This window comes from Clostridium sp. TF06-15AC (assembly GCF_003481165.1).
In the GTDB taxonomy this organism is placed as follows: Bacteria; Bacillota; Clostridia; order Lachnospirales; family Lachnospiraceae; genus Otoolea; species Otoolea fessa.
Window position 1 is genome coordinate 773,092 of sequence record NZ_QUKS01000001.1, and the last position, 187,955, is coordinate 961,046.

The window sequence follows — 187,955 nt, forward strand, 5'->3', positions numbered from 1 at the left end:
CATCGATACTACGATGCTGTTTTATGCGGATCCAACCTGCTTTCGGAAGTTTTACTTTACCATTCTGCAAAGTAATATTTCCATTTACGCAGTTTGTCGTATAACTTCTTACCGGATTCTTTTTTGACTTGAACTTCGGAAAACCAACCGAAGAATCCCGAAAGAAGTTCTTATAGGCTGTCTGCAGATGCAGCTGTGCATTACACAATGCCAGACTGTCTACCTCCTTCAGCCACGGAAACTCTGCCTTATACTTTGCAGGCGTAACCTTTAATACTTTTCCGGTTTTCTCATAATATTCTTTCTTCTCTACCAGCATCCGGTTATACACGAAACGCACACAGCCAAATGTCCTTGCAAATAATTCTTTTTGAGATTTATTCGGGTAAATCCGAAAACGGTACACGATGTTCACTCTTATTTTCTCCCTGTGTTTCTATGTACTGGCGGATAACCTCAATGGGTGCACCACCAGCACTTAACAGGCAAAAACTCTGGCTCCAGAACATTTCTTTCCAAAGCTTCTGCCGAATCTCCGGATACTCTTTTTTAATCAATCGGCTGCTTGCGCTTTTATACGCATTGATAAATTTGCTGAGTTCCGATTTCGGATGGGCCCGGAACATAATATGAACATGATCCCGATCATGATTCCATTCCTCTAATGTAACATGATACTTCGGAGCGATATATTCAAAAATCTCCCGGGTCCGATCAGAAACAGGATCCGTCAGTACCTTTTTTCGGTATTTTATAACCAGAATCAAATGATAATAGAGTAAAAATACTGAGTGTGCATTACTATCTAATTTTCTCATAAAATCAGCCTTTCCTTTTGCTTTCGACTGATTATATCATAACACAAGAACGCTTGTTTGTCTATGTCTTTTAGAACGTTTGTTCTCACATGTCTATTTTCATTTATGTGCACAGATATGTGCAGTTTTAATATGCCAGATATTGCATGATTTTCCCAAAAGGCAATTCATCTCACCACCTAGAGAGGATGGGAGAATTCTTGCAAAGTGTTGTTAAACGGTTGCTTTTCACTTCCGATGAATTTATAATAACGCCATAGGTTACAGTCTGAAACCAATCCCCGACGCAATGCGGATCTGGGGCGGACATTATAAACCGACACAGGAGGATACTGCCAAATGATCACCATTCAAAATCCGCTGACCTTTACTTCCTCTTATCCGCCCAAACGGTTAGGAGCTATCTCCGATCTGCTCTTTTTCGATATCGAGACAACCGGCTTTTCCGGCGACTACGCCTCGGTCTATCTGATCGGCTGCGTCTGGCACGACGGAAACACCTGGATTCTGACCCAGTATTTTGCCGAGACGAGGGATGCGGAGGAAGAGGTTCTCGACGCTTTTTTTGCACTTCTCCGGACAAAGCGCATCCTCGTCCATTTCAACGGCGACGGGTTTGACATTCCATTTCTGACGAAACGCTGTGTTTTTTATAAAAAGGACTGGAATTTTGAAGCGGTTGAAAGTTTTGATATTTATAAGAAAATACGCCCATTAAAGAAATTGCTGGGACTTGAAAATCTGAAACAGAAAAGCATCGAGCAGTTCCTCGGCATTGCCCGCGAAGATAAGTACAACGGCGGTCAGCTCATCGAGGTTTACGGTGAATATTTACAGACGCACTCTGAACTGCTGAAGCACCTTCTGATTCTCCATAACGAGGATGACTTAAAGGGAATGCCGCAGATTCTGCCGATTCTCGCCTACCCGGACTTTCTGACCGGCGATTTTTCTTTCAAAGGTTCAGAAAGCCGTGATATCCCATATGCGGACGGAAACTCAGAAAAGCACCTGCTGCTTCACTATGAAAGCCCCGTCTCTCTGACAAGTGGATTCCAGTTTTCTATCGGTGAGCTGGAGCTGTCGGCGGAAGGAAACCGCCTGACGCTCGACCTTCCATTATATTCCGGGGAACTGAAACGATTTTACAGCGATTATGAGAATTATTACTATATGATCTACGAGGACTGCGCCATCCACAAAAGTGTCGGTCAGTATGTGGATCGCTCCGCCCGCAAGAAGGCAACCGCCAAAACGTGCTACACCCGCGCAGCCGGGCTGTTTGTGCCGCAGCCGCTTCTTGCAGATGGCACTCCGATGTGGCATGAATGCCTGAAAGCAGACTATAAGAGTAAGCAGCTGTTTGTGCCGTATTCAGAACAGCTTTTCACAGATCCAGAGACGGCAGTGCTGTACTTACATAATTATCTGAGAGAATTGTCCTTATAAATTACAGCACCCGTCCACGCTCTCTTATCTCCCGGATCACGTGTCCCATCCGTTTTCTCCGGACTGCCTGTTCTTTCGCCCTCTCCCGCGCAAGCAGCGCCCGGATGAACGCAAAGGTTCTCTCCTCGCCCTGCTCTTTCAGCATCGTGAGGAGATATTCCAGCTGGTACTTCGTCCTCGGGTGCATCACGACAAAATCTCTGCCTCTTTCAAAGTATTCCCACGCACACGCATCCGTGTAATCTTTTCCCTTATAAACCTTCGACGCGGCAATCCGATCCATTACCATCTCGATCAGGTAGCGAAGGGGCATTTTATTGCCGACAAGCCCCCAGGACTTGTCCGGTGCAAAATCGATCCAGTATTCGAAATGATGTTTGTTGCGTCCCTTATGGTGCAGCCATGCCGCCGAATAGCCCTTTTCTTCTTTTTCCGCCGCATTTGGGCTGCGGTTTCCCTGATAATATTTAACGCCGGTCGCAAATTCCTCCCAGGAATACTTGGAGAGATCGTGCAGAAGTCCCTGGCGGTACAGACCTACCGCAAAGCAGTTTTTCATGACCTCGCATTTATGTTTCGTGATCGTCAAAAAATGATGATACGCATTGTAAATATAATTCATTTTCCTACCTCTTTCCCCTTTTCTTTCCTCCTATTTTACCCCCCGTATTCTGGTTTGACAACCCCACTTTCTTTCGCGGCTTTCTGGAAAATACCCGTTACTGGGCACACATGTGTGTACAGTAACAAATGCCCTTATTTTCCACAAAAATTTAACTATTTTTAAATGTCTGAATTTCCAGAAATTTTATGCGAAAACGTTTGACATCAATATGAAACTATGCTATTCTTGGAACAGGTCGTAAATCCATGCGGCCATCACTATTTTTTATATTTTTTTGGAGGTATCATATGAACAGAGGTACTGTAAAGTGGTTCAACAACCAGAAAGGTTACGGATTTATCTGCGACGAGCAGGGCAACGATGTATTCGTTCACTACTCCGGACTGAACATGGAAGGCTTCAAGTCTCTTGAGGAAGGCGCTCAGGTAGAGTTCGAAGTTGTTAACGGTGCTAAGGGACCGCAGGCTACTAACGTAACCAAGCTTTAATCATCAACTTTCCAGTGTACCTGTTTTCCAAATATGTTTGATATATATTTTGCGAATACGTTATATTGATCTAAGTAAAGTGATTATAAAAAGGGATACCGCTTCGGCAGTATCCCTTTTTTCGTTACTGCTCACACATGTGTGAACAGTTACCTTTTTTTCTGTCCTGCCATGCGGAACATATCCAAATATCCTTTTTCCGCACAGCAGCCATATCTATTATCTCATTTCTTTTTACTTCTTAGCTTTCTCGTACAGTTTTTTCAGCTCATCCACACTAAATTCATAGTGCTTGTTGCAGAACTGGCAGTTGACTTCGATGCTCTTGCCCTCGTCGATCATCTCCTGCAGCTCCTTGCCGCCGATGCTGATCAGCGCCTTTTCTACACGGCTCTTGGTGCAGTTGCAGGTAAACTGAATCGGCATCTTATCCAGAATCTCCAGACCAAATTGTCCTAAAATCAGCTCCAGAATGTCCTCCGGGGTCATTCCCTTATTTAACATCGTCGTCACCGGCTCCAGCTCACCGATCGTCTTTTCAAGTGCCGCGATCGTCGCCTCCTCTGCTCCCGGAAGAAGCTGGATGATAAATCCGCCTGCCTGGCGCACCGTATTTTCTTTATTCATCAGAACGCCCAGTGCCACGGAGGACGGAGTCTGCTCGGAAGTCGCATAGTAATAAGTCAGATCTTCCGCAATCTCACCCGTTACCAGGATCGTCTGTCCCACATACGGCTCTTTCAAACCGATATCCTGGATTACGCTCAAGACGCCGACTCCCAGCGCACCGCCCACATCCAGCTTGCCCTTCGCATTCGGCGGCAGCATTACCTCCGGGTGGAACGCGTAGCCCTTGACATTGCCGTTCTTATCAGCTGTCACCGTCAGACCGCCGATCGGACCATCGCCCTCGACCCGGATGGTTAAAAGATCACTGTCCGCTTTCATCATCGATCCCATCATGACCCCTGCCGTCATCAGGCGTCCCAGCGCTGCGGTCGCCACCGGGCTGGTATTGTGCGCCTGTCTGGCTTTCTCCACCAGATCGCGGGAAGTCGCCGCAAATGCGCGGATCTGACCATTCGCCGCCGTCGCACGGAGCATATAATCTCCGGTCTGTCCCGTTATTTCACCTGCTTTTATCTTTTCCATCATTTATACCTCTTTTCCATGTTCTCTCGCAACCACATAGATTCGGTCGCTCTCTTTTCGCGGCGCGTTCTTCGTAAATGCGTCATACGCCGCCACAAATTCCATGCCCGCCTCTGTGAGCGCCTTTTTTATCTCGTCCAACGACCACGCGCGCTCAAAATGCGTCTCCTGATAGCGGCGGTATAAGTCATCCTCCTCGCGGATAAAGAGCGTCAGATCGTAGGAGTTAATTTTCTCCTCTTCATCATACTCATTTTCCCAGATGAAGCTCCCCTCGTCGCGCACCTCCGCGATCGTCTCACTTCCCATTGCCTGAAACTTTGCCTCCGTGTTCAGGTCGAAAATGAACATTCCCTTCGGATCCAGATAATTGTTGACCAGCGAAAATACGTGCGCCAGATCGTCATAATCCAGAATATAATTCAGCGAATCGCAGATACTCACGACCGCCCGGACCGTCCCGTACAATTCAAATTCGCGCATATCCTGCAATAAATACAGAATTGGCAGCCCGGATTCTGCCCGTTTTTCGATTGCTTCCTGCAGCATATCCTCCGAGACATCCACGCCGATCATATCATAGCCTTCCTTTGCCAGAAGCTCCGTCAGCGTGCCGGTTCCGCATCCCAGATCCAGCACCAGACCATCGTTGATACCATATTCCTTTAAAAGAGAAGTCAGGTACCCGCACCAGTCCTCATAGGGAATATTATCCATAAACATATCATATACTTCCGCAAAACTCGTGTAAGCGTCCATTTAGCCTCTCCTTCTATATTGCCGATGCAAAAATGACTGCCATGCACCGAAAGCTTTCCCCTACTGTACAATCTCCTTCCGATGCCAGCACTCCCATCATAGCAATTTTTCGCCCTGTTTGCAAGAATAATTGAAAAAGCACGCGCAGATGACCAGGAATGGAGTAATTGTTCACAGGTAGGCACTTTTGGAACCGAAAGTGCCGTAAGAAAACGTGGTGGCAGCAGGATTTTGTCGTATACACTAACTCTTGACGTTCCACGCAGAACTGACTATACTAGAGCGTATGAAAAATTTGACTGAAAAACAAAAACATTCCCCCATCAAAAGCCGCCGTTTTTACCGCCGGCAGATGTGGCTTCCGGCGCTGGTGCTGATCGCGTCCATCCTGCTCCTGTGGCAGAATGCCGGGGAACATTCACACTCCCCGCGGCCGATAAACAGCCAGTGCAAGTTTGAAGATTTTTATAACCCGGCTCAGCCCTATGTCTCGGTGAACGCTCCTTCCTTATATTATACAGGGTGCGCTGCCTACGATGGAAAGAAAGAGACCGGATATTATTATTACTCTCTGGAAAATGGAACCTGCCATTTCTATCTGCTCGATCCGTCTTCCGGATATCCAGAACCGCCCGAACGCAAAGCACTTTCATTAAACGGGCGTTTAATCCGCCTGAACGAGGATACCTATGAATCGCTTCTCCAGACGATGGCGGACAGTCTCTCCTGGACGGTGAGCTCCCTGCGGAATATGACTTCTCCTTATATCATATCCGCTTTGCCGTATCCCGCCCTGACGCATGAGGTATTTCATCTATTAGCCGGATGTGCGTTTCTGATCGCCCTGGTGGATCTGATCTGGCTTTTTTACCATTCACTCCGGCACCGCCGGGAGCCGCTGCAGCTTTCCGGTGAGGCACAGCAGGGGCAGCAGGATTCTTCCAGTGAGCAGCCGCGCACTTTGATTTCCCACCGCAAGAAAAAACATTGACAGACGATTCGAGCCATGCCGCTTTCCCTGGCATAGGCTGAACCGTCTGTCTTTTTTCGGCTGCTATTTCGTTTTTCTCTATTTCAGCTTATCAGATTATGCTTCTATCTGAATACACCGCGCCCAGTGTGTCCTTGAAAGTTGTACTGCCTCCGGTGACAGCGGCACATGGGCACACGCCTCGCTTCTCTTCGGACAGCGCTCATAAAAGATACACTTCTCCCCACTGCCCGCTATCTTCTTTGGTGCATTCTGGACGGACCGCTCTTTTTCCTGATTTTCCAAAAGGTTCTCTTTCGTCTGTCCCCGCTCCGATTTTTCCATCCGGCTGTCTCTCTCCGGCTCCGCACTCTGCTTTCCTGCCTCCGCATCCAGTTCCATTGTATCCCCGCCGATCGCCGCTTCCAGCAGAAGTTTCGTGTACGGGTGCGCCGGATGCTCATAGATCTCTTCTGCCAGACCTTCTTCCACAATCACACCCTTGTAAATGACCATGACACGGCTACAGAGCCCGCGCACGACGTTCAGATCGTGGGAAATAAAGAGGATGGTCATCTGCTTTTCGGCGTGCAGCTTCAAAAGCAGGTTCAAAATCTGGGACTGGACCGTCACATCAAGCGCCGAAACAGGCTCATCCGCGATCACCAGGCGCGGATCCATGAGAAGTGCCACGCCGATGCTGATGCGCTGTTTCTGACCGCCAGAAAGCTCTCTCGGATGGCGCGCCGCAAAGGACTCGTCCAGTCCGACATTTTCAAGCATTTCCTTCACAAGCTGCCTGCGCTCTGTGCGGTCCCTGATGCCGCGCAGGCGCAGCGGTTCTTCCAGAATCCATCCGATCGTCCGCGCCGGGTTGAGCGATCCCGCCGGATCCTGAAATACCATCTGCGGACGGACGCCGTCACGCACTTTCACCTCACCCGTATAATTGTCGTGAAGTCCCAGGATCGTCTTGCTGAGCGTCGATTTGCCGCAGCCGCTCTCGCCCACGATCCCCACAATCTCTCCCTCTCTTGCCGACAGGTTCAGATCGTGAATTACGTGTTTTTTTCCTTTTTTGCGGAACAGACCGCCACGCACATCGTAAAATACGTTCAAATCCGTCAGGCGCAGGATCTCCCCGCCGGAGCTTTCCCCTTTTTCTCCCTCCGGAATCGACGCCACCAGATGGCGCGTATATTCATGCTTCGGATGCAGAAGGACGTCTTCCGTCTGCCCTTCTTCCACGATCTCTCCCTTATAAACCACGATCACACGGCTGCAGAGCGCACGCACAACATTCAGATCATGGGAAATAAAGAGAATCGACGTTCCCTTGGTCCGGTGGATATTCCGCAGAAGCTCCAGGATCTGTGCCTGAACGACACAGTCTAACGCTGTCGTCGGCTCATCCGCAATCAGAAGACTCGGGGAATTGATCATCGCCTGCGCGATCATCACACGCTGGCGCATGCCGCCGGAAAGCTCATGCGGGTATTTACCGCACAGCCCCTCCGGGTCCGGCAGACCGACTTCTGAGAGTGCCTGCACCACCCGTTCATGGATCTCAGCATTTCCGAGTTTCGTATGGATCCGCAGGCTTTCCCCGACCTGCCGTTCGATTTTCAATACCGGATTTAAGGAGGTCATCGGCTCCTGAAAGACCATCGCCATTTTGCTGCCGCATAGCTGTCTCCGCTTTTCCGGTTTCATGGTCACCAGATCTTCTCCCTGAAAACAGAGCGATCCGGAAGCAATCTCGGCGTCCTTCGGAAGCAGCCCCATCAGAGCAAGCGCACTCATGGATTTTCCTGACCCTGACTCGCCGACTACTCCGACGATCTCGCCTTTTCCGATCGAAAAGCTGATGCCCTTGACTGCCTCAAAGGTCGAATTTCCTTCTGGAAAACGGATCGACAGATTTTTTATCTCAACCAATGGTTCCATCTTTTCGCCTCCTTACTGCTGCATCGAGCGCAGCCCCTCGCTCACCATGCTGAATCCCAGAATAATCAGGATGATCGTCACGCCCGGTCCGATCGCGTACCACGGCGCATTGAACAGGTACGACTGCGCTTCGTAAAGCATTCTCCCGAGACTCGGCTCCGGCGGCTGGATTCCCAGTCCCAGATAACTCATACTCGCCTCCGCCAGCACCGCATTGTTAAATCCGATCGCTGCCGCCGTCAAAAGGCTGACCGCCGCATTCGGCAGAATATGAGCGAAAATAATCCGGATATGCCCTGCGCCAAGGATCCGCGCACTCTTGACAAAATCCAGTTCCCGGCACCGGATCACCTCACTGCGGACGATCCGGGCAAAACTCGGGATAAAAAGGATTCCCAGCGCCAGAATGATGTTGTAGCTTCCCGGCTTCGTCAGGCTGATGAAGATAAGCGCCAGAAGAATGCTCGGAAACGATAAAAGGATATCATTGAAACGCATGATCAGGTTATCGAAAAAGCCGCCGAAATAGCCGGTCAGCGCACCGACGATCGTGCCAAACACACACCCGATCAAAACCGTGCAGACTGCCACAAAAAAGGTGCTGCCGCTTCCCGCCATCACACGGCTCAAAATATCGCGCCCGAAGTTATCCGTTCCCAGCGGGTGTGCTGCACACGGCGCCAGATTGACTGCCATGGAGTCCATCGTCGTCGTCCCATACGGCGTCCAGAACTGTCCGATCAGGGCAACTGCCAGAAAGAACAGCGTGATCGCGCCCCCTATCATCAGATTATAATTCTTTCGTTTCATTCGTCTTCCCTCTATTCTTCCGCCGTCCGGACTCTCGGATCCAAAACCTGATAAATCATATCAACCGCAAAATTGATAAGTACGACCACCGATGTGATGTACAGCACGATCGCCTGCACAACCGGATAATCGCGGTTGGAGATCGAGCTGATCAGAAGTCTTCCGATTCCCGGCACGCTGAACACCTGCTCCGCCACGATGCTGCCGGCAAGGATCTCCGCGATTACCATCGCAAAAAACGTCACAACCGGAATCATCGCATTTTTCAGCACATGCCCGTACAATACCGCCGTTTCCGTATTGCCGCGGCTGTAGGCAGTCCGCACGTATTCCCGGTTCATCTCGGTCAGAATCGAGCTTCGCAGGAATTTTACCACCATCGCAATCTTCGGCAGCGCCACCGCGAGCGCCGGAAATAAAAGGTACTGTGCAGACTTTCCGAAATTTTCCGACGGTTCGATAAATTTACCCGGCTGGAACATATGAAGAATCAGTCCAAACACGTAGGTCAGGATCATGCCGAGAAAGAATGACGGCACCGCCATCAGAATCTGCGTCAGGCAGTTCGTCAACGTATCGACCCATTTCCCGGCAAACCGGGCACTTAGGATTCCGAGCGGAACTGAAATCACCGTGATGATGAGCAGGGAGATAGCTGCCAGAAGCACCGTGACCGGAAGCCGCTGCGCCAGAAGGGAGCGGACCGAGGTTCCCTCATACCGGTAGGACTCTCCGAAATCCCCCTGCATTGCATCGGATACCCATCTTCCATACCGCTCCAGAAGTGGATCGTTTAATCCCATCTCATCCCGCGCCCGCTCTAACTGCTCTTCCGTCGCGTCTTTTCCCAGCCTGGAAAGTGCCGCATCGCCCGGAATCACAGAAAAAGCGGTAAACGTCAGGAAGGATATGACCAACAATGTGATAATGAGAGTTATCAGTTTTTTTATAAAGAATTTCATAATTCCCTCCTGCGTTTACCGCTTCTTATTCTGTTGTTATTTCCTGGTTACTGTTCACGGGCAGGCACTTTTGGAACCGAAAGTGCCGTAAGAAAACGTGGTAGCAACAGGAATTTGCTGGATTGTAACTGTATATTTTACTGCTCTACCTGATATAACAGGGACATATCCTCTGCTGCCGTCGGGTAGAAGGTGTAGCCGCCAAACTTCTTGCTGACTGCTACGAGATTCGCCGGATCTTCAATGTAAACGGCTGCCGCATCCTCTGCCAGGATCATCTGCGCCTTCTTGTAGTTTTCTACTTTTACATCGTCATCAACGGTTGTGTATGCTGTATTAAATACATCGTCGTACTCAGTGTTGGAGTAATGCATGAAGTTCTTCGCATCGTCTGTCACATATTTCTTGAGCCAGTCGCTCGGTGCCAGCGTTCCGTCAAAACCGATGACGGTCGCCTGGAAGTTGCCTCCCTTGTATACATCCTGCAGCCAGGTGCTCCACTCAACCTGATTTAAGGTCACGTTGATGCCGACCTGAGACAGCTCATCCGCGATGATCTGCGCGCTGTCTACGTGCTGGCTGTATGAGCTCGGAACGGTGATTTCCAGATCAAAGCCATCTGCGTATCCGGCATCTGCCAGAAGCTCTTTTGCCTTCTCCGGATCGTAGCTGTATACGGTCTCTGCTTCCGGCTCATAGTATTTCGACATTGCCGGGATCATATGGGAGCCGATGATGTGGCTCTTTCCGCCGAAAATAAAGTTGTTGATCGCATCGCGGTCTACCGCATAGCAGAGTGCCTGACGCACCTCTGTCTTGGAAAGCGGCTCGTAAGCGCTGTTTAAGTACATCGCATGGACGAGGTTCATGCTTCCCTGTACGATGTTGTAATCTTCATCGCCCAGTGTCTCCGCCTGTGCGGCGGTTAAATATTTCAGAATGTCGATGGTGCCTGCCTGCAACTCTACAAATGCGGTGTCCACATCGGCAATAAATTTAAATTCCACGCTGTCCAGGCTCGGAACGCCCTCCTGCCAGTAGCCGTCATATTTTTCCAGCTCCAGGTTCTGTCCCGGTGTGTAGGAAACATATTTGAATGGGCCGGTACCGATCGGATTGCCTGCCGGGTCCTCGTTGGACTGCGGAATGATGGCAATCGTCATCATCGGAAGAAACTCTGAATAACTTTCTTTCAGGTTTACAACCAGTGTCTTGTCATCCTGCACCTCTACACTATCTACAAGCGAAGAAAAAGCGGAGGATTCGCCCTGAATCTCCGCATAACGATCGATGGAATATTTGACATCTTCGATGGTAACCGGTGTGCCGTCATGGAATGTGACGCCATCTCTCAATGTGAAAGTATAAGTCTTTGCATCATCGGAAATGGTATAATCGCTGGCAACAGCCGGAATAAATCCGCCATCGGAAGTAGGCTTTACAAGCCCTTCGTACAAATTGAAAACCACGTCTCTAGTTCCTGCGTCCGTATCTACATGGGGGTCAAGACTAGCCAGGTCCTGCGTCATGCCATACACAACGCTGCCGCCTGGTACTGGTGTTCCTTCTGAAAGAGTATTACTGGTCTCTGCTTCGCTGGACTCGCCAGCTGCTTCTGAGGTGCCTTCTGCTGTCTTGCTGCCTCCGCATGCACAGAGTGAAGCAGATAACAAAAGTGCCATTACGCCTGAAAGAAGCTGTTTCTTTTTCATATCTTTGTCCTCTCGAATTCGTAATAATCTCTCATTATTAAATTGTCTTAGCCATTATAGCAGATTTTCATAGAAAATCAACTTTTCCAGCATAATTTAGGACTTTCTCACTATCTTTTAGGATGTTTTTTGTTGAAATTTACGAATTGATCCGGCTCGAAACTGTCAAAAATAAAAACATCAAACTGTTTCCGGTGCCTGTTTAATTCGCCCTGGTTTTTAATCGTCCACGCCGCCATCTTACATTTGTAGAAATAGCGCAGCATTTCCACCGGAAGCGTGTTGCTGAACTGGCAGTTGTACGCAATGAAATCCGGTCTGCAAAATCCGTTCAGCATACAGTATGTAAGCATCTCCCGCACAATGACCGGTGTTTTCAAGCCCTCGCCGCGGTGATTGGTCGCAAGCTGTCCGCGCAAAATATTTGGACGATGGCGCTTAAACCATCCGAGTGCCAGCGGACTGAACGATTCGATGCAGTACTCACCCGGATAACGGTCTAAAAGCGCCGCACATTTCTCGCACAGCTCCCGGTGGACAATCTCCGCTTTCAGCTCGATGATAAGCGGTGTGCGTCCATCCGCCAGTTCAAGCACTGTCTCAAAGGCTGGTATCGTCTGGGATGAACCAAACAAACGATAGCTTTGCAGCTCTTCAAAGGTACAGTCGCGTATCTTCCGGTCAACGCCCGCCGCCCGCTTCAGATCCCAGTCGTGAAATACGACCGGAACCCCGTCTTTTGTCAGCTGTACATCCAGCTCGATCCCATATCCCATCTGGATCGCGCGCTCAAACGCCGGGAGCGAATTTTCCGGACATTCACCCCGGTTGTCATGAAATCCCCGGTGGGCGATATATTGCCGCTCAAATGCCTGCATTCTCGCCTTCCGCCCCGTCTCCGGCAGCATACTGCAGTAAAACAGAGATAAGAGCGATATCGTCACCATTCCTGGAATTACGATTGTCATATGTAAATAGCCTCTTTTCTTTCGTCACACAACGGCTCTGCGCCGTCCTACTAATCTTCTATCTCCCAATGCACCTGGCTTCCACCATTTCCTTTTTTTACCACCAGCTTGTGTCCCATCTCCTCTTTCAGCTCCGTCACATGGGAAATGATGCCGATCAGGCGTCTTCCTCCGGACAGCTCCTGCAGCACCTGAACCGCCCGCGTTCGTGATTCCTCATCCAGGGAACCAAATCCCTCATCAATGAACATCGCATCCACCTTCACGCTGCCTGCCGCATTCTGGATGACATCCGCCATGCCGAGCGCCATCGCAAGCGCCGCCAGAAAGGATTCTCCACCGGACAGCGTTTTGACGTCCCGGATCCGGTCAGTCACAAAGCTGTAAACATCCAGGTCAAGTCCCACTTCTCCCTGTTTTCCCAGATCGGCCAGACCGCGGCATTGAAGTTCAAAGGTTCCTTTCGTCATCCGGCGCAGGCGGCGGTTAGCTGCCTGTATCATCTGGCGGAAATACTGGCGCTGTACATACGTCTGGAAATCGATCCGCGCCGCACCGCTCAGTTTTCCGTCCGCCGTCTGGTAAAGCTCGCTGATCTGCTGTTTTTCCCGGTCAAGCTGCTCCCGTTCCTGCAGATACACCCGAAGTGCCGCATATGCATCCTCGTTGCGCGTCCGCACCGACACATGTTCCCGGTGAAGCCGCGACCAGCGGGTTTTTTCCTCTTCCCAGTGCCGGATCGCCTGCTGGATTTTTTCTTCCGGTTCTGTTTCTGAATCTGCTTCAAAACGTTCCCGGAGCGAAGATAAGCTTCCCTCCAGCTCCCGGCATTTTTCCCGGCACTCCTGTGCTTTCTTATCAGCCGCTGTCACCGCCTCTGCAAGTGTTTCCAGCTCCCGGCTGCGCTTCTCAAGCTCCACCTGGAGTGTCCGGCTGTCTTTCCACTCCAGCCGCTTCGAGAGTTCCTCCAGCTCATTACGTCTCGTCTGGCTCTCGATCGCCGCCTGCTGCACCTCACTTCTTTTAAGCTCCAGCGCAGCTTCCAGCTTCTTCTGTTCGGCTCCGTTCGCCTCCCGTTTCTGCCGGATCGTTTCTTCCATGGCAATCCGGTCTGTATAAGTGGTTTCCGCCTGCCTGCATCGCCGGATTTCCTGTGCCATCTGCCGTAGCTCCTTCTCCAGAGCATCCACATCCGACTGGGCTGCCGGGCTGTCCTGATTTTGGCCGTACAGTTTTCCCTGGATCTCTATCCGCCGTCTGCTCTCATGTTCCAGCGAGATCTGCGCCTCCTGGCACGCCTCAGCGGCTGTCCTCTGCTTCTGATCGGCATCATCCCGCCCGGCACGCAGCGCTTCCACCTGTTCCTCCCGGATCGGCTCTGTCTCCAGACGGCAGGGAGCCGGGTGTTCCAGCGAGCCACAGACCGGGCACGGTTTTCCTTCCTGCAGCTCTGCCGCCAGAAGTCCCGCCTGCATCGCCAGAAAGCGGCAGGACGCGTCCTGATACAACTGATCTGACTGCTGGTACGCCCGCGCGGCTGCCTGAAATTTTTCCTGGCGTTTTTCCAGTGACTTTCTCCATGTCCGCTCCGCTTCACAGCATTTCCCTAACTCCTGCAAAACCGCCTGGCGCCGTTCCATCTGCTCCCGCCGTCCCCGGCATTCTGCCAGGGCAGCGCGCGCCTCTACCGCCTCCCGCTCCTGGTTTCGAAGTATTTCTTCCTGTGTACGGCACGTTTCCAGCTGATTCTGCATTTTTTTCAGGTTTTGGGTCAGAGCCGTCCGCTGATGTTCCAAAGTTTCATATGCCTGCCGTTTTTTCTCCTGCTCCGCATAGAGCGGAAGCGCATCCTGCATCCGCCGGATCTGATCCTCCAGCTCCGGTTTCCGGCTCTCATAGGCTGCGGCAGCTTCCCGGCGCTTCTCCTCCATCTCCCGTCCAAATGCTTCCAAACGGCTCTTTTCTTCCAGTACCCGTTTTTCCTTTTTCACAAGCTCCAGATGGTTCTGTCCGGCAGCAAGCTTCTGGATTGCACTCTCTTCCAGTCTCCCCGTCTCTTCCTCGAGCCTCCGGCTTTCCTCCGACAAATGATGCAGAAATGCAAGCAGTTCCGCTCCATTTGTCCGGTACCGCTCTTTCAAAGACTGCCATCTTTCTTCCCACTCCGAAGCTACCGCCTCCTCCGTCCTGGGAACCGTCACCTGCCGGATGACTTCCTCGCACCGGGTCTTGTTATCCTCCAGCCTTCCATACAGCGTCCGATCTGCCTCCCGCAGCTTCTGCTGGATTCTACCGTAGATCCCGGTATGGAAAATGCGCGAAAATATCTCTTTTCTTTCTTTGGAGGATGCATGGAGCAGACGGATGTATTCGCCCTGCGCGATCATCGCGATCTGCGAAAACTGATCGCGGTCCACGCCCACGATCGCCCGGATCTTCTCATCGATCTCACGGATCCGGCCGGACATCTCACTTCCATCCGGCAAAAGCAGAGACGCTTTCGGCGCCACACTCGTCGCCGTGTATGCGCCGTCCTTATTTTTCCGCTTGCTGAGGCGCGTGTATGCCGGACTGCGGCGGATCGTATAATCCTGCCCCTTATCCTCAAACGTCAGTTCCACCCAGGTCTCCGCGTCCTCCGGTGCATACTGGCTGCGAAGCATCGCGCCCTCTCTCCCGACGCCGCTCGCCGCCCCGTAGAGCGCAAACGAGATCGCGTCAAAGATCGTCGTTTTGCCTGCCCCCGTATCGCCCGTGATCAGGAACAATCCCGTCCCCGCCCGTTCGAAATCAATCTGCGTCACGCCCCCATAAGAGCCAAACGCCGACATTGTAAGCAGCTTCGGTTTCATACGCGTTCCTCCTCCTCTGCCTCTTCCACCATGCGCGCCAGAATCGTCTCCTGTTCCTCTGTCATCGGGCAGTGGCGCACCGCCTCATAAAAAGAGGCAAATGCCTGAAACGGCGTCACCGCCCCTTTTTCCTCCGGTTCTTCCTCCAGTCGTTTCCGCGTCCTCTCATTGTCCACCCGGATCTCCAAAATATGCGCAAATAACTCCTCCAGGCGTTCCCGGAAATCGTACATTTCTTTTTCGTCCGTCAAGACCACGCTCACATACGCGTCCGCGCGTCCGCTTCCATCCGGCATCTTTTCCATCGTATCTGAAAGCAGCTTGAGTTCTTCCAGTGTCCCCCGCACGCGCTTTACATCGGGATGGCAGAGAATCGGCAGACGGCGGATCTGCGGCTCACTTCCTTTTTCTCCCAGTTCCACCACCGTGATCCCCTTCTGATGGTATTCTTCACTGATCGAATATTTGTACGGCGTCCCACAATAGTAAAACCGCTCCTGCCCTACCTTCTGTGCCCCGTGGATATGCCCTAACGCCGCATATTCAAACGGTTCCAGCACCGACGCATCGATCGCATCCAATCCTCCGGAGGTCAGCACCGCCGTCTCCGAATCGCAGGTTTCCGGATTCTGACCGTTCCAGACAAAAAACTGGTGCGCCAGAACCACATTGCGCTCCTGCTTCCGGATCGTTTCCCGCGCCAGGAGTTTCTGGAATGCATCGGTATAACCATTGGTGTCAAACAAATGGCGCACATGACCCGGACGGATAAACGGTACCAGATAAAAATGAACCGGTCCCCACTCATCTGTAAGTGTGACCTGCTTTAAATACTCCGTCCGATCTGCCGGCGGCAGCGCCGCGATATGGATCCGGTGGTGTGCCAGAAACGATGCGCCATACGCCAGCCGCTCCGGTGAATCGTGATTTCCCGCAATGATCAGGATCTCCGTCCCCGGACAGCGCCCGGATAGCTCGGTCAGAAACCAGTCAAAAAGCGTATACGCTTCCCCCGCCGGGACCGATTTATCATAAATATCCCCGCATATCAGAATCGCATCCGGCTTCTCTTCCTCCGCATATTTAAGTATCTGCAAAAACGCATTCTTCTGGCTCTCGCGCAGGCTATAGCCATTTAACATTTTCCCGATATGCAGATCAGAAAGATGAAATAGTTTCACGCAGGCACACCTCCTTTTTCTTTCTTTGATCCACTATTTTTTTGATTTCCAATTTTTTCCGCTTAAACATATAGGCATTTTCCGGACATATATGGCAAAAAGCGCCGACACATCGAACCACTTCCCGTGCCAACGCCTTTTTTCGTTACTGTGAACTGTTACCTTTTTCTGTTTTGTTCTTCACTCTTAATCCAGCTGGATCAATGCCATAAAGACCAGATCTTCATCTCCGGTATTGGCAATGCCATGACCACAGCCATCCGGCGTGAAGGTCTTATCGCCGACGGTAACCGGACGTTTCGTTCCATTGTCATCGTACTCGCCCTGTCCCTTGATGATATAATACGTCTCGCTCTCGCCGTGGTGCTCATGATAGCCCAGGGAACATCCCGGTGCGATCGTTACCTCGGCAAACATCTTACATTTTGCATTTAACTCATTGTCATCCAGAATGTATTTTACAACTACCTGTCCTTTGCCGCCGTTCGCATTTTCCTTAACAACTGTCTTCATGCTGCTTCCTCCTCATCCTGTGCCATTTTTTCAGATTCGTTCGACACTATTTTTCTATGGAGTATTATAAGCGATTTTTTTCTCAACTTCAAGATCTCTACTTAAGCGCAATCCGCATTTGTTGCAGTTCACACTTTGTGCAAACTGCAACTGGATTTTGCCGATGCTTCGCATTCCAAATCGGCAAAATCTGCTGCCTTCAATACTTCGTACGGAATTTTCAGTTCAGAAAATTCCTACTTGCTAAGCGCAATCCGCATTTCCAACTCGCTGTACGGAATTGTTACCTCCGGGAATCCTTCCGCATACGATGCAATCTCATACGGCGCATAATAGAAAACCACGCCCGTCTCGCTCAGATAAAACGGCGATTCGTAGCTGATGCCGTCTGTCACCGTATGTTCCAGATCCTCCGGTGATTCAAAGGCAAAATTTGTCTTTTCCGCCAGCTCCCGGAATGCCGCACCAACCTTCGCCTGCAGCTCCTCCACCGGATTCTCAACCACATCGCTCAAAGACAGGCGTGCCCCCGTTTTCCGGTCAAAGACAAAATACTGGCGGAACGGCGTTCCGTGTGCACCGCCCGTATATTCGTATCCATCCGCACGGACGCAGACATAATGATCATCCAGATACGTAATCGCGTCATCTCCGTCGATCGTAAGCGCCATCGAATAGATCGGCTGCGCCGCATCCGCCTCCTGCGGAAGTACCTCTTCCTCCGATCCGTCCGTTTCCGCTGTATCGATGCTCATCTCCGTATCAAGATTCATGGAATCCGTCCGCGCCGCCGACAGAACCGACGCCTGCAGCTCCTGCATCGTCTGGTTCATCGCCTCGACCGCATCGCCCTCTCCGTCAAATACCAGCCGTTCTGCGTACACACTTCCCAGCTCCCGGCTTCCATCCGCACTCTTTAACGTCTCCGACTGCGCCTCGACATGCCCCAGCTCCCGGATCGGAGACTGGAACAGAACCGGCTCTAACAACGTCACTTCCCCGCCTGCCGCATCATCCAGCGTTTTTTCGCCCAGATAAACGCCGTAATCCTTAAACTGCTGGCAGTATGCCTGATTTCCCGTCACATAAAAATTACCATACATAGAAAAATCATTCGTCATGCCCGGCTCTTCCTCGACCGTAAAAAGCGCATTCTGCGCCTCGGCGGCATTTGCCGCTGCATCTGCCTTAGCATCCGCCGCAATCCGCTTAAACGAATACTTTCCCGTGCTGATCTGGGACGCCTGATTTTCCATCAGGTACAAATATCCGTCCTGATACTGCACCAGGCTGATATTTTCCGCCGTCTCATATAAAAGCGTCCGTTTCTCCGGGTCAGAGACCTCATAGCGGTAACACTGCGTATTTCCATTGCCATCCCGAAGCAGGGCAAAAAATGCGTCCTTCGCAAACAGCACCGACGATGTATTCGTAATATCCGAAATCTCCCTCGGATGGCTGCCGTCCACATCCGCAATCACCAGGCAGGTTTCATTCTGCACCGGCATATACCCAAACTGTTCCGTATAATATGGAAGAATCCCATTAAACAGCTCGCTGCAGCCTGCCGGAATCTCCCCGTAGATCGTGTCTGACGGTGACAACTCTCCCGCTGTTTTGCCATTCTCATCGAGCGTATAAATGACATTCATGTTATAACCCTTGACATACAGGCGGTTCTTTGACGCATAGAGCACCGACGGCTGATCCGTCAGATCCGCTAAATGCTCTTCCACACCACTCTCCAAATCCAGCCGGTACAGCCCATAAAGCTCCGTGCCCTGTGTGCTGCCACTCTCCGCCTGTATCCGGTCAAAATACAGCCCGCCTCCGTAGACCCAGAAGGTGCTGTTTTCATCTCCTGTGTCAAACTGGCAGAGCGTCTTCATCTCGCCTGTCTCCTTCGAAAGGGAACGGATCTCCGTGCGGTATTTGAGGTACAGCATGCCATTCTCCTCCAGCACCCGATCCGCCGCTCCGAGCGCCGTGCTGACCGCGCCCTCCGTTTCCTCTGCCGCCTGTGTCTGCGCTGTTGTCTCAGCCGCCGGTGATTTTTGGCACGCTGACAGGGCTGCCGAAGCAGCAATCAAAAACATCGAGGCCGCCAGCACTGCCCTATACCCTGTCTTTTTCTGAACCTTTTTTCTCTGGTTCTGCTCTGTTCTTCCCTGATTCTGTTTCATTTCTTCCCGTTTCCACTCTTTCTGAGCCATCCGTCCAAACTCCCCACACTTTTTCTATTTTTCATCGGACCTGCGTCCGCTTTTTCTTCTGAATACAGGCGGAAATGGTGAATCCATCCCCGCCTGTCATACAGTGTACCCTGTTTTTTTTGCAATGTCAAAAGGTGTTCCAATATATTAAGTTATATTAATGAAACTGTAAGATTACAGTGCGCGGGTCTTTGACACCTGCATACCAGCTTTATGAGGCAATCGGCATTCCTACTGCAAATTATCCGGTCCAAATCCCATCGGCAGAAGCTCCGCCAGTGTATAGACCTTATATTCCTTCACCGAACGTGCCAGAATGATCTGAAACGCATCCTCATGGCAGAATTCTTTCATTACCTGCCGACACACGCCACAGGGCGCACACCAGTCAAATTCCGAAGCTCCTTCCGGGCCTCCCACAACTGCAATCGCTGTGAAGCTGCGTTCACCCTCACTGACTGCCTTAAAAAAGGCAGTGCGTTCCGCGCAGTTTGTCGGTGTATAGGCCGCATTTTCAATATTGCAGCCACGGTAAATCCCGCCTTTTTCAGTCAGCAGAGCCGCTCCCACCTGAAAATGAGAATAGGGTGTATAGGCCATTTTCCGTGCTGCGAATGCTTCCTCGATGAGTGTTTCTATCCTCTCATTATTCATTCTTCGCATCCTCCTGAATCAAGATACGGATGGCTTCCACCGCTGTCCGGATTGCTGCCTCTGTATCATGGGCCTGTTCATTGGACAGGCCTTTTTTCGCCCGCTCCTGATTAGCCAGAACCAGAAAGCAGGCACCTACACGCACCCGAAGGAAGCTGCCTGCGATAAACAGTGCTGCTGACTCCATCTCCGATGCCAGGCATCCCATCCGAAGCCACGCCTGCCACTTATTTTCAAGCTCGTAGCTGACCGGCATCACCTCCGGCTCATGCTGACCAAAGAAGGAATCCTTCGACTGTACAACGCCCGCATGACAGCGGAACTTCAGATTCTTCGCTGCACGGATCATTGCATTCATAACATCCACATGGGGAACAGCCGGGTACTCAATGGGAGCGTACTCTCTGCTGGTTCCTTCCATGCGGATAGCTCCGCTTGCAACTACGATATCTCCGCCCAGTACATCCTCCTGCATACCGCCACAGGTGCCCACACGCAGAAAAGTATGGGCTCCGCACTTGGATAACTCCTCGATAGCGATAGCCGCTGACGGACCACCGATGCCGGTTGACGTTACACTGACTTTTACCCCATCGATGGTTCCCGTATATGTGGTATATTCACGATTATCCGCAACTAACACCGGATTCTCAAAATGTTCTGCTATCTTCTTACATCGCTTGGGGTCCCCCGGCATGATGACATATCCGCCGATATCCTCCGGACCGATTCCTGTGTGGTACTGTTTTCCCGTTCCTTCTGTATAATCAACCATATAATCGCCGCCTTTCTGTTTTTAACTTCAAGTCCAATGTCATTTATTTTATCTGATCCAGAATAGAAGTTCCGATGGTTCCCTCCGGCATCTTGACACCGAAATTGTCCGCAATAGTCGCACCGATGACAGCAAAGGTGTCACTGGTATCAAGCTTCCCACTTTCCGTATCCGATGGTGAATACGCAATAAACGGGACCTGCTCTCTCGTATGATCCGTTCCCTTGTAGGTTGGATCATTTCCATGATCCGCCGTCAGAATCAGCAGATCGTCCTCACGGAGCAGCGGCAGAAGCTCTCCCAGCTTTTTATCAAATTTTTCGATCTCTTCCCCGTATCCCACTGGATTTCTGCGATGTCCCCATAACGCATCAAAATCTACCAGATTGGTAAAGCAAAGTCCCTTGAAATCCCGCTTTGCGATATCGATGGTCTGCTGCATGCCATGCACGCTGCTGTCGGAATGATTGCTTTCTGTTATCCCTTCTCCCACAAAGATATCGTTAATCTTTCCAACAGAAATCACATCATATCCGGCATCCTTCAGGGCATTCAGCGCCGTCGGTCCGGTGGGTTTCAAAGCATAATCATGGCGATTACTTGTCCGTTTGAATTCGCCGCGCTTTTTGCCCACATAGGGTCTTGCGATAACACGGCCAACTCTCCACTCATCCCGCATAGTCAGTTCTCTGGCAATCTCACAGTAATGATACAAGGTCTCAAGTCCCATGGTTTCCTCATTGCCACAGATCTGAAGCACAGAATCCGCTGATGTATAGACAATCAGTTTTCCTTCATTCACTTCCTGTTCACCCAGCTCCTCCAGAATCTCCGTTCCGCTGGCTGCCTTATTGCCGATTATCTTTCTGCCGCAGCGCTTTTCCAGTTCGTCAATCAGTTCCTTGGGAAATCCATGTTCTGTAAATGTGATAAATGGCTTATCTGTCCGAATGCCCATCATCTCCCAATGACCGGTCATGGTATCCTTACCATTGCTCGCCTCATTCATCGCCATGAAATATCCTTCCGGATGTTCTGCCGGCTTAACCTGCTTAAGGGCCTTGAGATTGGCAAGTCCCAATCTCTGCAGATTCGGAATATCCAGATGTTCCACTGTTTCTGAGATGTGCCCCAGCGTATCCGCACCGATATCATCAAATCTGGCTGAATCCGCCATGGGCCCGATTCCAAGGGAATCCAGTACGATTACAAATACACGATTAAAACGCATATCACTCACCCTTTCTACTAATTTTTGCTATATTTGATAGTTTACTTTTTTACACTCTCACACAGTCGCGGGTGATTTCAGCAAGGGAAGATACTCCGCACATAGCCATGGTATCTGCAAGCTCACTTCCGATCTTCTGAATATAAGCTTCGACCCCTTCTCGGCCTCCGCCATAGACAGCTGTGACGAAAGGTCTGGCTATGATAACCGCATCTGCCCCCAGTGCCAATGCCTTAAATACATCGGTACCGGAACGGATTCCGCCATCCACGAAGATTTTCATGGAACCGTCCACTGCCTTTGCTATTTCTTCCAGAACCTCTGCCGTTGCCGGACACTGGTCCAGGACTCTTCCTCCATGGTTAGATACCACGATAGCTGCTGCACCGGCCTCTTTAGCCTTCAAAGCTCCTTTTACCGTCATAATTCCTTTTACAATAAAAGGGACTCCTGCTGCCTTCACGATCTCACGAAGTTCCTCCACTGATTTACTTCCGGCCGGCGGATTGAAATTTTTCAAAAATGGAAGACCTGCCGCATCAATATCCATGGCAGCCGCGAAAGCACCTGCATCCTTGACAAGCGCCATCTTTTCACGAATCATCGCCACATTCCATGGCTTCACTGTAGGAATTCCCAGTCCCCCTGCCTTTTTGATGGCTTCCGTGGCTGCCACCATCACATTGCTGTCCATTCCGTCTCCTGTAAAAGCAGCAATTCCAAACTCTGCGCAGGAAGAAACTAATATATCATTGTAAGAAACATCATTCAGTGAATCGCCGTAATGCATATTCACGGCTCCCACCGGACCTGCAAAAAACGGATACTGAAAATTCTTTCCAAACAACGAAAGAGAGGTATCGATGGGACGTTTCTCCACCAGTGTATCCATCTGGACACGGATTTCCTTCCATTTGTCATAATTCCGAATCGCCGTATCTCCGATTCCTTTGGCTCCCGGACCCGGCATCTGATTCTTGCAGGCTCTTCCGTTGCATTCCGGACAGGCCTTACAGTAATTGCCCATTTTTCCTCTTGCCAGTTCTAAACATTCTGCATAATTCATTAATCTGGTTACCTCCCTGTCACTTTCATGTGGTCTCGAAATCCTTTTGTACTTGATTCTGCGAGAAATTTTTTGACAGCTGCATCATTTCCGGTAAGCAGCTGTCCACCACTCAAAACAGCCATTTCACATATGATATAATAAAAACCTATCCCTTCTTCGGCCTCTTCTCAAATCCATGCACCCAATTTCCCCTTAAAAACAAAAACAGGAAAATCACGGAGCTGATGCTCCAGGTCAGTGGGTATGCCCAGAATATGACCCGGATATCCGGAATCAGACGCACTGCCAGTGTGATGTAGCTGACACGGAACAGACACCATACACAGAGCAGAACGATCATGGGCACGGCAGCATTGCCGGAACCCCGGAGTACAGCCGCGATACAGTGAGTAAATGCCAATAAACAATAAAACAACGCAATGGTTCTGGCCTGCATCACCCCATAATGTATCACATCCGGATCACGGTTGAATGCTGCAATCAGCACCGGTGCCGCCGTATATATGGTGATACCAATCAGTTCTGCAATGGAGATGGAGCAGAGGATACCGAACTTCGCACCTTTCTTTGCTCTGTCATACTGCTTTGCCCCAAGATTCTGTCCCACAAAGGTAGTTATCGCCATAGTAAAGCAGGTCACCGGCAGGAAGGCAAAACCTTCTACCTTAGAATAAGCTCCGCAGCCTGCCATGGCCATTTTACCGAATGCATTGATGTTGGACTGTACAAACACGTTGGCTATGGCAATGACTGAGTTCTGGAAACCGGAAGGTACACCATTCTGAATAATCTGCCTCAGCATATGTCTGTCAAAACGAATCTTCCTAAGCTCCAGCCGGTAATCTTCCTTCACCCGCATCAGATGCACCATACAGAGAATCGCGCTGACAAACTGGGATATAGCCGTTGCCAGGGCTGCCGATCCCACTCCCATGCCAAGTCCTGCGATAAAGAAGATATCCAGCACCACATTCACACAGGAGGAAATAATCAGATAGATCAGCGGATGGCGGCCGTCCCCCACCGACTGCAGGATTCCAACGAAAATATTGTACATGACTACACCCAGAGAACCTGCAAAATAGGTTTGAAAATATACTATCGATTCCGGAAGTACATCTGCTGGTGTTCCCATCAGTACCAGAATCTTCGGTGCCAGATACATTCCCGCAGCCGTCAGTGTGATTCCAGCCACCAGACCGAAGGCTGTGGTTGTATGAATCGCTCTCTGGAGATAATCCTTGTTTTTCGCCCCATAATACCTGGCAATTACCACACCTGCTCCCATGGCAATACCGTTAATAAAACCTACCATCAGGAAAATCAGGTTTCCTGACGAACTGACTGCTGCCAGCGCATTGCTGCCAAGATAATTACCTACAATCAGGGAATCCGCTGTATTATACAGCTGCTGAAACAGATTCCCCAGAAACAATGGTATGGCAAATAAAATAATCTTCTTAGAGATACTTCCCTCTGTCATCCTCGTTTTGCTTTCAGCCCCCATAAAACCCCCAAAATTAATCATATTTATGCACACAGTCGATGACTATTCATCACCCCCTCTGCACGCATATGTTATCGATCTCATTATAGCCGACTGCCAGCAAATTCTCAATACTTCTTGAGCTGAGTGTGTAGCCCATTGGCTGTGATTAACAGTGCTAATCAGAACACATCGTTTTTATGTTTCTTTATATTTTTGCTGTCAACCTGATCTCCATTTAACTTGCGTTCTTTTAAATCCAGCCACGCTTTCGCCTTAAATGGTATCAGGCAAGTCGGACTTAATACCGGAATGCCATCAACCATCTTTTGTCCGATTTTTAGCAATTCATAATACGCTTCATTTAAAAGGATTGCCGACAAACTAGATATTTCATCATCTATCAGAAGCGGTGTGAGAACTGCATCATCTTCCAATATAATGAAATCCGGATTTCTGGAAAATATCTCTATCATATTAAGCAAAATTTCCACTCGATGAGCGGAAATTCTACAATATCTAAACTACTTCTTGAATTTATATTTTCCTTTTCCATGACCGGATACTGGTTCAATAATGTCTGCCTTTACCAAATTGGAAAGAAGTTTTGAAGCACCTGAACCTTTCAGCTCAAGAAGCTCCATAACTGCACTTCTTCCAAACACCTCATCAAAGCCAAACTTCTCAAAAAGTCTATGGATATGAACCGTCGTTTTTGCCGAGAAATCACTACTTTTTTCGAAAAGTAAACTTTCAATATCCACTTTTTTGTCTCGAATGTCCACTTTTTCACTCTCAACATCCACTTTTGTGTCCCCAATGTCCACTTTTTCTTCGTTCAAAAGTCCACTTATATGAAGATTTCGATTATGAAGCTCATTTTTCTCGTTCAAAAGCAGATTTCTGAGAAACGCTTCCAGATACTCTGTTGTTTCGTGAATACCTTTTTGCAGGTTCGTATAGTTTGCACGAACAAGTGCATTTCGGAAATACCACGCATTTTCCGCAAAAATATCATTAGTTGCAGAAAACCCAAGTGTCCTTAAATATTTAATGAAGAACACTGCCGTTGTTCTCGTGTTGCCTTCCCCAAAGATATGAATTTGCCATAATCTTGAAATGAATACCGCAGCCCTCTATGAATGATGCAAACGGCGATGCACCGCATCGATTATCCGCATCACCCCATATCCCAGACAACCGCCCAATGTATTCATAACTACATCGTCCAGCTGGCAATATCCTCTTTCTGTCACAAGCTGCATCCCCTCGATCATCATCGACAACAGCATACTGATCAAAAGCATCTTCCACCATTTGGCACACCGCCTTTCTGCCAACGGCAGCAAAACTCCAAGCGGAAGAAACATAATCACATTCTCAACCATATATGCCCTGGACTGCCAGGTTCTGCCCCATGTCTCAAACAGCTGCCAGTCAATCCCCGTTCTGGAACCCGACTCCCGCGAAAAAAACGCCTGAATCCACACAACCGTTTCATATACCCCCAATAAAAAATAATAATACACCTGCGGTCGCTTCCATGCCTTCTCCCCGGCAACCAGCCGCAATAACAAAAGCATCATAATCGCCGCTCCGACTCCCATGGGAAGGTACGAAACCGGTTCTTTTATATCATCTAACAATATTTTCCAAAATTCCAATGAGGTTCTCCAATTATTGTTTTTGTTTTATCATGATACCCATAAATCACTAACTCACAAGCATGCAACAGCCCCTCTTTCCGTCTTCACAATATTTTTCATCTACACCACTTGTACCCCTTATACCCAACTGCCTTCCTCAATTATACCGTTTTCTACTGCTTATAGGCAATCCCCAAAATTGAGTACCGTTACTGTTCACGCATACGTTCCCAGTAACGGAATTTGCCGTGGCTTCGCATTTAAATATGGTGAATTCCTGCTGCCACCACGTTTTCTTACGGCACTTTCGGTTCCAAAAGTGCCTATCCGTGAACCAATGTCAGTAAGTTAAGCAACGGTAAGCGATGAATAATCCACCGTATTGCCCACTGCCCCCTTGGTATCCTTCGCCTTAAACAGGCAGTGGTTCATGGTGTTCAGGTGTTTGATTTTCAACATCAATCAATCCACTGCAGCGTTCCTTTATAAAGTCGTCCCACGGTAACAGCTTTTCTATACCTGCGGGCTCATTTTTGTAGTCCGGCATATAAAGTAGTACTGTGTAGAGATACCGGAATAAATGGCTCTCATTCTCCGGAATGGTGGCCCTCAAAGTCCGGACAGGTGGCTCAAAGAGCCCCGGAATAATCAACGGTGATGCCCTGGATTCTGGATGCCATTTGCGTAACCACCTCCTCGCAGGCATGAAAAAAGCCCATCTGCACGGGGCAGACAGGCATAAAATAATCTGAAATTTACAATTCTGTCATTGCTAAGCGGCAGAAAAAGAGCTATACTTAAATTGAGAAATTGTACTCAAAGGAGGTACTCTCTATGAGTGAATATAATATTGACATTGCCGATATGCAGTGCTGGGTTTTCCGCATGGCTCAGTCCAAGTGGAAAATGTCTCCCAGCGATTGCGCTGAACTTTTTAAGAAATACGACATTCTTGGATTTATTTCTGAATGCTATGACATCCTTCATCTAAACGGTTACGCCTGTGTTCTTCACGATGTTGAAACCTTGTTAAAGAATCGAGGTGTATCCGTATGATTGAATTGCAGGATGGGATGCTTCTGTACCACGGTAGCTACATTGGTATCCCGGCGATTGACCTGAATCGCTGCTTTGGTGGACTCGATTTTGGCCGAGGTTTTTATCTTACATCTTCCTACGAGCAAGCGTACAATTACGTTCAGCTTTCGGTTAGGAAAGCGATGCGTATTGGTACAGTTCCAAAAGATTTCAACCCAGAAGACGGACAGATATCTGTTTACAAATTCCACTACGATCCCAACATATTAGCTTACTGTTTCCAAGGAGCCTCTGTTGAATGGCTTCATTTTGTAGCAGCAAACCGAAAAAAGGATTTGTTCCCACAACTTTTGAAAAAATACGGCACCATCGACATCATCGGTGGAAAAATTGCAGATGACCAAACAGCCCACACCTTACAGCAGTATATCGGTGGCGTTGACTTTGGTATCCCCGGCACACCGAAAGCAGACAAAATAGCTATTGAAAAACTTCTTCCCAATCGCCTAAAAGACCAATTCTGTTTTCGCACGCAGGACGCCGTTAATCATCTTGAATATATAAGGAGTGACCGCTATGGAGATGTCAAACTATAACTTCACAGATACGCAGAAAGAAAGCTGTGCTGTCAGTCTCATGCGCGATACGATCAAAGAACTCGCTTTGCGTGATACTATTTCCTATGAAGATGCACTGTTACGCTTCACAAATTCAAAGGTATATGAAACACTTTTCGACTATGATACCGGAATTTGGAGAGAAAGCCCCGACTATCTTCTGAATCTCTATGACTATTGCAATTCTAAAAAGACTGCCTAAGTTTTCTTTCTGCTTGACTAGCACTACTACATCGGCTATACTTTCAACAGTGATCAGGTTTCGGTAACCTTGCGAGGTCCGAAGCCGGGAAGATGAGCTCCGGGCCACCTTCTTTCTCCCCCAGTTGTGTACGACTGGGGGATTTTTATGCCTTACCACCAGACGATTGTGCTTATTTCGTTCGTAATATAAGCACGGTTGTCTGGTTTTTGCGTAAAGGTCAAATTCTTCGCTCCACGCCAAATACAGCGCCGCTTATTTGCGGCGCTTGTAACACTCGGCCGGAAGGTCTTTTGACCACGGCATGAGTGGTTCCAAATCTTTTTCATCTATACTTCCATCGGCACGAACAACCTGTGTCAGCTCTGTCAACAAATGTTTCATGTAATAGTAGACATTCAGGCCATTCGCCCGGGCGGTCTCCGTAACACTGTAAATGATTGCACTGGCATCAGCTCCTCGTACCGTATTGATGGTCATCCAGTTTTTACGGCCAATCGTGAAAGTTCTCAGCGCACGTTTGCTGGCCAGGTTATCAATCGGTACTTCTCCATCTGACAGGAATACTTTCAGATATGCTTCCTGATTCAGGCAATAGTTGATGCCTTTGGCTGTTTCACTCTTTGGAAGCACCGACCGGTCCGCCTGTATCTTTCGGAGCCAGGCAAAAAATTCTTCAACCAGAGGCTTGATGGAAGCCTGCCGCTCATTTAAGCGTTCTTCTGGAGTCAGTTCCTTTAAAGCTCCTTCCAGGTCATAAATGGCACCAATTCGTACCAGTGCTTTATACGCAACAGACGCCTCGACCGCTTCTGGATTACTTTTTCCAATTTCCTTAATCGCATTTGCGAAGTGGCGCCTTGCGTGAGCCATGCAATTCGCATTCTTCACACCAGCAAGATCCCGCTCCAGCTTATGATACTGTTCCAGGCCATCAGTCACAAGAACACCGTCAAAGTCCTTATAATACGCTTTCGGATGATCGCTGTGTCGTGTCTTCTGGTATTCATGGAGGTTTTGTAGTCCTGTGTTTCTCGGTATTCTTCAAAAGTGTTTTTTACTTTTTCCGCCACTTCTGATTCATACACACCTGCCGTGATGAGCAGCTTCCGTACCTTGATGGGATTTAATCCCAACTCATCTCCGATGGCCTGCAAGGACATCTCAGAATCATAAAGTGCCACAGCACTTTCCATCTGCTCTTTCAGATTTTTCCCGGCATCGTACTCTGGCTTCAACTTCTTCCGGCCACCGCCTGGTTTTCTTGTTTTCTTCATTTTACTCATGCAGCTCCAACGGCAGTCCGTCCGGGTCATGGAAGAAAGTCATCTTCTTGCCGGTGTAATCATCCACACGAATTGGCTCACATTCAATTCCTACCTCTGCTAACTCATTCACTGTCTGCTCCACGCTCTCCACACAGAACGCAAGGTGACGCAGCCCACAGGCCTCCGGGCGGTTCACACGCTTCGGCGGGTTTTCTTCTGCAAAAATCTCCAGTTCTGTGTGCTCATTGACACGAAGATCTAGCTTCCAGTCCTTACGCTCTGGACGGTAGTTCTCTCTGATAACAGAGAATCCCAGCTTGTTCACATAGAAATCCTTAGCAACTTCGTAGTCAGATACGATGATTGCAATATGATGTATTTTTGATAAGTTCATTTTCTCACGCTCCATTTGTTTTGTTCTTCTTTTATTTTCGTTATAAACTATACGACAACCTTCAAAAAATACCGTGTGAACTCCTGGAGTTCAGTTTTGTCCACACGGCATATCATCAAAACTTGATCACTTTCGGCTCATGGGTGAAAGAACTAATGGTAGCCACACCATTCTTGAAGTAGAAGACCTCAGTGTTGCCATCATCTGCGGCATACATCTTCTTCAGTGCCGGATAAGCATCCAACATAGATTCTCTCGCCTCAATGCGGTCATCTTCTACCAGTTCCCCGGAAACACGAATCCACTCGCCGCCTTTGAATGCACACAACTCTGCTTTCGGATTGGCATGCAGCTGCTTAGAAACATCCTTCTTCTTGCCAGTCTGGATGTACAGCTTTCCTTCAAAAATATGTGCTGTGCCAAACGGACGCACTTTCGGCTGGTCGCCTTCGACCGTTGCCAAATAATATGTTTCAGCCTCTTTTAAGAACTTTACGATTTCTTCCATTTAATTCTTTCCTTTCCTACACGGTCGTGTGTGTTTTATAGTTTTATGGTTTTATTTCAGTTTTTCGAGGATCTCGTCCGCACTCATCCCGCTGGCTAATAATCTCTTAACCACACTCTCGGCTTCTGCCTTCTTAGCTTCCAGGGATGCCTCTTCTTTTTCGGTCTTCTTCAGAGCAGTCTTCTTCGCTTTCAGTGTGTTCTTCTGCTCCTCAATCGCTTTCTAGATGGATGCGATTTCCGTATTCAGAGACGCAATAGTCTCCTGCTTCTCCGCGATCTGGGATGCGTAGTCGGTATTGGTTTTGGGACGGTTTTTGCTGCCTTTCGTTCTGGGAATGGTGATAACCTCTTTTTAATGGTTTAAGTATAACACTGTGTTTGGGTGAGGGCAATATGCTCACTTTCCCTTGTAATCCGAACATCCCTTCAAAAAATCAGCAGACACAAAATACGGATTATCCTTATCTCCGTTTTTTACAATTAAGATCGAATCATCATCTGCTGCAAGAATGGCAATCTGATCACCGGTTTTCAAAACCAATTTCATCTTCTTGATTTCCGCATCTTTTTTCACGGAGTATGTTCCCAGAGTTTTCAACTCTTTTTTGTCCTTAATGTCTCTGTATTTGTTTGTGATCACGCTTCCCACTGTACCACCTACAACAAGACAACTGCCTCCAATTATTGCTAAGAGATTTAATGGACCGCCAACTTTCTTTGAAGCGGTGGTAATCCATTGATACCATCCAAGATTACTCATTCTCTCACCTCGATTTCAACTTGAATGTATTCTATTATATTATCATTGGAGATGGAGAAACTGCTATTTTCAGTTTTTCAATCAGCCCAACAACATACGGATACAATTTTTCGTTATCAAATTTTCTCAACTCATTCATTAATTCGTCTATTGACAGAACTTTTCTCACATCTCTTATATCTGTAGGATATGATTCCTTGCCTATAGTGAGGTTAAAAAAACGAGTATCTCTCAGTGCTTCAATTTCCTTGTAGCATGGAGTACCTTTGTGCTTAATATAGTTATATGTATTTCTGATATTCGACTCAGAAAATTCTTTCCAGAACTCAATAATTAAATCAATTGCATCAGAAAATTCTGGTCTCATTACTTTAAGATATTGAAATGGATTACCTTCTGCATGCGGCGTACTCACTCCATTTTCTGTCTTTCGCAACATATCCAATGACTTTTCAATCGAATGCATACCAATGATTTCATCCGCATTAGTCACATTACCTTCATTGTCGAATTTGTATAAAACATATTCCGCTGAAACATACGTCATCGTCCATGTTAAATCAACTAGAATGTTGTAATTTATTAATGCTGTTTCAAGCATTTGGGCTTTGAACATTAATTCAATTCCTTTTTGGGTAACCTCATCATCTACTTTATCAAACCAGTAATCCCAATTATCTTCCTCAGTTTTACTTAAAAATATTCTCGCCATTTCATAGCGTTCAAAAAGTTCATGCCACTTGCTTACAAAATACACATCTTGACTCGTTGGAAGTTTTGTACCTATCAAATTGTATTTACTGCTTGATGGCGGTTCTACTCCTTCAAAAATATTTGTTTGAAATTCCATAATACGCTTCTCCATTATTTTTTCAAAATGGATAGTTACTTTTCTCACATCTTCGCCGACCATAAGATCGTTGCCTACTGCTCACCACGGAGAGGTGTGTGTTTATCAGAGCAGCGTAGGGAGCTTCCGCTCCCAGTATATCACAATTTCATCCGGTTTTACAGACGCTTTCTTGCATTCATCACCGCACAATACATCAATCCGCCAATCATTCCACCGACTGTGTTATAGAAGATGTCTGATAGCTGAAACGTACCCAAGCGAACCTCTGCGCACTCTGGAATGTCAGATACCAGACAGCAATTACCATAGCTCATTGCCTCCAGTAGACTTAAGGGCATTCCCTCCAGATCAGACGGCAGCGTGTAAATATAAGCATTGCTGTACAGTTCATCCAACATCGCTCCCTGTACAAACCCGGTAAAGAGAATCCGATCGTCGCCCTTCGCCAGGTCTTTCAATTCCTCCATAAAGGAATCCGTATCGCTAGAGCCGCCTGCGATGACCAGCTTTTTATCTGTCTTGACATTCTTGAACGCCTCAACCAGATATCGAATACCTTTTTCCGGCACCAGACGACCGAGGAACAATATGTATGAGTCTTTTTTCAGTCCAAAATTATCAGTGATTAACTTTGCCTCCCGAACCTCTGGCCGATTGACACCATTAGGGATAAAATGCGTCTCCCTCCCGTACGTATCCATGAAGTACTTCTGAACGCCTTTGCTTAGAACGATGATTTCGTCCGCATATTTCACGGCGTTTTTTTCGCCGCCACGAATGAACTTGGATGCAACGCTTCCGCGCCACTTCTCGCGGGCCCAGTCCAAACCGTGAATAGTGCTGATTACACGCTTGCCAAAAAGTTTTGGTATCCAACAGAAAAAGGCAGGGCCTTCTGCATGGATATGCACCACATCGTATCTTCCAAATGCACTACAAAGTGCTGCAAAAAAGGAAGAGCTTACCGCTGCAAGTCCCTTCTTCTCAATGGTCGGAACAACCTTTTGACGGATACCATCATATTCAATTGTTTTGTCATACTCTGCACCGCTCACATGATGGCCTGCTCTATTGTAGCAAGTCACATCACAACCATTCTGTGCCATTCGGGTGCATAACTCCTTTACAACAATCTCTATCCCGCCTTCACGCGAAAGACGTTTCTGTCCGAAAACCGCAAGTCTGATTTTTTCTTCCATTACTTCTCTCCAACCGTCATTCCATAGTTTCTATTCTTGTCCTAGGCTTATACACCAATCCCAGCAGTTCTTTTCCTTAAATTGTCATGCTCGTCTTTCACTATTCACCTTTCCTACTTCATAGCACAACAACAAGCCTGTATACAGATTGTAGCAACAATCTATACGCAGGCTTGTCCTCGTACCTCCTCATTCTGTTTTCTGCTCTATCAGCTTTCGCTGTGGTGGGTTAAGTATAGAGCGCAACCAGAAGCCATTAACTCCCGAAAACACGCTGGTCATAACGCACCATGACAAGCAGAAACAAGTTGAGGTGAAAAGGTCAAGCCGCGCAAACCCACATGAAATCAGGCTTTTCTCTGGTTGTCCATATTCAACTCCACCATAGACCATCAGACCTCAACTGATTTTGTTGAGTAGACATTTATTATCCAAACATCCAATCCGTCTCCGGGCTCTTCTTCTACCGGTCATTACATCGATCCATCCTCCTTCAAAACCACCATCACCGTCTTCACCAGTATCTTGATATCCATCCCGATATTCCAGTTACTGATATACTCTCGGTCAAGCCTTACAACCTCTTCAAAATCGGTAATGTCACTCCGACCGCTTACCTGCCACATCCCGGTAATCCCCGGCTTGATCGCCAGCCGGGCTTTATGATGCAGCTCATAAAGATTGGTTTCCGAAATCAACGGCGGGCGCGTGCCGACGATCGACATATCACCTTTCAGCACATTGAAAAACTGCGGAAATTCATCTAAACTGGTACGGCGGATGAAATCGCCGATTCCGGTCTTGTGGCTTCCATCCGGCAGGATCTTGTTTCCGATAACACGCGGATCGAAATCAAGTTTGAACATCTTTCCATCGCCAAGTCGGTTATCTTTCATCAGCTCTGCTTTTCGTGCCTCGGCATCCATGTACATGCTTCTGAATTTATACATCTTGAACCGTTTTCCGTTTTTACCAACACGCTCCTGGGCGAAGAAGATCGGTCCCGGGGACGCCAGGTAGATTGCTGTGCCGACAAACGGAAGCAATAGTACTGTAATTGTGCAGCCGACCAGACCGCCCATGATATCCATTACGCGCTTTAAGAAAAGCTGGAAGGAGGACGCATAGTTGATGCTGGTTGTCAACACCGTGTACGGTCCTATCTTTTCGACAAACTGTTTTTTCCCCGGCTCACTCATTACCTTTGCCAGACCCAGGTGCACCGTCACGCCGGTTTCCATCAGCTGGCTTAAAAGCTTTCCCGGATACGGCACCTCGTCTGAGGTGACCACCAGGACTTCATCGATCCAGTCCTGACAGACATAGTGCGGAATACCCGCTTCCTCTGCCACGACCGGAACTCCATCTATTTTCTCTCCGACGGAATATTTTCCACCTCCGATGAGAGAAACACCTGCAACCATATATTGTGCATAGTTATTTTCTTTAATTGTTTTGACGACGCGCTCGACGACATCTTCACTCGCTGCAATCAGAAGGGCGCTTTTTCCCTCGTCGCTCGTCTTTTTCTTCTGTAGGTGCCATTTCCAGAGCTCCCGGACTGCATATGCCACAACGCTGTAGCATACCGGCATCAGAAGCAATACCGGCCTCGAATAGTTCTGCCCTTCCTGTAAAAGGAACAGATATAAAAGTGCAATTCCTTCTATAAAAACTGCCTGCTTTACCGTCATGGTAAATTCCCGGAAATGTCCTCTCCGTATCACGCCTTTCATCGTTTCCCGGCATATGAGCAACATCAGATCTGCCAGTCCCAGAAACATAGCCACATTCCGATATAAGATCGGTGTGTATATATCCCATCCATACCCACTGCACGCATATGCAAGCGTCAGTGCTACCTGCAGGCAGAGTATATCCAGGATGATAAAATCAACGTGTTTCATCCAGCCGCCCGAATTTCTTTTGTACATACTTCTTCCCCCTTGTCAATTTTTGCCCTGTTCTCCGGATGAAACCTATATTCCAGATAAATCCCTTATCCGTTTCCGGCAAAATCAACGATATTTCGTTTTCGGGTATATTCCGCCAGTTCGTTTTCGTTCTGATAATCTAACGAATTTGGCTTTTTTATTTGACATTGACGGATCATGACCATCTATCTATATTGGTCTTGTAATGGTCTGGCCCACTCAAAGTTAGAAATTTAGAAATTATTTTTATTGTTTTAGGGAAGCAGCAGGCTTTCCCAAACAGGTTCCTGCCGCTTTCCGCCTATCTACAGATTAGTTCTTATGAACCAGTGTAAATATGGCGTTGCCCGGCATCGTAACGTTGATTGTGTTGGTCGCATAATCAACACTGTTTACAGCTGCCAGTTCCCATGCATGGGTTGTCTCATTGTAGAAATACAGCTGGATGTTCTGAACGTTGCCCAGGGCTGCAACTGAAATGTTGACAATCACTGCTTCTTTCGTTACAGCGCCGTTTGCATCAGTTGCCTGCAGCTGCTGTGCCGGCATCAGCGGAGAGTATCCAACCATAGCCGGATCACCGGTTACACGGTACAGTGGGATACCTGCATTGATCTCAAATACTTTCTCAGCAACTGCCCAGCTGTTGCCGTCTTTGATCTGCTGATCGGATGCAAATCCAACTGCATTGTTGCTTCCAGAAGTTCCCTGGGAAACAGTGATTCCGTTGGAACCATTCTGTCCGTTGTTCTTGATACCTGTGGTGGTCTTGTTTGTGATGGTTCCTGCATTCACATTCAGACCTGCAGACTTGGAAGACGCGCTTGAGCTATGTCCTCCTCCGTGACTAACCGTCGCGTTTGTGTTCGGGCTTCCGGCAGCCATGGCCAGAGTGCCAGGCACCGCCATGATAGCGGCTGCTACCAGAAGTGCTGCGTACTTCTTTTTCATTGTACTTCCCTTTCCTTTCCAGCTTTTTAAGCCTGCGCCTTTTAAGCTTTTTCTTTATAAAAAAGATTGATAACAATCTCTTTTAACTCATCCATATCCGGATAAAATTCTTCGAATTTACCCTGATAAATCTCTCCCGACAGCTCGATAAAATCGCCGTCCTCCATGGTTTTCGGGCTGTTTAACATTGCAAGTCCCATGTCCATGTACTGGTCTTTTGCCATATTGGTGATCGCCTTTTCCTGGATGCCATCTACCAGGCGCGTAATCGTTGTTTTATCCGCTGTCTGGCTTTCTTTGGCTTTCTGAATAAAGGATTTCAGATATCCTTTCTGACGGTGCAGGCGCACTGTAGCAGAACCATCTTCGTTGATATCTCGGAACCGGACGTATTTCTCCGTCAGGTCACCGATCAGAGTGACGGTTTCTCCCATCTTGAAATCGTCAGGATATTTCTCTGCGACCATCTCATCTTCAACCGTGATGGGTACGCCGCCGACCGCGTCGTTAAAATAGGGGATGGAGTCCATATTGACGGCAAAGTATCCGTCTATCTGAAGTCCAAATAGCAGCTTAGAAAGCGCTCCCACTGTCAGCTCACAGCTTTTTTCGCGTCCGTCCCCGAACGCATAGGCAAGTGTCAGCTGCTTCGTCTCGGTTCCGATTGGATTTCCAAAATAATCAAAAACCTCGATCTCTGTCATCGTATTTCTCGGAATTAACACAATCTGTGCCTCATCCTTGGCAGCGTCCTGCGCCACTAAAAAGAGTGCATCGGCGTCTCCGCCTTTTCCGGCGACGTTCTGGGCTTCCATCTCCCCCTTGGTATCAACACCTATGCAGAGAATCGCCCGCATCGCCGTGTTGCGGCGGTATTTTTTGCCATTCCAGGTCAAAATTCCATTTGCAAGGTCTTCTTCCTCCTGGCTTTTTGCCTGATCACGGGCTTCAATCGCACGGATTGCCGCTTCTCTTTCTTGATATTTCTGATAAACATGAATGCCGCCCGCTACACAGGCGATTCCTGCCACCGCCCAGGCGATCCACCGGATCATTTTCTGCTTTCTCATTTGACTGGCTCGTTTTCATAATATTTTGTATATTTCGAATATTTACCATAGTATCTGTGATAGTAGCCGCTGCCTGCCATGTCCACACGGTTCAGCACCGCGCCGAGAATCCGGCAGCCGGTCCGCTCCAGCTGGCTTTTGGCTTTCTGCACCAGACGGTAGCTAAGCGCACCGCTCTCGACTACCAGGATCGCTCCGTCGCAACGCTGTGCGATGATCGCACCGTCAATGACACTTCCGAGCGGCGGCGTATCGATGATGATCGTGTCGTACTCATTTCTCGCCCACGCGATCAGCTTACTAAATGCATCCTCGCTCAGAAGCTCTGCCGGATTCGGTGCCATCGGACCAGAGAAAATGATATCCAGGTTCGGCAGGTTCGTGTGATACAGAACCTCCCCTAAAAGCCGCTGCCCGGTCAGGTACTGTGTCAGTCCGTAAATCTGCTGTCCGCCCCCGAAACGGGCTACCAACACGGATTTACGGATATCCGCATCGATAAATAACACGCGTCCCTCGGTCTGTGCCATCGAGATCGCAAGCTGGGAGGAGGTCTCACTCTTTCCTTCATCCGACATTGCACTGGTCAGCATGATGACCTTGAGCCCATTTCCGGAAAACTGGATGTTGGTACGGAGTGTCTTCATTGCTTCCTCATACTGATAATCTCTTTTCTCATCCTGTATGATCTGGATGAATCCGTTCTGAATTGACATGGTCTCCTACCTTTCCTTCTTATCTTTTCCGGCAAATGGATTGATGATATCCCAGATACCAGAGGTACGTTTTACTTTCTTCTCGCCCCGTTCGTGGATCTTGCTCTCTGGGAGTGCTGCCAGTACTGGCAGTTCCAGATATTTCTCCACATCTTCTTCCGAACGGATGGTATCATTCAGGATAACCGTCAGTGTAATGTATCCGCACACGATCACTGCGGCAATCAGTGCGCCGATCAGCGCGTTTTTCGTATTGCTCGGGCTGGTTTTCTGGTTTGCCACCTCACCGCTCTCGATGAGTTTCGGCGGCGTCATTTCCATGATCTCGCCGACATAGTCGGATGCCACCTTTGCGGTCATATCGACAATTTTTTTTGCCATCTCCGCATCCGGATCCAGTGCAGAAATGTTTAAAATACGAGTATCCGACGGGTTCTCCACCTTAATTTTTCTGACCAGTTCTTTATAATCCATATCCAGATGAAGCTTATCAACCACCTCTTCCATAACGGAACGACCGGTGATGATCGTCTTGTAATCCTGTGTCAGCTGCGTGCCGATCTGCAGATCGGCTAACGAGGTCAGCGTTGTCTCTTTCGTCAGTACATAAATCTTCGCCGTTGAGCTGTACTGCGGTGTGAGCAGAAAATAGCTGTATGCTCCGCCGATTCCGGCTCCGAGCACCGCCACTGCAATGATGACCCAGAGTTTCCGGAGTAATGCATAAAAGATTTCACCCAGATCGATTACTTCCTCGTCTTCCCATTCTTGTCCTTGATTTTTTCTCTTTTCCATACCTTCCTTTTCCCTTTTCGTATTGTTTTTATCTGTCAGACATTGTTACAATGTTACGGTTCACGCATACATGCTCGGTAACGGAATTTGTCAATGTTCTGTAACCACGTGATTTCGAAAAACATTTGCATTTTTTCGCAAACATCTATTCTTTTACAATTTCTCATCCAGTATGATCTTTTCCGGATTTTCGATCGACAGCTGTCTGGCAAGCTCACTGCCTCCCTTTTTCCGGATCCATGCGATGGCTTTCGCACTGTTGGGAACCCGGTGGCGGTTGCCATGCATGTCGGTTCCCAGGAAACTGATGTAACCGGCTAGAAGTGTCCGGCGGCACCACCTCCGGTCCAGGCGCTCCCTTATTTTCCAGAAATGGCTCAGTTTCGTGAGGCTTCCGTAGTTCATCTGGAGATACGCGCCTTCCTTCATTAGCTCTTCCAGGCGTCCTTTTTCCCGCAGACACTGGTACCGCTCGATATGTGCCAGCACAGGCAGATAGCCCGCCATCGTCAGCTCCCGGACAGCGCCCTCGATCTGGCTCCAGGAGGATGTCGGCAGAAACTCGGTCAGCACGTACCGGCTGCCCGCCAGTGTCAGAAGCTTTCCTTCCCGAAGCATCTCGACCATGCCTTCGAAGTATTGGATTTCCTGCCCCCGGTAGAGTTCAAGATCGGGCATCGCCTTCTGGACACGAGCCGCCAACTTCTCCATAAGCTCTTGTATCTGCTGCGGTTTTGTCCGCCAGTGATACGCTACATAGTGTGGGGTGGCTATCACCTTCCGGACGCCCTGCTTATAAGATCTCCGAAGCATCCGGTAACTGAGTGCCATTTTCTCTGCCCCATCATCTATCCCCGGGAGCACGTGTGTATGGATATCCACCACACCCAGCTCTATCTTGTCCGGTCTTCTCTGCGTTTTGCGCGCCATTGCACTTTTCTCCTTAGTCAGTCATTTTTCTGTCTGAATACACACGAAATAGACAGCTTACACCATCGTTTTTTGCTGTCCACCTACTTCGTCCTGTTCTGATATTGCTCTAAAAATGTGTCATAATACTTTTTCTCTGCTTCCAATCTGGCTTTTACTGCATCCTCATAGTCCACAAATGTCCCAAGGTTATAAACTTTTCCCTGGAACCCGATGCTGGCACGCCATTTTCCATTTTCTCTCCGGTATACACCTCGGTGTCCACTGGTGTTGTTCACTGCCTCTTTCCGGCTCGCGATCCGCTCCAGACAGGTATTTTCTGCAAAATGGATGGATTTGCGCATATTTACTTTTCTCTGTTCCTGCCTAAGGCAGCCACAGCTTCTGGTTTTTCCCAAGTGCAGGTTTTCTTTTTCGATAGCAGCCACAACTTTTGGTGTGTCCTGTCTTCAGATGCGTCCCGGCTACAGAACATATAGTTCCGCAGTCGCATTGACAAAGCCAGTAGGAATGTATGCTTTTCCTCGTATCATCTCTTTTTAAAACCAGAAGATGATCGAACTTCATCCCAACGAGGTTTTCACGTCCCATATACTCCCCCTGTACCACATAATATGCATTATGTGGTGCGCGGTCTCCTCCTGTTTTTATAATCAATATGATACTATCATCAAAAAACAGAAAAATCAATCCCTTAGAAGCATATCAGCATAATTTTATAAACTTATGAGTTGCAGGGATTTTGAAAAATTCAGTAAAATCCAGCATTTTTGAAAAAGAAATACCTCTGCTTATTTCTGTATTCCCCTTATGTACCACATAATACATATTATGTCGTCCTGTTTTTCTGACAATATAAAACAAAATCCCAGAAAAACGGAGACTCCTATCATGCCTTGTATTTTTGTGCAATAATGTTTCATTACATATTTATATTTTGCACAGTTGATTTTGTGTGGTTTTCTTTGTTTTTATCTTGTTCAACCTTCTGACTGCTACAAGATCAAAAAAGGATGCATTTCCTGTGACCAGATCCTTCAACCATGTTTTTTCCATATTCGGTCGGAATATCCACATAAACGCGCATTCCACCGTATTATAAATACATGTTTTTGCTTTTTGAAATGTCTTTGTTCCAGTTAAGATTTCTTCCGTTCTTATTTTTATCCCCAATACTTTCTATTTTAACTTTATCATATATGCATCTATTCCAAATCCACTTCGACGCAAACGGTCAAACTTCGACCTAATTGGCATCTGGGGATCAAAAAAATGCCGCCTTACGCGACATTTTTCTGAATCCGAATCTTATATTTAATTTATAATCACACCTCCAGCTTCCGCTCCTTTGCCAGCTTCTTCATCTCCTCCGCATTCTGCCGCACGGTCTCGGTGATCTCCGCGCCGCCCAGCAGTCTCGCAAGTTCGTCCACCATCGCCTCGCGGTCTAAGGCGCGGATGGAGGTTGCCGTCCGTCCATCGGACGCGGATTTGCGGATCTCGAAGTGCTGGTCCGCCATCGCCGCGATCTGCGGCAAGTGCGTGATGCAGATGACCTGACGGCATTTGGAGAGGATCCGCAGCTTCTCCGATACCATCTGTGCAGTCCGCCCGCTGATACCGGTGTCAATCTCATCAAAAATCAACGTTGGAACCTGATCGGTCTCCGCCAGCACCGTCTTGATTGCCAGCATGATACGCGACAGCTCACCGCCGGACGCCACCATACCGAGCGGCCGAACCGGTTCGCCCGGATTCGTGGAAATCAGGAATTCCGGCTCGTCGATACCGCCCGCCGTGTAATGATCCAGCCGCCTAAACTCCATCTTAAACTGCACATCAAGGAAATTCAGTTCCCGAAGCCCGTCTGCGATCTTCTCCACCAGCTCCCCGGCAAACTGCTTACGCGCTGCTGACAATGCCTCGGAATGTTCTTTCAGTACTGCTTCCGCCTGTTCCAGTTCTTTTTCCGCCTGTTCCCGAAGTTCATCGTAATTCTCCAGTTCCTGCAGTCGCGCTTTCTTTTCTTCCAACGCCTGAAGTACCTCCGGGATCGTCTTTCCATACTTGGTTTCCAGGCTCCGGATCAGGTCAAGCCGCTCCTGTGTCTCCTGAAATGCCGCTTCGTCAAAGGTCATATCGTCCATATATCCGGAAATCTCCCTGGAAAGATCTGAAAGAAGGGAATCTACATCGCACAGCTCGTCACGGATCCCCTTCAATCCCTCGTCAAATGCCATCGCACCATCGATCTCACGGAACGCCCGCGACACCGCATCGCCGGACACCGCGTCATATGCCTGTGAAAGACTCTCAGCGATCCGTCTGGCATTGGAAAACCGCTTAAAATCGGCTGCCACCTTTTCCTCTTCGCCATCCTTTAACGCGGCATTTTCAATCTCCTCGATCTCAAACCGGCAGAAATCCATCTCCCGCAGTCTCGTCTCCTGATCGGATGCAAATGCGGCACATTTCTGTTTTAACTGCATATACAAGCGATAGGCAGCTTCCGTATTCTGTTTGAATGGGAGAAGTTTCTCCCCGCCATACGCATCGAGGATTTCCAGATGTTTTGACGCATTCACCAGCGACTGGTGTTCATGCTGTCCGTGCAGATCGATCAGAAGACCCGTGATCTCCCGCAGCCTTGCAGCCGTTACCGTCTCGTCGTTGATGCGGCTGATGCTCCGGGTCGGTGTGATTTTCTTAGAAATGATTAAAATTCCCTCTTCATCAGGGTAAACATCGTGTTCCTTCAGCTGCTCGCGCTTTCTCTCATCATCGATGGAAAAAACCAGTTCAATGTAGGCGCTGTCGCAACCCCGGCGGATCATCTCTTTCGGTGCTTTTCCGCCCAGCGCGATCTGGACCGAACCGATGATGATCGATTTTCCGGCTCCCGTCTCACCGGTCAGAATGTTGAGTCCGTCCCCGAACTCCACCTCCGCCGAATCGATCAGAGCCAGATTTTTCACTCGTAAATGATAAAGCATCCGCTTTCCGTTCCTCCTTATCAGCGGTTCCCGCAAAAAATGCGTGAACCCACCTTACCTCATCCCGCAATCAGCTTGCGGATCTTGTCCATCAGCACGATCGTATCGTCCACCGTACGGACTGCACACATGACCGTATCGTCCCCGGCGATGCAGCCGACAATCTCTGAAAAATGGATGGCGTCGAGCGCTGCCGCGACTGCCATCGCCATGCCTGACACCGTCTTGATGACAAGGATGTTCTGCGCCATATCCATGGAAACGAAGCTATCGTGCAGAATACGGGTATATTTATCATTGAACGCCGTCTGAGGATGGAAAACCGCATATTTCTGTCCGCCGTTTTCTGTCTGGATCTTAGACAGCTTTAACTCCCGGATATCCCTGGAAACCGTTGCCTGCGTGACATTGTATCCCTCTTTATTCAGATATTCCGCCAGCTCTTCCTGCGTTTCAATCTCATATTTTCCAATCAATTCCACAATCTTGCTGTGACGTTCCATTTTCATGGCTCTGACTCCTTTTATATCTGTTTCATTTTGTTCCGTATATTTTCCAAAAATGGCACCTGTTTGAGCTGAATCAATGTCGTCTCGATCTCTGATTTTGCTATCTCGATTGTATCACCCGGCTCAATATCAACCACCGTATCGCCGTCAAAGCTCAGCGAAACCTTCGTCCGCCCGGTCGTCTGAATCCGCAGGCTCAAATGGTTATCCGGCGGCAGAACGATGCTGCGCGAATTGAGTGAATGCGGGCAGAGCGGTGTCAATACCATCAGATCCGCCTCTGGCGCCACGATCGGACCGCCCGCTGACAGGTTGTATGCCGTCGAACCGGTCGGGGTCGCAACCACCATGCCGTCCGCCGAATACTCGTTAAACAGCTGTCCATTGACAGCCAGCTCAAACCGGAACGCATCGATTCCCATACGGTTCAGGACGATATCATTCAACGCGATATCCTCCATGACGACCTTCCCGCCGGAAATCACGCACCCCTTGAGCATCATCCGGCTTTCCAGACGGTAGTGATCTTCCATCAGATCCCGCATGGCAGGCAGAATGTCCTCTTCATGCCCGATCTGCGTCAGATACCCCAGATGCCCCATATTGATGCCAAACAGTGGAATCTTCCGTCCCGCCAGATCACGCGCCGCCTGAATCAGCGTTCCATCACCACCCAGACAAATCACACAATCTGTATCCTCCGGCACCGTCCGGCGATCGGTATAGCGGTATGCCGCAGCCACTTCTGCGTCCCTGCGAAGTCCATCATGGCGATCCAGACGGATGCAGCGACAGCCCTGTTCCGCAAAAAAGCTGCAAATCAAACCGGCCGCCTCCTCTACGCGCGGCTTTTCGCGGTTTACAATCAGATAGAAATTTCTCATGTTTTGTCTAACTCCCTGTGAGCTTCCTCAACAACCTGTTCCGGTGAAACCGGACACTCTTTTTCCGCTTTTGCAAGTGCTTCCTCACCAGTCACAGTTTCCTCCGATGCCTGTTCCGGTTTATGCAGGTACAGGAGGTACTCGATATTTCCCTCTGGTCCCTTGATCGGGGAAAATTCCAGATTCCGGATCTCAAAACCGATCTCTGCCGCATATGCCATCACCATCTGAATGACCTCCAGATGCGTGCTCTTCTCGCGGACAACGCCCTTCTTTCCGACTTTCTCACGTCCCGCCTCGAACTGCGGCTTGATCAGTGCAACCACCTCGCCGCCCGGGCTTAAAATCTCCTTGACCGGACCTAAAACCTTCGTCAGGGAAATAAAGGAAACGTCGATCGAAGAGAAATCTACCGGCTCGCCGATATCCTCCGGTGTCACATAACGGATGTTTGTCTTCTCCATGCAGACCACACGCGGATCATTGCGAAGTTTCCACGCCAGCTGTCCATGTCCTACATCGACCGAAAACACCTTGACCGCGCCATTCTGCAGCATACAGTCGGTAAATCCGCCTGTGGACGCGCCGACATCCATACAGACCTTTTGATCCAGCGTCACTCCGAAATGCGTCATCGCCTTCTCCAGTTTCAGACCTCCGCGGCTCACATATTTTAAGGTAGATCCACGTACCTCGATCTTCGCATTTTCATCGAAGGTCGTACCCGCCTTGTCTTCTTTCTGATCTTCTACATATACAATCCCGGACATGATGATCGCTTTCGCCTTCTCACGGGATTCTGCCAGACCTCTCTTGACGAGAAGTACATCTAACCGTTCTTTCATTCTATGTTCTTCCTTCCGCTGCTGCCACTCTTTTGTTTCCCATCACGCTTCCGCGTCAGTCTCCAGCACACCTTCACGTTTCAGCTGCGCCAGAATCGAATCACTGTCAATTCCCAGCTCATTCCGGAGCACCGACACATTTCCGTGTTCGACGTAGGCATCCGGCAGCGCTATATTAACTACCTTGATCTGCGGATAATGCTTCTGTACATAATCCGTCACCCGCTCGCCGTAACCGCCGCGCAGGACATTTTCCTCCAGTGTCACGATCGTATGGTGCGTTCCTGCCAGATGGTCGATCACGTCGGTATCCATCGGTTTCACAAACCGCCCGTTGACCAGCGTACACGGCTGCCCGGCACTCTTTAATTTCTCCCGGATATGCTCTGCCGTGCTGACCATGCTTCCGACTGCCAGAAGCGCCGTCCCTCTCTCCTCATACAACATCTCGCTGACGCCATACTCGACCGGTGCCAGAAATTCCTTCAAGCCCCGGTACGCCTCGCCCCTCGGATAACGGATCGCAATCGGTCCATCGTAGGAGATGGCAAACTGCAGCATCTTTTCCAGTTCCCAACGGTTTTTCGGCGCCATCACGCTCATATTCGGCACAGAGGAGAGAAATGTCAGATCAAAAATACCCTGATGCGTCTCCCCATCGCTTCCGACCAGTCCCGCGCGATCCACGCAGAACACAACCGGAAGATTCTGGATACAGACATCGTGAATGACCTGATCATATGCCCTCTGTAAAAAGGACGAATACACCGCCACCACCGGTTTCAGACCGGCTGCCGCCATACCCGCCGCCGAGGTAACCGCGTGTTCCTCCGCGATTCCCACATCGAAAAAGCGGTCCGGATATTCTTTCGAGAACCGTTTGAGCCCCGTTCCATCCGGCATCGCCGCCGTCACCGCCACGATCTTCGGATTTTCCGCTGCCAAGCGGCAAATTTCTCTGGAAAATACATCTGTATAGCCCGGATGTTCCTTTTTCCGGAGCGGTTTTCCCGTTTCAATATCAAATGGTTCAACTCCGTGAAATGCCGACGGATTCTTCTCCGCCGGACGGTATCCCTTGCCCTTTTTCGTAATCACATGGATCAGCACCGCGCGGTTGATCTTTTTCGCCTCGCTGAAAATACGGATCAACCCCTTAATATCATGTCCATCCACCGGTCCCAGATACGTGATTCCCATATTTTCAAACCACATGCCCGGAATCAGAAGCTGCTTGATGCTGTTCTTTGTCCGGAGCAGCGTGCCGACCAGATCCGAACCGATCATCGGAATCCGCGATAACGTGCCCGCCACATTCTTCTTCAACAGATTGTAGCCCTCATCTGCACGAAGATTATTCAGATACCGCGACATACCGCCGACATTTTCCGAAATGGACATATTATTATCATTTAAAACAATAATAAAATTCGTCTTGAGCCGTCCCGCATTGTTGAGCGCCTCATACGCCATGCCGCCGGTCAGCGCGCCGTCCCCGATGACGGAAACGATCGAATAATCCTCGCCCAGCAGATCGCGCCCCTGTGCCATACCAAGCCCCGCCGAGATCGAAGTCGAGCTGTGTCCCGTGTCGAACGCATCAAACGGGCTTTCCTTCCGCTTCGGAAAACCGCTCAAGCCCCCATACTGGCGCAGTCCATCAAAATTATCCTTCCGCCCGCTTAAAATCTTGTGCGTATAGGACTGGTGCCCTACATCCCAGATAATCTTATCCTTCGGAAGATTCAGCGCGCAGAACATTGCAATCGTCAGTTCCACCACGCCTAAATTGGACGCCAAATGACCGCCTGTCCGGCTTGTCGTCTCGATCAGAAACTCGCGGATTTCCGCCGCCAGCTCCTTGCGTTCTTCCTCGCTCAACCGTTTTACATCCTCCGGTCCTTTTATCGTATCTAATACCATTCTTTCATCCCCCAAACCGTTTTCCACATCCGCTGTCGTCCCCGGTCTTCGATTGGATTTTTTATTTTTCACGGCTGACCAGCATCTCGATCAGCTCTTCGAGGAATTCATTCTTTCCAGGCAGGGAATAGAGGATATCAACCGCCGTCTCCGAAAGCTGTTTGACATCATGCTTCGATTTCTCGATTCCCTCCAATGTCACATAAGTGGTTTTATTGTTTTTCTCATCGCTCAGAACCGGTTTTCCAAGCACCTCCTGGCTGCTGGTAACGTCGAGAATATCATCCTGGATCTGGAACGCCAGACCGATCGCCGCCGCCATACGCTCTACTGTCCTGCACTCAGCTTCGCTCGCGCCCGCCATCACGGCTCCGATCACCATCGACGCCTCCAAAAGTGCTCCCGTCTTTAAACGGTAGATAAAATCCAGCTTATCCTTCGGAATCGGCTGATTCGTCAGTTCCACATCCACCGTCTGACCGCCGATCATGCCGTAAATACCCGTTTTTTCGGATAAAATCTGGATACAGCGTCCCACCTTTGCCGCATCCGGCGTCATCGCAAATGCCTTTGCCGCCGTCTCGATCGCGTAGATCAGAAGGGCATCTCCCGCCAGAACTGCCATATCATACCCATATGCAACCCAGGTCGTCTTTTTTCCACGGCGGTACTCGTCATTGTCCATACATGGAAGATCGTCATGAATCAGGGAAGATGTATGAATCATCTCGATCGCCGCCATCAGCGGCTCAATCTCTTTTCCCTGACCGCCAAACAGACGGTATACCTCACGCATCAGAATCGGACGAAGGCGTTTGCCGCCTGCCTTCACACTGTAATTCATCGCTTCAAAGATCGTTTTCTGATGCCCTTCCTCTGCCGGAAGATAAGAATATACAATCTTTTCCGCTTCCTTGACTGCCTGTGCCAGCCGTTCCTTTGCATTTTTCATCTCTGTCACGCCTCCGTCTCCTCGCCGTTTACGACCATAATCTGTTTTTCAACCTTATCTATCTTTTCACTGCAGGCGCGGACCAGACGCATTCCCGCCTCATACGACGCAAACGATTCTTCCAGCGTGCTGCGGCTGTCCTCCAGCGTCCGCATAATGCCATCCAGACGGTCAAACATTTCCTCGATCGAAAGTTCTTCCTTATTTTCTGCCATCGATCCTGCCTCCTGTTTTATCTAATATACTCTCGGAATCTTTCCTGAAAGAAAACGTGTTCTCAAATCTCTCTGTTATGATTCACACGCAACACAATGAACCACTTTTTTACCCAGGCAGGTTTTCCTGATAAACCTCCCGGATCTCCGCCTCCACGCGTCCATCCGGCAGACGGACGGTCAGCGTATCCCCAGCTTGCAATCCTGTCACTGTCTCCACACGTTTTCCAGCTGCATCCGTCACGAACCCATATCCGCCGCTTATCTTTTTTAACGGGGATAGACCATCCATCCGGCTGCACACCAGTTCCAGACGATGGCGCAGATCGGACACCTTTTTCTCCATCTGGCGCGCCATCTTAACTCTCGCATCTTCCAGATACTGCCGTCTCTCATTTAACTGGCTCTGCGGACTGTGAAGCTGCAGGCGCAGACGAAACTGCTCCAGGCGATAGGCATACTGCTCCGCCTTCTGCTCCATCCGCTTCGTCATCTGCTGTGCCGCCGCAATGCACTGCTGCTCAAACAGGTGGTAATCAAAAACCGCCAGTTCTGCCGCCGCCGAAGGAGTCGGGGCACGCAGATCCGCCACATAGTCCGCGATCGTAACGTCTGTCTCATGCCCGACCGCCGAGATTACCGGCGTCCGGCACGCAAAAATCGCCCGCGCCACACTCTCCTCATTGAACGCCCACAGATCCTCAATCGAACCGCCTCCGCGCCCGACGATCAGCACATCCAGATGCAGCGCATCCAGGGTCTGGATCGCCCGCACGATACTCGGCGCTGCCCCTGCTCCCTGCACCAGTGCCGGACAGAGGACAAGCTGCACGTAAGGGTTCCGCCGTCCCGAGATATTGATAATATCCCGGATTGCTGCGCCGGTGCTCGCCGTCACGATACCGACCGTTTTTGCATACTTTGGGATCGGCGTTTTATATTCCGGGGAAAACATCCCCATTTCTTCTAATTCATTTCTCAGTTTTTCAAAGCGCCGGAATAAATCGCCCGTGCCGTCCAGCGTGATCTCGCTGGCATAGAGCTGGTATCTTCCATCCCGCTCATACACTTCGATGCTACCCTTCACGACCACCTGCTGTCCTTCTTCCAGACGGAACGTAAGTCCCTTCCGCCTACTGGCAAACATAACTGCCTGCATCGCTCCCAGACCGTCTTTCAAGGTAAAATAAATATGACCGGACGTATGATATTTGCAGTTAGAAACCTCGCCCTTGACCGAAATCCGGTTCAGGGCAAAGTCCTGTGCGAACATATTTTTAATGTATGCATTAACCTGCGAAACCGAATATACGCCAGCCATCGCTTATACCAGCTTCGCTAAAATGCCGTTGATAAATGCCGGTGAATCATCGCCGCCGAACTTCTTCGCCAGCTCGACCGCCTCATTGATCGCTACCTTCTCCGGTACATCGTCATCGTACTTGATCTCGTATAATGCCAGGCGCAGGATCGTCAGTTCCACCTTGCCCATACGTCGGGTAGTCCATCCCTGTGCAACCCCATCGATTGCCTTGTCAAGCTCCGGAAGCACATCCAGAATCTTCTCAACCTTGCTCTTTACGTATCCGCCGTCAAAGGTGTCTAACATCGGATTATGGATGATATCGCCGATTCCGCTCGGAACATCGTCCTCCTCTTTCGGCTCTGTAAAATATACATCCACCTGCTCCTGCATCTCATCCGTCGGGTAAAAATCCGCACAGAAAAGCAGCTTAAAGCAATGTTCTCTCAGTTCTCTTCTGGTCATACTAATCCTCCTGTTACCTGTTTCTATCCGTCTGATACGCCCGATTTGCTGCCTCGGTATCGCAAATATCCCTTTCGTAATCCGCCGCAATCGTTTTCTGAATATCCACAGTCTTTCCTGCATAATTGTTATATTTCTACTATTCTAATGTATCATTATACCGTATCCCCGGTTTTTTCACAAGAGTTTGAGAAAAAGAATCCGCCAAAGTTACCGTTCACGGGTAGGCACTTTTGGAACCGAAAGTGCCGTAAGAAAACGTGGTGGCAGCAGGAATTTGCCGTATTTAAATGCGAAGCCACGGCAAATTCCGTTACTGGGCACGTATGCGTGAACAGTAACCCGCCAAAAAAGCGGCGCCCCTGCTGAAGCAGAAACGCCGCTTTTATATCGTTTACAATCTTATCGATTGCTTATGCTATCCAATTTTTATTCATCCACGCTGTAGTTCGGAGCCTCTTTTGTGATGTGGATATCATGCGGATGGCTCTCTTTTAAGGATGCTGCGGAAATCTTGATGAAACGTCCGGTCTCCTGAAGAGTCGGAATATCCGATGCGCCGCAGTAACCCATACCAGCACGCAGACCGCCGAGCATCTGGAATACGGTATCTTCTACCATTCCCTTGTATGCAACACGTCCTTCTACACCCTCCGGAACGAGTTTCTTCGCATCGCTCTGGAAGTAACGATCCTTGCTGCCGTTCTCCATCGCTGCGATGGAACCCATGCCGCGGTATACTTTGTATTTTCTTCCCTGGTACAGCTCAAAAGTTCCCGGGCTCTCGTCGCATCCTGCAAACATGGAACCCATCATGCAGACGCTGCCGCCTGCTGCGATCGCCTTCGTCAGATCGCCAGAATACTTGATACCGCCGTCTGCGATGATCGGAATGCCGTACTCTTTGGCAACTGCGTAGCAGTCCATAACAGCGGTGATCTGCGGAACGCCGATACCTGCTACGACACGGGTCGTACAGATGGAACCCGGTCCGATACCAACCTTGACCGCGTCAACGCCTGCCTCGATGAGAGCTTTTGTTGCCTCTCCGGTCGCTACGTTACCTGCTATTACCTGCAGATCCGGATATGCTTCCTTGATCATTCTGACACAGTGAAGAACATTCTCAGAATGTCCATGTGCAGAGTCGAGAACAACTACGTCTACTTTTGCTTTCACCAGGGCTTCCACACGATCCAGCACGTTTGCAGTGATACCTACTGCTGCGCCGCAGAGCAGACGTCCCTGTGCATCCTTTGCAGAGAACGGATACTTGATCTGTTTCTCAATATCCTTGATAGTAATAAGACCCTTGAGGTTAAAATCCTTGTCCACGATCGGAAGCTTCTCGACACGTGCCTTGGCAAGAATCTTCTTTGCCTCCGTCAGGGTGATGCCCTCCGGAGCGGTAACCAGATGCTCAGAAGTCATGCACTCTTTAATCTTCTTGGAGAAATCTTCCTCGAACTTGAGGTCACGGTTTGTGATAATACCAACCAGTTTTCTTCCCTCTGTGATCGGAACACCGGAAATCCGGAACTTGCCCATCAGCTCATCCGCATCCTTTAATGTATGCTCTGGGGATAAATAAAACGGGTCAGTGATTACACCATTCTCAGAACGTTTTACTTTATCGACCTCCTCAGCCTGCGCCTCGATCGACATGTTCTTGTGAATAATACCAATTCCACCCTGTCTTGCCATTGCAATCGCCATGCGGTGCTCTGTAACCGTATCCATGCCGGCACTCATCAGGGGGATGTTCAGCTGAATCTTCTTGGTCAGATGTGTCGTCAGGTTTACCTGATTCGGAATAACCTCAGAATAGGACGGCACAAGCAGGACATCATCAAATGTAATGCCATCGCCAATAATCTTACCCATTATATTACCCTCACTTTCGTAAATTTTAAACACTGGACATTGAAAACTGTCTGATGTTAATAATTGATTTTAGCAAGTTTTTTGAAATATGTCAACCGGAGAATAAAGGGGTTGACGATAGAATTTACTTACGCTATTTAATTAGCTCATCTTATAAATAATGTCAATCAGATAAGTATTAATAATGCAGTCATCCTTAGCCTCATTTCCCTGCCAATTTTTTACCCAAAAAAGAAGGACTGCCACACCTTCGCATAGCAGTCCTTCTCTCCCCTGGCAGCTGCCTGTCAGAGATTCTTTCTATAAATTACCATTTTTATTTTCTACATTCGATACTGCATCTCTGATGTAACATCTTCCGCCATTTTCCGGCTCTCTTACTTACATCATGCCGCCCATGCCAGCGCCTGCTGCCGGACCTGCCGGTGCATCTTCTTTGATGTTGGCAACTGCGGACTCGGTTGTAAGCAGGGTAGATGCAACGCTGGTTGCGTTCTGCAGGGCACTTCTGGTTACCTTTGCCGGATCCAGGATGCCTGCTTCTACCATATCTACGTATTCCTCATTGTAAGCATCGTAACCTACGCCTACTGGGGACTCTTTTACCTTGTTGATGATAACAGAGCCTTCCAGACCTGCGTTTGCTGCGATGTGGAACAGCGGAGCTTCCAGAGCTTTCAGGACGATACGACCGCCGGTCTTCTCGTCTCCTTCCAGTCCATCTACTACCTTCTGAACTTCTGCTGCTGCGTGAACATATGCAGATCCGCCGCCTGCGATGATGCCTTCCTCAACAGCTGCCTTTGCTGCGGACAGGGCATCTTCCATACGCATCTTAGCTTCCTTCATCTCAGCCTCGGTCGCTGCACCAACACGGATAACGGCTACGCCGCCAGCCATCTTAGCCAGTCTCTCCTGCAGTTTCTCACGGTCAAAATCAGAAGTGGTTTCCTCAATCTGAGCCTTAATCTGAGCCACACGGTCTGCGATGGCTTTCTTATCGCCGCAGCCATCTACGATGATGGTGTTCTCTTTCTGAACTTTAACGGATTTCGCACGACCAAGCTGGTCCATGGTGGTATCCTTTAATTCAAGTCCCAGTTCCTCGGAAATAACAGTACCGCCGGTCAGGATTGCAATATCCTTTAACATTTCTTTTCTTCTGTCGCCGTAACCCGGAGCCTTCACACCAACAACGGTGAAAGTACCTCTCAGCTTATTGACAATCAGGGTGGTCAGCGCCTCGCCCTCAATGTCCTCAGCGATGATGAGCAGCTTGGAACCAGACTGTACCAGCTGTTCCAGCAGCGGCAGAATCTCCTGAATGTTGGAGATCTTCTTATCGGTAATTAAGATGTACGGATCGTCCAGAACGGCTTCCATCTTCTCCATATCAGTTGCCATATATGCAGATACATAGCCACGGTCAAACTGCATGCCTTCTACCAGATCAAGCTCAGTCTTCATAGTCTTGGACTCTTCAATGGTAATAACGCCGTCTTTGGAAACCTTCTCCATCGCGTCTGCTACCATCTGGCCTACTTCCTCATCAGCGGAAGAGATAGCAGCGACTCTTGCGATATCTGCCTGGCTCTTAACGTCCTTCTTCATGCCTTTGATTGCCTCTACGGCTGCATCTGTGGCTTTCTTCATACCCTTTCTCATGATGATCGGGTTAGCACCTGCTGCCAGGTTCTTCATACCTTCGTTGATCATCGCCTGAGCCAGAACGGTTGCGGTTGTAGTACCATCACCAGCTGCATCGTTGGTCTTGGTTGCTACTTCCTTCACCAGCTGTGCGCCCATGTTCTCAAATGGGTCTGCCAGCTCGATCTCCTTCGCAATGGTCACACCATCGTTGGTAATGAGCGGAGCGCCGAAGGATTTATCCAGAACTACGTTTCTACCTTTCGGTCCTAATGTAACTCTTACGGTATCTGCTAACTGATTTACGCCCGCTTCCAGGGCTTTTCTGGCTTCTACGCCATATTTAATTTCCTTTGCCATGGTTATCAACCTCCATAATTTTCTTGAATAAACGTTCCGATCAGCATCTGTCTTCCAGACATCCTGCCCATCGATTAACCGATAACAGCCAGAATATCATTCTGTTTTACAATGACATATTTCTCATTGTCCAGCTCAACTTCTGTGCCTGAGTATTTCGAATAGATAACTTTATCGCCAACCTTTACCTGCATCGTGATTTCTTTTCCATCTACCACTCCGCCAGGACCAACCGCGATTACCTCTGCCTGCTGCGGTTTCTCTTTTGCCTGACCCGGAAGAACGATACCTGATTTGGTCGTCTCCTCTGCAACTAACTGCTTTAATACAACTCTGTCAAATAATGGTGTTAACTTCATTATTGGCTCCTCCTTATCCATCCAAATTTATTCCATCTGATTGCTTTTCTTTCGTAATCAGATATGTATCTTCTTCTTACGAAGTATGTTATAACACGTTCTGTTAGCACCGTCAAGTGTTGAGTGCTAAAATTTTAGTAAATTTTACGGGGAGAACTGAAATATTCCATTTCTCCCCGTTCTATTAATTGCTCTCCTCAAATGCCTTAATCGCCGCAACCGTTTTCTCATAACACTCTTTTACCGATGCAAAATCTGCCTCGTATCCGGTCAGTTCTCTGCCTCTCAGTTTTTCGGTCAGCGCTGCGCTTACCTCATAGAAGGCATCAAAGCCCAGGTTCAAACAGATTCCTTTCAGGGTATGTGCCGCGCGGAATGCTTTCTCCGCATCCTTTTCTTTTAATCCATCCTCCAGATCCTGAAAGCTGGAATCGCTCAGAAACTTGATGGCAAATTTTTCCACCAGCGCCACACCTCCAAAGCGTTTCTGAACTCCTTCAAAATCCCCGCCCATTTCTTTGTAGCATTCCTGAATTGTCATGACAGCCTCCTGTTATTTCTCTTCCTCAGTTTTCATACGGCTCAGCTCCTCGCCCGCAGTTCCATACTCTTTTTCAATCGCCTGCGTCACCGCGCCGAAAAACTTCTTCTGTGAATTGTCATAATGTTCAAATTTCTTATTTTTTCGCTCCGGATCACTCATCTCACTCCGGTATGCTGCCTCCTGCAGCTCCTTTTTAATATGATCCTGAATCTCACACAGGCACTCAAGCAGGAGCGGGTTAAATGTACCACACTCTCCGTTGCAGATCATCTGCACCGCCTCCTCATGAGAATAAGCCTTTTTATAGACGCGCTCACTTGTCAGCGCATCATACACATCCGCCAGCGCCACCACCTGCGCTGAGATCGGGATCTCCTCCCCTTTTAGACCATCTGGATATCCTTTTCCATCATAGCGCTCATGGTGCCAACGGCAGATCTGGTACGCCACTTTCATCAGCGGCTCATCCTCATACATCTGAAGATTCGCAAGCATGTCCGCACCGATCACTGTATGTTTTTCCATGATCTTACGCTCCTCCGGCGTCAGACGACCCGGTTTATTCAAAATCTTCTCGTCAATTCCGATCTTTCCGATGTCATGCAGGGATGATGCCGTGCTGATCAGCATCCGGTTCGACCAGGACAAGGGATATTTGTCCGTCTTCTTGACGAGCTGTTCCAGAATCATCGTCGTCAATATATTAATATTGAGTACGTGCATACCGCTCTCGCCATTTCGAAATTCCACGATCTCGCTCAGAACACTGATCAGCATCCGGCTATTCTTCTCTTTCTCAAAAACCTGGTTCGTCACCATTGCCACCAGGCGGCGCTGTTTCGCATACAATTTGATCGTATTTAAGACACGCCGGTGTACAACCTCCATATCGAACGGGCGCTTGATATAATCAGAAACTCCCCACTCATACGCCTGCTTGATGACCTCGCCCGAATCTTCGCCCGAAATCATGATAACCGGGATATCCCCGATCAGGTTGTTGCGGTTCATGTATTCCAGAACCCCGAAGCCGTTCATCCCCGGCATGACGATATCGAGAAGAATCAGGGAAATCTTCGTCTCATAACGGTTCAGCATGTCGAGACATGCTGAACCATTTTCTGCCTCCAGAATCTCGAATTCGCCTTTCAGCATTTCTGAGAGAATCATACGGTTCATCTCCGAATCGTCCACGATCAAAATGCGGTAACGACTCGCATTGCGCCGCCCGGCTACCACGATCTCCTCCGGTGTCCACTGTCCATCTTTCTCAGTCACAATCATGTTCTTGGAGGTCTTCGCCTGATACATAAATTCGTCCGCCCGGCACATCGCCTTCCCGACTGTCTCCCCGTTCGTCAGCGTACCGCCGATGCTGACTGACAATTTCAGTTGCGGATATCCTTCAACACTCATGTTGCAGATCAGATCCTGTATCCGATGCAGCTTCTCAACAAATGCCTCCAGACTGATGCCCGGCATCACAAGCAGGAATTCATCCCCGCCATAACGCACCAGGCGGTCCGTCTTACGGATACAGCTTATAATCGCCGCCGACACCGTCACCAGCACTTTATCGCCCGCCACATGCCCATATATATCATTGTAGGTCTTAAAATCATCCAGATCGATCATCGCGATACCGGCATCCATCCGCTGCTCTTTTAACTGATCTTCAAAATATCTCCGGTTGTAGCTCCCCGTCAGTGCATCCGCATACAGCTCGCGCCTGTAGTGTGCAAATTTCTTAACGAGTGCTTCTCTTCCCTCTGTGTCAAGAAGTGTCTCATCATCCAGACAGGAAATCATCTCCACCACACAGGGAACTCCATCCACCTCCAGATACTTCGCAATGACCTGATACATCTTCAGACCGATAAATTCAAGCTTCGTGCACTGTCCCTTCATCGCAAGCGCGCGCTGTGCCACACAATTCTCACAATTCTTTCCTTTTTCCCAGAACGAATAACATTTGCAGTCCTCAGATCGGAGTTCCCCGTTCCTCACGTCCATCTTATGGAGCAGATCTTTATCTAAAATACGTACAACCGTAAATATCTTTTCCATCTGCGCAATCATTTGTTCCAATTCCTGCGCCGTCATCTTTGTATTGGAATTCATCATTTTATTTTTATCACCACCTGGCAAATATATTATTTTATTCTACATGATTTCCGGTATAACAACAAGCGTTTTTCTCATGCTTCCCGCACATAACTACCGCCCCTGTGTTACTGTTCACGCATACGTGCCCCGTAACACATGATTCACACACATCCCGGTGTTCACAAAAGATTCCCTTTATTTTTTAGGCGTTTCGTATTACAATAAGGATATCGAATCGTATAGAGAGGAGTATCAACCATGGCAAAAAAACATTTTGGTAAATTACTGACACTGGCAGCTATCGTCGGCGCTGCAGCAGCTGGTGTTTCTTACGTCTTACAGTATAAATCATTCCACAAGGAATTGGACGAGGATTTCCACGACTTTGAAGATGATTTCGATGATTTTGACGATGCCGGCGATAAAGAAGCTTCCAAGACTTCTGATACAGCTGCCTCCGAACGCAGCTATGTTTCCTTAAACCCGGAGAAAAAGGAAGCTCCGGCTGAGACTCCAGAGGAAACTTCTGAACATTCTGAGGAAAGCGAAAAAGCTCCGGCTGATGCAGATGTCTCTCCCGAAGAACCAGTCAAAACAGAAACCGTCCGCGCAGATGTTCCGGTTTCCGAGGACGGCGAAGCTTCTTCCGAGAAAGAGGATTCCGACGCAGCCCCGAATGACAGCACAACCGTGACGGTTGAGGAAATCACAGAATAACACAGGAGGATTCTTTGCATGATACAAAGTCTTCTCCGCGCGATGGAACTTCTGGAACTTTTAAAAGAAGCCAACCACAAATATTCCATCGCAGAACTTTCCGAATCAACCGGGCTTCCGCCCAGCACGATCCACCGGATTTTGCAGACATTTTGTGAAAAAAAATACGTGATCCGCGATGAACACGCGCACACCTACCAGCTCGGTCCCGCCCTCATCTCTCTCGGTCGTGCGGCGGCTGACAATGTGCGGATTCAGGATGCGGCGCTTCCGATTCTCAAGAACCTCTCCTACTGTACCCGTGAGGATTCCTATCTGATCATCCAGGTTGGCGACAAGGGACTGGTACTTGACAAAACGGACGGTCCGAACCACCTCAAGGTCGTCGAAGAATTTGGCTATGAGATGGATCTGCACTGCGGTGCGATCCGCAAGGCGCTTCTGGCTTTCCAGAGCGACGAATACATCCGCCGCTATCTGGACACACGCTTAAACCGTCCTGAGGCATTTCCAAAGGCGGATCCCGCAGAATTGGCAGAAGAACTCCGCACCATCCGTGAGAAGGGCATTGCCGTTTCCCACGGCGAATACGTCCCGGATGCAGTCGGGATCGGTGCTCCCATTTACGGTATTGACGGACGCATTTCCGCTTCGGTCGGAATCATCGCACCGTATTCCCGTATTGAAGATGACACGCATCTTCTGCACCTGCAGGATCAGGTTCGCCACAGTGCGGCAGAATTGTCCTATTATATGGGACATACATTTAAGCAGGAGAAATAAAATTACGGTTCACGGGTAGGCCCTTTTGGAACCGAATGTGCCGTAAGAAAACGTGGTGGCAACAGGAATTTGCCGTATTTAAATGCGAGGCCACGGCAAATTCCGTTACTGGGCACATATGCGTGAACAGTAACGAAATAAAAACAGGGGGGATATTATCAAAGATTCGGGTATACATCATATCCGGAGCTTTGAGATATCCTCTTTTTTAATAGTTTTTGCAAAAAGGAGATTTCACTTTATGATTAATAAACGCTTATTTTTAGCAGGCTTAACAACTGGTCTTCTCTCCCTCTCCGCCGCTTTCCCGGCGATGGCAGGAAGCTGGAAAAATGGAGCTGGTGACAATGCTGCCCGCTGGTGGTACGACAACGGTGACAACACCTGGGCGGCAAATGGCTGGCGCTGGATCGACGGCAACCAGGACGGCGTCAGCGAATGCTACTATTTCGACGCCGAAGGCTGGCTTCTAACCTCCACCACGACACCGGACGGCTACAATGTAAACGCAGACGGCGCCTGGACGGTAAACGGCATCGTTCAGAGCCGCCAGACCGCGGCTTCCAATGAATTCGATAACGAAAGCTGGGACGATTTCCAGAACAGCTCCTCCAAAAAGACGAAAAAAACAGCCACCAGCTCCAGCAGGACGCCAGATTCCGGAAGCTCTGACTCCAGCACCGGCTCATCCGAAGATTCTTCCAGCGATGATAGCAGCAATTCCGCCAGCTCCGGTCCGTCCAAAGAAACCTCTTCTACTTCCGGAGACAAAAAGCCGGATGCTCCAAAGAAGGACTCCAAACAGGAACCAGACAGCGGCTACCGCCAGGGGTCTGTGACGGATGAGGAAATTGCAAATAATAGTTCTTCTGACTCCACAGAGGAATAAATAAACGTGTGCCGCAAGACACACAAACAAACGCCCCCGCAAGGAAATCTCCTGCGGGGGCGTTTCTATCTCATCATTCAGTTTCCCAAATGAATCTTCTATTATTTCTGAAGTGCAAGGACATCAGCGAATGCCTGAATAGCAGTGCTTGCCTGACCGAAGTCTCTCATCTGCTGGTCGATACCCAGTTTGATGTGCGGAACACCTGCATCGTTCAGAGCTTTCTTCAGGTACGGATACTCCATCTCCTCCGGATCACAGAACTGCTGCATGAACAGTACCAGACCCTGAGCGCCGCTCTCCTTAACCATGTTAGCTACGAACTCACCACGACGGTTCTTGTTGGATTCCGGATCGTACAGAAGTACTTCGTAATCGATGTTAGCGAACTGTTTAGCCAGTGCTCTAACCGGATCCAGCTCGTCTTCCGGAGCGTCTACACGGAAGGAACGTGTCTCGTGTGCTACATCATCTGCAGCGATAGCGATGTTGTTCTCTTCGAAGATAGAAAGCAGCTTCGGATTATCACAGATAATACCGGAGGTAACAACCTTGGTTCCCTTCCAGTCACAGACAGGAAGTTTAGCCAGCTCTGCGTTCAGCTCGTTCAGCTTTGCAGTGTATTCCGGCTTCTCCATGAAGTAGAATGCCTTCAGAACTGCGGAACGCTTGGTTGGTGTGATAACATCACAGTGCTCGTTAGCCAGTTTTACGAACTCACGGCGAGCTGCACGGCTCTTGTTGTATACAACGATAGCATCCTGGATGTCAGAATCAGTAATCTTTCTTCCAGCGATCTCTTCCAGATCAGCTTTTACATGGTTGTACTGATCGATACAGAACTGAAGACCAAACTCTTCGAAACGGTTCTGCGGATGAGCTAAGAAGATAACTTTCATCTTGTCGCCCATAGCTACACGGAAGTTCTGGCTCATCGGACGAAGAGTATCACAGATAGTAGGTGTGATAATACCGTCTAACTGATCCATCGTTCCATCCAGCAGCATCTCCAGAGCTAACTGAGCGATGGTGCAGTAGAAAGTAGCGCAGTACTCTTTTGCACGGCTGATGGTCTTAGTGTTGGAACCCCACATACCCATCGGAACGATACCAGCGGCATATACAAGCTCTTCCGGAGCGTAGTAAGGAAGAACACCAACTACTTTTTTGCCCTGAGCTTTATATTCAGCAAGCTGCTGCTTCGGAGTTGCAGCTTTTACCTTAAATTCTTCTAATAATGCGTTAACACTCATGGTTATTTAGCCTCCTTTGCCTGCTTATTTGCTTCCATTGCCTCAACCAGACCCTCTACACGAGTCTCGTACTGAGCAGCATTGAAGTTACGCGGGTCAGCCTGATCGCCGTCGAAACCAGCACACGGGATACCCAGGTCAGCAGTAAAGCGACGCTGCATCTCAGCCATGTAACCACTCCACGGTTTACAGCTTCTGTTGTAGTGAACCAGAACGCCATCTACCTTGTTGTCACGGCAGATGCCTTCACGCCAGTCAACACCCTGCTCGATGCAGACAGAGTTCGGAGCTTTGTAGTAAGCACGAGCCATCTCATCGATGTTGTTGTAAACGAAACCGAATGCCGGAGCATATACAACGGCAGTAACGTTTACACCGTGGGTCTTCAGCGGTTTGAACAGAGCCGGCAGTTTCGGCCAGCACGGAATACCCTCGAACATAACACGGTATTTCTCCGGGAACGGAGTTGTGGTCTCACCCTTCTTAACTGTCTCTTCCAGGTCTTTTGCAAGTAATTCAAAAGCATCACCAGCAGCTACAGTAGCACGTGCAGTTACAACGTCTGCCATGTGGTTGAACAGGTCAAATCCACTATATGGAGCCGGTTTGTACTGCAGGAAATCACAGACTTTCAGCCAAGCCTTAGCGGTACGGTTAGCGTTTGCACAAGCCTGCTCGAACTTCTTCTCGTCGAACTTCTTGCCTGTCAGCTCTTCCAGCTGTTTGATAGCCTTGTCGAACTGAGCGCGAACGTATTTAACATTCTCATCATGAACATCTACTGTATTGTTGTACGGGATATCGATCATGATCAGCGGAATGTTACACATACGAGCGATGTTCTCATACCATTTTGTCATACAGTTACAGATGTTGTTGCAGCAAAGAACGAAATCCGGCTGCGGAATACGCATCTGACGAATCGGAGAAATAGCCTCAAGACGTTTCTCTTTTTCCGGACCATCCGGGAGTTTTTCAATCTCAAGCAGGTTGTCCAGCTGCAGATACGGAGTCTGAGTCTTCGGATCCTTCTTCGGTTTTCCGTCTTCACCCATCACTACGTTGCCGTCAGCATCTTTTAATGGTTTACCTGTGCTCGGATCGATGATGTATTCACCAGTCTCCGGATCATACTTACGGGATACACGTACACCAGCTGCATATGCAAGGCTGATACGAGCGTAACCGCAGATATCGTTGTCATATCCAAGATCCTCAGCTGCCTGGCACATCAGCTCACCGTAACGGTTAGCTGCGATACCAGCTGCCTGGTTCTCCGGATACATAACGTGTAAATCAAATGCTGCTGCAAGCTCACACGGGAATTTGGAAGAAGACCATCCAACTAACTCGCCTCTTGCTTTGGCCTCACGCGCCTCTTTATGTACGTCATCTACGACTTTACGAAGCGCAAGAACACCAGGACTAACTTGTTTTGCCATAATAATTATCCTCCATTCTTAAAAATTAACTTAGTTACTTCTGACGGCTGGCTACCTGATATGCCATCAGGGCTGCGCCAAGCGCGCCGTTATACTGTGTCAGCGGGGATGTATAAATCTTTACGCCAAGCTCAGCCTCAAGCGCATCTACTACGCCCTGGTTCTGAGCCACACCGCCTGTCATAACAACATCCGGCACTACACCGATTCGGTGGGCAAGACCCGTGACACGATGAGCCACTGAACGATGAATACCGGCAATGATATCACATTTATCCGTTCCCATCGACAACTGGCTTATAACCTCACTCTCTGCAAAAACCGTACAGGTGGAACTGATTCCTACCTGCTTCTTGGACATAGCGCCAAGACGGCCTAGATCACTTACCTCAACTTCGAGAACGCGAGCCATAACATCCAGGAATCTTCCGGTTCCGGCTGCACACTTATCGTTCATCTGGAAGTTTGTCATGACACCGTCCTCAACGCGAAGAACCTTCACGTCCTGACCGCCGATGTCAATTACGGTATGAACCTTCGGGAAAAGGAAATAAGCGCCTTTTGCATGACATGACAGCTCACTCATCTGCTTATCGGCAATTCCGTCCATCAGAGATGTACGTCCATAACCGGTAGCCAGTGTGAATGCCATATCTTCTTTCTTGAGGCCTGCATCTTCCAGAACTGCCTCGATGGCACGGTTTGGACCGCTGGTACCTGCTCCAACGTCAATCAGAGACTTACCTACGATCTCCTTGCCATCCTTCAGGATGATACATTTGGAAGCTGTAGAGCCTACATCGATACCTAAAGTGAAAATTTCGCTCATGATGTATCTTTTTCCTTTCAATACTGACTTTCTATGCCTGATTTTTGTTTCAACGATGTTTTGGCAGATCCGTGCTATCACATCGTCTCCACCCATCATAATACCACAAAATCAACTAAAAGTCGCTGTAAAATCTTGAAAATGTTATAAAATAATTCTTAACAAAACTATTACTTATTACTTATCTGCCTGAGTATACCAATAAATCGAGCAAAGGTTCCAGTTCCTTTGCCCGATTTATCTGCAAGCATCCGGCAAAACGGTTCATTTACAGTCATACAGACAAGCCGCTTCGCCAGAGCCTCACACTATTCACACTATCAATTTGTTACTTATCACTATTTACACTATCACTGTCAGCCGCGTACTTACGCGCCTTCTCTTTTTAAAATGTTATCTTAGCGGCACCTATCACAATGCCGTTTTAATTTGATAATTATTTACCGTAGTTGATGAACTCACGAGTAGATCTCGGAGCCAGCATCTGATGCATCGGGCAGATAGCCTGAGCATTCTGATAATAAGCCTCGGTAAATGCCTGGATGTACGGACGAAGATCGGTCAGATCTACGATCTCATCAACCATACCCTGTTTTGTACAGTATTTCGGACGAGATTTGTCTGTGTACATCTGGATCATAGCGTTCATCTTGTCGATGATCGGCTGAAGCGGCTCGCCAGCTTTTTTAGCCTTAACAAGCTTTCTGGAGTACATAGCGTTTGCAGCGGTCTCACCCGGCATTACGTAGTACTCGCAAGCACCTGTACCGATAGAGAATACGTTGGTGTTGTTGCCCTGCGGACCACCCAGAACGTAGTGAGCAGCAGCACTTGCCTTACGAAGAGTAACCTCCAGAGACGGAAGTTTAGAATTCTCGATGGAGTAAATCAGGGACTGACCTAAACCAAGCAGCTCTGCCTTCTCAGCGTCATCGCCTACATCGATACCTGTGGTATCCTGCAGCCAGATAACCGGTGTCTTATCACGAGCACACAGAGTAACGAACTCGTTCATCTTAATCAGACCCTGACGGTACAGCTTACCACCGATACCTACAGAACCCTGTTTGTACTCCGGATAGTTCATGAGTAAGCCCTGTACGTTAGCGATAACACCAACCAGAAGACCGTTAACTTTTGCAAGACCAGCAACGATCTCCGGACCGTAGCCTTTCTTGTACTCAAAGAACTCACTGTTATCGAACAGACGACCGATTACATCGTAGATGTCGTACGGACGTTTCTGGTTCATCGGGATGATGCTGTACAGATCCTCAGCCGGAAGCTGCGGAGCCTTCGGGCTGTCAACACGGAAGAACTCCAGGTTGAAGCACGGAAGGTAGTTGATGTACTTCTTGATTCCCTCGATAACGCCTAAATCATCCTCGTAAACCTCACGGAAGAATCCGGTCTCATCATAGTGGATCGGCACGGAACCCGGAGCCGGAACGTGATGTTTGCTGTTCTCGATCTGAGCGTTAACGATCTGCTCTGCTGCTTCCTCATCGATGTAACCCTTCGGGTTCATACCGGAAAGGATACCAGCGCCACCAACTGCCATGTTCGCATCTTTATGAGCGATCAGGATAGTCGGGGAAATGCTGTGGTAACCACCACCTGCCGGGTTGGTTCCGTAGATACCTACGATAACCGGAACACCAAGCTGGTTTAACTCAGCGTTGCGGAAGAACGGTGTACCACCACCACGACGGTTCGGGTATACTTTGTCCTGGTTCGGGAACTCAACGCCTGAGCAGTTTAACAGGTATACTAACGGCAGATGCAGCATCTTAGCGGTATCTGCAGCGCGGAGCAGGTTATCTGCCTGTCCCGGAACCCAAGCACCAGCCATCTTCTTGTTATCAGAAGCGATGATGTAAACCCATTTGCCATTTACACGGCCAAGACCATTCAGAACGTTAGTTGTCTGGAAACGGTTGTCTTCCGGATTGTAAAGGCTGTTTAACGGGCACCATGTACCTGGATCGATCAGGGCGTTGATACGCTGTGTAGCAGAAAGCTGTCCACGTGCGTTTAACTTCTCTTCGGTTGTGATACCAGCATCAAGAGCCTGCTTAATGGACTCATGGATGTCGTTCTCAACAGCCTTCAGTTCCTGCTCGTTTTCCGGATTCGGATTAACCAGAGCTTTACCAACGGTAGGCATATTCTGGAAATATCCTGGCATTGAATACATATTCATGTCTTCTTTTCTCCTTATAAAATAAAAAATAAAAATGGTTATAAATGAATTGCTTGCGGGACAGTTCGTCTCCTGTCCCGCCTGCAATCAGTAACTAATTAATCGACAGAAATGATATCTGTCTTGATTCCCGATGGAAGGCTAATTACTTAGTCTCCTTCGGAACTTTGATGAATGCCTGACCTGGGTCGATCTCTTCACGAATAACGCGGATGATCTCCGGATCCGGACCTTCCATCAGCTGAGCTCTGGAGGTATCGATCTCGAAACCAGTGTTCTCCTGAACCATTTCCGGAGAGGAGAATGGATAGTAGTAAGCCAGATACATTCTCTTGGTCTCTTCGTCGAATTTCATGATACCAAGATCGGTAACTACCATCTGCGGTCCACGGTTGCCCGGAAGACCTGCTCTCTCACGTCCGCCAGGGCCGTCCATCCAGCCACAGCTTGTGATGTAGTCAACATGATCCATGAATCTTCTCTTCTGATGCTGCATCATGATGATGGTGTTGCAGAAGGTAGCGATTCCGTTTGCACCGCCAGAACCGGTGAAACGTGTGGTAGGTTTAACATAATCACCCTTACCAAAGATACAGGTAGAGTTAACGTTTCCGTACGGGTCGATCTGAGCGCCACCGATGAATGCGATCATACGATCAGCATCATGTAACCACTCATTAGCCTCGAAACCTACGAAACGAATGTTCGGCCACTGTACTGCACAGTGAGCCATGAAACGGTTGTCACCTACAGAACGCGGAACCTCGATCGGAGAACAATCCATAAGACCACTCTCTACGATCGGATGGCAGCTCGGGCAAACAACACGTTTTGCCAGGGATGCACCGATTAACGGAAGACCGGTACCAACGATAACGATCTGATTTTCTTTAATATTTTTTGCGATGGCGTAAGCCTGCATTTCCTGCTTTGTATACTTTGTATAATCAGCCATTTTAGATTTTCCCTCCCTCAATTAATGTCTGGTAGAATAGCCAAGATGCGGCTCATTCTTAAGGTTCATGAGGCGAGCGCCGCCCAGTACGTTGAGCAGATCATCCTGATCCTTGCATCCATATACATACTTCTGAAGGTAATCCTTGAAGGTCTCCGGAATCTTGGTGCCGTCAGCAGCATCTTTTGCAGCCTGTGCAGCAACTTCTGCAGCTTTTGCAAGCTTCTCATCTTCCGGCTTAGCAGCAGCAGCCTTAGCAGCTTTGTCTGCAGCCTTCTGAAGCTGTGCCTTAGCATCCTCAGCGTCAAGGTACTTGGAAGCCTTGTCGTACTCTTTCAAGCCCTTATCATCATCATCATAGTAGCCGTAGCACTGTGCCGGCCAAGCACCGTACGGTGCACGAACAACGGCGTCTACACACTCACCAAAGATTCTTGTCTTGGTTGGGTCACGACGGATATACTCATCACTTACGATCTCCTCGCAGGTAACGATACAACGTTTTGCAGCTACAGCGATATCTACGTCATGGAACTCATCACCATCGATGATACAGGTTCCATCCGGAGATGCCTGCTGAACATGGATGATAGCGCAGTCAAGCTTCGGAACCGGAACAGCCAGCAGCTTCTCGCCTGGCTCAAGCGGGTTCTCGATCTCTACGCATTTCAGGTTGTCAACACCTTCCATGGTTCTTCTCTTCTCTTCGCTGATACCCCAGAACTTAACAAGTCCGGAGCCCTGCATCATACGTACCGGCAGGTACGGAAGACCCAGAGATGCAGCATGAAGCTGAAGCATCAGAACGTCCTGAGAATAATCCTCATATGTAAGCTCACCCTTCTCGATAGCTGCACGGAAACGACGAGCTACGTTGGTGTAACCAGAGTTTGCAGTATAGCAGTTGATGTAGGCTCTCACACGGCCCTCACCGATTAACGCATCCCAGTCACCACCTGCCGGGCCAGACCAGCCTACAAAACCAGTTTTACCCTGACGAAGGATCTCGTAAACTGCTGCATACGGTTTACGGTTTGTTGTAAATCCGCCGAGACAAAGTACATCGTTGTCACATACATACTTTTCTACGGCATCGTGTAAAGACATTACTTTATTAGCCACAATAAAGCCTCCTTTAAAAAAATTTTCTATAACTACCTATATAAATAAGTAAAAACGGGATCCGGTACTTCCGGCGCTGCGGTCTTTCGCAGGCCAGATGCAGCCAGATCCCGGCTGCAACAGCCAAAAATCAATATTCGATTAACCGAAAATCAGCATGAAGAAACCTGCTGCTACGGCAGAACCGATAACACCTGCTACGTTTGGTCCCATAGCGTGCATCAGAAGGAAGTTGGTCGGATTCTCTTTTGCACCAACTGTCTGAGAAACGCGGGCAGCCATCGGTACAGCAGATACACCAGCGGAACCGATTAATGGGTTGATCTTGCCGCCGGTTACAGCGCACAGCACCTTACCAAGGAGAACACCTCCGATGGTAGCGAATGCGAATGCAAGAAGACCCATGCAAACGATAGCAATGGTCTGAACACGCAGGAAAATCTCGCCGTTTGCGGTCGCACCTACGGTAGTACCAAGCATGATAGTTACGATGTTGCACAGTGCGTTCTGAGCTGTGTCAGAAAGACGCTCTGTAACACCAGATTCACGAAGCAGGTTACCAAGCATCAGCATACCAAGCAGCGGAGCTACGGATGGAAGAAGCAGGGAGCAGAACAGTACTACGAATACCGGGAATACAATCTTCTCAACCTTGCTTACCTTACGGAGCTGCTTCATAACGATGGAACGCTCTTTCTTAGTGGTAAGAAGCTTCATGATCGGCGGCTGAATCAGCGGAATCAGCGCCATGTAGGAGTAAGCGGCAACGGCGATCGGAGCAACCAGATCCGGTGCCAGGTTGTTAGCTACATAGATAGCGGTCGGACCGTCTGCACCACCGATGATACCGATAGCAGCAGCCTCGCCTACTGTGAATAAGCCAGTTGCGTTAGCCAGCATGAATGCAATGTAGATACCGAACTGAGCAGCTGCACCAAGCAGAAGGCTCACCGGGTTTGCAATCAGCGGACCAAAGTCTGTCATGGCACCTACTGCCATGAAGATCAGACACGGGAACAAACTGGACTTAACACCGCCGTAAATGATACGCAGAACACCTGCGGTATACCACGGCTCGCTTTCCTTCATCAGGTCAGCTAACGGCAGGTTTGCCAGGAACATACCAAATGCAATCGGAAGCAGAAGAAGCGGCTCGAACTGCTTTTTAATTGCCAGGTATAATAATACAAAAGCAATGAGAATCATTACACAGCTTCTCCAGGTCAATGCTGCGAAACCTGACTGTGCAAGAAGCTCTTTTAATATTTCAAAAAAGTTCATTACCTAACCTCCTAGTTCAGAGCAACCAGAGCAGCTCCTGTATCAACAGAATCGCCAGCCTTAACAAGGATCTTGCTGACTGTACCGTCTGCCGGAGCAACGATCTCAGTCTCCATTTTCATGGCTTCCATAATAACTACTACTTCGCCAAATTTAACTGCCTGTCCTTCAGATACCTTGATGTTCAGGATTTTACCTGGCATTGGAGCTTCTACGGTAGTTGCGCCCGCCGGAGCTGCTGCCTTCGGAGCCGGAGCTGCTGCCGGTGCCGGAGCTGGAGCCGGTGCTGCTGCAACTGGAGCCGGAGCCGGTGCTGCCGGTCTCTGTACCGGTGCGGATGCCGGAAGAACCGGAGCTGCCGGAGCTGCTACACCATTACGATCCAGAGATTTGTAAGCTTCTAATTTTTCTACTTCAACTTCGTATTTCTTTCCATTGATCGTAGCAACATATTTCATAATTCTTTACGTCCTTTCGAATGTTTATCATTACTGTTCACACATGTGTGCCCAGTAATGGGATTTTGCCGATGCTTTGTATTCCAAATCGGCAAAATCTGTTGCCTGAACTGTATCATACAGAATTTTCAGTTCCGAAAATTCCTTTTTGTAAACAGTTGCTATTTATCATAGTATCGTCTATTAGTTCAGGGTAACCAGTGCTGCACCTGTGTCAACGGCGTCGCCTGCTTTGACAAGAATCTGTGCTACTGTACCGTCTGCCGGAGCAACGATTTCAGTTTCCATCTTCATAGCTTCCATCACGATGACGGTCTCACCAAACTTAACTGCCTGTCCTGCAGATACTTTGATGTTCAGGATCTTACCTGGCATCGGAGCCTCTACGGTAGTTGCGCCTGCTGCCGGTGCTGCCGCCGGGGCCGGTGCTGCTGCTGGTGCAGGAGCCGGTGCTGCTGGTGCAGGAGCCGGGGCCGGTGCTGCCGGTGCTGCTACTGGAGCCGGTGCTGCTGCCGGAGCCTCGCCGTAACGCGGCATTGGCTCGTATGCATCGATTCTTTCAAGTTCTACTTCGTACTGTTTTCCATTGAGGGTAGCCGTATACTTCATAACTGCTCTAACCTTCCTTTCGATTTCCTTTCATTCCTGTTTCTCATTACTTAACTTCTGTCACGCTCAAGATCTTAAACTTGTCTGTCGGCAATCCGAGGTCATCCCCGATCGTTGCCATCAGCACGGCAAGTAATTCCTTATCAGCTTCGTCCGACACAGCCGGTGCTGCTTTCTGTGCTGCGGCCGGAGCCTTAGCACCATCAGAAACAACGGAGCGGAGAATTTTGGAAATTACCATAATTGCCAGAGCCAGACAGATCAGAGCCAGGAAAACTACCGAAAGACCCAGCAGAGAAACGATAACTGACTGCCCGAAAGGCATAGTTGGTTCAGTCCACATTGTGCATTGCACCTCCTTATTTATTTTAGGTTCTGCTTTCTTTGTGAAAAATTATACTTATAAAATTCCACCAGTAAGATTCCGTATTGTGGAATGCATTCCATTTTTGAAAGCAATTTATAAGGGGCTTTTCCCCTTAACTGTAACAAGTGAAGCCACAGATTGACATGATCAGCTCACTTTACTTAAATTATAACAGTAACCCCCCTGATTGTCAACCAAGCCTTTCATAAATTATGCACAAAAAGCAGGGTGTTTTATTAGCAAAAACAACCTGCTTTTTATAGGTTATTACTACATTTTTCTACATTTTTCTTAACAACCCCCGGAAGAATCGCCAAGACCTCTCAAGCATTTTGCTCATATTCTAAAATGTATTCTGAAAGTCCCGTTCTCTCCTTTTTTCATCAGAACAAAGCCGCTTTTTTCTGTATTTTTTTATACATTTTCAAGATTTGTCCTTGATTTATTTCGGAAGCTTGAAAGAGCTCTTCAGCGAAACAATCCGGTTGAAAACCGGTTTGCCCGGCTCGCTGTCGCGGCAGTCCACGCAGAAGTATCCATTGCGGACGAACTGAAAGCTCTCAAATGGTTTTGCCTCTTTCAGACCCGGCTCTAAGTAACACTCTTTCAGAACGCGCAGGGAATTCGGATTTAAGTTCAACGTTCCATCTGCATTGAGTTTGCCCTTTTCCTCGTCTACCAGATTCTCATAGAGACGTACTTCTGCTTTCAGTGCAGTCTGTGCTGCTACCCAGTGAATCGTACCTTTTACCTTTCTTGCATTGAAGCCGGAACCACTCTTCGTCTCCGGATCGTAGGTACAGTGAACAACCGTTACATTGCCGTCTGCATCTTTCTCGCATCCGGTGCAGGTAACAAAGTATGCGTTCATCAGGCGGACCTCATTGCCCGGGAAGAGACGGAAGTATTTCTTCGGTGGTTCTTCCATAAAGTCCTCGCGTTCGATGTAAAGTTCTCTGCCGAATGGAATCTTTCTGGAACCAAGTTCCTCGTTCTCCATATTGTTTGGTGCATCCAGCTCCTCGATCTGTCCTTCCGGATAGTTGTCGATAACAAGCTTGACCGGGTCAAGAATTGCCATCACACGGGACTTCTTTAATTTCAGATCCTCACGCAGGCAGTACTCTAACATTGCACTGTCGATGGAATTATCTGCTTTGGAGACACCTGCCAGCTCTACAAAGCGGCGGATGGATTCCGGCGTGTAACCTCTGCGGCGCAGCGCTGCGATGGTTACCAGACGCGGGTCATCCCAGCCATCTACAATCTTATCTTCTACCAGTTTCTTGATATAACGTTTTCCGGTAATGACGTTGGTCAGATACATCTTCGCAAACTCAATCTGGCGCGGCGGGTTCTCAAACTCGCACTCTTTTACGACCCAGTCATAGAGCGGTCTGTGATCCTCAAATTCCAGCGTACAAATCGAATGCGTGATGTGCTCAATCGCATCCTCAATCGGATGAGCGAAATCGTACATCGGGTAAATGCACCATTTGTCCCCGGTGTTGTGATGATGCATATGGGCTACACGATAAATAACCGGATCACGCATATTGATGTTCGGGGATGCCATATCAATTTTCGCACGCAGTACCTTTTCGCCATCCGCATATTTGCCTTCTTTCATCTCCTCAAAGAGCTGTAAGTTCTCCTCGATGCTGCGGTTGCGGTACGGGCTTTCCTTACCAGGATTGTTAAAATCACCGCGGTACTCGCGGATCTGATCAGCTGTCAGATCGCAGACGAATGCTTTTCCCTTTTTAATAAGAAGAACTGCACACTCATACATCTGCTGGAAATAGTTGGATGCAAAAAACAGGCGATCCTCAAAATCAGCGCCCAGCCATTTTACATCCTCGATGATCGACTCAACAAACTCTGTCTTCTCCTTCGTCGGGTTGGTGTCATCAAAACGGAGATTGAATTTTCCGTTGTATTCTTTTGCCAGTCCAGAGTTCAGAATAATCGATTTAGCGTGTCCAATATGAAGATATCCGTTCGGCTCCGGAGGAAATCTCGTCTGGACATGATCGTAAACGCCCTCTGCCAGATCTTTGTCAATCTCGCGCTCGATAAAGTTCTTGGAGACAGTCTCTTCCTTCTCCTCTCCCTCTGCCAATGGTTTTTTATTTTCTTCCATATACATTCCCTCCGTTGTTTCTTTTCGTAAATTGATACTGTTGTTTGAGTCAAATCAAACAGTTTTATTTTTTATCATATCACATTTTGGAGTTTTCGAAAAGGGGATATTTGCCCACAAAAAAGGAAGCGCCGCGGGAGGACACTTCCTTTTCTGATTTTCAATTTTTAAGCATCTTTATTATGGCAATTTAAGATGTCCTGCGTTCGCAGGTAATTGTACTTCTTCTTATTATATATGTGTTTTTATGCAATTCTACTTATGCGTTTGCAAGAGCCTCGCCCAGTGCCTCGCACTCAGCACCTGCTGCCTCGTCCGGCGTTGCGTTGCAGATTACCGGCTCGCAAGCCATGGTTACGCCCAGAGTCATGCAGTCGCTCTCCCAGGTACGCATCCACTCGCCGTCGCCCCATCCGTAAGAACCGAATAATGCAATCTTTTTGCCAGAGAGAACCGGGCTAACCTCGTCGAACATCGGCTGGAACTCAGACTCCTCTAACTGTTCAGCTCCCATAGACGGGCAGCCAAATGCGATTCTGTCATACTCGCCAGCTTTGTCAGCGCCAAACTCTGCGGAAGTAAATAAATCAGCCTCGCCGCCCGCTTTCTTAACGCCCTCTGCTACGTAATTTGCCATAGCCTCTGTGTTTCCTGTTCCGCTCCAGTATACAATTGCTACCTTGCTCATTTTTATTTCCTCCTTGTGAATAATTTACTTACTTAGATTTATTATGCGGCTTTTACAAGCTGAATAATCGGTGTCCCCTGACGGTATTTCTCCCGGCACACTTCCGTGCATTCCCGGTATGAATCAAACCGCCGTTTTGCTTCCTGCGGGTCGCCATACGTCTTCCAGTAACCGCTGCAGGTATAATTTTTTCCCTGATTTTCAATGAATCCAACAACATCCTCAAGCGGATACCCCAGGAAAATGCCAATCTCATGTGGAAAATCATGTTCCAGACAAAGCCGGTTGGAAAGCTGCCTCAAAAAGCCATCGACCGTCTTCTTCATCTGGTAACCAGACTTTTTTAAAAAGTGCTGTACAGATATTTTACCCAGAATGAAGTGAAGCCATTCCTCGCGGTACACCAGAATCAGAAACGCGCCCGTCCGGCTGCACTCTTTAAGCACCCGCACCTGAAGCCCCGACGGTTCCAGTTCCCGGTTCCAGAAATCAAGCGCTTCCAGGAGTTTATCACGGTTCTGCGGCTGATAGCGGAACAAGTTCGACGGTTTGATGCCACGAAGAGTCGGCGCACACACCTCTACGAATACTTCTTCAAACAATCGTTCCATCTTTCTGCCTCCTGACTGCTTCTCTTAGTTAGCCATATCTACCTTTAGTTAGATATAGCTAACTATCTTTTAAAAAATAAAAGGCTTTTTCTGCCTTCTATTTTCCTTTTCGCGGGTTAGTCTTATCTAACTTCAATGAGACTATATCATGAATCACTTACCACGTCAAGCAAATTTTGTTCATTTTTGCTTACTGAGTTTTTTTATCAGTAACATCATTTTCTATCTTTTGGGACGATAAATAATCTCATTCACCGTATACACCGTCACAAATGCCTTCGGATCTGTTTTTAATATATACGGCATGAGCTGTGCATATTCGTTTTTATCTACGATCGTGATAATTTCCGTCTTCGGCTCATTGTCAAACGCGCCGAATCCCTGATAGATCGTCGCGCCGCTGTGAAGCGTATGCAGGATAAACTGGCGTATCTCTTCTTCTTTTTCCGAGATAATGCAAACTCTCTTTTTCAGATTCAGACCGAAAATAAAATGATCCAGCACAATTCCGTTTAAGTATGTGCCCAGAATGCCCAGCACCACCAGTTTTTTATCGCTGAAAAACACGGATGAGAGCGCCACACACATGCCTGGAAGCGCCATCGCTTTTCCCAGCTCCATATGGAAATATTTGTTTAAGAGCTTTGCCACGATGTCCAGACCGCCCGACGAGGCATTCATCCAGAACAAAAGAGCCAGACCAACGCTGACAACAAAGATATAGCAGACCGTATCCATCATCGCATCCTGGTTGATCGACACAAAATCCGGGAAAGCCTGCTCAAACACCCACAGAAAAACCGGCAGAATCAGTGACGTATACACCGTCTTGACGCCGAACTCGCGTCCGATAAAAAGAAAGCCCACCACCAGAAGCGCCGCATTTAAAATAAAGGTCAGCACTGAAATCGGCAGCGGTATCACATTTCCCAAAAGCATCGCCAGACCGGAAATACTTCCCACCGATACACCGCTCGGAATCAGAAAGAAATAGACGGCTGCCGCCACGACAAAGGTCGCCGCTGTGATCATTGTGTACTCCCTGATTACGCGCATGGACTTTTTTGCCATAACTTAAAACCTCCTCATATTACAATTTCGCGCGAGCGCGCATCATTGGCACGTTAGCGCCTTTTTGTGTAATAGAGAATTCCAAGGGATTTCCCATTACACAAAAAGACACATCGCGTCTGCAATGTGTCTTCGTAATGAGGCATCGGGGATTCGAACCCCGGACAACTTGATTAAAAGTCAAGTGCTCTACCGACTGAGCTAATACCCCATATTTAACTGGGCTAGTTGGATTCGGACCAACGAATGCAGGAGTCAAAGTCCTGTGCCTTACCGCTTGGCGATAGCCCATCAGCAAAAGATCCTTTTAAAAGGAAGGTGGATATAGGGATTCGAACCCTAGGCCTCCAGAGCCACAATCTGGCGCGCTAACCAACTGCGCTATATCCACCATAGGAATCTGTCGAAACAGATTCGACGAGCCTGAAGGGATTCGAACCCCCGACCCACGGCTTAGAAGGCCGTTGCTCTATCCAGCTGAGCTACAGACTCATATTCATTTTGCGATTCCGACCGTTTTATCCGGCACTGTAACCATTCCCGCACCTGACCTCTCAGCCAACTGCTTGTCTGTCTCATCGACAGCAAAGATAGTATATAACATTTGAAAAAGAATGTCAACAGGAAATTTCATATTTTTTAAAATAATTTCAAAAATTCATTTCTTTTGACTTTCCCCCTATTTTTCCACCTCTTCCTGCTCGTATGACAGGAAGTCCGCCAGAAATCCCTTTTCCCGCAGCGCTGCCTCGATCTCGTCGAGAATCTCCTCCTGATCGGCAGCCACGTGATGGAAATGATAGCCCGATGTCACATTTAAAAGCGGCGTGGAACGCCCAGTCCGGATATTTTCCACAAATGCCTCAACATCGCGGCGGCTGCGGATATTTAACGGCGCCGATACCTTTCCATAGATGCGGTGGTTAACCATGACATCCAGCACCTCGCCGCCCAGATCAACAATCGTATTCAGCTCTTCGCGCGTCTGCTCGGTCGTATGACACATTTTAAAGAGGCGTTCCGTCTGGTGCGGCACCTCCAGCACATAACCGCGGGCAGTCGCAAGGACAGGGTGTCCCTCGGTACGCAGAAGCGCGATATCCTGCACCACCACCTGACGGCTCACGCCGACTGCCCGCCCCAGCGCCCCGCCCGAAAGCGGTGTGGATGACTGTCCCAGCATTTCCAGTATTTTCTTTCTCCGCTGTACTCCTGTCATCGTTGTTTCCATCCTGTTTTCCCTGTCCTTTCTTAGTTTTTAAATTTTTATAATGCCCGCAGATGTTTGAGGCTCAAATCCAGAATTGGTGCCGAATGCGTCAGCGCGCCGCTGGACACATAATCTACGCCTAATTTCGTGATCGTTGCGATATTTTCCTTCGTCATATTTCCGGAACACTCCGTCTCGGCGCGTCCGTCGATGATGCGGATCGCCTCCGCCATCTCGTCCGGGGTCATATTGTCCAGCATGATAATATCAGCGCCCGCTTCCACTGCCTCGCGCACCATATCGAGATTTTCCGTCTCCACCTCGATCTTGCGGACAAATGGGGCATATTCCTTCGCCGCCTCAACCGCCGCCTTAACTCCGCCGGCTGCGTCGATATGGTTATCCTTGAGCATCACGCCGTCCGATAAGTTGTAACGGTGGTTGCTGCCGCCGCCAACCTTGACCGCATATTTTTCAAATATACGCATACACGGGGTCGTCTTACGCGTATCTAAAAGCGTCGTCTTCGTTCCTTCTAAGAGCTTCGCCACCTGATTCGTATAGGTCGCAATGCCGCTCATCCGCTGTAAATAGTTGAGCGCCGTCCGCTCGCCGGAAAGAAGCACCCGGATATCGCCGGTAATCACGCCTAAAAACTGCCCTTTTGTGACGGTATCCCCGTCTTTTACCTCAAATTTTGTCTCGGTCGCCTCGTCCAGAAGTTTAAACACGCGCTCAAACACCTGTAAACCGGCAATAATACCGTCTGCCTTGGCTAAGAGCTGTACCTCGCCCTTGCGGTATTCCGGCATGACCGCGTTCGTCGAAACGTCCTCACTGTTGATATCTTCCTTTAACGCCATGCGGATATACTCATCCGCAACAAGCTGCATCGTAATTGGATTCATACTCTTCGTCCTCCCGTCCGGCGATCTTGCCTGCCGCTCTCTCTGCAAATACAAGGCTTTCCAGCAGACTGTTGCTGGCAAGCCGGTTCTTTCCGTGTACGCCGTTGCAGCTCGTCTCACCAACCGCATACAGGTGGTCCATCGTCGTCTCGGAGAAATGATCAACATAGATACCGCCCATAAAATAATGCTGCGCCGGTACGACCGGAGCCGGTTCCTTCGTGATATCGTAGCCCTCTTTTAAGCACTCCTCATAAATGTGCGGAAAATGGTTCCGGATCGTCTCCTTCGGAACTGCCTTAAACGACAGCCATACATGATCGCTGCCCTCTTTTTCCATCTCCTTCTCGATCGCCTGCGTCACCACATCACGCGGCAGAAGCTCATCGACAAAGCGCTCGCCCTTTCCATTTAACAGAACTGCCCCCTCGCCGCGGGTCGATTCTGAAATCAGGAAGCTGCGTCCCGGCTTCTTGCTGTACAGGCTGGTCGGATGAATCTGGACATAATCGAGATGCTCCAGACGCACGCCGTGTTTCTTTGCTACATCCAGTCCATCGCCCGTCAGGCTCGGGAAGTTCGTCGAATGCTTGTAAAGCCCACCGACACCGCCGGTCGCCAGAACCGTGTCTTTCGCATGGAGCTTTAAAATATCGCCGGCTGCATTCTTTGCCAGAATACCGGTGCAGATGCCCTTTTCTACCAAAATATCCGTCATAACAGTATATTCCCGGATTTCTACATTCGGAAGTTCTTTTACACGCGTCTGCAGGGTCGTCGTGATCTCTTTTCCCGTGATGTCCTCATGGAAACAGATACGCGGCTGCGAATGCGCGCCCTCCTTTGTATATTTTAAACTGCCATCTGGATTTTTGTCAAACCCTACGCCTAATTTCAGCAGATTATTTATCACATCCCGGCTGGAGCGGATCATGATATCCACACTCTCCTTGCGGTTCTCGTAGTGTCCCGCGCGCATCGTGTCCTCAAAATACGCATCATAATCCGTCTCATCCCGCAGCACGCAGATACCTCCCTGCGCCAGCATGGAATCACAGCTCTCTATATCTTCCTTGCAAATCATTAAGATCCGGTCTTCCGACGGCAGGTTTAAAGCGGTGTACAGACCGCCTACGCCACACCCGACGATGACCACATCATAATTTTCCTCCCGGACCATTTTGTTGCCTTCCTTTCTATACCATACGTTTGCACCTATCTTTTTATCCTGCAAATAGCTCAGCCTTCAAATCACAGACTACTATCTGCCACTCTATGCCCCTGTCGCAAACAGAGTTCTCTTTCAATCTGAAACTTCATTTGTGCATCCGCACCAGTATAGCACATATTATTTCATGTGACAAGACATATGTAATGATATTTTGGTAATTCTGCAAAAACTCATGTTTCATTGACAGCCCACCATAAATCCATTAAAATACCTACTATAATAAGGTATTTTACCGAATTAAATTTAAGCATACGAAGAGAAGGTATTTTCATGAAAATCAATCACGTACACGCAGTCTATTTCAGCCCGACCGGCAACGCGAAAAAGGTTGTTACTACGCTGGCGCAGGCGATCGCTGACACACTCGGCGTCCCGATGGATTCCTATGATTTCACGTTGCCGGAAAGCCGCGAAAAAGTTCATACATACGGGGCAGACGATCTGCTCGTTATCGGTACCCCGGTCTACGCGGGACGCATCCCGAACAAGATGCTCCCATTTGTACAGACCCATTTTGAGGGAAATGGCGCGCTCGCCATTCCGGTGGCTGTCTTCGGAAACCGCAACTTCGACAATGGGCTCATCGAGCTTCGCAATGAATTAGAGGCGCACGGTTTCCACACCATTGCGGGTGCCGGTATCCCGACCGAGCACGTATTCAGCGACAAGCTGGCAACCGGACGTCCAGATGCAGATGATCTCGCACAGATCCATGCATTCGGCATCAAAGCAGCTGAAAAGATCACTTCCCTGACCGAAATCCCGGCTCCGATTGCCGTGCGCGGCGATGATCCGGTCGGACCATATTACACCCCGCTCGGCACCGACGGAAAACCGGCTGTCTTCCTGAAAGCCAAACCAGTCACCGATCCGGAAAAATGTACTGGCTGCGGCATCTGTGCAACGGTCTGTCCGATGGGCTCTATCCCGGCAGATGCACCGGACACCTGCACCGGTATCTGCATTAAATGTCAGGCGTGCATCAAGATCTGCCCGGCTGGCGCCAAATACTTCGACAATGAGGCCTTTCTGTCCCACGTCGCGATGCTGGAGCAGAACTATACACGCAGGAGTGAGGCGGAGTATTTTATTTAAAAAATATATTTTGACAAACGGCAGCTGCCAGACAGGAAGAGATACTTACTGTATCCACCTGTTTAGCAGCTGCCGTTTGATTTATATCTGTTTGATTTATACCTGTTTACAACGTTTCTGCGTCTTTATCATCACCGTTTTCTTTTAGTTTTTACGGTTCTTTTCTTCTTCCTCCCGTCTGCCGCTCATCCATACATAAGCAGATGCGATCAGTCCGAGTGTCAGCATCAGAGCCGATGTGTTTACTCCGTCCTCTCCTGTCTTCGGAAGTCCCTGTGCAGGAATGTTTTCAATCGGCACTTCCGCCGGCTGCTCCGGAAGCACCGGTTCTTCGGTGACTGTCCCCGGTCCCGCAGAGGTTGTCTTCTTTCCGCCAGAACTGGAACCGCCGCCTCCATGACCGCCGTGGCTTCCGCCACCCCCATGATCCGGGGTTGGATCTGGCTTCGGAGCTGTCTTTCCGTTGACAAAGTTTACTTTCAGGGTTTCGCCGCCTTTGATTGCGCCCATATAAACCACAGCGCTCTCCACGCCGGTGGCCGGGTTAATCACACTGCTTACCCCTTTTTTGGCTGTCATCTGCTGATACGATTCTTCATCGCAGATCACATAAATATTGGAATCCACCTTATATCCATCTGGCGCCGCCTTTTCCTGAAGGTAATAGACCACTCCCTCTAAAAGTGCATAATCAATATTCAGGGTTCCGTTGGTCGTCGAGACGGTATAATTTAACTCTTTGTTGTCCGGATCGTACTCAACCCAGCCATAATATCCATCTTTTACCAGTTTCTGGCTCTTCGTCCCATCTTCATTTTCTACCGTTTCATAGACCGGATCCACATAAACACAGTATTTTGTCACATCCGTTGTCTTCTGATTTCCCTGTTCATCTGTCTCCGTCTTGCTGTCTATATACCAGAGATAGAACGAAGTCTGCCCCTCGCCCTCGTCGTCTCCGAGCTGGTTGCCATCCGTATCTACCTTGGTCAGGTTGAAGGTACCATCCTGCTGTTTGAGAACCATGGAACTGTACCAGTTCCAGGCGGAATTCTGATAATTGTTATCTGCACGTTCGCCATCGATATTGGTTGCCATGGTAAATGCAACCCAGGTAGCTTCTTCCGATGAGACGCCCGATTTTAAGAGTGCATTAAAATATGCATTTGCCTTATCCCATGCACCATCCGTTTCATTTAACTTATCCGCCATATAATCGCCGATCGTCATCTCACACCCATCCGTCGCCCAATTTCCATGACTATGACCGTGACCCAGATTTTCATTTTCCAGGAATTTTTTCATATCCTCCTGGCTGCCGACATTGAAGCTGAAAATATTCTGATAAAAATTATCATACTGACTGCTGGAATGAAGCAGCATCGGATCCAGAGAAGCCAAGGAAGAATTTCCGGTCTCTCCCGCTCGCGTTAGTTCATTTGCCGCTGCTTCATTCTTGGAAAGCAGTTCCTCGATGGTCGTGTAGGAAGTTCCTCCTTTCTCATTGTAGTATTTAAGAACTTCTTTTTCTAGTGTCGTGTTATTTTTAGAAAGATATTGATTCAAGGCATCCTGAATTTTATATTTTGATGCCCGGATTGCATCAATCTCACCGCCACGCACCCACGGAGCATAATATTTACTTCCATCCGCCTTGATCGCATAATTGTTTTTTCCGCCGGACGGAATTGATTTTACAACATACTTTCCAGAACCTTTTGGGGTTTCTTCCACCTGTGCTTCATTAAAATCGCAATAATAGCAATCATATTTTTCTGAATACAGATAATATTTTTTTCCAATCTTATAAACCGGATCTCCAACATTAATATCGTTTTTCGTTAATTTGATATAGGATGTCGTTAAATTTCCGTTCTTATCAATTCCGTACTGGCGCTGAGACTGCGTGTCTTTCAATGCCTCATCAATCAGATTTTCAATAACTCCTGTTGTGCTGGAATTCTTTATATCATACTTGGGAGAAAGAAATCCCTTCGTATAATCATCCGGCAGTTCCTGTCCGTCAAATCCAATGACTCCTGTCTGATCCTGATTGCTCATGTCCGGTGTCGATACGATAAAGCTGTTATTTTTATACACATATGTATGTTTGGAACCGTTGGTAATATAAACATCAAATACCATTGTACATCCCGGTTCCTCATACGGACAGACTGTTCCATTTTTTATATTATAGCTATATTCAACTCCATTGAAAACCTGACGGATCGTATTTTGTCCGTAATACTGTGCATTTTCCAGCTCGTCCGCACCTTCTTTAGTCTGGAACCACTGTTCAAACTGCTTCTTTCCAGCCGCATTGATCTCTTCCATCACCTTGCTCAGCTCAATCGTCTGGTCACCCTTGGCATCTTCTTTGATATTAAAGGTTACCTTAAATTTTCCAGTTTCTTTATCATAAAAATATTCATAATCCTTCTCTTCCGGTAAAACAGGTTTTACCTCTGTCTCCTGGCTGCCGCCCGTCTGGTTTCCGGAATTATCCACATTTTCCTGTCCATTCTGAGAATTAGAATCTCCGGCTGCTCCCGACGCCGAACCTGCAGAGCCTGTACCGGAATTGGCATCCGATTCGTTCTTTTTCGAGTCGGACGGCGCACCCGGAATAATTTCTACCGTGTCAGACTGAGATGGGCGTTCGATCGAATCGTATGGATTATCCGTCTGTTCACCCGACGGATTCTGACCGTTTTCTTCCCCTGTCTGGCTGTTTCCATTTTCATTCACAGAACCCACAGTTCCGGCTTCATTTCCTTCACCAGCTCCATCTGAGCCCTCATCTCCAGAAACATCCACTACCGTAGAACCATCCTGCACTCCAACAGTATCTTTCCCAGCAATATTCTCTGCCTGTTTTCCAGTATCAAATACTTCTTTCTCCATCCACTTATCCAGATCGACTTTCTCCTGCGTTCCCGCTGTGTCCACACTTTCTTTGACAACTGCCGCATCATCCGCATAAGCAGTCGCCGTACCGAAGGAACTAAACGACAGCATCAGCGCCAGCAATACTGCTATCGGACGGCGCATCTGATTTTTATACTTTCGTCTCCGGCTCCTTCCCCTGATTTTTCTCTCTTTCATCCCTTTACCTCCCTTGATAGATCTATTTCCAGATGCAGCAGCGTATAAACATTTCTTTCCGGTCCGTTTCTATGTTATGTCTTTCTGTCTATGCAGTTACTGCATCATGGTAACGTATTTTACTTTTCCACATCTGGGACATTCCCCATCTTATTCTGCGTTACTGTTCACGCATACGTGCCCAGTAACGGAATTTGCCGTGGCTTCGCATTTAAATACGGCAAATTCCTGCTGCCACCACGTTTTCTTACGGCACTTTCGGTTCCAAAAGTGCCTACCCGTGAACAGTTACTATTCTGCCGATTCATACGCATATAGAATTGTCCGGGCATTGTTAAATTCATAGCTGCATGTCACAAATGAATACAAACGCACGATCATCCCCTCGACCGGCGCGGACGCGCTCGCGCCCGCTGTCATCTGCTGAATATATGACGCAAATTCTTCTCCCGATGCAAACTCCGTTTTCCGGCGGATCGCATCCGGCGATGTGCAGACAGCCGCCAGGGCTTTTAAATGAATCTCCCGCTCCGGCGTATAAAGAATGATTTCTGAATGCTGATCGAAATAGCCCTGATCCTTGTATCTGGAAATGTCCTTAAACATACTTCCATTTTTCATGTGATGACCGTACAGCACATTATGCAGGGACGAAAAATCTGCCTGATCGGCATAGTCCAGAAAAATCGTGCCCGCCGTGCTCTTCTGTCCGTTCAGGTCACGGTGCAGGTAATAATCATTGTCCTTCCCCTGAACCACCGGATAATTGATCTGAGTTCCCGGAATCTGAATCCAGGCAACGACATCCGGATTCTGGAAATCCAGCGCTGCGAAATCAATTGCTGACACATATTCTGTCTCCTTTATTGCATTCGTCTCACCTATCTCATTTTCCACTTCTGGCACTTTTTTCTCCGGCATTGTTTCTCCCGTCGTCCCTGCTTCCGACATTCCCACAACCTGGGCAGTCAACTCTTCCTGCGCCTTCTCCTGACGCATTTCATCCCATTTATGCATTACCACCCCTGCTGTACCGAACGCCAGACAGATGACAGCTATCACAGCCGCTGCTTTCCGTGTCCACTTTTGCATCGATCCCTCCATCTTTGCCCGTGAAACGTTCTGCGCCTTTATTTATTAAGCAAATTATATATTTTTATAAATGATGTATTAATTTGCATACAAAACGAAACAGATAACAGCATAGTTTTAGGACAGCGCCATTATTTCTGGCGCCGCCCTAAAAACCTGCTCTTATAACCGGGCAATTTTTATTTTTCTATGTCTCGTCTTACTCTTCCGTCTTTTTTCTGCCCGTCATTAATACATAAGCTGCTGCCATCATTCCAATTGCCAGCAGAGCCATCGGCACATCCATCCGATCCGTATCCCCGGTCTTCGGAAGTCCTTCTGCCGGTACAACCGGCTGAGGTTCTGGTACAACCGGCGTAACCGGTTCCGTCGGCTGTGCTGCCGGTCCCGACGCGGTTGTGGTCGAAGACTTTTTACTGCCAGAACTACTTCCGCCGCCGTGACCGCCGTGGCTTCCGCCTCCGTTATTGCCTGGATTCGGGGTCGGGTTAGGATCAGGTCCCGGTTCCTGGCTTCCATGTTCTACCACATATGATACGGTCGGCTTCGGGAATTCTTCTGGCCGATACTCATTTCCACGGCTGTCTACCGGATACAGGACCGCCTCCTGATTGGTATAGAGCCCTTCATAGTGCTGGCTGCCGTCCCGGTCATATTTTCCATATGTTCCATCCGCCGTCTTTGGGTTTATCAGTTTTACGGTATAGGTCAGCTGCACCGGTGCAAAGTTTGAAACTGGTTCATTTATATACCAGGTAAACATCTCTGTCTCTGCCTTATTTCCCGCATCATATACCACTTTAAAACGATAATTCTGCGGTCCCGGTTCTCCGTCTCCAAAATACCAGGTGTTGCCCTCCTGATACATAGAAAGCGCTTTTCCCCCTACTGTCAGCTGGTCTAAGTGATCGAAATCAAAGTTATAATCCTCTTTCACATAGCCCATATAATCTTTCACAACAGAACCTTTATCAACGGCATACAAAATATCATTTTCTATACTGTCAAATGAAACCTGCTTTCCATTCGCGAGGTACCGCATGAAACTCATTCCCCACTCATAGTTACTTGCCGTTCCGAGCGGCGTAATCGGCATCGCATAGCAGTGATATCCTTCCGAAGCTGCCTGTGCATACGCCTCGTATGAAAGATATAATGCCTTATCGATCGAATTCACATATTTTCCTGCTTCCTCCACCGGTGTAATAAGCGATACCTCCGGTTCCGTTCCATATGGATAGTCGTGTGTATCCTTCTGCTCTGAAAGTCTGGCTTCTATGCCGGTCAGCCATGCATTCCAGTCCGCCGGTGCCTGATTATTTCCATACTTGGAATTCCAGTTATCCGGCCCTGCAAAATGTTTCGGAGAATCTGCCATAAATCCCCAGGCAACCGCCGTCGGATTCTCATTAAACATATAGGTAATACCATCACTGACAACTACCAGTGTCTTACGTTCATCTGCCACTCCTGTATCCTGGTCTAACATCGATTTACCCGCTAAAATACCTGCGTGAAGATTGGTTCCACTCTTAATCTCCTGACAAATGGCTGCTTCAATCGCCTCATATTGGGTCTCCAAATCCATAAATCCATCCGTATGGGCTTCCTTGTTAAAGAGCACTACTCCCACTTTGACCTTTGCTCCCTTTTCCTGCACTTCTTTCTTGAGGTTCTGAAGCATTTCCAACGCCTGCTCTTTCAGTCCCATGCTGGTTGATTTATCTAAGACAAGCACCACATCACTTACCAGTTGCTCCTCCGCTGACGGCAAGGACAAAGCCACTTGAGACTTAAAATTTTCATCCAGCTGTTCCGCTGTCTTCGATTTAGAAGTTCCTCCCTCTGGAATCGTCGGAAGTTCTCCTCCCGGAATCGTATATGATACAGTCGGTTTCGAAAATACTTCCGTTTTTCCTTTTTCCTGATCGCTTCCAACCGGATGCAGCACTGCTTTCTGGTTCGTATAAAGTCCATCATACTCTTCGCTTCCGTCTTCATCGTACCGTCCATACGATTCTCCTGGATTGTTCTTCGGATTTACCAGTTTTACCGTATAGGTCAGCTGCACCGGTTCATTATTTTTTACCGCCTCATTCATCGTCCAGATGAAATGTTCTCCTCCTTCCTTATCCGACGGATCGTATTCCACCTTAAAACGATATTGAGCTGCATTCACGTCTTCATTTCCAAAATAAACGGTATTTCCATCTTCCAATTTAGAAAGCTCCCTGCCGCCAACGGTCAGACGGTCGATGCTCTTTAAGTCAAAATTGTAATCATCCTTGACCCAACCCATATAATCTTCCACAGTCGAGTCCCGATCGACGGCATAAAGGATGTCATTTTTGATATCTTCAAAACTTACCGTTTTTCCGTCTGCCAGATATTTCACAAAGCTCGGTCCCCATGGATAGCTTTCACCAGCAGATGAACCAATCGGCATCGCATAGCAGTGATACTGTTCCTTCGCCGCTTCCAGATATGCCTCATAGGAAAGATAGAGTGCTTTATCAACGCTATTGGCACGTTCTTTTCCTTCACCAGGTGGGGTACATGGCGTTAAATCTCCTTGCTCATATGGATGGTCAAATTCATCGCCCTGTGCATCCATCTGCGCTTTGATTGTACCCAGGCGCTCGTTCCACTCATCCTCCGATAATGCTTTATTATTCCCATATTTAAGAATCCAGTTATCCGGTCCCGCCCAGGAATGTTCTGAACCATCATTCTCAAATCCCCAGGCAACCGCCGTCGGTTTTTCCCCGAAAATATAGGTAATGCCATCGCTTAAAAGCACCAGACTCTTTCTTCCTGCTGCCACCTGTGTATCCTCATCCAGCATTTTCTTGCCTGCAAGGATTCCAGCCGAAAGATTCGTTCCGCTGCTAATATCCTCACGGATCGCTGCCGCAATCGCATCATACTGGGTTTCCAAATCCATAAAGTCAGACTTGTGCGCTTCTTTATTGAAAATAACGACTCCAACCTTTACTTTTGCGCCATTTTTCTTTGCCTGCGCCTGCAGCTCCTTAAGCATCTCTAACGCCTCATTTTCCAGCTGCACGCTGGTAGATTTATCCAGCACAAACACAATGTCATTTTCCAGTTTTTCCTCCGCAGACGGAAGGGAAAGCGTTACCTGGGATTCAAAGTTTTCGTCCAGATTGGTAGCTTTTTTAGACTTCGAAATCTGCCAGTGTGGAATTTCTTCCACTTCCACTGCCGACAAAACAGCTACGTCTGTCAGACCAAGCTCCATCGTGGAAGTTACAAATGCGGCTGCGGATGCATTCTTAATGCCTACCGTTTCATATGAATCCCCCAGAATGCGTTCGAAATTGTCTTCTTCTGCTTCGTCGCCTACAATCGCCTTATTTTTTTCGTTTTCATCGTTCTCGTCCTCTTCTTCTGCATCAGGCGGAGATGCCATTGCAGCTGAAGTCAAAAACATCGAAAAATGAGCCGAACGTGATACCTGAACTGAATCTTCGTCCTGGGCGCTGTCATTTTCTGAATCCGATGTATCTGCATCGGATGTATCTGCACCAGATGTATCTGCATCGGATGTATTTGCATCGGATGTATCTGTTTCGAACGCATCCATGTCTGCTTTTTCATTCTCGTTCTCAGAATCCGGTTCCGATAAATCTTTCTTGTCATCCGCTGCTTCCGATTCTTCTTTTATTTGATTGTTACCTGCATCTGAAGCATTTTCCTGCTCTTTTACATCGTCCTCCAGAGCCGTATCCTCTTCTGTGATATCTTCACTTCCTGCCGGAACTGCACTTTCCGGTTCTTTTACCTCATTTTCTATCTCGGCCGGAACCGCTTCCTCTGTCTCCAGCCCAACCTGCTTTTTTACTTCACCAAATGGCGCAACCGTCATCCATGCACTGGCTCTTCCATCCACCAGAATCCGTCCGGTGCGCTCTTTTGAAGAAGAATTGGTCATCAGGAAAATAATTTCTTCATTTCCGCTGATCGTATACTGATCCATGTCCTCTTCATCCTCTAAGCGGGCATACATTCTCAAAGTAAGCCGGTCGTTTTTCTTCTCGAAATCTGGATGCAGTTCATATAGATTTCCTTCTTCAAACAGTCCCTCGTAGGTTTCTGCCTCATCGCCGGAAAACGTAAACGCATCCTCTTTTACTGTCTTCCCTTTTTTAGCAGCATCCCGGATTGCCTGCCTGAGGACTTCTTTTTCCAATGAAAATTCCTGTCTTTCATCCCCTCCTTCGGATGTGGCAGCTGCAAATGCGGCTGTATTTGCCACGCTTGTGCTCAACATACTGCTGCACAAAAGCACTGACATGAAACGCCTTGACTGACGTTCAAACCAGCCTTGACTGTAACTTTTCCCCTTTTTCTTCGCTTTTTTCATTCTTTTTGCCTCCTGTCTTATCTATCATCAACACAGGTCCCCTTATGCGGATTTAAATACCTCCATTCTGCACCGCTTTCACGCCATGTTCCCGCAAAAATGGCTCGTACAGTTCCTCTTCTGCTTTTTTCCGCGCTGCCACCGCATCCTCAAGGTTTACGAAGGTTCCAAGGTTGTACACTTTTCCCTGAAAGCCGATCGCTGCCCTCCACCGGGAATTTTCCCGCTGGTAGACGCCTCGGTAGCCGCTTGTATTATTTGCCGTATTTTTCTGGTTGGCGATCCGTTCCAGGCAGGTTCCGCCTACAAAATGAATCGCTTTTTTCATGTTTTTCTTTCGTGTCTCCGCCTGCAGACATCCACAGCTCTTGGTTTTTCCCGCGCACAGGCTTTCTTTGGACACCTCAATCAGGCGTCCGCAGCTACAGACACATTTCCAGTATTCACCTGTCCGTTTGGAATTATCCGCCTCTTCAAGCACTTTCAAACGTCCGAACTGACGACCTGTCAGATCGATCCGCCGACTGGACGGAAGATCCTTCCGATAGCACCCGCAGCTTTTCGTATGCCCTGTTTTCAGATGGGACTCCTCCACGGTCTTTTCTTTCCCGCAGTCGCACCGGCACAGCCAGTAATGGCGGCGGCTTTTTTCTGCCTGTTTTATCTCCCGGCAGACGGTCAGGCGTCCATACCGGCGCCCCGTCAGATCTTCTCTCACATACTCCACCTCCCCGGCTGACATAATGGGAATTATGTCATATCCACCTGTTTTGTTTTTTCTTTAATTTGCAAGGTTTTTGTCGGATTTTGGATAAAATATCTGTACTTTCAAGTACTGTTTTTTAACGTCTTTGTAGGTTGAAATTTTTTCTCAGAAGTGATAAACTTGATAATAAAATCATATATTTAGATATGTATGCAGATTTTTTTCATTTCATGACATAATTCCCATTATGTTTTTCGTCAATTTTCCCTATCAATCAACAAACCTAATTCCAACTGTCTGCGGCACGCTTCACGGCTGCTGATGATCGTATAACGTCTTGTCGTTTCCACGCTGCTGTGACCCAGATAGTCTGCCAGACGGACCAGATCGTGATCGCGCTCGTAAAATATCTTGGCAAACAGATGGCGCAGATTGTGCGGATATACCTTGCTCGGAAGAACACCTGCTTCGGCGCAGACGGATTTCATGTCCGCCCACACATTCTGTCTGCGGACTGCCTGCCCGCTTCTTGTGACAAAAATACTGCCTCTCACAATCCGCTGCTTCCGGCAGTACTGCGTCAGATACAGCATCAGCGACTGCGGCAGCAGGATCACCCGCTGTTTTCCCTTACAGTCAATCACTACTTCCCCCTGTGCCAGCGATTCCGCTGTAATATATGAAAGCTCGCTGATTCGTATGCCCGTGCTCGCGATCGTCTGCAATATCGCACAGAGGCGTTCATCGCCGCGCTCCCGCGCCGCCTTAACTAACTTCTGATAATCGCTGCGCGTCATTTCCCGTCTCTCATCACAGAAAATCCGCTTCTGCACCCGGAACGTGCGGACACAGTATTCCTGTCTTCCGATAAAATGAAAGTAGCTGTTCAGAGACGCCAGCATCGAATTGGCGCTGGACGTTTTATAATGAGCTTGCAGATATTCCTTAAAAGATATAATTGTATTTTTATCCCAGTCTTCATCAGCAAACATCAAAAACTTTCTCACGTCCCGGCAGTATTTTTCGATCGTGTGGCTGCTTTTTTCCTGTTCTCTCAAATAATCCCTAAATCGTTCCAATTCATTTTGTGTTTCCTGTTTCAATGCGTTCCCTCTCTTTCTCACGAAACTTTCTCGCGTATTTGTTTTTTCGAAGCTGTTTCTTCTTTCACAACTGTGACCACTTTTCTATTTTCTGAAAAGTAATCTTATAGTATACGCACCGGAAACAGAAATCTCGCAAAAAAAACATTTTTTCTCTTTTAATCGGATTTTTGCAGAACCAGATATCATTGCGCCCGAAATTTTTTCACATGGACTCTCTTTGATCTTCACAATAAAAACAGGACAGCCGCTCCCATATTGCTCGGAACAGCTGCCCTGTTTTTTCATATATTTTCTTTTATATTCTTTTTACTCGTCCGCCCGGATCGCCCAGCGCATCTTCGTTGAGCGGGCACGCGGGTTCTGTACGCACTCCTGCGCGGACGGGCGCACCACATCTTTGGAATATTCTTTATAGATACCGGCGCGATATCCCTCTTTGAGCGCCGCTTTCACCAGTTTATCCTCTCCGGAATGGAAGGTCAGGATCGCTGCCCGTCCGCCCGGTCGAAGCGCATTCGGAAGCTTCTCCATAAACTCATAGAGCACTTCAAATTCCTGGTTTACATCGATCCGGAGCGCCTGGAAAACACGCTGACAGGTCTTCTTGACTGTCTCCTTTTTCTCCTTTTCCGGAAGGAAATCCAATGTTTTTTCAATGATTTCACGGAGTTTCGTGGTCGTATCGATCCGGTTTCCACGGCGGATCTCATCCGTGATCGCTTTTGCCAGCTCCTCGCAGTACGGTTCGTCTGAATTTTCGTACAGCATGCCCGCCAGCTCCTCACGCTCGATCGTGTCAAGGCACTCGGCGGCGCTGATGCCTTTTTCCTGATTCAGGCGCAGGTCCAGCGGTCCATCTACCTTGAACGAAAAGCCTCGCTTCGGATTGTCAATCTGCATCGAAGACACGCCCAGATCGGCTAAAATAAAATCAAAACCACCCGCTTCTTTGGCAATCTCATCGATTGTACAGAAGTTCTGGAGACGGATTGAAAGCATGTCCTCGCCATAGCCCGCTTCTTCCAGGCGTTTCCGCGTCTTGGCGGATTCCTCCGGATCAACATCGGTCGCATACATATGTCCCTGCCCTTTCAGGCAGGCCAGCATCGCCTTCGTATGTCCGCCGTATCCTAGCGTCGCATCAAATCCGACCTGCCCCGGCTGGATCTGCAAAAAGTCCAGAATCTCCCGCACCATAATGGAAATATGCATGCCTGCTGGTGTATTTCCCTTCTGAATCACGTGCTGGATCGTGTCCTGATACTTCTCCGGCTGCAGCTCTTTATATTTTTCTTCAAATTTTTTTGGATATTTTCCTTTATATCTGACACGCCGTTTGTGTGGTGTCTGATTTTCCTGATCCATAAAAGCCTCCCATATCTGCTTAGATTTTCCATTGATTTTCCCATCTGTCAAATCGAAAATCATATTGGTTCAAGCATATATGGAAGGCGTTCAAATGTCAATTCTTTCTTGATTTTTCCAGATAAAACGCAGCATCATAGGTATACAATAAAGGCGTTTTGGTTGAAATGTTTCTCCGGGCAGATGTTTGCAGATGAGCCATCAAATCTTTCTGTATATAAAATACTCATTCTCCCCAATGTCTGACGCTCCTGCCTGCCCGGATACTCCTTTTCAACGTGCATAGTATGACAAATTGTGTGGTGTTTTGCATCGGCGGAATACTTGACACGGCATCCCGCTTTCAATAAAATGATTATATACCGTACATTGATGTACGATACAATCCCTTTTTAGCTAATTTATATAATTTTTACTTATTTTTCATGTAATTATACACAACTATGAGTGTAAAAAATTGCATCAGAATCCTACATGACAAATATACATGATTGCGCATCTTATGGATATCTAACAGGAGGTTTTATGACGCACGATAAAAAACGGCTGCTCTCGATCGGCGAGGCAGCCAAAGCGTTGGAAGTGACCCGGCGCATGATTTTAAATTATGAAGACAAGGGTCTTATTCTGCCGGATCAGAGAGACGGTATCAATGGAAACCGTTACTATACAGCAGACACCGTCTCGCGCATCCGGAGCATCCGCATTCTGCAGAATCTCGGTCTGTCGCTGGATGATATCTATGCCTATTATCACGGCACGACGGATCTGGAGCCGCTGATCACTCGTCTGGAAGATCTGCGTGACGAGATCAGCCGGAATATTGAGAAATTAAAAGAACATTCAAAAGGGCACAATGACTTTGAAATCCGACAGATAGAACTTCCCGCCCAGACCGTTTACTGCCAGGATCTGCATTCGACAGAACTTGAAGACAAGAAAGAGCAATTACGTGGCGTCTTCATCAAGGCGATCCGCCAATATGGTTCTGACACCACCCAGCATATGTTTTTCACCGAATACAACCTTTCGAATCCGGGCGATTTTACCTGCTGCATCGCCGTCCCGCCGGAAAGCCGGGGTGAACATCTCGTCACCCTGCCTCGCCAGAAAGCGCTCTGTATCTTTTATCACGGTGCTTATGAAGGTCTTCCTGTAATTGTGAAGCATCTTTGTGCGTATGCAAACAAATATCAGATTCCATTAAAGGGCACCGCCCGCCACCTCTATCTGGAGGGACCGCCCCAGCACAAAAATCCTGAGAATTTTCTGACGCAGGTAGCGGTTCTGATGGCGGATGATACCCTTTAACCAAAACTTATTTCTCTAATTTTATTATTTTAATTCCTCTGGGCGCAGCACGCATTGACCCACTCTATAAAGTTATCGGCCGCGGCAGCCCGCATGGACATAAACAAAGCCCTGATCCGTATAATCCGTAAAACTCCGGTACTCCGTCAGATCCTCCTGCGCCGCATATCCCGGCGTATTGACTGGAAATACGATCGGCTCCGAACGTGCCTATCTGTATCCAGAATCACTGCCTTACACTTCAATCGCCCCAAACCGGAACGAATACAGGTAGCGCTCCGCCACCCTTTTTCCTGTCATCTGTTCTAGTGCGCGGGTATAGTAGCGCACCTGTGCCTCATAGCGGCGGATCAGAATGTCTGAATTTTCCACATAATCTGTCTTATAATCCACCAGAACCAGCTTGCCGTCCTCCTCAAAAAAGGCGTCGATGATACCCTGTATCAGAATCCGCTCATCCGAATCCCAGTCGCCCATTTCGCGCGCCGGAATACCGATGACGAACTGTTTTTCCCGGTACAGTTTCCCGGCTGCTGCCGCTCTCTGCATGCGTTTTCCCAATGAACTGGCTGTCAGTTTTGCCAGATCTGAGCCGCGCACCAACGCCGCCGCCTCGGCATCCATCCGCCCCTCAGCCGCCAGCTTCGCCGGAAATGCATTTAACTCCTGTCTCGACATTGCCTGCTCAAACGGCAAAAACTGCAACACACGGTGGTACGCTGTACCGCGCGTCGCGCCGCCTTTTTCTTCCTGCTCCTTCTCCATAAACACTGGCAGCGTCGGCAGAAATACCATCTCCTCCTCTTCTTCCTCCATGCCCTTTTTCTTGAGTTCAGAAACGGACATCTTGGTGTTGAGACTCAGATCGTCCAGGTATGGGTACTGGAAATGGTAGTTGCTGCTGATGATCGATTCTATTTCCCTGATATTTTCGAGCCGATTTTGCGTGTTTGGATGATTCTCGTCATTCGACAAATGGCTGTCCTCCCCCGCCAGCCACCGCAGCCACTCTCTCGATAACGTCTGGCGTATCTGCGTGCCAATCTCACGGTCGATCTGGTCGGAAAGCGTTTCCATCTGATATGAAATCCACGGATTTTTTTCCGGAATACTCATCAAAATCCAATCCAGATACGAGGAAGCCAGCGTTAGAATCGTATACGGAATCGCCCCGTGTTCGGCTGCCACTGCGCTCCACTTCGCAATCCGATCCTCCAATTTCCGGGAGGATGCCGTCAGAATCAGTTTTTCCTTCGCACGCGTCAGCGCCACGTAAAGAACGCGCAGTTCCTCGCCCAGCGCCTCCAGTTCCATCCGGCGTTTCATCACATTTTTCTTGAGCGTCGGTCCCTTGATGCGCTTCTCGCTGTCCAGATAGTCGGTTCCGATTCCCAGATCCGCGTCGATCAGAAGTTTCCCCCGCGTATCCTGCTTGTTAAAATTTTTTCCCATTCCAGCCACAAACACGATCGGAAATTCCAGTCCCTTGCTCTTATGGATACTCATGATCCGCACCACCGTTCCCTCGGAATCTGCCACCGGCGCTTCACCAAAATCTGTATTGTATTTTTTCAGCTTCTCAATATACCGGATGAAATGGAACACCCCCCGGTAGCTCGTCGCCTCATAGGCTGCCGCTTTCTCCACCAGCATATCCAGATTGCCGCGCCGTCCCGCCCCGCCCGGAAGCGCCGACACATAGCAGTAATAGCCCGTTTTGTCGTAAATCCGGTAGAGGAGTTCGTGCATCGGCAGGTAAACAGATTCCTGGCGGAATGTATCCAGGAGAGTAAAGAGTTTTTGGAGTTTTCGGCGCAGGTTATTCTTTTGAATTAATTTATTTTTTTGAAAACGAAACGCATCCGCGATCGACGACTCGTCACTTTCGTCATTCGACTTCACCGGTCCATCCTCGTTCATATACTCCACAACCGCCCGGTAAAGCCCTGCATCCCGCGACCGGTCAACGCCCGCCTTATGTTCCGCCACAATCCACGCCATCTCCTCATCAGAAACGCCGCCAAACGGCGATTTGAGCACCGACGCCAGGGGAATGTCCTGCATCGGATTGTCGATGACTGCCAAAAGATTCAGCACCGTCTCGACTTCCAGCGTATTAAAATATCCCGTCCGAGACTCTGCGACCGCCGGAATCCCCTGCGTCGCCAGCACCTCGATAAATTCTTCCGCCCATCCGCTGACGCTTCGAAGCAGAATCACAATATCCCCGTACTGCGCCCGACGGTAAGCGCCAAGCTCCTTATCCCAGATCGTGATCCCCCGTTCTTTATCCGTCATCTCACGGATCTTTCCGGCGATCATGCGCGCTTCCAGCTCTCTGGCGGTGTAATCGGCTGCCTCATCATCTAACTCGGGGGATTCCGTCTCTTTCTGCGGCTGCGCCGACAAATCCACCAGCAATAGCTCCGTCTTTAACTCATCCAGGCCATCCCGCTCTTCAAAGGCTGCGCCCGGATGCAGTGCCGCATCTTCCGTATAGGATATATTTCCCAGCTTTTCCGTCATGATACGGTAAAAAATCGCATTGATCGATTCCAGTATGTGATCCCGACTTCGAAAGTTCTGGTGAAGCTCGATCTTCTGGTGCGCGCTCTCCTCCGACGTGTATGTGCTGTATTTTTCCAGAAATAATTCCGGTCTCGCCAGGCGGAATTTATAGATACTCTGCTTGACATCGCCCACCATAAACACATTCGGGCGGTCAAAGCGTTCACCGCTGATGCACTGGATCAGCGTCTCCTGAACCAGGTTGCTGTCCTGGTACTCGTCCACCAGAATTTCGTCGTACTGCACGGCGAGCTCATCCGCGACTGTGCCTGGTACGCGCACTGTCCAGGCATCTTTCCCTTGCATCTGATCGGTTTCTTCTGCACTTGAAGTTTCCTCCGCCTCGGAACATTCCGCTTCCGGTTCTGTCAGAATCTCCAGCGCAAAATGTTCCAGATCATAAAAATCCACCACATTTTTCTCTTTCTTCTTCGCCCTAAACCGCCGTCCAAATTCCTGCGCCAGCTCCAAAAGTTCCAAAATACGCTCTTTTCCAGCTTCCATATCCGCAAGCATCTGCTCCGGGGATGCAAACAGATACTCTCCTTTTAACTTTTCAACTGCTTTTTTGACCCGGCTGCGGCAGTCGGAAACAAGCGCCTTTTTCTCCGGATCGACCTCCCCGTTTTTGCCGCGGATCGCCGCCAGACGCGAAAACGTAAATTGTTCCAATGCCTCCGAGATCGTTTCAAACGAACCGGCTGCCCCACAGACTGCCTCCGCATGGCGCAGATCTTCCTCGATCATCGGCAGGTACGGCATCGGTCCCCCCGTCTCCTGGCAGATCTCCCACGCCTCCCGAAGCTGTATTTTCCACTCCTGCGCCTGCAATGCAATATCACGCAAAAGGAACTGCATCCACTCCGTCTGCTCCAGCTCTCCCTGTTCGGTCAAGAGCAGCTCCTCACGGCATTTTTCATACCACGCATCCGGCCACGGGTTACTCTGGGCGAAATTGTAGACCTGCATCACATACTCGGCAATTCCATCGTCCGCCTTGCCCGTCGCGTACGCGTCCACAAACTCCTCATACCGTTTCCCGCCGTCGCGGTAATAATCTTCCAGCAGCCCATCCATCACATCAGCGCGCATCAGAAGCATTTCGCCCTCATCGCCGACCCGGAATGCCGGATCGATGTCCAGCCGGTCAAAATGTTCCCGCATGATATGCAGGCAGAAGCTGTCGATCGTCGTGATCTGGGCAAACTGAACCAGAACTGCCTGCTGCTGGAGATGTTCATTTTCCGGCTCCGATTCCAGTTTTTTCTCAATCGCCGCCTGGATCCGCTCCCGCATCTCCGCCGCTGCCGCCCGGGTAAAAGTCATGACAAGCAGGCGGTCTATGTCCTTCGGGTTCTCCCCCTCCGTGATCATCCGGATAATCCGCTCAACCAGCACCGCGGTCTTGCCGCTTCCGGCCGCTGCCGACACCAGGAGGCTTTTCTCCCGCCCCTCAATTACCTGCTTCTGTTCCCTGGTCCAATTTACTGCCATTTCTCGCCCTTTCCTTTTTCATGACTGGTTCTTCTTTCATTCCCACAGTCACAGCCAAACACAAACTTACCGTTCCGTTTCCTTATCCTTTTCTTCCATCTTCCCCCAGATCTCCTCCGGGCTCAGCTTATCAAAACGCCGGAACTGGTAGCCGTCCGTTTTCAAATCAAATCCGCACACACTGTGGTACGGGCAATAATCGCACGCCGTTTTCTGGCCGTTTTTGTACGGCGACGCCGCAATGTTTCCATCCAGAATCTCCCGCCCCATATGCTTCATTTTCCGATTCACATACGCGCCCAGCACACGGAATTTTTCTTCCCCTGCCGCCTGCGAACGCCGCTCAACGATCGCCTCATTTTTAATCGAAACCGGCACAACATCCGAATCCGCCGTCGCCTCCTCGCCCAGCCGGTTATCCAGATGTGCCAGTGCCTCCCGATCGCCGTTTACCAGCCCGTTCATCCGCAGTGCCTTCAAAATATCGGCATTCGTCTCCTCCTCCGACTCCACCGGCTTGCGCTCCACCATCGGATCCTCGATATGATAATAGAAAAGCCCCGCTGGAACCACCGTTTTATCCGGGTATTCCCGCCCGATCTTCTCCATCGCCGCATCCATGTAGACGACCAGCTGCAGCTGCAATCCATAATAAATATCCGTCAGATCAAATTTCGTTTTTCCCGTCTTGTAATCAATGATCTTAAGGTACAGCCGGTCGCCATCCTCGCAGAGATCGATTCGGTCAATCCGCCCGCGCAGATGGATCGCCTCCTCGCTTGAAAGCGGAATCCGCATCGCTTTCAGGTGATCCATCGGTGAAAAACTGACCTCAAACCCGGCTGGCTCAAAATCACCTTTTTTTAGCTGTTCCGTCAGTGCCCAGATCGTCCGATCCGTGATCCGGTATACCTTCCGTTCCAGATACTGGTTCCGGTACGAGCTTCCCAGAATCGCATTGCCGTATTCCTCCGTGACCGACGCCACACACTCCGCCACCATTTTCTGGCGGTCTTCCTCCGAAATGCCGGAAAACAGACGATTTTCCTCTTTCATCCGCGTGAAATACATGTCGATCGCCGCATGGAACAGATTTCCGATATCCGACGGGGCAATCTCGTACATCTGCCGTTCCGACAATTCCAGCCCATATGAAAGAAAATGTGCATACGCACACGACGCATACAGCTCCATACGCGTCACACTGCCCCGCAGAATCGGGCTATAGAGCGCCCGCGCCGCCGCCTTCCCGATGCCCGTATCCTGATAGGTGTAAAATGCAGCATCCGAGAGCGCCTGCATTTCATCCCGGTACGATTCTGCCTGAATAAAGTATCGGTACAGCGATATAAACTGGTCATTTTCCCCGCTTTTTTCATCCTGCAGTCCCCGAAGCACCCAGCTCATGCCAAGCTCCGGCGACCAGAGCGCTTCCTTCTCTTCCTCCGGCTGTTCCAGACGTTTCTCCGGAAATAATTTAAGCAGCTGCAGCATCAGACTCGAAGGACGCATCGCTTTTCCCTCGGCAGAGGACGCCGCACACGACAGATAGAGATAGTCCGACGGCTTTGTCAGCGCCAGATAGAGATAAAATCGCTGCAAAAAGCTTTCCTCCCGCGCGGTCGGCGCCAATTCTACCTGCATTTCCCGCAGCGCCCGGCGATCCGCCTCCGAAAGGATCCCGCCGCGTCCCGAAACAGACGGCACTATCCCGTCATTGACTCCGGCAAAAAACAACACTTTTATATTGGAAAGACGGGTTCGCGTGATATCGCCGACCACTATCCGGTCCACGACCGCGGGGATCAGTCCTACCTTGATCTCCGCAAAACCGGCGTCCAGAATCTCTGCATACTCCCGCTGTCCCATGATCTCCTCGCCGAGAAGCGCCACAATCCGGTCAAACAGATCCATCACCAGCCCATACACCTGCCCATACTCCTTGGCAAGACTCATATCGCCCACTTCTTCAAACTGCTGCGCCATCGCCGCCAGCTTCTGCTCCATCTCAAATGCTTCGAGAAAATGGACCAGCGCCTCCGTCCGCTCGCGCACCGTTGCTTTGCGGTTGGAAAACACCTCCCGAAGCGGCAGAAATGGTGTGACAACCGCCTCGCGGAACTGATTTAACTCATCCAGATTGATAAGCTCAGCCCCCCGGTACACGCGCTCCCATGTGCTGTTCCACCGCTTAAACCCGCGGATTCCAAGCGCAATCACATAATTTTCCGCCTGATAGATCACTTCCGGTGAAAGCCCCGCAAGCGGCATCACCAGCCCTGTTTTCAGGAATCGAAACACCGATTCATAGGAAAAGCCCGATTGCAGCACCTCCAGCGCCGCCCGGATTAGTTCCACCATCGGGTTACTTAAAATATTTTTCTTATAATCAATAAAACACGGGATCTGATTCTTCTCAAACTGCCTCAGAATCTCCCGCGAATATGTCTCCAAGTCGCCGGTAATCACCGCGATCTCCCGGTAACGGATGCCCTCCGATGCCACCAAACGCCGGATTTCTCCGCATAAGAAAGAGATTTCCGCCTGCGGGGTTGCTGCTTCAATTAGACGCAGGCTTTCCCGACCGTGTTCAGCCGCAGCCCCGCTTTCGTTCCCGCTCCCAGAATGATACACCTTTCCTCTATATCGGAACAATTCATTTTCAATAAATCCCAGTTCCGGGCTGTCCTTAAATCTCCACATTGGTTTTTCTTTCAACAAAATATCCTCATCCCGGCTGCATCCGGCAGCTGCAGCACGGTCAATCAGACGGCAGACGGTATGACGGCTCATGTAAAAGAGCTTCTGCTGCACGCTCTCGCGGTACGGGGTGTCCTCCGGATCCATCGTGACCGTCACGATCACCTTCCGGCAGCACCGGAATAAGAGTTCCAGAAGCTCATACTGGATCGGCGTAAAGCCCGTATAGCCATCCAGCGTCACAACGCTGTCGCGGATGAGCTGTGACTGCGGCAGCACCCGGCAGAGAAGGCTTAAAATTTCTTCTTTTACGATCACTTTTTCCTCGGTATACGCCTGGAATGCCCGGTATAAAACCTGCATATCCAGAAGCTTCTGGCGCAGCAGCGGGCTTTTCGTCTCCCCGATCAGCGTCTCCAGCTTTTCCTCCGTGATGCCGTACTGGAAAAACTCAGACAGCATCGATTTGATCTCGCTGATAAAGCCCGCCTTGTCCAGATGCCCTCCGAACAGGTGCAGATTTCCCCGGACGCCCGATGAGACGCGCCGCAGAACCATCGATTTTCCCATATCATCCAGCACCGCCAGATTTTCAATCGCTAGTTCCTCAAACACCCGGTATGCCAGACGCTCAAAACTGACAATATCGATATTCATCACGCCATGGTTCGGATGCAGCATCACGATCTCTTTCTGCGTCTGCATCGTAAACTGTTCCGGCACCAGAGCAAAAAAACGTCCGTCCGGCTCTTCCATCGACTGACGGATCAGATTTTCATACAATGTCCGTGTCTTTCCCGAACCGGAACCACCGATTATAAATTGCAATGACATAGTTTTCCCTCTGTCTTTCTGTCTATGTTTTCTGTCAGATACCAAAGCACTTCCGCCCGGATGCATCCCGGATTCCCATTTCTTCCCGGTATTTCGCCACGGTCCGCCGCGACAGCGTGATCCCCGCTTCCGCCAGTTTTTCTGACAACACGCGGTCACTGAACGGCTTTCTCGGATTTTCCGTTTTGATCAGATGGCGGATTGCCTCCCGCGGATCTTTGCCTGTTTCCATCCGATTCACCACTTCTGCCTGAACCGCCGTTTCTTCCTGATCCGCCGCCTCTTCCCGATCTGCCATTCTTCCCTTATCCGTCATCCCGAATCTCCCCGCATCCATGTGTCTTGAAAAGAAATATGACAGCGGAAAGATCCCCCAGCGGCATTGCAGATATTTTTCACGCACTGTCCGACTCAGCGTCGGCTCGCTGACCCCCAGCGATTTAGCCGCCTGTTTCTGCGTCCACGGAGCCAGTTTTCCACTTCCTTTTGCAAAAAACTCCTCCTGTACGCACAAAATCTCTTCTGCCAGCCGCGACAATGTCCGATTGCGCTGCCCAATGCACTGGCAGACCCATTCAGCCTGTCGGATTTTTCCCTCGATGTAGTCCTTCGCCTCCGTCTCGGTATCTTTCTGCTTCATCAATGACAGATAATACGGATTGATGGCAATCTGCGGCAGTGTCTCATCGGAAAGCTGCATTTCAAATCCGTGTTCCGTCTGTGAGATAATTATATCTGGTACGATATATTTATCATAGCTCTCATCCCCATATCCGCTTCCCGGTTTGGGATTCAGCTCCCGGATCCGCGCTGCTGCCAGAAGCACTTCCTCCAGCTTGCAGGAGCATGCACGGGCAAGCTGCTTCATCTGGTTTTTTCCCAGCAGATCCAGATGGTTGGAAATGATGCGTGCCGCCAGAATTTCGGTTCGCATCGTTCCATTCTGAACAATATCAATCACCGCGCCGCCGTCCTCTGCCAGATAAGACAGCTGCATCAACAGACACTCCTTCAGCGACCGTGCCCCGATCCCACACGGTTCCAGCCTGCCAAAATTTTTCCAGATCCGTTCTCCTTCTGTCTCCTCAATTCCCAGCCCAGCGCAGAGTTCTCCAAAATTCACGCTGAGATATCCGCTTGCATCCAGATTTTTGATCATATAGCGGAATATTTTTTCTTCTCTTTTCGTCAGATGCAGCATACACGCCTGTTCCAGAAGTGATTCCAAAAGCCCCTCCTGACTTCGTCCCGGCTCTAATCGCCCCGCCTCTTCTTCCTCATCCTGATAATAGGTCTGGTTCTGGCGGTCAAGGCTGGCAAGTTCTTCAAGTCTGCGGATTTTCTCGTTCAGCTCTCCATTTTCTTCCAGCCGTCCGTTCTCCGGCTCCCGCTCTTCCAGATCCACCACCGGATTTTCCAGCGCCATCTCTTCTATGTACTCTTTCAGTTCTATCTGCCCCATCTGAAGAATATTTGCGGATTGTATCATTTTCTGGGACAAGGTCTGTTTGAGCTTTAACTCCTGTTTCAGTTCCATCGTACCACCCCTGAAAATATGTAAAACGCCCAGATGCCTCGCCGTTTCTGCCTGCGAAGTACCTGGGCGTCCTGTCTTTTGCCTGCCTAATTACTGATCCAGCTCGTCCTCGCCGACCAGCTCATCATATTCCTGCTCGTCCAGAAGCTCGTCAAACGCATCTGCCACGATCTCATACTCATCGTCGTCCTCGATGTTTTCCAGGTTCGGCTGTCCGTTCTCATCCTCGCTGTAACGGTACAGATATACCTCTCCATCCTCTGCCTCGATGTCATCCATCGGAAGAAGGGCAATATAATCCTTACCGCCTGCCGGGAAAATCGTCAGAACAACACACTCAATCTCTCTGCCGTCATCCAATGTCAGGGTCACGGTCATCTCCTCGCCGTTGTCAATCTCTTCCTGCGTCATATTCTTATTATCTGCCATATTTTACCTCTTTCTTTTCTATGCCTTTTCTACGTCCCACAAGATCCGTTGGCGGAATCCTGTCTTGACTCCACTGTATCAGAGTATTCTGTAAAAATCAAGACTTGACTTCCTCATTGTCCTCTTCATCTGCCGCCTCGTTACTGTTCACGCATACGTGCCCAGTAACGGAATTTGCCGTGGCTTCGCATTTAAATACGGCAAATTCCTGCTGCCGCCACGTTTTCTTACGGCACTTTCGGTTCCAAAAGTGCCTACCCGTGTACAGTATCGCCGCTTCATTCCGATACGCCGCCATCTATTCCCGCACCTCATCCGGCACCTGTACGCGCATTCCACGTGCAAATGCCCGGTTTAAGCGGATTGTGTGCCGTGCCAGCGGGTTAAACAGCATATAGATGCAGAATACCGCCTCGATAAATTCGATTGCCGCCGCCATCACCAGCATAAAAACCAGCGGAAATGGCAACCACCAGCTCATCTGAAGCAGTGATACGCCGCCCCACACGATACTCGCCCCACGCCCGATCAGCATCAACACCGTAAGCACCGGGCTCTCCCGCAGCATAAGCATATACCAGCCATAAAAAATAAACGGTCCCAAAAGCGTCATGACCGCATTTATTTTCTCCATTCCATAGACAAATGTCATAATCAGATAAAACAGGCAGTACAGAACCCGCACCCCCGTCAGAATCCGTACCATCCAGTGCAATGTCTCATTCTGCTCCCCGTAACCCGGAAGTGTTTTTTCCATCTGTTTTCCCCACATTGCCCATTCCCGCTGCACTGCAGCGTACTCCGGACGATGCTTTCTCTTTATAAATCCCATTCAGAGTCCCCTCTCTAATATTCAATTCCCCGCCGCGCCAGGATTTTCCGGTCAAACGGATGCTTGATTTTTTCCATCTCTGTCACGTAATCAGCCCGCAAAAGCAGCTCCTCCGGCGGTTTCCGCCCCGTCATCACAACTTCCAGATCCGCTGGTCTGTGATCCAGAAAATCCACTATATCCGCCAGCTCCAAAAGTCCCGAAGAAAGAGAAGCGCAGACCTCGTCCAACACCAGCAGAACATCGCAGGTTTCACAGAAATCATTCTCTTCTGGTGCTTTCGAACCGTTCTCTTCTGCTTCCCCACACCGCTTCACTGCTTCACGGCACGCCGTCTCAAACATACTTTTATAATAATCCGCTGCCTCCCGCTTCACCTCATCGGTCATTTTCCACGTGAATCCAAATGTTTTTTCACAGGGAATCAACGTCACCTCCGGGAGCCGCTTTAAAATCTCCACCTCCCCAGACTGGTCCGTTTTTAAAAAGCGGGCAGCAACTACCTGTTTTCCCGTTCCTGCCGCCCGGACCGCCAAACCGATCGCCGCCGTCGTCTTTCCTTTTCCGTCGCCGCAGTACAGATGTACACATCCCATATATTTTTCCTTTTCTTTCTTTTTATCTCGCTTTTCAGCGCACCGATACCAACTATCTTATCATATCAAACTGCCAACCACAATATTTGCCCGATTGAAAATTTACATTGAAATATTCGGCAGTTACTGTTCACGCATACGTGCCCAGTAACGGAAATTTCCCCCATATACGGAATCTGGCGGTCTGATCCTCTAAGGACCAGAACCGCCAGAAAACCAAAATCAACAATTCAATTTTTACCAAACTTCAAACTTCTAATTTTTCTATTTGAATGCCGCAACCAGCTCTTCCGCATCCTTATAACCCTGTTTTTTCAGTTCCCCGATATACCACTCGGTTACCGGTTCTACAATCGCCTTGAAAGAATCGATATCCAGATCCTCATACGGGATGACCTCGACGCCATTCTTGGACTGCCATCTGGAGAGGATCTCATCGTCGCCTGCACGGTTGATCTCGCGCTCGTACTGAACGGCAAGTTTGCCGCACTCATCGACTACTTCCTGCTGCTCCGGTGTCAGGCTGTCGTAAATATCCTGGTTGATGCAGAAGAACAGGCAGTCATAGTTTGCATTCCACATGGAAACGTATTTCTGTACTTCCTGTACGCTTGCCGCATCAATCGCCGGAAGCGGGTTCTCCTGACCGTCTACCGTACCCTGCTGCAATGCCGTGTAAGTCTCGGACCAGTTCATGTTGGTCGCATCTGCGCCCCACAGCTCGTAGCACTTCATCAGAAGGTTTGAACCAGCCACACGTACTTTCAGGTTCTTCATATCTTCCACGGAATGAACCGGGCGCACGCCGTTCGTGAGCTGACGGAAACCATTCTCCGCCATACCCATGCAGTGCAGACCATAGGAAGAAAGAATCTCATCCATCTTCTGGCCAGCCTCGCCGTCCAGCTTCGCGTCGGCGTCCTCCACAGAATCAAACAGATACGGCAGCGATACCACGTTGAAACGCGGGTCAAATGCCGAATAAATCAGGTTGCTGTGCATCGAAATCTGCACCGGATCTCCGTTCATCAGCGCCTGGATGCCCTCGGACTGGTTTCCACCGGTCAGCTGATCCGCTGCGTAAACATCTACTTTGACCTTGCCGCCCGTTGCCTGATCCATAAGCTCGCCAAACTTGCGGCCTGCCTGTGCCCAGGTACTGGTTTCTGTCGTGGAACACGTAAAGTTCCAGGTCATTTCCGGCCAGTTCAGGTCACTATGATCTTCTACCTGATAAGCAGAAGAATTTTCAATGCCCGCCGTCTTAACTGCACTAGCCGCATTTTCAGTAAAGGTGTTTACCAGATCCTCTGCATCATCAAAGCCCTGGTTTTTCAGTTCTCCGATAAACCATTCCGTTACCGGCTCAGCTGCTTTCTTAAAGGATTCGATGTCGAGATCCTCATATTTCAGCACTTCCACACCGTTCTTAGTCTGCCAACGATCCAGAATCTCCTCATCGCCTGCACGGTTGATCTCACGCTCGTAAGCAACCGCCTTACGGCCTGCCTCATCAACAACCGCCTGCTGCTCCGGCGTCAGGCTGTCATACAGCTTCTGGTTGATGCAGAAGAACAGACAGTCATAGTTTGCATTCCACAGGGAAACATATTTCTGTACTTCCTGTACACTCGCCGCATCAATCGCCGGAAGCGGGTTCTCCTGCCCGTCTACCGTGCCCTGCTGCAGCGCCGTATACGTCTCGGACCAGTTCATATTGGTCGCATCTGCGCCCCACAGCTCATAGCACTTCATCAGAAGGTTCGAACCAGCTACACGCAGTTTCAGGTTCTTCATATCTTCCACGGAATGAACCGGATGTTTGCTGTTGGTCAGCTGACGGAAACCATTCTCCGCCATACCCATACAATGCAGACCATAGCTTTCCAGGATCTCAACCAGCTTGTCGCCCGCCGGACCATCTAAGACTGTATCCGCTGTCTCAACTGAATCAAACAGATACGGCAGTGATACCACATTGAACCGCGGGTCAAATGCCGAATAAATCAGGTTGCTGTGCATCGAAATCTGCACCGGATCGCCGTTCATCAGTGCCTGGATGCCCTCAGACTGGTTTCCACCGGTCAGCTGATCGGCTGCGTAAACATCTACTTTGACCTTGCCGCCGGTCGCCTGCTCCATGAGCTCGCCAAACTTACGTCCCGCCTGTGCCCAGGTGCTTGTCTCGGTTGTGGAACACGTAAAGTTCCAGGTCATATCCGCCCAATCCAGATCGCTGTAATCACCGATCGTGTTGAAATCGTCATTGTCTGTCTGGGTGGTTCCGCTGTCGCCTCCGACTGTCTCGTCATTTTCAATGGCTGCCGCACTTCCCAGTGCCGCCGGCAGACAGGTTGAAATCTGCGGAATATATGTAATTATCAGTAAAACAGCAATGGAAGCGGCTACCATCGGAACGACTGCCCTGGAAATTTCCTGCAGCGTTACGCGAATACCATCTCTTAATTTGACGCCGATCGCGACAAACAGGTTGACACCGACCGGAGGTGTTACCTGACCAATTGCCAGGTTGACCGTTGCCATGATACCAAATGCGATCACGTTGTAGCCCAGTGCCTTGCAGACCGGCAGCATGATCGGGATGAAAATGTACATCGCAGAGTTTGCATCAATAAAACAGCCCGCGATCAGGAAAATAATGTTACAAATCAGCAAGAAAGTAAACTGGTTGCCTGCCACTCTTGCTAACAGTTCGGAAGCAGCCGTCGAAATACCGAAACGGGTGCAGACAAAGGAGAACAGCGACGCACACGCTACGATCAGCATGATGCCGCCGGTGGTCTTTGCCGAATCAATCAGAATTTCCCACAGGTCTTTAAATTTTACTTCCTTATAAATAACCATGCCGACAAACAGACCGTACACAACGGATACGGCTGCCGCCTCGGTCGGTGTAAAAAAGCCTCCGTAGATACCACCCAGAATGATGATCGGCATCAAAAATCCCCAGAATGCATCCTTAAATGCGTTCCAGCGCTCTTTTGCGGATGCCTTCTCTACGTTGGACGGCACGACATGATTGCGGCGTACCTCCAGCATAACGACAACTACCAGAGCCAGACCCATCAGGATACCCGGGATGATACCTGCCATAAACATATCTCCGATGGAAACACCCGTGATCGACGCGTATACAACAAACGCGATACTCGGCGGGATGACAATCGCGATGGAACTGGAAGTTGCCATCAATGCCGTCGAGAACGCTGCAGAGAAACCGCCCCGCTCTACCATCGCCGGAATCAGGACCGCACCCAGAGCCGCTACCGTCGCCGGACCGGAACCGGAGATCGCGCCGAAGAAGCAGGCTACGATGATACACACATTCGCAATGCCGCCTTTTCTGTGACCGACACAGGTGTCAACAAAACGGATCAGGCGCGTGGAAATTCCCGCCTTCGCCATGATATTTCCGGATAATACGAAAAACGGAATCGCTAGCAGCAGGAATTTACTGATGCCGGAGTAAATATTCGTCGCTACAATCGTTAAAGAAGTACCGGAATACAGGATCGCCGCCGCGGAAGAAAGTCCCAGACAGACGGCGATCGGCACATTCAGCACTAATAATACGAAAAAGGTAATAAAAAGAACTGCGCTAACCATTTATTTGTCCTCCTTTTTCGTACACACATCGAGACAGAACTCGATAAAATGAAGAATCATGCACACCGAACCGATCGGTACAAAGGACCAGAAGATCCACTCCGGCCAGTTCAATACAAAGGTACGTTTCTGGTTCGCAAGCTGCGCCAGTACCTTGTCCATGCCATAGTAAAATAAGATTCCCATAAAGAGAACCGAAAAGATTGTAATCAGAATCATGACCGGCTTCTTTGCCGATTTCGGCAGACGCTCTGTTACCAGATTTAAACCTACCAGTCCGCCCTCACGCGCAGACAGCGCCGCGCCAAGCAACGTAATTAATACGAAAATGGCAACAACCAGCTCCTCTGTAAAGGACCAGGACTGGTGAATTACCTTACGGGAAAATACATTTCCCACCGTCAGTACAAGGATCAGGATCATCGTGACTACCAGCACGGTTTTCTCAACCATCGCCACAATATCCATCAGCTTTTTATATCCTTTCATACTGCGCTCTCCTCCTAAAATAAGTATCTCATTTTTCCACATTTTTGTCGGCTGTATGCATTCATCTGAACGTTTTTTGTGTCATAGGAAATTTCAAGGAATTTCCTATGACACAAAAAAACGTCCCCAGATAATAGGGACGAATGAAATGCCAGATTTCTGCCAAATGCTCTGTTTTTCTCGGAAAACACGCAAACATATGCAGCACCAAACAAACAAACGCTGCTCCCGCTTGTGCGGGATTTGTACAAAAACAGTGACCGTCGTGCCCTTGCTCTCAGTCAATCGAGGCATGAACGGTTCCGTTTTCATATGGAACTATATCAAACTAAAATTAAATATTGCTGATATGGAATATATTCTACACTTCTTTAATAAATACGTCAACCATTTTTATAGGCTACGGTCTATTTAATAAAAGCTGCATAAAAATAGCATAAAAGAAATAAAATTCTTTTCCTTCAACCTATTGATGATTTGATTTTTCTATACTATAATAAACATTATACGCTTTAAAGTGTGAAAATCTTTTAGACAATACAGGAGGATGAAACTCATGGGATTTGAATATGTCAGCAAGCTGCCGACCCCGGACGAGATTCGTGCACAGTTTCCACTGGCACCGGAGCTGGCCGCAGAAAAAGCTCGAAAGGACGCTGCTATCCGTGACGTCTTTACAGGCGACAGCGACAAGTTTCTTGTCATCATTGGTCCGTGCTCTGCTGACCGGGAAGATGCGGTTATTGATTATGTAAACCGTCTTGCCAAGGTACAGGAGAAAGTGAAGGACAAACTGATTCTGGTTCCTAGAATCTACACCAACAAACCTAGAACAACCGGTGACGGCTATAAGGGACTTTTACACCAGCCAAATCCGGAAGGTAAGCCAAACTTATACCAGGGTCTGATCGCGATTCGCAAACTTCACATGCGTGTGATCGAAGAAACCGGCTTCTCGACCGCAGACGAGATGCTATACCCGGAGAACCTGACCTACCTTTCCGACGTTATGTCCTATGTTGCAGTCGGCGCACGTTCCGTTGAGAACCAGCAGCACCGCCTCGTTGCCAGCGGCATCGACGTACCGGTCGGCATGAAGAATCCGACCAGCGGCGCACTCTCCGTCATGCTGAACGCCGTACACGCAGCACAGCACGGTCATGAGTTCATCTACCGCAGCTGGGAAGTAAAGACACAGGGCAACCCGCTGACCCACACCATCTTGCGTGGTGCTGTCAACAAGCATGACCAGTGCCTGCCGAACTACCACTACGAAGACCTGAAGCTGCTCTTAGACCTCTACAACGAGCGTGATCTGAAGAATCCGGCCTGCATCATCGATGCAAACCACTCCAACTCCAACAAAAAATACATGGAGCAGATCCGTATCGTCAAGGAAGTACTCCACAGCCGCCGTCACTCCGACGATATCCGTAACTTCGTCAAAGGCGTCATGATCGAAAGCTACATCGAACCAGGCAACCAGAAAGTTGGCGAACACATCTACGGAAAATCCATCACCGACCCGTGTCTGGGATGGGATGATTCCGAGCGTCTGCTGTATGAAATGGCTGAAGGATTATAAAAAATAGGTATCTGTACTGAACAGTTACAAAATTAGAAATATGCAGAAAAAAAGTCCGGTGGAAAAGCTCCGCCGGACTTTTTTTCGTTAGGAATTCGGATTTCAAAAAGGTTAAAGGATTAAATCTTTTGTATCATGCATTTATTATGGTTATAGTATATCATGCCTCTCTCCAAAATGTTTGTATTCTCTTTAAATAAATTATGAAGAAATTCTTAAGATTCACCATTTCGATGCAATAAAAATCGTCTTTCCTGCATTATATTAATTTAACGTTCTTTTTTACTGCACATCCTTAAACAGATCACAAAAATCAAAGGTCGCAAAATAATCCTTCGGTGTCTCTGCCCGGCGGATCATCTTCACGGAACCATCCTCTTTCAGGAGCAGTTCAGCCGAGCGCAGCTTTCCGTTGTAGTTGTAGCCCATCGAAAAACCATGTGCGCCGGTATCATGGATGACAAGGATATCGCCCATATCGATCTTCGGAAGCATCCGGTCAATCGCAAATTTATCATTGTTCTCGCACAGGGAACCGGTTACATCGTATTTGTGGTCACACGGCTCGTTCTCTTTTCCCATGACCGTGATGTGATGGTATGCGCCGTACATCGCCGGCCGCATCAGGTTGACTGCACACGCGTCCACACCAATATACTCTTTATAGGTGTGTTTCTCATGGATTGCCGTTGTCACAAGGCAGCCATACGGCGCCAGCATGAAACGTCCCATCTCTGTATAAAGCGCTACATCGCCCATGCCAGCCGGAACCAGAACTTCCTCATAAACCTTGCGGACGCCCTCGCCGATTGCAAAGATATCGTTCGGCTCCTGATCCGGGCGGTAAGGAATGCCAACGCCGCCAGACAGGTTGATAAATTTAATATCTGCGCCGGTCTCTTCTTTCAGCTTGACCGCCACCTCAAACAATACCTTCGCAAGCATCGGATAATACTCATTTGTAACCGTATTGCTTGCAAGGAAGGCATGGATACCAAAATGTTTCGCACCTTTTGCTTTCAACACCTTGAATGCCTCAAATAGCTGCTCGGTTGTCATACCGTATTTCGCATCGCCTGGGTTGTCCATGATATCATTGCTGATCTTGAACAGTCCGCCCGGATTGTAACGGCAGCTGATCGTCTCCGGAATATAACCGATCGTCTTCTCCAGGAAATCAATGTGCGTAAAATCATCAAGGTTGATGATCGCGCCCAGCTCGGCAGCCATCTTGAACTCCTCCGGCGGTGTATCGTTGGAGGAGAACATGATCTTCTCGCCATCGTACTTCATCGCCTTTGCCATCATAAGCTCTGTCAGCGAAGAGCAGTCCACGCCGCATCCAAGTTTCTTTAAAATATCAATTACAAATGGATTCGGTGTTGCCTTTACAGCAAAATACTCTCTGAATCCCTTGTTCCAGGAAAATGCACGCATCAGGCGCTCGCCATTCTCGCGGATTCCCTTTTCATCATACAGGTGGAACGGTGTCGGGTATGTTTTCTTGATCTCCTCCAGCTGCTCCCGTGTTACAAATGGTTTCTTCTCCACTTTTACATCCTCCGAACTAAAATCTACATATAAAACTAAAAAGTCTGGACTACCGGGAACATACACTACTCCCGGCACGCCCAGACTCCTTTGTCCTGCTACTATTTATACACCAAAAACCGTGTTTTATCAACTGATTTCCCGAAAAACGCCCACAAATGGGCGGTATTTGTTACTGTTCACGCATACGTGCCCAGTAACGGAATTTGCCGTGGCTTCGCATTTAAATACGGCAAATTCCTGCTGCCACCACGTTTTCTTACGGCACTTTCGGTTCCAAAAGTGCCTACCTGTGAACAGTAACTGGTATTTTTCTCCTTTTCTCCGCCAGGACACAAACTCCGGACAAATTGAATCATTTTCCAGATACATCTATGAACCGGGCACAGATTCAGGCGCAGAATCCAGTTTCTACTCTACCACAATTACACGCATAATATTCGTATCGGCTACCGGTTCATGGCGGTTGGCACGTGTCACCACACCCGCGGTTGCAACCACAATTTCACCCTCTTTGACGATACCTTTCTCTTTCAGCAGTTCCACCGATGCAAATAAGAGTGCATCCGTCGATTCAGCGCGTTTTGCATGGAACGGCTTAACACCCCAGTAGAGCTGCATCTGGCGGACAGCCGTCATGCTCGGGGAAAGTCCTGCGATCAATGCTTTCGGACGCCATTTCGAAAGCATTCTCGTCGTAAATCCGCTGACACTCGGCGCCACAATGACCGGCGCTTCCAGATCGGAGGCGGTCGCTACGGACGAATAACATACCGTATTAGATATATTTCGAAGATTTTCCGCCGATACCTTTCTTCTCTGGTAGAACATATAATCCAGATATTTCTCCGACTCCTCGGCGATCTGGCTCATCATGCGGACTGCCTCGATCGGGTAACTTCCCATCGCCGTCTCGCCGGACAGCATAACCGCATCGGTTCCCTCGTACACTGCATTCGCCACATCCGATACCTCGGCACGCGTCGGACGCGGGTTGCGGATCATTGAATCAAGCATCTGGGTCGCCGTGATAACAACCTTGCACGCTAAGTTACACTTGCGGATGATCATCTTCTGAATGTGCGGAACCTTCTCTGCCGGTATCTCCACGCCCATATCGCCCCGGGCTACCATGATGCCGTCGCTCGCCTCAATGATGGAATCAATATTTTCAATTCCTTCTTCATTCTCGATTTTCGCGATAATTTGCATAGCAGAACCTTTTTCATCCAGAATCTCCCGGATCTCGCGGATCGCATCGGCATTGCGGACGAACGAAGCCGCCACAAAATCAAAGCCTGCATCCACGCCGAAACGAATGTCTTCCTTATCTTTATCGGTCAGCGCCGGAAGCTTGACCCGTACTCCCGGTACATTGACACCCTTCTTCTCGCCCAGCTCGCCGCCATTTTCAATCCGGCAGACGATGTCTGTTCCATTGACCTCCCGCACGTGCAGCTCAATCAGGCCATCATCGATCAAAATGCGGTCGCCCGGCTTTACATCCTCCGCCAGCCCCGCATAGTTGATGTAGCCGCGTGTCTCATCCCCCACAATCTCCTCGGTCGTCAGAGTATACAGATCGCCCTCTTTCAGCGTCACTTTCTTTCCATCTTTTAATTTGCCGGTACGGATTTCCGGTCCCTTGGTATCCAGAAGCGATGCGATCGGAATCCCCAGCTCCTCGCGCACACTCTCCAGAATCTCCAGACGATGTTTATGCTCCGCATGATCGCCATGCGAAAAGTTAAAACGTGCGACATCCATTCCATTTAACGCCAACTCCTTCATAATCTCCCGGTTATCGGTGTTTGGTCCCATTGTGCAGACAATCTTTGTCTTTTTCATTCTGTCATTCCTCCTCATATTCTGTCATTTATCAAGATTTTTCCCATCAGTGAATCATTTATAACCTCTTTTGTATGCTTCATCCAGCCTATTTAAATCCCCTGCTAAAAAAACAATCCACCGCTTGGTTCTATTTAGAATCTTTCAATTCTTCTTCCGTCACATGTTTATGCGTATACAGGTGATCCATGCAATATTCCATATTTCCCGCACATTTCGAACAATAGCGGAACTCCAGGTTCGGATCGTCCTTCTCGGTACGTCCGCAAACCGCGCATTTGTGGCGGGTCAGGGAAATTTTCTGGATCTGCGCTTTCTGCATCTCGTTTTTGAACTTCTGCTTGCGAACCGCCTCTTTCGGGCTGATCTTCCGGTAGTTACGCGTCATCAGGAAGAAAATGATAAAATTGAGCATCGAAACAACAATCTCAATTTTCGCGATAATGCCACCCGTTAAGAAGCTGTAGACCAGAAGCGCTCCGTACATCATTCCAAGGTATTTCGCCCGGATCGGAATGAAAATCAGAAGGAACTGCATCTCCGGGAAGGTGCAGGCAAACGCCAGAAACAGCGATTCATTTAAGTAATACGGGGACATCGGCACCGAAAAGCCGGTCACACCGTACACCAGAAATGCCGCGATGATGTGTCCCAGCACGCCCATAAAGAAAAACATATTAAATCGGAAGGTTCCCCACACGCGCTCCAGCGTCGATCCAATCGAATAATAGAGATACATCGCGAGCAGCGCAAAGAGGACGCCCGACTGAGGCGGGCATACGAGAAAGGTCACGATTCTCCATACCTGTCCCCGCAGGATCGCCGCTGCATCAAGCGCCAGATACTGCACGTAAAAATACGGATTAAACAGGCTCATCACAAATCCAGCCGCATACATCATGATGATATAGTACATCAGATTCGGGATCGCAAACCGACCGAATTTGCGCTCTAATTTTCTAAAAAAATTCATAATTCACATCCTTTGCCGTTTTCCTTTCATTATAGAGAGCGGCGGATTCTTTGTCAAATTATATTCTCGCTTCCACCACGTTATCTTACGGCACATTCGGTTCCAGAAGTGCCTGCCTGCGATCTGTAACGGCTGCATTCCAACTCAGAAAAAGCGGTATTTTCCACGCAGAAAATGCCTTTCCTTGTACAGAGCACATTCTCCCATTATGCGCAATATTAACAAATTTTAGTCATTTTTAGCATCTTTTTAACGCACCCTACTAATTGTTTTCTTCCTTATTCTATGTTAAAGTATAGCCGAATACATGTGTAGTACAAAGGAGGGAAGGGGCACTGCCCCGATTGTACATGAATTCCTGTAAAAAATTAGGAATCGACATCGGTTCCACAACGGTTAAAGTATCTATTATTGAAGATGGCGGTAAGCTTCTTTTCGCCGATTATAAACGTCATTTTGCAAACATACAGGAGACGCTCGCGGACCTGCTCCGTGAGGGTGAAGAGAAACTTGGCGCACTGACCGTCGAGCCGGTCATCACTGGTTCCGGCGGTTTAACACTTTCTAAGCATCTGGGCATTCCATTTGTCCAGGAGGTTGTAGCGGTTGCCACATCCCTGAAGGATTATGCCCCGCAGACCGACGTTGCCATCGAGCTCGGCGGCGAGGATGCGAAAATTATTTATTTTACCGGCGGCATCGACCAGCGTATGAACGGAATCTGCGCCGGAGGCACCGGCTCTTTTATTGATCAGATGGCTTCGCTGCTTCAGACGGACGCATCCGGTCTTAATGAGTACGCGAAAAATTACAAGGCAATCTATCCAATCGCGGCGCGCTGCGGCGTTTTCGCCAAGACGGATATCCAGCCTCTCATCAACGAAGGCGCAACCAAAGAGGATCTGTCCGCCTCCATTTTCCAGGCGGTTGTCAACCAGACCATCAGCGGTCTGGCATGCGGCAAGCCGATCCGCGGCAATGTTGCATTCCTCGGCGGTCCGCTTCATTTTCTCCCGGAGCTGCGCGCGGCATTTATCCGCACCCTGAATCTGGGACCGGACCAGATCATTGCCCCGGATCACTCGCATCTGTTTGCGGCGATCGGCGCGGCGATGAACTCTGATCCGAAGACGACTGCCAGCCTGCACGATCTGATCGAACGGCTGTCCCACGGCATCAAGATGGATTTCGAGGTAAAGCGGATGGAACCCCTCTTTACTGATGAAGCCGACTATGAAGATTTTAAGACACGCCATGCAAGCCATGATGTCAAAAAAGGTGATTTAGCGACCTACGAAGGCAACTGCTACCTCGGCATCGACGCCGGTTCCACCACAACCAAGGTGGCGCTCGTCGGCGAGGATGGCTCTCTTCTATACCGCTTCTACAGCAACAACAACGGCAGCCCGCTGGCGACGGCGATCCGTGCGATGCAGGAGATCCATGACCAGCTTCCGGAGAAAGCACAGATCGCTTATTCCTGCTCCACCGGTTACGGCGAGGCGCTCTTAAAGTCTGCCCTGATGCTGGATGAGGGCGAGGTCGAGACGATCTCCCACTACTACGCAGCGGCGGCATTTGAGCCGGATGTAGACTGCATCCTCGATATCGGCGGCCAGGATATGAAATGCATCAAGATCAAGGACGGCACCGTAGACAGCGTACAGCTCAACGAAGCCTGTTCGTCCGGCTGCGGCTCCTTTATCGAGACATTTGCTAAATCATTAAATTACAGCGTACAAGATTTTGCCAAGGAGGCGCTCTTTGCCAAAAATCCGACCGACCTCGGTACCCGCTGTACTGTTTTCATGAACTCTAACGTCAAACAGGCGCAGAAAGAGGGAGCTTCCGTCGCAGATATTTCTGCCGGACTGGCTTACTCCGTCATCAAAAATGCCCTGTTTAAGGTTATCAAGATTACCAATGCCTCCGACCTCGGAAAACACGTGGTCGTGCAGGGCGGTACCTTCTACAACGATGCGGTTCTCCGCAGTTTTGAGAAGATCTCCGGCTGTGAGGCAGTCCGCCCGGACATCGCCGGTATCATGGGTGCCTACGGTGCGGCTCTGATTGCCCGTGAGCGCTACGATGCTTCCAAGACAACCACGATGCTGCCGATCGACAAGATCTTAAGCCTGACCTACAAGACGACGATGGCGCGCTGCCAGGGTTGTACAAACCACTGTGTCCTGACGATCAACCGTTTCGACGGCGGACGTCAGTTCGTTACCGGCAACCGCTGTGAGCGCGGTCTGGGCGGCAACAAACAGAAAAAAGACATTCCGAACTTATTTGACTATAAATACAACCGTATGTTCGATTATGAACCGCTGACCGCCGATCTGGCGCCGCGCGGTACCGTCGGCATCCCGCGTGTCCTGAATATGTATGAAAACTACCCGTTCTGGGCGGTCTTCTTCAGGGAACTGGGTTACCGCACCGTTCTGTCCCCAAAATCGACGAGACAGATCTACGAACTTGGTATTGAATCGATCCCGAGCGAATCCGAATGCTACCCGGCAAAACTCGCGCACGGTCATATCGAATGGCTGATCCGCCAGGGACTGACCTACATTTTCTATCCGTGCGTTCCTTACGAGCGCAACGAAACCCCGGAAGCAGGAAATCACTACAACTGCCCGATGGTCACATCCTACGCGGAAAACATCAAAAACAACGTAGAATCCCTGACGGATCACAAGGTACATTTCCGGAATCCGTTTATGGCATTTACAAATGAGGAAATCCTGACAAAACGTCTGGTCGAAGAATTTACCAAGGATCAGGCAATCCCGGAGAAGGAGATCCGCGCCGCCGCTCACAAGGCATGGCAGGAACTCATCGCCTCCCGTCAGGATATGGAAAAGAAGGGCGAGGAAGTCATCGCCTGGTTAAAAGAAACCGGACGCCACGGCATCGTGCTGGCAGGCAGACCGTACCATGTAGATCCGGAGATCAACCATGGCATTCCGGAACTCATCACTTCCTACGGTTTTGCCGTGCTGACCGAGGACTCCGTCTCCCATTTAGGACGCGTTGACCGTCCGCTGATCGTCACCGACCAGTGGATGTACCACTCCCGCCTCTACGAGGCAGCTTCCTATGTGAAGACACAGCCAAACCTGGATCTGATCCAGCTCAACTCCTTCGGATGCGGTCTGGATGCAGTTACTACTGATCAGGTCAATGATATTCTGACCCGCTCTGGCAAAATTTATACGCTGCTCAAGATCGACGAGGTCAACAACCTCGGCGCCGCACGTATCCGTGTGCGCTCCTTAATCGCCGCGATCCGCGTGCGCGAGATGCGCCACTACCATAAACCGATCGTTTCCAGCGCATACAGCCGTGTTTATTTCACGAAGGAAATGAAGAAAAACTACACGATCCTCTGCCCGCAGATGTCGCCGATCCATTTCGACCTCATCGAACCGGCGGTTCGAAGCTGTGGTTACAACCTGGAGGTGCTGCAGAACTCCGACCGTACTGCTATCGACACAGGACTTAAGTACGTCAACAACGACGCCTGTTACCCGTCCCTGATCGTAGTTGGTCAGATCATGGATGCGCTGCTCTCCGGCAAATACGACTTAGAGCATACAGCCGTTATTATGAGCCAGACCGGCGGCGGCTGCCGTGCCTCCAACTACATTGGCTTTATCCGCCGTGCCTTAGAGCGCGCCGGTATGCCGCAGATTCCGGTTATCTCGTTAAATGCCAACGGCATGGAGACGAATCCGGGCTTCAAGATTACCCTGCCGCTTCTCACCAAGGCAATGCAGGCGGTTGTCTACGGTGACCTCTTCATGCGGGTTCTCTATGCGACCCGCCCATACGAGGCAAAAGCCGGTTCCGCCAATGCCCTGCATGAGAAATGGAAAGCAATCTGCATCAAATCACTGCAGAAACACTCTTTATCCATGGCAGAGTTTAACCGCAACATCCGCGGTATTATCCATGACTTCGACGAACTTCCGAGACGCGATGTCCAGAAACCGAGGGTTGGCATTGTCGGCGAGATCCTGGTAAAATTCTCCCCGTTAGCAAACAACCACGTGGTAGAGCTTCTGGAAGCCGAGGGTGCCGAGGCTGTAATGCCGGATCTGCTTGATTTCCTGCTTTACTGCTTCTACAACAGCAACTTCAAAGCCGACAATCTGGGCGGCAAGCGTTCCACCGCACACCTGTGCAACATGGGAATCTCCCTGCTGGAGTATTTCCGCCGCACCTGCCGCCGCGAACTGGAACGCAGCACACATTTCCTTCCGCCTGCACGGATTCAGGATCTGGCGTCGATGGCGAAGCATTACGTTTCCCTCGGCAATCAGACCGGCGAGGGATGGTTCCTGACTGGTGAGATGCTGGAATTGATTCACAGCGGCACGACGAACATCATCTGCACCCAGCCGTTCGGCTGCCTGCCGAACCACATCGTCGGAAAAGGCGTCATCAAAGGACTGCGCGCCAGCCATCAGGAGGCGAATATCATCGCCGTAGACTACGATCCGGGTGCCAGTGAAGTCAATCAGCTGAACCGTATCAAACTGATGCTTTCCACCGCACAGAAGAACCTGTCAGAAGGGAAAAAAGATTCGAGAATTGGATGATTTTGGATAAAATTTCCAGCTGACTTTTAAAGACGTCTGTGATATAATAAATTTATATGGAGTTTAAGATAGGCTGTGGATTCCATAGCCTATCTTCTATATAGGGGAACAAAAAGACAGACTAAAAGGAGATCTCAGGATGAAATCAAAATTATTCCTCTGCGCGGCTCTGGCTGCGGCTCTCTACGTGACGCCGTCTTATGCAGCTGATTATTCCGCACAGGTTGTGAGTTTTTCTCAGGAGGACCCGGACAACCTCTCCATCGAGCTGACCGGCTCCAAAGTAATTACCGACGATTTTTCATTCAAACTTCCATCCCAGTCATTTTCGAGACTCATCATGGTTCCGAACGGGGATTCCTACGAGGTATATGAAAAAACAGCCTATGAAGCCAACGGAGGCGGACTTCTCTTCCGCATTCTCGCATTTGAGGACACGCATTACCGCGATTTAAACGGCTGCACCATCTTAGGCTTCTGCGGCAACAAGCTCTTCATTCTGGATCCGCACTACGACGAGCAGTATGCCAGCGACAGCGAAGAATATGCAAAATGCAAAGAAATCGTGACCTCGATCAAGAAGAGTTTCATTTCCTATATCAAAGACGCCGGGACGGTTGAGTAGCATCGAATCGAATATAAATATGCAAAAAGAACGTCAAATTCTAAGTTTTTCGCTTGGATTTGACGTTCTTTTTTACTTTAAACTCTTGTAACTGTTCAGTACCTTCACAGCCCCGCAGACTGCCAGCATAGAAGAAACAACCGCGCGCCCATGCTGTATCATACCAGCCTGCCGACAGCCCCACGGTAAAGGCGTTCTCCGCGATACCGATCGTCGAAGCGCCGCCGATCGCCAGACCCGCGATACTAGCTGCCACGACAAACGCATTATTTTTCCCTTTATATAAAAGGAAGTTCTCTGAATCCTTTTTCTGGCTGTAAGACACATAGATACTGATGCCAAACAGCAGAAGCACATATAAAATAACAATTAGCAGCGGAATATTCATTACTTCGCGCCTCCATTTTCCTCTGCCTCGCGGCAAATACGCTCGTAGGCTTCCTTTGTCTGTGGGAGCACGCTTCCGCCGTACGGAATTACATATACATCTTTTCCGTTAAAGTCTACCTCTGCCAGCAGATCCTTCATATCTTTAAACGATCTTACGCCCATATCCCGAACCAGCTCCGGCTCCATGGAAGACAGAAGCAGCGTCTTCGAACGACGGATGGACTCGCAGGCTGCGTAGAAAATATAGCCGCCGATGGTGAAAGACGCACGCAGTGCCTCATCCAGGCATCCCTTAGAGAGAGGCTTAATCCAGTCGAAGAAATCTTTGGAACCGCTTCCCTCCGGGCATTCCGCCAGCATAATGAGTGTACCGCCCTCTTTGACCGCTCTCGATGCGTTAAACAGCGTCTTGGTGGACTGATAAAAATTCAGATCCTTCGGGAAACCGCCGCAGCTTGCAATTACGACATCTGCCTGATAGTCGATCGGCAGTCCGTATCCCTTCTGTACATAACTGCAGCTTGCCTGCCATGCCTTGTCAAACTCACCACAGAATAAACCGCTGTGGCGGGAAGACGTATCTACCACGATATTGATACCGAATGTAACATGTACCATGGCACCTGCCTCGCGCATATCCAGGTTGATCGGGTTGTTCTCCACCAGACCGCTGCCGACACGCACATCCGTCATTGGTTTCTCCGGATCCAGCGCACGCTCATGGTTCATGCGGATCGTCTCACGGGAAGCAATACCTGGAACGATGCTCTTTCTTCCTCCGCCGTAGCCTGCCATCAGATGGTGCACCGTACCGCCGATGCAGATGACCTTTCTGCCGACTGCCAGCGGATTGACCGATACACGCGTTCCGAAGGACGTCGTACCGATGTATACCAGATCCGGCGCATCGCAGTCATGGTCAGTCACGCTCGCTACATGGTCGTAGACAAACTCGCTTGCAAGTTTTCTGCGATCCTCCGCCGTATTCTTGCGGTGTGTTCCCAGTGCAACCACAACCGCAATCTGGTCATATCCCACGCCCATCTCATCGTGCAGATATTTTACCAGAAGCTCGCAAATCACATCCTGACGCATCCAGAAACGCGTCATATCACTGATCACGATCGTAACCGGATCGGTCGGTGCAATCAATTCCTTTAACGGCTTCGTGCCAATCACACCATCCGTCACACAATGCAAAAATTCTGCTTTTATATCTTCAATGACCCGCATCTTATTTTCATACAGGTATTTTACACTCTTCGCACCGTCAATCTCAAAATCGACCGCCGACGTTCCGTACTTTAAATGTACTTGCTCCATTGTCTTTCTCCTTCACATTTCCTCATCCGCGTTAAACGTTTGCGCTTTAAACCACTAAAGTATATAATAAAGCACCTGTTTTGTCAAGTCTTTCACAAAACAGGTGCTTTATTTTTATAATTTATATGATATTTTTCAATTTTCCCGGTACGCCGCATACATCTGCGTCGTTGCCATATCCGAATGTCCGAGAATCGTCTGAACCGCCCGCATGTCTGCACCTCTCGCAATCAGGTGCGCCGCAAAGGAATGGCGCAGCGTGTGCGGCGTGATATCTTCCTCAATCCCGGCTTTCTCGCCGTAATATTTGATAATCTTCCAGAATCCCTGCCGGCTCATCGCGCCGCCCGTACAGTTGACAAAGAAATAGTCCGATCCCTTTCCACGCAGCAACTCGTTTCTCGCATGTTCCAAATACTCCTCCAGCGCTGCTTTCGCCGAACGTCCAAATGGGATCGTCCGCTCCCTCTCCCCGTCGCGACAGACCAGAAATCCAATGTTCATATTGATATCTTCCATCTGGATCCCTATAAGCTCTGACACCCGGATTCCGGTCGCATATAAAAGAGCCAGCATCGCCTTGTCCCGAATCTCCTTCGGTGTTTGCCCGGATGGCTGTGCCAGAAGCGCTGATACCTGATCGACACTCAGGACCACCGGCGCCTTTTTCTCCACTTTCGGCGCATGCAGACTTTCCGCCGGGTTCCGCCGGATGCATGCCTGCATACATTCATAATTAAAAAACGCTTTCATCGCCGCCATCATCCGTGAAATGGTGGTAGCCGCCTTTCCCTGCTCTTCCATATGAAGAATATATCCATGCAGGCTGGTCTTTGTCACCTTCGCCGCCTCCCGGATCTCTTTCTCCTCCAGATAAGTAATCATCTGCATCAGATCTCTCCGATATGACTGTACGGTATTTTCCGATGCCTGTTTTACCTCCCGCAGGTACTGTTCAAATCTGTCTACTTCCCCTCTCATACTTCCCCAATCTATTCTCGTAACCATTTCCGCCATTCTTTTATTCACGGCATTTTCTGCCAACCCCCCAGCCTGCAGGACAAATATCGTTCCGCGGTAATCCTATCGATTTCTCCATCCGAACCATCCATTCTCCTGAGGTTTTCTCACCCTATCTGCAACTTACCTTCTTCTCCACAAACAGGGCTTTTATCGTCCGCAGGTATCATTATATCTACATTTTCCCATAAAATCAAACATAATTTTCCCCACTTTTCCTACATTTTTCGACTGATTTACATAAAAATACAACATATGGTGCGTCCACTTTTTTCACCCCCATATGTTGTAAATTTTGAATTATATTTTTATTCGGACAGCCCCATTAAAACGGGCAGTGTGAGACCAGTAATGATACAAAACCAGGATTCAGCCACACTTCCAGCGCTGTTCCCATCCCCAGCACCAATAAAAGGATTAAAAATCCAGCCGTCCGTATCCGCCTCTCTTTTGCAAGCGCCCAGGAAAGAAGCAGCCAGAATACAGGAATATAAAACACCACCTGTGGAAATAACGTTGCCACAAATACAGGCAGTCCCCAAAAACCGCCCCAGCCAGTAAATCCTGCCAGCAGCCATGCCTGCTCCAGACCTAAGACGAGACAAGCCCCCCACGCAGCCAGGCATGCGACCGGCGTCATACCTGCCAGCCACAGCATCAGCGCCATCCCTGACCGCTGCAGCCAGACCTGAAAAAACAAAGTTCCCCGGCTGGCTGCCTTCATTCCGGCGTTTAGATGCCACCCGGCACCCGATGGATCTCCAATTTCTTGTCCAAGCCTCGCTGCCAGCACACTTTCCATCCCGGCATGTCCGCTCCCGGACGAAATTTGAAAACAAACGGCTGCTATCGTCCCCAATACAATCCCAAGGATCCAAAAAAACACTGATACATCCCAGGTACTTAAAGCCGGAAGCCGGAATCTCCTTTTCACATGCAATCCCTGCCTATTCCTTTGTTACCTTATCTGTATTCAGTGTTTTTTATAATATGCCTTTATATCTGCCTCTATATGCTGTTAGCTTCATGCGTCTTTCAGCGTTTAATCCATATATTTATTTCATCACAGATGCTTACATTGCTTCGCTGATCCTTATTTTTACTTCTGTCCTGCTTTGCAGGCATACGCCAGAATCGCGGACACAGTCTTTCCATCCGTCAGTTCTCCTGCGTAGATCCGTTTCAAAAGGTCGGAAAGTTCCCACGCCTCTATCTCAATCTCCTCGTCCGGGTCAAGATGCTGATGGGTTTTCTTGAGATCGCGTGCCAGAAAAATATCCAACGCCTCATCACAGAACGCGATCGTTGTGTTGACGCTCATCAGATATTCCAGATGGTCACAACGGTAGCCCGTCTCCTCCTCCAGCTCGCGGTACGCGCAGTCAATCTTCGCCTCATCCGGCGAATCCAGCTTACCAGCCGGAATCTCCAGTGTATAGCGGTCCAGCGCATTGCGGTACTGACGCACCATGAGAATCTTTCCATCCTCCGTAACCGGAAGCACCGCTGCCGCGCCGTCATGATGGATAAAATCCCATTTTGCCTGATGTCCGTTTACCTCGACGGTATCTTCGTACATTTTCAAGATGGTTCCCTGATATTTTAACTCTCGTTTCAGACGTTTGACCGGCACGGACTCCAGCGATGCCTGCTTTTCTACTTTCTGTTCCATATTTCCTCACCCTTATGTCCAGGTTCCTTCTGGGTTCTTTTTCAACATTTTTTCACTATTTCAGGTCGATGCACTTCTCATAGCATGCGTCACATGCCTTGATAACCGCATTCCGCAAACCATACTCCTCCAGGACGCTCACCGCGTAGATCGTCGTGCCGCCCGGCGAGCAGACATCATCTTTGAGTGCGCCCGGATGCTTGCCGGTCTCGAGTACCATCTTCGCACTGCCGACAACGCCCTGCGCCGCCATCCGGTAGGCCACATCTCGCGGCATGCCGTACTTAACGCCCGCATCTGCCAGCGCCTCGATGAACATATAGATGTATGCCGGTGCACTGGAACTGATACATACAACCGCATTCATCATATATTCCGGAACGATCTCCATCATACCAAAAGATTCAAAGAAATTGCTGATCATCTGCTTTTCTGTCTCTTCAAACAGCTTCTTGTCGTAGCAGACACCTGTCATACCCTCGCCGATCAGCGCCGGCGTGTTCGGCATCGCACGCACGATACGGCGGTCACCGCCCAGCTTCTCGTTGACACTGTCAATCGTGATACCCGGTGCAATCGAAATAATAATATTTTCTTTCGTTACATGGTCCTTGATATCTGCCAGTACATTGTCATAAAACTGCGGTTTTATAGCTAATACGATATATTTTGCATTTTCCGCACAATCCTGGTTTGTGTCAACCGCCTTGACACCTGTCTCTTTCTCTATCTGTGCCACTCTCCGGCGGTTCAGATCCGTAAAAGTGATGTCTTCCGTTTTATATTTGTTCAGCAGGCTTCGCATGATCGCATAGCCGATATTTCCCATTCCGATAAAACCAATTTTCGCCATAATCTTTGTCTCCCTCCATCTGCCATCCGGCACTTCCCTGCCGGATGATCCTCCATTTGTTGTCTGACTGCAGCTACTCTTTCCAACAGCCACATCTGGCTTTTTATTCAGCATCTTGATAACGGTTCAATCTTCTTACCATTACGCCACAATAAATGCATGAAGCTGCTAAATAATCACTATTTTTCAACTCTATCATGCTATAATACTCGTCTTTTGGACAGTTTGCAAGCAAAATTTCTCCGCCTGCCTTCACGCTCACGACCCTTTATTTTACCCTGCTCATGCAAATTTTCAGTCTGTCCGAAAAACAGAGTTTCCGTTTTCCGCTTCATGAAAAAAAACTGTATTTTTCTGTATTTCTTTCTCTCTCAAAAAAGATGTAAAGAATGTGCCTTGGCACATTCGGGCGTCTCGCGCGGTCGCTTGCGACATGTTTCTGCTTTGCGCGAGCGCGCATCCTCGCGGAGCGTTTTTTTGTTTCATAGGACGCAATTTCCCATGAAACAAAAAAGTCTTATGAATGTAATGTATCTTCATCCATAAGACTTTTATTTTCATGCTCAAGTTTACTCCATGCAGCCCTGCTGCCGGGTTTTATTTGGCGTACTCGGTAACTCTCGATTCACGGATTACATTGACCTTGATCTGTCCCGGATACTGTAACTCTTCCTGAATCCGCTTTGAAATCTCTCTCGCCATCAGAACCATATCATCGTCGCTGACCTGTTCCGGTACAACCATGATACGCACCTCGCGACCTGCCTGAATTGCGTAGGATTTATCAACACCCTTATAGGAGTTCGTGATATCCTCCAGCTGTTTCAGACGGTTGGTATATGTTTCCAGAGTCTCTCGTCTCGCACCTGGACGTGCCGCTGAAATCGTATCAGCTGCCTGTACCAGACATGCAATCAAGCTCTGTGGCTCTACATCGCCGTGATGGGCTTCCACTGCATTGATAACGGTTGCGGACTCTTTGTACTTCTTACAGAGCGCCACACCCAGTTCTACGTGGGTTCCCTCCTGCTCGTGATCGACTGCCTTTCCAATATCATGTAATAAACCTGCACGTTTGGCGGTCCGTACATCGACGCCCACCTCAGCCGCCAGAAGTCCGGCTAACTGTGCAACCTCAATCGAATGCTTCAATGCATTCTGACCGTAACTTGTCCGGAATTTCATCTTACCAAGCAGCTTGACAAGTTCCGGATGGATACCATGAATGCCAACTTCCAGAAGAGCCGCTTCGCCCTCCTCGCGCATCATGTTTTCCACTTCTTTCTGTGCTTTCTCTACCATCTCTTCGATTCTGGCCGGATGAATCCGTCCATCCACAATCAGACGTTCCAGTGCAATACGCGCTACCTCTCTCCGGATTGGATCGAAGCCAGACAGGACAACTGCCTCCGGCGTATCGTCGATGATCAGTTCCACGCCCGTCAGAGTCTCCAGTGTACGAATATTTCTTCCCTCACGTCCGATAATTCGTCCCTTCATCTCATCATTCGGAAGCTGTACGACTGATACGGTTGTCTCAGCCACATGATCCGCAGCACAGCGCTGAATCGCTGTCACCACATAATCCTTGGCTTTCTTCTCTGCTTCCTCTTTCGCTTTCGCCTCGAGATCTTTGATCAGCTTCGCCGTATCATGCTTTACATCTTCTTCCACGGAACGCAGCAGATATTCCTTTGCCTGTTCAGAGGTTAAACCGGAGATCTTCTCCAGTTCCAGCATACCTTTCTCATAGAGAGCCTCTGCCTCCGCAGTCTTTCTCTTGAGTGCCTCCTCCTTGACATTCATACCCGCTTCACGCTTTTCCATCGCTTCTGCTTTTTTGTCCAGGTTTTCTTCTTTGCTCAGTACACGTCTTTCATAGCGCTGAAGCTCAGCTCTTCTTTCCTTTGTTTCTTTCTCAAGCTCATTCTTTGTCTTTAACGACTCTTCCTTCGCTTCAAGGAGAGCTTCTCGCTTCTTTGTCTCAGCAATTTTCAATGCTTCATCTATTATTTCCCTGGATCGTTCTTCTGCGCTGCCAATCTTCGCCTCATATGTCTTCTGGCGATGCTGGTTCGCAACGACCCAAGTAATAGCTGCTACAATAACACCTGTAACGATAACCGCAATTATTACTTGTGACACAGGAGCACCTCCTTATTTAGTTTTCATTGTACGAAAATACAATACTATAATTTTAAACGGTTTTATACAGTATGTCAAGCAGAATAAGCGCTTCCTAACCAGCTTCCGTTACTGTTCACACACGTGTGCCCAGCAACGGGATTTTGCCGATGCTACGCATTCCAAATCGGCAAAATCTGCTGCCGGAACTGTATCGTACGGAATTTTCAGTTCAGAAAATTCCTACCTGTGAACAGTTACGAGGCGCCTTCAGACAGCGTTCTGTTCTGTTTCATAATACATTTGCACGTTCACAGTCATGAAACAGAATCCATTCAAAATTATCTTTGGTAAATGACTCTGCGCCTGAAAGTCAACTAAGTGCATCCTCCTGCTCCTTCATCTCTCTCCGGATATCTTCCCATGAAAATCCCCGCCTCATCAGATAGGCAATGATCTTTTTTTCCTCCTCCGGCGCTGTCTCTCCCGCCCTGTAATGCTTCTTCTCAAGCAAGACGCGGATTGCCTCGCCCGAATCATGTTCTGTCTCTTCCAGCTGCTCCCGGATGATCTCGCGCGATATGCCTTTTCGCTGCAGGTAAAGCTTCAATTCCGCCTGGCTTTTCCGCTTTCCATGAACCTGCAGGTAATTCGCCGCATATCTGGCATCGTCCACAAAATGATATTCCTGCAAAAATCCAATCGTCTCCTGCACGATCGAATCCGGATATCCGTCCTGGAAAAGGCGGCGGCACATTTCTCCTTCCGTCCGGTCCTGCACCTTCAAAAGATTCAGCGCCCGTTCATGTGCCCGGCGGCTTAAAAGATCCAAAAGTTCCCTCTCCGTTCTTTCTTCCAAAACCGCGCCCTCACAGACACCGTATTTTTCTAATTCCCCATTATATAAAAGAAAGGCAAAGTCCTCATCCGTGAAAACTTTGCACTTTCTCTTATCCAGGGATTCTACGCGTTCAATCCGCATATACAGCCCCTTTTCATAGCTACAGTTCACACGCTGCCAGCTGTAACTTTTCCTGTTACTGTTCACACATATGTACCCTGTAACAGGATTTTACTCTATTTTTCGTCCTCTGCGTCCACTCCTACCGGCGGAAGCTCCGTCGGTGCTTCCTTGGACGTCTCCGGCATCATCGTGTCTTCGGAAAGTCCGTATTTGACACGTACCTTGTTCTCAATCTCAAGGCAGATTTCCGGATTTGCTGCCAGGAAATTCTTCGCGTTCTCGCGTCCCTGACCGATCTTGCTGCCCTCATAAGCATACCAGGCGCCGCTCTTCTCCACGATGTTCTCCTTCGCCGCCAGATCCAGGATATCGCCCTCACGGGAAATACCTTTTCCGAACATGATATCAAACTCTGCCTCACGGAATGGCGGAGCAATCTTGTTCTTCACAACCTTGATGCGGACACGGTTTCCAATCACTTCTCCACCCTGCTTCAGAGACTCAATCCGGCGGACATCCATGCGGACGGAAGAATAGAACTTGAGTGCCCGTCCACCGGTCGTAACCTCCGGGTTTCCGAACATGATACCAACCTTCTCACGCAACTGGTTGATAAAGATAACGATACAATTTGAACGGCTGATTGCTGCGGTCAGCTTTCTGAGTGCCTGCGACATCAGACGTGCCTGCAGACCTACGTGGGAATCACCCATCTCGCCGTCAATCTCTGCCTTCGGAACCAGTGCGGCAACCGAGTCCACAATCACGATATCGATCGCACCGGAGCGCACCATCGTCTCGGTAATCTCAAGCGCCTGCTCGCCGTTGTCCGGCTGGGAGATATACAGATTATCGATATCAACACCTATCTTCTTCGCATATGCCGGATCGAGTGCGTGCTCTGCATCGATAAATCCAGCGATACCGCCTCTCTTCTGTACTTCTGCCACCATATGCAGGGCAACCGTCGTCTTACCACTGGACTCAGGTCCGTATACCTCGATGATTCGTCCCTTCGGAACACCGCCCAGTCCCAGTGCAATATCCAGGCTCAGGGAGCCGGTCGGAATCGTCTCTATATTCATATTCGCACCAGAATCACCCAGCTTCATCACCGAGCCTTTTCCGTATGCTTTCTCAATCTGTGTCAACGCAGCATCCAATGCTTTCAGCTTGTCTTCTTTATTCATCTTTCCCTCCAAAGCGCCGCTCCGCGGCCAATCACGAACAAACGTTCTAAACTTAGCTCTATCATAGCGGATCCGGCTGTAAATGTCAACTGTTTTCTTTTGGTTTTCCCCCGGACGCACTGCAGGATGCTGCCGGATCTATAACCTGATTCTGCGATTCAAAGTATCTACAATTATATCATTTTCCGGCTGGTTCTGTCTATTATTTTGCCGAGAAAAGCTGCTACCCGAACTGTGTCGTACGGAATTTTCAGTTCAGGAAATTCCTACCTGTGAACAGTTACGCTGCCACCATTACTGTTCACACAAAACCTTCCGTTGCAAAAATGCCTGCCTGTACACGTCATCTGGCACCGCCCCGCTTCTACTCTAACAGCCGCCCGATATCCAGTGCCCCCCAGCCCTGTTGGTTGCGCGGCAGCCCCAGATCCACTGCCCGCTCTTTAAAGCGAAGCTTCACATCCCGGTTCGTCATGTCCGGGTTCTGCTCCAGCAGAAGCGCCGCCGCCCCCGCGACAAGCGGCGTAGACATGGACGTCCCGCTTTTAAAACGGTACCCGTTCCGCCGCAGGTTACAGCTCACGATCCGTGATCCAGGCGCCACAATGTCCGGCTTGCAGATGCAGGCGTCCGTCGGACCCCGCCCCGAATAGTCCACCATCCGGCTGCCTGCCACCTCTACCTCCCGGTCATCATCCGCACATCCCACCGTGATGACCTTCCGGCTGATCCCCGGCGTTGTGATCGTGTGCGCGGCTGGACCATTATTTCCCGCTGCCACCACGACCACATACCCGGCATCCCACGCCGCATCGACACCGCGCACCAGCGCCGAATCTTCGCTCATTCCCTTCGGTGTAAAGGAGCCAACCGATATATTGATAATCCGGATCCCGTACTGGCTGCCATTCTGGCGCACCCAGCGAAGCCCTGCCAGCACATCCGATACATACCCATTTCCCCTCTGATCCAGCACTTTCAGGCAGACCAGCTGCGCCCCCGGCGCCACACCCTGATAGCGTCCCGCCGACGCCGTGCCGCTGCCGGCAATCATCCCTGCCACATGCGTTCCATGCCCATTGTCATCATACGGCTGCTGTTTTTTCTTAAGGAAATCCCGAAATCCGTAAACGCAATTTTCCAAATCCGGATGCAGAAATACCCCTGTGTCCAGGATCGCCACCCCGACGCCTTTTCCTGTCAGTCCTCGTCTGTACGCCTCATTGCAATGAATCCATTCTCTCGCCCGGTTCACAGGAAAAAGCCCCCATATTCTTCCCTTACTGTTAGAATATGGGGGCTTTCGCCGTATGTGAATGCAGCCTCTTATTTGTGGAAGCTGTAATAGACGGTTCCGCCTGCCAGTCCACCGCGGAACTGCGCCAGCTCACTGACCGTCACCAGCTGATAGCCGCGCTCCACAAGCGCCGGAATAATCGTGACTGCCGCGTCACCGGAAGCATTGTAAAGCTCATGCATCAGAACCACCGAGCCATCTTTTACCTGGTTTAACACGGTCTGCACCGACGAAGCCGCATTGCGCGTCTTCCAGTCCAGCGTATCCACATTCCAGAGTACGATCGGCTGGCTGATATTGGCAAGCACAGTGCTGTTTTTTCCACCGCCCGGAAGACGGACTGTTTTCGGTGCCTCGCCTGTGATCGCGGCAACCGCCTGATTGCAGGCCTCCACCTGCTGACGAATCTCCTGTGCGCCTAACTTCTGGAGATACTTGTGATCCTGCGTGTGATTTCCAATCTCATGCCCATTGGCATACATCCGCTGAATCTCACTCTTATAGGAATTCACACGGTTTCCGACCACATAAAAGGTCACACGGCCGCCGTACTGTTCCGCGCAATCCATGATGCGGTTTCCAACCGGGGCATACGGACCATCATCAAAGGTCAGTGCCACCATCGGTGCATTCGGATCGATATAACGACCGCCGCTGGCTACCATTCCATCCGGAACCTGGCTGTCCCCCTGCTCCGTTCCCTGTGTCTCAGAAGCAGTCTGTCCGTTATTTCCTGTCTCCTGGTTCTCTGTTGTCTGCTGTCCTTCCGCTGCGCCAGCATGATTCTCGCTGCCAGCAGCCGTCTGTGCATCCCCCGCCTCATTCTGGGAACCGGACGCCTGCTCCCGCCTCTGAATCAGCTCCATATCCGATGCCGGTCCGGACGGCACATCATCCGCATACGCCGCAAACGACGCCCCTACCGTACAGACCGCCGTAAGTAACAGTGCTGCTGCTCTCATTTTCCATGTTTTTCTCATACCGCTCCAAACCCTCCAAATCGTTTTCTTTTTCTTCTGCCATTCCGATGCAATCCGGAACAGCCGACCATGTGACATACTCACGTACAATGGTTTTATTATATCACACTCTTTCTTTATTAAGAACACTTCGTCCCATTTTACTTCTTACATTTTTCTGACAAGGTTAGTGTTCACGCATATGTGCCCGGTAACGGAATTTGCCGTGGCTTCGCAATTAAATACGGCAAATTCCTGCTGCCGCCACGTTCTCTTATGACGCTTTCGATCCCAAATGTGCCTGTAAATAGTTCCAAAGAATATTCATAAGTATTTTTAATAAATATTTCATATTGTGTAATACACCTAATATATGCTATGATAAAAATGATGTCGTTACGCATCACAACGCGTGCAACGTAACACATGGAGTTTATTGACAAAAGAGTTGAAAGGAAGTAACAAATGGGCGGATTTTTTGGTGTCACATCAAAAACAAACTGTACACTGGATCTTTTTTTTGGTACGGACTATCATTCCCATCTGGGAACACGACGCGGTGGTATGGCGGTTTATGGAGAAAACGGTTTCAGCCGTTCTATCCACAATATCGAGAATTCCCCGTTCCGTACAAAATTTGAGCACGATGTCGATGAAATGCAGGGTAACATGGGCATCGGCTGTATCTCAGATATGGAACCGCAGCCTCTGTTAATTCAGTCGCACTTAGGAAGCTATGCCATCACCACAGTCGGCAAGATCAATAATGAAAAAGAGCTGATTCAGGAAGCATTTAAGAAAGGGCATATTCATTTCATGGAAATGAGCGGCGGCAAGATCAATGCAACCGAGCTGGTCGGCGCCATCATCAGTCAGGCAGATTCCCTTGTTGAAGGTCTGAAACTGGCACAGGAAAAAATCAAGGGTTCCATGACCATTCTCCTGCTGACCCCGGAGGGCATCTATATCTCCCGTGACCGCCTCGGACGTACCCCGGCGATCATCGGACGCAAAGATGGTGCGTTCTGTGTTTCCTTTGAAAGCTTTGCATACATCAACCTTGGATACACGGACTACAAAGAACTGGGACCGGGCGAGATCGTCCGCATGAACGCCGACGGCGTAGAGGTACTCAGCCCGGCTCGCAAGGAAATGAAAATCTGTTCTTTCTTGTGGGTTTACTACGGTTATCCGACCTCCTGCTACGAGGGAATCAACGTTGAGGAAATGCGCTACCACTGCGGTCGTATGCTTGCCAAACGCGATCAGTCCGACGCCGATCTGGTAGCCGGCATCCCGGATTCCGGCATCGCGCATGCAGTCGGCTACGCCAATGAATCCGGCATTCCATTTGCCCGTCCATTCATCAAATATACCCCGACCTGGCCGCGTTCCTTCATGCCGACCAATCAGAGTCAGAGAAACCTGATCGCACGTATGAAGCTGATCCCGGTAGACGCCCTGATCCGCGACAAGAGCCTGCTCTTAATCGACGATTCCATCGTCCGCGGCACCCAGCTCGGCGAAACAACCGAATTCCTGTATCAGAGCGGTGCCAAAGCAGTACATATCCGTCCGGCTTGTCCGCCGCTGCTGTTTGGATGTAAATATCTGAACTTCTCCCGCTCTAATTCCGAGCTGGACCTCATCACACGCCGCATCATCCGCGACCGTGAGGGCGACAATGTTTCCCCAGAGCTTCTGGATGATTACGCAAACCCAGACAGCCAGAATTATAAGGAAATGGTCGAAGAAATCCGTAAACGCTTAAACTTTACCTCCCTGCAGTTCCACCGCCTCGACGATTTAATCGAGTCGATTGGTCTGGAACCGTGCAAGCTGTGTACATATTGCTGGAACGGAAAAGAATAATGTTGTAGAATACGTTTCTATGATAACCAAAATGGCAGCCCATCAATTTCTGCTGATGAGCTGCCATCTTTATTCTGTTAATTCTCTGCCAATCGTTTTGTTACTGTACACGCATACGTGCCCAGTAACGGAATTTGCCGTGGCTTCGCATTTAAATACGGCAAATTCCTGCTGCCACCACGTTTTCTTACGGCACTTTCGGTTCCAAAAGTGCCTACCCGTGTACAGTAACATCGTTTTATCAGCACCGTGCCTTTATGGTATATACAAGCACACCGCCAATACCCACACATCACTTCTGCCCTGTCACCATCATATAACGGTTATGTGCGTCCTTCAGACAGGCAATGAGCGGCTTCTGAGTCAGTGCAAAATACCTTTCCCGGATGCTCTGCTGCATCTCGTCCAAATCTGTTTTCAAGCTCTTTCCAAGCAGCATCGACACAACAAAATTGCGCGTCACCGACAAAATCGTATTGCACTCCAGATCAAGAATCTTTCCCGTCGCCCGTTCTACTACAAAACTCACATAAAACTCGCCGTGCAGGCTGTAAATCGCGTCCTCCTTGCTCGGTTTCGCCTGACCTACAACCAGAATCGTATCATCCTTATACATTATATCGTTTCCCCTTTTCTTCGAAACTGCCCTGATAAAAGCAGTTTCATCCATATACTGGTTTTATGATACCATGTTCTTAGGAAAGGTACAAGCTACGCTTCCTCGAAACCATATAAAATATGTAGGATTACAATACATCGTAAAAGGAACCAAACGCTCTCACGAGAAAAGGGATCGAAATCGATCCCTTTTCTCACTCTTCTTAGGTTAACAAGTATGGTTAACAAATAGTTAACAAGTAATTAACAAATGATGTACTTTTTACTGCTTTTCACCACATCTAACCACCCTTAAAACCCTTGAAAAATCAATAATTTTTAGAATTTCCCAGCCTTCGCTGCTTCCTCAATGCCTACCGCAACCGCCACAGTAGCGCCGACCATCGGGTTATTACCCATACCGATCAGACCCATCATCTCTACATGAGCCGGTACAGAGGAAGAACCTGCGAACTGTGCATCGGAGTGCATACGTCCCATGGTATCAGTCATACCGTAAGAAGCCGGACCTGCTGCCATGTTATCCGGGTGAAGGGTACGTCCTGTACCGCCGCCGGATGCTACGGAAAAGTATTTCTTGCCTTTCTCTACGCATTCCTTCTTATATGTACCTGCTACCGGATGCTGGAAACGGGTCGGGTTGGTGGAGTTACCGGTGATGGAAACGTCTACGCCCTCTTTCCACATGATCGCTACACCCTCGGTAACGTCATTCGCACCATAACAGTTTACTTTCGCACGAAGTCCCTTGGAGTAAGATTTTCTCCACAGTTCTTTTACTTCGCCTGTGTAATAATCCATCTCTGTCTCTACATATGTAAAGCCGTTGATACGGGAAATGATCTGAGCCGCATCTTTGCCAAGACCGTTTAAGATAACGCGAAGCGGTTTTTTACGAACTTTGTTTGCTTTCTCTGCGATACCGATCGCACCCTCTGCGGCTGCAAAGGACTCATGACCTGCCAGGAAGCAGAAGCAGTCGGTCTCTTCTTCCAGAAGCATCTTACCTAAGTTTCCATGTCCCAGACCTACTTTACGCTGATCTGCTACGGAACCCGGAATACAGAATGCCTGCAGTCCCTCGCCGATCGCTGCCGCCGCATCGGCAGCTCTGCGGCAGCCTTTCTTGATTGCGATTGCCGCGCCTACCGTGTAAGCCCAGCACGCATTTTCAAAACAGATTGGCTGGATCTTCTTTACCTGATCGTATACATCCAGTCCGGCATCCTTCGTGATCTTCTCAGCTTCTTCGATCGAAGCAATGCCATAGCTATTTAATACGGAATTGATCTTGTCAATTCGTCTCTCGTATGATTCAAATAATGCCATTGTGATGTTCCTCCTTAACTATGTACCCTGTGATTATTCCTGTCTCGGATCGATAATCTTAACTGCATCGTCTACACGGCCGTACTGACCTTTTGCCTTCTCATATGCAGTGGTCGGATCGTCGCCCTTCTTGATGAAGTCGGTCATCTTACCTAAGTTTACAAACTGGTAACCAATGATCTGATCTTCTTCATCCAGTGCAATTCCTGTTACATAGCCTTCTGCCATCTCAAGGTAACGCGGACCTTTTTTCAGAGTTCCGTACATCGTACCTACCTGAGAGCGGAGTCCTTTTCCAAGGTCTTCAAGGCCAGCACCAATCGGAAGCCCCTCTTCAGAAAACGCACTCTGCGTTCTGCCATATGCGATCTGGAGGAACAGCTCACGCATGGCGGTGTTGATTGCATCACAGACAAGGTCTGTATTTAATGCTTCCAGTACGGTTCTTCCCGGAAGAATCTCTGCTGCCATCGCTGCAGAATGGGTCATACCAGAACATCCGATCGTCTCTACCAGAGCCTCCTGAATGATACCTTCCTTAACATTCAGGGTCAGCTTACAAGCACCCTGCTGCGGCGCACACCAGCCAACACCGTGTGTTAAACCGGAAATATCCTTTACTTCTTTGGACTTAACCCACTTTGCTTCCTCCGGGATCGGAGCAGCGCCGTGATTTACGCCCTGGGCTACTGGACACATATTTTCTACTTCTTGTGAATAAATCATTGTAAGACTCCTTTCGAAATGATTGGATTTTGTACTTTGTTAATTTTATCACATCAATCCTGTCCCTATTATCTCACGAAATTCTCAATTCGTCCATAGGTTTTTTGTAACTTTTCAGACGGTTTTCTCATCTTTCTTTCTCTCCAAAAAAACATACAAAAACACGACAAAACTGACGAACAGAATACACCCCTTTACCATGCTGGAAATACTTAACGCCCACCAGATACCGCTAAGTCCCATCACAGAGGACAACAACACCGCCACTGGGATGCGCGCGGAGGTAAAAGTCACGCTAACGATCGACGGATACAGCGTCCGCCCCAAACCGGAAAACGCACCGATCGAGGTCTGTTCCACCATCATAAACATCTGGCTCAGTCCCACGATCCGCAGGTAATTGACGCCGATCGCCATGACCTCTTCTTCCTGCAAAAAGATCGAGAACAGCGGACGCGCCATTCCGATCAGCAAAAATGTCGTGCAGAGTCCCCACGCCGCCGTCATCGCGATCGCACAGAAATAGCCGCGGCGCACACGGTCATACCGCTTCGCCCCATAATTCTGTCCGAGGAATGCATTGACTGCCGCCGAAAAGCCATCTCCGACCATCCAGGAAACGGATTCAATCTGACTGCCAACACGCTGTGCCGCCACTGCCAGATCACCCCATCCGGTGATAAGGCGGGTCAGAATCATCGAAATTCCAGCGTAAATCAGGTTCTGCACCGCCGACGGCACACCGATCCGCACGATCTCCCTCCAAACCTTCACCGGAACCAGCACCCAGAGACGCAGATGCGGAAACAGCACCTTTTCCCGCAGGACTGCCTTGAAAAACAGGAGGCTTACGAGCGCCTGTGCCGTGACCGTCGCCGCCGCTGCTCCGCTGACTCCCAGTTCCGGAAATGGTCCGATTCCAAAGATCAGCACCGGATCCAGCACAACATTGAAGACAAGCCCCGCCACGTTGACGATAAACGGTGTCCGGCTGTTTCCCGCCGCCGTCAAAAGTCCGGTCAAGATCGCATTTAGATAAGAAAAGATCACAAGCCCACAGGCGATCCGCACATACCATTCTGCCTGTGCAATCACCTCCGGGCTGTTTAATTTAAAAAATCCAATTAACCGACTGGCTCCAAAGAGCGAAACCAGCCCATACAGCACGGCAAACAAAATCCCCAGCTGCAGCGCACCTCTCGCATACTGCGCCGCACTGTCATTTTCTCCCGCACCAAGACAATGGGCGGTCTTTACCTGACCGCCCGTCCTCGCCAAAATCGCAAATCCCTGTGAAAACCAGGTATACATACCTGCCGATCCCACCGCCGTGACGGCGCCTGCCCCGAGGCGTCCGATCCACGCCATATCAGTCAGATTGTAAAGCATCTGAACCAGAGAGGTCGCCATGATCGGAAGCGCCAGCCGGGTCAGTGCCGGGGCGATTGCTTCATTCAGCAAATCTACATGATGAGATTTCATTATTTTGCAGAAAGATACTCGTCGATGCCTCTTGCACCTGCTCGTCCGGCTTCCATCGCGAGAATAACCGTAGCCGCGCCAGTCACTGCGTCGCCTCCGGCGTAAACGCCCTCTTTCGTTGTCTTTCCATTGCTCTCATCCGCCACGATACATCTCCAGCGGTTGATCTCCAGACCTTTGGTCGTATTGGAAATCAGCGGGTTCGGGGAAGTACCCAGCGCCATGATAACGGTATCTGCATCGATCGTGAAATCAGAACCGACCACCTCAACCGGACGTCTTCTTCCAGATTCATCCGGCTCGCCAAGCTCCATATGGCGGCATACGATGCCTTTGACCCATCCGTTCTCATCCTCGAGAATCTCAACCGGGTTGGTCAGAAGGTCAAAATGGATGCCCTCCTCTTTTGCGTGATGTACTTCCTCCACACGTGCCGGAAGCTCTTTCTCACTTCTTCTATATACAATATGAACTTCTGCACCGAGACGCAGAGCCGTTCTTGCCGCATCCATCGCTACGTTTCCGCCGCCGACTACAACTACCTTCTTCGATTCCATGATCGGTGTGTCATAATCATCGCGGAATGCCTTCATCAGGTTATTTCTGGTCAGGTACTCATTTGCGGAAAATACGCCGTTGGCATTTTCACCCGGAATACCCATGAACTTCGGAAGTCCGGCACCAGAACCGATGAATACTGCCTGGAAACCTTCTTCATCCATCAGCTCGTCGATTGTGATAGATTTTCCGATAACTACGTTTGTCTCAATCTTAACGCCCAGCTTGCGGACATTCTCGATCTCCGGCTGTACAACGCCGCTCTTCGGAAGACGGAACTCCGGAATGCCGTAGGTCAATACTCCGCCCGGCTCATGAAGTGCCTCGAAAATGGTTACTTCATAGCCCAGTTTTGCCAGATCGCCTGCACAGGTCAGACCTGCAGGACCGGAGCCGATGACTGCTACTTTCTTTCCGTTTGTCTTCTCCGGCGCTGCCGGTACAAAACCATGCTCACGGGACCAGTCTGCCACGAAGCGCTCAAGTTTACCAATGGAAACCGCCTCGCCTTTGATACCGCGCACACACTGTCCCTCACACTGGGATTCCTGTGGGCAGACACGTCCACAGACTGCCGGAAGTGCCGAAGAAAGTGCGATGACTTTCGCTGCCTCCTCAATATTTCCCGCTTTTACTTCCTGGATAAACGCCGGAATATTGATGGAAACCGGGCATCCAGCGATACATTTTGCATTTTTACAGTTCAGACATCTCTCAGACTCCGCAACTGCTTCTTCCATATTATAGCCGAGACATACCTCTTTAAAATTAGTCGCACGTACCTTCGGATCCTGCTCTCTGACCGGCACCTTTTTCATCATATCTCTCTTTGCTTCCATTATTTGTCACCTCCGCACTGTCCGCATCCGCCGTGATGAGTATCGCCCTCTTTCAAGCGCAGCATCGCTCTGCCTTCCTGAGTCTTATAAATTCTCTGACGTTCCATCGCCTCGTCAAAATTAACAAGATGTCCATCAAACTCCGGTCCGTCTACGCAGGCAAATTTGACCTGGTCGCCTACGGTGACACGACAGGCACCACACATACCGGTTCCATCTACCATGATCGGGTTCAGGCTGACAATCGTCGGAATCTCCAGTTTTTTCGTCAGCAGGCAGACAAATTTCATCATGATCATCGGTCCGATTGCAACACAGACATCGTACTTGCGTCCCTGTTTTTCAACTAAATCCTCGATGACACCTGTAACCATACCTTTAATGCCAAAGCTGCCATCATCAGTTGTGATGTAAAGGTTTCCGGCTGCCTTCTCCATCTCCTCGGTCAGGATCAGCAGATCTTTGGTCTTAGAACCTACGATAACATCTACATCAATGCCGTGCTCATGCATCCATTTTACCTGCGGATAAACCGGAGCCGCACCGACGCCGCCGGCTACGAAGAGGTATTTCTTCTTTTTCAGCTCTTCTACATCCTCATGGATAAACTCGGACGGATTTCCAAGCGGTCCTACGAAATCATGGAATGCATCCCCAGCCCTGAGGGTGCTCATCTTCTCGGTAGAAGCTCCCACGGTCTGGAATACGATCGTGATCGTTCCTGCCTGACGGTCAAAATCACAGATGGTCAGCGGGATTCTCTCGCCCTCTTCGCCCATCTTGACGATGACAAATTCGCCCGGCTCACATGCACGCGCTACACGCGGTGCTTCTACAACCATCAGATAAATCTTATCTGCCAGTTTTTCAGCTTTTAAAATCGGGTACATTCTATTCCTCCTTACTGTTATATGAACATTTTATTGTTTGACTTTTCAGAATTCTCAATTATTTTACCACTTTGTCCTATTTTTGACAACCTTAGAGCGATTCCTTTTCCAGCTTCCGATATTCCCTGAATTCATAGCACAAATTGAAAAATGTCTGCTCGCCGCTTCGTCTTACCAGTTCCCAGCCTTCTTTCTCCAGATCAACCATGTGTGTGTCTGCCACATAGGAAAAATCAATCCAGGTGATCTGCGCTGTGTCGCAGAACGGAAGGAACTGCCGGTAAACCGACTCGCCGCCGATGATGACGACATCTACATCTGTCAGATGTTTTTCCTGTTTCAGCTCGTCAATCCGCACCAGCGCCTCCTCGACACTGTGGCAGATCTCTGCCCCCTTTACGCTCAGAGCCTTCTTTTTTGTCAAAATCAGGTTGATTCTGCCATCCAGCGGTCGCTGAGCCGGGAAGGTCAGAAACGTTTTATAGCCCATCACGATGATTTTTCCCATCGTTTCCTGCCGGAATAATTTCTGATCCGCCGGGATCACCGTCAGCATCTGCCCTTTATTGCCGATACCCCAGTTCCGATCCACTGCCGCAATCAGCTGAAAATGTCTCGGAAACCGTTCCGGAAACTGTCTTTTGAGTGTCTTCATCATGCTCGCCGCATTGATATAGAATGCCTCGTCTGGCTGTTCTTTCTTATCTACATGAGAATGGAACACGCGCTCCATCTCCCGAAGCGCCGTCTCTTCTTCCGGGAACCGGTTCATAATATCAATCATGGCATCACGGCTGTCACGAAGCTTCTGCATCAGGACATCCCAGATCGTCGCCTTATCCGCTTCACTGACAAAGCCATAGTGGTTTAAAATAATCTCTTTTGCATCCAATTCCGATGAATACTCGATCGATTCTTCTGCCGCCTTATAGTCTACCAGAAACGACGGCATATAACTCCCATCATGCCCCATGACGCCTACCGTCTCACTGCACAGCATCAACTCATCATCAATCAGGTAAGACATGGAACATTTCGTGTGGCCGATCGTCGCAAACGCGTAGATCGTATGGTCGCCCAGTTCGATCGTCTCGCCGTCCTCCAGCGATACATCAATCTGTAAATCTGCATCGTCATATTCCGAATCCCATGGAAGCCCCGCCGCTTCTGCCGCCTCGCCGCTTAGACGCCGGATCGTCTTCAAAGCGCCCGGTTTCACTAAAATTTCTTTTGCGCGCTCGGAAGCATATGTTTTCACCCCTGGCCATGCTTTCCGCACCGCCGGAAGCCCCGCTACATGATCATAATGGGAATGGGATAAAAGAACCGCGTCTAACTCTGCATCGCCCAGTTCTCTTTTTATATTTTCCACCATCTGATCGGCAGCATACGCCATCCCCGCCTCGAACAGGAGATTGGCTTTTCCCTTTATCAAAAACACCGCACCGCTTCCGCAGCCAGATACATCGATCACCGTCATTGCTTTCTCATCCTTTTTGTTTGAATTTAAAATCGAACTGAGAAAATTTGAACAAAAACAAATCCTCAAATTCCTATTTCGTATTTGATTTTATTTTACTGGATCTTTATGAGAAATACAAGGACTGGTTCAAATCAGATGAATGTAAGGAATAATAGGGTAACTGTTCACAAATAGGAATTTTCTGAACTGAAAATTCCGTACGATACAGTTCTCGCAGCAGATTTTGCCGATTTGGAATGCGTAGCATCGGCAAAATCCCGTTGCTGGGCACACATGTGTGAGCAGTAACATAATGGGATTTTTAATAACAAAATGCCGCAATTTCATTCCAAACAAACGGAACAATATCTGAGCGGGTGTGGCTGGGATACTCGGACAGATTTTCTAAATTATAAAAAGGATCGGCACCGATATGAAATCGTGTGTTTCGTTACACAGATTCCGGAGCAGCACCGATCCTCAGGGTGGTTGGTTTTAATTTAGGGAATTTATGGGGACAGGCTGCGCCCTATAAATCAGTCCAGCAAGACAGTTCCTTATGTGCAAGCACAACGTTCCTGTCTTACTGCCCTGCTTTGCACTGCTTATGCCTCAACCATGTATGGATAAGTTACATCCAGGCACGGTACTCTAAGTTCTTTGATGGTTCTCGGGCTTAACCAGCGATACATGTTGATCTCGCTTCCGGCTTTGTCGTTGGTTCCTGATGCTCTTGCACCACCGAACGGCTGCTGACCAATAACTGCACCAGTTGGCTTGTCGTTGATGTAGAAGTTTCCGGCTGTTCCTTTGAGTGCATCTTCCATCTTAACGATAGCTTCGCGGTCATCTGCAAAGATTGCTCCGGACAGACCATAGGAAGTTGCGGTATCGCAGCTTGCCAGAGTCTCATCAAGTTTGTCATCCGGATATACATATACGGTCATAACCGGTCCAAAGATTTCCTCTACCATAGTCTTGAAGTCTGGCTTCTTAGCCTCAATCAGGGTCGGATATACAAAATATCCCTTGGAATCATCGTATCCGCCGCAGATAACTTCTGCATCCCCGGATGCTTTTGCATAGTCGATATACTCTTTGTTGGTCTTGAATGCGGATGCATCGATAACAGCGCCCATCAGGTTTGTGAAATCAGTTATATCGCCAATTTTAATCTTCTCAATCTCTGCCAGCATACCCTCTTTAACCTGCGGCCAGATGCTTGCCGGAACAAATGCACGGGAAGCTGCGGAGCACTTCTGTCCCTGATACTCGTAGGATGCTCTTGTCAGAGCTGCTACCAGACCCGGTACGTCTGCGGAATTGTGAGCAAAGATGAAGTCCTTTCCACCAGTCTCGCCAACCAGACGCGGATATGTTTTGTATTTCTTGATGTTCTCGCCTACTAAGGAGTAAACACCGCTGAACACTTCGGTAGAACCTGTGAAATGGAATCCTGCCAGGTTCGGATCGCTTAATACGTACTTGCTCATGTCAGAACCACGGCTCGGTACGAAGTTGATAACGCCTGCCGGAAGTCCTGCTGCCATCAGGGCCTGCATTACATAGTAATTGGAAAGAACTGCTGTGGTAGCCGGTTTCCAGAGAACTACGTTACCTGCAATCGCCGGAGCGGTCGGAAGGTTAGCACCGATGGATGTGAAGTTGAATGGAGAAATCGCGGTTACGAAACCTTCCAGTGGACGGTACTCGATGCGGTTCCAAACATTCGGCGTGTTGTTCGGCTGTCTGTCATAAATCTGCTGTAAGTAATATACATTGAAACGAAGGAAATCGATCAGCTCGCAGGTATCAATCTCAGCCTGATATACAGTTTTGCTCTGTCCTAACATGGTAGCTGCATTTACTTTATCTCTCATCGGACCAGCGATTAAATCAGCTGCTTTTAAGAAGATAGATACGCGGTGTTCCATCGGCATCTCGGTCCATGCTTTTCTAGCTGCCAGAGCTGCTGCAATTGCATCCTTTAACTCTTTCTCACCGCCGGAAGCTGCTTCTGCGATTACATGAGCATGGTCATGCGGCATAACTGCTTTGGTCTTTCTCTCTGTCCAAACTTCCTTACCACCGATGATCATCGGAACCTGAACAACCTGTGCGGACTGGCGCTCCAGCTCTTTCTTTAAGCTGGCTCTCTCTGGGCTTCCCGGAAGATATGCTTTTATCGGCTCATTTTTCGGCATCTCTACTTTGAAATATCCATTGCTCATTGCTCATCTCTCCTTTTTGACATTTTGTCTCATTCGTGATTATGATATGAAATTTTTTCTCACTTCATTTTCGTAAAATCTAATTTTTTCTTTTTGATTTTCATATCAGTGAATTTCTATGGCTAAATATTAGCATGTTTTTCATTTTATGTCAATACTATTTCATATTTAAAAATACATGTTTTCATTATGTTTTTCTGTGCATATCGCATAATCTCTTTGCTTTTTCCTGTATTCTGTTTTGGATTGTAATTTTTATCGATCTTACTGTTCACGCATACGTGCCCAGTAACGGAATTTGCCGTGGCTTCGCATTTAAATACGGTAAATTCCTGCTGCCACCACGTTTTCTTACGGCATTGCTTCCAAAAGTGCCCACCCGGGAACAGTAACTATCGATTCTTGTAATTCTGTATGTTTTTTTATGCTTTGTTTACGGAACATGGTTTTTGTGGTATACTGATCCCGCCTGAAACAACTCACAAAAGAGAGTTTATCCTGAAAATAATTCACTTATATGAAAAAGGAGTTTGATTATGCTTAAATTAGAACGTACCAGCGTCATGAATCTGGAAAATGCCATGCGCGGTGCCCGCAATCCGATGAACAGCTGGGGACGGATGGACAGCTTTTATGATGAGAATGGCGAATATAAACTGGGACCGAACGATCTCGACCTTGCGAAACGTCTCCGCAAAGCAGGCAGCGACCACCGCAAGTTTCTGCGCCAGGTATTTGTCTCAGTCGATGTGACCGCACCTCTCTACTGGTGGAAAGAATATGATACTTATAAAGTAGCGACCGTCGCCAATTCAACCAGCACGATGCACAAAATCGCCAGCAAACCGTTTTCGATGGACGATTTCAGCTGCGACCACATGACAGCCGGAACACGCGCATTTATGGAAACAGTTATCGCCAAGCTGGAGAAAATCCGCCTGCGTTATCTGGAGACAAAGAATAAGGATGACTGGTATGATATGATCCAGCTACTGCCGAGCAGTTATAATCAGATGCGGACTTGTTCGTTTAATTATGAGACACTGATTAATATTTATTATGCCAGAAAGGATCATAAGCTGGCGGAGTGGCATACATTCTGTGACTGGATCAAGACCTTGCCGTATGGGGAAGAATTGATTATTGGGGAAGGGAAATAAATAGATAGCTAAATAATTTGATTGTCGTGGATGGGACGGAGAAAAAGCCGCCCGGGCAAAAATGATCAGGTTTCGAGGACTGGGATTTTCTAGGCATCTTCGGTTTGATTAAAAACAGAAAGAAATCCTCACAAAGCAAGTTTGTTGCGGTTTCTTTCAACATCAAATCCGAATCTGCCAAGTAAATCCACAGTCTCGAAAATTCCATTTTTGCCCGGGCGGCTTTTTCTCCTGTTTATTGGATGATAACTTGGTAAAATTTAAGATCCTGGTGTCATCCAGCGCATGAATGCGGCTGGATGACGGCGTAGGATCTTTTTTAATGACAGTATTGTGTTTATGATTTTAGCTGACATCTACGGTCTTATCTTATTATCTAATAAAGTAATGCCGTCACTGCTAGTCCTTCTTCTAATTGCTGAATGAGCAATTAGAATAGACGTTTAGTTGTGACAGAGAACTGGCATTCCCTTGTATACTTTCTCGTAGAGAAGTTTTGCTTTATCAACCGGCAGATTGATGCAGCCGTGGCTACCGGAATACTGGTAGATGGTTCCGCCGAATTTACTTCTCCAGCTTGCGTCATGGAAACCGATGCCGCCGTTGAATGGCATCCAATAGTCTACGTGACTTTCATATTCATATGTGCCGTCTGCCCGTTTGGCGCCGCGCAGAACGCGGTCGGCCTGCTTGTATGTCAGGCTGTAAATACCTTCCGGGGTTGTGTAGTTTTTGGATACGTTTCCGGTTACGCACGGAGCATCCCAGGTCAGGGCGCCGTTTTCATACATATATACATGCTGGGCGCCGAAATCAACTTCTGCGTAGGTATTGCCCCAGTCTGCGCCTGAATGGCTGGCTGCCTGCTGGGAGAACTGGACTTCACGTTCCTGATTGATGCCTGTCTGCGCCATCAGAACCAGGTTGTCTGTCTCTGCGGTCTGGTCAATCTTCCATCCATAAGGGCCTGTCAAGGCAACCTCTTTTCCGGAAGTGGTATGGAAGGTACGGGTAGTTCCAGCTGTGTCGTATTTCGCTGCCAGCGCCTTGATGTAAGCAGCTGCCTTATCGCGGTCTACAGTAATGACACCATTCTCGCCGCCTGTATACCAGCTGACATATTCAGTACCGGACAGTGTCTCGGTTGCATCACCGATATGGAAGGTGATAGTCGCATTTTTAGCCTGGTTCATCTGGGCGCAGAGTGCTTTTAAGGATGCATCGCCGGAAGTCACCTGGATCGGTGTGTAACATCCCAAGGCTTCCAGATCAATCTCTGTCATGCCGGAGGCGATCGCTGCATTGATCGCCGTCTGTACCTTTGCCTTATCCACAGATTCTCCCTTTACTTCCGGAACAATCGTGAAATCTTTTCCTTCTTCCCAGGCGGATATATGGGCATCTACCGTCGGTGCTGCACTATCTGACATACAATTTAAGGAAGCAATGCGATTTGCAAGCATCGTCTGATCGCAGGAAAGCGGCATCGCGATCGTCAGCGCTCCTGCTCCAGCTGCCCCTGCTGCCTGCTGGTCAATCGCTGCCTGCAGCTCATTTGTAATCACTACTTTATAGCCGATCTCCGCTGCGGTGATCTCTTCTGTCTTGCCTCCGCGTTCTTTGATCGTTAATTTATAAGAGCCGTAATTCTGCTCCAGCTTTGCCTTTGCTTCCTCGTTGCTCATTCCGCCGACTGCGACGCCATTTACACTTGTTCCATTTGCAAAACTGCCATCTGCCAGTACTGGCTGTGCAAACATCAGCACCAGTGCAGCTGCTGCACCAGTCATTTTAAGTATACTCATACTTTTATTTTTCATTTTTTCACAAACCTCTCTGCCGCGCCATCTAGCTGCGGCCTGTATATATGGATTCTGAATCCTTATTATAGCAGAGTCGGAAAAAAAGTCCAGACCGATTCTAAAAAAGATCGTCAAAAGATCCAATTCGTAAGAATTTCTTAACGGTTCCTTTTTTTCTTTCCTTTTTCTTTCATTTTTTCCATATTCATGATTGCAGTTTTTCCATTTTGCAGTATGATGGTATTCGTTGCAAATGAAGGGAGACTTTTATTTATGAAACGCTATGAAATGGATCTCTGTACGGGGGCTTTATGGAAGAAAATTTTATTGTTTAGTGTTCCGCTCATGTTTACCAACCTGCTTCAGGTTGTCTTTAATATGTCGGATGTCGCAGCGGTCGGGAAATTTGCCGGTTCACTGGCGCTGGGTTCCGTCGGCTCAACCAGCATCCTGGTCACGATGTTTACAGGCATCCTCATCGGCATGGCAAGCGGCGTCAATGCGCTGACCGCCCTCTATATCGGTGCCAAAAATGACCGGAATGTACGGGAAACGGTACATACCGCCTGTATTTTATGCCTCAGCTCCGGGCTTCTGATTCTCCTGTTTGGTTTCACGTTCGCCAGACATATTCTCACGATGATGAATACGAAGCCGGAGCTGATCGACGGTGCTGTCCGATACCTGCGGATCTATGTTTTTGGTATGCCAGCGCTGGCACTCTTTAACTTCGGAAATGCGGTTCTGAGCGCCTCCGGCGATACAAAGCGCCCGCTCTATTATCTCTCTTTTGCCGGTGTTATCAATGTCATTTTGAATTTATTTTTCGTCATTATCTGCAAACTAGATGTCGCAGGTGTGGCATTGGCCAGCATTATCGCAGAATATATTTCGGCGGCTCTTGTCATCGCGCTCCTGCTTCGAAGCCGGGAAAATTATGCACTTCACCCGAGTGAACTTCAGATATCACCGGACAAGGTAGGCAGAATCCTTCGAATCAGCATTCCGTCCGCCATTCAGAATATCCTTTTTGCCATCGCAAACATCTTTGTACAGACCAGTGTCAACTCGTTCGACCATGTCATCGTCGAGGGCAACTCAGCCGCTGCCAACACAGATCCTCTGGTCTACAATATGATGGCTGCCATCTACACAGGCTGCACCAGCTTTATCGCACAGAATCGTGGTGCCGGAAAACGGGAGCGGTGCCGCAAAAGCTATGAACTCTGCCTGCTCTATGCCACCTGCGTAGGACTGATTCTGGGGATTTCGCTCTATCTCCTGCGCGTCCCATTCCTGTCACTCTTTACTAACGATGCAGAAGTTGTGACCGCCGGAACCACCCGTCTCGCCATCATGGCGCTCTCCTATGGGCTTAGCCCGCTGATGGACTGCACCCTGGCGGCATCCCGCGGACTGGGGCGGACCGTTATTCCGACCATCCTGGTTATATTGAGTTCGGTAGTATTCCGCCTTGCGTGGATTTTTACCATTTTTGCATACTTCCACACAATCCAGTCGCTGTACCTGCTGTACGCCTTTTCATGGGGAATTACCGGTATTCCGGAGCTTATTTACTTTATTTATATTTACCGGCATGGGGCAGCTGAGCCGGAAGTATAACTTTCAGGACGTCCTTAAAAATGTTTAAAATTTTCATGTTACCAAAAGCGCCAAAAGGACCGCCACATCTGGCATGCCCTCTTCTAAGTAAACAAGATTTTTATTGTTATCTTGGTCTGCGTGACATACTCCCTCCACTTAGCTAACGCTGGAAGTGGGGGCTTCTCGTTCGATTGCCCTATTGGGCAAAGCATAGGCGAGCTATCCCCGTGTGTCCCACGGTTCTGTTATTATGAGCGGAACTGTTTCGTATCTACGCAGTTCCGAACAAAATCTACGTTTTTTGGGGGAAATCAGGAGATTTTTCTTTCTGTATCAAGTTCAACTCCCGATATTCTCAAGCCTTTCCTTTTGCTTTCGGCTGATTATATTATAACACAGGAACACTTGTTTGTCTATGTTTTTCAGAACATTTGTTCTTCTATATTTGTTTTCATTTATGTGCACAGATATGTGCAGTTTTAATATGCCAGATATTGCATGATTTTCCCAAAAGGCAATTCATCTCACCACCTAGAGAGGATGGGAGAATTCTTGCAAAGTGTTGTTAAAAGGAAATATGCCAATCTGCGGCAGTCCTTCTTTCTATTTCCGGTCAATTTCCGGATTGACATGCACCATAATGTGTTTTACCTTCGGAAATGTCTTTTCAATGCTGTTATGCACCACCTCGGCAATCTTGTGCGCCTCCCGCAGCGGCATGGAACCATCTACCTCAATCTCAATGTCCGCATAAATTTTATTGCCAAAGATCCGCGTCTGAAGCAGGTCAATCCGCGCCACATCTGGATTCTGAAGAACGCAGGCGCGCAGCTGTTCTTCGGTCTTCTCATCACAGGAATGATCGACCATTTTATCCATCGCATCTTTAAAAATCTCATACGCCGCTTTCACGATAAAGACGAAAATAACCAGGCTCGCGATCGGATCCATGACCGGAAATCCCATTCTCGCGCCCACGATTCCGACCAGCGCACCGATCGAGGAAAACGCATCGGAACGGTGATGCCATGCATCTGCCATCAGTGCGCTGGAATCAATCTTTTTCGCATAATATCGGGTGTACCAGTACATCGCTTCTTTACTGACAATGGATATAACAGCCGCTGCCAGCGCCAGCATTCCCGGAACCTGCAGGTGACTGTATTCTCCCTTGAGCACGTCCGTAAGCGCCTCCACGCCAATCCCCAGACCTGTCATAAAAAGAACCATCGAGAGGACAATCGCAGCCACACACTCCATCCGCTCATGTCCATACGGGTGCTCCTTGTCCGGCTGTTTGGACGACAGCTTAATTCCAATCACCACGATCATCGTGCTGAACACATCGGACGCCGAATGGATACTGTCACTGATCATCGCATTCGAATGTGCGAACACGCCGGCTAACAGCTTCATAAACGCCAAAAGGATGTTCACTACTATCGTTACAAAAGACACTTGATTTGCCACCTTCTGAAAATCATTCTGTTTCATATTCGTTACCTCCAAAAAATATCTCATGGCACTAACGATAGGTGGGTGCTGCAAACCCATAAAAAAGTATAAAAAAACACCCACGAACCAGTATGAGTAACTACTGTCCCGTGGATGAAACTAACTTCCACTGTCGCTTCTGCGACCCGACCCCATGATATTCACGGTCTGCTCAGTTTGTACTGTAGTTTGATATGCAGTGCAAAGAGTTTATGATGAATAATAGCACAAATTTACTTTGTTGTCAATATCGGGAAACGCCCTTTTTTCCATATTTATTTTTTCAATTCCTTAATTCCAGCCTCAAGTCCTGCCGCCGTCAGCGGAAACATCGGAATCTCCTCGCGGATCAGACTGATCGTGTACGCACCGTAGGCATATGCCCAGTTATTTTCCCGCATCGGGTTCAGCCAGATCGCCGACGGAAAACGCCGGTGCATCTCCTGCAGCCAGTAAATACCTGTCCGCTCGTTGCTGTGGAAATAGTCGAGACTGCCGCCGCGGTACAGAAGTTCCGACGGCGCCATCGACGCATCCCCAACCAGAATTACCTTGTATTCCGGTTTCAGGTTGTGAAAGACCCACTCGGTCGAGATCTTATCCCTCCAGGAGCAGGACGGCGTCGTAAACAGCTGATCGTAGAAACAGTTGTGGAAATAATAAATCTTCAAATCCTTAAAATGGGACGACTGATTGACCGCCTGGAACAGCCGGTTGCACAGATCCGCATATGCCCACATCGACCCGCCGCTATCCATCAGAAGCAGAAGCTTCGTCTGGTTCTTTCTCGGGCGCTCCATGACGAGCTCCAGACGTCCACCTTCGTCACAGGTCTTCTCGATCGTTTTCTCCACATTGAGTTCCGTTTTCGGTCCATCCTCACGGCAAGATAAAAGACGCAGCTTTTTGAGCGCCACCTGAAACTGCCGGATCTGGATGACCGCATCGTCGCGGAAATCGCGATAATTCCGCTGTTCCGCCACCTGCAGCGCGCTCCGGTTTTTGCCCGGTCCGCCCACGCGGATGCCCTTCGGGCTGTAACCGGAATGTCCAAATGCCGACGTACCGCCGGTTCCAATCCACTTATTGCCGCCGTGGTGCTGCTCATGCTGCTCTTTCAGTCGTTCCGCCATCATTTTACGGATATCGTCCAGATCAAGTCCCGCAAACCGCGCATCGACCTCATCCTTATCATACGGCGTCTGCGCGTGCGCCTTGGCAAGCCAGTCTAAGACCTCCTTCGGAAGTTCCTCAAACGTCTGCACATTTTTAAAATATGCCAGAAATGCCTGGTCAAATTTGTCATATTCGGACTCTTTTTTGACCAGAACCGCCCTCGCCATATAGTAAAACTCCGTCAGGCTCGCGTCGTTCAGGTTCATTTCCAGCGCATCCATCAGGCTGTTCCACTCATTGAGGCTCGTCTTCATCCCGTAAGAACGGAGTAGATACAGAAAATCAGTAAACATATCGGTTATTCTCCACCAGCTTTAAATCCTCTGTCTTTTTTAAGAGTACCCCCGCAAACGGGATCTCCTTTTCCAGCTTCTCCACCGGCACGCCGCCGATCACAAGCGCCTGAATCCAGTCCAACACCTCGGAGGTACTCGGCTTCTTCTGCAGACCGCGCAGATCGCGCACCCGGTAGAAGGCGTCCAGCACGCCGTCGATCAGCTTCTGGTCGAGATCCGGGTAATGTGCCTTGATGATCTTCTCCATCATCGGCTGCTCCGGGAATGCAATATAATGGAAGATACAGCGGCGCAGGAACGCATCCGGCAGCTCCTTCTCCGCATTGGAGGTAATAATCACAATCGGACGGTGCTTCGCTTTGACAGTCTTTCCCGTCTCCGGAATGTAAAATTCCATCTTGTCAAGTTCCCAGAGCAGGTCGTTCGGGAATTCCAGATCCGCTTTATCGATCTCATCGATCAAAAGAACCGTCTGCTTTTCCTTCTCAAATGCCTCTCCCATCTTTCCGAGGCGGATATATCTGGCAATATCATCAACGCCGTCCGCACCAAACTGGCTGTCGTAAAGACGCTGTACCGTATCGTACACGTAAAGACCGTCTTGTGCGCGGGTCGTCGATTTAATATTCCAGATCAAAAGTTCCATATCGAGGGATCTGGCAATCGCCTCCGCGAGCATCGTCTTTCCAGTGCCCGGTTCTCCCTTGATTAAGAGCGGCTTTTTGAGCGCCGCCGCAATGTTAACGCTGCGGATCAGTTCATCCGAAGCGATGTATTCGTCACTGCCGTGAAATTGCTGCATGGTAAATTCTCCTTTTAGAAAGTTCTCCTTTTACATAACTGTAAACACTAACAAGGGCGGCATAACGATTCAGGATCCATGCTGACTGCGATCGGTTCGGATCCATCGTTCCTCCCGATCGTCATACATAATCCTGCCCGTTTGCCGCCCTATTGATTTGCGATACCAGTGCCAAAAGTTCAGAAATCCGACGCAAGCTTGCTTGCAGGAAGATTTTTGAATTTGGTATCAGAGTGTCAAAAAACTTTTTGACCCTTTCATCATAATATAGCAATATTCTAATAGTTTGTCAAATCGTATATATGTTAGGATTTCATTAGAAAAACACGATTGTTACTGCTCACTATTCTACTTTGCCACCCGGATATTCTTGCTGCCGCTAAATCCTTCCGGCGGCTCTGTCTCCGTGAGGATCGTCGCTTCTTCAAACACCCCGAACGTCACCGAACTTACCATGCCGAATTTCTGGCTGTCCGCCAGCACATAGCAGCGCTCTGTCTGGCGCATCGCCTCTTGCTTGACTAATGCCTCATTCGGATCCGGCGTCGTGAAACCGTGGCGCTTGCTGACGCCGTTGGTTCCAAAAAATCCCTTTGTAAAATGATAGCCCTGGATCGTCAGGATCGCCTGGCTTCCGATGACCGCCTCCGTCGTGCCCTTTAACTCACCACCAATCAGAATTACGCGGTTTCCGGCGGCTGCCAGCCGTTTGGCATGTGATACCGCATTCGTCACAAACGTGGCGCTGCGCGCCGGAAGATAGTCTAAGATATACCCGGTCGTCGTGCCCGCGTCCAGATAGACAAAATCATCCGGCTGGATAAGTCCCGCCGCAAACTGGGCGATTCTCCTTTTCTCCTCCTGCTGCAATTCCATCTTCTGTGCCACTGACGGTTCGGTTCCCGTAAATGTCCCGTCTGAGGACACCGCGCCGCCAAACACCTTGGTCAGGCGCCCCGCCTTGTCAAGCGCATTCAGATCCCGCCGGATCGTCGATTCCGAAACTCCCAGCACCTCTTTAATCTCAGGAACTGTCACACTCCTCTTTTTATCCAGAAGTTCCAAAATCAGTTCGTATCTTTTTTCTGTCAGCATGACTCTTTTCCTTTCATCTTCTGCTGTGGTTGAACTTTTTTTAGCTCAATTTTTCACTTCTCTCTGTCTTAATATTCTTATCAACTGCAGCTGCTTTCGACAATGACCTTCCGAATCGGCAGCACACGCCCCGGCGATACGGAAAGCTCATCCACACCCATTTTCAGGAATTCTTTTGTCAAACTCAGATCCGCGCCCAATTCGCCGCAGATACCTGCCCAGATTCCCTCGGCGTGCGCATTTTCGACAACCATGCGGATCATCGCCAGCACCGCCGGATGGTGCGGATCGTAAAATGCATCCAGCTCCGGGTTCTGACGGTCAACTGCCAGCGTATACTGGGTCAGGTCGTTCGTTCCGATGCTGAAAAAGTCCACTTTTTTCGCCAGTTCCCGGCTTACCATGACTGCCGCCGGGGTTTCAATCATAATGCCCTGCTTCGGGTCGCCAAACTGGAGATTCTGTGCGGTCAGCTCCGTCTTGACCTCCTCGACAATCTTCGCGATCGCCTCGACCTCCCAGACACTTGTGATCATCGGATACATGATCTGGAGATTGCCATAGGCACTTGCCCGAAACAACGCGCGAAGCTGTGTCTTGAAAATCTCCGGTCTTGTCAGGCAGATACGGATCGCCCGGCAGCCCATCGCCGGATTTTCCTCTTTTTTCAGTTCAAAATAATCGCACTGCTTGTCCGCGCCGATGTCCAGCGTGCGGATAATGACCGGTTTGCCCGCCATCGTTTCCGCTACCTGTTTATATACCTGGAACTGCTCCTCCTCCGTCGGAAATGTTTCTTTTTCCAGATACAAAAATTCGCTGCGGAACAGTCCGATGCCCGCCGCATCGTTATGAATGACCGACGCCAGATCCTTGCTGTTGCCAATGTTCGCATACAGGCGGATCTTCTTGCCATCCAGAGTGACTGTTTCGCGCCCTTTCAGGGTTTGCAGCAGTTCTTTCTTCTCCTGTTCCTCCCGCTGCCGGCGGCGCATTGTTTCCAATGTCTCCTCATCCGGTTCCACATACAGAACTCCGTTAGTACCATCCACAACCGCAAATTTCCCATCTACCGTCTCATCGAGCGCCACGTCCGTTCCGATCAGCGCCGGAATGCTCATTGTACGCGCCAGGATCGCCGTGTGGGAATTGACGGAACCGTGTACCGTCACAAAGGATAGCACCTTGTCCTTTTCAAGCTGTACCGTCTCTGACGGTGCTAAATCATCTGCCAGAATAATCACCGGCTCGTCCGTATGGATGCCCTGACCTGCGCCTCCGGACAGAACGCGCACAATCCGCTCCGAAATATCTTTGACATCCGCCGCGCGCCCGCGCATATATTCGTCCTCCATCGCCGCAAACATCTGGGCGAAATTGTCACCGGTCACCGCAACCGCATACTCGGCATTGACCTTCTGCGTATCGATGATATTCTGAACCGCGTCCAGATAGTCCTCGTCCTCCAGCATGATCTGGTGAATCTCAAAAATCGCCGCATTCGCCTCGCCAACTTCTTTTACCGCCTTTTCATACAACTCGCCGAGCTGGCGGATGGACTCCTGAACTGCCGCATTAAACCGCGCTTTTTCCTGCTCTGCATTCTCTATTTTTGTCCGTTTTACGGTCTGCTCGCCTTTCTGATACACACATATTTTTCCAACTGCGACACCGCCAAATACACTTTTTCCACGATACGTCTGCATGACCATTCCCCTTTCCATTGATCCATTATCAAAAAATGCCGCCATGTAATAATCCCTTACATCGCGGCATCTTTGTTAAACTACATATTTTCCTTCATAAACTGGCTGACTGCCTCATAAGCTGCTTCTTCGTCCTCGCCCTCAAAGGTCAGGGTTACTTCCTGTCCGTTCTTTACCGCCAGTCCCATGATACCGAAAATCTTTTTGCAGTCGCCGCTCTTTCCATCTTTCGCCAGCTTGATCGTACTCGTAAACTGTTTTGCCGCCTTTACCAGTTCACCTGCCGGGCGTGCATGGATTCCTTCCGGGTCTGTAATGGTATATTTAAACTCTTTCATGATGATGTTCTCCTTCTCATTATAACCTATTTTGATTGATTTGACCAAAAAATTTCTAATAAAGATTCACATTCCGTCAAAAAAAATTATTTATCTATTCTTCTACATTCTTCTTGAGAACTCCTAAGAGTACCGTCGAGATCGCCATGCCAACCACCAGTGCCAGCAGGTAGAACAGCGGATTTCCCATGACTGGGAATACGAAGATTCCGCCATGCGGCGCCATCAGCGTACAGTTAAATAACATGCTCATCGCTCCCGCAACACCCGAACCGACGATGCAGGCTGGAAGCACGTGTACCGGATCGGACGCTGCAAATGGAATCGCGCCCTCCGTGATGAATGCCAGACCCATGATGAAGTTGGTCGGTCCTGCCTCACGCTCTTCCTTTGTAAATTTCTTCTTAAACAGCATTGTTGCCAGCGCAATCGCACACGGCGGTGTCATACCGCCAATCATAACAGCTGCCATCACATCGTAGTTGCCGGAGGCGATTGCCGCCGTACCAAATACATATGCCGCCTTGTTGAATGGACCGCCCATGTCGATCGCCATCATCGCCGCCAGCACAAAACCAAGAATCAGCTTACTCGAACCACCCATGCTGCTCAGACCATTGTTTAACGCCATATTGATCGCGCCCATGACCGGCTCTACGACGAAGCTCATAACCAGTCCGATGAGCAGGACGCCCACAACCGGGTAAATCAGGACCGGAGCAATCTTTTCCAGTGCCTCTGGAAGATTCTCGCACGCTTTCCGAAGCGCCAGAATCAGATATCCGGCAATAAAACCTGCCGCCAGGGCGCCAAGGAAACCTGATTTTCCCTGAGAAGCAATCATGCCGCCGACAAAACCGACTGCCAGCGCCGGGCGGTCTCCGATCGCCATCGCGATGAAACCAGCCAGAATCGGGAGCATAAAGCCAAATGCCACACCGCCGACATTTTTAAACCATGCCGCCAGCGGGGTAATCGTACCAAAGTTTACACGCTGGTCGAGCGGAAGTGCATTCATATCCACACTGAAACCATCAATCAGAAACGCAATCGCAATCAGGATGCCGCCGCCGACTACAAACGGAAGCATGTGGGAGACACCATTCATCAGCTGCGTGTAAATCTGGTGTCCGACACTGCCCGATTTGCCGCCAGAGGCTGCCTTTGCCGGGCTGCTGCTTCCAGATGATGCTGCGTGGTAAACCGGTACCTCCCCGGACGCCGCGCGCTCCAAAAGCTCCGGTGCCTTGCTGATACCGTCCGAAACCTGACATTCGATCACTCGTTTTCCGTCAAACCGATCCATCGGCACCTGTGCGTCCGCTGCCACGATGATGCAGTCCGCCGCCTCGATCTCCTGTGCCGTCAGCACATTTTTTGCCCCGGCTGAACCGCGCGTCTCAACTTTTATCTTCCAGCCCTTCGCGCGTGCCGCTTTTTCCAGGCCTTCGGCTGCCATGTAGGTGTGCGCGATACCGGTCGGACAGGAAGTAACCGCTAAGATCTTCGGTCCGGCTGTCTTTTCCGTCTCTGCACCCGCTTTTTGCGCCTGAATCTCCTGACCACCTGCTTGTGCGGCATTCTCTCCATTTGTATCTGCCGCTTCTTCGCCGGAATCAGCCGCCAGTCTCTCATCGATGCCTGCCTGTTCTGCATCTGCCTTATCAATAATGGAAAGAAAGTCTTCCACCGAAGAGGCATTTCGCAGGGAATCTGAGAAATTCTCGTCCATCATGAGAACGGAAAGCTTGCTCAACACATCCAGATGTACGTTATCTTTTGTATTTGGCGCTGCAATCAGAAACAGCAGAGTGACCGGTTCGCCGTCCAGGGAGTCGAAATCCACGCCATTTTTGATGACCATCGCCGCCAGCCCCGGCTTTTTGACCGCATCACATTTTCCATGAGGAATTGCAATCCCCTCGCCGATACCGGTCGTGCTCTCTTCTTCTCTCGCATAAACCTGCTTGCGAAATGCCTCGACATCCGACAGCTTTCCGCTCGCCGCCATCAGCTCTACCGCCTTGTCCAGTGTCTCCGATTTGCTGGTGGGTGCCGCATCCAGCGATATACTTCTCGGATCTAGTAAATCAGTAATCTTCATATCTGTTGCCTCCCTATTTATGCCCGAATGTCAGGTATGCATTGCATATCCGGCAGTACATTCTGCCAGCTTCAAAAATGTCTGCATACAACCTCATCCGATTTTTGTGATTTTACAGGTCTCATACACTTTCTTTATCTCATCCTTCGTCGCCAGCTGCTCCGAAAAGGCGCTCGCGCTTCCAGCTGCCAGTCCCATGCGGAAGGCGTGTTCATAATCTCCGCTCTCCCCGTATCCGGCCAGGAAACCGGCTACCATCGAATCTCCGGCTCCGACACCATTTTTCAAGGTTCCCTTCGGTGCTTCCGCCGCATAGACGCTTCCATCCTCCGCCAGAAGAACCGCGCCCTTGCCTGCCATCGAAACCAGCACGTTGACCGCACCTTTTTCCTGCAGCTTCTTCGCATACGGAACAACTTCCTCCCGCTCCGAGAGCTTCACGCCGAAAATGTCTCCCAGTTCATGATTGTTCGGTTTGATTAAAAATGGATGGTGTCCCAGCACATTGAGCAGCAGATCCTTGGTCGCGTCCACAACAATCCGGACGTCCCTGCCATCCAGGCGCTCCATAATCTTCTGATAAATATCATCCGGCATCGACGCTGGAATACTTCCAGCCAGCACCAACGTATCATCCGCCCCCAGCCGGTCAAGCTGGGTCATCAGCGCATCCACCGCTTCCCGCGGAATCTTCGGTCCCCGACCGTTGATCTCAGTCCCGTCGATGGATTTCAGCTTCAGGTTGATGCGGGAGACTCCCTCATCCAGGGAAATAAACTCGGCTTTCACGCCCAGCTGCTCCACTTCCTTCCGAACCTCCTCGCCGACAAACCCGGCAGTAAAGCCAAACGCCGTATTGGCAATTCCAAGGTTTTGAAGGACCGTCGAAACATTGATTCCCTTTCCGCCCGGAAGCAAAAGCTCCGAATCCGTCCGGTTGGTCAGTCCGAGCTTAAAATCGCTCACTGACACAATATAATCTAACGATGGATTAAAGGTTACCGTATAAATCATAAGCCTTCATTCCTTTCTTATCTTGATTGATTCTGACTGTATTATAAAATCATTTTCATTCAAAATCAATCAAACTTATTCACAAACATGTTGCCTCTTTTTGGGTTATATTGCACAATTTTGATTTTTTATGATTGTTTTTGATTGATTGTTTCGTGTGAATTCCGGCGAAACGATTGCTGTCACTGATGGAATAGTGTTTCCAAAAACATCATTTTTACTCAGTTTCATCTCCTCTTCTAATCGTAAAATCCCCCTTTGTTGACAAGGATTTCCCCATTTGCTATAGTAAATGAAGAATTTTGTAATATCTTTGTAATATTTCCAAGATGTTTTTATATCAGAAAGGATATACGATATGAACGATTCCCCTTTGAAACCTGCTTCTTCCAGGCGCAAAAAAATGGATAAAACAATGATGGCGATCTATTTCCTGATCCTTTTTATTGTGGCCGGGGCGGCTCTGCTGGCATTTCTATGCCTCTCTAAACCTTCTGATAAGAGGAACAAAGCCGGCTCTGATCCTTCCATCGCTTCTTCCAGCACCTTAAAAAACAGTCATCAGACCGGCACCGATGCTAAAAGTACGGCGAAAGCCAAAATCAAAGAAGAAAAGCCGGTCGATCCGTATGAAAATCTGGCGGTCGCCAATGTGGATGATGCGCTGAACCTGAGAGAAAAACCAGATACAGATGCCAAGGTACTCGGCACCTGCTTCCGCGGAGGCGGCGGTACCATTTTAAAACGCAAAAATGGCTGGACAAAAATCCGCTCCGGTGGGCTGGAGGGATGGCTCAAGGACGATTATCTTGTATTTGGCGATGATATCAAGCCGCTCGCCAAAGAGCTCGGTCTCTATATCGCTACCGTCAGCACACAGACACTCCATGTACGTGAGGAAGCCAGCACGGATTCTGCCATCGTCGGTCTGGCTGCCGCGGAAGACTACTATCCTGTACTGAGTCAGGAATCTGGATGGGTCAAAATCCAGCTTTCCGTTGACACCTCCGGTTACGTTTCTTCTGATTATGTCACAATCAGCGTCAAGCCAGGACGCGCAATCAGCATTGAGGCTGAGATGGCAGCGCTGGAGGCGGCACGACAGGCTGCTGAAGAAGCTGAGCAGGCATCCAGAGCCGCCGAGGAAGCCCAGATTGCAGCCGCAAAATCGCAGGCAGAAGCAAACGCGGCTAAAGGTTCCTCCCAGACTTCGGGAAAATCTGGAAATTCTGGAAGCTCTTCGAAAAAGAGCACGGCTGCACCAGCCGCTAAATCATCCTACGTGATCTCCGCCTCCGAGAGCGACGTTTATCTGCTCTCCGCCTGCCTCACGATGGAAGCCAACGGCGGATCCTATGAAAGCTATCTGGCAGTCGGAAGTCTGATCGTCAACCGCGTCAAATCTGGCAAATGGGGCAAATCCATCTCCAGCGTCATCTACGCGGACGGACAGTTCCCAGGCGCGACCTCCGGCCTGCTTGACAAATATCTCGATAGAGGACCGTCCTCTACTGCCACCAAGGCGGCAAAGGCAGCGCTCGCCGGGGAGAATCAGATAGGCGACTACCTTTATTTTACCTCGACCAAATCAGCAAACTACGACAGCTACTCCAGCTATCAGGTGGTTGGTGGGAATTGTTTCTATAAAAAATAAAAGGCTAAAAAAGGCGGATTTAAACGCATTACATTAAACCTCATATACATTCCCATCGCCTTATGATATGATAATCATATCAGCAAAACATACAGGCAGAGGACACCTACTGTCCATACCTTATTGATAGGTACTCTCGGAATCTTTCCTGCAAATCATCTCACAACATTAAGCACAGAAAGCTTCCGGGAGTCCATTGATTACAAATGGAGGAAATTATGAGAAAATCAATTTATACCTTGATGGTTTCCACTCTCATCGCAGCCGCCAGCATGACCGCCTGCTCCAGCCAGCCGTCTGAAACAACCACGGCTGAAACAACTGCCGCTGAATCCACACAGGAAAACGATACATCAGCAGAAAGCAGCGATGCCAGCGAAACAACTACTGCCGGAGAAAAAGAAAACGCCCAGACAACGGATGCAGATCATGCAGAAGACGAGACTCTGAGCGAAAAAGAAATCACAGAACTTTACCGTGGTTTTGCCAGATCCCTTCAAAGCATCATCGCCAATAAAAATATGAACGATTTAGCCGAGCTGCTTGTCTATCCGTCCTACATCGGCATCGATGACGGGATTGTCGTAAATAACAGAACTGAATTTATGGCTCTCGACGCAGACAAGGTATTTACCGACGCGCTGATTGAGGCAGTCAAGACAGCCGATGTTTCTTCCACCGAACTGACCAAGGCAGGTTTCATCGTAGGCGATCCATCCGGTAAAACGGCAGTTACCTTTGGTCTGGACAAAGAGGGATCTATCGGTATCACAGCTATTAACTACTAATCAGAGATAAAATAGTGAAAAAGAGCGCCGCAACACTCACAAACCGGCTTTCCATTTCTGGTAAAACTGCTTCATGAGTGCCGCAGCGCTCTTTTCTATGTTACAGCCAGACAACTGCATCCATCAATCCGGCTGACTGCTTCTTCTACATTATCCTTCAATCGCAATATATTTTTTCTGCTCGACTTCCGGTTTTGCTTCTTTCTTCGGAACAAAAATCTTCAAAATACCATGCTTAAATTCCGCCTTGATATCTTCCTCTGTTATATCATCACCGACATAGAAGCTTCTCGCACAGGAACCTGCGTAACGCTCTCTGCGGATGTAACGACCGGACTTTTTCTCTTTCTCGTCCTCATCCAGTCCCTTCGCAGCCTGAATCGTCAGATTACCATCTTCCAGGGAAATCGAAATCTCTTCTTTCTTAAATCCCGGCAGATCCATCTCCAGCTCATAGCCATCTTCCATTTCCTTGATATCGGTCTTCATCAGGTTCTGTCCATGGCGTCCATACAGCTTTTTCTCTATCTTCTGTCCGGCGTTATCATCATAAAACGGAAAATCATTAAAGAAATCATCAAACAAATTTTCTCCAAAAATACTCGGCATTAACATAAGTCATCTCTCCTTTTCTAACTTCATTTCATTATGTTTATTTACCAACATTTTCGGAACCGGGACGGTCTGGGAACTTTTCTTTTCTTCCTCTTCCTTCGTTCTGGCTATGTTATAGCACTTCTTATTAGCACTGTCAAGAGTTGAGTGCTAATTTTTTGTGAAGAATTTGTGAACGCTACGAGCCATGCACATTTACGTGAAAAGGGCTGTGAAATAAGTCCCTAAAAGAAATAGAGGATGTGACACCTACCACTGAATCGATCGCTGCACCTGCCTCCAATTATCAAAAAAGTAAATCATGAACGCTCCGTTCACTGCAGACATTTTACGCAGACTGACTGGGGCAATATCAAGAACTACGATTTATGTATCAAATCCAACGACTACGGCGCACCTGAAACAGCCCAGATTATTGCAGATCTGTTCCGGAAGAAAATGCACCTTTAATTGTATTCTTATTTCAAAGAAACTCCCTTAACCGTGTTCTCATCCGATTCTTTCCATACACAGCACAAACGAGACACTTTGCATCCCTGTTTTATCAGGGATTGCAGTTCTTACATGGTTCATATCCATCTGCAATCACTTCATCGCGCGTACCGGTAAATTCCTGCCGGTTTGCCGCCTTCATATGGGTGACAGATGTGCAGCTTGGAAGGTGAAATTTTTTCGAGTTGGTATTGAGAATGTAGGTCTGAACCGTCGCGCTGCTTCCAGAGGATCCAGCGCCGCCTCCCGACGAACCAGCTGCTCCCGATCCAGCCGATTGATTCTGGCAGCTGCCATTTCCAGCCGTTCCCTGTCCGGCTGTGCTTCCCACACTTCCAGAACCGTCCGCCCAGCTTTCTCCTGTCGCATAATCGATCGCAATACCCGGCTGGACATTATAGACGTACACGCAGAACAGCACTCCCTCGCCCTGATCCTCGACGGATTCCGCCTCCATCAGGACGCCGGAGGCAACCAGATTATTGCCCTCAAAAACCGGTGTCACGCGGTACATGACATGGTTTCCGGTTTCTTTCACGTAATCGGCTGTCAGATTTTCAAATGGCAGCATTCCCTGTACGTTCAGATAGCGGGTTCCGGTAATCAGGTTTTTGACATTAGCATTCTCCGCCGTGAGCTGGTAGCCGATCAGATGACAGCGGTTATAGAGATACTTTCCATCCACATTGTCATACTTCGCCGTATGCCAGCCCGTCGGCTTGACTTCCCCGATCGAGCCGCGCTTCTCCGTCGGCATCGTGTCCTGCGAAACCGAAGCATATGCCACGCCGCAGCGCCCCAGGCTGTCCAGATCACTGTAACTCTCAAATGATACATCCGTCAGGTCCGCATCGGTAAAATACGGCACATTTCCATTGACCGCCACATACGGCTGACCGGAATATGCCGGTACATCCGCCAGATTAAATGACGTTCCCGAAGCAGAAGATACACGGTTTCCACCATTTTCTGACGATGACACCGCCTGCGAATCTCCGTCCGCACTTTCCGCCTGATTTTCCTCCGCGCTGACACTTCCGTTTCCATTCAGACTTTCCTCTGGAATCTCCTGCGCGCACGCTGAAACAGACAGCATCGCCGCTGCAGCCAGCCCCAGAAGCCACATTTTCAATTTTCTCATATGAATTTCTGCCTTTCCGTTTAAGCCTATCCCTTTCAGAGCCATGTAGATTTGCGCGTTCTGGCGCCTGATTTTCAGGTGCAGAACCGGCTCTTTTTTATATTTGACTTGTTTTTTATGTTTTTCTTACTCTTTTATATTGTACTTACTTTTTATGTATATTTTTTACCTGCGCACATACCGCTCTTCTGTGATTTTCTCATGCGAGGAACCCGCATATTCCTGCGTTTCTGCCAGCTTCCAGCTGCCCAGATCCATCTTAAAATACATATCTGCCGGATAATCCCGGTTCCAATGACAAAGAATCACTTCTTCGATCCGGCTCTCATACGGAACAACATCCTTGTCCTCGACAAAACAGTACTCTCCCGGCCCCGCCTTTTCCAAAAACGCTTCATCTGCCTGAATCTGCCCGGATTGCCCCAGTTGCCCGGATTGTTCCTGTTCTTTCGGCATATTTCCATTCACCTGTAAAAACTGTTTCTGGCTGTATGCATTCATCCACAGTTTTTTCCCACCTGTCAGCTCCATAATACGCTTTCTAAGCACGCGGTCCTGGCTCTGCCGTCTGTGATTGAACATCATGCCGTTCTGATTATCCACACATACAATTATCTTCATCTCTCTTTTTCTCCCTTTTTCTATCTGCTGTACGCTTCATGTTTCCCAAGGAATCAAAGCAAGCGTCAGCTCCTCCATCCAGGTCCGCAGATTGGGACGCCTGACTGCCAGCGTGTTGACAATCACCGATCGTACACGCACCGGCATCGTTTCTCCTTCTTTTACCAGCCTGCTCACATCGTTTATGACATAAAAATTGCCATTCTCATATCCCAGATACATCATCACATGTCCCGGAAAATATAGAAGTGTGCCCGGTTCTAATACTTTTAAAATCTGCTTTTTTTCTGAGCAGCGCCGCCCCGCCAGCTCTATTTTTCGAACTGGCATCTGCAACTGCCCGGTCGTATTGCGAGGCAGGATCCATCCAAAACAGCGGTACACTTCCCGGATATAGGAAGAACAATCCCGGCTTTCCAGCATTCCGCCCCAGCCGTAGCGGTCTCCCAGACACTTGAACGCCTGTTTAATAATCTCCTCATTTGTCAAGCTCAAATATCCCACCGATACGTCCCGGCTCATCGGAATCAATCCTTTTTGCCGGAAGAAACTGCCATCCGGGGCGCGGCATGGAAGCCAGACGATGTAATTATTCCAAGACAGTCTGTTCTGTACCCTCTGTTCTGCCTGTGCTTCTGTTGTCTCTATTACCGCTCCTGTCCCTTTTTTTCTGTTTGTTTCTATTGTTTCTTTTATCTCTGGGATTCCTTCTTCCACGCACAATTCCAACACCGTCCCCATCCGAAGCCGGTACGCACTGGTTCCCGGATAGACTGCACTTGCTTCCAGCCAGACCATGTCCCCTGTCACTACTAACGGATGGATCGGAAATGCCGCCATCAGCCATTCCGCCCGGTTCCGACAGACTGCCACCGACTCTGCCGATATCCAGCCCTCGCTGCATTCATTCCGAACATACAGATAACTCTCCTCCTGCACCGAACCCAAAATCAAAAGCGGTTCCCCGACCATACAGAGACAAAGTGCTGCCTCATCCCACTCCGGATCGGATGGATCCTCCTCATCGGCTAAAAAAGTCTCCATCGGAAACTGTTTGATCAACCCCTGTGAAATCGCGATTCCATATTTGATATGAACATTTTTATCCACGGAATTTTGAGCATCACGCACAGTCCAATTTATCCCCTGTATCCCAAATGATAAGAAATTTCCACACCATTTATCATAAACAACTCTCTCTTCTTTGGCAAAGGCTTCATTTTTCAAATCATGCATTTCCGTTCCAGATGTCCGTAAAATCCGTGCATTCAAATTTTCAATTTCTTCCGGCGTCATTTTTACTGTTCCTGGCGCATTTCCTGTGTCAATCCAATGTTCTACCCGGCATTGTTCCTTCGAAACATCTGGTGCGAATGATAAAAAAGACGATCTCATATGAACTGTTCCAAAACAGCCTGCTTAATTTTCGTATCTTTTATATGATGCATCTTCCTTTTTTATACACAATAAGGAATCGGCAACACCCTCAGCTGGCGTCTCGTCGTTTCCGAAAGTGCCCCAGCTGACTGACCAGCAAATCCATCAGATCCTCGCCGTCCATGGCATATCCACTCTAACTCACATTACTTATACTCAATCACATACCAAATCCAGAACTACCTCTTGCGTCTCACATTCCCACAAAAGGCATCTGCTTCCACGATTGAGTCCCCAGATTTAGTAATTCTCCGCATGAACCTCGAAATAAGCCTGCGGATGCGCGCATACCGGACAAACTTCCGGTGCTTTCTCTCCTACTACGATATGACCGCAGTTGCGGCATTCCCATACCTTCACTTCGCTCTTCTTAAATACTTCCTGTGCTTCCACATTGTGAAGCAGGGCACGGTAGCGCTCTTCATGGTGCTTTTCAATCTCCGCTACCATACGGAATTTCGCTGCCAGTTCCGGGAATCCTTCTTCCTCAGCCGTCTTGGCAAATCCATCGTACATATCTGTCCACTCATAATTCTCTCCGTCTGCAGCAGATGCCAGATTCTCTGCGGTATTTCCCAGACCGTTTAATTCCTTAAACCACATCTTTGCGTGTTCTTTCTCATTGTCCGCGGTCTTTAAAAAAAGGGCGGAAATCTGCTCAAATCCCTCTTTTTTTGCCTTGGATGCAAAATAGGTATATTTATTTCTCGCCTGTGATTCGCCGGAAAAAGCCTCCCTCAGGTTCTTTTCCGTCTGGGTTCCTGCATATTTGTTAGCCATTGCATTGTCCTCCTTTTAATTGCATGAAAACAGATCATCTTTTCTTTCTATTATAGCACGATTGAATGTTTTTAATATGTTTTTCAAAAGCATTTTTTTCAAAAATCCAGACAATCATTATATAAGGGCTCTTTTCTTGTGCTGTAGCCGACTCATCGAAAGGTTCGCCAGCCACAACATCAATTACTTACTAAACGCCTCTGCTGTATTTGGCAGGCTCGTCACAAGAATCATACTTGCCACAAGCATTGCCGCTATTTTCTTTCTTTGTTTTATCATTGTCTGCCCCCGTTCTTTTTCCGGTGTTATCCTAATTATTATATGTTGTGTAAATTGTGTTTTTTGCGTATTTTAAAATATGCTAAATGATTATATTTGGATAAAAAAAAGAGGCGGACGTTTCGCCTGCCTCTTAAAATCTTGTTTTAGAATCCATACTGCTGTCGAATCATATCAATTTCTTGCTGATAATCCGCTCTTGTTGTGGATACAAGATTGAAACTCCGATCATAATAATCATATCCACCACCCTCTATGTCTACAAACGCCGGGTAATTTTCCGGTGTCGACCAATATAATGTAGAATGCGGCATAAGCCCTCCACATTGGCTTTTATATTGTGTGCTTGGAGCGCCATGTGCTTCAAAGATGGCTCTTTTTGTGTCTGGATCATCTATCGTTGGATCAAAATATTTATAAATAAGTGTTCCTGGATAATATTCTGCACCACCATACGGTTTTTCCGTACCTACTGTTTTGCACGTATTTGTTCCCTTTCTAGGGTAATATACGCAGAATCCATTCTTGTAATAAACAGTAAAACCAGAGCCTGTTCCTCGAAGTGCACCAGGCTCAATTTCTCCGGCTTCTATTTTGGCGATGTAGGTAAGATACTCATCTGGTGTAACAACCCGTATTTCCCCATAGACCTTGTTCTGATCTCTCGTATTGTTCGCCATAAGGAACGCGGTCTTGCTTAATCCATTTGGAAGGTATCCAGCCGGATCATATGCTGGAATATTATCCGCATTTTCGTTAATCTGCGTATTTGTAGTATTTGCTCTTGTCTTTGTCTGGACAATGCCGTTTTCTGTCCACTGACCTTTTTCATTGACGGTGTATCCATCTGGCGTAGTGGTGCTTACGTACATGTGACCGTCGTTTGTGTCGAAGTAATAGCATTCCCGTGTGCCATCTCCGTCTGCATCGATCCACATCCAGCCACCGGACTGCTTTTCGCCAAAACCATGCTGCTTTTCCTTATCGTACTGTTCCTTTGTCTGTACTACGTTCTGATATACCCACTGTCCGTCTCCATTCACGTAGTATCCGTCCGGAGTTGATGTATTGGAAAGCATATTGCCGTTTGCATCGAAATAATAGCATTTGCCATCGATCCACTGCCATCCATTTGAATAAACGGATCCGGAAGCATCTTTTACATACTGCCATGTGCCATTCGTCTGCTTCCATCCAACTGGATTATCCGCAAATATCGACATGCTCATCGACATCGACATCACAACAGCGGATAATGCGATTAACTTGCTTTTTTGCTTCATATTCATTTCTCCTTTTTGAGTATTTTTATTTTTCTTATGTTCTTATTATCTCACATAAGGATAGCTGTTTAAAGGGTGATCTGTTTTTCAGATACGTATTTTTAAGAAAATTACAAAGTGATCGCACGATCATCACAAACCTCAACATCTCACAGTTTTTCACTGATTGCACAGCACCGTTTCTTACAGAAGGTAATACCATACAGCCGAATGTCCTTCCGATCATCGTTCAGAAGATATTCCTGATAACGGCGATCCCTGATCTGATCGATAGCCTTTTGACAAGTCATCTTCATATCGTCAAAGTTTTTTGTATATTTTAGTTCTGCGACGATTCCCGCATCTGGATCGTCCGTTTCTACGATGATATCCGCAAATCCTTCTCCGGCTTCAACGTTTGACTTTACAAGCCAGTCTGCGTTTCCGGTAAGGATCCCGACGAGAAGGTTATGATAAGAGCTTTCTTTTTCTTCTTTCCTTGCCTTTGTATCAAATACGCTGATGGAATTACTGAGTACGCGGTTTAAATACTGCTCGACACCTTCGGTATCTCCTTCTTCAAAAGCCTTCCAGAATGCTGTTAGACGCTCCGTGTTACTGAAGATCGACTTTTTAAACCACTCGTTAATCTGAAGACGAAAGACTTCTCGTACTTCCCGGTTTGGAATAATCAGCCGATAAGCTCCGTCTTCATTTCTTCCACTCTGCGTCAAATACCCGGTCGTAAAAAGAACGCTCCAGAGATTTTCGATGCTCTGATCGACCTCTTCATACGTGAGATCCAGGCGAAGCTCCTTTTCGATGGCTTCACCGTTGATCAGGCGCTCAATTTCATTCTTCGTCGTTTTATTTGCTTTATCGATAAAACGCTTTACGAGGTCATTTCCGCTTGTGTTGATCCAGTACGCTTCCGGCTTTGCCTCTTTGTCATCCTTCGCGCGGTCCACAAAATTTATTACATCCCATGGACAGTATACATCTGCATTTCCGAATCTGTATCCATCGTACCACTCCTTCACTTCTTCGAAGCGATCCTCCAGATGATAATCTAAAAGCAGTTTCCGTACTTCCGTATCTGTAAAACCGAACTGTTCGTCAAAACGCGTATCCGTGATCGACAGGATCTTGAAATTGTTGAGGCCCGTAAAGATACTTTCTTTCGAAACACGAAGGCAGCCGGTCAGCACTGCGAATGAAAGCGAATCGTTTGTTTTTAATGCTTCACCTAACAGTCCGCGAATAAAGTGAACCATTTCTTTGTAATATCCATGCTGAAATGCTTTATCCAGCGGGACATCGTACTCATCGATGAGAATGACTGTTTTTTTACCATAATGCTTATATAAAAGAGCCGACAGCATCTTTATAGAAGAAGATACAATGTCGGAATCTTCTTCCTGGACTGTCATATCTAAAAGTCGGCAATAATTCTTTTTATCTATATCCAGAAGTCGCTCGCTGTTTTTCAGATCATAAAATCTTTCAGCTTCCCGTTTGATCAGTTGAATACATTTACGTTTTGCTTCTGAAAAACTCAATCCCTCCACGTCCTTTAAAGAAAGAAAGATAACCGGATATTGCCCCTGATGCTGCTCGCACAGTTCCTTATTCTCAGAAACATACAGCCCATCAAACAGTGATGTATCCGTTCCAATCTCAAAAAAGCTCTTCAGCATACTCATGTTGAGGGTCTTTCCGAATCGGCGCGGGCGTGTGAAAAGATTCACTTCACCCCAGTTTAAAAATAACTGTTCGATTAATTTTGTTTTGTCGATATAGTAAAAACCATTTCGACGTATCTTTTCGAATCCATCAATTCCAACCGGAAGTTTTAATTTTTTTTCCATAAAATCCTCCCGCTTTTACTTTTTTAGAACTTCTGTTTTCTTTTATTGTCTCACATTTTTTATAAAAAAGAAAGAGAAAGAAAAAAACATATGCAAAAACGCCGGATAAGAATCGTCGTCTTACCCGGCATTTTTCGTTATTTCTCTTCTTTGAATCTCTCGAAGCCCTTCTTGTCTTCCGATGTCACACCTCTCTTATAGAAGTATTGGCAGGTCTTACAGTTTTCCGCTCCGCGCCTCTTATATGGGCACTTTACTGTTTTCTCGTAAATGCAGCGGTTCCGTACCTTTCTCGTGATAAGGAAGGCAATGAGTCCCGCAAATACGAATCACATTTCTGTATTGACAATCGCTTCCGCTTCCCTTACGCCTCATCAATCGCATGCCCGATATCATGGCGCATATATTTGTTAGCAAAATCGATCCACTCGGTCGCCTTGTATGCGTTGGCGCGCGCCTCTTTCAGGTCTTTGCCCTTTGCAGTAACGCCCAGCACTCGACCGCCGTTTGTCACGATGTCGCCGTCCTCATCAAACTTCGTGCCCGCGTGGAATACATAGTATCCGTCTGCATCCTTGAACTTCTCCAGACCGTGAATCTTGAAGCCCTTTTCATATTTCACCGGATAACCATCCGACGCCAGAACAACACAGACTGCCGCATTGTCCTCAAATTCAAGCTCAATCTGATCCAGGGTTCCGTCGATACATGCCTCAAAGACTTCCACGATATCGTTCTTCATGCGCGGCAGGACAACCTGTGTCTCTGGATCGCCGAAACGCGCATTGTATTCCAGCACCTTCGGACCATCTTCGGTCAGCATCAGACCGAAGAAAATGATGCCCTTGAAGGTACGTCCTTCCTTCTTCATCGCGTCAACCGACGGCTGATAGATGTACTTTTTGCAGAATTCGTCTACTTCTTTTGTGTAGAACGGGCTTGGCGAGAAGGTTCCCATACCGCCTGTATTTAAGCCCTGATCGCCGTCCAGCGCCCGCTTGTGATCCTGGGAGGAGGTCATAATGCGGATCGTATCGCCATCGACGAAGGAAAGGACAGAAACCTCGCGTCCTGTCATAAACTCCTCGATAACCATCTGATTGCCGGCAGAACCAAACTTCTTGTCCTCCATGATCTCCTTGACGCCTGCCTCTGCTTCCTCTAAAGTATTGCAGATCAGAACACCTTTTCCAAGTGCCAGACCATCTGCTTTCAAAACGATCGGCATCTTAGCGGTCTGTAAGTATTCCAGCGCCTTGTGCGGATCGGTAAAAGTCTCATAGGCTGCGGTCGGAATGTTGTATTTCTTCATCAGATCCTTGGAAAATGCCTTCGATCCTTCCAGAATCGCCGCATTTTTTCTCGGTCCAAATACACGCAATCCCTGTGCCTCGAACACATCCACGATACCGCCAACCAGCGGATCGTCCATGCCAATCACGGTCAGATCAACCTCATGCTCTTTCGCAAATGCCGCCAGCTTATCAAATTCCATTGCACTGATCGGCACACACTCTGCATACTCTGCGATTCCCGCATTGCCCGGTGCACAATAAATTTTATCTACCTTCGGACTCTGAGCCACTTTCCATGCGATCGCATGCTCACGTCCGCCGCTGCCAACGATTAAAACTTTCATGTTCTTCTCCTTATATTCTTCCGTTTGCAATCGCATCGATCGCCTGCGGAAGCAGTACCCACTCTGCCTGTTCCATCACGCGCTGCTGCAGCGTCTTCGGCGTATCATCCGGCTGCACCTCTACGGCTTTCTGGAAGAGGATCGGACCGGTATCGGTTCCCTCATCCACATAGTGAACCGTCGCGCCCGTCACCTTGACGCCGCGCGCCAGTGCCGCCTCATGCACCTTCAGTCCATAATAGCCGACGCCACAGAAGGACGGAATCAGGGACGGGTGGATATTGATAATTTTATTTCTGTATGCCTCGATCATCGCCGCCGGAATCTTCACAAGAAATCCAGCCAGAACGATGAGATCCGGCTTACACGCCTTGACGGTCTCTAAAAGCGCCTCATCGAATGCATCTCGCGTCTCATACGCCTTCGGAGTCACAACAAACGCCGGGACACCGTGGTTTTTCGCGCGCTCAATCGCATAAACGCCCTCATTGTTGCTGATAACCGCTGCAACCTCTGCGTTCGTGATCTTGCCGTTATCAACCGCATCCAGGATTGCCTGCAGATTTGTACCGCCGCCAGACACCATTACAACGACTCTTAGCATAATGTTACTCCCTTTTCTCCTGCCTCAATGGAACCGATGATGTACGGTGTATCGCCAGCGGACTTCATTGCCTCCATCGCACGCTCTGCATCAGCCGCATCGACTGCTACAACCATGCCGATACCCATATTGTAGGTATTGTACATCATGTGCTCCTCGATATCGCCTTTCTTCGCCAGCATACCGAAGATCGGCGGAATCTGATAGCTGTCTTTCTTGATGACTGCGCGAACACCGTCTTTCAGCATACGCGGAACATTCTCATAGAAGCCGCCGCCTGTGATATGGCTGCACGCTTTCACAGTCACGCCTGCATTCTTCACTGCTTTCAGCGCCTTTACATAGATACGGGTCGGTGCCAGAAGTGCCTCGCCAAGCGTGGTTCCCAACTCCTCATAGTAGGTCTCCAGTCCCTCTTTGTTGAGTTCCTTCTCAAATACCTTGCGGACCAGGGAGAAACCATTGCTGTGAACGCCGGTGGATGCCATACCGATCAGTACATCACCCGGTTTCAGGTTTTCGCCGGTAATCATGTCTTTTTTATCAACCACACCGACAGCAAAACCAGCCAGATCATAATCTTCCTCCGGCATCAGTCCCGGATGCTCGGCTGTCTCGCCGCCGATCAGAGCTGCCTCCGACTGTAAGCAGCCTTCTGCAACGCCTTTTACGATATCCGCGATCTTTTCCGGATAGTTCTTGCCGCAGGCAATATAGTCCAGGAAAAACAGCGGCTCGCCACCTGCACATGCAATGTCGTTGACACACATCGCAACCGCGTCGATACCGATCGTGTCATGCTTGTCCATGATGATCGCCAGTTTTACCTTGGTACCACAGCCGTCCGTACCAGATAAGAGAACCGGATCTTCCATCTCTTTAATCTTTGCCAGGGAGAATGCACCGGCAAAGCCGCCCAGACCTCCCAGCACTTCCTCACGCATCGTTTTCTTTACATGCTCTTTCATCAGTTCTACCGACTTATAACCAGCCTCAATATCTACTCCGGAATTCTTGTAATCCATGGTTTTCCTCCGTATGTCCTTGTTTATATTTTTAATGTTTATTTCTGTGCCAGATACTCTTTATGTCCCAGTTTCTGTAATTTCTCATCCTTACCGGCTACTTCATTCTTCATCTCCTCGGAGTATGCCTTTAATTTCGCTAACAGCTCCGGATCGGAAGTTGCCAGAATCTTGGCTGCCAGAATACCCGCGTTCTTACCGCCGTTGATCGCTACCGTCGCAACCGGAATACCGGACGGCATCTGTACGATCGAATACAGAGAATCAACTCCGCCTAAATCCGAGGTTTTCATCGGAATACCGATTACCGGCATCGGGAACAGTGCCGCGCACATACCCGGCAGATGTGCTGCCTTGCCAGCACCTGCAATGATAACCTTAAAGCCTTTCTCCTCAGCGGATTTTGCATAGTTAAAAAAGATGTCTGGCTCACGGTGTGCAGAAATGATTGTCATTTCATAATCAATCCCCATCTTGTCCAGAAAATCTGCTGCCTGTGCCATGATCGGCATGTCCGAATCGCTTCCCATTACAATTCCTACTTTTGCCATCGTTCATTCTCCTTTTCTCTGCATTGTATTTATTAGTTCTGCTTATAAGTTATTTGAATAAAAACAGCTTTACTTATTAGTAATGATACTAGGTTTTTCATGGCAAGTCAATAGGGTTTCGAGAATCCTTCAAAATTTCGTCATACCTTCTCATGTGGCGCTTCCTGTTCCAAAATAGCGTAGCCGTAATCAGGAACAAATTTCACTCTGACATTGCAGCCCATCCTGCTTTTATGTTATCCTTATTGGAATGACAACAAATAACCCATTTTCACCCCAAAGAGGTTCCCTAAATGAAACGGACATTATCATACACCATTACAAATAAAAACAAGGCCGACACCATCGGCGCCTTCCTGCGCGATGCCGGATATTCCCGCCGCATCCTCATCGAGCTCAAACAGAACCCTGAGCAGATCTGCCTGAATGGGACTCCATCCTGGCTGAACACACCGCTTCAGATCGGAGACACCCTGACACTCTTTCTCCCGGACGAACCCGTTTCCTCAGATATTCTTCCGGTCAATCTTCCGATCGATATAGTATATGAAGACGAAGATCTCATAATACTCAACAAAGCCGCCGGAATGCCTGTCCACCCGTCCCAGGGACACCATGAAAATACGCTGGCAAACGCCCTCGCGTACCGGTTTGCCTCGCGCGGCGAACATTTCGTGTTCCGTGCCGTGAACCGCTTAGACCGCGACACCACCGGTCTTCTGCTGATCGCCAAACATAAAATAAGCGGCGCATTTCTCTCCGCCATGACTGCAAAAAAAGAGATACGCCGCGAATATCTCGCGATTGTTGCCGGTAAACCAGAAGAATCCGGCACCATCGATCTGCCGATCGCCCGAAAAGATGGTTCCACCATCGAACGCTGCATCGATATGAATCATGGGGAACACGCCGTCACCCATTACCGGTGTCTCGATTACCGGGACGATCTCGGCTGCTCCCTCGTCCGGCTTCGCCTGGAAACGGGGCGCACCCACCAGATCCGGGTCCACATGAAAGCCATCGGGCACCCGCTTTTAGGGGATTTTCTATACAACCCGGATTACCGCTTCATCGAACGGCAGGCGCTTCACTCCTATACGGTGGCATTCCGGCATCCGATCACAGGGGAAGCAATGGAGTTTACGGCTCCGATGCCGGAGGATTTTTCCTTCTTCTATTAATACTGCTTCCGCAGTCCCTTCGGATAATGGTTTTTCAGCGTCCCGCCGCTCTTCTTGCCCCATCCGAGCGAATACCCGTCCACACTCACAAGGCACCAGCCTTTTCCGGCGTCTTCCTCAGAAAGCTGGATCGTCTCGCCGCGCAGGTATGCCGCCGTCTCTGGCGCGTCGGCAGACAGGTTCACGTTCTGTTTTACCTCCGATGGATGCAGGGCAAGTGCCAGCGCGTGGGACGGCTCAAAACGATTTTTCTTAAATTCTCCCATCTGAAGCCCCGGGCGAAGCACCCGCAGCCCCTTAAAATCGACCATCTCCTCCGGCGTCCGGTAAAGCTGATCGCCAAACATCGTCATCGTACTGTCCGCTGTCCATTTCTTCGGCTCAATAAATATCTCTTTGCAGAAATCCTCATAGACTGCCAGAAGCTTCTTGTCCTTCATCGAAGCCGGATATTTACGCTTCACGCTCTCCGGCTCGCCCATTTTTCGAAGAAGTGCCGCATAATGGCCTTCTCCCTCGGTCCGGTGCGGCCAGATACGGACCGTTTTCTCGATTCCATCCGTCACACCCGCCCCCCAGGCTGGAACGCCGTGCGAAAGTCCCGGATAGTCCGGCGTTTCCTCTAGCGCAAACTCTGGATGTGCCTCTAAGAAACGTCCGATCGCCTGCTCGTCCTCCTCCGGCGCAAAAGTACAGGTGGAGTACACCAGCCGTCCGCCCGGTTTCAGCATCATCGCCGCATTTTCAAGAATCTCCTTCTGCCGCCCAGCACAGCGACGCACATTCTCCGGGCTCCATTCCGTGACCGCCGTCTCATCCTTGCGGAACATTCCCTCGCCGGAACACGGTGCATCCACGATGATCCCATCAAAAAATGCCGGAAAATACTTCGTCAGCCGCCCGGAATCTTCATTTGTCACAACCGCATTCCGGATTCCCATGCGCTCGATATTCTGCGAGAGAATCTTTGCACGCGCCGGATGGATCTCATTGCTCACCAGAAGTCCTTCTCCGCTCAGTCTCGCCGCCGCCTGCGTCGATTTTCCGCCCGGTGCCGCACAGAGATCCAGAATCATTTCCCCCGGCTGCGGGTTTAAAAGCGAAGCCGCAATCATCGCGCTCGGCTCCTGAATATAGTAAACGCCCGCATCGTGGTACGGATGACGCCCCGGACGATCCTCCGCCCCATAAGCGAATCCCTCCGCCGCCCACGCAACCGGATTCAGAGAAAATGGAGCCTTCTTAGCAAATTCAGCCGGATCCGTTTTCAGTCCGTTCACGCGCAGTCCCTGTGAGCGCTCCTTGTCGTAACTGGCGATAAACGCATCGTACTCCCTGCCGAGCATCTGTTTCATTCGTTCAGTAAATGCTGCTGGTAAATTTATCATGGTTTTGTATTATCCTTCTTAATCAAACATATAATTCATCTTTCCTAAATAATAATACTATTACATAAACAGCAATTCCGTCAACTATTTCTGTCTCTTCTTTCCAGTATCTTTTCCGCCCCATTTTCCCACACTATCCTCATGATTCGATGGATATTTACGTTCGTTCTCCTCCCATTTTTTAGTTTCTCACTCACACGCGGAAGCAATCCGTTTTCCTCCAATTTTTCCAGCATCAGCATTGCACTGCACCGGCGCGGGGAATTTTTTCTCTGGTGCCTGCTCTGCGGCGGCTTTCTCTACTCCCAACTCTCCCTGTACCGCCCCCGCCAGGCAAAATGCTGCCTGCTTCTCCTCACTGCCGCTGCCCTGCTGCCCTATGCCCCGGAGCAGCTCCCAGTCTGTGCTATCCTTCACACGCTTCTGGCGCTGGCGGCTGCACTGTTATTTCTTTATAATCTGTTTTATTTAAGCTTGCAGCTCTATCTTTCGTCCCCAGCTCCTGCCCGTTATTCCCAAACACCCTCCAATACTGCCTTTTTCAGCAAATTGACTCACTCTCTGGATTCTCCTGCTGCCCGTGGGCGCCTCTGCCTCCTGCTTCTCTGGACTTCTTGTGTTTTCTGTCTGGACAGCTGGATTTTATCGGGAATCATCAACAGTGCCATGGAAATTTGCCTGACCTTAACCGCTGGAGTACTGTTCTGGCTGTTTTTTCCTTCACTACGCCTGGCATCGAATCATCCGCATTCCCTGTTGTAATTCTTGCAAAGCGTTTTTAAAACATCTCCCTATCAACAAAAAAAGCCAGTTCTATATCTCTCTTAATACACCAAAGATATAAAAACTGGCTTTTTACCATTCTTAGATTTTTATACCTGCTCCCTCATTTTAAGCAGATATGGTATGTAAACTTCCCGTCATACAGAGCCGGAAACTTCACCGAACGCCCACCTTAGTACACAATCTTGTACTCGCTGGAACCTTCTCCATTTACCACATAGTAAACGGCACGCTCTTCCGGTTTAACATACAGGGTCAGAGTCTCAATCTCGTCCTCTTTATGTCCCAGAGCTGCATATGCTTTCTTTGCTTCTGCCTCCAGCTTCTCGATAGAAATCTCAGCACCTGCGTACTGTACGTATGCAACTGTCTTTACTTCCTTTTTCTCAGCTGTCTTCTTTGCTGCAGTGGTTGTCTTTGTGGTTGTCTTTGTGGTTCTCTTTGCAGTTGTTTTCTTTACGGTCACGTCTGTCTCCTTTTTCTCTGCGGCTGCTGCCATCTCTTTCTTCTCTGCGAGGGCGGTCTCCTTCTTCTGTACCGGCGCTACGGCTGTCTCTTTCTTCTCTACGTGTGCCAGTGCAGTTTCCTTTTTCGGAACGGATGCTACTGCCGTCTCTTTTTTCTCCACGGCTGCCACAGCTGTTTCCTTCTTTGCTACTTCCGCTACCGCTGTCTCTTTCTTTGCGACTGCTGCCACTGCCGTTTCTTTCTTCGCCACTTCAGCTACGGCTGTATCTTTTTTCTCCACAACAGACGGAACCTTTTTCTCTTCCGTTGAAACAGATTTCTTTGCCGCTGTCTTGGCTAATGTTTTCTTTCTCTGAACCATATATCTCATCCTCCTTCTCTGCTTTCTCCGCAACGTCTTCCGGCTTGTGATTCTGTGCTCACTCACACGGCGCAGCTTTTCCGCCTGCGGCAATGCCTCATATCCGATTCATTCCCGACAGTCGAAGTAGGGACACCGCCTAATCACATCCTTGTCATTCTGCGGTATCCCCATAATTTAATTGTCTTATATTCAAGTTTCCCCAAGTTGTCTGTCCATTCAGATTATCACACAAATGGTCTTTTTCCGCCCTTGATCCACCGTCAAGCACATCCTATCCCTATTTCCATGACCTTGTCTGAACTTTAACAAATTATACGGCAATTTCCTGTTTTTGTCAACAAAACCGCTCTTCCTACCGAATCGCCAAGTACAAATTATAAAATCCAGTTACACTGACGATTCCCACCATAATCGGCGTCAGGAATCGGATGCAGAACACCCAGAGTTTTCCCAGACGGAACTTCGTACCGTCCGCCTCGATCTCCGCAAGCAGATACTCCGGTTTCCATTTCCAGCCTACATAGTAGCACATCGTGAGTCCGCCGAGCGGCATCAGAATATTATCCGTTACCAGTCCGGCGAAATCAAAGACCGACTGATTCAGGATTGTGACATCACTCAGGACGCCGAAGGACAGCGCACTCGGAATGCCAAGCAGCGTGATCGCCGTACCAATCACAAGCGCCGCATGCTTGCGTTCCCAGCCCAGCGAATCAATCGCAAAAGAGGCACAGACTTCCAGAAGTGCGATCGCACTCGTAACGGCTGCGAAAAAAACCAGCGCAAAAAACAGGATTGCAAAGAAAGTTCCCCCCGCAATATTCGCAAATACCATCGGCAGTGTGCCGAAAATCAGTCCCGGTCCCTGTCCCGGCTCCAGACCGAAGGCAAATACTGCCGGAAAGATCGCGATACCCGCGAGAACCGCAATCACGGTGTCCAGACCACCGACGATCATACAGCTTTTTGGAATATTTTCCTTTCCACTCAGATAGCTTCCGTAGGTGATCGTGATACCCATACAGAGACTCAGGGAATAAAACACCTGTCCCAGTGCCGCGCTGACAGAAGAAAGCGTGAACGCCGAAAAATCCGGCTGGAAGATAAATAACAGTCCTTTCGAAGCTCCCGGAAGCGTCACGCTTCTGAAAATGATGACAAATAACAGAACCAGAAGCATCGGCATCATCAATTTGCTCGCTTTCTCAATGCCATTGATGCCAAAATAGCAGACAGCTATAGTCGCTGCCATAAATACAATATGCCAGATCACCGGCTCGCTGCTGCCGATAAAGGCATTAAAATCCGGCGCTGCCGCCGTCGTCACATAGCTGGCAATATACTTTAAAATCCAGCCGCCGATGACGCTGTAATAACTCAAAATAATAAACGCCGCCAGTACGCCGAATATACCGACAATCCGTGCGTGCGGATGAATGTCCGCATATGCCTGCACCGGATCATGCCGCGTCTTCCGTCCCAGGGACATTTCCGTGATCATAACCGGAAGTCCGAGAACGACGATAAAAAACAGATACGCAACCAGAAATGGAAATCCACCGTTCTTTCCCATCAGATATGGAAATTTCCACAGATTTCCCAATCCAATCGCCGCCCCAGCCGTCGCCATAATAAAGCCCAGCTTACTCGCCCATTGTTTGTTTTTACTCATGTGTAGCCCTCTTAGTATTCTTTCATTTCATATTTGATATAGCCTTGCGTTATAACGCAATACAGATTATTATATCGAATTTTAGGGACTATGTAAACCGTTTTTAAGTGGGAATCACGCAAAAAAGTCTGTCCCCCGACACCTTTCCCATGCCAAAAGACAGACTTTTCTCTATTTCTTAATTCAATTCATTTCCGGCAGCACACTCCCGGCATTTCAGAAAGCCGCGCTGAATTTCCACTTTTTCTCTTAGTCCTCGATCGTATCGATCAGACTGTCATCATCAAAGTAATTGATCCGCATTGAAGCCTTCACATCGCGAAGCGTCTCAGCAGCCTTCGCCTCTGCTGCCTTGCTTCCCTCTTTCAGGATGTCAAATACATCCGGGATTCTCTTCTCCCATTCCTGGCGTCTCGCACGGATCGGAGACAATTCAGCCTGCATAACGTTATTTAAGAATTTCTTCACCTTCACATCGCCCAGACCGCCTCTCTGGTAATGTGCTTTCAGCTCGTCCAGGTTCTGGTAATCCGGCAGGAACTCTGCAAAATACTCCGGACGGCAGAATGCATCCAGATAGATGAAGACCGGATTGCCCTCGACTTTACCCGGATCCTCGACACGCAGGTGATTTGGATCTGTAAACATGGACATGATCTTCTTCTTCACATCTGCTTCCGAATCAGAGAGGTAGATGCAGTTTCCAAGCGATTTGCTCATCTTTGCCTTTCCATCGATACCCGGCAGACGCAGACACGCCTTGTTGGACGGAAGCAGGATCTCCGGTTCCGTCAGGGTCTCGCCGTACACGCTGTTGAATTTATGGACGATCTCCTTGCACTGCTCTAACATCGGCATCTGATCCTCTCCAACCGGAACGGTCGTCGCGCGGAATGCAGTGATATCCGCCGCCTGGCTAATCGGATAAGTAAAGAATCCAACCGGGATGCTTGCTTCAAAATTACGCATCTGAATCTCTGCTTTTACGGTAGGATTTCGCTGTACACGGGATACCGTAACCAGGTTCATATAGTAAAAAGTAAGCTCTGTCAGCTCCGGCACCATCGACTGGATAAAGATGGTGGATTTCTCCGGGTCAATTCCACAAGCCAGATAGTCCAGGGCAACCTGCAGAATATTTTTACGCACCTTTTCCGGATGATCTGCGTTATCTGTCAGCGCCTGTGCATCGGCAATCATAATATAGATCTCATCGAACTTGCCGGAGTTCTGAAGTCTCACTCTCTCGCTCAGAGAGCCAACATAATGTCCGACATGTAAGCGCCCGGTAGGACGATCGCCGGTTAAAATAATTTTCTTCATCTATTTGTTTCCCCTTCCATTCTGGTGTTTTTTCTTTAATGGATTTTTGCGCGTGACTGTTAAGGTACTGAACAGTTACGAAAATATTATATATCCTGGCTGGCAGACTGTCAACATTCTGAGACTCCATCTTCCCCAGTAACGCCCTGTTGTTTACTGTACACGCATACGTGCCCAGTAACGGAATTTGCCGTGGCTTCGCATTTAAATACGGCAAATTCCTGCTGCCACCACGTTTTCTCACGGCACTTTCGGTTCCAAAAGTGCCTACCCGTGAACAGTAACTCTGTTACCATTCTTGTCTTGCATATATATGTTAAACACCAGAATTTCCAGTTCCGGAAATTTACTTGCTCTGCACAAACAGCCAGTCTCTGACTGCTTCTGGCTCTTACTCCTGCAGGTTTACCATCACATCCGAAACATCCACTTTCTTATCGATCAGCCCGCTCTCGCTCATCCAGTCGATGTTTTCCTGCCAGCACTCTTCGGTCTGGGTCAAAAACGGAACCTCATCGCTCTCCATGAGCGGCAGAAGTGTCTCACAGGACTTTTCCTCCACGCTCTGGGTCAGAGGGAAGTTTTCCTCATTCTGATTATTCATCAGGATTGCCAGGCAGCCATTCGGATCGTTCTTAAAGTCTTCAAAGCCCTTCTTCGATGCGCGTAAGAATCCTTCCAGAACTTCCGGCTCCTGCTGGATCATTTCGTTGTTGGCAAGGAATACTTCCTCATAATAATTCGGGATTCCATATCCATCTGCCATGAAGTAGTTGACATCAAAGCCCTCTTCCTCCATCTGCGGAACCTCATGGTTGACAAGGCATCCGATCGTCGCATCCACATTGCCGGTCGTCATAGAACTCATCAGTTCAAATCCGACATCGATCAGGTTTACATCCGATGCATCCGCTCCCACATATTCCATCATGCTCTTGACAACCGCCTCGCTGAGTGCTGTTCCGCCGTAACCAACGGTCTTTCCAACCAGATTTTCCGGTCCTGTGATATTCTTATCCTTTAAAGAAAGAACGACACTTAACGGGGACTGCACGATCGCACCGATGGATTTGATCTTCGTTCCCTGATTGGCAACCGCCTGGATCACATCCTGCTGATAGTACATGCCGATCTCCGCCTTTCCAGCCGCTACCAGTGATAACGCATCGTTCGCATTGGCCGGAAAACGCACTTTCACATCCAGTCCTTCTTCCGCATAATAGCCGCGCTCGATCGCCGTATAAATAAAGGTATGGATCGCATTCGGATACCAGTCAAGAACCACATTGATCTCTTTAAGATCCTGACTTTTTCCATCTTCCGGGGCCTGTTTCGCATCCGTGCCCTCTGCCTGACTCTCTGTCAGAGCAGCTGTCTCACTCTTTTCGCTGGCCGTTCCACATCCGCCAAGTGTCATCATTCCCATCATTGCTGCCATCACTGCGGCAGCCATTCTCATTCGTTTTTTCATCTCATATCCTTTCAGTTTTACAAATTTCCGTCTATATTTCCCTATCACTTATCTGTTTTCCAGTTTTTTTTGCATATGACTTGCTGGATTCACATACTTCAAAATTTCATCCTATACCACAATTTCCTACTCATTCCTCCAGAAAATCATCCGCTTTTCAAGCAGCGAGACAACCCACGTTGCCGCCATCGCCACTACCGATAAGAGCAGAATCGGTGCAAATACACCGGCTCCATCTAACTGGGTCATCATTCTCCGGCTGAAATATCCGAGTCCGCTCTGGGCGCCCAGCCATTCTCCAATCGCCGCTCCGATGATCGACAGCGGTACCGCCATCTTGATCGCTGAAAAAAAGTACGGAAGCGTCGCCGGAATCTTTAATTTCAAAAAGATCTGACGTTTATCCGCGCCAAATGTAAACAAAAGTTCTTCCATTTCCGTCTTCACCGACCGGAACCCGTCAAATACCGTGATCGTGATCGGGAAAAACGTAATTAGTACCGTTACCAGCACCTTGCTCCAGATCGTGTAGCCAAACCAAAGGACAAACAGCGGCGCCAGCGCCGTCGTCGGGATCGTCTGCGAGGCGATGATCAGCGGATACAGCGCCTTTCTTGCCGTCTCACTGGCATCCATCAGCACAGCCAGTCCCACGCCCAGCACGATCGAGATCAAAAGTCCAATCACGACTACCGACATCGTCGCCGGCAGATGTGCCGTAAATAATGGACCCCGAAGTTCCCACAGCCGTACAACCACCTGAACCGGAGACGGGAGAATATAGGCCGCATCAATCCCCATAGCCGCTGCCTGCCATGTAAACAGAAGCACCGCCACCAAAATCAGGGCTGGAAGATTCGCATTCATCCGGCTTCCCATTTTATTTGTTTTTTTCTGTTCCATCACGCCTTCTCCTTCTTAAGCATTCCGATCAGTTCTTCCTTTAAGGACAGAATCTCCGGTCTGCGAAGCTCTTCCCGGGATCGCGGATATCCCGCCGGGACCTCGATGGAGCGCAGATGTGTGATCGGTGACTGTTCCACCACGAGAATCCGGCTGGACAGAAACACCGCTTCTTCCACATCATGCGTGATGAAAAGAACCGTCTTTTTCTCCTTCTCCCACTGTTCCAGAAGCCACTCCCGCATAGACAGTCTTGTCAGATAATCCAGGGCTGAAAACGGCTCATCCAAAAGCAGAAGGTCTGAACCCGTCAGAACCGTTCTCGCAAAGGCGGCTCTCTGGCGCATACCGCCGGAAAGCTCTTTCGGCGTCTTATCTCCCCAGTCTGCAAGTCCAACCGATCGAAGCGCATCATCCGCTTTTTTCTGCATCTGTTCCTTCGAATATCCGCCCTGAATCTCCATCGGAAGCATCAGATTCTCCCGCACAGTGCGCCATGGAAACAGCAGATCCTGCTGCGGCATATATCCGCAGTAATTTTTCTTCGTTTCGATCGATTCCCCATCCACCCGGATCACACCGGAAGCCGGGGTAAGAAGCTTATTTACCAGCCGGAAGATCGTACTTTTTCCACAGCCGGAAGCGCCGATGATGGACACAAACTCCCCATCCTGGACTTCAAACGACAGATGGTCAATGATCGAAAAATTCTCTACCGCATATTGGAAACGCACGTTGTCAAATGTAAGCATATTTACCGCCTCATTTCCCACGCCATATCCCAGAATGCCGCTTCATAGCGGGAGCAGGCCACAAAAATATCCACCAGATGTTTCTTTTGTTTCTCAGACAGATCCTCTGCCAGATGGTTCATCCACTCTACAAGGACTTCATTTTCCTTGTGGTAAGACTCGGAAGCGTATCCCCGGATCCACTCCCCATAAAATGGATGTTTGTCGGCATCCGGTCTGTCTGCTGCGATTTTCTTCGCAATCCATTCATAGCTGAGGGCGCAGGACAATATCGCTGCTGCCGCCTCCGGCGCGCCCCCCTCATAAGCGATGCGAAGCATATAAGAAGTATAAGAAAGGGTATCCAGAGCGACCGGCGTCTGTTCCGCCTCTTCTCTGGTTATCCCCAAACGTTCCATGTAAGCACGGTGAATATCCATCTCCCCATCCAGAATCGAGTGGGTATATCCGGCAAACAGGCGCATAAATGCGAGATCCGTTGATTTTGCCGCCCCGATGGAAAACACCTTTGTGTAATCAATCAGATACAGATAATCCTGTATCATATAATATTTGAATTTATCATGATCCAGACTGCCGTCCGCAATGCCTTTTACGAACGGTTTTTCATTGTAACCAGCCCAGATCTCCTTTGTGGCTTCCAAAAGCCTCTCTGTCATTGTCATACGCGTTCCTCCGCAAATCCTTTTCCCCTGAAATCAAATCCGTGATCCATCGGTCCGGATCCTTTTCCGAGATCCAGCATCGCTCCCAGTGCGCCGGAAATATATGCCTTGGCACGTTCCACCGCGGTGTCGAGATCATAGCCCTTCGCCAGATTGGATGCAATCGCGCTGGACAGGGTACAGCCCGTCCCATGGGTGTTGGAATTGTGGATGCGTTTTCCGTTAAACCAACGGTATCCGCCGTCCCGGTATAAAAGATCGTTGGCATCATTTAACTGATGTCCGCCCTTGCAGAGAACCGCACAATGGTACGTTTCACTGATCCATTTTGCTGCCGTAATCATATCGTCGGCAGACTTAATTTCCATTCCCGCTAAGACCTCCGCCTCCGGAATGTTCGGTGTCAGAACCGCCGCTAATGGAAAAAGCGATTCTTTCAAGGTGTCGATGGCGTCGTCGCTGATTAACTTTGCTCCGCTCGTCGCCACCATAACCGGGTCCACAACAATGTTTTCTGCCTGGTACTCACAAAGCTTCTTCGCAATCGACTTGATCAGTCCGGTTGAAGAAACCATACCGATCTTTACCGCATCCGGACGAATATCCGTAAATACGCTGTCAATCTGCTGTTCCAGAAATTCCGGGGTTACCTCAAAAATCCCCTGGACGCCGGTTGTGTTCTGGGCCGTCAGCGCCGTGATCGCACTCATTCCATATACTCCATTGGCGATCATCGTCTTTAAATCGGCCTGGATACCGGCGCCTCCGCTGCAATCACTTCCAGCGATTGTTAATGCTGTCTTCATAATTAACTCCTTTCAGGCATCAATAACTTTTATAAGGCGACACAAGGTGGTGCCCCCAATGTGCCGCCATAAAAAACTTTTTGCAAAGTTTCTTACCATTTTTTAATGAAGCTTTTTTCACAAGCTTTTTCTTATAAACTTTTTCATGCCATTTTTTGACAAAATGACAACGTTTTCATCTTTACAGAACCTTTTTTACAGCTTCCTTCAGTTCCTCTGCTGCCTTTTCAATATCATCGGCCGCAAACAGGGCGCTGACCACTGCAATGCCGTCCACACCTGTTCCTTTTAACAGCTCCAGATGTTCTTTATTCAGTCCGCCGATCGCAACAACCGGAATATCGACTGCCTGACAGATCTTGGAAAGCATCCCCGGCGTCACGGCATCGGCGTCCTTTTTGGTTCCCGTCGGATAGATGGCTCCGACTCCCAGATAATCCGCCCCATGCTTTTTCGCAAGAAGCGCCTGTTCTACATTTTTGCAGGAAACGCCGATGATCTTATCTGGTCCCAGCTTTTCCCGGACCTTTCCCGCTTCCATATCGCTCTGTCCCACATGGACGCCGTCCGCATCCACCGCCAGGGCAATCTTCACGTTGTCATTGATCACAAACGGAACCTGATACTTTCTGCAAAGTATTTTAAGCTTCTTTGCCTCCTCCAGAAACTCCGCCTCGTCAAGCTCCTTTTCTCTCAGCTGGACAAACGTCGCCCCGCCCTTCAAAGCTTTCTCAACCTGACTCTCCAGAGTTTCCCCCTTCAGCCATGCGCGGTCTGTCACCGCGTAAAGCAGCATATCTTCCGGTCTGCAGTTCATCTGCATTTCCTCCTTCTCTCGGCTGTCCTTATAAAAACAGACACTAAAGTTCTATTATCTTACTTCAAATTTTGCTCCGGCCTCCAGCGCTTCTCCGTTCATGCGATAAATAGCATCAATGATATAATTCCGGTAGGTTGCATTGCCGTCCAGTTCACTTAAACGGGCGTATGCCGTCTCCCCGGCCAGTCCCATCGCGCAGACTGCCGCAGCAGCTGCCTCAAGCGGCTGTTCCTGGTTGGCTGTCACAAAGGCCGCCGTCAGAGCCGAGAGCTGACAGCCGGTTCCTGTGATGGAAGACATCTCCGGACGACCGTTGTAAATGCAGTATGCCTTCTCCGCATCCGCCACAATGTCGATCGCACCGGTGATCGCAACGACCGCATTCATCTTTCCGGCAAATGCCTTCGCAAAAGCTGCCGCCTCGTCCAGATTTTCCTTCGTCACCCGGTCTGCCAGATCGGCATCCACGCCCTTCGTCGTCCCATTTCCAAGTGCCAGTGTCTTGATCTCCGAAATGTTCCCGCGGATCACGGTAAACCTGACTTCCTTTAAAAGCTGATTGGCGGTCTCTGTTCTGAGTTTCGACGCACCGGCGCCTACCGGGTCTAAAACTACCGGATGACCCAGCTCATTTGCCCGCTTTCCGGCAAGCAGCATGGATTCGATGGTCCGGCTGTTTAATGTGCCGATATTGATATTCAGTCCGCCGCAGATGGTCTGGATATCCGAAACTTCGTCCTTATCATCCGCCATGATCGGGGACGCGCCGCATGCGAGTACCACGTTGGCACAGTCATTGACAGTCACGTAGTTCGTAATGTTGTGGATTAACGGACATTTTTCTCTTACATTATCAAATATTTCTTTAAACATGTGCTGGCTTCTCCTCTCTCAGTGCTTCCTGCATTCCTGCTAAAATATTGGCTTTCTTTAAACTTAAAATCAGAACCGCGCTTATGATCGCTCCTCCCGCGGTCGAGATCAAAAACGGAACCACATAGGCATAGACAGCCAGTCCCGCCGCGCTCTTTCCCATCAGGAAAACCGCCACCGGATATGCCGCAAACCCGCCCAGAATGGACGTTCCAAGCACCTCACCGATCAAAGTTGCGAACACACTCTGCGTTTTCTTGTAAACCAGTCCGCAGATCAGGGCGCCAAACATACTGCCCGGAAATGCCATCAGGCTTCCAAGTCCTAACAGATTTCGGATCAGCGCCGCTGCAAAGGCCGCTCCCAGTCCATAGCCCGGTCCCAGAAGAACGGCACACAGGATATTTACCATATGCTGTACCGGGGAACACTTGCTTCCGAACACCGGAACGGAAAATAAACTTCCTACGACGGCAACGGCACAGAATACAGCCGCAATCGCCAGTTTTTTCGTGTTTGTCTTATTCATTTTTCTTCTCCTTCTTTGAAAATTTGCAACTGTTCTGTTTCTTTGATATTCTTGAACAGTTACGAATAATTTACGTTTTCTGCATGAAATTCGGTCGATACTCTCTGGTATCCTCTCACGCCGGAACACGGCTTCCCATCGCTGCCTACAAAGCCCAGGGCGCTCCCCCTCAGCTCGCCGCACACATGCGGAATACGTTCCCCCTTTCAAAGAATTTAATTTTAAAAGAATGTGCCCTGGCACATTCCCGCGCCGAGCGCGGTCACTTGCGACATGATTCCCTTCTGCCGCAGTGCGATCCCGCCCGGTAAGACTTTTTATATAACAGGAAATTTCAACGGAATTTCCTGTTATATGAAAAAACAGGAGATACCCCTGCGGATATCTCCTGTAAAAATTCATCTCATGACTTCCTACGACGGCATTATCCGCATCAGGTTAAAGGGTCGAAGTTCGATTACTTCCTCTCAGCCCGCTAACAAGCTCCCCTGTTTTTATCAAATTTGCAATGTTTCCATGCTGAACCATCGCCAGATTTATTATAGCGCATCTGGCGAAATTTTCAAGTGCGACTTTCTGGTGCACTTTTATCCCCTATCCTTTCACGATCAAGGTCAGCGTAAGCGCCCGCCAGATTCCGGTGAGTCCCATAATGCCACCCAAAAGAATCGCTAATGGGATCCTGAGACCGGTAAATGTAATGCTGAGCAGACTGCAAAGGCGCGTCTGCAATCAGCTGAGGCGTTCCATTCGTGTTATTACACAAATCCCCCAAAACCTCTACACAACTCACTACACACTTTTTTACACAATTCGCATAAGAAGATATAATAAATTGCAACAAGTTATATAAAAAAGTATCAAAAAACAGTACATAAAAAAGTGCTGAAACCCTACATAAATACTGGGGTTCAGCACTTTCTAATAAGTTATATGAAGTTACAACAAGTAGTTCGCTTACTGTGCCATCTGCTTTGCAACTTCCTCTGCAAAGTTCTCTTCCTTCTTTTCGATACCTTCACCAGTCTCAAAACGAACGAACTTCTTAACAGTGATCTTCGCACCATTCTCTTTAGCAACCTGAGCTACATACTGAGCTACGCTCTGCTTGCCATCCTCAGCCTTAACATATACCTGATCCAGAAGGCAGATCTCTTTGAGCTCTTTCTTGATACGCCCCATAACCATGCCGCTGATGATCTTGTCGTTTGCGTCCGGCTTCTCGTTCTTAGCTGCTACAGTCAGGATCTCTTTCTCTTTTGCGATGTAATCTGCATCTACTTCGCTGTCGTTGGTGTACAGCGGTTTCAGAGCTGCAGCCTGCATAGCTACGTTCTTAGCCATCTCTTTGATTGCATCGTTTACAACGTCAGTCTCAACGTCTACCAGAACGCCGATCTTGCCGCCTGCATGGATGTAGGAAGCAACGAAACCGTTCTCCTCAGCTAACTGAGCAAAACGACGGATCTTCATGTTCTCGCCGATGATGGAGATCTGGGAAGACAGAGCCTCTGCAACTGTCAGGGACGGATCCTTTGCCCATTTTTCAGCCAAGAATGCGTCAATATCTGTTGCGCTTGTGTTCAGCGCCTGCTCAGCAACATCAGATACATAGTTCTGGAACTTCTCGTTCTTAGCTACGAAGTCTGTCTCTGCGTTTACTTCTACTACAACTGCCTTCTTTTCATCAGCGGTAACCTTAGTCATAACGATACCCTCTGCTGCAATACGGCCAGCTTTCTTAGTAGCGCCTGCAAGTCCTTTTTCTCTCAGGAACTCAACAGCTTTGTCCATGTCGCCATCTGTAGCTGCAAGAGCTTTCTTACAGTCCATCATACCAGCGCCTGTCATTTCACGTAACTCTTTTACCATTGCGGCTGTAACTGCCATCTTAAATCCCTCCGTGTATATAAATTCAGGTACACGTTCGTATACCCGCGCGGAGCACGCTTTTATGCGGAAAACCGCGGCGTGCTCCTGGTCTTTTGGTTTCAGTTTTTAATTTTGGGGTTAATTAAGCCTCTGTAGCCTCTGCTTCGCCCTCTGCTGCAGCTGCCTCAGCCTCGCCCTGCTTAGCTTCGATAACAGCGTCTGCCATTCTGGAAACGATCAGTTTTACGGCACGGATAGCATCATCGTTACCCGGGATTACATAATCCAGCTCTTCCGGATCACAGTTGGTATCGATGATACCGATCAGCGGAATCCCCAGAGTATGAGCCTCCTGTACGCAGATTCTTTCCTTCTTCGGATCTACTACGAAGATAGCATCCGGGATCTTCTTCATATCTTTGATACCGCCCAGGTTCTTCTCCAGCTTCTCCCACTCTTTTTTCAGCTCGATAACTTCTTTCTTCGGCAGAACGTCGAAAGTTCCGTCCTCAGACATAGCCTCGATCTGTTTTAATCTAGCGATACGGCTCTGGATGGTCTTGAAGTTTGTCAGCATACCGCCTAACCATCTCTCGTTTACATAGAACATACCACATCTCTCAGCCTCGGTCTTGATAGCGTCCTGAGCCTGCTTCTTTGTACCAACGAACAGGATTGTGCCGCCGTCTGCTGCGATATCGGATACTGCCTTGTAAGCCTCATCTACTTTACCTACAGATTTCTGAAGGTCGATGATGTGGATACCATTTCTCTCGGTGTAGATGTACGGAGCCATTTTCGGGTTCCATCTTCTGGTCTGGTGTCCAAAATGTACACCTGCTTCGAGTAACTGCTTCATTGAAATAACGCTCATGTTTCTTTCCTCCAATTTTGGTTTTTCTTCCGCCGTCTTCTCATGCTTTCCGCGGGGACTCATAATGAGCACCGTCCTGCGCAAATCCGACCGGCGTGAATTTTCAGCCTTTATACTATATCACAGGCAAGGTATACATGCAAGTGAAAATTATAAAAAATACGCATTTTCCATCGTTTTTTCTTCGTTTCCTGAACGCAGATAAGCAGTCTCCCGCTTCAAGTTAAATTAAAAGCGAGTCCCGAATACCTCGGAACCCGCATAAAACCTAGAAATAAAAAAGAGCGCGAGACGGGACTCGAACCCGCGGCCTCGACCTTGGCAAG

Annotated in this window: 158 protein-coding genes, 4 tRNA genes and 2 riboswitches; of the genes, 20 read left to right on the forward strand and 142 right to left on the reverse strand. The window is 48.9% G+C overall.

Features of this window, described 5'->3' with window-relative positions:
- Together DXC57_RS03445 and tnpA are read right to left on the reverse strand one after the other, a co-directional pair.
- Positions 1 to 415: RNA-guided endonuclease TnpB family protein (locus tag DXC57_RS03445; protein WP_207665171.1), on the reverse strand; the 415-nt coding region annotated here is incomplete at its 3' end.
- Positions 378 to 818, reverse strand: a complete 441-nt coding sequence (tnpA, locus tag DXC57_RS03450) for an IS200/IS605 family transposase (protein ID WP_117796413.1) — start codon at positions 816 to 818, stop codon at positions 378 to 380. The genes tnpA and DXC57_RS03445, both read right to left, overlap by 38 nt.
- Positions 819 to 1,157: 339 nt before the next feature.
- Between tnpA and DXC57_RS03455 the strand changes: the two genes are divergently transcribed.
- Positions 1,158 to 2,267, forward strand: a complete 1,110-nt coding sequence (locus tag DXC57_RS03455) for a ribonuclease H-like domain-containing protein (protein WP_118651156.1) — start codon at positions 1,158 to 1,160, stop codon at positions 2,265 to 2,267.
- A gap of 1 nt (position 2,268) precedes the next feature.
- Here DXC57_RS03455 and DXC57_RS03460 read toward each other — a convergent pair whose 3' ends face one another.
- Complete coding sequence (locus tag DXC57_RS03460) at positions 2,269 to 2,889, reverse strand: DUF5662 family protein (protein WP_022359798.1); 621 nt, start codon at positions 2,887 to 2,889, stop codon at positions 2,269 to 2,271.
- Positions 2,890 to 3,179: 290 nt separating this feature from the next.
- Here DXC57_RS03460 and DXC57_RS03465 point away from each other — a divergent pair, with 290 nt between their 5' ends.
- On the forward strand, positions 3,180 to 3,380 hold the full coding sequence (locus DXC57_RS03465; protein ID WP_022359797.1) for a cold shock domain-containing protein: 201 nt from the start codon (positions 3,180 to 3,182) through the stop codon (positions 3,378 to 3,380).
- A gap of 234 nt (positions 3,381 to 3,614) precedes the next feature.
- Here the strand turns inward: DXC57_RS03465 and hslO are convergent, their stop codons facing one another.
- Together hslO and DXC57_RS03475 are read right to left on the reverse strand one after the other, a co-directional pair.
- A complete protein-coding gene (gene hslO / locus DXC57_RS03470; RefSeq protein ID WP_333489824.1) occupies positions 3,615 to 4,535 on the reverse strand; it encodes an Hsp33 family molecular chaperone HslO in 921 nt (306 codons plus the stop codon).
- On the reverse strand, positions 4,536 to 5,291 hold the full coding sequence (locus DXC57_RS03475) for a class I SAM-dependent methyltransferase (protein WP_022359795.1): 756 nt from the start codon (positions 5,289 to 5,291) through the stop codon (positions 4,536 to 4,538).
- A gap of 295 nt (positions 5,292 to 5,586) precedes the next feature.
- On the opposite strand from DXC57_RS03475, the gene DXC57_RS03480 reads away from it, so the two are divergent.
- The gene (locus tag DXC57_RS03480; protein ID WP_182457193.1) at positions 5,587 to 6,282 is read left to right on the forward strand and encodes a hypothetical protein; all 696 of its coding nucleotides are present in this window, start codon (positions 5,587 to 5,589) and stop codon (positions 6,280 to 6,282) included.
- A 96-nt stretch (positions 6,283 to 6,378) separates the two neighbouring features.
- Here DXC57_RS03480 and DXC57_RS03485 read toward each other — a convergent pair whose 3' ends face one another.
- The 17 genes from DXC57_RS03485 to DXC57_RS03565 form a co-directional block, all read right to left on the reverse strand.
- Complete coding sequence (locus DXC57_RS03485) at positions 6,379 to 8,208, reverse strand: ABC transporter ATP-binding protein (RefSeq protein ID WP_118651160.1); 1,830 nt, start codon at positions 8,206 to 8,208, stop codon at positions 6,379 to 6,381.
- Positions 8,209 to 8,220: 12 nt separating this feature from the next.
- A complete protein-coding gene (locus DXC57_RS03490; RefSeq protein WP_107000170.1) occupies positions 8,221 to 9,018 on the reverse strand; it encodes an ABC transporter permease in 798 nt (265 codons plus the stop codon).
- Positions 9,019 to 9,029: 11 nt separating this feature from the next.
- Positions 9,030 to 9,980, reverse strand: a complete 951-nt coding sequence (locus DXC57_RS03495; RefSeq protein ID WP_118651162.1) for an ABC transporter permease — start codon at positions 9,978 to 9,980, stop codon at positions 9,030 to 9,032.
- A gap of 137 nt (positions 9,981 to 10,117) precedes the next feature.
- Complete coding sequence (locus DXC57_RS03500; RefSeq protein ID WP_118523531.1) at positions 10,118 to 11,692, reverse strand: ABC transporter substrate-binding protein; 1,575 nt, start codon at positions 11,690 to 11,692, stop codon at positions 10,118 to 10,120.
- Positions 11,693 to 11,802: 110 nt separating this feature from the next.
- Positions 11,803 to 12,660: a glycerophosphodiester phosphodiesterase family protein gene (locus DXC57_RS03505; protein ID WP_118522124.1), complete on the reverse strand. Its 858-nt coding sequence runs from the start codon at positions 12,658 to 12,660 to the stop codon at positions 11,803 to 11,805.
- Between the two features lie 50 nt (positions 12,661 to 12,710).
- A complete protein-coding gene (locus DXC57_RS03510) occupies positions 12,711 to 15,512 on the reverse strand; it encodes an SMC family ATPase (RefSeq protein ID WP_118651164.1) in 2,802 nt (933 codons plus the stop codon).
- Positions 15,509 to 16,693, reverse strand: a complete 1,185-nt coding sequence (locus tag DXC57_RS03515; protein ID WP_118570394.1) for an exonuclease SbcCD subunit D — start codon at positions 16,691 to 16,693, stop codon at positions 15,509 to 15,511. Before DXC57_RS03515 ends, DXC57_RS03510 begins: the two co-directional genes overlap by 4 nt.
- Before the next feature lie 186 nt (positions 16,694 to 16,879).
- Positions 16,880 to 17,206, reverse strand: a complete 327-nt coding sequence (locus DXC57_RS03520; protein WP_107000176.1) for a cupin domain-containing protein — start codon at positions 17,204 to 17,206, stop codon at positions 16,880 to 16,882.
- Positions 17,207 to 17,442: 236 nt separating this feature from the next.
- On the reverse strand, positions 17,443 to 19,419 hold the full coding sequence (locus DXC57_RS03525; protein ID WP_118651166.1) for an RsiV family protein: 1,977 nt from the start codon (positions 19,417 to 19,419) through the stop codon (positions 17,443 to 17,445).
- A 231-nt stretch (positions 19,420 to 19,650) separates the two neighbouring features.
- Positions 19,651 to 20,073 (reverse strand): cytidine deaminase, encoded by a 423-nt coding sequence (gene cdd, locus DXC57_RS03530; protein ID WP_118293287.1) that lies wholly within the window; start codon positions 20,071 to 20,073, stop codon positions 19,651 to 19,653.
- A complete protein-coding gene (udp, locus tag DXC57_RS03535) occupies positions 20,066 to 20,848 on the reverse strand; it encodes a uridine phosphorylase (protein WP_022359925.1) in 783 nt (260 codons plus the stop codon). The genes cdd and udp overlap by 8 nt, the downstream gene beginning before the upstream one ends.
- A gap of 43 nt (positions 20,849 to 20,891) precedes the next feature.
- Positions 20,892 to 22,079 carry a phosphopentomutase gene (locus DXC57_RS03540; RefSeq protein ID WP_118651168.1) on the reverse strand — a complete coding sequence of 396 codons (1,188 nt, stop codon included), beginning with the start codon at positions 22,077 to 22,079 and terminating at the stop codon, positions 20,892 to 20,894.
- A 49-nt stretch (positions 22,080 to 22,128) separates the two neighbouring features.
- Positions 22,129 to 23,145, reverse strand: a complete 1,017-nt coding sequence (locus DXC57_RS03545; RefSeq protein WP_118651170.1) for an alpha-hydroxy-acid oxidizing protein — start codon at positions 23,143 to 23,145, stop codon at positions 22,129 to 22,131.
- 148 nt (positions 23,146 to 23,293) lie between these two features.
- Positions 23,294 to 24,655 carry an MATE family efflux transporter gene (locus tag DXC57_RS03550; protein WP_118570408.1) on the reverse strand — a complete coding sequence of 454 codons (1,362 nt, stop codon included), beginning with the start codon at positions 24,653 to 24,655 and terminating at the stop codon, positions 23,294 to 23,296.
- Between the two features lie 161 nt (positions 24,656 to 24,816).
- Complete coding sequence (locus DXC57_RS03555; protein ID WP_118651172.1) at positions 24,817 to 25,110, reverse strand: hypothetical protein; 294 nt, start codon at positions 25,108 to 25,110, stop codon at positions 24,817 to 24,819.
- A 48-nt stretch (positions 25,111 to 25,158) separates the two neighbouring features.
- A complete protein-coding gene (locus DXC57_RS15625; protein ID WP_347501709.1) occupies positions 25,159 to 25,698 on the reverse strand; it encodes a hypothetical protein in 540 nt (179 codons plus the stop codon).
- A gap of 72 nt (positions 25,699 to 25,770) precedes the next feature.
- A complete protein-coding gene (locus DXC57_RS03565; RefSeq protein ID WP_118293292.1) occupies positions 25,771 to 26,298 on the reverse strand; it encodes a VanZ family protein in 528 nt (175 codons plus the stop codon).
- Positions 26,299 to 27,114: 816 nt separating this feature from the next.
- Between DXC57_RS03565 and DXC57_RS03570 the strand changes: the two genes are divergently transcribed.
- The 3 genes from DXC57_RS03570 to DXC57_RS03580 are packed head-to-tail and all read left to right on the forward strand — an operon-like array spanning position 27,115 to position 28,137.
- On the forward strand, positions 27,115 to 27,336 hold the full coding sequence (locus tag DXC57_RS03570) for a DUF3791 domain-containing protein (RefSeq protein ID WP_118651174.1): 222 nt from the start codon (positions 27,115 to 27,117) through the stop codon (positions 27,334 to 27,336).
- Positions 27,333 to 27,914, forward strand: a complete 582-nt coding sequence (locus tag DXC57_RS03575; protein WP_118651176.1) for a DUF3990 domain-containing protein — start codon at positions 27,333 to 27,335, stop codon at positions 27,912 to 27,914. Before DXC57_RS03570 ends, DXC57_RS03575 begins: the two co-directional genes overlap by 4 nt.
- Positions 27,895 to 28,137 carry a hypothetical protein gene (locus DXC57_RS03580; protein WP_118651178.1) on the forward strand — a complete coding sequence of 81 codons (243 nt, stop codon included), beginning with the start codon at positions 27,895 to 27,897 and terminating at the stop codon, positions 28,135 to 28,137. The genes DXC57_RS03575 and DXC57_RS03580 overlap by 20 nt, the downstream gene beginning before the upstream one ends.
- 255 nt (positions 28,138 to 28,392) lie before the next feature.
- Here DXC57_RS03580 and DXC57_RS03585 read toward each other — a convergent pair whose 3' ends face one another.
- From DXC57_RS03585 to DXC57_RS03725, 28 genes are all read right to left on the reverse strand, one after another.
- The gene (locus DXC57_RS03585) at positions 28,393 to 29,178 is read right to left on the reverse strand and encodes an IS66 family transposase (RefSeq protein ID WP_243101272.1); all 786 of its coding nucleotides are present in this window, start codon (positions 29,176 to 29,178) and stop codon (positions 28,393 to 28,395) included.
- Positions 29,076 to 29,414: a hypothetical protein gene (locus DXC57_RS03590; protein ID WP_118651180.1), complete on the reverse strand. Its 339-nt coding sequence runs from the start codon at positions 29,412 to 29,414 to the stop codon at positions 29,076 to 29,078. The genes DXC57_RS03585 and DXC57_RS03590 overlap by 103 nt, the downstream gene beginning before the upstream one ends.
- A 1-nt stretch (position 29,415) precedes the next feature.
- The gene (locus tag DXC57_RS03595) at positions 29,416 to 29,799 is read right to left on the reverse strand and encodes a VOC family protein (protein ID WP_118523576.1); all 384 of its coding nucleotides are present in this window, start codon (positions 29,797 to 29,799) and stop codon (positions 29,416 to 29,418) included.
- Positions 29,800 to 29,914: 115 nt separating this feature from the next.
- A complete protein-coding gene (locus tag DXC57_RS03600; RefSeq protein ID WP_118523544.1) occupies positions 29,915 to 30,307 on the reverse strand; it encodes a pyridoxamine 5'-phosphate oxidase family protein in 393 nt (130 codons plus the stop codon).
- 399 nt (positions 30,308 to 30,706) lie between these two features.
- Positions 30,707 to 31,069, reverse strand: coding sequence for a hypothetical protein (locus DXC57_RS03610; protein WP_147354072.1), 363 nt, complete (start codon positions 31,067 to 31,069; stop codon positions 30,707 to 30,709).
- Between the two features lie 34 nt (positions 31,070 to 31,103).
- Positions 31,104 to 31,919 carry a hypothetical protein gene (locus DXC57_RS03615; protein WP_147354073.1) on the reverse strand — a complete coding sequence of 272 codons (816 nt, stop codon included), beginning with the start codon at positions 31,917 to 31,919 and terminating at the stop codon, positions 31,104 to 31,106.
- Positions 31,920 to 32,077: 158 nt separating this feature from the next.
- Entirely contained in the window at positions 32,078 to 33,121 is a 1,044-nt protein-coding gene (locus tag DXC57_RS03620; protein ID WP_207665172.1) for a glycosyltransferase family 4 protein, read from the reverse strand.
- Positions 33,122 to 33,594: 473 nt separating this feature from the next.
- Entirely contained in the window at positions 33,595 to 35,055 is a 1,461-nt protein-coding gene (locus DXC57_RS03625; RefSeq protein WP_118651186.1) for a sugar transferase, read from the reverse strand.
- A gap of 312 nt (positions 35,056 to 35,367) precedes the next feature.
- A complete protein-coding gene (locus tag DXC57_RS03630; RefSeq protein WP_118651188.1) occupies positions 35,368 to 36,006 on the reverse strand; it encodes a hypothetical protein in 639 nt (212 codons plus the stop codon).
- 41 nt (positions 36,007 to 36,047) lie between these two features.
- Entirely contained in the window at positions 36,048 to 37,076 is a 1,029-nt protein-coding gene (locus tag DXC57_RS03635; RefSeq protein WP_118651190.1) for an LCP family protein, read from the reverse strand.
- A complete protein-coding gene (locus DXC57_RS03640; RefSeq protein ID WP_118651192.1) occupies positions 37,073 to 37,792 on the reverse strand; it encodes a CpsD/CapB family tyrosine-protein kinase in 720 nt (239 codons plus the stop codon). Before DXC57_RS03640 ends, DXC57_RS03635 begins: the two co-directional genes overlap by 4 nt.
- A 6-nt stretch (positions 37,793 to 37,798) precedes the next feature.
- Complete coding sequence (locus DXC57_RS03645) at positions 37,799 to 38,587, reverse strand: Wzz/FepE/Etk N-terminal domain-containing protein (protein ID WP_118651194.1); 789 nt, start codon at positions 38,585 to 38,587, stop codon at positions 37,799 to 37,801.
- Positions 38,588 to 38,740: 153 nt separating this feature from the next.
- Complete coding sequence (locus DXC57_RS03650; protein WP_107000287.1) at positions 38,741 to 39,517, reverse strand: CpsB/CapC family capsule biosynthesis tyrosine phosphatase; 777 nt, start codon at positions 39,515 to 39,517, stop codon at positions 38,741 to 38,743.
- A gap of 83 nt (positions 39,518 to 39,600) precedes the next feature.
- Entirely contained in the window at positions 39,601 to 39,945 is a 345-nt protein-coding gene (locus tag DXC57_RS03655) for a hypothetical protein (protein ID WP_118651196.1), read from the reverse strand.
- 897 nt (positions 39,946 to 40,842) lie between these two features.
- Positions 40,843 to 42,510 carry a DNA repair protein RecN gene (gene recN, locus DXC57_RS03660; RefSeq protein WP_118651198.1) on the reverse strand — a complete coding sequence of 556 codons (1,668 nt, stop codon included), beginning with the start codon at positions 42,508 to 42,510 and terminating at the stop codon, positions 40,843 to 40,845.
- A gap of 59 nt (positions 42,511 to 42,569) precedes the next feature.
- Positions 42,570 to 43,019 carry an arginine repressor gene (gene argR, locus DXC57_RS03665; RefSeq protein WP_022359930.1) on the reverse strand — a complete coding sequence of 150 codons (450 nt, stop codon included), beginning with the start codon at positions 43,017 to 43,019 and terminating at the stop codon, positions 42,570 to 42,572.
- Between the two features lie 14 nt (positions 43,020 to 43,033).
- Positions 43,034 to 43,903, reverse strand: coding sequence for an NAD(+)/NADH kinase (locus tag DXC57_RS03670; RefSeq protein ID WP_022359931.1), 870 nt, complete (start codon positions 43,901 to 43,903; stop codon positions 43,034 to 43,036).
- Positions 43,900 to 44,748 carry a TlyA family RNA methyltransferase gene (locus DXC57_RS03675; RefSeq protein WP_107000291.1) on the reverse strand — a complete coding sequence of 283 codons (849 nt, stop codon included), beginning with the start codon at positions 44,746 to 44,748 and terminating at the stop codon, positions 43,900 to 43,902. Before DXC57_RS03675 ends, DXC57_RS03670 begins: the two co-directional genes overlap by 4 nt.
- A gap of 42 nt (positions 44,749 to 44,790) precedes the next feature.
- Positions 44,791 to 46,671 carry a 1-deoxy-D-xylulose-5-phosphate synthase gene (gene dxs, locus DXC57_RS03680; RefSeq protein WP_118651340.1) on the reverse strand — a complete coding sequence of 627 codons (1,881 nt, stop codon included), beginning with the start codon at positions 46,669 to 46,671 and terminating at the stop codon, positions 44,791 to 44,793.
- Between the two features lie 61 nt (positions 46,672 to 46,732).
- Positions 46,733 to 47,623 (reverse strand): polyprenyl synthetase family protein, encoded by an 891-nt coding sequence (locus DXC57_RS03685; protein ID WP_118651342.1) that lies wholly within the window; start codon positions 47,621 to 47,623, stop codon positions 46,733 to 46,735.
- 5 nt (positions 47,624 to 47,628) lie between these two features.
- Complete coding sequence (gene xseB / locus DXC57_RS03690; RefSeq protein WP_022359935.1) at positions 47,629 to 47,838, reverse strand: exodeoxyribonuclease VII small subunit; 210 nt, start codon at positions 47,836 to 47,838, stop codon at positions 47,629 to 47,631.
- 109 nt (positions 47,839 to 47,947) lie between these two features.
- Entirely contained in the window at positions 47,948 to 49,159 is a 1,212-nt protein-coding gene (xseA, locus tag DXC57_RS03695; protein ID WP_118651200.1) for an exodeoxyribonuclease VII large subunit, read from the reverse strand.
- A 3-nt stretch (positions 49,160 to 49,162) separates the two neighbouring features.
- Entirely contained in the window at positions 49,163 to 49,606 is a 444-nt protein-coding gene (nusB, locus tag DXC57_RS03700) for a transcription antitermination factor NusB (RefSeq protein WP_022359937.1), read from the reverse strand.
- Between the two features lie 429 nt (positions 49,607 to 50,035).
- Entirely contained in the window at positions 50,036 to 51,490 is a 1,455-nt protein-coding gene (gene guaB, locus DXC57_RS03705; RefSeq protein ID WP_022359938.1) for an IMP dehydrogenase, read from the reverse strand.
- Between the two features lie 381 nt (positions 51,491 to 51,871).
- Positions 51,872 to 53,497 (reverse strand): chaperonin GroEL, encoded by a 1,626-nt coding sequence (groL, locus tag DXC57_RS03710; RefSeq protein WP_022359939.1) that lies wholly within the window; start codon positions 53,495 to 53,497, stop codon positions 51,872 to 51,874.
- A gap of 74 nt (positions 53,498 to 53,571) precedes the next feature.
- Positions 53,572 to 53,856, reverse strand: a complete 285-nt coding sequence (locus tag DXC57_RS03715) for a co-chaperone GroES (protein ID WP_022359940.1) — start codon at positions 53,854 to 53,856, stop codon at positions 53,572 to 53,574.
- 184 nt (positions 53,857 to 54,040) lie between these two features.
- On the reverse strand, positions 54,041 to 54,397 hold the full coding sequence (locus tag DXC57_RS03720; RefSeq protein WP_107000297.1) for an Hpt domain-containing protein: 357 nt from the start codon (positions 54,395 to 54,397) through the stop codon (positions 54,041 to 54,043).
- Between the two features lie 12 nt (positions 54,398 to 54,409).
- Positions 54,410 to 56,524 carry a diguanylate cyclase gene (locus DXC57_RS03725; protein WP_347501718.1) on the reverse strand — a complete coding sequence of 705 codons (2,115 nt, stop codon included), beginning with the start codon at positions 56,522 to 56,524 and terminating at the stop codon, positions 54,410 to 54,412.
- 240 nt (positions 56,525 to 56,764) lie between these two features.
- Here DXC57_RS03725 and DXC57_RS03730 point away from each other — a divergent pair, with 240 nt between their 5' ends.
- From DXC57_RS03730 to DXC57_RS03740, 3 genes are all read left to right on the forward strand, one after another.
- Positions 56,765 to 57,223, forward strand: a complete 459-nt coding sequence (locus tag DXC57_RS03730; protein WP_118651202.1) for a hypothetical protein — start codon at positions 56,765 to 56,767, stop codon at positions 57,221 to 57,223.
- An 18-nt stretch (positions 57,224 to 57,241) separates the two neighbouring features.
- Positions 57,242 to 58,006 carry an IclR family transcriptional regulator gene (locus DXC57_RS03735; RefSeq protein WP_117796391.1) on the forward strand — a complete coding sequence of 255 codons (765 nt, stop codon included), beginning with the start codon at positions 57,242 to 57,244 and terminating at the stop codon, positions 58,004 to 58,006.
- Positions 58,007 to 58,247: 241 nt separating this feature from the next.
- Positions 58,248 to 58,895 (forward strand): choline-binding protein, encoded by a 648-nt coding sequence (locus tag DXC57_RS03740; RefSeq protein WP_118651204.1) that lies wholly within the window; start codon positions 58,248 to 58,250, stop codon positions 58,893 to 58,895.
- A gap of 101 nt (positions 58,896 to 58,996) precedes the next feature.
- Here DXC57_RS03740 and hgdB read toward each other — a convergent pair whose 3' ends face one another.
- The 21 genes from hgdB to DXC57_RS03845 form a co-directional block, all read right to left on the reverse strand.
- The gene (gene hgdB, locus DXC57_RS03745; protein ID WP_022359946.1) at positions 58,997 to 60,148 is read right to left on the reverse strand and encodes a (R)-2-hydroxyglutaryl-CoA dehydratase subunit beta; all 1,152 of its coding nucleotides are present in this window, start codon (positions 60,146 to 60,148) and stop codon (positions 58,997 to 58,999) included.
- A gap of 2 nt (positions 60,149 to 60,150) precedes the next feature.
- Positions 60,151 to 61,590 (reverse strand): (R)-2-hydroxyglutaryl-CoA dehydratase subunit alpha, encoded by a 1,440-nt coding sequence (hgdA, locus tag DXC57_RS03750; RefSeq protein ID WP_022359947.1) that lies wholly within the window; start codon positions 61,588 to 61,590, stop codon positions 60,151 to 60,153.
- 34 nt (positions 61,591 to 61,624) lie between these two features.
- Positions 61,625 to 62,419, reverse strand: coding sequence for a (R)-2-hydroxyglutaryl-CoA dehydratase activase HgdC (gene hgdC / locus DXC57_RS03755; RefSeq protein WP_022359948.1), 795 nt, complete (start codon positions 62,417 to 62,419; stop codon positions 61,625 to 61,627).
- Positions 62,420 to 62,855: 436 nt separating this feature from the next.
- The gene (locus DXC57_RS03760; protein WP_118651206.1) at positions 62,856 to 64,622 is read right to left on the reverse strand and encodes a carboxyl transferase domain-containing protein; all 1,767 of its coding nucleotides are present in this window, start codon (positions 64,620 to 64,622) and stop codon (positions 62,856 to 62,858) included.
- 145 nt (positions 64,623 to 64,767) lie between these two features.
- Complete coding sequence (gctB, locus tag DXC57_RS03765) at positions 64,768 to 65,577, reverse strand: glutaconate CoA-transferase subunit B (RefSeq protein ID WP_022359950.1); 810 nt, start codon at positions 65,575 to 65,577, stop codon at positions 64,768 to 64,770.
- Between the two features lie 21 nt (positions 65,578 to 65,598).
- A complete protein-coding gene (locus tag DXC57_RS03770) occupies positions 65,599 to 66,699 on the reverse strand; it encodes a CoA-transferase (protein WP_022359951.1) in 1,101 nt (366 codons plus the stop codon).
- Between the two features lie 141 nt (positions 66,700 to 66,840).
- The gene (locus DXC57_RS03775) at positions 66,841 to 67,980 is read right to left on the reverse strand and encodes a sodium ion-translocating decarboxylase subunit beta (protein WP_117796388.1); all 1,140 of its coding nucleotides are present in this window, start codon (positions 67,978 to 67,980) and stop codon (positions 66,841 to 66,843) included.
- A gap of 11 nt (positions 67,981 to 67,991) precedes the next feature.
- Positions 67,992 to 68,438: a biotin/lipoyl-containing protein gene (locus tag DXC57_RS03780; RefSeq protein WP_117796387.1), complete on the reverse strand. Its 447-nt coding sequence runs from the start codon at positions 68,436 to 68,438 to the stop codon at positions 67,992 to 67,994.
- A gap of 183 nt (positions 68,439 to 68,621) precedes the next feature.
- On the reverse strand, positions 68,622 to 69,047 hold the full coding sequence (locus DXC57_RS03785) for an acetyl-CoA carboxylase biotin carboxyl carrier protein subunit (protein WP_118651208.1): 426 nt from the start codon (positions 69,045 to 69,047) through the stop codon (positions 68,622 to 68,624).
- Between the two features lie 46 nt (positions 69,048 to 69,093).
- Complete coding sequence (locus DXC57_RS03790; RefSeq protein ID WP_022359955.1) at positions 69,094 to 69,390, reverse strand: OadG family protein; 297 nt, start codon at positions 69,388 to 69,390, stop codon at positions 69,094 to 69,096.
- Positions 69,391 to 69,856: 466 nt separating this feature from the next.
- Positions 69,857 to 71,557: a glutamine--tRNA ligase/YqeY domain fusion protein gene (locus DXC57_RS03795; RefSeq protein ID WP_022359956.1), complete on the reverse strand. Its 1,701-nt coding sequence runs from the start codon at positions 71,555 to 71,557 to the stop codon at positions 69,857 to 69,859.
- 259 nt (positions 71,558 to 71,816) lie between these two features.
- A complete protein-coding gene (locus tag DXC57_RS03800; protein WP_022359957.1) occupies positions 71,817 to 72,245 on the reverse strand; it encodes a flavodoxin in 429 nt (142 codons plus the stop codon).
- 41 nt (positions 72,246 to 72,286) lie between these two features.
- Positions 72,287 to 72,856, reverse strand: a complete 570-nt coding sequence (locus DXC57_RS03805) for a DUF3793 family protein (RefSeq protein ID WP_118651210.1) — start codon at positions 72,854 to 72,856, stop codon at positions 72,287 to 72,289.
- A gap of 222 nt (positions 72,857 to 73,078) precedes the next feature.
- Positions 73,079 to 73,927 carry a YitT family protein gene (locus DXC57_RS03810; protein WP_118651212.1) on the reverse strand — a complete coding sequence of 283 codons (849 nt, stop codon included), beginning with the start codon at positions 73,925 to 73,927 and terminating at the stop codon, positions 73,079 to 73,081.
- A gap of 138 nt (positions 73,928 to 74,065) precedes the next feature.
- Positions 74,066 to 74,138 (reverse strand) — tRNA-Lys (locus tag DXC57_RS03815).
- Positions 74,139 to 74,146: 8 nt separating this feature from the next.
- Positions 74,147 to 74,218: transfer RNA gene (locus DXC57_RS03820), tRNA-Gln, on the reverse strand.
- Between the two features lie 26 nt (positions 74,219 to 74,244).
- Positions 74,245 to 74,318: transfer RNA gene (locus tag DXC57_RS03825), tRNA-His, on the reverse strand.
- A gap of 27 nt (positions 74,319 to 74,345) precedes the next feature.
- Positions 74,346 to 74,419, reverse strand: a tRNA-Arg gene (locus DXC57_RS03830).
- Positions 74,420 to 74,606: 187 nt separating this feature from the next.
- Positions 74,607 to 75,146 carry a transcription repressor NadR gene (locus tag DXC57_RS03835; protein WP_333489813.1) on the reverse strand — a complete coding sequence of 180 codons (540 nt, stop codon included), beginning with the start codon at positions 75,144 to 75,146 and terminating at the stop codon, positions 74,607 to 74,609.
- Between the two features lie 47 nt (positions 75,147 to 75,193).
- Entirely contained in the window at positions 75,194 to 76,045 is an 852-nt protein-coding gene (gene nadC, locus DXC57_RS03840; RefSeq protein ID WP_022359784.1) for a carboxylating nicotinate-nucleotide diphosphorylase, read from the reverse strand.
- The gene (locus DXC57_RS03845) at positions 76,011 to 77,225 is read right to left on the reverse strand and encodes an L-aspartate oxidase (RefSeq protein ID WP_118651214.1); all 1,215 of its coding nucleotides are present in this window, start codon (positions 77,223 to 77,225) and stop codon (positions 76,011 to 76,013) included. Before DXC57_RS03845 ends, nadC begins: the two co-directional genes overlap by 35 nt.
- 321 nt (positions 77,226 to 77,546) lie before the next feature.
- Here DXC57_RS03845 and DXC57_RS03850 point away from each other — a divergent pair, with 321 nt between their 5' ends.
- Positions 77,547 to 78,371, forward strand: a complete 825-nt coding sequence (locus DXC57_RS03850) for an EFR1 family ferrodoxin (protein WP_118651216.1) — start codon at positions 77,547 to 77,549, stop codon at positions 78,369 to 78,371.
- A 144-nt stretch (positions 78,372 to 78,515) separates the two neighbouring features.
- Here the strand turns inward: DXC57_RS03850 and DXC57_RS03855 are convergent, their stop codons facing one another.
- The 6 genes from DXC57_RS03855 to rsmH form a co-directional block, all read right to left on the reverse strand.
- A complete protein-coding gene (locus tag DXC57_RS03855) occupies positions 78,516 to 81,476 on the reverse strand; it encodes a hypothetical protein (protein WP_118651218.1) in 2,961 nt (986 codons plus the stop codon).
- 291 nt (positions 81,477 to 81,767) lie between these two features.
- On the reverse strand, positions 81,768 to 82,568 hold the full coding sequence (srtB, locus tag DXC57_RS03860; protein ID WP_182457195.1) for a class B sortase: 801 nt from the start codon (positions 82,566 to 82,568) through the stop codon (positions 81,768 to 81,770).
- 199 nt (positions 82,569 to 82,767) lie between these two features.
- On the reverse strand, positions 82,768 to 86,955 hold the full coding sequence (locus DXC57_RS03865; protein WP_118651222.1) for a vWA domain-containing protein: 4,188 nt from the start codon (positions 86,953 to 86,955) through the stop codon (positions 82,768 to 82,770).
- Between the two features lie 52 nt (positions 86,956 to 87,007).
- The gene (locus DXC57_RS03870; protein ID WP_118651224.1) at positions 87,008 to 87,673 is read right to left on the reverse strand and encodes a hypothetical protein; all 666 of its coding nucleotides are present in this window, start codon (positions 87,671 to 87,673) and stop codon (positions 87,008 to 87,010) included.
- Positions 87,674 to 87,918: 245 nt separating this feature from the next.
- Entirely contained in the window at positions 87,919 to 88,764 is an 846-nt protein-coding gene (locus DXC57_RS03875; RefSeq protein WP_118651226.1) for a tyrosine-type recombinase/integrase, read from the reverse strand.
- 309 nt (positions 88,765 to 89,073) lie between these two features.
- A complete protein-coding gene (rsmH, locus tag DXC57_RS03885; protein ID WP_118651230.1) occupies positions 89,074 to 90,132 on the reverse strand; it encodes a 16S rRNA (cytosine(1402)-N(4))-methyltransferase RsmH in 1,059 nt (352 codons plus the stop codon).
- Between the two features lie 525 nt (positions 90,133 to 90,657).
- Between rsmH and DXC57_RS03890 the strand changes: the two genes are divergently transcribed.
- Positions 90,658 to 91,443 carry a MerR family transcriptional regulator gene (locus tag DXC57_RS03890; RefSeq protein ID WP_118683898.1) on the forward strand — a complete coding sequence of 262 codons (786 nt, stop codon included), beginning with the start codon at positions 90,658 to 90,660 and terminating at the stop codon, positions 91,441 to 91,443.
- A 234-nt stretch (positions 91,444 to 91,677) separates the two neighbouring features.
- Here the strand turns inward: DXC57_RS03890 and addA are convergent, their stop codons facing one another.
- From addA to DXC57_RS03935, 8 genes are all read right to left on the reverse strand, one after another.
- Positions 91,678 to 95,505, reverse strand: a complete 3,828-nt coding sequence (gene addA / locus DXC57_RS03895) for a helicase-exonuclease AddAB subunit AddA (RefSeq protein WP_118651234.1) — start codon at positions 95,503 to 95,505, stop codon at positions 91,678 to 91,680.
- Positions 95,506 to 95,571: 66 nt separating this feature from the next.
- On the reverse strand, positions 95,572 to 99,039 hold the full coding sequence (gene addB, locus DXC57_RS03900; protein WP_118651236.1) for a helicase-exonuclease AddAB subunit AddB: 3,468 nt from the start codon (positions 99,037 to 99,039) through the stop codon (positions 95,572 to 95,574).
- Positions 99,040 to 99,073: 34 nt separating this feature from the next.
- Positions 99,074 to 100,576, reverse strand: a complete 1,503-nt coding sequence (rpoN, locus tag DXC57_RS03905; RefSeq protein WP_118651238.1) for an RNA polymerase factor sigma-54 — start codon at positions 100,574 to 100,576, stop codon at positions 99,074 to 99,076.
- A gap of 90 nt (positions 100,577 to 100,666) precedes the next feature.
- A complete protein-coding gene (locus tag DXC57_RS03910) occupies positions 100,667 to 101,005 on the reverse strand; it encodes a DUF1292 domain-containing protein (protein WP_022358993.1) in 339 nt (112 codons plus the stop codon).
- A 298-nt stretch (positions 101,006 to 101,303) separates the two neighbouring features.
- The gene (locus DXC57_RS03920; RefSeq protein WP_118651240.1) at positions 101,304 to 101,837 is read right to left on the reverse strand and encodes a hypothetical protein; all 534 of its coding nucleotides are present in this window, start codon (positions 101,835 to 101,837) and stop codon (positions 101,304 to 101,306) included.
- Between the two features lie 14 nt (positions 101,838 to 101,851).
- Positions 101,852 to 102,433, reverse strand: coding sequence for a cob(I)yrinic acid a,c-diamide adenosyltransferase (locus DXC57_RS03925; RefSeq protein WP_118651242.1), 582 nt, complete (start codon positions 102,431 to 102,433; stop codon positions 101,852 to 101,854).
- A gap of 264 nt (positions 102,434 to 102,697) precedes the next feature.
- On the reverse strand, positions 102,698 to 106,060 hold the full coding sequence (locus DXC57_RS03930; RefSeq protein ID WP_118651244.1) for a TRAP transporter large permease subunit: 3,363 nt from the start codon (positions 106,058 to 106,060) through the stop codon (positions 102,698 to 102,700).
- Positions 106,061 to 106,549: a TRAP transporter small permease gene (locus DXC57_RS03935; RefSeq protein WP_118481861.1), complete on the reverse strand. Its 489-nt coding sequence runs from the start codon at positions 106,547 to 106,549 to the stop codon at positions 106,061 to 106,063.
- Positions 106,550 to 107,105: 556 nt separating this feature from the next.
- Here DXC57_RS03935 and DXC57_RS03940 point away from each other — a divergent pair.
- Positions 107,106 to 108,134 (forward strand): 3-deoxy-7-phosphoheptulonate synthase, encoded by a 1,029-nt coding sequence (locus DXC57_RS03940; RefSeq protein ID WP_118472094.1) that lies wholly within the window; start codon positions 107,106 to 107,108, stop codon positions 108,132 to 108,134.
- 282 nt (positions 108,135 to 108,416) lie between these two features.
- On the opposite strand, the gene DXC57_RS03945 is transcribed toward DXC57_RS03940, so the two are convergent.
- The 3 genes from DXC57_RS03945 to DXC57_RS03955 all read right to left on the reverse strand — a co-directional run bounded on the left by DXC57_RS03945 (position 108,417) and on the right by DXC57_RS03955 (position 112,506).
- On the reverse strand, positions 108,417 to 109,685 hold the full coding sequence (locus tag DXC57_RS03945; RefSeq protein WP_118651246.1) for a diaminopimelate decarboxylase: 1,269 nt from the start codon (positions 109,683 to 109,685) through the stop codon (positions 108,417 to 108,419).
- 411 nt (positions 109,686 to 110,096) lie between these two features.
- On the reverse strand, positions 110,097 to 111,551 hold the full coding sequence (gene pyk / locus DXC57_RS03950; RefSeq protein ID WP_273391748.1) for a pyruvate kinase: 1,455 nt from the start codon (positions 111,549 to 111,551) through the stop codon (positions 110,097 to 110,099).
- Positions 111,552 to 111,663: 112 nt separating this feature from the next.
- Positions 111,664 to 112,506 (reverse strand): hypothetical protein, encoded by an 843-nt coding sequence (locus DXC57_RS03955; RefSeq protein WP_022359663.1) that lies wholly within the window; start codon positions 112,504 to 112,506, stop codon positions 111,664 to 111,666.
- 350 nt (positions 112,507 to 112,856) lie between these two features.
- On the opposite strand from DXC57_RS03955, the gene DXC57_RS03960 reads away from it, so the two are divergent.
- The gene (locus DXC57_RS03960; protein ID WP_118651250.1) at positions 112,857 to 117,113 is read left to right on the forward strand and encodes a 2-hydroxyacyl-CoA dehydratase; all 4,257 of its coding nucleotides are present in this window, start codon (positions 112,857 to 112,859) and stop codon (positions 117,111 to 117,113) included.
- 139 nt (positions 117,114 to 117,252) lie between these two features.
- Positions 117,253 to 117,738 (forward strand): hypothetical protein, encoded by a 486-nt coding sequence (locus DXC57_RS03965; RefSeq protein ID WP_118651252.1) that lies wholly within the window; start codon positions 117,253 to 117,255, stop codon positions 117,736 to 117,738.
- Positions 117,739 to 117,778: 40 nt separating this feature from the next.
- Here the strand turns inward: DXC57_RS03965 and DXC57_RS03970 are convergent, their stop codons facing one another.
- The 11 genes from DXC57_RS03970 to DXC57_RS04025 form a co-directional block, all read right to left on the reverse strand.
- Complete coding sequence (locus tag DXC57_RS03970) at positions 117,779 to 118,126, reverse strand: hypothetical protein (RefSeq protein ID WP_182457197.1); 348 nt, start codon at positions 118,124 to 118,126, stop codon at positions 117,779 to 117,781.
- Positions 118,126 to 119,451 carry a nickel-dependent lactate racemase gene (gene larA, locus DXC57_RS03975; RefSeq protein ID WP_118570070.1) on the reverse strand — a complete coding sequence of 442 codons (1,326 nt, stop codon included), beginning with the start codon at positions 119,449 to 119,451 and terminating at the stop codon, positions 118,126 to 118,128. The genes DXC57_RS03970 and larA overlap by 1 nt, the downstream gene beginning before the upstream one ends.
- Before the next feature lie 135 nt (positions 119,452 to 119,586).
- On the reverse strand, positions 119,587 to 120,432 hold the full coding sequence (gene xerA / locus DXC57_RS03980; protein ID WP_118651346.1) for a site-specific tyrosine recombinase/integron integrase: 846 nt from the start codon (positions 120,430 to 120,432) through the stop codon (positions 119,587 to 119,589).
- A gap of 364 nt (positions 120,433 to 120,796) precedes the next feature.
- Positions 120,797 to 121,357, reverse strand: coding sequence for a hypothetical protein (locus tag DXC57_RS03985; RefSeq protein WP_147354074.1), 561 nt, complete (start codon positions 121,355 to 121,357; stop codon positions 120,797 to 120,799).
- Positions 121,358 to 121,570: 213 nt separating this feature from the next.
- Positions 121,571 to 122,143, reverse strand: a complete 573-nt coding sequence (locus tag DXC57_RS03990; protein WP_118293596.1) for an NUDIX hydrolase — start codon at positions 122,141 to 122,143, stop codon at positions 121,571 to 121,573.
- Positions 122,144 to 122,198: 55 nt separating this feature from the next.
- Positions 122,199 to 122,996: a pyrroline-5-carboxylate reductase gene (gene proC / locus DXC57_RS03995; RefSeq protein ID WP_022359673.1), complete on the reverse strand. Its 798-nt coding sequence runs from the start codon at positions 122,994 to 122,996 to the stop codon at positions 122,199 to 122,201.
- Between the two features lie 597 nt (positions 122,997 to 123,593).
- Complete coding sequence (gene rny, locus DXC57_RS04005) at positions 123,594 to 125,141, reverse strand: ribonuclease Y (protein WP_107000340.1); 1,548 nt, start codon at positions 125,139 to 125,141, stop codon at positions 123,594 to 123,596.
- 352 nt (positions 125,142 to 125,493) lie between these two features.
- Complete coding sequence (locus DXC57_RS04010; protein WP_107000341.1) at positions 125,494 to 126,102, reverse strand: regulatory protein RecX; 609 nt, start codon at positions 126,100 to 126,102, stop codon at positions 125,494 to 125,496.
- A gap of 95 nt (positions 126,103 to 126,197) precedes the next feature.
- Positions 126,198 to 127,274: a recombinase RecA gene (gene recA, locus DXC57_RS04015; protein WP_243101268.1), complete on the reverse strand. Its 1,077-nt coding sequence runs from the start codon at positions 127,272 to 127,274 to the stop codon at positions 126,198 to 126,200.
- A 364-nt stretch (positions 127,275 to 127,638) separates the two neighbouring features.
- Positions 127,639 to 128,529 carry a S8 family peptidase gene (locus tag DXC57_RS04020; protein WP_022359678.1) on the reverse strand — a complete coding sequence of 297 codons (891 nt, stop codon included), beginning with the start codon at positions 128,527 to 128,529 and terminating at the stop codon, positions 127,639 to 127,641.
- A gap of 71 nt (positions 128,530 to 128,600) precedes the next feature.
- Entirely contained in the window at positions 128,601 to 129,551 is a 951-nt protein-coding gene (locus DXC57_RS04025; protein WP_107000344.1) for a polysaccharide deacetylase family protein, read from the reverse strand.
- 444 nt (positions 129,552 to 129,995) lie between these two features.
- Here DXC57_RS04025 and DXC57_RS04030 point away from each other — a divergent pair, with 444 nt between their 5' ends.
- Positions 129,996 to 131,402 carry an amidophosphoribosyltransferase gene (locus tag DXC57_RS04030; RefSeq protein WP_118491852.1) on the forward strand — a complete coding sequence of 469 codons (1,407 nt, stop codon included), beginning with the start codon at positions 129,996 to 129,998 and terminating at the stop codon, positions 131,400 to 131,402.
- Between the two features lie 292 nt (positions 131,403 to 131,694).
- Here the strand turns inward: DXC57_RS04030 and DXC57_RS04035 are convergent, their stop codons facing one another.
- The 8 genes from DXC57_RS04035 to pruA all read right to left on the reverse strand — a co-directional run bounded on the left by DXC57_RS04035 (position 131,695) and on the right by pruA (position 141,537).
- Positions 131,695 to 132,018, reverse strand: coding sequence for a DUF3870 domain-containing protein (locus DXC57_RS04035; protein ID WP_022359681.1), 324 nt, complete (start codon positions 132,016 to 132,018; stop codon positions 131,695 to 131,697).
- A gap of 320 nt (positions 132,019 to 132,338) precedes the next feature.
- A complete protein-coding gene (locus DXC57_RS04040; RefSeq protein WP_022359682.1) occupies positions 132,339 to 133,349 on the reverse strand; it encodes a GGGtGRT protein in 1,011 nt (336 codons plus the stop codon).
- 33 nt (positions 133,350 to 133,382) lie between these two features.
- The gene (locus DXC57_RS04045; RefSeq protein WP_022359683.1) at positions 133,383 to 134,075 is read right to left on the reverse strand and encodes a hypothetical protein; all 693 of its coding nucleotides are present in this window, start codon (positions 134,073 to 134,075) and stop codon (positions 133,383 to 133,385) included.
- Positions 134,076 to 134,189: 114 nt separating this feature from the next.
- The gene (locus DXC57_RS04050) at positions 134,190 to 135,536 is read right to left on the reverse strand and encodes an MATE family efflux transporter (protein WP_337376874.1); all 1,347 of its coding nucleotides are present in this window, start codon (positions 135,534 to 135,536) and stop codon (positions 134,190 to 134,192) included.
- A 20-nt stretch (positions 135,537 to 135,556) separates the two neighbouring features.
- Positions 135,557 to 136,954, reverse strand: a complete 1,398-nt coding sequence (gltA, locus tag DXC57_RS04055; RefSeq protein ID WP_118651258.1) for an NADPH-dependent glutamate synthase — start codon at positions 136,952 to 136,954, stop codon at positions 135,557 to 135,559.
- Positions 136,954 to 137,844: a sulfide/dihydroorotate dehydrogenase-like FAD/NAD-binding protein gene (locus DXC57_RS04060; protein ID WP_118651260.1), complete on the reverse strand. Its 891-nt coding sequence runs from the start codon at positions 137,842 to 137,844 to the stop codon at positions 136,954 to 136,956. The genes gltA and DXC57_RS04060 overlap by 1 nt, the downstream gene beginning before the upstream one ends.
- A gap of 91 nt (positions 137,845 to 137,935) precedes the next feature.
- Positions 137,936 to 139,324 (reverse strand): dihydrofolate reductase, encoded by a 1,389-nt coding sequence (locus tag DXC57_RS15860; protein WP_329997078.1) that lies wholly within the window; start codon positions 139,322 to 139,324, stop codon positions 137,936 to 137,938.
- A 587-nt stretch (positions 139,325 to 139,911) separates the two neighbouring features.
- Positions 139,912 to 141,537 carry an L-glutamate gamma-semialdehyde dehydrogenase gene (pruA, locus tag DXC57_RS04070; protein ID WP_118651262.1) on the reverse strand — a complete coding sequence of 542 codons (1,626 nt, stop codon included), beginning with the start codon at positions 141,535 to 141,537 and terminating at the stop codon, positions 139,912 to 139,914.
- A 536-nt stretch (positions 141,538 to 142,073) separates the two neighbouring features.
- Between pruA and DXC57_RS04075 the strand changes: the two genes are divergently transcribed.
- Entirely contained in the window at positions 142,074 to 142,697 is a 624-nt protein-coding gene (locus DXC57_RS04075) for a hypothetical protein (protein WP_118651264.1), read from the forward strand.
- 443 nt (positions 142,698 to 143,140) lie between these two features.
- Here DXC57_RS04075 and DXC57_RS04080 read toward each other — a convergent pair whose 3' ends face one another.
- Complete coding sequence (locus DXC57_RS04080; protein ID WP_243022807.1) at positions 143,141 to 144,502, reverse strand: L,D-transpeptidase family protein; 1,362 nt, start codon at positions 144,500 to 144,502, stop codon at positions 143,141 to 143,143.
- A 270-nt stretch (positions 144,503 to 144,772) separates the two neighbouring features.
- Between DXC57_RS04080 and DXC57_RS04085 the strand changes: the two genes are divergently transcribed.
- Entirely contained in the window at positions 144,773 to 146,122 is a 1,350-nt protein-coding gene (locus DXC57_RS04085; RefSeq protein WP_118651266.1) for an MATE family efflux transporter, read from the forward strand.
- Positions 146,123 to 146,707: 585 nt separating this feature from the next.
- Here the strand turns inward: DXC57_RS04085 and DXC57_RS04090 are convergent.
- The 8 genes from DXC57_RS04090 to pfkB all read right to left on the reverse strand — a co-directional run bounded on the left by DXC57_RS04090 (position 146,708) and on the right by pfkB (position 156,129).
- Entirely contained in the window at positions 146,708 to 147,598 is an 891-nt protein-coding gene (locus DXC57_RS04090) for a cation diffusion facilitator family transporter (RefSeq protein ID WP_022359193.1), read from the reverse strand.
- Between the two features lie 101 nt (positions 147,599 to 147,699).
- Positions 147,700 to 147,784: riboswitch (NiCo riboswitch) on the reverse strand.
- Positions 147,785 to 147,873: 89 nt separating this feature from the next.
- Positions 147,874 to 149,067, reverse strand: coding sequence for a VWA domain-containing protein (locus tag DXC57_RS04095; RefSeq protein ID WP_107000351.1), 1,194 nt, complete (start codon positions 149,065 to 149,067; stop codon positions 147,874 to 147,876).
- Positions 149,057 to 149,872 carry a MoxR family ATPase gene (locus DXC57_RS04100; protein ID WP_022359195.1) on the reverse strand — a complete coding sequence of 272 codons (816 nt, stop codon included), beginning with the start codon at positions 149,870 to 149,872 and terminating at the stop codon, positions 149,057 to 149,059. Before DXC57_RS04100 ends, DXC57_RS04095 begins: the two co-directional genes overlap by 11 nt.
- Positions 149,873 to 150,220: 348 nt before the next feature.
- On the reverse strand, positions 150,221 to 150,967 hold the full coding sequence (locus DXC57_RS04105) for a DeoR/GlpR family DNA-binding transcription regulator (RefSeq protein ID WP_107000352.1): 747 nt from the start codon (positions 150,965 to 150,967) through the stop codon (positions 150,221 to 150,223).
- Positions 150,968 to 151,047: 80 nt separating this feature from the next.
- Positions 151,048 to 152,673 (reverse strand): phosphoenolpyruvate--protein phosphotransferase, encoded by a 1,626-nt coding sequence (gene ptsP / locus DXC57_RS04110; protein ID WP_118651348.1) that lies wholly within the window; start codon positions 152,671 to 152,673, stop codon positions 151,048 to 151,050.
- Positions 152,674 to 152,753: 80 nt separating this feature from the next.
- Complete coding sequence (locus DXC57_RS04115; protein ID WP_022359198.1) at positions 152,754 to 153,011, reverse strand: HPr family phosphocarrier protein; 258 nt, start codon at positions 153,009 to 153,011, stop codon at positions 152,754 to 152,756.
- A 94-nt stretch (positions 153,012 to 153,105) separates the two neighbouring features.
- Complete coding sequence (locus DXC57_RS04120) at positions 153,106 to 155,115, reverse strand: fructose-specific PTS transporter subunit EIIC (RefSeq protein ID WP_118651268.1); 2,010 nt, start codon at positions 155,113 to 155,115, stop codon at positions 153,106 to 153,108.
- Between the two features lie 93 nt (positions 155,116 to 155,208).
- The gene (pfkB, locus tag DXC57_RS04125) at positions 155,209 to 156,129 is read right to left on the reverse strand and encodes a 1-phosphofructokinase (RefSeq protein ID WP_118651270.1); all 921 of its coding nucleotides are present in this window, start codon (positions 156,127 to 156,129) and stop codon (positions 155,209 to 155,211) included.
- A gap of 403 nt (positions 156,130 to 156,532) precedes the next feature.
- Between pfkB and DXC57_RS04130 the strand changes: the two genes are divergently transcribed.
- Together DXC57_RS04130 and DXC57_RS04135 are read left to right on the forward strand one after the other, a co-directional pair.
- Positions 156,533 to 157,783 (forward strand): cell wall hydrolase, encoded by a 1,251-nt coding sequence (locus DXC57_RS04130; RefSeq protein WP_243101269.1) that lies wholly within the window; start codon positions 156,533 to 156,535, stop codon positions 157,781 to 157,783.
- Between the two features lie 218 nt (positions 157,784 to 158,001).
- Entirely contained in the window at positions 158,002 to 158,571 is a 570-nt protein-coding gene (locus DXC57_RS04135) for a hypothetical protein (RefSeq protein ID WP_118651272.1), read from the forward strand.
- A 150-nt stretch (positions 158,572 to 158,721) separates the two neighbouring features.
- On the opposite strand, the gene DXC57_RS04140 is transcribed toward DXC57_RS04135, so the two are convergent.
- The 11 genes from DXC57_RS04140 to purE all read right to left on the reverse strand — a co-directional run bounded on the left by DXC57_RS04140 (position 158,722) and on the right by purE (position 170,885).
- Positions 158,722 to 159,186 (reverse strand): Hsp20/alpha crystallin family protein, encoded by a 465-nt coding sequence (locus DXC57_RS04140; RefSeq protein ID WP_022359203.1) that lies wholly within the window; start codon positions 159,184 to 159,186, stop codon positions 158,722 to 158,724.
- 544 nt (positions 159,187 to 159,730) lie between these two features.
- Positions 159,731 to 160,819, reverse strand: a complete 1,089-nt coding sequence (locus DXC57_RS04150) for a DNA/RNA non-specific endonuclease (protein WP_118651354.1) — start codon at positions 160,817 to 160,819, stop codon at positions 159,731 to 159,733.
- Between the two features lie 165 nt (positions 160,820 to 160,984).
- On the reverse strand, positions 160,985 to 161,440 hold the full coding sequence (locus DXC57_RS04155; protein WP_117796337.1) for a ribonuclease Z: 456 nt from the start codon (positions 161,438 to 161,440) through the stop codon (positions 160,985 to 160,987).
- 36 nt (positions 161,441 to 161,476) lie between these two features.
- On the reverse strand, positions 161,477 to 162,571 hold the full coding sequence (locus DXC57_RS04160) for an NlpC/P60 family protein (RefSeq protein WP_182457199.1): 1,095 nt from the start codon (positions 162,569 to 162,571) through the stop codon (positions 161,477 to 161,479).
- Between the two features lie 546 nt (positions 162,572 to 163,117).
- A complete protein-coding gene (rbr, locus tag DXC57_RS04165) occupies positions 163,118 to 163,657 on the reverse strand; it encodes a rubrerythrin (protein ID WP_118570056.1) in 540 nt (179 codons plus the stop codon).
- 425 nt (positions 163,658 to 164,082) lie between these two features.
- Positions 164,083 to 165,219 (reverse strand): hypothetical protein, encoded by a 1,137-nt coding sequence (locus DXC57_RS04170; protein ID WP_118651276.1) that lies wholly within the window; start codon positions 165,217 to 165,219, stop codon positions 164,083 to 164,085.
- A gap of 149 nt (positions 165,220 to 165,368) precedes the next feature.
- Entirely contained in the window at positions 165,369 to 167,066 is a 1,698-nt protein-coding gene (locus tag DXC57_RS04175) for an AAA family ATPase (protein WP_118467816.1), read from the reverse strand.
- A 364-nt stretch (positions 167,067 to 167,430) separates the two neighbouring features.
- A complete protein-coding gene (gene purD, locus DXC57_RS04180) occupies positions 167,431 to 168,705 on the reverse strand; it encodes a phosphoribosylamine--glycine ligase (RefSeq protein ID WP_107000365.1) in 1,275 nt (424 codons plus the stop codon).
- Positions 168,706 to 168,715: 10 nt separating this feature from the next.
- Positions 168,716 to 169,309: a phosphoribosylglycinamide formyltransferase gene (gene purN, locus DXC57_RS04185; protein WP_118651278.1), complete on the reverse strand. Its 594-nt coding sequence runs from the start codon at positions 169,307 to 169,309 to the stop codon at positions 168,716 to 168,718.
- Positions 169,303 to 170,334: a phosphoribosylformylglycinamidine cyclo-ligase gene (gene purM, locus DXC57_RS04190; protein ID WP_022359210.1), complete on the reverse strand. Its 1,032-nt coding sequence runs from the start codon at positions 170,332 to 170,334 to the stop codon at positions 169,303 to 169,305. Before purM ends, purN begins: the two co-directional genes overlap by 7 nt.
- A 38-nt stretch (positions 170,335 to 170,372) precedes the next feature.
- A complete protein-coding gene (gene purE, locus DXC57_RS04195) occupies positions 170,373 to 170,885 on the reverse strand; it encodes a 5-(carboxyamino)imidazole ribonucleotide mutase (RefSeq protein WP_107000367.1) in 513 nt (170 codons plus the stop codon).
- 293 nt (positions 170,886 to 171,178) lie between these two features.
- Between purE and DXC57_RS04200 the strand changes: the two genes are divergently transcribed.
- Positions 171,179 to 172,066 (forward strand): RluA family pseudouridine synthase, encoded by an 888-nt coding sequence (locus DXC57_RS04200; RefSeq protein WP_118651280.1) that lies wholly within the window; start codon positions 171,179 to 171,181, stop codon positions 172,064 to 172,066.
- Here DXC57_RS04200 and DXC57_RS04205 read toward each other — a convergent pair.
- From DXC57_RS04205 to rpsB, 15 genes are all read right to left on the reverse strand, one after another.
- Positions 172,063 to 173,454, reverse strand: a complete 1,392-nt coding sequence (locus tag DXC57_RS04205; protein ID WP_182457201.1) for an RsmF rRNA methyltransferase first C-terminal domain-containing protein — start codon at positions 173,452 to 173,454, stop codon at positions 172,063 to 172,065. The genes DXC57_RS04200 and DXC57_RS04205 overlap by 4 nt on opposite strands.
- A 189-nt stretch (positions 173,455 to 173,643) precedes the next feature.
- Positions 173,644 to 173,871, reverse strand: a complete 228-nt coding sequence (locus DXC57_RS04210; RefSeq protein WP_118651282.1) for a hypothetical protein — start codon at positions 173,869 to 173,871, stop codon at positions 173,644 to 173,646.
- Between the two features lie 538 nt (positions 173,872 to 174,409).
- Positions 174,410 to 175,066: a DUF6465 family protein gene (locus DXC57_RS04215; RefSeq protein ID WP_118651284.1), complete on the reverse strand. Its 657-nt coding sequence runs from the start codon at positions 175,064 to 175,066 to the stop codon at positions 174,410 to 174,412.
- A gap of 355 nt (positions 175,067 to 175,421) precedes the next feature.
- Positions 175,422 to 176,741, reverse strand: a complete 1,320-nt coding sequence (locus DXC57_RS04220) for a sodium-dependent transporter (protein WP_117796330.1) — start codon at positions 176,739 to 176,741, stop codon at positions 175,422 to 175,424.
- 249 nt (positions 176,742 to 176,990) lie between these two features.
- The gene (gene trpS / locus DXC57_RS04225; RefSeq protein WP_118472123.1) at positions 176,991 to 178,064 is read right to left on the reverse strand and encodes a tryptophan--tRNA ligase; all 1,074 of its coding nucleotides are present in this window, start codon (positions 178,062 to 178,064) and stop codon (positions 176,991 to 176,993) included.
- 391 nt (positions 178,065 to 178,455) lie between these two features.
- Positions 178,456 to 179,535, reverse strand: coding sequence for an ABC transporter substrate-binding protein (locus DXC57_RS04230; RefSeq protein ID WP_118651358.1), 1,080 nt, complete (start codon positions 179,533 to 179,535; stop codon positions 178,456 to 178,458).
- 126 nt (positions 179,536 to 179,661) lie between these two features.
- Positions 179,662 to 180,402 carry an ABC transporter permease gene (locus DXC57_RS04235; RefSeq protein ID WP_118472138.1) on the reverse strand — a complete coding sequence of 247 codons (741 nt, stop codon included), beginning with the start codon at positions 180,400 to 180,402 and terminating at the stop codon, positions 179,662 to 179,664.
- A gap of 35 nt (positions 180,403 to 180,437) precedes the next feature.
- Complete coding sequence (locus tag DXC57_RS04240) at positions 180,438 to 181,190, reverse strand: ABC transporter ATP-binding protein (RefSeq protein ID WP_118651286.1); 753 nt, start codon at positions 181,188 to 181,190, stop codon at positions 180,438 to 180,440.
- 2 nt (positions 181,191 to 181,192) lie between these two features.
- Positions 181,193 to 181,855, reverse strand: coding sequence for a thiaminase II (gene tenA, locus DXC57_RS04245; protein WP_118651288.1), 663 nt, complete (start codon positions 181,853 to 181,855; stop codon positions 181,193 to 181,195).
- Positions 181,852 to 182,661 carry a bifunctional hydroxymethylpyrimidine kinase/phosphomethylpyrimidine kinase gene (thiD, locus tag DXC57_RS04250; protein ID WP_118651290.1) on the reverse strand — a complete coding sequence of 270 codons (810 nt, stop codon included), beginning with the start codon at positions 182,659 to 182,661 and terminating at the stop codon, positions 181,852 to 181,854. The genes tenA and thiD overlap by 4 nt, the downstream gene beginning before the upstream one ends.
- Positions 182,662 to 182,842: 181 nt before the next feature.
- Positions 182,843 to 183,478 carry a thiamine phosphate synthase gene (gene thiE, locus DXC57_RS04255; protein WP_118651292.1) on the reverse strand — a complete coding sequence of 212 codons (636 nt, stop codon included), beginning with the start codon at positions 183,476 to 183,478 and terminating at the stop codon, positions 182,843 to 182,845.
- A gap of 54 nt (positions 183,479 to 183,532) precedes the next feature.
- The gene (thiM, locus tag DXC57_RS04260; RefSeq protein ID WP_117796325.1) at positions 183,533 to 184,354 is read right to left on the reverse strand and encodes a hydroxyethylthiazole kinase; all 822 of its coding nucleotides are present in this window, start codon (positions 184,352 to 184,354) and stop codon (positions 183,533 to 183,535) included.
- Complete coding sequence (gene thiW, locus DXC57_RS04265; protein WP_117796324.1) at positions 184,347 to 184,883, reverse strand: energy coupling factor transporter S component ThiW; 537 nt, start codon at positions 184,881 to 184,883, stop codon at positions 184,347 to 184,349. Before thiW ends, thiM begins: the two co-directional genes overlap by 8 nt.
- Positions 184,884 to 185,276: 393 nt before the next feature.
- Positions 185,277 to 185,383, reverse strand: a riboswitch (TPP riboswitch).
- Between the two features lie 457 nt (positions 185,384 to 185,840).
- Positions 185,841 to 186,773, reverse strand: coding sequence for a translation elongation factor Ts (gene tsf, locus DXC57_RS04270; RefSeq protein ID WP_118651294.1), 933 nt, complete (start codon positions 186,771 to 186,773; stop codon positions 185,841 to 185,843).
- A 124-nt stretch (positions 186,774 to 186,897) separates the two neighbouring features.
- Entirely contained in the window at positions 186,898 to 187,629 is a 732-nt protein-coding gene (rpsB, locus tag DXC57_RS04275; protein ID WP_022359217.1) for a 30S ribosomal protein S2, read from the reverse strand.
- Positions 187,630 to 187,955 lie beyond the last annotated feature (326 nt).

Coding starts and splice junctions, on each gene's coding strand:
- tnpA (WP_117796413.1), bottom strand. CDS start 818: ATGAGAAAATTAGATAGTAATGCACACTCAGTATTTTTACTCTATTAT.
- DXC57_RS03455 (WP_118651156.1), top strand. CDS start 1,158: ATGATCACCATTCAAAATCCGCTGACCTTTACTTCCTCTTATCCGCCC.
- DXC57_RS03460 (WP_022359798.1), bottom strand. CDS start 2,889: ATGAATTATATTTACAATGCGTATCATCATTTTTTGACGATCACGAAA.
- DXC57_RS03465 (WP_022359797.1), top strand. CDS start 3,180: ATGAACAGAGGTACTGTAAAGTGGTTCAACAACCAGAAAGGTTACGGA.
- hslO (WP_333489824.1), bottom strand. CDS start 4,535: ATGATGGAAAAGATAAAAGCAGGTGAAATAACGGGACAGACCGGAGAT.
- DXC57_RS03475 (WP_022359795.1), bottom strand. CDS start 5,291: ATGGACGCTTACACGAGTTTTGCGGAAGTATATGATATGTTTATGGAT.
- DXC57_RS03485 (WP_118651160.1), bottom strand. CDS start 8,208: ATGGAACCATTGGTTGAGATAAAAAATCTGTCGATCCGTTTTCCAGAA.
- DXC57_RS03490 (WP_107000170.1), bottom strand. CDS start 9,018: ATGAAACGAAAGAATTATAATCTGATGATAGGGGGCGCGATCACGCTG.
- DXC57_RS03495 (WP_118651162.1), bottom strand. CDS start 9,980: ATGAAATTCTTTATAAAAAAACTGATAACTCTCATTATCACATTGTTG.
- DXC57_RS03500 (WP_118523531.1), bottom strand. CDS start 11,692: ATGAAAAAGAAACAGCTTCTTTCAGGCGTAATGGCACTTTTGTTATCT.
- DXC57_RS03505 (WP_118522124.1), bottom strand. CDS start 12,660: ATGACAATCGTAATTCCAGGAATGGTGACGATATCGCTCTTATCTCTG.
- DXC57_RS03510 (WP_118651164.1), bottom strand. CDS start 15,512: ATGAAACCGAAGCTGCTTACAATGTCGGCGTTTGGCTCTTATGGGGGC.
- DXC57_RS03520 (WP_107000176.1), bottom strand. CDS start 17,206: ATGAAGACAGTTGTTAAGGAAAATGCGAACGGCGGCAAAGGACAGGTA.
- DXC57_RS03525 (WP_118651166.1), bottom strand. CDS start 19,419: ATGGCTCAGAAAGAGTGGAAACGGGAAGAAATGAAACAGAATCAGGGA.
- cdd (WP_118293287.1), bottom strand. CDS start 20,073: ATGAATAATGAGAGGATAGAAACACTCATCGAGGAAGCATTCGCAGCA.
- udp (WP_022359925.1), bottom strand. CDS start 20,848: ATGGTTGATTATACAGAAGGAACGGGAAAACAGTACCACACAGGAATC.
- DXC57_RS03540 (WP_118651168.1), bottom strand. CDS start 22,079: ATGCGTTTTAATCGTGTATTTGTAATCGTACTGGATTCCCTTGGAATC.
- DXC57_RS03545 (WP_118651170.1), bottom strand. CDS start 23,145: ATGAATTATGCAGAATGTTTAGAACTGGCAAGAGGAAAAATGGGCAAT.
- DXC57_RS03550 (WP_118570408.1), bottom strand. CDS start 24,655: ATGGGGGCTGAAAGCAAAACGAGGATGACAGAGGGAAGTATCTCTAAG.
- DXC57_RS03555 (WP_118651172.1), bottom strand. CDS start 25,110: ATGATAGAGATATTTTCCAGAAATCCGGATTTCATTATATTGGAAGAT.
- DXC57_RS03570 (WP_118651174.1), top strand. CDS start 27,115: ATGAGTGAATATAATATTGACATTGCCGATATGCAGTGCTGGGTTTTC.
- DXC57_RS03575 (WP_118651176.1), top strand. CDS start 27,333: ATGATTGAATTGCAGGATGGGATGCTTCTGTACCACGGTAGCTACATT.
- DXC57_RS03580 (WP_118651178.1), top strand. CDS start 27,895: ATGGAGATGTCAAACTATAACTTCACAGATACGCAGAAAGAAAGCTGT.
- DXC57_RS03590 (WP_118651180.1), bottom strand. CDS start 29,414: ATGAAGAAAACAAGAAAACCAGGCGGTGGCCGGAAGAAGTTGAAGCCA.
- DXC57_RS03595 (WP_118523576.1), bottom strand. CDS start 29,799: ATGAACTTATCAAAAATACATCATATTGCAATCATCGTATCTGACTAC.
- DXC57_RS03600 (WP_118523544.1), bottom strand. CDS start 30,307: ATGGAAGAAATCGTAAAGTTCTTAAAAGAGGCTGAAACATATTATTTG.
- DXC57_RS03610 (WP_147354072.1), bottom strand. CDS start 31,069: ATGAGTAATCTTGGATGGTATCAATGGATTACCACCGCTTCAAAGAAA.
- DXC57_RS03615 (WP_147354073.1), bottom strand. CDS start 31,919: ATGGAATTTCAAACAAATATTTTTGAAGGAGTAGAACCGCCATCAAGC.
- DXC57_RS03620 (WP_207665172.1), bottom strand. CDS start 33,121: ATGGAAGAAAAAATCAGACTTGCGGTTTTCGGACAGAAACGTCTTTCG.
- DXC57_RS03625 (WP_118651186.1), bottom strand. CDS start 35,055: ATGTACAAAAGAAATTCGGGCGGCTGGATGAAACACGTTGATTTTATC.
- DXC57_RS03630 (WP_118651188.1), bottom strand. CDS start 36,006: ATGAAAAAGAAGTACGCAGCACTTCTGGTAGCAGCCGCTATCATGGCG.
- DXC57_RS03635 (WP_118651190.1), bottom strand. CDS start 37,076: ATGAGAAAGCAGAAAATGATCCGGTGGATCGCCTGGGCGGTGGCAGGA.
- DXC57_RS03640 (WP_118651192.1), bottom strand. CDS start 37,792: ATGTCAATTCAGAACGGATTCATCCAGATCATACAGGATGAGAAAAGA.
- DXC57_RS03645 (WP_118651194.1), bottom strand. CDS start 38,587: ATGGAAAAGAGAAAAAATCAAGGACAAGAATGGGAAGACGAGGAAGTA.
- DXC57_RS03650 (WP_107000287.1), bottom strand. CDS start 39,517: ATGGCGCGCAAAACGCAGAGAAGACCGGACAAGATAGAGCTGGGTGTG.
- recN (WP_118651198.1), bottom strand. CDS start 42,510: ATGCTTTATCATTTACGAGTGAAAAATCTGGCTCTGATCGATTCGGCG.
- argR (WP_022359930.1), bottom strand. CDS start 43,019: ATGAAAATGGAACGTCACAGCAAGATTGTGGAATTGATTGGAAAATAT.
- DXC57_RS03670 (WP_022359931.1), bottom strand. CDS start 43,903: ATGAGAAATTTCTATCTGATTGTAAACCGCGAAAAGCCGCGCGTAGAG.
- DXC57_RS03675 (WP_107000291.1), bottom strand. CDS start 44,748: ATGAAAGAACGGTTAGATGTACTTCTCGTCAAGAGAGGTCTGGCAGAA.
- dxs (WP_118651340.1), bottom strand. CDS start 46,671: ATGGTATTAGATACGATAAAAGGACCGGAGGATGTAAAACGGTTGAGC.
- DXC57_RS03685 (WP_118651342.1), bottom strand. CDS start 47,623: ATGAAAAATGCAAAGGAACGGCTGGCACAGGCAGTCAAGGAAGCGGAA.
- xseB (WP_022359935.1), bottom strand. CDS start 47,838: ATGGCAGAAAATAAGGAAGAACTTTCGATCGAGGAAATGTTTGACCGT.
- xseA (WP_118651200.1), bottom strand. CDS start 49,159: ATGGCTGGCGTATATTCGGTTTCGCAGGTTAATGCATACATTAAAAAT.
- nusB (WP_022359937.1), bottom strand. CDS start 49,606: ATGACCAGAAGAGAACTGAGAGAACATTGCTTTAAGCTGCTTTTCTGT.
- guaB (WP_022359938.1), bottom strand. CDS start 51,490: ATGGGTAAGATTATTGGCGATGGCATTACATTTGATGATGTCCTGCTT.
- groL (WP_022359939.1), bottom strand. CDS start 53,497: ATGGCAAAGGAAATTAAATATGGCGTAGAAGCCAGAAAAGCCCTGGAA.
- DXC57_RS03715 (WP_022359940.1), bottom strand. CDS start 53,856: ATGAAGTTAACACCATTATTTGACAGAGTTGTATTAAAGCAGTTAGTT.
- DXC57_RS03720 (WP_107000297.1), bottom strand. CDS start 54,397: ATGACAATTCAGGAATGCTACAAAGAAATGGGCGGGGATTTTGAAGGA.
- DXC57_RS03725 (WP_347501718.1), bottom strand. CDS start 56,524: ATGATGAATTCCAATACAAAGATGACGGCGCAGGAATTGGAACAAATG.
- DXC57_RS03730 (WP_118651202.1), top strand. CDS start 56,765: ATGGCAAAAAAACATTTTGGTAAATTACTGACACTGGCAGCTATCGTC.
- DXC57_RS03735 (WP_117796391.1), top strand. CDS start 57,242: ATGATACAAAGTCTTCTCCGCGCGATGGAACTTCTGGAACTTTTAAAA.
- DXC57_RS03740 (WP_118651204.1), top strand. CDS start 58,248: ATGATTAATAAACGCTTATTTTTAGCAGGCTTAACAACTGGTCTTCTC.
- hgdB (WP_022359946.1), bottom strand. CDS start 60,148: ATGAGTGTTAACGCATTATTAGAAGAATTTAAGGTAAAAGCTGCAACT.
- hgdA (WP_022359947.1), bottom strand. CDS start 61,590: ATGGCAAAACAAGTTAGTCCTGGTGTTCTTGCGCTTCGTAAAGTCGTA.
- hgdC (WP_022359948.1), bottom strand. CDS start 62,419: ATGAGCGAAATTTTCACTTTAGGTATCGATGTAGGCTCTACAGCTTCC.
- DXC57_RS03760 (WP_118651206.1), bottom strand. CDS start 64,622: ATGAATATGTATTCAATGCCAGGATATTTCCAGAATATGCCTACCGTT.
- gctB (WP_022359950.1), bottom strand. CDS start 65,577: ATGGCTGATTATACAAAGTATACAAAGCAGGAAATGCAGGCTTACGCC.
- DXC57_RS03775 (WP_117796388.1), bottom strand. CDS start 67,980: ATGAACTTTTTTGAAATATTAAAAGAGCTTCTTGCACAGTCAGGTTTC.
- DXC57_RS03780 (WP_117796387.1), bottom strand. CDS start 68,438: ATGAAATATGTTGCTACGATCAATGGAAAGAAATACGAAGTTGAAGTA.
- DXC57_RS03785 (WP_118651208.1), bottom strand. CDS start 69,047: ATGAAGTATACGGCTACCCTCAATGGAAAACAGTACGAAGTAGAACTT.
- DXC57_RS03790 (WP_022359955.1), bottom strand. CDS start 69,390: ATGTGGACTGAACCAACTATGCCTTTCGGGCAGTCAGTTATCGTTTCT.
- DXC57_RS03795 (WP_022359956.1), bottom strand. CDS start 71,557: ATGGAAGAAAATAAAAAACCATTGGCAGAGGGAGAGGAGAAGGAAGAG.
- DXC57_RS03800 (WP_022359957.1), bottom strand. CDS start 72,245: ATGAGCAAGGTAGCAATTGTATACTGGAGCGGAACAGGAAACACAGAG.
- DXC57_RS03805 (WP_118651210.1), bottom strand. CDS start 72,856: ATGGAACGATTGTTTGAAGAAGTATTCGTAGAGGTGTGTGCGCCGACT.
- DXC57_RS03810 (WP_118651212.1), bottom strand. CDS start 73,927: ATGGCAAAAAAGTCCATGCGCGTAATCAGGGAGTACACAATGATCACA.
- DXC57_RS03835 (WP_333489813.1), bottom strand. CDS start 75,146: ATGACAGGAGTACAGCGGAGAAAGAAAATACTGGAAATGCTGGGACAG.
- nadC (WP_022359784.1), bottom strand. CDS start 76,045: ATGAATCCAATTACGATGCAGCTTGTTGCGGATGAGTATATCCGCATG.
- DXC57_RS03845 (WP_118651214.1), bottom strand. CDS start 77,225: ATGGTCCGGGAGGAAAATTATGATGTGGTCATCGTCGGGTGTGGCGTA.
- DXC57_RS03850 (WP_118651216.1), top strand. CDS start 77,547: ATGAAAATCAATCACGTACACGCAGTCTATTTCAGCCCGACCGGCAAC.
- DXC57_RS03855 (WP_118651218.1), bottom strand. CDS start 81,476: ATGAAAGAGAGAAAAATCAGGGGAAGGAGCCGGAGACGAAAGTATAAA.
- srtB (WP_182457195.1), bottom strand. CDS start 82,568: ATGCAAAAGTGGACACGGAAAGCAGCGGCTGTGATAGCTGTCATCTGT.
- DXC57_RS03865 (WP_118651222.1), bottom strand. CDS start 86,955: ATGAAAAAAGCGAAGAAAAAGGGGAAAAGTTACAGTCAAGGCTGGTTT.
- rsmH (WP_118651230.1), bottom strand. CDS start 90,132: ATGGATCAGGAAAATCAGACACCACACAAACGGCGTGTCAGATATAAA.
- DXC57_RS03890 (WP_118683898.1), top strand. CDS start 90,658: ATGACGCACGATAAAAAACGGCTGCTCTCGATCGGCGAGGCAGCCAAA.
- addA (WP_118651234.1), bottom strand. CDS start 95,505: ATGGCAGTAAATTGGACCAGGGAACAGAAGCAGGTAATTGAGGGGCGG.
- addB (WP_118651236.1), bottom strand. CDS start 99,039: ATGTCATTGCAATTTATAATCGGTGGTTCCGGTTCGGGAAAGACACGG.
- rpoN (WP_118651238.1), bottom strand. CDS start 100,576: ATGGAACTGAAACAGGAGTTAAAGCTCAAACAGACCTTGTCCCAGAAA.
- DXC57_RS03910 (WP_022358993.1), bottom strand. CDS start 101,005: ATGGCAGATAATAAGAATATGACGCAGGAAGAGATTGACAACGGCGAG.
- DXC57_RS03920 (WP_118651240.1), bottom strand. CDS start 101,837: ATGGGATTTATAAAGAGAAAGCATCGTCCGGAGTACGCTGCAGTGCAG.
- DXC57_RS03925 (WP_118651242.1), bottom strand. CDS start 102,433: ATGGGATGTGTACATCTGTACTGCGGCGACGGAAAAGGAAAGACGACG.
- DXC57_RS03930 (WP_118651244.1), bottom strand. CDS start 106,060: ATGGTTAGCGCAGTTCTTTTTATTACCTTTTTCGTATTATTAGTGCTG.
- DXC57_RS03935 (WP_118481861.1), bottom strand. CDS start 106,549: ATGAAAGGATATAAAAAGCTGATGGATATTGTGGCGATGGTTGAGAAA.
- DXC57_RS03940 (WP_118472094.1), top strand. CDS start 107,106: ATGGGATTTGAATATGTCAGCAAGCTGCCGACCCCGGACGAGATTCGT.
- pyk (WP_273391748.1), bottom strand. CDS start 111,551: ATGAGGAGGAATGACAGAATGAAAAAGACAAAGATTGTCTGCACAATG.
- DXC57_RS03955 (WP_022359663.1), bottom strand. CDS start 112,506: ATGAATTTTTTTAGAAAATTAGAGCGCAAATTCGGTCGGTTTGCGATC.
- DXC57_RS03960 (WP_118651250.1), top strand. CDS start 112,857: ATGAATTCCTGTAAAAAATTAGGAATCGACATCGGTTCCACAACGGTT.
- DXC57_RS03965 (WP_118651252.1), top strand. CDS start 117,253: ATGAAATCAAAATTATTCCTCTGCGCGGCTCTGGCTGCGGCTCTCTAC.
- DXC57_RS03970 (WP_182457197.1), bottom strand. CDS start 118,126: ATGAATATTCCGCTGCTAATTGTTATTTTATATGTGCTTCTGCTGTTT.
- larA (WP_118570070.1), bottom strand. CDS start 119,451: ATGGAGCAAGTACATTTAAAGTACGGAACGTCGGCGGTCGATTTTGAG.
- xerA (WP_118651346.1), bottom strand. CDS start 120,432: ATGAGAGGGGAAGTAGACAGATTTGAACAGTACCTGCGGGAGGTAAAA.
- DXC57_RS03990 (WP_118293596.1), bottom strand. CDS start 122,143: ATGGAACAGAAAGTAGAAAAGCAGGCATCGCTGGAGTCCGTGCCGGTC.
- proC (WP_022359673.1), bottom strand. CDS start 122,996: ATGGCGAAAATTGGTTTTATCGGAATGGGAAATATCGGCTATGCGATC.
- DXC57_RS04010 (WP_107000341.1), bottom strand. CDS start 126,102: ATGCGGATTGAACGCGTAGAATCCCTGGATAAGAGAAAGTGCAAAGTT.
- recA (WP_243101268.1), bottom strand. CDS start 127,274: ATGAATAAAGAAGACAAGCTGAAAGCATTGGATGCTGCGTTGACACAG.
- DXC57_RS04025 (WP_107000344.1), bottom strand. CDS start 129,551: ATGAGAAAAACATGGAAAATGAGAGCAGCAGCACTGTTACTTACGGCG.
- DXC57_RS04030 (WP_118491852.1), top strand. CDS start 129,996: ATGGGCGGATTTTTTGGTGTCACATCAAAAACAAACTGTACACTGGAT.
- DXC57_RS04035 (WP_022359681.1), bottom strand. CDS start 132,018: ATGTATAAGGATGATACGATTCTGGTTGTAGGTCAGGCGAAACCGAGC.
- DXC57_RS04040 (WP_022359682.1), bottom strand. CDS start 133,349: ATGGCATTATTTGAATCATACGAGAGACGAATTGACAAGATCAATTCC.
- DXC57_RS04045 (WP_022359683.1), bottom strand. CDS start 134,075: ATGATTTATTCACAAGAAGTAGAAAATATGTGTCCAGTAGCCCAGGGC.
- gltA (WP_118651258.1), bottom strand. CDS start 136,954: ATGGAAGCAAAGAGAGATATGATGAAAAAGGTGCCGGTCAGAGAGCAG.
- DXC57_RS04060 (WP_118651260.1), bottom strand. CDS start 137,844: ATGTACCCGATTTTAAAAGCTGAAAAACTGGCAGATAAGATTTATCTG.
- DXC57_RS15860 (WP_329997078.1), bottom strand. CDS start 139,324: ATGACGGTGATCGATGTATCTGGCTGCGGAAGCGGTGCGGTGTTTTTG.
- pruA (WP_118651262.1), bottom strand. CDS start 141,537: ATGAGCAATGGATATTTCAAAGTAGAGATGCCGAAAAATGAGCCGATA.
- DXC57_RS04075 (WP_118651264.1), top strand. CDS start 142,074: ATGCTTAAATTAGAACGTACCAGCGTCATGAATCTGGAAAATGCCATG.
- DXC57_RS04080 (WP_243022807.1), bottom strand. CDS start 144,502: ATGAGTATACTTAAAATGACTGGTGCAGCAGCTGCACTGGTGCTGATG.
- DXC57_RS04085 (WP_118651266.1), top strand. CDS start 144,773: ATGAAACGCTATGAAATGGATCTCTGTACGGGGGCTTTATGGAAGAAA.
- DXC57_RS04090 (WP_022359193.1), bottom strand. CDS start 147,598: ATGAAACAGAATGATTTTCAGAAGGTGGCAAATCAAGTGTCTTTTGTA.
- DXC57_RS04095 (WP_107000351.1), bottom strand. CDS start 149,067: ATGTTTACTGATTTTCTGTATCTACTCCGTTCTTACGGGATGAAGACG.
- DXC57_RS04100 (WP_022359195.1), bottom strand. CDS start 149,872: ATGCAGCAATTTCACGGCAGTGACGAATACATCGCTTCGGATGAACTG.
- DXC57_RS04105 (WP_107000352.1), bottom strand. CDS start 150,967: ATGCTGACAGAAAAAAGATACGAACTGATTTTGGAACTTCTGGATAAA.
- ptsP (WP_118651348.1), bottom strand. CDS start 152,673: ATGCAGACGTATCGTGGAAAAAGTGTATTTGGCGGTGTCGCAGTTGGA.
- DXC57_RS04115 (WP_022359198.1), bottom strand. CDS start 153,011: ATGAAAGAGTTTAAATATACCATTACAGACCCGGAAGGAATCCATGCA.
- DXC57_RS04120 (WP_118651268.1), bottom strand. CDS start 155,115: ATGAAGATTACTGATTTACTAGATCCGAGAAGTATATCGCTGGATGCG.
- pfkB (WP_118651270.1), bottom strand. CDS start 156,129: ATGATTTATACGGTAACCTTTAATCCATCGTTAGATTATATTGTGTCA.
- DXC57_RS04130 (WP_243101269.1), top strand. CDS start 156,533: ATGGATAAAACAATGATGGCGATCTATTTCCTGATCCTTTTTATTGTG.
- DXC57_RS04135 (WP_118651272.1), top strand. CDS start 158,002: ATGAGAAAATCAATTTATACCTTGATGGTTTCCACTCTCATCGCAGCC.
- DXC57_RS04140 (WP_022359203.1), bottom strand. CDS start 159,186: ATGTTAATGCCGAGTATTTTTGGAGAAAATTTGTTTGATGATTTCTTT.
- DXC57_RS04150 (WP_118651354.1), bottom strand. CDS start 160,819: ATGAGAAAATTGAAAATGTGGCTTCTGGGGCTGGCTGCAGCGGCGATG.
- DXC57_RS04155 (WP_117796337.1), bottom strand. CDS start 161,440: ATGAAGATAATTGTATGTGTGGATAATCAGAACGGCATGATGTTCAAT.
- rbr (WP_118570056.1), bottom strand. CDS start 163,657: ATGGCTAACAAATATGCAGGAACCCAGACGGAAAAGAACCTGAGGGAG.
- DXC57_RS04170 (WP_118651276.1), bottom strand. CDS start 165,219: ATGAAGCAAAAAAGCAAGTTAATCGCATTATCCGCTGTTGTGATGTCG.
- DXC57_RS04175 (WP_118467816.1), bottom strand. CDS start 167,066: ATGGAAAAAAAATTAAAACTTCCGGTTGGAATTGATGGATTCGAAAAG.
- purD (WP_107000365.1), bottom strand. CDS start 168,705: ATGAAAGTTTTAATCGTTGGCAGCGGCGGACGTGAGCATGCGATCGCA.
- purN (WP_118651278.1), bottom strand. CDS start 169,309: ATGCTAAGAGTCGTTGTAATGGTGTCTGGCGGCGGTACAAATCTGCAG.
- purM (WP_022359210.1), bottom strand. CDS start 170,334: ATGGATTACAAGAATTCCGGAGTAGATATTGAGGCTGGTTATAAGTCG.
- purE (WP_107000367.1), bottom strand. CDS start 170,885: ATGGCAAAAGTAGGAATTGTAATGGGAAGCGATTCGGACATGCCGATC.
- DXC57_RS04200 (WP_118651280.1), top strand. CDS start 171,179: ATGAAACGGACATTATCATACACCATTACAAATAAAAACAAGGCCGAC.
- DXC57_RS04205 (WP_182457201.1), bottom strand. CDS start 173,454: ATGATAAATTTACCAGCAGCATTTACTGAACGAATGAAACAGATGCTC.
- DXC57_RS04215 (WP_118651284.1), bottom strand. CDS start 175,066: ATGGTTCAGAGAAAGAAAACATTAGCCAAGACAGCGGCAAAGAAATCT.
- DXC57_RS04220 (WP_117796330.1), bottom strand. CDS start 176,741: ATGAGTAAAAACAAACAATGGGCGAGTAAGCTGGGCTTTATTATGGCG.
- trpS (WP_118472123.1), bottom strand. CDS start 178,064: ATGAAGAAAATTATTTTAACCGGCGATCGTCCTACCGGGCGCTTACAT.
- DXC57_RS04230 (WP_118651358.1), bottom strand. CDS start 179,535: ATGAAAAAACGAATGAGAATGGCTGCCGCAGTGATGGCAGCAATGATG.
- DXC57_RS04235 (WP_118472138.1), bottom strand. CDS start 180,402: ATGAATGCGAATCTTCCAGCCCTGATTTTGGTGGCGGTGCTTCTGTTT.
- DXC57_RS04240 (WP_118651286.1), bottom strand. CDS start 181,190: ATGCTTACATTTGACAACGTGCGTTTCCAATATGCGGTAGAGAATTTT.
- tenA (WP_118651288.1), bottom strand. CDS start 181,855: ATGACAATGACAGAGAGGCTTTTGGAAGCCACAAAGGAGATCTGGGCT.
- thiD (WP_118651290.1), bottom strand. CDS start 182,661: ATGAAGACAGCATTAACAATCGCTGGAAGTGATTGCAGCGGAGGCGCC.
- thiE (WP_118651292.1), bottom strand. CDS start 183,478: ATGAACTGCAGACCGGAAGATATGCTGCTTTACGCGGTGACAGACCGC.
- thiM (WP_117796325.1), bottom strand. CDS start 184,354: ATGTTTAAAGAAATATTTGATAATGTAAGAGAAAAATGTCCGTTAATC.
- thiW (WP_117796324.1), bottom strand. CDS start 184,883: ATGAATAAGACAAACACGAAAAAACTGGCGATTGCGGCTGTATTCTGT.
- tsf (WP_118651294.1), bottom strand. CDS start 186,773: ATGGCAGTTACAGCCGCAATGGTAAAAGAGTTACGTGAAATGACAGGC.
- rpsB (WP_022359217.1), bottom strand. CDS start 187,629: ATGAGCGTTATTTCAATGAAGCAGTTACTCGAAGCAGGTGTACATTTT.